General features: G+C 40.6%; 220 protein-coding genes, 2 tRNA genes, 1 pseudogene, 3 riboswitches and 2 other annotated features. Of the genes and pseudogenes, 62 read left to right on the top strand and 161 right to left on the bottom strand.

What is annotated here, in order from left to right; genetic code table 11:
- Window positions 1-270 precede the first annotated feature (270 nt).
- From D0469_RS04390 to D0469_RS04305, 17 genes are all read right to left on the bottom strand, one after another.
- Window positions 271-978: a DUF881 domain-containing protein gene (locus D0469_RS04390; RefSeq protein WP_407675723.1), complete on the bottom strand. Its 708-nt coding sequence runs from the start codon at window positions 976-978 to the stop codon at window positions 271-273.
- The gene (locus tag D0469_RS04385; protein WP_117325407.1) at window positions 953-1756 is read right to left on the bottom strand and encodes a cell division protein FtsQ/DivIB; all 804 of its coding nucleotides are present in this window, start codon (window positions 1754-1756) and stop codon (window positions 953-955) included. Before D0469_RS04385 ends, D0469_RS04390 begins: the two co-directional genes overlap by 26 nt.
- Before the next feature lie 108 nt (window positions 1757-1864).
- On the bottom strand, window positions 1865-2782 hold the full coding sequence (gene murB / locus D0469_RS04380) for a UDP-N-acetylmuramate dehydrogenase (RefSeq protein WP_117325406.1): 918 nt from the start codon (window positions 2780-2782) through the stop codon (window positions 1865-1867).
- A gap of 60 nt (window positions 2783-2842) precedes the next feature.
- Window positions 2843-3940: an undecaprenyldiphospho-muramoylpentapeptide beta-N-acetylglucosaminyltransferase gene (murG, locus tag D0469_RS04375; protein ID WP_117325405.1), complete on the bottom strand. Its 1098-nt coding sequence runs from the start codon at window positions 3938-3940 to the stop codon at window positions 2843-2845.
- A gap of 174 nt (window positions 3941-4114) precedes the next feature.
- Complete coding sequence (locus tag D0469_RS04370) at window positions 4115-4294, bottom strand: hypothetical protein (RefSeq protein ID WP_117325404.1); 180 nt, start codon at window positions 4292-4294, stop codon at window positions 4115-4117.
- A gap of 628 nt (window positions 4295-4922) precedes the next feature.
- The gene (gene spoVE / locus D0469_RS04360; RefSeq protein WP_117325402.1) at window positions 4923-6023 is read right to left on the bottom strand and encodes a stage V sporulation protein E; all 1101 of its coding nucleotides are present in this window, start codon (window positions 6021-6023) and stop codon (window positions 4923-4925) included.
- 43 nt (window positions 6024-6066) lie between these two features.
- On the bottom strand, window positions 6067-7419 hold the full coding sequence (murD, locus tag D0469_RS04355; protein ID WP_117325401.1) for a UDP-N-acetylmuramoyl-L-alanine--D-glutamate ligase: 1353 nt from the start codon (window positions 7417-7419) through the stop codon (window positions 6067-6069).
- A gap of 1 nt (window position 7420) precedes the next feature.
- Window positions 7421-8398: a phospho-N-acetylmuramoyl-pentapeptide-transferase gene (mraY, locus tag D0469_RS04350; RefSeq protein ID WP_117325400.1), complete on the bottom strand. Its 978-nt coding sequence runs from the start codon at window positions 8396-8398 to the stop codon at window positions 7421-7423.
- A 114-nt stretch (window positions 8399-8512) separates the two neighbouring features.
- Window positions 8513-9982 carry a UDP-N-acetylmuramoyl-L-alanyl-D-glutamate--2,6-diaminopimelate ligase gene (locus tag D0469_RS04345; protein WP_117325399.1) on the bottom strand — a complete coding sequence of 490 codons (1470 nt, stop codon included), beginning with the start codon at window positions 9980-9982 and terminating at the stop codon, window positions 8513-8515.
- A 154-nt stretch (window positions 9983-10136) separates the two neighbouring features.
- Window positions 10137-12059, bottom strand: a complete 1923-nt coding sequence (locus D0469_RS04340; RefSeq protein WP_117325398.1) for a stage V sporulation protein D — start codon at window positions 12057-12059, stop codon at window positions 10137-10139.
- Between the two features lie 235 nt (window positions 12060-12294).
- The gene (locus tag D0469_RS04335) at window positions 12295-14490 is read right to left on the bottom strand and encodes a penicillin-binding protein (protein ID WP_117325397.1); all 2196 of its coding nucleotides are present in this window, start codon (window positions 14488-14490) and stop codon (window positions 12295-12297) included.
- Window positions 14490-14846, bottom strand: coding sequence for a cell division protein FtsL (gene ftsL / locus D0469_RS04330; RefSeq protein ID WP_117325396.1), 357 nt, complete (start codon window positions 14844-14846; stop codon window positions 14490-14492). Before ftsL ends, D0469_RS04335 begins: the two co-directional genes overlap by 1 nt.
- A 40-nt stretch (window positions 14847-14886) precedes the next feature.
- On the bottom strand, window positions 14887-15819 hold the full coding sequence (gene rsmH, locus D0469_RS04325) for a 16S rRNA (cytosine(1402)-N(4))-methyltransferase RsmH (protein WP_117325395.1): 933 nt from the start codon (window positions 15817-15819) through the stop codon (window positions 14887-14889).
- A 53-nt stretch (window positions 15820-15872) separates the two neighbouring features.
- Window positions 15873-16304 carry a division/cell wall cluster transcriptional repressor MraZ gene (mraZ, locus tag D0469_RS04320; protein ID WP_117325394.1) on the bottom strand — a complete coding sequence of 144 codons (432 nt, stop codon included), beginning with the start codon at window positions 16302-16304 and terminating at the stop codon, window positions 15873-15875.
- Between the two features lie 545 nt (window positions 16305-16849).
- On the bottom strand, window positions 16850-18484 hold the full coding sequence (gene bshC, locus D0469_RS04315) for a bacillithiol biosynthesis cysteine-adding enzyme BshC (RefSeq protein ID WP_117325393.1): 1635 nt from the start codon (window positions 18482-18484) through the stop codon (window positions 16850-16852).
- A gap of 111 nt (window positions 18485-18595) precedes the next feature.
- Window positions 18596-18988, bottom strand: coding sequence for a DUF3397 domain-containing protein (locus D0469_RS04310; protein ID WP_117325392.1), 393 nt, complete (start codon window positions 18986-18988; stop codon window positions 18596-18598).
- Window positions 18985-19869 (bottom strand): 2-dehydropantoate 2-reductase, encoded by an 885-nt coding sequence (locus D0469_RS04305; RefSeq protein ID WP_117325391.1) that lies wholly within the window; start codon window positions 19867-19869, stop codon window positions 18985-18987. The genes D0469_RS04310 and D0469_RS04305 overlap by 4 nt, the downstream gene beginning before the upstream one ends.
- A gap of 212 nt (window positions 19870-20081) precedes the next feature.
- Here D0469_RS04305 and D0469_RS04300 point away from each other — a divergent pair, with 212 nt between their 5' ends.
- Window positions 20082-20546 (top strand): N-acetyltransferase, encoded by a 465-nt coding sequence (locus D0469_RS04300; RefSeq protein ID WP_117325390.1) that lies wholly within the window; start codon window positions 20082-20084, stop codon window positions 20544-20546.
- A 204-nt stretch (window positions 20547-20750) separates the two neighbouring features.
- Here the strand turns inward: D0469_RS04300 and D0469_RS04295 are convergent, their stop codons facing one another.
- The 4 genes from D0469_RS04295 to D0469_RS04280 all read right to left on the bottom strand — a co-directional run bounded on the left by D0469_RS04295 (window position 20751) and on the right by D0469_RS04280 (window position 23100).
- Complete coding sequence (locus tag D0469_RS04295; protein WP_117325389.1) at window positions 20751-21341, bottom strand: RsfA family transcriptional regulator; 591 nt, start codon at window positions 21339-21341, stop codon at window positions 20751-20753.
- 77 nt (window positions 21342-21418) lie between these two features.
- Entirely contained in the window at window positions 21419-22189 is a 771-nt protein-coding gene (locus D0469_RS04290) for an enoyl-CoA hydratase/isomerase family protein (RefSeq protein WP_233522934.1), read from the bottom strand.
- A gap of 159 nt (window positions 22190-22348) precedes the next feature.
- Window positions 22349-22522: a 50S ribosomal protein L32 gene (gene rpmF / locus D0469_RS04285; RefSeq protein WP_101593570.1), complete on the bottom strand. Its 174-nt coding sequence runs from the start codon at window positions 22520-22522 to the stop codon at window positions 22349-22351.
- Window positions 22523-22581: 59 nt separating this feature from the next.
- Window positions 22582-23100, bottom strand: coding sequence for a YceD family protein (locus D0469_RS04280; protein WP_117325387.1), 519 nt, complete (start codon window positions 23098-23100; stop codon window positions 22582-22584).
- A 246-nt stretch (window positions 23101-23346) separates the two neighbouring features.
- On the opposite strand from D0469_RS04280, the gene D0469_RS04275 reads away from it, so the two are divergent.
- Window positions 23347-24564, top strand: a complete 1218-nt coding sequence (locus D0469_RS04275) for a nucleotidyltransferase (protein WP_233522933.1) — start codon at window positions 23347-23349, stop codon at window positions 24562-24564.
- Between the two features lie 306 nt (window positions 24565-24870).
- Here the strand turns inward: D0469_RS04275 and D0469_RS04270 are convergent, their stop codons facing one another.
- On the bottom strand, window positions 24871-25896 hold the full coding sequence (locus tag D0469_RS04270) for a SepM family pheromone-processing serine protease (RefSeq protein ID WP_233522932.1): 1026 nt from the start codon (window positions 25894-25896) through the stop codon (window positions 24871-24873).
- Window positions 25883-26680 (bottom strand): patatin-like phospholipase family protein, encoded by a 798-nt coding sequence (locus D0469_RS04265; RefSeq protein ID WP_117325385.1) that lies wholly within the window; start codon window positions 26678-26680, stop codon window positions 25883-25885. Before D0469_RS04265 ends, D0469_RS04270 begins: the two co-directional genes overlap by 14 nt.
- Window positions 26681-27115: 435 nt before the next feature.
- On the opposite strand from D0469_RS04265, the gene ylbJ reads away from it, so the two are divergent.
- Window positions 27116-28327: a sporulation integral membrane protein YlbJ gene (gene ylbJ / locus D0469_RS04260; protein ID WP_117325384.1), complete on the top strand. Its 1212-nt coding sequence runs from the start codon at window positions 27116-27118 to the stop codon at window positions 28325-28327.
- A gap of 186 nt (window positions 28328-28513) precedes the next feature.
- On the opposite strand, the gene coaD is transcribed toward ylbJ, so the two are convergent.
- The 3 genes from coaD to D0469_RS04240 all read right to left on the bottom strand — a co-directional run bounded on the left by coaD (window position 28514) and on the right by D0469_RS04240 (window position 31867).
- A complete protein-coding gene (gene coaD / locus D0469_RS04255) occupies window positions 28514-28993 on the bottom strand; it encodes a pantetheine-phosphate adenylyltransferase (protein WP_117325383.1) in 480 nt (159 codons plus the stop codon).
- An 11-nt stretch (window positions 28994-29004) separates the two neighbouring features.
- Complete coding sequence (gene rsmD, locus D0469_RS04250) at window positions 29005-29571, bottom strand: 16S rRNA (guanine(966)-N(2))-methyltransferase RsmD (protein WP_117325382.1); 567 nt, start codon at window positions 29569-29571, stop codon at window positions 29005-29007.
- 883 nt (window positions 29572-30454) lie between these two features.
- The gene (locus tag D0469_RS04240) at window positions 30455-31867 is read right to left on the bottom strand and encodes a hypothetical protein (protein WP_117325380.1); all 1413 of its coding nucleotides are present in this window, start codon (window positions 31865-31867) and stop codon (window positions 30455-30457) included.
- 443 nt (window positions 31868-32310) lie between these two features.
- Here D0469_RS04240 and D0469_RS04235 point away from each other — a divergent pair, with 443 nt between their 5' ends.
- Window positions 32311-32700, top strand: a complete 390-nt coding sequence (locus D0469_RS04235; RefSeq protein WP_117325379.1) for a DUF7147 family protein — start codon at window positions 32311-32313, stop codon at window positions 32698-32700.
- 232 nt (window positions 32701-32932) lie between these two features.
- Here D0469_RS04235 and D0469_RS21320 read toward each other — a convergent pair whose 3' ends face one another.
- From D0469_RS21320 to ylbD, 6 genes are all read right to left on the bottom strand, one after another.
- Window positions 32933-33103, bottom strand: coding sequence for a hypothetical protein (locus tag D0469_RS21320; protein WP_199478350.1), 171 nt, complete (start codon window positions 33101-33103; stop codon window positions 32933-32935).
- Window positions 33104-33350: 247 nt separating this feature from the next.
- Complete coding sequence (locus D0469_RS04230; protein ID WP_117325378.1) at window positions 33351-33626, bottom strand: YlbG family protein; 276 nt, start codon at window positions 33624-33626, stop codon at window positions 33351-33353.
- A gap of 164 nt (window positions 33627-33790) precedes the next feature.
- Complete coding sequence (locus D0469_RS04225) at window positions 33791-34234, bottom strand: YlbF family regulator (RefSeq protein WP_117325377.1); 444 nt, start codon at window positions 34232-34234, stop codon at window positions 33791-33793.
- 93 nt (window positions 34235-34327) lie between these two features.
- On the bottom strand, window positions 34328-34735 hold the full coding sequence (locus D0469_RS04220) for a hypothetical protein (protein ID WP_117325376.1): 408 nt from the start codon (window positions 34733-34735) through the stop codon (window positions 34328-34330).
- A 204-nt stretch (window positions 34736-34939) separates the two neighbouring features.
- Window positions 34940-35179 carry a YlbE-like family protein gene (locus tag D0469_RS04215; protein WP_117325375.1) on the bottom strand — a complete coding sequence of 80 codons (240 nt, stop codon included), beginning with the start codon at window positions 35177-35179 and terminating at the stop codon, window positions 34940-34942.
- A 17-nt stretch (window positions 35180-35196) separates the two neighbouring features.
- Entirely contained in the window at window positions 35197-35724 is a 528-nt protein-coding gene (gene ylbD, locus D0469_RS04210) for a spore coat protein YlbD (RefSeq protein ID WP_117325374.1), read from the bottom strand.
- A 125-nt stretch (window positions 35725-35849) separates the two neighbouring features.
- On the opposite strand from ylbD, the gene D0469_RS04205 reads away from it, so the two are divergent.
- Both D0469_RS04205 and D0469_RS04200 read left to right on the top strand, forming a co-directional pair.
- On the top strand, window positions 35850-36335 hold the full coding sequence (locus D0469_RS04205; protein ID WP_117325373.1) for a PaaI family thioesterase: 486 nt from the start codon (window positions 35850-35852) through the stop codon (window positions 36333-36335).
- Between the two features lie 24 nt (window positions 36336-36359).
- Entirely contained in the window at window positions 36360-36749 is a 390-nt protein-coding gene (locus tag D0469_RS04200; RefSeq protein WP_142919158.1) for a hypothetical protein, read from the top strand.
- 245 nt (window positions 36750-36994) lie between these two features.
- On the opposite strand, the gene D0469_RS04195 is transcribed toward D0469_RS04200, so the two are convergent.
- Window positions 36995-38050, bottom strand: a complete 1056-nt coding sequence (locus D0469_RS04195; protein WP_233522931.1) for a CAP domain-containing protein — start codon at window positions 38048-38050, stop codon at window positions 36995-36997.
- A 302-nt stretch (window positions 38051-38352) separates the two neighbouring features.
- On the opposite strand from D0469_RS04195, the gene D0469_RS04190 reads away from it, so the two are divergent.
- Window positions 38353-38715, top strand: a complete 363-nt coding sequence (locus tag D0469_RS04190) for a YugN family protein (RefSeq protein WP_117325371.1) — start codon at window positions 38353-38355, stop codon at window positions 38713-38715.
- 248 nt (window positions 38716-38963) lie between these two features.
- On the opposite strand, the gene D0469_RS22065 is transcribed toward D0469_RS04190, so the two are convergent.
- From D0469_RS22065 to cyoE, 9 genes are all read right to left on the bottom strand, one after another.
- Window positions 38964-39218 carry a GNAT family N-acetyltransferase gene (locus D0469_RS22065; RefSeq protein ID WP_407675725.1) on the bottom strand — a complete coding sequence of 85 codons (255 nt, stop codon included), beginning with the start codon at window positions 39216-39218 and terminating at the stop codon, window positions 38964-38966.
- A 169-nt stretch (window positions 39219-39387) separates the two neighbouring features.
- On the bottom strand, window positions 39388-39915 hold the full coding sequence (locus tag D0469_RS04180; protein WP_117325369.1) for a hypothetical protein: 528 nt from the start codon (window positions 39913-39915) through the stop codon (window positions 39388-39390).
- An 82-nt stretch (window positions 39916-39997) separates the two neighbouring features.
- The gene (locus tag D0469_RS04175) at window positions 39998-40459 is read right to left on the bottom strand and encodes a DUF420 domain-containing protein (RefSeq protein WP_117325368.1); all 462 of its coding nucleotides are present in this window, start codon (window positions 40457-40459) and stop codon (window positions 39998-40000) included.
- Window positions 40460-40618: 159 nt separating this feature from the next.
- Window positions 40619-41521, bottom strand: coding sequence for a cytochrome c oxidase assembly factor CtaG (ctaG, locus tag D0469_RS04170; protein WP_117325367.1), 903 nt, complete (start codon window positions 41519-41521; stop codon window positions 40619-40621).
- Window positions 41522-41720: 199 nt separating this feature from the next.
- Window positions 41721-42056, bottom strand: coding sequence for a cytochrome c oxidase subunit IVB (ctaF, locus tag D0469_RS04165; RefSeq protein ID WP_117325431.1), 336 nt, complete (start codon window positions 42054-42056; stop codon window positions 41721-41723).
- A 4-nt stretch (window positions 42057-42060) separates the two neighbouring features.
- On the bottom strand, window positions 42061-42690 hold the full coding sequence (locus D0469_RS04160; RefSeq protein WP_117325366.1) for a cytochrome (ubi)quinol oxidase subunit III: 630 nt from the start codon (window positions 42688-42690) through the stop codon (window positions 42061-42063).
- Entirely contained in the window at window positions 42690-44561 is a 1872-nt protein-coding gene (gene ctaD, locus D0469_RS04155) for a cytochrome c oxidase subunit I (RefSeq protein WP_117325365.1), read from the bottom strand. The genes D0469_RS04160 and ctaD overlap by 1 nt, the downstream gene beginning before the upstream one ends.
- Before the next feature lie 34 nt (window positions 44562-44595).
- On the bottom strand, window positions 44596-45681 hold the full coding sequence (gene coxB / locus D0469_RS04150) for a cytochrome c oxidase subunit II (protein WP_117325364.1): 1086 nt from the start codon (window positions 45679-45681) through the stop codon (window positions 44596-44598).
- A gap of 230 nt (window positions 45682-45911) precedes the next feature.
- On the bottom strand, window positions 45912-46838 hold the full coding sequence (gene cyoE, locus D0469_RS04145; protein ID WP_117325363.1) for a heme o synthase: 927 nt from the start codon (window positions 46836-46838) through the stop codon (window positions 45912-45914).
- 627 nt (window positions 46839-47465) lie between these two features.
- Between cyoE and D0469_RS04140 the strand changes: the two genes are divergently transcribed.
- On the top strand, window positions 47466-48455 hold the full coding sequence (locus D0469_RS04140; RefSeq protein WP_117325362.1) for a COX15/CtaA family protein: 990 nt from the start codon (window positions 47466-47468) through the stop codon (window positions 48453-48455).
- A gap of 184 nt (window positions 48456-48639) precedes the next feature.
- Here the strand turns inward: D0469_RS04140 and pyc are convergent, their stop codons facing one another.
- Window positions 48640-52080 (bottom strand): pyruvate carboxylase, encoded by a 3441-nt coding sequence (gene pyc, locus D0469_RS04135; protein WP_117325361.1) that lies wholly within the window; start codon window positions 52078-52080, stop codon window positions 48640-48642.
- A 346-nt stretch (window positions 52081-52426) separates the two neighbouring features.
- Complete coding sequence (locus D0469_RS04130) at window positions 52427-52708, bottom strand: YlaN family protein (RefSeq protein ID WP_117325360.1); 282 nt, start codon at window positions 52706-52708, stop codon at window positions 52427-52429.
- A 180-nt stretch (window positions 52709-52888) separates the two neighbouring features.
- Here D0469_RS04130 and D0469_RS04125 point away from each other — a divergent pair, with 180 nt between their 5' ends.
- The gene (locus tag D0469_RS04125; protein ID WP_117325359.1) at window positions 52889-53386 is read left to right on the top strand and encodes a peptidyl-prolyl cis-trans isomerase; all 498 of its coding nucleotides are present in this window, start codon (window positions 52889-52891) and stop codon (window positions 53384-53386) included.
- A gap of 61 nt (window positions 53387-53447) precedes the next feature.
- Here the strand turns inward: D0469_RS04125 and D0469_RS04120 are convergent, their stop codons facing one another.
- Both D0469_RS04120 and D0469_RS04115 read right to left on the bottom strand, forming a co-directional pair.
- Window positions 53448-54776 (bottom strand): PhoH family protein, encoded by a 1329-nt coding sequence (locus D0469_RS04120; protein WP_117325358.1) that lies wholly within the window; start codon window positions 54774-54776, stop codon window positions 53448-53450.
- A gap of 211 nt (window positions 54777-54987) precedes the next feature.
- Window positions 54988-55446, bottom strand: coding sequence for a pyridoxamine 5'-phosphate oxidase family protein (locus D0469_RS04115; RefSeq protein ID WP_117325357.1), 459 nt, complete (start codon window positions 55444-55446; stop codon window positions 54988-54990).
- 143 nt (window positions 55447-55589) lie between these two features.
- Here D0469_RS04115 and D0469_RS04110 point away from each other — a divergent pair, with 143 nt between their 5' ends.
- Together D0469_RS04110 and D0469_RS04105 are read left to right on the top strand one after the other, a co-directional pair.
- Window positions 55590-55790 (top strand): YlaI family protein, encoded by a 201-nt coding sequence (locus D0469_RS04110; RefSeq protein WP_117325356.1) that lies wholly within the window; start codon window positions 55590-55592, stop codon window positions 55788-55790.
- Window positions 55784-56227 (top strand): hypothetical protein, encoded by a 444-nt coding sequence (locus tag D0469_RS04105; RefSeq protein WP_117325355.1) that lies wholly within the window; start codon window positions 55784-55786, stop codon window positions 56225-56227. Before D0469_RS04110 ends, D0469_RS04105 begins: the two co-directional genes overlap by 7 nt.
- A gap of 65 nt (window positions 56228-56292) precedes the next feature.
- Here the strand turns inward: D0469_RS04105 and D0469_RS04100 are convergent, their stop codons facing one another.
- The 3 genes from D0469_RS04100 to typA are packed head-to-tail and all read right to left on the bottom strand — an operon-like array spanning window position 56293 to window position 58781.
- Window positions 56293-56577: a hypothetical protein gene (locus D0469_RS04100; RefSeq protein ID WP_117325354.1), complete on the bottom strand. Its 285-nt coding sequence runs from the start codon at window positions 56575-56577 to the stop codon at window positions 56293-56295.
- A gap of 3 nt (window positions 56578-56580) precedes the next feature.
- The gene (locus D0469_RS04095) at window positions 56581-56907 is read right to left on the bottom strand and encodes a YlaH-like family protein (protein WP_407675722.1); all 327 of its coding nucleotides are present in this window, start codon (window positions 56905-56907) and stop codon (window positions 56581-56583) included.
- 29 nt (window positions 56908-56936) lie between these two features.
- Window positions 56937-58781 (bottom strand): translational GTPase TypA, encoded by a 1845-nt coding sequence (typA, locus tag D0469_RS04090; protein ID WP_117325353.1) that lies wholly within the window; start codon window positions 58779-58781, stop codon window positions 56937-56939.
- Between the two features lie 113 nt (window positions 58782-58894).
- On the opposite strand from typA, the gene D0469_RS04085 reads away from it, so the two are divergent.
- A complete protein-coding gene (locus D0469_RS04085; RefSeq protein ID WP_117325352.1) occupies window positions 58895-59080 on the top strand; it encodes a YlaF family protein in 186 nt (61 codons plus the stop codon).
- 245 nt (window positions 59081-59325) lie between these two features.
- Here the strand turns inward: D0469_RS04085 and D0469_RS04080 are convergent, their stop codons facing one another.
- Entirely contained in the window at window positions 59326-60120 is a 795-nt protein-coding gene (locus tag D0469_RS04080; protein ID WP_117325351.1) for an inositol monophosphatase family protein, read from the bottom strand.
- A 277-nt stretch (window positions 60121-60397) separates the two neighbouring features.
- Complete coding sequence (locus tag D0469_RS04075; protein ID WP_117325350.1) at window positions 60398-60595, bottom strand: hypothetical protein; 198 nt, start codon at window positions 60593-60595, stop codon at window positions 60398-60400.
- A 211-nt stretch (window positions 60596-60806) separates the two neighbouring features.
- Here D0469_RS04075 and D0469_RS04070 point away from each other — a divergent pair, with 211 nt between their 5' ends.
- Window positions 60807-61427, top strand: a complete 621-nt coding sequence (locus D0469_RS04070; RefSeq protein ID WP_117325349.1) for a YktB family protein — start codon at window positions 60807-60809, stop codon at window positions 61425-61427.
- Window positions 61428-61605: 178 nt separating this feature from the next.
- Here D0469_RS04070 and trpA read toward each other — a convergent pair whose 3' ends face one another.
- From trpA to D0469_RS04025, 9 genes are all read right to left on the bottom strand, one after another.
- Window positions 61606-62400: a tryptophan synthase subunit alpha gene (trpA, locus tag D0469_RS04065; RefSeq protein ID WP_117325348.1), complete on the bottom strand. Its 795-nt coding sequence runs from the start codon at window positions 62398-62400 to the stop codon at window positions 61606-61608.
- A complete protein-coding gene (gene trpB / locus D0469_RS04060) occupies window positions 62400-63599 on the bottom strand; it encodes a tryptophan synthase subunit beta (RefSeq protein WP_117325347.1) in 1200 nt (399 codons plus the stop codon). The genes trpA and trpB overlap by 1 nt, the downstream gene beginning before the upstream one ends.
- Entirely contained in the window at window positions 63574-64230 is a 657-nt protein-coding gene (locus D0469_RS04055) for a phosphoribosylanthranilate isomerase (RefSeq protein ID WP_117325346.1), read from the bottom strand. Before D0469_RS04055 ends, trpB begins: the two co-directional genes overlap by 26 nt.
- Window positions 64231-64331: 101 nt before the next feature.
- Complete coding sequence (gene trpC, locus D0469_RS04050) at window positions 64332-65108, bottom strand: indole-3-glycerol phosphate synthase TrpC (protein WP_117325345.1); 777 nt, start codon at window positions 65106-65108, stop codon at window positions 64332-64334.
- Window positions 65108-66130, bottom strand: a complete 1023-nt coding sequence (trpD, locus tag D0469_RS04045; protein WP_117325344.1) for an anthranilate phosphoribosyltransferase — start codon at window positions 66128-66130, stop codon at window positions 65108-65110. The genes trpC and trpD overlap by 1 nt, the downstream gene beginning before the upstream one ends.
- The gene (locus D0469_RS04040) at window positions 66102-66713 is read right to left on the bottom strand and encodes an anthranilate synthase component II (RefSeq protein WP_117325343.1); all 612 of its coding nucleotides are present in this window, start codon (window positions 66711-66713) and stop codon (window positions 66102-66104) included. Before D0469_RS04040 ends, trpD begins: the two co-directional genes overlap by 29 nt.
- Complete coding sequence (gene trpE / locus D0469_RS04035) at window positions 66710-68122, bottom strand: anthranilate synthase component I (RefSeq protein WP_117325429.1); 1413 nt, start codon at window positions 68120-68122, stop codon at window positions 66710-66712. The genes D0469_RS04040 and trpE overlap by 4 nt, the downstream gene beginning before the upstream one ends.
- A gap of 46 nt (window positions 68123-68168) precedes the next feature.
- Window positions 68169-68421: a binding site (T-box leader), on the bottom strand.
- 48 nt (window positions 68422-68469) lie between these two features.
- Window positions 68470-68703 (bottom strand) — a binding site (T-box leader).
- Between the two features lie 230 nt (window positions 68704-68933).
- A complete protein-coding gene (locus tag D0469_RS04030) occupies window positions 68934-69218 on the bottom strand; it encodes a UPF0223 family protein (protein WP_117325342.1) in 285 nt (94 codons plus the stop codon).
- Between the two features lie 32 nt (window positions 69219-69250).
- Window positions 69251-70210: an NAD(P)H-dependent flavin oxidoreductase gene (locus tag D0469_RS04025; RefSeq protein ID WP_117325341.1), complete on the bottom strand. Its 960-nt coding sequence runs from the start codon at window positions 70208-70210 to the stop codon at window positions 69251-69253.
- Between the two features lie 296 nt (window positions 70211-70506).
- Between D0469_RS04025 and D0469_RS04020 the strand changes: the two genes are divergently transcribed.
- Window positions 70507-71982 (top strand): aminotransferase class I/II-fold pyridoxal phosphate-dependent enzyme, encoded by a 1476-nt coding sequence (locus D0469_RS04020; RefSeq protein WP_117325340.1) that lies wholly within the window; start codon window positions 70507-70509, stop codon window positions 71980-71982.
- Between the two features lie 451 nt (window positions 71983-72433).
- Here the strand turns inward: D0469_RS04020 and D0469_RS04015 are convergent, their stop codons facing one another.
- Together D0469_RS04015 and D0469_RS04010 are read right to left on the bottom strand one after the other, a co-directional pair.
- Window positions 72434-72553 (bottom strand): GapA-binding peptide SR1P, encoded by a 120-nt coding sequence (locus tag D0469_RS04015; RefSeq protein ID WP_117325339.1) that lies wholly within the window; start codon window positions 72551-72553, stop codon window positions 72434-72436.
- 215 nt (window positions 72554-72768) lie between these two features.
- Window positions 72769-73068, bottom strand: coding sequence for a DUF3055 domain-containing protein (locus D0469_RS04010; protein WP_117325338.1), 300 nt, complete (start codon window positions 73066-73068; stop codon window positions 72769-72771).
- Between the two features lie 196 nt (window positions 73069-73264).
- Here D0469_RS04010 and D0469_RS04005 point away from each other — a divergent pair, with 196 nt between their 5' ends.
- On the top strand, window positions 73265-73699 hold the full coding sequence (locus tag D0469_RS04005; protein WP_117325337.1) for a DUF1885 family protein: 435 nt from the start codon (window positions 73265-73267) through the stop codon (window positions 73697-73699).
- A gap of 394 nt (window positions 73700-74093) precedes the next feature.
- Here the strand turns inward: D0469_RS04005 and D0469_RS04000 are convergent, their stop codons facing one another.
- The 6 genes from D0469_RS04000 to D0469_RS03965 form a co-directional block, all read right to left on the bottom strand.
- Entirely contained in the window at window positions 74094-74927 is an 834-nt protein-coding gene (locus D0469_RS04000) for a polysaccharide deacetylase family protein (RefSeq protein WP_233522929.1), read from the bottom strand.
- 470 nt (window positions 74928-75397) lie between these two features.
- Complete coding sequence (gene lpdA / locus D0469_RS03990) at window positions 75398-76807, bottom strand: dihydrolipoyl dehydrogenase (protein ID WP_117325335.1); 1410 nt, start codon at window positions 76805-76807, stop codon at window positions 75398-75400.
- Window positions 76808-76810: 3 nt separating this feature from the next.
- Window positions 76811-78163, bottom strand: coding sequence for a dihydrolipoamide acetyltransferase family protein (locus tag D0469_RS03985; RefSeq protein ID WP_117325334.1), 1353 nt, complete (start codon window positions 78161-78163; stop codon window positions 76811-76813).
- Between the two features lie 241 nt (window positions 78164-78404).
- Window positions 78405-79382, bottom strand: coding sequence for an alpha-ketoacid dehydrogenase subunit beta (locus D0469_RS03975; protein WP_117325332.1), 978 nt, complete (start codon window positions 79380-79382; stop codon window positions 78405-78407).
- A gap of 3 nt (window positions 79383-79385) precedes the next feature.
- The gene (gene pdhA / locus D0469_RS03970) at window positions 79386-80501 is read right to left on the bottom strand and encodes a pyruvate dehydrogenase (acetyl-transferring) E1 component subunit alpha (RefSeq protein WP_117325331.1); all 1116 of its coding nucleotides are present in this window, start codon (window positions 80499-80501) and stop codon (window positions 79386-79388) included.
- Window positions 80502-81298: 797 nt separating this feature from the next.
- Complete coding sequence (locus D0469_RS03965) at window positions 81299-81949, bottom strand: YkyA family protein (RefSeq protein WP_117325330.1); 651 nt, start codon at window positions 81947-81949, stop codon at window positions 81299-81301.
- Window positions 81950-82176: 227 nt separating this feature from the next.
- Between D0469_RS03965 and D0469_RS20955 the strand changes: the two genes are divergently transcribed.
- Both D0469_RS20955 and def read left to right on the top strand, forming a co-directional pair.
- Complete coding sequence (locus tag D0469_RS20955) at window positions 82177-82347, top strand: hypothetical protein (RefSeq protein ID WP_158553344.1); 171 nt, start codon at window positions 82177-82179, stop codon at window positions 82345-82347.
- 235 nt (window positions 82348-82582) lie between these two features.
- Window positions 82583-83137, top strand: a complete 555-nt coding sequence (def, locus tag D0469_RS03960) for a peptide deformylase (protein WP_117325329.1) — start codon at window positions 82583-82585, stop codon at window positions 83135-83137.
- 87 nt (window positions 83138-83224) lie between these two features.
- Here the strand turns inward: def and D0469_RS03955 are convergent, their stop codons facing one another.
- Entirely contained in the window at window positions 83225-84001 is a 777-nt protein-coding gene (locus D0469_RS03955; protein ID WP_117325328.1) for a Cof-type HAD-IIB family hydrolase, read from the bottom strand.
- Window positions 84002-84589: 588 nt separating this feature from the next.
- Between D0469_RS03955 and D0469_RS03950 the strand changes: the two genes are divergently transcribed.
- Complete coding sequence (locus D0469_RS03950; RefSeq protein ID WP_117325327.1) at window positions 84590-84799, top strand: DNA-dependent RNA polymerase subunit epsilon; 210 nt, start codon at window positions 84590-84592, stop codon at window positions 84797-84799.
- A gap of 6 nt (window positions 84800-84805) precedes the next feature.
- Complete coding sequence (gene rnjA / locus D0469_RS03945) at window positions 84806-86473, top strand: ribonuclease J1 (protein ID WP_117325326.1); 1668 nt, start codon at window positions 84806-84808, stop codon at window positions 86471-86473.
- A 125-nt stretch (window positions 86474-86598) separates the two neighbouring features.
- Here the strand turns inward: rnjA and D0469_RS03940 are convergent, their stop codons facing one another.
- From D0469_RS03940 to D0469_RS03905, 8 genes are all read right to left on the bottom strand, one after another.
- Entirely contained in the window at window positions 86599-87258 is a 660-nt protein-coding gene (locus D0469_RS03940) for a potassium channel family protein (RefSeq protein WP_117325325.1), read from the bottom strand.
- A 362-nt stretch (window positions 87259-87620) separates the two neighbouring features.
- Window positions 87621-88079, bottom strand: a complete 459-nt coding sequence (locus D0469_RS03935; protein ID WP_117325324.1) for a TlpA family protein disulfide reductase — start codon at window positions 88077-88079, stop codon at window positions 87621-87623.
- A gap of 160 nt (window positions 88080-88239) precedes the next feature.
- On the bottom strand, window positions 88240-88788 hold the full coding sequence (locus D0469_RS03930) for a peroxiredoxin (RefSeq protein WP_117325323.1): 549 nt from the start codon (window positions 88786-88788) through the stop codon (window positions 88240-88242).
- 380 nt (window positions 88789-89168) lie between these two features.
- Window positions 89169-90296: an N-acetyldiaminopimelate deacetylase gene (locus D0469_RS03925; RefSeq protein WP_117325322.1), complete on the bottom strand. Its 1128-nt coding sequence runs from the start codon at window positions 90294-90296 to the stop codon at window positions 89169-89171.
- Window positions 90297-90642: 346 nt separating this feature from the next.
- Window positions 90643-91353, bottom strand: coding sequence for a 2,3,4,5-tetrahydropyridine-2,6-dicarboxylate N-acetyltransferase (gene dapD / locus D0469_RS03920; protein ID WP_117325321.1), 711 nt, complete (start codon window positions 91351-91353; stop codon window positions 90643-90645).
- Between the two features lie 87 nt (window positions 91354-91440).
- The gene (locus tag D0469_RS03915) at window positions 91441-92337 is read right to left on the bottom strand and encodes a LysR family transcriptional regulator (RefSeq protein ID WP_117325320.1); all 897 of its coding nucleotides are present in this window, start codon (window positions 92335-92337) and stop codon (window positions 91441-91443) included.
- A 283-nt stretch (window positions 92338-92620) separates the two neighbouring features.
- A complete protein-coding gene (gene cbpB / locus D0469_RS03910) occupies window positions 92621-93049 on the bottom strand; it encodes a cyclic-di-AMP-binding protein CbpB (RefSeq protein ID WP_117325319.1) in 429 nt (142 codons plus the stop codon).
- Window positions 93050-93674: 625 nt separating this feature from the next.
- Window positions 93675-93914 carry a DUF1797 family protein gene (locus tag D0469_RS03905; protein ID WP_101593372.1) on the bottom strand — a complete coding sequence of 80 codons (240 nt, stop codon included), beginning with the start codon at window positions 93912-93914 and terminating at the stop codon, window positions 93675-93677.
- A gap of 184 nt (window positions 93915-94098) precedes the next feature.
- Here D0469_RS03905 and D0469_RS03900 point away from each other — a divergent pair, with 184 nt between their 5' ends.
- Both D0469_RS03900 and D0469_RS03895 read left to right on the top strand, forming a co-directional pair.
- A complete protein-coding gene (locus D0469_RS03900) occupies window positions 94099-95055 on the top strand; it encodes an MBL fold metallo-hydrolase (RefSeq protein ID WP_117325318.1) in 957 nt (318 codons plus the stop codon).
- Window positions 95056-95589: 534 nt separating this feature from the next.
- Window positions 95590-95829, top strand: coding sequence for a glutaredoxin family protein (locus D0469_RS03895; protein ID WP_117325317.1), 240 nt, complete (start codon window positions 95590-95592; stop codon window positions 95827-95829).
- Between the two features lie 86 nt (window positions 95830-95915).
- Here the strand turns inward: D0469_RS03895 and D0469_RS03890 are convergent, their stop codons facing one another.
- From D0469_RS03890 to D0469_RS03865, 6 genes are all read right to left on the bottom strand, one after another.
- A complete protein-coding gene (locus D0469_RS03890) occupies window positions 95916-96620 on the bottom strand; it encodes a DUF3993 domain-containing protein (protein WP_158553343.1) in 705 nt (234 codons plus the stop codon).
- A gap of 275 nt (window positions 96621-96895) precedes the next feature.
- Complete coding sequence (locus D0469_RS03885; protein WP_117325315.1) at window positions 96896-97129, bottom strand: hypothetical protein; 234 nt, start codon at window positions 97127-97129, stop codon at window positions 96896-96898.
- Between the two features lie 63 nt (window positions 97130-97192).
- Window positions 97193-98398 (bottom strand): EAL domain-containing protein, encoded by a 1206-nt coding sequence (locus D0469_RS03880; protein ID WP_117325314.1) that lies wholly within the window; start codon window positions 98396-98398, stop codon window positions 97193-97195.
- A 296-nt stretch (window positions 98399-98694) separates the two neighbouring features.
- On the bottom strand, window positions 98695-99459 hold the full coding sequence (gene fadH, locus D0469_RS03875; protein ID WP_117325313.1) for a 2,4-dienoyl-CoA reductase: 765 nt from the start codon (window positions 99457-99459) through the stop codon (window positions 98695-98697).
- Window positions 99460-99571: 112 nt separating this feature from the next.
- On the bottom strand, window positions 99572-99784 hold the full coding sequence (locus D0469_RS03870; protein WP_117325312.1) for a hypothetical protein: 213 nt from the start codon (window positions 99782-99784) through the stop codon (window positions 99572-99574).
- 59 nt (window positions 99785-99843) lie between these two features.
- Window positions 99844-101700, bottom strand: a complete 1857-nt coding sequence (locus tag D0469_RS03865) for an SLC13 family permease (protein ID WP_117325311.1) — start codon at window positions 101698-101700, stop codon at window positions 99844-99846.
- A 242-nt stretch (window positions 101701-101942) separates the two neighbouring features.
- Here D0469_RS03865 and D0469_RS03860 point away from each other — a divergent pair, with 242 nt between their 5' ends.
- Window positions 101943-102815, top strand: a complete 873-nt coding sequence (locus tag D0469_RS03860) for a metallophosphoesterase (protein WP_117325310.1) — start codon at window positions 101943-101945, stop codon at window positions 102813-102815.
- Between the two features lie 249 nt (window positions 102816-103064).
- On the opposite strand, the gene D0469_RS03855 is transcribed toward D0469_RS03860, so the two are convergent.
- Window positions 103065-104135: a GGDEF domain-containing protein gene (locus tag D0469_RS03855; protein WP_117325309.1), complete on the bottom strand. Its 1071-nt coding sequence runs from the start codon at window positions 104133-104135 to the stop codon at window positions 103065-103067.
- Window positions 104136-104330: 195 nt separating this feature from the next.
- Between D0469_RS03855 and D0469_RS03850 the strand changes: the two genes are divergently transcribed.
- Window positions 104331-104837, top strand: coding sequence for a YkyB family protein (locus tag D0469_RS03850; RefSeq protein WP_117325308.1), 507 nt, complete (start codon window positions 104331-104333; stop codon window positions 104835-104837).
- A gap of 524 nt (window positions 104838-105361) precedes the next feature.
- Here D0469_RS03850 and D0469_RS03845 read toward each other — a convergent pair.
- Both D0469_RS03845 and D0469_RS03840 read right to left on the bottom strand, forming a co-directional pair.
- Window positions 105362-106267 carry a chemotaxis protein gene (locus D0469_RS03845; RefSeq protein ID WP_117325307.1) on the bottom strand — a complete coding sequence of 302 codons (906 nt, stop codon included), beginning with the start codon at window positions 106265-106267 and terminating at the stop codon, window positions 105362-105364.
- Between the two features lie 219 nt (window positions 106268-106486).
- Window positions 106487-106996: an RDD family protein gene (locus D0469_RS03840; protein WP_117325306.1), complete on the bottom strand. Its 510-nt coding sequence runs from the start codon at window positions 106994-106996 to the stop codon at window positions 106487-106489.
- Window positions 106997-107141: 145 nt separating this feature from the next.
- Here D0469_RS03840 and D0469_RS03835 point away from each other — a divergent pair, with 145 nt between their 5' ends.
- Window positions 107142-107345, top strand: coding sequence for a hypothetical protein (locus D0469_RS03835; protein ID WP_117325305.1), 204 nt, complete (start codon window positions 107142-107144; stop codon window positions 107343-107345).
- Window positions 107346-107641: 296 nt separating this feature from the next.
- Here the strand turns inward: D0469_RS03835 and corA are convergent, their stop codons facing one another.
- The gene (gene corA / locus D0469_RS03830) at window positions 107642-108643 is read right to left on the bottom strand and encodes a magnesium/cobalt transporter CorA (protein ID WP_117325304.1); all 1002 of its coding nucleotides are present in this window, start codon (window positions 108641-108643) and stop codon (window positions 107642-107644) included.
- A 185-nt stretch (window positions 108644-108828) separates the two neighbouring features.
- On the opposite strand from corA, the gene D0469_RS03825 reads away from it, so the two are divergent.
- The gene (locus tag D0469_RS03825) at window positions 108829-109974 is read left to right on the top strand and encodes an aminotransferase A (RefSeq protein WP_117325303.1); all 1146 of its coding nucleotides are present in this window, start codon (window positions 108829-108831) and stop codon (window positions 109972-109974) included.
- Between the two features lie 123 nt (window positions 109975-110097).
- On the opposite strand, the gene D0469_RS03820 is transcribed toward D0469_RS03825, so the two are convergent.
- The 8 genes from D0469_RS03820 to D0469_RS03785 form a co-directional block, all read right to left on the bottom strand.
- Window positions 110098-110463: a hypothetical protein gene (locus tag D0469_RS03820; RefSeq protein ID WP_142919156.1), complete on the bottom strand. Its 366-nt coding sequence runs from the start codon at window positions 110461-110463 to the stop codon at window positions 110098-110100.
- A 235-nt stretch (window positions 110464-110698) separates the two neighbouring features.
- A complete protein-coding gene (locus tag D0469_RS03815) occupies window positions 110699-111577 on the bottom strand; it encodes an NAD(P)-dependent oxidoreductase (RefSeq protein ID WP_117325301.1) in 879 nt (292 codons plus the stop codon).
- A 42-nt stretch (window positions 111578-111619) separates the two neighbouring features.
- On the bottom strand, window positions 111620-112405 hold the full coding sequence (locus tag D0469_RS03810) for an SDR family oxidoreductase (RefSeq protein WP_117325300.1): 786 nt from the start codon (window positions 112403-112405) through the stop codon (window positions 111620-111622).
- An 836-nt stretch (window positions 112406-113241) separates the two neighbouring features.
- On the bottom strand, window positions 113242-113421 hold the full coding sequence (locus tag D0469_RS03805; RefSeq protein ID WP_117325299.1) for an H-type small acid-soluble spore protein: 180 nt from the start codon (window positions 113419-113421) through the stop codon (window positions 113242-113244).
- A gap of 107 nt (window positions 113422-113528) precedes the next feature.
- A complete protein-coding gene (gene ptsP / locus D0469_RS03800) occupies window positions 113529-115250 on the bottom strand; it encodes a phosphoenolpyruvate--protein phosphotransferase (RefSeq protein ID WP_117325298.1) in 1722 nt (573 codons plus the stop codon).
- Window positions 115250-115516 carry a phosphocarrier protein HPr gene (locus tag D0469_RS03795; RefSeq protein ID WP_117325297.1) on the bottom strand — a complete coding sequence of 89 codons (267 nt, stop codon included), beginning with the start codon at window positions 115514-115516 and terminating at the stop codon, window positions 115250-115252. Before D0469_RS03795 ends, ptsP begins: the two co-directional genes overlap by 1 nt.
- 442 nt (window positions 115517-115958) lie before the next feature.
- Window positions 115959-116246 carry a hypothetical protein gene (locus D0469_RS03790; protein ID WP_117325296.1) on the bottom strand — a complete coding sequence of 96 codons (288 nt, stop codon included), beginning with the start codon at window positions 116244-116246 and terminating at the stop codon, window positions 115959-115961.
- 620 nt (window positions 116247-116866) lie between these two features.
- Window positions 116867-117610, bottom strand: coding sequence for an SDR family oxidoreductase (locus D0469_RS03785; protein ID WP_407675721.1), 744 nt, complete (start codon window positions 117608-117610; stop codon window positions 116867-116869).
- Window positions 117611-117858: 248 nt separating this feature from the next.
- Between D0469_RS03785 and D0469_RS03780 the strand changes: the two genes are divergently transcribed.
- A complete protein-coding gene (locus D0469_RS03780) occupies window positions 117859-118059 on the top strand; it encodes a hypothetical protein (RefSeq protein ID WP_117325294.1) in 201 nt (66 codons plus the stop codon).
- Window positions 118060-118165: 106 nt separating this feature from the next.
- On the opposite strand, the gene D0469_RS03775 is transcribed toward D0469_RS03780, so the two are convergent.
- The 6 genes from D0469_RS03775 to gltB all read right to left on the bottom strand — a co-directional run bounded on the left by D0469_RS03775 (window position 118166) and on the right by gltB (window position 128479).
- Window positions 118166-118663 carry a competence protein ComK gene (locus D0469_RS03775; protein WP_117325293.1) on the bottom strand — a complete coding sequence of 166 codons (498 nt, stop codon included), beginning with the start codon at window positions 118661-118663 and terminating at the stop codon, window positions 118166-118168.
- Window positions 118664-119170: 507 nt separating this feature from the next.
- The gene (locus D0469_RS03770) at window positions 119171-119677 is read right to left on the bottom strand and encodes a ribosomal eL19 family protein (RefSeq protein WP_117325292.1); all 507 of its coding nucleotides are present in this window, start codon (window positions 119675-119677) and stop codon (window positions 119171-119173) included.
- Between the two features lie 48 nt (window positions 119678-119725).
- Window positions 119726-120601, bottom strand: coding sequence for a helix-turn-helix domain-containing protein (locus D0469_RS03765; protein ID WP_117325291.1), 876 nt, complete (start codon window positions 120599-120601; stop codon window positions 119726-119728).
- Between the two features lie 853 nt (window positions 120602-121454).
- Window positions 121455-122036: an LOG family protein gene (locus D0469_RS03755; RefSeq protein ID WP_117325289.1), complete on the bottom strand. Its 582-nt coding sequence runs from the start codon at window positions 122034-122036 to the stop codon at window positions 121455-121457.
- Between the two features lie 388 nt (window positions 122037-122424).
- Entirely contained in the window at window positions 122425-123906 is a 1482-nt protein-coding gene (gltD, locus tag D0469_RS03745; protein ID WP_117325288.1) for a glutamate synthase small subunit, read from the bottom strand.
- 16 nt (window positions 123907-123922) lie between these two features.
- A complete protein-coding gene (gene gltB, locus D0469_RS03740; protein WP_117325287.1) occupies window positions 123923-128479 on the bottom strand; it encodes a glutamate synthase large subunit in 4557 nt (1518 codons plus the stop codon).
- Between the two features lie 140 nt (window positions 128480-128619).
- Between gltB and D0469_RS03735 the strand changes: the two genes are divergently transcribed.
- The 7 genes from D0469_RS03735 (at window position 128620) to D0469_RS03715 (ending at window position 132024) form a co-directional block, all read left to right on the top strand.
- The gene (locus D0469_RS03735; RefSeq protein ID WP_117325286.1) at window positions 128620-129522 is read left to right on the top strand and encodes a LysR family transcriptional regulator; all 903 of its coding nucleotides are present in this window, start codon (window positions 128620-128622) and stop codon (window positions 129520-129522) included.
- A gap of 494 nt (window positions 129523-130016) precedes the next feature.
- Window positions 130017-130373 carry a CidA/LrgA family protein gene (locus D0469_RS03730; RefSeq protein ID WP_117325285.1) on the top strand — a complete coding sequence of 119 codons (357 nt, stop codon included), beginning with the start codon at window positions 130017-130019 and terminating at the stop codon, window positions 130371-130373.
- Complete coding sequence (locus D0469_RS22060; protein ID WP_117325284.1) at window positions 130340-130642, top strand: LrgB family protein; 303 nt, start codon at window positions 130340-130342, stop codon at window positions 130640-130642. Before D0469_RS03730 ends, D0469_RS22060 begins: the two co-directional genes overlap by 34 nt.
- 48 nt (window positions 130643-130690) lie before the next feature.
- The gene (locus D0469_RS21315; RefSeq protein ID WP_199478331.1) at window positions 130691-130831 is read left to right on the top strand and encodes a hypothetical protein; all 141 of its coding nucleotides are present in this window, start codon (window positions 130691-130693) and stop codon (window positions 130829-130831) included.
- Between the two features lie 20 nt (window positions 130832-130851).
- Window positions 130852-131019 carry a Fur-regulated basic protein FbpA gene (fbpA, locus tag D0469_RS03720; protein WP_117325283.1) on the top strand — a complete coding sequence of 56 codons (168 nt, stop codon included), beginning with the start codon at window positions 130852-130854 and terminating at the stop codon, window positions 131017-131019.
- Between the two features lie 397 nt (window positions 131020-131416).
- Window positions 131417-131572: a hypothetical protein gene (locus tag D0469_RS20950; protein ID WP_158553341.1), complete on the top strand. Its 156-nt coding sequence runs from the start codon at window positions 131417-131419 to the stop codon at window positions 131570-131572.
- Between the two features lie 125 nt (window positions 131573-131697).
- The gene (locus D0469_RS03715; RefSeq protein ID WP_233522928.1) at window positions 131698-132024 is read left to right on the top strand and encodes a MerR family transcriptional regulator; all 327 of its coding nucleotides are present in this window, start codon (window positions 131698-131700) and stop codon (window positions 132022-132024) included.
- Between the two features lie 491 nt (window positions 132025-132515).
- On the opposite strand, the gene D0469_RS03710 is transcribed toward D0469_RS03715, so the two are convergent.
- Together D0469_RS03710 and D0469_RS03705 are read right to left on the bottom strand one after the other, a co-directional pair.
- Window positions 132516-133148, bottom strand: coding sequence for a class D sortase (locus D0469_RS03710; protein ID WP_117325282.1), 633 nt, complete (start codon window positions 133146-133148; stop codon window positions 132516-132518).
- A gap of 1 nt (window position 133149) precedes the next feature.
- On the bottom strand, window positions 133150-134577 hold the full coding sequence (locus D0469_RS03705) for a processed acidic surface protein (protein WP_117325281.1): 1428 nt from the start codon (window positions 134575-134577) through the stop codon (window positions 133150-133152).
- 265 nt (window positions 134578-134842) lie between these two features.
- Between D0469_RS03705 and D0469_RS03700 the strand changes: the two genes are divergently transcribed.
- A complete protein-coding gene (locus D0469_RS03700; RefSeq protein WP_117325280.1) occupies window positions 134843-135376 on the top strand; it encodes a hypothetical protein in 534 nt (177 codons plus the stop codon).
- Window positions 135377-135416: 40 nt separating this feature from the next.
- Here the strand turns inward: D0469_RS03700 and D0469_RS03695 are convergent, their stop codons facing one another.
- The 3 genes from D0469_RS03695 to D0469_RS03685 form a co-directional block, all read right to left on the bottom strand.
- Window positions 135417-135959, bottom strand: coding sequence for a methylated-DNA--[protein]-cysteine S-methyltransferase (locus D0469_RS03695; RefSeq protein ID WP_117325279.1), 543 nt, complete (start codon window positions 135957-135959; stop codon window positions 135417-135419).
- Window positions 135943-136596, bottom strand: coding sequence for a bifunctional transcriptional activator/DNA repair enzyme AdaA (locus D0469_RS03690; protein WP_117325278.1), 654 nt, complete (start codon window positions 136594-136596; stop codon window positions 135943-135945). The genes D0469_RS03695 and D0469_RS03690 overlap by 17 nt, the downstream gene beginning before the upstream one ends.
- Window positions 136597-136733: 137 nt before the next feature.
- Window positions 136734-137087, bottom strand: coding sequence for a cupin domain-containing protein (locus D0469_RS03685; RefSeq protein ID WP_117325277.1), 354 nt, complete (start codon window positions 137085-137087; stop codon window positions 136734-136736).
- A 143-nt stretch (window positions 137088-137230) separates the two neighbouring features.
- On the opposite strand from D0469_RS03685, the gene D0469_RS03680 reads away from it, so the two are divergent.
- Window positions 137231-137638, top strand: a complete 408-nt coding sequence (locus D0469_RS03680; RefSeq protein ID WP_117325276.1) for an RDD family protein — start codon at window positions 137231-137233, stop codon at window positions 137636-137638.
- 120 nt (window positions 137639-137758) lie between these two features.
- On the opposite strand, the pseudogene D0469_RS03675 reads toward D0469_RS03680, so the two are convergent.
- Both D0469_RS03675 and D0469_RS03670 read right to left on the bottom strand, forming a co-directional pair.
- Window positions 137759-138422: pseudogene (locus D0469_RS03675) on the bottom strand (HAD family hydrolase).
- Between the two features lie 31 nt (window positions 138423-138453).
- Window positions 138454-139257 carry an FG-GAP repeat domain-containing protein gene (locus tag D0469_RS03670; protein ID WP_117325275.1) on the bottom strand — a complete coding sequence of 268 codons (804 nt, stop codon included), beginning with the start codon at window positions 139255-139257 and terminating at the stop codon, window positions 138454-138456.
- A gap of 431 nt (window positions 139258-139688) precedes the next feature.
- Here D0469_RS03670 and D0469_RS03665 point away from each other — a divergent pair, with 431 nt between their 5' ends.
- On the top strand, window positions 139689-140174 hold the full coding sequence (locus D0469_RS03665; protein ID WP_158553340.1) for a sigma-70 family RNA polymerase sigma factor: 486 nt from the start codon (window positions 139689-139691) through the stop codon (window positions 140172-140174).
- Window positions 140175-140694: 520 nt separating this feature from the next.
- Here D0469_RS03665 and D0469_RS03655 read toward each other — a convergent pair.
- Entirely contained in the window at window positions 140695-140889 is a 195-nt protein-coding gene (locus tag D0469_RS03655) for a hypothetical protein (protein WP_117325273.1), read from the bottom strand.
- Window positions 140890-141252: 363 nt separating this feature from the next.
- Here D0469_RS03655 and D0469_RS03650 point away from each other — a divergent pair, with 363 nt between their 5' ends.
- From D0469_RS03650 to D0469_RS03635, 3 genes are all read left to right on the top strand, one after another.
- A complete protein-coding gene (locus D0469_RS03650; protein WP_117325272.1) occupies window positions 141253-141444 on the top strand; it encodes a YkvS family protein in 192 nt (63 codons plus the stop codon).
- A 169-nt stretch (window positions 141445-141613) separates the two neighbouring features.
- The gene (locus D0469_RS03645; protein WP_117325271.1) at window positions 141614-142225 is read left to right on the top strand and encodes a CPBP family intramembrane glutamic endopeptidase; all 612 of its coding nucleotides are present in this window, start codon (window positions 141614-141616) and stop codon (window positions 142223-142225) included.
- Window positions 142226-142587: 362 nt separating this feature from the next.
- Window positions 142588-143319, top strand: coding sequence for a hypothetical protein (locus D0469_RS03635; RefSeq protein WP_117325269.1), 732 nt, complete (start codon window positions 142588-142590; stop codon window positions 143317-143319).
- A gap of 73 nt (window positions 143320-143392) precedes the next feature.
- Here the strand turns inward: D0469_RS03635 and D0469_RS03630 are convergent, their stop codons facing one another.
- The 3 genes from D0469_RS03630 to D0469_RS03620 form a co-directional block, all read right to left on the bottom strand.
- Window positions 143393-144436 (bottom strand): YkvI family membrane protein, encoded by a 1044-nt coding sequence (locus tag D0469_RS03630; protein WP_117325268.1) that lies wholly within the window; start codon window positions 144434-144436, stop codon window positions 143393-143395.
- A 243-nt stretch (window positions 144437-144679) separates the two neighbouring features.
- Window positions 144680-146374, bottom strand: coding sequence for a M3 family oligoendopeptidase (locus D0469_RS03625; protein ID WP_117325267.1), 1695 nt, complete (start codon window positions 146372-146374; stop codon window positions 144680-144682).
- Window positions 146375-146742: 368 nt separating this feature from the next.
- Window positions 146743-147183 carry a MarR family winged helix-turn-helix transcriptional regulator gene (locus tag D0469_RS03620; RefSeq protein ID WP_117325266.1) on the bottom strand — a complete coding sequence of 147 codons (441 nt, stop codon included), beginning with the start codon at window positions 147181-147183 and terminating at the stop codon, window positions 146743-146745.
- Between the two features lie 292 nt (window positions 147184-147475).
- On the opposite strand from D0469_RS03620, the gene D0469_RS03615 reads away from it, so the two are divergent.
- Both D0469_RS03615 and D0469_RS03610 read left to right on the top strand, forming a co-directional pair.
- Window positions 147476-148702, top strand: a complete 1227-nt coding sequence (locus tag D0469_RS03615; RefSeq protein WP_117325265.1) for an MFS transporter — start codon at window positions 147476-147478, stop codon at window positions 148700-148702.
- A 900-nt stretch (window positions 148703-149602) separates the two neighbouring features.
- Entirely contained in the window at window positions 149603-150331 is a 729-nt protein-coding gene (locus tag D0469_RS03610) for a ZIP family metal transporter (protein WP_117325264.1), read from the top strand.
- Window positions 150332-150849: 518 nt separating this feature from the next.
- On the opposite strand, the gene D0469_RS03605 is transcribed toward D0469_RS03610, so the two are convergent.
- The 6 genes from D0469_RS03605 to D0469_RS03580 form a co-directional block, all read right to left on the bottom strand.
- The gene (locus D0469_RS03605) at window positions 150850-151089 is read right to left on the bottom strand and encodes an aspartyl-phosphate phosphatase Spo0E family protein (protein ID WP_117325426.1); all 240 of its coding nucleotides are present in this window, start codon (window positions 151087-151089) and stop codon (window positions 150850-150852) included.
- A gap of 398 nt (window positions 151090-151487) precedes the next feature.
- Window positions 151488-152027: a 1,2-dihydroxy-3-keto-5-methylthiopentene dioxygenase gene (locus tag D0469_RS03600; RefSeq protein ID WP_117325263.1), complete on the bottom strand. Its 540-nt coding sequence runs from the start codon at window positions 152025-152027 to the stop codon at window positions 151488-151490.
- A gap of 27 nt (window positions 152028-152054) precedes the next feature.
- Window positions 152055-152696 (bottom strand): methylthioribulose 1-phosphate dehydratase, encoded by a 642-nt coding sequence (locus D0469_RS03595; protein WP_117325262.1) that lies wholly within the window; start codon window positions 152694-152696, stop codon window positions 152055-152057.
- Window positions 152693-153349, bottom strand: coding sequence for a 2-hydroxy-3-keto-5-methylthiopentenyl-1-phosphate phosphatase (locus D0469_RS03590; RefSeq protein WP_117325261.1), 657 nt, complete (start codon window positions 153347-153349; stop codon window positions 152693-152695). The genes D0469_RS03595 and D0469_RS03590 overlap by 4 nt, the downstream gene beginning before the upstream one ends.
- 1 nt (window position 153350) lies before the next feature.
- Window positions 153351-154556, bottom strand: a complete 1206-nt coding sequence (locus D0469_RS03585; protein ID WP_117325260.1) for a 2,3-diketo-5-methylthiopentyl-1-phosphate enolase — start codon at window positions 154554-154556, stop codon at window positions 153351-153353.
- Between the two features lie 102 nt (window positions 154557-154658).
- A riboswitch (SAM riboswitch) is annotated at window positions 154659-154807 on the bottom strand.
- A 134-nt stretch (window positions 154808-154941) separates the two neighbouring features.
- Window positions 154942-156123 (bottom strand): pyridoxal phosphate-dependent aminotransferase, encoded by a 1182-nt coding sequence (locus D0469_RS03580; RefSeq protein WP_117325259.1) that lies wholly within the window; start codon window positions 156121-156123, stop codon window positions 154942-154944.
- A gap of 127 nt (window positions 156124-156250) precedes the next feature.
- Between D0469_RS03580 and D0469_RS03575 the strand changes: the two genes are divergently transcribed.
- The 5 genes from D0469_RS03575 to D0469_RS21835 all read left to right on the top strand — a co-directional run bounded on the left by D0469_RS03575 (window position 156251) and on the right by D0469_RS21835 (window position 160812).
- Window positions 156251-157036, top strand: coding sequence for a carbon-nitrogen family hydrolase (locus tag D0469_RS03575; protein ID WP_117325258.1), 786 nt, complete (start codon window positions 156251-156253; stop codon window positions 157034-157036).
- A 111-nt stretch (window positions 157037-157147) separates the two neighbouring features.
- Window positions 157148-157283: riboswitch (SAM riboswitch) on the top strand.
- Between the two features lie 95 nt (window positions 157284-157378).
- Window positions 157379-158566, top strand: coding sequence for an S-methyl-5-thioribose kinase (gene mtnK / locus D0469_RS03570; protein ID WP_117325425.1), 1188 nt, complete (start codon window positions 157379-157381; stop codon window positions 158564-158566).
- A gap of 761 nt (window positions 158567-159327) precedes the next feature.
- A tRNA-Arg gene (locus D0469_RS03565) sits at window positions 159328-159401 on the top strand.
- 150 nt (window positions 159402-159551) lie between these two features.
- Window positions 159552-160604, top strand: coding sequence for a tyrosine-type recombinase/integrase (locus tag D0469_RS03560; protein WP_117325257.1), 1053 nt, complete (start codon window positions 159552-159554; stop codon window positions 160602-160604).
- A gap of 82 nt (window positions 160605-160686) precedes the next feature.
- Entirely contained in the window at window positions 160687-160812 is a 126-nt protein-coding gene (locus D0469_RS21835; RefSeq protein WP_267897281.1) for a hypothetical protein, read from the top strand.
- Window positions 160813-161328: 516 nt separating this feature from the next.
- Here the strand turns inward: D0469_RS21835 and D0469_RS03555 are convergent.
- The 16 genes from D0469_RS03555 to D0469_RS03485 all read right to left on the bottom strand — a co-directional run bounded on the left by D0469_RS03555 (window position 161329) and on the right by D0469_RS03485 (window position 170726).
- Window positions 161329-161673 (bottom strand): hypothetical protein, encoded by a 345-nt coding sequence (locus D0469_RS03555; RefSeq protein WP_117325256.1) that lies wholly within the window; start codon window positions 161671-161673, stop codon window positions 161329-161331.
- Window positions 161673-162728: a hypothetical protein gene (locus D0469_RS03550; RefSeq protein ID WP_142919154.1), complete on the bottom strand. Its 1056-nt coding sequence runs from the start codon at window positions 162726-162728 to the stop codon at window positions 161673-161675. The genes D0469_RS03555 and D0469_RS03550 overlap by 1 nt, the downstream gene beginning before the upstream one ends.
- A gap of 566 nt (window positions 162729-163294) precedes the next feature.
- Window positions 163295-163759, bottom strand: a complete 465-nt coding sequence (locus D0469_RS03545) for a hypothetical protein (RefSeq protein WP_142919153.1) — start codon at window positions 163757-163759, stop codon at window positions 163295-163297.
- A gap of 95 nt (window positions 163760-163854) precedes the next feature.
- A complete protein-coding gene (locus tag D0469_RS03540; protein WP_117325253.1) occupies window positions 163855-164151 on the bottom strand; it encodes a hypothetical protein in 297 nt (98 codons plus the stop codon).
- Between the two features lie 134 nt (window positions 164152-164285).
- Window positions 164286-165074, bottom strand: coding sequence for a hypothetical protein (locus D0469_RS03535; protein WP_117325252.1), 789 nt, complete (start codon window positions 165072-165074; stop codon window positions 164286-164288).
- Between the two features lie 17 nt (window positions 165075-165091).
- The gene (locus D0469_RS03530; RefSeq protein WP_117325251.1) at window positions 165092-165412 is read right to left on the bottom strand and encodes a hypothetical protein; all 321 of its coding nucleotides are present in this window, start codon (window positions 165410-165412) and stop codon (window positions 165092-165094) included.
- Complete coding sequence (locus D0469_RS03525) at window positions 165402-165791, bottom strand: hypothetical protein (RefSeq protein ID WP_117325250.1); 390 nt, start codon at window positions 165789-165791, stop codon at window positions 165402-165404. Before D0469_RS03525 ends, D0469_RS03530 begins: the two co-directional genes overlap by 11 nt.
- A complete protein-coding gene (locus D0469_RS03520) occupies window positions 165792-165983 on the bottom strand; it encodes a hypothetical protein (RefSeq protein ID WP_117325249.1) in 192 nt (63 codons plus the stop codon).
- The gene (locus D0469_RS03515) at window positions 165980-166213 is read right to left on the bottom strand and encodes a hypothetical protein (protein ID WP_117325248.1); all 234 of its coding nucleotides are present in this window, start codon (window positions 166211-166213) and stop codon (window positions 165980-165982) included. Before D0469_RS03515 ends, D0469_RS03520 begins: the two co-directional genes overlap by 4 nt.
- A 72-nt stretch (window positions 166214-166285) precedes the next feature.
- Window positions 166286-166726, bottom strand: a complete 441-nt coding sequence (locus tag D0469_RS03510; RefSeq protein WP_117325247.1) for a hypothetical protein — start codon at window positions 166724-166726, stop codon at window positions 166286-166288.
- Window positions 166723-166965: a hypothetical protein gene (locus D0469_RS03505; protein WP_117325246.1), complete on the bottom strand. Its 243-nt coding sequence runs from the start codon at window positions 166963-166965 to the stop codon at window positions 166723-166725. The genes D0469_RS03510 and D0469_RS03505 overlap by 4 nt, the downstream gene beginning before the upstream one ends.
- Window positions 166958-167098, bottom strand: a complete 141-nt coding sequence (locus tag D0469_RS20945) for a hypothetical protein (protein WP_158553339.1) — start codon at window positions 167096-167098, stop codon at window positions 166958-166960. Before D0469_RS20945 ends, D0469_RS03505 begins: the two co-directional genes overlap by 8 nt.
- Before the next feature lie 160 nt (window positions 167099-167258).
- Entirely contained in the window at window positions 167259-168194 is a 936-nt protein-coding gene (locus D0469_RS03500; protein WP_117325245.1) for a hypothetical protein, read from the bottom strand.
- A 224-nt stretch (window positions 168195-168418) separates the two neighbouring features.
- Entirely contained in the window at window positions 168419-168862 is a 444-nt protein-coding gene (locus D0469_RS03495) for a helix-turn-helix domain-containing protein (RefSeq protein ID WP_117325244.1), read from the bottom strand.
- A 279-nt stretch (window positions 168863-169141) separates the two neighbouring features.
- Entirely contained in the window at window positions 169142-170065 is a 924-nt protein-coding gene (locus tag D0469_RS03490) for a tyrosine-type recombinase/integrase (RefSeq protein ID WP_117325243.1), read from the bottom strand.
- A 439-nt stretch (window positions 170066-170504) separates the two neighbouring features.
- Complete coding sequence (locus D0469_RS03485; RefSeq protein ID WP_117325242.1) at window positions 170505-170726, bottom strand: hypothetical protein; 222 nt, start codon at window positions 170724-170726, stop codon at window positions 170505-170507.
- A gap of 129 nt (window positions 170727-170855) precedes the next feature.
- On the opposite strand from D0469_RS03485, the gene D0469_RS03480 reads away from it, so the two are divergent.
- Window positions 170856-171086 (top strand): helix-turn-helix domain-containing protein, encoded by a 231-nt coding sequence (locus tag D0469_RS03480; RefSeq protein ID WP_199478329.1) that lies wholly within the window; start codon window positions 170856-170858, stop codon window positions 171084-171086.
- A gap of 261 nt (window positions 171087-171347) precedes the next feature.
- Window positions 171348-172319: a hypothetical protein gene (locus D0469_RS03475; RefSeq protein ID WP_117325240.1), complete on the top strand. Its 972-nt coding sequence runs from the start codon at window positions 171348-171350 to the stop codon at window positions 172317-172319.
- A 15-nt stretch (window positions 172320-172334) separates the two neighbouring features.
- On the opposite strand, the gene D0469_RS03470 is transcribed toward D0469_RS03475, so the two are convergent.
- The 3 genes from D0469_RS03470 to D0469_RS03460 are packed head-to-tail and all read right to left on the bottom strand — an operon-like array spanning window position 172335 to window position 174784.
- A complete protein-coding gene (locus D0469_RS03470; protein ID WP_117325239.1) occupies window positions 172335-172745 on the bottom strand; it encodes a hypothetical protein in 411 nt (136 codons plus the stop codon).
- A 13-nt stretch (window positions 172746-172758) separates the two neighbouring features.
- Window positions 172759-173349, bottom strand: a complete 591-nt coding sequence (locus tag D0469_RS03465; RefSeq protein ID WP_117325238.1) for a replication-relaxation family protein — start codon at window positions 173347-173349, stop codon at window positions 172759-172761.
- Window positions 173276-174784, bottom strand: a complete 1509-nt coding sequence (locus D0469_RS03460) for an FtsK/SpoIIIE domain-containing protein (RefSeq protein ID WP_325048927.1) — start codon at window positions 174782-174784, stop codon at window positions 173276-173278. Before D0469_RS03460 ends, D0469_RS03465 begins: the two co-directional genes overlap by 74 nt.
- A gap of 57 nt (window positions 174785-174841) precedes the next feature.
- Here D0469_RS03460 and D0469_RS03455 point away from each other — a divergent pair, with 57 nt between their 5' ends.
- A complete protein-coding gene (locus D0469_RS03455) occupies window positions 174842-175063 on the top strand; it encodes a helix-turn-helix domain-containing protein (protein WP_117325236.1) in 222 nt (73 codons plus the stop codon).
- A 40-nt stretch (window positions 175064-175103) separates the two neighbouring features.
- Here D0469_RS03455 and D0469_RS03450 read toward each other — a convergent pair whose 3' ends face one another.
- Entirely contained in the window at window positions 175104-175961 is an 858-nt protein-coding gene (locus D0469_RS03450) for a hypothetical protein (protein WP_117325235.1), read from the bottom strand.
- An 851-nt stretch (window positions 175962-176812) separates the two neighbouring features.
- Between D0469_RS03450 and D0469_RS20940 the strand changes: the two genes are divergently transcribed.
- A tRNA-Ser gene (locus D0469_RS20940) sits at window positions 176813-176909 on the top strand.
- Window positions 176910-177916: 1007 nt separating this feature from the next.
- Here D0469_RS20940 and D0469_RS03435 read toward each other — a convergent pair.
- The 3 genes from D0469_RS03435 to D0469_RS03425 are packed head-to-tail and all read right to left on the bottom strand — an operon-like array spanning window position 177917 to window position 182210.
- Window positions 177917-178288: a carboxymuconolactone decarboxylase family protein gene (locus D0469_RS03435; RefSeq protein ID WP_117325233.1), complete on the bottom strand. Its 372-nt coding sequence runs from the start codon at window positions 178286-178288 to the stop codon at window positions 177917-177919.
- Entirely contained in the window at window positions 178288-179949 is a 1662-nt protein-coding gene (locus D0469_RS03430; protein WP_117325232.1) for a thiamine pyrophosphate-binding protein, read from the bottom strand. Before D0469_RS03430 ends, D0469_RS03435 begins: the two co-directional genes overlap by 1 nt.
- 14 nt (window positions 179950-179963) lie before the next feature.
- Window positions 179964-182210: an EAL domain-containing protein gene (locus D0469_RS03425; protein ID WP_117325231.1), complete on the bottom strand. Its 2247-nt coding sequence runs from the start codon at window positions 182208-182210 to the stop codon at window positions 179964-179966.
- Window positions 182211-182842: 632 nt separating this feature from the next.
- On the opposite strand from D0469_RS03425, the gene D0469_RS03420 reads away from it, so the two are divergent.
- A complete protein-coding gene (locus D0469_RS03420; protein ID WP_117325230.1) occupies window positions 182843-183028 on the top strand; it encodes a hypothetical protein in 186 nt (61 codons plus the stop codon).
- 204 nt (window positions 183029-183232) lie between these two features.
- Here the strand turns inward: D0469_RS03420 and D0469_RS03415 are convergent, their stop codons facing one another.
- The 5 genes from D0469_RS03415 to D0469_RS03395 all read right to left on the bottom strand — a co-directional run bounded on the left by D0469_RS03415 (window position 183233) and on the right by D0469_RS03395 (window position 188753).
- On the bottom strand, window positions 183233-183589 hold the full coding sequence (locus D0469_RS03415) for a response regulator (protein ID WP_117325229.1): 357 nt from the start codon (window positions 183587-183589) through the stop codon (window positions 183233-183235).
- Window positions 183590-183615: 26 nt separating this feature from the next.
- Complete coding sequence (locus tag D0469_RS03410) at window positions 183616-184065, bottom strand: chemotaxis protein CheW (protein WP_117325228.1); 450 nt, start codon at window positions 184063-184065, stop codon at window positions 183616-183618.
- A gap of 12 nt (window positions 184066-184077) precedes the next feature.
- The gene (locus D0469_RS03405; protein WP_117325227.1) at window positions 184078-186078 is read right to left on the bottom strand and encodes a chemotaxis protein CheA; all 2001 of its coding nucleotides are present in this window, start codon (window positions 186076-186078) and stop codon (window positions 184078-184080) included.
- A 26-nt stretch (window positions 186079-186104) separates the two neighbouring features.
- The gene (locus D0469_RS03400) at window positions 186105-186557 is read right to left on the bottom strand and encodes a chemotaxis protein CheX (RefSeq protein ID WP_233522927.1); all 453 of its coding nucleotides are present in this window, start codon (window positions 186555-186557) and stop codon (window positions 186105-186107) included.
- A 510-nt stretch (window positions 186558-187067) separates the two neighbouring features.
- The gene (locus D0469_RS03395) at window positions 187068-188753 is read right to left on the bottom strand and encodes a methyl-accepting chemotaxis protein (protein WP_158553338.1); all 1686 of its coding nucleotides are present in this window, start codon (window positions 188751-188753) and stop codon (window positions 187068-187070) included.
- Window positions 188754-189631: 878 nt separating this feature from the next.
- Here D0469_RS03395 and D0469_RS03385 point away from each other — a divergent pair.
- The 3 genes from D0469_RS03385 to D0469_RS03375 are packed head-to-tail and all read left to right on the top strand — an operon-like array spanning window position 189632 to window position 193764.
- Entirely contained in the window at window positions 189632-189847 is a 216-nt protein-coding gene (locus D0469_RS03385) for a chemotaxis protein CheW (protein WP_233522926.1), read from the top strand.
- Window positions 189848-189879: 32 nt separating this feature from the next.
- Window positions 189880-192030 carry a methyl-accepting chemotaxis protein gene (locus D0469_RS03380; RefSeq protein WP_117325224.1) on the top strand — a complete coding sequence of 717 codons (2151 nt, stop codon included), beginning with the start codon at window positions 189880-189882 and terminating at the stop codon, window positions 192028-192030.
- Between the two features lie 42 nt (window positions 192031-192072).
- The gene (locus D0469_RS03375) at window positions 192073-193764 is read left to right on the top strand and encodes a methyl-accepting chemotaxis protein (RefSeq protein ID WP_158553337.1); all 1692 of its coding nucleotides are present in this window, start codon (window positions 192073-192075) and stop codon (window positions 193762-193764) included.
- Window positions 193765-194348: 584 nt separating this feature from the next.
- On the opposite strand, the gene D0469_RS03370 is transcribed toward D0469_RS03375, so the two are convergent.
- Both D0469_RS03370 and D0469_RS03365 read right to left on the bottom strand, forming a co-directional pair.
- The gene (locus tag D0469_RS03370) at window positions 194349-195233 is read right to left on the bottom strand and encodes a YitT family protein (RefSeq protein WP_233522925.1); all 885 of its coding nucleotides are present in this window, start codon (window positions 195231-195233) and stop codon (window positions 194349-194351) included.
- Between the two features lie 293 nt (window positions 195234-195526).
- Window positions 195527-196207, bottom strand: a complete 681-nt coding sequence (locus D0469_RS03365; RefSeq protein WP_117325222.1) for an N-acetylmuramoyl-L-alanine amidase family protein — start codon at window positions 196205-196207, stop codon at window positions 195527-195529.
- Between the two features lie 224 nt (window positions 196208-196431).
- On the opposite strand from D0469_RS03365, the gene D0469_RS21310 reads away from it, so the two are divergent.
- Window positions 196432-196956 carry a hypothetical protein gene (locus tag D0469_RS21310; RefSeq protein ID WP_199478327.1) on the top strand — a complete coding sequence of 175 codons (525 nt, stop codon included), beginning with the start codon at window positions 196432-196434 and terminating at the stop codon, window positions 196954-196956.
- 67 nt (window positions 196957-197023) lie between these two features.
- On the opposite strand, the gene D0469_RS03355 is transcribed toward D0469_RS21310, so the two are convergent.
- Window positions 197024-199225, bottom strand: a complete 2202-nt coding sequence (locus D0469_RS03355) for a PAS domain S-box protein (protein ID WP_117325221.1) — start codon at window positions 199223-199225, stop codon at window positions 197024-197026.
- Window positions 199226-199807: 582 nt separating this feature from the next.
- Here D0469_RS03355 and D0469_RS03350 point away from each other — a divergent pair.
- Complete coding sequence (locus D0469_RS03350) at window positions 199808-200866, top strand: acyltransferase family protein (RefSeq protein WP_117325220.1); 1059 nt, start codon at window positions 199808-199810, stop codon at window positions 200864-200866.
- A 672-nt stretch (window positions 200867-201538) separates the two neighbouring features.
- Here the strand turns inward: D0469_RS03350 and D0469_RS03345 are convergent.
- Genes D0469_RS03345 through D0469_RS03335 form a run of 3 tightly spaced genes read right to left on the bottom strand, consistent with a single transcriptional unit; the run spans window position 201539 to window position 204441 of the window.
- Window positions 201539-202261 (bottom strand): LutC/YkgG family protein, encoded by a 723-nt coding sequence (locus D0469_RS03345; RefSeq protein ID WP_233522937.1) that lies wholly within the window; start codon window positions 202259-202261, stop codon window positions 201539-201541.
- On the bottom strand, window positions 202258-203685 hold the full coding sequence (locus D0469_RS03340; protein ID WP_117325218.1) for a LutB/LldF family L-lactate oxidation iron-sulfur protein: 1428 nt from the start codon (window positions 203683-203685) through the stop codon (window positions 202258-202260). Before D0469_RS03340 ends, D0469_RS03345 begins: the two co-directional genes overlap by 4 nt.
- A 39-nt stretch (window positions 203686-203724) precedes the next feature.
- Window positions 203725-204441: a (Fe-S)-binding protein gene (locus tag D0469_RS03335; RefSeq protein ID WP_117325217.1), complete on the bottom strand. Its 717-nt coding sequence runs from the start codon at window positions 204439-204441 to the stop codon at window positions 203725-203727.
- A 293-nt stretch (window positions 204442-204734) separates the two neighbouring features.
- Here D0469_RS03335 and D0469_RS03330 point away from each other — a divergent pair, with 293 nt between their 5' ends.
- On the top strand, window positions 204735-206492 hold the full coding sequence (locus D0469_RS03330) for a B12-binding domain-containing radical SAM protein (RefSeq protein WP_117325216.1): 1758 nt from the start codon (window positions 204735-204737) through the stop codon (window positions 206490-206492).
- 287 nt (window positions 206493-206779) lie between these two features.
- Here the strand turns inward: D0469_RS03330 and D0469_RS20935 are convergent, their stop codons facing one another.
- Together D0469_RS20935 and D0469_RS21305 are read right to left on the bottom strand one after the other, a co-directional pair.
- A complete protein-coding gene (locus tag D0469_RS20935; RefSeq protein ID WP_158553336.1) occupies window positions 206780-206929 on the bottom strand; it encodes a hypothetical protein in 150 nt (49 codons plus the stop codon).
- Window positions 206926-207084, bottom strand: a complete 159-nt coding sequence (locus tag D0469_RS21305) for a hypothetical protein (RefSeq protein ID WP_199478325.1) — start codon at window positions 207082-207084, stop codon at window positions 206926-206928. The genes D0469_RS20935 and D0469_RS21305 overlap by 4 nt, the downstream gene beginning before the upstream one ends.
- Before the next feature lie 183 nt (window positions 207085-207267).
- Here D0469_RS21305 and D0469_RS03325 point away from each other — a divergent pair, with 183 nt between their 5' ends.
- Together D0469_RS03325 and D0469_RS03320 are read left to right on the top strand one after the other, a co-directional pair.
- Window positions 207268-207621 (top strand): DUF3905 domain-containing protein, encoded by a 354-nt coding sequence (locus D0469_RS03325; RefSeq protein ID WP_117325421.1) that lies wholly within the window; start codon window positions 207268-207270, stop codon window positions 207619-207621.
- Window positions 207622-208101: 480 nt separating this feature from the next.
- Entirely contained in the window at window positions 208102-208293 is a 192-nt protein-coding gene (locus tag D0469_RS03320) for an alpha/beta-type small acid-soluble spore protein (protein WP_117325215.1), read from the top strand.
- Window positions 208294-208454: 161 nt separating this feature from the next.
- Here D0469_RS03320 and D0469_RS03315 read toward each other — a convergent pair whose 3' ends face one another.
- From D0469_RS03315 to D0469_RS03300, 4 genes are all read right to left on the bottom strand, one after another.
- Complete coding sequence (locus D0469_RS03315; protein ID WP_117325214.1) at window positions 208455-209693, bottom strand: anti-sigma factor domain-containing protein; 1239 nt, start codon at window positions 209691-209693, stop codon at window positions 208455-208457.
- Window positions 209690-210433, bottom strand: coding sequence for an RNA polymerase sigma factor SigI (gene sigI, locus D0469_RS03310; protein WP_117325213.1), 744 nt, complete (start codon window positions 210431-210433; stop codon window positions 209690-209692). The genes D0469_RS03315 and sigI overlap by 4 nt, the downstream gene beginning before the upstream one ends.
- Window positions 210434-210963: 530 nt before the next feature.
- Window positions 210964-212172, bottom strand: coding sequence for an MFS transporter (locus tag D0469_RS03305; RefSeq protein ID WP_117325212.1), 1209 nt, complete (start codon window positions 212170-212172; stop codon window positions 210964-210966).
- A 334-nt stretch (window positions 212173-212506) separates the two neighbouring features.
- The gene (locus tag D0469_RS03300) at window positions 212507-213271 is read right to left on the bottom strand and encodes a TerC family protein (protein ID WP_117325420.1); all 765 of its coding nucleotides are present in this window, start codon (window positions 213269-213271) and stop codon (window positions 212507-212509) included.
- A 43-nt stretch (window positions 213272-213314) separates the two neighbouring features.
- Window positions 213315-213463: riboswitch (yybP-ykoY riboswitch) on the bottom strand.
- 464 nt (window positions 213464-213927) lie between these two features.
- Between D0469_RS03300 and D0469_RS03295 the strand changes: the two genes are divergently transcribed.
- Window positions 213928-215115, top strand: a complete 1188-nt coding sequence (locus D0469_RS03295; RefSeq protein ID WP_233522924.1) for an FtsW/RodA/SpoVE family cell cycle protein — start codon at window positions 213928-213930, stop codon at window positions 215113-215115.
- A 68-nt stretch (window positions 215116-215183) separates the two neighbouring features.
- Here D0469_RS03295 and D0469_RS03290 read toward each other — a convergent pair whose 3' ends face one another.
- The gene (locus D0469_RS03290; protein WP_233522923.1) at window positions 215184-216206 is read right to left on the bottom strand and encodes an EAL domain-containing protein; all 1023 of its coding nucleotides are present in this window, start codon (window positions 216204-216206) and stop codon (window positions 215184-215186) included.
- A gap of 170 nt (window positions 216207-216376) precedes the next feature.
- The gene (locus D0469_RS03285) at window positions 216377-217948 is read right to left on the bottom strand and encodes a peptide chain release factor 3 (RefSeq protein ID WP_117325417.1); all 1572 of its coding nucleotides are present in this window, start codon (window positions 217946-217948) and stop codon (window positions 216377-216379) included.
- A gap of 397 nt (window positions 217949-218345) precedes the next feature.
- Between D0469_RS03285 and D0469_RS03280 the strand changes: the two genes are divergently transcribed.
- Both D0469_RS03280 and D0469_RS03275 read left to right on the top strand, forming a co-directional pair.
- Window positions 218346-219212, top strand: coding sequence for a metal-dependent hydrolase (locus D0469_RS03280; RefSeq protein WP_117325211.1), 867 nt, complete (start codon window positions 218346-218348; stop codon window positions 219210-219212).
- 593 nt (window positions 219213-219805) lie between these two features.
- Entirely contained in the window at window positions 219806-220009 is a 204-nt protein-coding gene (locus tag D0469_RS03275; RefSeq protein ID WP_117325210.1) for a cold-shock protein, read from the top strand.
- Window positions 220010-220292: 283 nt separating this feature from the next.
- Here D0469_RS03275 and ggt read toward each other — a convergent pair whose 3' ends face one another.
- Complete coding sequence (ggt, locus tag D0469_RS03270) at window positions 220293-222104, bottom strand: gamma-glutamyltransferase (protein WP_117325209.1); 1812 nt, start codon at window positions 222102-222104, stop codon at window positions 220293-220295.
- Window positions 222105-222281 lie beyond the last annotated feature (177 nt).

Genomic DNA, 222281 nt, shown 5'->3' with positions numbered 1-222281 from the left:
TGGCTTATGACCTCGAGGGGCTGGGCGCTGGAGCTAGACATCTGTACTTGTTAAAAAAGTTATACTTTCTTAATTTAGTAGGAAAAGCGCAAGCGCCCTGACATAAGAAGAACAGCTAAGATCGCCACGTCCTCACAAAGCTTCCGCCTTGTTTCGTGCGATGTATCGCTGACTTTGCCGTTCCTTTTCCTGTGCGTCGGGGCTGGGCACTGAAACTAGAAACCAGTATAAGGTGAATAATCTATACTTATCTGGTAAATAAAAAATTTGTTAGCTGCCCATAACAGGCTCCAGGATTACTTTATCCTTTTTCTCAATTGTAAAAGTGATATTCTCATTTACAAGCTGGTCCTTCACTCCGCCGGTAAGGTTGAAAGAAGATTCAAGGACTTCTGCATCACCAATTGCAGTAAAAACGAAAGGAGCAGGATGCTGCTGCCCATCAACCGTAATCACCGGACCATTGCAGACAATATAAGAATTTTGGTTTATCCTTTGCCCATTAATTGCGACTGCAGCTGCTCCGGAAATGTACAATTCGTTAATCACTTGGAAAACATGGCGTTCATGTACAATATATTGATTTACGTTGTCGTTAATAATATTAGAAGGAGTCCCATCTTCAAGTGTAACCTCTACGCCCTCACCCTTAACCCTGACTTTACCGAGATACATCCGATATTTTTCAGCGTCCTCGGCAAGATTGAAATAAACGTTCGCCTCATTGGCAAGCTTTTTTTCAATCGACGTCAGTTTTCCCTGCTTCTCAAGCAGTTCCGCTTGGAGACTTCTTGTCTTCTCCTCTTCTTCAAGCAATTTATTGCGAAGCTGGAACTCCCTGTCCCAGCTTTTATCTTTAAGATCAGGCTTTGCCTGTTCCCTATTCGTCAAATTGTAAGAAAATGCAATCATGAACCCAAGCACCAGGGCAACGAGCGATAGGATGACATGATTACCTTTCACTTTCATCAGAATCATTTTCCTTCCCTTTATTTGCTTCGCGGACTTTTGTTTCATAAGCTTTGAAAAAAGATGCCACCTCAAGATCGATAACCCCTTTAACTCCCGGCTGCAGCTGACTGATTATCGATGGATAGTGGACAAGCTTATCAGACAGTGTCCTTGAAGTTGCGCTTACCTCATAGCCATCATTCATATACAGGGTAATATGGTATGTATCTGTTTTTTTAGGTGTATGATGAATTTCAGAAATTGAGTTAGTAATTTCCTGAGGGATTTTTTCCAGCTCATTTAGCAGCTGGTTGAGCGCCTTGCCTTTTTTAAAATCGATCAGAACCGGGGCGTGAACAGGTATTTCCTGTTTTTTTAAAGGTTCCAATATCTCTCCATTTTCAAGTATTGGAAAGAACCTGCCGTCATTTGCCAGATAGGCAATCCGGTCATGGTCTGCCACAGTAATAAGCACCGTGCTTGGGAGTTTGATGGCAACGCTGGCACTCTTGATTTCCGGATACCGTTTAATTTCGCCGGCAATTTCTTTTGTGCCAACCTTCCAGATGCTGCTTCCCTCTGACAAGCCGCTTAATTGAATGATTTTTCCTGAAGAGATATACCTGTTTCCTTGCACTTTGATTGAACGTATTTCACTCAATGGTGAGATAAAATATATTACACAGGCAATAAGAATAAAAAATAAAGAAAGAAGCAATATTAAACGCCTGTTTGCCTTCCTTTTTCTTAATTCTTTCAGCTTAGGGATTCGATCTTCAATGGAAACTATTTTTCCGTTTTCCATCCCTGCTCACCTCTTCCAACAAAACAAATAAGAATGTTAAAGCCCGCTGGACGGGCTTTAACGGGATTTTATTATACCACAGTAATTGGAAGTTTAGATGAACGTATTTCAATTATTTAATGGCCTTCCGATTATTTCCACTTCCGTTTCCATTTCCACCGCATATTTATCAAAAATCGTATCCTTAACGTGCTGGATAAGGGCAAGAACATCTTCCGCCCTGGCTCCGCCTGCATTTACAATGAAATTCCCATGCATCTCGGAGATTTTTGCACCGCCAATAGAATGCCCTTTTAAACCGGCATCCTCTATTAGCTGTCCAGCATACTTTGGCAGCGGGTTTCTAAATATACTTCCGGCGCACGGAAGATTGTATGGCTGTGTTTCTTTACGGTAGTTTTTATTGTTTTGCATCCGCTCCACAATTTCTTCACGATTTCCTTCCTGCAATGAAAAAACAGCTTCAAGGACGATTCCCGGCCTTTTTTTCTGGAGGATTGATGTACGATAGGAGAATTCCATTTCTTCATTGGAGAGCCATGATATTGTCCCATCATCAAAAAGTACACGTGCTGATTTCAGGATTTTTGATATATCAGAACCATGAGCACCGGCGTTCATATAAACAGCGCCGCCAACAGACCCGGGAATTCCGCTCGCAAATTCGAGTCCGGCAAGGCCCTGCCTGCTGATTTGCATCGACAGGCTAACTAAGGAGACACCTCCGCCTGACCTTACTTCCGTACCCTCAACAATATAATTATCAAGTCCTTTGCCGAGCTTTATGACAACTCCTTCGATTCCAAGATCTGATACCAGCAGATTGGATCCTCTGCCGATAGCACGCCAGTTTACCCCGAATTCTTTAATTACCTTCATGATTTTCTCTAGGCTTTGCATTGAATCAGGTTCAATAAAACTATCAGCTGGGCCTCCGATTTTTATGGTTGTATGATTGGCCAGAGGTTCATTTTCAAGTACCCGGCCAACATCTAAAGATTTTAATTTATCAATAACTTCTTTCATTTTAAACCTCCCCGGATGGGCAATGGATGTGATATTTCCAGTATATGCTTTGTGGCCCAATCAGTTCTTTTTAGAAATTTCTCTCATAGCTTCAAACAGTCTGAATGCCGCATCAGGTATCCCCAGCTTAGAAGCCGCAGCTTTCATTGATTCTGTTCTTTCCTTATCCAACATAATGGAATCGATAGCAGTTATCAGCCTTTTCCCCGTCAATTCATTTTCCAGTAAAATTTCGGCAGCTCCGTTGTCGCTTAGTGAGCGGGCGTTCTTTTCCTGGTGATTGTTTGTTACATACGGGCTAGGAATAAGGATACTTGGTATTCCTAATACAGTGAGCTCGGCTAAAGTCGTAGCGCCTGCTCTGGCAACTGTCAAATCCATACCTGCCAGAATTTCAGGCATATTGTGGACAAATGGTTTAATGTGAACATTCGCCGGTTTGCCAATTAGATCAATCTCTTTTTTAACCCGTTCATAATGGACTTCACCGGTTATATACAACACTTGATATGGACGCTCACCCAATTCAGTCATAACCTTAAGGACTGCTTCATTTATAGGCCTGGCTCCCCTGCTTCCGCCAAAAATGAGTACCGAAGGCTTTAAAGGATCCATCCCGATTGTTTTTAATCCTTTCTTCCCTTTATGATGAAGGACCTCCGAAGCCCGGGGATTACCAGTCAGTATCGTCTTTTCCTCTGGAAAATAAGCCTTTGCCTCGTCAAAACAGACAGCAATTTTATTAACAAAGCGGCTTAAAAATTTGTTTGTCAGACCAGGTACACTGTTTTGTTCATGAATCATGGATGGAATTCCGAGTTTTGCCGCAGCATATACCACGGGACCGCAGACATATCCTCCAGTACCAATGACAACATCCGGCTTAAACTCCCTCAGCATTCGTTTGCTGTCTTGGACACCCTTTAAAAACCGGTAAACAGTTTTTATATTATCGAATGAAAGCTTCCGTTTGAAACCTGTAATATGTATAGAACGGAATGGTATGTCCTCTCTGGTCACAATATCCTTTTCAAGTCCGTTTTCAGTGCCAATATATAAAAAAGTGCTTTTTTTATCGCTTTCCTGAATCTCACGAATTAATGCTAGAGCGGGATAAATATGTCCTCCTGTACCTCCGCCACTCACAACAATCCTCATCAACGTCACCCCAAATCAATTTAAAAGCGCAAGCGCCCTGACATAGGAAGGACAGCTAAGTGCGCCAAGTCATCACAAAGCTGTCGCTTTGTTTCGTGCAATGAACCCCTGCTGAAGCATTCCTTTTCCTTTGACAATGCTGTCCTGACTCATATCCTGACAAACGAACGTCGACTAAGTTCTGCCAGGGTTAAAATTCAAGGCCATTTCAACTCCGTCTGTGCCAAATGTCGACGCCATCACATCCTCACAAAGCTGACGCCTTGTTTCGTGGGATGTATCGCTGCCGTAGCGTTCCTGTGCAAGTCCGACAAGCATATAACAACGCTGAGAGAATGCCCTATTTGCCTTCAAAGCATATTGCTTATGACCCCAAGTCCGGCACTTCCAAAAATGTATGGATCGGGGCCGGGCGCTTGAGCTGCTATCTGCTGTTAGAAATTTATGCTTTCTTAATTAATAAGCTCAGTTACTGGCCAGACAAGCACAAGAAAGCCTTGGAAGAGAATATGTTTCCTCCCCCTGAAAGGCTTTATCGGCTTACTAAGGCTATAATACAGCATTCGGCTACAAGAACCCCAGACCGGATAACGGCAGTATGCCTTCAAATTAATTCCAGCTAAGCTTCGGGTAGCATACTGCTGAAGTATTCTTATCCTGTTCATGGCATCGCTGCTTACACTAACTAGAAAAATCTAATGGTTAAAACAGCATTATTCATTTACAAAGAACGCACTTAGTCGCTTTACCCTCTTATACTATATTCTAAACACAGGTCAATGCCAACCATAACATGGCATAATCGTGCTAAACACCCATGAAAAAATCAATATTAAAAAACCTTGCCAGGAATCATCCTTGGCAAGGAATTAGGCTTTTTAATACTTTTGCATCCATTAAAAACATTTCTTCTTCCCTAAAATTGGCATGTAATAGAACAGGCATCCATCCAGGCGCAATCGGCTGATAATCGATAATTTCATTAATACCTTGCATATCTGCTTATATTCAGAAGCACTCCGATGGCCATCAGCATGAGCGTTAATGATGATCCTCCATAGCTAAGAAATGGCAATGTTATCCCGGTAACCGGCATTAGGCCCGTTACCACCCCGATATTAATCATCACCTGGATTGCGACCATGGAAATGATCCCTACAGCGAGGAAGCTGCCGTACAGGTCAGGTGCTCCAAGAGCGATCCTGATTCCTCTCCAGAGAAGCAAGCCAAACAGGAGTATTACAAATGAGCCCCCGATAAACCCAAGTTCTTCCAGCAAAATTGCAAAAATGAAGTCTGTTTGCGGTTCAGGAAGGTAGAAGAACTTCTGTCGGCTTTGTCCCAATCCGAGGCCAAATAAGCCTCCAGGACCAATTGCGTATAAAGATTGAATAATTTGAAAGCCGCTTCCAAGCGGATCCTGCCATGGGTCAAGAAATGAAGTAATCCGCTTCATTCGATACGGGGCCGAAAGAACCAATCCGACGAATCCTGCAACTCCCAAAAGTCCAAGAAAAGCAAAATGGCTTACCCGGGCGCCCGAGATGAAAATCATTGCGATACAAGTTCCAACCATAACCGTGCCTGTCCCCAAATCCGGCTGAAGCATAATCATTGCAAACGCCAGGAATACGAGGGAAAGCGAAGGCATGAGTCCCTTTTTGAAGGACGTAATCAGTTTTTGCCTGTCAGAAAGATATTTTGCCAAAAATGCGATCATTGCAAGCTTCATAAATTCAGATGGCTGGATTGAGAAAGCACCGACTCCGATCCAGCTTCGAGAACCGTTCCGTTCCATTCCGACTCCAGGAATTAAAACGAGCACGAGCAAAACAAAACAGGCTATTACTAAAGTCTTTGCCCAGGTCCTCCAAGTCCAATAATCTACATTCATGATAAAAAACATCGCCACTACCCCGGCTCCCGCAAAAAGCAGCTGTCTTTTAGCAAAGAAGAAGGAGTCATCAAATTTATACGTCGCCCAAATCGCACTGGCACTATAAACCATTATCAAACCGACAGCAAGAAGGCTTAGCGTTACGATAATCAAAATAAAATCAGGGTTGGATTTTTTAATCGGCACAGGATACACACCTCTTACAAAGGAATGACATGAACAAGCTCTCTTATCCTAGCTTATGCACGGCATTTATAAACATGTCTCCTCTTACCTCAAAAGTTTTGTATTGATCCCAGCTTGCACAGGCAGGAGACAGCAGAATTACATCGCCTTCGGACGATAATGCATAAGCTGCAGGTACAGCTTCCTCCACATTATCGACACGTTTTATCTCCTGTATTCCCGCTTCCCTGGCTACACGCTCAATTTTTTCGGCAGTCTGCCCAAAGCTGATTAATCCTTTTACGTTTGCCAAATAAGGCTTCAGCTCATCAAACTCGTTGCCTCTATCAAGCCCGCCGGCAAGTAAAATAACGGGCTCTTTAAAGGATTGAAGCGCTTTTGAAGCAGCTAATATATTTGTAGCCTTGGAGTCATTGTAAAACTTCCGGCCTTCAATTGTTGCAATATATTGTGTGCGGTGCTTCACGCCGTGGAAAGTTGCTAGCACTTGTTGAATTGCTTCATTCGAAACTCCCTTTAGTTTGGAGGCTGCAGTAGCCGCCAAAACATTCTCAAGGTTATGCTTACCCGGAAGTGCAATCTCACATACTCGTACTATCCGTTCACCTTGAAAAATTACATATCCATCCTCTACATACGCTCCATTTTTACAAACCGAGGCTGAGGAGAACGGAACACTTATAGCCTTTGATCTAGAAGCTATTTCTGAGACTATTTCCTGGTCCATGTTATAAATAAAATAATCCTCTACTGTCTGGTTTTTTGTAATAGCTGCCTTTGCCTCTGCGTATTCATGCTTAGAACTGTGGTAATCAAGGTGGGCATCATACAGATTCGTCAAAACGGAAATTTCCGGCTTGAAATCCACAATACCCATAAGCTGGAATGATGAAAGTTCAATAACGATAGTATTATTTGGCTCCGCTTCTTGAGCGACTCCTGAAGCAACGGTACCGATATTACCCGCTATAAGCGGAAGTTTTCCTCCTTCCTTGAGCATTTCAAAAATCAGCGTGGTTGTTGTTGTCTTTCCGTTTGTTCCAGTTATGCCTATAAACGGTGCCTTGCTTATCTGAGCAGCGAGTTCAACTTCGGTAATCACCGGTATGCCCTGTTCGATTGCACCGCTAACAAGAGGATTGCGGTATGGAATCCCCGGATTCTTAACAATTAGTTCGAAGCCTTCGTCCAGCAGCTCAATCGGATGACTGCCGCATATCACTTTAATGCCCTGCTCAAGAAGTCCCTGGGCCTCAGGGTTTTCCGAGAGCGGCTTCATGTCGTTTACTGTAACAAAGGCTCCCAGTTTATGCAGCAGCGAAGCAGACATGACTCCGCTTTTTGCCAATCCTAATACCAATACTTTTTTTCGTAAATATTTATTTGTATCTTTCACTTTATATCCACACCTCTAAGTAGATCCCAAGAATCGCCAGGAGCAATCCAACGGACCAAAATGTAACTACAACTCTCCATTCGGACCAGCCAACCAGTTCATAATGATGGTGCAGCGGGCTCATTCTAAAAATCCGCTTCCCCGTCGTCTTAAAAGATGCAACCTGCAAAATAACCGAAAGTGTTTCGATTACAAACACTCCCCCAATAATTACGAGAAGAAGCTCAAGCTTTGTCAGTAATGCGACAGTTGCCAGCGCTCCTCCAAGTGCAAGGGATCCGGTATCACCCATAAATACCTTTGCCGGATGGGCATTAAACACCAAAAATCCAAGCAATGCACCTGTAACCGCTACGGAAAATACAGCAACATCGTATTGTGACTGGTTCCAGGCCAGTACAGCATATGCGCCGAAAGCAATGGCAGCCGTGCCTGATACGAGCCCGTCCAACCCATCGGTTAAATTCACTGCATTAGAAAATCCGACAAGCCAAAAAATAATAATAAAAATATAAAACCAGCCTACATTAAAGGATGCATCAGTTCCAGGTATTGTAATCACCGGCAAAAATTTATCGCTGCGAGCATAAATCAGATAGAAAATAACCGAGATGATAATTTGTCCAAGCAGCTTTTGCCGGGAAGTCAACCCCAGGTTCCGCTTCATGACTACCTTAATAAAATCATCCATAAATCCAAGCATGCCAAATCCCAAAGTGACAAAAAGGAGCAAATATGTTCTCACTGATGGCTCGGAATATTTAAATGTCATAATTAAAGTAGCAGCTGTAATGCCTATCATGATCATGACGCCGCCCATGGTCGGCGTCCCCGACTTCTTTTGATGTGATTTAGGCCCTTCTTCACGAATGCTCTGGCCAAATTTCAGCCTTCTTAAGAACGGGATAATAATCGGGGAGAGAAGAACTGTAATCAAAAATCCTAATACCATTGTATAAAAAATCACTTGCTCTAACATGTTCTACTCCCTCATTCCTAGCTCTTTAAAATTGTACGATATATATCGTTTCATGTGTTTCATCCATTTCATGATATGTTGATGTCATTTTTTTCAGAATTTCAATTTGATAATTTATTGATTTTTAATTTGGGCAATCGCTCCTTTCGCGACCTCCCTATCGTCAAATTCAAGAATTCCCCTGCCGATTATCTGATATGTTTCGTGGCCTTTCCCGGCAATCAGGATCACATCGCCCTCATTTGCCATCGAAACAGCATGATAAATGGCGTCCTTCCTGTCAACAATTACCTCATATTGTTCTCCTCTCACGCCCTCTTCCATATCCCGTAAGATCTGTATTGGATCTTCACTTCTCGGGTTATCTGAAGTAAAAATTCGGTGTGTTGCATACTCACAGGCTATTTGCGCCATTAACGGGCGTTTTGTTTTATCTCGGTCTCCACCGCAGCCGACAACAACAAAAACATTTCGCTCTGCAAACTCCCGAATTGTTGTTAAAGCATTTTCTAAACTGTCAGGAGTGTGAGAATAGTCGACGATCACTGAAAAATTCTGTCCTGCATTCACCACTTCAAAACGGCCTGAAACTCCTTGTACCTCCTGCAAGGAAGTAATGATTTGCTTAAGCTCAAGCCCTGAACAAAGCGCAGCGCCAATAGCAGCCAGCGCATTGTATACACTGAATTTCCCAACCAGCTGAAGCTTTACAGGCAAAGTTTCCACGGGAGACACCAGAAGAAATTCTGTCCCTGAGGCCGTGATTTTAATGTCTCTGGCCATGATATCTGCTTCATTATCAATTCCATATGTAACGACATGTGCTGCCGTATATTTAATAAAGTCTTTCGTAGCCTCATCATCTGCATTTAGCACAGCAAACTTTGGACGTTTTTCAATGTACGAATTTCCCAGCTGGGAGAAAAACAGGGATTTGGCATGTTTGTATTTATCCATTGTTTCATGAAAGTCCAAATGGTCCTGAGTCAGGTTCGTAAATACCGCTATATCATAATCACAGCCATGGACCCTGCCAAGCTCAAGGGCATGTGAAGATACTTCCATGACAGCTGTATCCACATGTTCACGATTCATCTCAGCGAATGTTTTTTGCAGCGTAACGCTGTCGGGCGTTGTATTTTTTGTTTCATGGATTGTTTCCCCAACTTTTGTATACATTGTCCCAATCAAGCCTGTGCGCATGCCAGCATCCCGGCAAATTTTTTCAATAAGGTGGCTTGTAGTTGTCTTCCCGTTTGTACCGGTAATCCCAATCAACTTGAGCTTTTGTGTTGGATGCTCATAAAATGCATCAGCAAGAACGCTCATTGCCCGCTGGGTATCCCGAACAACGATAACTGGAATATCTAGGTTAAGCTCCCTTTCCGACAGCACAGCTGCCGCTCCTTTTTCTGCAGCTGATTGCGCAAACTCATGCCCATCAACTGTGTAGCCCTTAATACATATAAATAAACTTCCTTCTTTTACTTTCCGGTTATCATTTTCAATCGAAGTAATTTCCGGGTTTTCCCCTTCAAATTTTGAAAAGCTTCGCAAATAGGAAAGCAATGTGTGCAGCTTCATTTGTTTTCATTCCTCTCAACCTTAGCCTTGAAGCATAATATTATATTTTATTTTTTTATTCTTGTCGAATGAACCTCTTTAAAAAAAGCTGTCATTCGCAAACAAAGCGGCTGTTAATTGTGCACAGCCGCTTCGTACAATTTATATTTTATACTTATTCATTGCTTTCGCCAAGATAAATCCTTATAGTTGACCCTTCTTTTACTTTTACTCCAGCCTGTGGTGACTGCTTTACAATCTTTTCTCCCTGACCGGCAATATCCATTCTTAAATAAAGCAGTTGTGTCTGGAGGTCTTTTTTGCTCATACCTACCAAATTCGGCACCTCAACCATTACGGGGTCATTCCAGGCCTTTTCCTTTTCAATTTGTTCCTTCCTTGGTTCAACGTTTAAGGCCCGAAGTGCATCCTCCATGATATTTCCGACTATAGGTGCAGCAACCACACCTCCAAATTGGGAAGTGCCTTTTGGATTATCGACGGCAATATATACTACTAATTCAGGTTTATCTGCCGGTGCTACCCCAATAAATGATACAATATGATTATTTTCTAAATAACGGCCATTTTGGGCCTTCTGAGCTGTCCCAGTTTTGCCTCCGACACGATAGCCTTCAACAAATGCACCCTTGCCTGTTCCCTGAGCTACAACTGATTCCAGTGCCTCACGAACCTTACTAGATGTTTCCTCAGATATGACTTTCCGTTTTGCTTCAGGTGTTTTTTGCATAACTACCTCACCTGTATCCGGATCAACTAGCTCCTTGGCAATATACGGGGTGTAAAGTGTTCCTCCATTAACAGCCGCTGATACCGCTGCTACCTGCTGGATCGGTGTTACAGAAACCCCTTGGCCGAATGCTGTCGTTGCATGCTCGACTGGCCCGACTCTGTTCATGTTAAACATGATTCCTTTTGCTTCCCCTTGCAGATCAATACCTGTTTTCTCTCCAAAACCAAAATTGCGGATATAGCTGAACAGCTTATCCTTCCCAATGCGGTTTCCAAGTTCAACAAATCCTGGGTTACAGGAATTTTGAACTACTTCAAGGAAGCTCTGTGAGCCGTGTCCTCCCCTTTTCCAGCACCTTAACCTTGCCCCGCCTACTTTTACATACCCTGGATCATGGAAATGGTCCTTTTGCAGATCGACTTTATTCTCTTCCAGGGCGGCAGCCAGCGTAATAATTTTAAAGGTTGACCCTGGTTCGTATGAACTCCAAACCGGCAGATTCCGGTTATATATTTCCGGAGCTACATTTTTAAAATTCGCCGGATCAAATGATGGCCTGCTCGACATCGCCATTACCTCTCCATTATTTGGATTCATTGCAATCGCAATAATGCCATCCGGATTATATGCCGCCTCTGCTTGATCCAGTTCTCTTTCAATGATGGTCTGAATCTTGCTGTCGATCGTTAACTTTAAATCAAGGCCATTAATAGCTGGCTTATAGTCATCTGCCATGTTTTTCATTCTTCTGCCCTTTGCGTCGGCGTAGAACTGGACATAGCCCTTTTCCCCGCTAAGCTCTTTATCATAAGAAAGCTCAATGCCCATCAATCCCTGATTATCAATACCAGCAAAGCCTAATACATGTGATAAGTATGACCCAAAGGGATAGTGTCGTTTGGAATCCTCCGCAATGTATACACCTTTAAGTCCCAGCGCCCTTACTTCCTTTGCTTTTTCATGGGAAATTTTTCTTCCTTCAGGAATCTTTACTGAACTAGCAGACTTGGTAATCAGCTTGTAAGCTTTATCCTGCGACATTTTTAAAACCGAGGCAAGTTTTGCCGATGTTTCTTCCGCATTTTCTACCTGTCTCGGAATAACATAAACTGTTGGTGCTGACACATTAGTTGCAAGCGCCACCCCATTCCGATCAAGAATCTCCCCCCTTTTCGGCTCAAAAGGGATATCCCTGCTCCATAATTGCTTTGCCTGGCCTGTCAGTTTATCACCTAAAAAGAATTGAACATATCCCAGCCTAACATCGATAATAAAAAAGATCAGCAACCCAACCGTCAAGGCAATTAATAACCTCTTTCTCACCGTTACATTTGAAACCCGCAAGAAGTACACCTCCTGAAACCGACTCCCCAACAATATATGCTTGTACATTTTTGGTTAGACCTGAATGCAGGAAGGAGCCATGGTTGCTCCCTGATTAATTCTCATTTCCCTTAACAAAATCAAAATCGATCTGGCCTTTAAAACTTCTGGGGAATCTTCCAGCCGCCTCCGTAAAAATTTCAGATTACTGAAAAAGCCCAAATGCATTGCATCCGGGCTTTCTTAAGCAGTATAGCTAATCATGAACCTCCGTCTTTTTACTGCTTTCTTTTTTGTTATTTAGTTCCTGAATAGCTTTTGGGGATTGCAGTTCTACTATGCAGTATTCCCCCTCCTTAATAATGCTGCCGGGCTTCAGGTTTTGTTTTGTGACATAGCCGCTGCCGGAAGTATTTAAATCCAGCTGTGCTAGGCTTGCAACCTTCATTACGTCACGCAGCGACCAGCCTTTCATATCAGGCGCTGTCAACTCCCCGGTCGTCCGCAGGATGATCCTCTCACCCTCGAGCAGCACACTCCCTGCTTTTGGCGACTGATCAGAAATTGTGTTTCCTTTACCCAATACAACAGGCTTGTACCCTTTATCACTTAGAAGCTTGACGGCTTTAGCTGCTGGCTTGCCCGTCATATCGTCAATGTTTACGGAATCCCTTTCATTGAGGTTCGCCGGCTTAATATTTAAATACTGCAGGCTGTTTTGCATGACAGGGTTAAAAATCTCTGACAGTGGATCAGCACCGACTTTGGTAGCGCCAAGCTTGGGCTGTTTTACGGCAACATACATAACAAGAGTTGGATTTTCCTTCGGAGCCATTCCGAGGAATGAAAACATATAGTTCTCTTTTGATCCTTTAATATATTTCCCATCAGATCCGACAATTTCGGCTGTTCCGGTTTTCCCTGCTACTTCATAGCCCTTAAGCTTATATTTTTTCCCGGTGCCATGTTCAGCCGTAATGACTGTACCAAGATATTCGCGGACCTTTTTTGCTGTTTCTGCTGAAATAGGCTGTCCTGCAATCTTTGGCTCAGTTTTTCGAATCGTTTTCCCGGTTGCAGGATCTGTAATTTCTTTAATCACATACGGCCTCTTCATTTGGCCATCACTTGCTAGAGCGGTAGCGGCCTGAACTTGCTGGATAGGTGTTACCGCAGTACCCTGTCCAAAAGCCGTATTGACCTTTTCAACCTTGTATTTATAAACAATTTTTCCGCCTACCTCGTTAGGCAGGTCAATACCTGTTGGTTTATCAAAACCAAACTTTTTCAGGTATTCTTCAAACTTCTCCGCACCAATTTGCTCCATGGCAAGAGTGGCAAAAGCAACATTGGATGACCGCTGCAACCCTTCTAAGAATGTAATTCTCTTGCCCCTCGGTATCCCGCTGTGGTCACTTGGACTTCTGCCCCCGGGAACCTTGTATGTGCCTGTTACATAGGTTGCATTCGGATTAAACTTTCCTTCCTCCACTGCCGCAGCCAACGTGAAAGATTTCATTGTGGAACCAGGTTCATAATTATCCTCGATGGCCAGGTTCATCCATGTTGATTCAAGGCCATCCCTGGTTTTTGGGTGAAAACTTGGGCGCTGTCCCATAGCCAAGATCTCACCAGTCTTTGGATTTGCGACAATAGCAACTATTTGTTTCGGTTTGTATTCTTCCTGAACCTTATTCATCGAATCTTCCATAAAAGTCTGGATTTTTTTATCAATGGTCAATTTTACAGAATGACCATTCTTCGGCGGCTGAACTTGTTCTTTTGAGTTTGGAAGCAGCAACCCCCAGGCATCGCTATCAAATTTCATATAGCCATCGGTTTCCTTTAGCTCGCTGTTTTCGAAACGTTCAATTCCAAGCTTGCCAACCGTATCTGTTTGCTTTGTTTCTTCATTGTAATTTTTCTCTACATATCCAATTAGGTGAGAGGCGAAAACCCCGTTCGGATAGAAGCGTTTGGTATCCCTGATGAATGAGATGCCGGGAAGGTCCATTTTTTCTATCTCCCTTTTTACCTGATGGGAAATATCGCGGCCGGCGCTGCCGAACTCCACTTGAACCTTATCCTTGGTGAGCCTGTTGTAAATCTCATCCTCATCCATGTCAATGTATTTAGCAAGTTTTTTTGCTGTCATTTCAGGATCCATAACATAATTGGGCTTCATTTTTTTATCTAGAACGGCAAACAGTGTGTAGGAAGAGGTGTCTTCGGCGATAACCTCACCATTTGTATCTAGAATACTGCCCCTATTTGCCTCCAAGACTCTCTGCTTTAGGTACTTAACCTCCGCCTGAGCTGCCAGCACTTCCCCGCCTGCTTTACCTGTAATCTGGATGTAAGCTATTCTTCCAATTAATAAAAAAAAGAGCATGCTGAAAATCACAAATAACAGCACTGCTCCCCTGTTCATATTCCTTTGCTTTGTTTGCATTATTCTTGCACTACCTTCACATTATTTTCATTTAACATGAGGCCAAGTTCAGCAGCTTTTTTCCAGATTCGTTCATATGTACTTAGTTCACTTACCTGGACTTCCAAATCATTATTTATCTTAACCTGTTCATCGATCGAGCCTTCAATCTTCTGGATTTCTTTATTAGTATCATAAATGGCTGACTGGTTGGATACAATCTTCACTCCTACTGCTGCGATCAGCAGGGCTAACACGAGCAATAAGGTCATTTCACCAAAAGATATTTTTGCTTTATGTACGATTACTGTTTGGACCGACTGCCTGGGCTCCTCAGACTGCCAATGTTCTTGAGTTTTTTTTGCATAATTGCTCACATTGTAACCTCCTGATCAATTTTTTTTAAAAGAAATATGACTATAGCTTTTCTGCAATCCTTAATTTTGCGGACCTGGACCGGTTGTTGTTTTCCAATTCTTCTTCACTTGGCAGTATAGGCTTTCTATTTACCAGCTTCAGAACGGGTTTAAACTCATCTGGAATAACTGGCAAGCCCGGCGGCAATGGAGGCGTTTCACTCGCCGCTTTAAAAACAGACTTACAAATTCTATCCTCCAAAGAATGAAAGGTGATAACAGAAATTCGTCCTTCTGGATTTAACAATTCAATTGATTGTTTTAATGATTCTTCAAAAACGCCCAGCTCATCATTAACTGCAATCCGGATTGCCTGGAATATTCGTTTTGCCGGATGGCCACCTTTACGCCGTGCGGGTGCTGGAATACCTTCCTTGATTAACTCAACAAGCTCAAATGTCGTACTAATTGGCTTTGTCTCGCGTGCAGCTTCAATCTTTCGGGCAATTTGTTTGGAGAATTTCTCTTCTCCATATTGAAAAAAGATTCTTACTAAGTCTTGATAGGCCCAACCATTCACAACATCAAATGCCGATAAACCTTCATTCTGGTTCATCCTCATATCTAACGGTGCATCATGGTGATAGCTGAAGCCACGCTCCGGCGTGTCAAGCTGTGGCGAGGAAACTCCCAGGTCGTATAGGATTCCGTCCACCGATTCAACTCCCCGATTTTCAAGTTCTTCCGCAATATGCCTAAAATTCCTTTGAATCAGAGTAAAGCGCCCTTTATAACGAGCGAGCTTTTCTTCCGCATTGAGTATGGCCGTTTCGTCCTGGTCAAAAGCATATAGCATGCCTTTTTCAGACAGCTGCGATAATAAATATTCGCTGTGGCCAGCACCACCAAGGGTACAATCCACATAAATTCCATCAGACTTTATGTTTAAGCCATCTACAGTCTCTTTTAGTAATACAGTCGTATGTTGAAACATTTACTAGCACCTTCCAATCGATGATTGATTCTGAGTCGCCCATTGCTGATTGGCTAAATATCAAATCCAATCATATTTTCTGCAATCTCGGCAAAAGAATCTTCTGAAGTTGAAAAATAGTCTTCCCATAGAGACTTGCTCCAAATCTCAATCCGATTGGAAACTCCGAGAATTACACATTCTTTTTCGAGGGCAGCATATGAAGTCAGTGGCGTAGGGATGTTAATTCTTCCTTGCTTGTCCAATTCACATTCAGTTGCCCCTGAAAAGAAAAAGCGGGTAAAGGCACGTGCGTCCTTTTTCGTTAGAGGCAGGGCTTTCAGCTTTTCTTCCAGCTGTCTCCACTCGCTCATGGGATAACCGAATAAGCATTGATCGAGTCCACGGGTCAAAACGAATTCTTCCCCAAGGCTGTCTCTAAACTTGGCTGGGACAATAATCCGGCCTTTATTATCAATGCTATGATGGTATTCGCCCATGAACATGCCTTCTACCCCCACTTTCTAACTCAAATGTACCACAATCCCCCACTTTTCTCCACATGTTTTTTAATTCGGTACCATAGTGCCACAACCCTGCATTTCCTCCAGTTTTTTCGGGGGATTTATATTGACAAAAAATACAAAATAAATAGCGCAAAAGCATGAACAATGGCGTAAAGAAGATAATTGGCGGGATATGAAAGCTGATATGGTTACCAGCAAAAAAGCGGAAGCCTGAATAGAGGCAATAACGGCTTAAGTGGCCACGTCCTGTGAATGCATCGACGCCAGTCCGTCCTCATAAAGTTGCAGCATGGCGTCGTGTGATGTATCACCGCCGAAGCATTCCTTTCCTGTGAATCGGGGCTTTATTTTCCTGCGGAAAAAAGTTTCTTGAATTGTTTCTTAAAAAAGTGAGATAGAGCCCATGCTTTAGTTATCCAGAGTTCTAAAATTTAAAAATTTCCTGCAACACAAAAAGCAAGGTGCATTACGCACCTTGCCAAGTAATTTCATTCAATTACAAATATCCCAAACAAAGAGAAGCATTAAATAATTACAATTTTATGCTTGTTATTAAACTCGTATTCAAGCTGCATTAATTCGCCTATAAATCCAGGCCCATATTTATTCAGATAATAAAATATGTTCCAGATCCGCTCCTGCGGTGATTTCAGCGGAAAAAGCGAATGGCCGATCCGGCAGTATTTCCTTAACGTAACCTCGTGGTTGCGCCGAGTGCTCTGCATGATTTTGTCATAGATGAAATCCAGCTGCCCTTGCAGGAAATCACTATTTTTAGCCAGAATCGTCTTTAGTCCTCCATCTATTGTCAATGCCTTTTCTGACAGCAGTTCGTGGTTTCTTGCAAGCTGTTCCTTTGTCTTCTCATAGATTTCCTGAAGGGAGGAATCTTTTACAGATTCAAGGAACTTTGATTCGGCTGCCTCCGTTCCATTTATCAGCACCTCGGATAAAACAACGCCGGTTTCTTTCAGGTCTGTTGCAATACCTCTTTCCAGGATTGTGATGTTCAGCCGAGGAACAATAGGCGGCATCTTCATGCCCATTACCTCAAAGGCTAATTTTAGCTCCGCCCAATAGGCTATCTCCCCGGGTCCTGAGACAAAAGCAAGAACCGGAAACAATTTTTCCTGCATGATTGGTCTAGTGACGACATTGTTGCTAAGTCTTTCAGGATTGTTTTTTGCTATTTCCAGCAATTCCTTTTCCGTAAAGGAGACATCCTCATTTTTGCATTTATAGATCCTCTCATCTGAATGAAATTCCAGAAGGATTCGTTCCTTCCTTTCAGGATGGTAATAGAACAGATTGGCTGCATTTTTTTCTAATTCGATCGCTCTGCTGTAGCCACTTTCGGCAATAACTTCCTGCTGGTCAAAAACCCGTTCAGTAATCGGCTGTGCATGTTCTATCAGCTGCTGAAAATATCCGCTCTCAATCCTCCTGAGCCTTGGGTCGGCAGCATCCATAAGGAGCAATCCAGCATCCTTAAACCATACATTGATCAGGGAAGTAAAGAAATCTGTAAAACTGCTGCTAGATTCAATGATATGTTTTGTTTCCGACAGAAGAGTGCTGGTATAATCTGTTTCGCCAAAGGTTTCAAAAATCACTTCCGTCCATTCCGCTGCTACCAAGGAATCAAGCGGCGTATCTGACACCATAGTTTTTTTTGGCTGGTATAAAGGATATGCCATTTTTTCCGGCTTGCCTTTACCCATCGCATAAATATGATTTACTTCAGCAAGGTCATGGTCTTCACCGGCAATCCAAAAGACTGGCACAACCGGTTTGTTTAGTGCTTTCGTCTGCTGTTCCGCAAGCTTTATGATAGAAATAATCTTATGTATAGTGTATAATGGCCCGCTAAGCAAGCCTGCCTGCTGTCCTCCAATTACCACTGCCGATCCTTCGATTCGAAGAGCTTCTATGTTTGCAGCTGCCGCCTCCGACAAACCAAATCCATTCATGTATTCATATATGTAATCCGCTAATTCCTGCCGCTGAAAAGAGCGTGCTGCCAAATCCTTATACCTTGCCTGATACAGATTTTCATCTGCAAGAGCATAATGAAAAAACTTTCCTGCCTCTAGCCTGCCAATCAAATAATCGGAAGCAAACCGATTCATCGCTGGCAACGCAAGATCTTTTATCTCCATTTATGTACTTCCTTTCCCTGCACTTCTGAGATTCCAATATGAGTATATCACCTCAATTAAGGAAAACAAACAAAGATGCCCGTTAACTTTGAAACCTAGTCCGCGGGAGATTCATGCTAACAAGACCTGAGAGATTCGTGATATCATGCCGTAGATAACCAAACAAAAATAGATGCAGAAGAACAACAGGAAATTCACTCGCCAAAAGCCTTTAAAAACCTTTCTAATGATGATTTCCTGCTTCACTTTATAATGAGCAATCACCACGGTCGATGCAACAGCCAGCATGATCAGCAGCAGCAGCCATATTAACGAATGTCCCCAGATTGCCTGAATAAGATAATGGACGGAAATGATAAAGAGCAGTGTACTAAAGTCCATTGACAAGTGAACAGACCTGCGATGATTTTTGGTAATTTGCTTGGCGATGATAAAGAAAACGATATAACCCAAAAGCGGAATAGTTACGAAAGTGGCTGCTAGCCAAGAAAAAACCGTTGTCACAAACTTTCCTCCCCTTGCTGTTCCTTACCTTTTATCAGCATGTACAACATAGCTGCTATTTTGGCATTTTTAGACTTTTCTTTTGCCTGAGATAGAACAAATCCTAAGATCGCATCTATTTCTGTCTGTCTCCCTTTTTCAATGTCTTTTAACATGGATGACCTATTTTTTGAAGTTGTCCTGCAGATATCTTCCACATGTCTTTGCATGCCTTCCCTATCAGAAAGCTCAAGTACTTCTGCAATTTCGTTAAACAAGAGCAAAAAGGCATTATAAAATTGGTCATGTTTAACCAGATAGCCATTTTCCACCCTCAGTAAGGCGGTCAACGGATTGATGACGGCATTTACAACCAGCTTTTTCAGCAGCATATTGTAGTAATCCGGTTCAATTTGAAAGGAAAAGAAGGGAATATCATCAGCTAAGAGATCACGGCCTGGATTCTTTAGCGAAGCTAGTTTCGTAACTCCGATTCCAGAATGTTCAACAGTATTTTGATTATGTATCAAGGCCCCATGTTCTACTACTCCAAAAATGATTTCTTTGGCAGGAAGGAGTTTGACCTGATCAATATGTGACATTCCATTCTGAACAAATAGCAAATTTCCTTTGAAATGATACAATGCCGGCAGGATGGAAGGAAGGTGATATTGCTTCACCGTAATAATAAGAAGATCTTCATCACTGATTCCATCAGTGGCAGGTTTTGCTTTCATCTTCCTGAGCAATGTCGTTTCCCCGCGGATCATTCGAACTCCTTTGTCCTTAATGACTTCTGCCTGTTCACTTCGGTTTGTGTATACAGTGATGGAATGCCGCTCACTTAAATAAAAGGCAAAAAGTAAGCCGATAGCTCCCCCGCCCACAATGCCAATATTCATACGAACCCCCGTGCGTTTGTCGTTGTACAATATTTTAGCAAAAATATCCTAATGAAAGCTATAAGTCTTCTTAAAAACTTATTCAGCATGAGGATGATCTCCTTCTGCACTCTTTTTTGCGGAATTTTTTGATGGTTTAATATATAATAAATATAAAGCGTTTTCTTTCATTAAGGTACAGTTAATCACGGTTGAAAAGGGAGAGAAATGACATGGACTACAAGGTAGAAAGATTGCTTGTGAATTATAAAACATTAGAAGAATTCAAGAAATTCAAAGAATACGGGATTCAAGAGCTTTCTATGCTCGATGATTTAGAAGAAAATATCATTGAAAATGACAGTGAGTCCCCATTTTACGGAATTTATTTTGGCGAAATGCTTGTTGCGAGGATGAGCCTCTACCAAAGAGGAGCAAAATTTGACCGTTATTTTGACCCTCAGCAGGAATACCTTGAACTTTGGAAGCTGGAGGTTCTACCAAATTTCCAGCGTAAAGGATACGGTAATGCATTGGTAGATTTCGCAAAAGGCTTCGGACTTCCAATCAAAACAAACCCGAGGGTACAGTCACATGATTTCTGGAAGGCGATGGGCTTTACTCCAGTGGAATACGACATGGAACGTGACCTTGGAGAAAACCCTTTCCTTTGGCATCCTGATGGCATTGTAATATAATCCTTCTTCAGCATTTGTGTTCACAGATAAAATCAATAACCTGTAAGGAATCTATTTCTGATCCAGCATGACGCAATCGACGATGCAGAACCATTTTTCCAAAAAAAAAGATATTAAAATTTATTTCCACCAAAAAAAGGTGTGAGTTTGGTTCAACAGATCCAAGTTCACACCTTTTTCCTTTTAAAATATATATGTTTACAATTACAATTTTACTTTTTGGTTTTTTTCTTCGTGGCCAAATATATTTCTAGCCCGATCCATGATTTTGAGAAGGTTATAATAATTTTCCTTCACTGAAACTAGCTGGCCTTCAAGTACCTGAATTTCATGTTTCAGTTTCACATTTTCGCGCTCTAAAGCTTCAATTTCCAGAATGTAGCGATTTTCTTGTTCACTGCTAGTATTTGATTGCTGATCCAGGTTAATAAGGTAATCAATTATATCTTTAATGTTGATTCCCTCCGCCCCTTTATCCTTATTGTATTCTTCCAGAACCTGAACAGGCACCTCTATATCCATCTGGACGTGTAAGTCTTCGTCTTGCGGCTGGGCAGGCTTCTGCTTCTTTAACTCCTTGCGCTGTTTTTTTGCAAGCTCTATCCCGGAAATAAATTGCTTCCTTACATATGAATTCCACCTGAATCCGCATGCAGCTGCTGTACGGGATAACTGCCGCCCAGTCTCCTCGAACGCTTTCAGCTGAGTGCTCCCATCCCTGATATGCCGTAAAACTATTTCTGCCAATAATAAATCCTCGTCTTGTGTCCAAGCGTCTTGTCTTGCAATTGACATCTAATTCCCTCCCAGCAAGTGTTTAATTCAATTTATGCACTTGCTAGATAAGATAGAAGAAAAAAGATATAAAAAAATTATATATTCTTAGTGCGAGTAACAAACCTTTCGACCGCCTGCAGATGAGCCTCGGACTCCCACAGCCTGGCACATTCCTGAATTTCCATTTCAATCCGCTCATGGAGCCCGCCCGAAATCCATTTATTCACTAGAAGAGTCTTATAGGCTTTTATCACATCCGCTTCTTTATTAAGAATACTTTGCACTCTATTCTTCCAACTCCCGCCAATCCCATCTTCAAGAATTTCATCGATAAAACTATAGCGCGCAGCCTCAACTGCAGGAATAATTTCAGCGCTTAAAAGAAGTCTTAAAGCATGCTGGTAAGGTAATTTTTCAAATAATATGGAAGCTCCTCCCCAGCCTGTAGTGATTCCCTGTGTTCCTTGAATGAATCCGATCTTCGCCCCCTCTTTTGCTATTCTAAAGTCACATGCAGCCGCAATCTCACATCCTCCCCCAACTGCTGCACCATTTATAAAAGCGAAAGTAGGCTTGGGAAATACGGACAATCGATAGACGATCGCTCCCATTTTAGACAGCATGGCATATGCTTGCTTTTTTGTTTGCAATGAATGAAATTCACCAAGGTCACCTCCTGAACAAAAAGCGGACCCATGGCCAGTTATAACAATCATCTTTATTTCAGGATCAGCTTCAGCAACGTCCAGGGCATGAATGAGTCCCTCCATGACATCGTAATTAACGGCATTCTTCTTTTCCGGCCTATTTATCTCCGCAATTAAGCATCCTTGAATCTCTCTTGATAACACAATGGCATTGTTCAAAATTATGCACCCTTTGTCTAATAAAATGTATTTGTTTATTTTATTCTTGAAGGGGATGCCTTTTTCCTTCCCAGCTGATTGAACAGTCGTTAATAGTCCAAATTTCAAGCACAAAAAAAGCACAGAGATTTCCTCTGTGCCTGACATACTGAAAAGAAATTACTTGTTCACAACTTCTTTTCCTTTGTATGTTCCACATTCTTTGCAAATACGGTGTGCAAGTTTCATTTCACCGCAATTTGGGCATGCTACCATACCTGGAACTTGAAGCTTGAAGTGTGTACGACGCTTTCTTTTTACAGTTTTGGACGTTCTTCTAAAAGGTACAGCCATTATTCCCACCTCCTTAAAAAATGAGTAAGAAGCTATGAATCCATTCTTCTTGTTTCCATTTAAGATTCCTTATTGTCAAAAAAGTTCGCAAGCTGCGATAGACGGGGATCGATTTTCTGTTTGTTTTCTTCTTCAGAAACAACTGACCAATCTTTCCCTGACTGAGGCGCGGCACCTTCGGCATTGCTGTCCTCACAAAAAACCTGCATCGGAATTTCAAGCAGCAAATGCTCTTTAATCACCGGCAACAGATCTACAACGTCTCCTTTTACGACTGTGGTATCATCTTCATTAAGATCATACTCACCTGCTTTTAGCAGAAAGGTTTCTGTCGTGTCAATATCAATTGGATAATGCACATCTACCAGTGTCCGGGAACATGGTAAAATGAATTCGCCAGAAAGTGTTAGATGAAAGGTAATTTTGGATGAGCTTATATCAGCCCTTCCGGTTACTCGTATCGGCGAGACATCGCGAATATGCTTATCAGAAGACTTCAGTTCGCTTACATCTACCGTTTCATCAATTTTCATTTCTTTATCCCGGTATTTTTGAAGTTGACTAATTGTCCATTTCAAATAAATCACCCCAAGGCAACAAAAGTAATTATAGCTGTCATTCCAACGTTTGTCAATATTTTTTCTTTACACTATAATATAGTAGAAATTACGGTTAACAATCGGCCAGAAAAGTGTAGTTTGCTGCGTCCTATTATCTTTTAACACTTGTTTGTGACTTTTAAACATGTATCCCGCAAGCAGATTGACAATAGGTATTATTGTACCATTATCTTGATAAAAGACAAATTGTTTGATTGAGGTGCTATGATGAATGCTATAGGTGTCATTGTTGAGTATAATCCATTTCATAACGGCCATGCCTACCATGTCCGAAAAAGCAGGGAGGCAGCCAATGCCGATATAGTGGCAGCTGTCATGAGCGGCCCTTTTTTACAGCGGGGAGAACCCGCCCTTATCAGTAAATGGGCAAGGACTGAAATGGCACTTAATGCAGGAGTGGACCTTGTCGTCGAACTTCCGTACAAATTCGCTACCCAGAAAGCAGAAATATTTGCCGAAGGGGCGGTAGCAATCCTGCAGGCTTTAAGATGTAAAGCTTTTTGTTTTGGAAGTGAACAAGGTTCAATAGAACCATTCATCGATACATACCATTTTCTAGAAAGCAAAAGCGATGTTTTTAATGAAAAACTAAGGCTTTATATGGATATGGGAAACAGCTTCCCAAAAGCAAACGCCCTAGCGTTTAAAGACATGTCTCCCTCTTCCGGGTTGCTGGATCTGTCCCAGCCAAACAATATACTTGGATATCAGTACGTATCTGCAGCACTTTCCCGTGAGTATCCAATTAGCCCGCTTACCATTAAAAGGACCCAGGCAGGTTACCATGACATTGCACTGACCGAAAACCCGATTGCCAGCGCAACCGGAATCCGAAAAGGGCTTCTGACAGAGAAAAGCAACATAGCTGATATTGAAAAATATGTACCAGCATCAACAAAAGAGATCCTTGCCCATTATTTTATCCAGTATCGGACTTTTCATTATTGGGAGTTATACTGGCCATTGTTAAAATACAGGATCCTGACTGCTGCAGTCAGTGAATTGCAGAAAATTTATGAGGTCGAAGAAGGAATAGAATATCGGCTAAAGGAATTTGCAGCTGCAAGTACTTCCTTTCAGGGCTTTATGGAAAGGGTGAAAACGAAGCGATATACTTGGACAAGAATTCAGCGAATATGCGTTCATATCCTGACCAATACAAAAAAAGAAGAAATGTGTTCAGGAAATTCCGGGCCAGAATATATTCGGCTGCTAGGAATAAATAACAGAGGGAGAAGCTACCTTCAGCATATAAAAAAAAAGCTGGATCTGCCGCTTATTTCTAAAGTTGGCTCACTAAAAGGAAATTCTATTGAGCTTGATATACGCGCTGGTGCTGTACACTCCCTTTGCCTTCGTCCTGAAGATCAGGCTGGGTATACAAAAAGGGAATTCCTCCCGCCAGTAGTGATAGAAGAATGAGATTTCGCAGCTTGAAAAGCTGATTAAATGCTGATCAGAAATTTTCGTTCACCGAATTAACATGTTCGTTTTGTGCTGAGTTACAATTGTTTCGCTGAATAATTTTTCGTTTTCATGGATTAACATTTTTTATCACGGATCACATCTCGGTTTCACGGAATAAAATTCTATCACGGAATTTATTTCTTATTTTTTAGCGCTACTATTTTTTCAAGAGCAAAAAACCTTGTCATTTTATACTGACAAGGTTTTTCCTTACTATTTAATGCGAGATAAAGCTCTCATCTCTGCTAAAAAGTGGCCAGTCTATTTTTTTGATTTTAATCCTTCGAGATACTCAACTGCCTCACTGAAGGTATCAATAGGAACAATTTTCATTTCTGTTTTTATATCCTTAGCCGCGATTAGTGCTTCCCTGTAATTGGAGTCAGATTTGCCTCCCTCATTGGGAGCAAGGAATATTTCAGCTCCGGCCTTATCAGCCGCAACGATCTTTTGCTGGATACCGCCGATCGGCCCAACTTTTTCGCCTTCTTCCATCGTGCCTGTTCCCGCGATCCCATATCCCTTAGTTAAATCTCCCTCGGTCAGCTGATTATATATTTCAAGCGAGAACATTAAACCGGCGGAAGGGCCTCCAATCTGGTCTGTCTTAACCTCTACCTCAGGTTCCGTGGTTATCGATTTATCATCAACCAGTGAGATTCCAACACCCACCCGGGAAGCATCCTGTTTAAAGGGCTGAACTTTCAGCTTAATCGTCTTCTTTTTGCCATCACGTTTGATCGTCAGCGAAACAGTGTCACCAATTTTCTTATTGCTTACATGGCTTGTAAACTCATCAGACGATTTAAAGGCAATCCCATCAGCAGCAGTAATACGGTCTCCCGGTTTCAGTTTTCCCTCAGCAGGCATATCTTCTATTACACCGCTAACGAAGACGCCTTGGTACTTGATTATATACTTTTTGCCAGCCTCTTGATAAGCTGTCTTAATCGCATTTATTTTTGAGCCCTCCATCAAGTGAAGCTGCCTGATATTGTACTCCTCGTCTGTTTCATTTTCGGCTCTAATATATTTCTCAGGATATATTTCATGGTATTTATTAAACTTGGCAGCTGCATAGGAATAGATATTAGCTTTTCCCATTCTCACTGTTGTCAGCATAAAGCTGCCTTTTGCATCATCTCCGCCCTCCACCTCAACGATGGGCTCCAATTCCTTTGCCATGCCTGGCTTTGAAACATAATATGGCAGGTAAATAAACGAACTGCCTGCTATGAGCAGCAATGCCAGGAGGAAAGAGCGGGTATATGAATTACGTCTCTTCACAGTGCTTCTCCTTCCAGGTATCTATGCATTCAAAGATAGCATCGATATTTTGTCTAGCTTCTTCTTCTCCAATAGTAATCATTTCCTCAATATTTGTAAACGCCCGAGAACTGTACTTTTCTACGCGGGGACGGATCATTATATCAGAAGCTACCTTTCTGAATTCCACCAGCTCCATTTGCAATATATCTAGACTCTGCATAATCACATCATAGATTGATGTGATTTCCACATCCTGTTTAACATGAGCGACATCAACTGCAATCACAATATCGGCTCCCATATCCTTTACAACTGAAACAGGTATTCTATCGACAACTCCGCCGTCAACCAGCAGACGGTTATTTATTTTTTCCGGAACAAAGATACCTGGTATTGATATGCTTGCCCTGACAGCTTCTGCAATAGGACCGGTCCGAAAAATGACCTTGTCTCCAGATTTTATATCAGTGGCAACGATGGCAATCGGTATATCCAGTTCTTCTATCATTTTTCCGTGAGTAAACATGTGAATTAGTTCTTTAATCCTCTTCCCGGCCACAAAGCCCATCTTGGGAACGGTTAAATCGAGATAATACTTTCGTTTAAATAATTTCGACAGCTTGTATAGCCGATCAATATCGGATCCTGCAGCATAAAAGGCAGCAACCAATGCCCCCATACTGCTGCCGGCAATGAAATCGATCGGAATCCCTTCCTGTTTTAAAATTTTGATGACACCAAGGTGGGCAAAGCCCCTGGCTCCTCCCGACCCTAATGCCAATCCTATTTTCGGCTGTGACAAAAGGATTCCTCCCTTTTTTGAAATATAAGAAAATAAAACATATTTAACATGTACTGATGTCTGGCTCCAGCGCCCAACCCCGACGCGCACGGCGTACTAGTACCGACGTCGCCACAGGACAAGGAATGCTTCGGCAGCGATAGATCGCACCAAACAAAGCGACAGCTTTGTGAGGACGTGGCGAACGTTACCCGTCCTTCCAATAACAGGGCGCTTGCGCGTTTATGATGTTACTCCTTTTCAAACTTATGGTCTAAATGTCTTTCCTATGAGTATATTGTGTATAGCAGGACAAGAATAGCGTGTCCTTATCTTTTTACCATTTTATAATCAAAAAACATTGGATACGAATTCTGGTTACCATTTTCCCGGGTTCACAAGAGTGAACCTCTTGAATATATGGATTTAACAACCCCTTGGAGGAGGCCTTTAAAGGTGTATAAGTCTAGAATAAAAACCATTTTTTTGGCGCTATCTGTAACCATCATGGCAGGAGGGCTGATAACCTTTCCTCAGGAATCCTTCGAGGCTTCGATAAGAGGCCTAAATATGTGGTGGGAAATCGTTTTTCCTTCCCTTCTTCCGTTTTTTATTATGTCAGAAATGCTGATTGGTTTTGGCGTCGTCAAATTTATAGGGGTACTGCTTGAACCTTTAATGAGGCCGCTCTTTAAGGTGCCTGGTGTTGGGGGATTTGTCTGGGCAATGGGAATGGCATCTGGCTATCCGTCCGGGGCAAAGCTTACGGCAAGGCTTAGACAGGAAAAACAGCTGACCAGAATAGAAGCAGAAAGACTTGTTTCCTTTACTAATTCATCAAATCCGCTATTTATTTTTGGAGCTGTATCAATTGGTTTCTTTTATAATCCAAACCTTGGCATAATTCTTGCGTCATCACACTACTTAGGGAATTTCTGCGTTGGTCTGCTGATGCGATTTCATGGAAAAAAAGAGAACCTGGAGAAAAAGCCTAAACGCTCCACTCTTTCAATTAAACAAGCGCTAAGAGAGCTTCATCGGACCCGGATTAAAGAAAAACGCCCGCTTGGCAAACTGCTTGGTGACGCTGTCCTTTCTTCCATTCAGACGCTGCTGATGATCGGGGGATTCATCATTCTTTTTTCAGTGATTAATAAGCTTTTATATCATATGAAGATTACAGGCCTCCTGGCAAAAGGTGTGGAGTACGTCCTTGTTCTTCTGGGTTTCCCCGATGTTCTGAGTATTCCGCTAATTTCTGGCATGTTTGAGATAACACTCGGTTCTCAAATGACGAGTGGAGTACAGGAAGCAACACTGATGCAGCAGGCCATTATTACCTCCTTTATTCTCGCATTTTGCGGCTTCAGCGTACAAGCCCAAGTTGCCAGCATCCTTTCCGAAACGGACATCAGGTTTTATCCGTTCTTCTTTGCCCGTATTGCACACGGTTTCTTAGCAGGATTCATCACTTTCGTCCTTTGGAACCCTGTTTATGAAGGAATGCATATGTTCGGACGTCCATCTAATTCATATCCTGTGTCCGCCGGGCAGGACGCCGGCTGGGAAACAACTTTATACCATGCCGCAACTAACGCTGGTCCGCTCATTACCATTGGTTTCCTGGTGATTTATATTATTTTGTATGCGGCTAGAAGCCGCAAATGAGAAATCTATAAAAAAAGCCCCTCTCGCCATAGAAATTCAGCAGCATATGTCTCTACGAAGAGGTTGATTTCTCCTTTTTCATGGCAGGGCAAGTCCTGTAGTTTAAAATAAAAAACTGCTTCATTTAGAAGAATTCTTATAAACTAAAAAACCTTGTTTAACGGCAACAAGGTTTTTTAGCTTATTTTATTTATATTTTTCCTTAAGAGCAGTTTCAACACTGGGAGGCACTAATTCTTTAATTTTCCCGCCATATTTGGCTACTTCCTTGACAATGCTAGAGCTTAAGAAAGAATATTGGTTATTGGTCATAATGAAGAATGTTTCAATCCGTTCATTTTGAAGCCTGTTCATGGAAGTAATTTGCATTTCATACTCAAAATCAGATACCGCCCTCAATCCCCGGATAATGGCATTTGCCTGAATACTCTCGGCATATTCCACCAGCAGGCCTGAAGAGGAATCAACCTTTACATTGGGCAGATGGCTGGTAACTTCTCTTATTAACTGCATCCTTTCCTCTACCGTGAACAAGGGATTCTTAGATGAATTATTCATCACCACGACATATACTTCATCAAATACCTTTGCCCCTCTTTGGATAATGTCTAAATGCCCAAACGTTATGGGATCAAAGCTTCCTGGGCAAACGGCTATTTTAGCCATCGGATTTCCTCCTACTCATTTGGCAATAATTCCTTTTGAAAGATCGTTACCGCTATGATTCCATATGTTTCTTGTTTCCATTTGAAAAAACTTCCAATCCGATCAGGAAGAGTGGTTTCACTGCCATGCTCACAAACAATCAATCCGTCATTGTCCAAAAGCCCATTACTATGTATCAACTCAACTAATTCAACTAATTTTTGCAGTTTATAAGGCGGATCAAGGAGAATCAGACGGAATGAAAGATTACGCTTACTTATTGCCTTTAAAGCCCGTTCCGCATCATTTTTATACACCTCTGCCTTCCCGGAAAACTGGCAAGCTTCCAGATTCGCCTTAACGGTCTGGATGGCCTTGTGTTCCCGGTCAACAAAAATAGCCTGTTCAATTCCCCTGCTCAATGCTTCGATTCCAAGCCCGCCGCTGCCTGCAAACAAATCCAGGGCTGTCCCGCCGTCAAAATAAGGGCCTATAATATTAAATATCGATTCCTTTACCTTATCGGTAGTAGGCCGCGTTCCGCTTCCAGGCACAGCCTTTAACGGCCTCCCCTTACATTTACCAGAAACGACTCTCATTTACCTCACCACATTTTTTGACAAATTTCTTCACTCACATATCCTATCACATTCCATTTTCTGAGCCAATACCTTGCATTTATCAGTTAATAGGGAAAATGACTTCAGCCGCCATGATGACGGAAGCATACCATTATCCTTTTGAGAAAGTCATGGCCGGCACGCTGTATAAACAAAACTATGTTTTCATTTCTGAAAAACAGCAAAAAATGACGTTTTAAATATTTTAACTTATTGATTTCACTTCTGCTAAATTTAATATTTGCAAAAAAGTCCAATTCGATGAATAACAACAATATTTTTGGTGATAATGTACAGTAACAACATCAGTACCGAGGATGTTGTTGCCAACCGCGGAGAAGACTTACGTTTCCCCATAAGTTCTTCCTCCGGTTTCTCCTCTCCCTTTTCCTTCTGCCTTTGTATAAAGGAAATAGAAGGACCCTGCAGTTTTACTGCAGGGCTTTTTTATTAGACCCTTTTCATGATTAATTGGACATCAAGATATCTGCTCCTCGTTGACCCCTTATTCATACTCGTTACAGATAATCAGTCTGACGAGAACTCCTGCCAGATCATGTATCTTCATGCTAAGCGTTTTCTCTTCATTGATTCCGCAAATAATTTATTAGAGTTGAAATACTACCATGATGACTCAATGGTGTATTAATTAAGTTTTTTCATTCTGTTACTCTAATGCTCAAACAAAAAAACTTAAAGGCCGAAACCTTTGAGTTTTAAATTTTGCTTCGGTTATAGACTAAAGCTTCCTGTATAGAATAAATTACTATTTTATTTGTTAAAACTGTTGGCCAGGAAAGTCCAAACTTGCTCACGCAAACCGGGTACTGGTCTTTAATTCAGGGCACTTCCGCTTTCCAATTTATAACTCGACGATTTCAATCTCATTTTTATTTTCCCTGACAAAGGTTTGAAAAATTTCATTAAGCCAAATTTCTTGGATGTACACTTTCTCATTCAGTGTCAGAAAGGGATTTTCGGATATACCATATGTCTTGTCGTTAAAAAGGAAAGAGCTTTTATCTAAATAAAACCGGTAAGAATTAGAATCTCTCGTAATGAGATAATGAGTTGGGTTTACCATGTTAATGGCATATCCGAGGCTGCTGGCAACAGTTTCAAACGGATAAAATCTTTGATTCTTGATATAAATGGCTCTTTCTCCGTTTATTTCATTTCGATTGACAAGTACATTTTTATTTTCTATGAAATAAAGGGGAATAACTGATTTAGCCGTAAACCTGTTTTCTGTAAAAAAGGACGTTTTTTGGCCAGCAGCCTTTGATAATAGCGCATCAAGCAGCTGAGCTGAATATATTCTACCCTTTTCCTCTTTTAAAATTTCAATAAAACGGGATTGCTGGTCTGCCGATAATTCTTCCTCAATGGATTTATTTATTAGGTGCACTTTTTCCGATTGGGTCTTCTGACTAAACAAGAGCTGCCCTATATAACTTTGCAGCCAGGTCTCCTGTTTATCCAAAAAAGGATACTGTAGCTGTAAATATTGAGTCAGGAGCTCTTGCTCAAGCCCTTGTAAGGAAGAAATAATCATTAAATTCCCAGCTTTATATTCCGGATATTGATCTGTTGCAATAATCGCAAGAAAAGGAAAATCAGAAATTTCGGCTACTGCTTGCTTCAAACGGCTTGCCTGGTCCGGAGCCAGTTCCCCATATATCTCAAGCTTATTTGATAATTTCCTGTGGCTAAGCTTTCCGGAATGAAAATAAAGAGGGAAAGATTCAGCATTCCCTTCGAAAACATAATAATCTATATATTTTTTTACTTTATTGGCAAGTACCGGTGCCCCGGCCGCCCACATCCCCTTACGGTTACCACTTTCTATTATTTCAACTCTTGTATTATCTATTGAGATATTTTTTATTCGTAAACTCCAGTTCATCAGCACAAAGGAAGGCTTATTAGAATTAAGTGGAAACGAATAGGAAAATCTCAGCTGTTTACCATTACTTCTCACTGTCTTCCCCGCTTTCTCTTTTGGGGTACAGTTACTTGTTTGATTTTCGATGCATGACCATTTTTGAATGTTTTGATTTTCAACTGTATATGTACCGGCAGGCAGACCCTTTATAGTTTGCTCAACCGTTACTGCCCCTTTTGTGTGAGTAATTTTGAGATACTGAACAGCATGGGGGTTAATTATTTCCGTAGTTTTGTCTCGATTTTCCGAATACCATTGCCACTGCCAGAGTAACATTCCGGCGATTGCAGTGCTCAGCATCATCAGAATTGAAAAAAATGTGCGAACCATCTTTAAAACCTCTATATCTAAAGTCTTGCAACTAATTTACCAAAAAATACAGCTTTCGGTCATTACTTTTTATGATTTTTTTAAATTTTTTTACATATACATCCTGCCCTTGCACTTTAATTAAAGGAAGTGATAATGTATACAGGATGTCTAGTGCCGGCGTTGCCACGGACTTGGCGATTTTAGCAGGCCTCGAGGTCATAAGCCAAGCACTTTTGAAGGCAAAAAGCGCCTTCTGCCAGCGCTTGTCTTATGCTTGCCGGAGGCCTACACGATGTGGGTCAGAACGGCGTTGTCACAGGACGTGGCGAATTTAGCCGTTCCTTCCACTGTTAGGATGTGCTGGCGTCGATGTTTGGCACAGGACATGCCAGACCTTAGTCGATGTTTCGTGCTTGGATACTTCCGCTTTTCTTTAAATGATACATAAGGAGAGATTCGAATTGATTCAGCGTTTTATTGAATTGGGAGAGGGCTACTCCGATTTATATGAGCTTATTGAAATAGCCAGGGCACAAAAAGAGAGGGTGAAATATCTGCTGGCTCTTAATACAGAAATTGATGGCAATCCGGTAACATCTCTTGCCATTATTTTAAATCCAACACAGCCGGGAAATTTTCAGCCGATTTATTTTTGCAGGGAAGGAATTCCAAATCCAAACAAAATACCAAATAAACGGTTTGATCTTTTCGCTGATTTAGCAGAAACGATCGAAAAACGTATAATTGAATTGGAAGTGAAACACTCTGGGGCCTTTGCTGAAAAACAGCTATTTTTTCAGTACCTGATTGGTATCCTGCGCATGAACCGCTATCTTCCTCCGCTTAGTTAAGCAGAAGGGTGAAGTGGACAAGTCATTTTTAAATGTCGGTACTAGCTATTGCCCGAGTGCAGCACCGATGGAGCAATGTATTTTTATTATTAAATAGCAAGCTCTTGAAACACTTGACCTCACTATTTCTCGATTTATAACAGTTAAAAAGAGCTGAACGATTGATGTGACCCCAAAAAGTTAGTTTTTCTCTAACTTTTGGGGTGCAGTACAGATGTCCAGCTCTTTTTTATTATTGATCCTCTTCTTCAGTGCCTTCTTCTTCAGTGCCTTCTTCATTGGTCTCTGTTTCTTCAGTGTTGGTATCATCTGTTCCATTATCTTCGTTGGTGCAACCTGTGGCAATACCTGTTAACATGAAAGCCGCCATTAATAATAAAAACCATTTTTTCATTTCTTTCATACTCTTTGCCTCCCTGATTGGTCAAATTTCGATTACAAGATAATCATACAGGCTTTTCAGAAAATAAAAATATGATTTCCCCATTCTTAACCTTTATTTACCTTTTCTTAAATACCGCTTAATTATTTCTCTAATTATTTAAAAAGTGTTAATTTTCCATTAAAAAACCTTGCCATTTTATGACAAGGTACACTTCCTTTATATAAAAGTTACTAGCAGACTGACGTAATCCGGAAAGTTCCCAGTATTATATGCCCATCTTATAGTCATATTCCTTTGCCTTGTCCGGCTTGGAATTCTCAAATTCCATTTTTAAGTAAGGCTTGTATGAAAGCTCAATTTTCTTAACAAAGGAGTAGTTTCTAAGTTTTTCAGATACCGTTTCTACATCTTCCATATTCGTATAAAGAACGGCGTATTTAAGTTTCTTGGAAACATAATGAATATTGCCAAAGCGCCGAAGCATTTTTGCCTGTTTTAATGAATGCAGATAAATTATTATTCCTTGTCTTGCTCCGTGCATGATAATAACTCCTTAAGATAAGGTTTTCAATAAGTGTAGCACAGTGCCTTAGCTTCTTTCAACCAAAAAGAAAGGCTTTTCAATAATCGGGTTAAAGAACAAAAGGCCCTGCCAGCTAATGTGCTGCAGGACCTCTTTTGCGATTGCAGTGGATTCTATTCTACTTATGAACAGCCGCAGCTGCCTCCTGATCCACATCCGCCTCCGCAGCTGCCTCCTGTTTCGAAAAAAGGATTCCCTGCAGGTACCTTAATAAACTGTGAAACAGACCTGCCAATCATAGAACTTATTTCATCAAGCAGGCTTTGAAGGCTGGTTTCTGCCCTTTTAAAGTCAGCAACGGATGGATGCATGTCCATATCCCGTTTCGCTTCCCTAATTCCTAAATTGACCCGCTTATAATCAGGATGGTATTTCCCGAAACGCTGAACATCCTCATATAAGTCCTTCCATTTAGTAAATGCATTTACTTTGCGCTGTGCTTCTCTGTCAGCACGCAATTTATATAAGCAAAGCAGGTAATCTTCCCCCACTTCAGATTCCAGAACCATTTTTGCGAGGGCATCAGCTTTATGGAGAATATCTACCCTTTCTAATGTAGCAAGCATAATAAAAGCCCACCTCCACGTTAATAATACCATTTTAATGATTGGGATGGAACTCTTTCTTCTTGAAGGTCCTTAGTTAAGATCAGGGCTTGTCTAAATATGTATTTTAAATTCCTTTTCGATGGAATAGGGACGGTTTTTTTCATCAACCAGTTCCAATTTAATTGTATGGGGCCCTTTATCCACACCTTTGATGATAAAAGCAGCCGTCTGAATTTCTTCCTTTCTTTTCCCGTCAACTGATACTATCAGCTTACCTGACTGCTGCTCATCCTGCCTGGTGAAGGAGAAATCTTTGATGATGCACTCTACAAAAACATCATTTCCTCTTACAAAATGCCTAACGATAAACTTCTCAGCATCGCCAAGTTGACTGGCCTCTGCGTTTGGGGCGGAAGGTACTTTTGCTAGATTTTCGATCAGATTTTCCGGTTCAGGTATCTGCCTTCCGCATCCCGCACATGAAAGCAGCAATATATAAAAAATTAAAAATTTTTTCATGGTAAGCTCCTCCTTTGGGATTATTCTTTACCTGAAGGCAGGAAATTATTTTCCAAGCAGAGGGCCTTGTGAAAAAAGATAAAAAAACGATGAATGCAGAGTTTGGATATACGGAAAAACTCCTTAACTGAGATGTATTAATATCTGATTTTTAATTTTTCACTTACGAAGTTTGAGTAATTATGCAACACCGGCCGTCCATCCTCATTGCTGGGCATTCATTGCCTGGAACATATGAACCATCATGGAGGCCATCTGAACTCCTTCGGAAAACTTAGAAACTCGATGTGGAATTGATTTTTCAAAATAGAATTTAGCTTCAGTTTCCATTTTACTGATCAGATGTGGTCTTCTGGATAACTTCCGATACCAAAACGGCTGGACCCGAAGGAATTTTTGCATATCCTCATTTCCCTCAATTAATTTATATAAATCCTGTCTCATAGTGTGCCCCACCTTTATTAGTCTTTTCTAAATACAAACGGGTTATCTTGCCGCTCCGGAACGTTTCCCTTTGAAATATCCGTGTTTTCCTGAAATTGTGAGAGAACGCCCTGGATGGCTGCAAGTGCTTGATTTAGGCTGGAAATATGCTGCTGAACCTGATTCATATCCATATTCTTTATTGCCTGAAAAACCGTCGCGATTAAATCGGAATTACTTTCTTTTTCTTGATCCTTCTTTTCAGTTTTCTTAAGTACCTTTTCCTTTGTATCGCTGGACTGACTGGACGGATTTGCTCTTTTAGCACTCCTTCCTACCATATTTTCTCTGTTTAACGTTTTTTTCTCTTCTTCCTCCGTAATGTTTCCACCGGTTTTTAAAATGTCCTTCCATAACTCATTATTGTCCCCTCGTAAATACCATTCCTCAAATAAATCCTGCCAGGTATAATCTCCCTGTCTAACAAGCGAAATTAGCTCGGGATTCTTTTTTACAAAAGCCTTAAATTCATTTACAGATTGTTTTTTGTGTTTTTTGTCAGACATGGTTGCACCTCCATCCTCAGTGTTTGCCAATATACAGAGTATGCAGGCTAAGAAAAAACGTTACATCACTGTACAGAGAGAAAGAAGAGTATCTATAATAGGAGATAGTCAGGAGGAATTTAAAAGTGAAAGAACATGTTACAAAAAGATTCAATGAGTTTATTGAAAAAGCAACAGAGAAGGATATGGAAGTGCTTGCTGCCATTTTTGAAGGTCTGCAGGCAGAAGGGAATGCAAAAAGCCCATACGTTAATCGGCTGTTTCATTTTGAGAGGGAAATAAAGGACAATTCCATTACAATGACAGCGCCAATAGCGCCTATTACCTATAATTCCCTTGGAATAGCGCATGGAGGAGTGATTGCAACTTTAATAGATACAGCGATCGGCACCCTTGCAAATGTCACGGTTTCAAGCGAGGGTAATGCCGCCGTTACGACAGATATATCTGTTCGGTATCTAAAAGCGGCAAAAGGCGGCACACTGACATGTCAAGGAACTATTTTGCATAAGGGTAAAAAGACAATGATTCTTGAAGGAAGGGTTTACACAGAAGAAGGCGTACTATGCGCACACTCAACAGCAAACTTTTTTATTATTCCACGGCCTTAGCCTTAATTTTGGGGATATGAAAGGGTGAAAACTATGGTAACCGCCATTGTGATTCCAATCCTTTGCCTTTATTTTTATTACATAACGAAAAAAGAAATGCGTGAGCAGGACGCCAAATGGCTTTCTATCGGGAAAGTACCTGAGGAAGCCATTGTATCCGGAGAAATTGTAAGTATTTCTATAGAAAAAGAAAAATATTATTATCACCGCTATGTCTATAATCAGCATATAATCTTACAAACGAAAACCGGAAACATCCATTTAATAAAAAAACAACCAGCAAAACAAAAAATGTCAGAGCTTACCTTTCAAAAGCAAGAACGGATAACGGCTTTTGGTACTTGGGAGAACAGAAAATTTCTAGTAAACCGGATACAGCATGACCGTGTCTCCCCTGGCATGCCCGTACAATGAAATTTTTTATACCGCACGTTGATCCGCTCCCTGCTGAAGGCAAGGAACAAAAGCGCAAGAGAAACGGTCAACGAACAAATCCTGTCAGAAGCAGAACGGCCGTTCTGATCCACACTCTCTGGTGACGCTGGAGCTAGGGATAGTCCCACCCCTTTTGTTATAACAACTCGGGAATTTTTTCATTTCCTAATCAATAAAAACAGGATATCTCGCAGGGTTAAAGCCCGCAGATATCCTGTTTTCATCTACTTTGCGATAAAATTCTGTGTGTAGTATTTCTTATATACACCCACACCGAGATGGGTAAATTCTTCATTTAACAGAGCTTCCCTGTGGCCTTTGCTATTTAGCCATCCTTCCATAGCCGCAACGGCATCAACATAATGGGCTGCTATATTTTCTCCTGCAACCATGTATGAGATCCTGGCTCCTTTTAGCCTTTCAGCAAGATCCCCTTTCGTAGGAGAAGTATGAGAGAAATATTTATCCTTATACATTTCGCTGCTATGCATGAAAGCAACTTCTGAAACCGGATCGTCCCATTTAAGCGGACTTAAGTCAAACCGCTTCCGCATAACGTTGGTTATATCAAAGATTTGCTGCCTGTTGCCTGCCTCAACCTGAACCCATTGCTCTTCAGTCAGTTCTGGTTCTTTTGGAAGGTGGCCCCGGTATGTCAATTCGTAAGGCTGCTGTTCAATTAACGTTGCTTCATTTAAAAACCGGACACTCGATACTGTACCTGTAAATTTATCAAGATATAATTGCGCATACACCTGGTCCATTTTTATGAGTGGCCTCATATTCATATCGGGTTCCGACAATTCAAATCTGTATGAACTATCCTTAGTTTCAATGTCAATAAATGTCTCAATTTCGATGTTTTTGTATATTTCGTCTACAGGCTGTCCAATTTTAAAGGGACTCACATTAACATTATCGCCAATCGCATAGGCTGAGACCGCCTTTCCACTTTTGATGGCTATTTGCATATAAGAATCCTCTTCCGCTCCATAAATCCACCAATGATACCCGTAAGAAGAAAAATCCACTCTGGTTGGTTTTCCGTACGTTTTTATTACTTCATCCGAACTCTTCCCGATAATTAATCCAAGCCCTCCAGCTGGCTTTACCGTACTTTTACCTGGTAAACTGCTTTTCATTGGAAGATCCTCTCCCTGCTTCTCGGGAGCTGTACTTTTTTCACCGAGAAGCACGGCGTTTTCCTTTTCACTGTCGCCAATATTAAAATAAATGCCAATTACAAAAATGACAGCGAGCAATAGTAAAATTTTAACCAAGGATTTCAGCTTACTGATACCCCCTTTCTGTAAACTATTAATTTTGCTGTATAGCATCATTATAACATTATCAACATTCATTTATATATATTGAGATGTATCCAACGAAGTGGACTTTTTGTGAAACATCCAATATCAAAAAGGTACTAATTGCAAGTTGCAAAGTTTCGTACTATTATAAAATATGAGGGAAATTTGTATATATTAAACATCTATAGGAGAAAAAGTCGTTTCTATACATAATATGTCTCCTAGGATGGATCATTTTCCATTCTAACCGTAAAACTGAGGAGGGCAATTAAGTGAAATTTGAAAGCGTTGGACTTGAAAAAATGACGGCAGATTTAAATCGACTTGATGAAGTAATGCATGAGCATGGGTTAGTTCGTGCAGAGCAATGGGATTACGAAAGAGTCAGTTATGACCGGAAATTTGAATTAAAAGAAGGCGTTTACTACCTTCGCGTTCAAGGATTTGCTACAGAAGGAGATGTTGGCGCTCACAAAGCAATCATCCAGCTAAAAGTACCTTTGCTTGGCAAGCACTATTATCCGCACGGCGTGGAATACGGTGACGGAGAAAACTTCCCTTCTTCTCTTGTTAAACAAAGCCAGGAGATTCTGGCAGCAGTGAAAGCAGAGCTGGAACAATTCGCAGGCGTTTAACCTCTTTAACGCACTCAGCTATTGAAGCAAGGATCAGCTGATTTTTAGACACAATGGTACAAGCAATTAGTCAAATGGCTCCTGTAAACAGGAGCCGTTTTTATAGATTATAATTGCTGAAAAAAGCACTGAAATAGGGATTGCATTCTGGAATTGCTGAATCTAATGCAATGATCTCTTCTGGAGTACCGTCTATCTTTCCCCAGTCAGCATATTAATTCTGCGAACATACCCGCTTACATGATGCATCATATAAATACGCTCCCACAGCACAGTAATTTCTTTCTCACAAAATACCTTCCAGCCATACTTACGATAAAAAAACAAGAAATTTTAAAAGGATGGAGAAGAGATATGCTCTGCCCATTCTCCATCATCTGGAACGGTGCATCTGTCATTAGACGTTTGAGCAATCCGTCTCTTCTAAATTCAGGATAGGACGCAACACCAGCAATGCCTCCCATTTTAAAAGTTCTAGCCCCCAAAATTATCTCATGCGGAATAATATGCTGATGGCAGTATGCTGTTCTGCATTATATATTCAAAGAATAATATGTTCCTCGTAATCGGCATACCTGAAAGCGAGTTGTTCTTTGTCAACTGTATAATGAATAGAATTCATTGACAATCGCAGGGCCTCTGGAAACTCCTCCCTTCGAAAGCTTTATAACCTTATTCCCTATTAATCTCCTTGTCAGTTATATCCAGTTTCCAAGTCAGAAAAAGGCCATCATCCTCATACTGATGGAAACCGCAATCCCTCAAAAACGAATTCCGATAGGTCTCCTTTGCATGACTAATCGTAAATATTGCCTTTAACTTTTTGGGATACTGAACAACAATATAGTGCAGAAATAAAAGCATGCATTCTCTTAAAAAAGCTGATTCCGCTTCCTTGTCGATAAAGTGCATCTCAAAATAGCCGTGATTTGGCTGCCCTTTTATTTCATCCAGCATCAAATCCCCTATCATTCTTTTTCCTAAAAGGTCGGCAGCAATCCAAGTCTTTAATGCCCCATTTCCATTCTCTATTTGTTCTAGGTAGCAGGGCAAAATACCTCTAAAAGAATAAGATGGCCATTCATCAGGAATCTCGATGGGAGAACGTCGAACCAATTCATTCCGGTATAGAATTATGGACTTTCCCATATCAAGAGAACACTTGAGAATAACAACCCTCTCCGTCTTATAATCTTTCAAAATATCGCCCCTATTTGAACATAATAAAAGACGCCACAGTATATTGTATTCTGTGGCGCCATACTTTCATGCATCATATAAGTTATAAACCAAGGATAGCTTTAATAACTGATGTTGTTTCACCGCCCTTATAAAAGACATAAAGCAGTAAATAAACGGCAACACCGGTAATTGCAGTAAAAAACCAAATAATGCTTGTAATGGGTCCCAGTTTCCTGTGCCTCTGTAAGTTATTTTTATAGCCTGTCCACAAGGAAATAATTCCAAAGACTGCACCGGTGGTTGCAAGGGATATATGAAATACCAGGAAAATGGTGTAGTAGATCTTTATATCCTCCGGGCCGCCAAAAGCGGTATTTCCGATAAAAATGGTCCTTGAAGCATATATTACAAAAAATATGATGGCAAATATGGCAGCCCAAAACATCGTCTTCTGATGGGCTTCAATCTTTCGCTGTTTGATTTGCCCCCATCCAATTGCTACCGTTATAGCGCTTAGAACTATGAAGGAGGTACTTATCGTAGGCAAAATCGGTAAAGACATAACTTCTTAAACGTCCTCTCTAATTAAATTTGCACTCCATTTATTTTAATAAACAGTGCAGTAAAATTCAACGATATCTTACATTCGTTAACATAATTATCACTTTTAAAGCTAAAAAATCCCCTTTCCAAAAGGAAAGAGGTTATCAATAATTAAAGATTATTCCACAGTTTGGAACTTAACCAACGCTTCATCCATTTTGTCTGCTTCTGCGTTTTCCTTTCTAAACCAAGCAAAGAAGATGTAACCAAGTACCGTGCCATATACAATTTCCTGAATGACTTTCATCAAAATGCCGCCAAGTTGCTGATCTTCAAGAAGCGGTAATCCGTTAAACATTTCAGGTCCGCTTAAATTAAGGCTGCTCAGGGCTGACGAGGGAACACATAACTCCATTGCCTGTGCCCAGGCGTTCGGATCCGAGAAAGTGCTATACATCGGAGCATCAGCAAAAATGATTAAGGCACATGCAGGAGTCAGCAAAATACCATTTCCAAAAATATAGCCTACCTTTTTTACGCCTGATAGAGTTTCTTGTTCAGGAAGCTGGTTTACAAGCGGCCACCACATGAAAATAACTGTAATAAATAGTATGCTCGTGTAAATAGCATGCAAGAGCATATCAGTTTTAATAAAATCAAAAATAAGCGGAATATGGTAAAAAGAGAATAAACCGTTGAACACGATTAGTGAAATCAGAGGGATAGTACAGAATGAAAATACCCGTCCAATTACTTTAATATTTAAAAAGCTTCTCCACATCCACTTAGGAATGGCCAAAATGAGCAATGGCGGGATAGCTAGGTAAAGGACTGCCATCTGCGTCATATGTGCGCTGAACATAATATGCCCCAGAAGGTCCAGCGGAGATCCTTTTACTGCATAAAGCAGAACCACTGATACGATAAATAGTACGGTTTGCTTTGTTGTTATAGGTTCGCTGTCCTTGAATTTAATACGGTATTTTGTTGCAGCCAAAAAGAAAATAGCAGAAATGACAAGTAATGAAATAAAAAAATACGGACTCCACATTGCCCGAAAACCAAATATATCTAATGACATAACATGCACCTCAAGCTTTCCACATACTACTAATATTATACCCTATCAATAAATTAGGGGACAACCGATTATTATTCAAATAATATGGAAAAATATGTAACTACCGTTCGATAAACCTCAATAATAGAAAGACCTTGCCAACCAGCGATTGACAAGGTCCTTTCTATAATATCCTTTTTGGTTCAGCTCCAGATTCGCATTACAACCAAACGATTGTGACAAAAGTTAGAATTGTAATGGCCCCCACTAAAGAACCTGAATACAGGAAGAAGGCAACAGCTTCATGGCCTTTATGGCTCATATGCATGAAATAATAAAGCTGAAAACCTACTTGAACGACTGCAAGCAGCAGGATAAAGGGTACGATAAACCAATGTGAGAACCCATCATATCCCACCGCAACAAAAGCTACCAACGTCAAGAATATCGTCAGTGCAAATGCGATAACCTGAAATTTCATATCTTCAGCATTTTTCTTGCGACGGAAATTAAGATCCATTCTTGGGTTAGCTGAATTCGATTGAGTATTCTCCATCAATTTATCCCACCATTCCCATTAAGTATACGACTGTAAAGATAAATACCCATACTACGTCGATAAAGTGCCAGTATAGGCTCGCAACATAAAACTTTGGTGCGTTGTACAGAGTCAGTCCTCGTTTTGCATTCCGGATCATAAGTGTAAGAATCCAGCCAAGACCAACAGCAACGTGGGCACCGTGGAATCCTACAAGCGTATAGAATGCTGAACCAAAAGCGCTGCTTGTGAAAGTATGCTTGAATTCATGCACATAGTGATTGAATTCGTATATTTCAAGTCCCAGGAAGGCGGCACCTAACAATACTGTAACGAGCAGCCATGCCTGCATTCTTTTAAAATCAAAGTTTTTCATATGATACATAGCGTATACGCTGGTCAATGAGCTTGTCAAAAGAAGCATCGTTGCCATGAATGTAAGCGGTATTTCAAAAAGGTCCTTGGCCAATGCATGATCTGCACTTGGAACCTTATCCTTTAAAGCAAGATACGTTGCAAAAAGGGATGCAAATAGTACCGTTTCCCCGCCAAGGAAAAGCCAGAAGCCAAGGAATTTATTCTTCCCTTCAAGGGTCGCCCTTTCAGGTGAAGAAGGCCAAGTTGCTTCTGTATATTTTTGTTCAGCAGCCATTATGCCTTAACCTCCTTATCATCTTCATCCAGAAGGTCTTCTTTATGAATATGGAAGCCATGGTCATCTTTAATTGAACGGATGAACATGGAACCGAAAACGATAAGCAACCCAAGAATAAGCACTGGGATAGCCCACGGTTTATCGTCCACCTGGTACATCGCACCAAAGGCCGCAATGAACATGCCCATAGAAAGTACGAAAGGAATGAACGAATTGTTAGGCATATGGATATCACCAATTGGTTCTGCAGGCATCATGCCTTTCTTTCCTTCCATTTTTTCAAGCCAGTAAGGATCCAGTCCGCGTACAAGCGGAAGCTGTTTAAAGTTATAAAAAGGCGGTGGTGATGGGATAGCCCACTCCAAAGTTCGGCCGTCACCCCATGGATCATTGCCAACCTTTTCATTTTTCACAGAAGTGATTACCACGTTAATTAACAGAATAATTATCGCAGCCGCCATAAAGAAAGCTCCTATGGAACTCACAAGATTTCCTGTTTCCAAACCTTGTCCTTCCATAAACGTGAATACGCGTCGAGGCATACCCATCAATCCAAGGAAATGCTGAATAAAGAATGTTAAATGGAAACCTATCAAGAATAACCAGAAAGTGATCTTTCCTAAGAATTCGTTCAACATTGTTCCAAACATTTTAGGCCAGTAGAAATGCGCGCCGGCCAGTAAGCCCAGTACAACCCCTCCAACAATAACGTAGTGAAAGTGGGCTACTACGAAATAGCTGTCATGGAACTGATAATCCGCAGGTGCAACAGCATTCATGATACCTGTTACTCCACCTGCAACGAATGATGGAATGAAAGCAACAGCATACAACATAGGTGTAGTAAAGCGAATGCTTCCTCCCCACATTGTCATCAGCCAGTTAAAAATCTTTATGCCGGTTGGCACCGCAATTGCCATTGTCGCAACAGCGAAAATAGCGTTGGCAATAGGGCCTAAACCAACCGTGAACATATGGTGAGCCCATACCATAAATCCTAAGAAACCAATAAGGACGGTTGCAAAGACCATGGATGAGTATCCAAACAATCTTTTTCTTGAGAAAGTAGCAAAGATTTCAGAAAAAATACCAAACGCCGGCAATATTAGGATATATACTTCCGGGTGTCCGAAAATCCAGAATAGATGCTCCCAGATAATCGTGTTTCCTCCAGCAGCAGCATCAAAGAAATTCGCACCGAACATGCGGTCAAACAGCATTAGAAATAAACCGACTGTTAGTGGCGGGAATGCAAATAGAATTAGTGCTGAAGCTACAAAAGTAGACCATGTGAACAATGGCATACGCATGTAAGTCATCCCAGGCGCACGCATATTAATGATCGTTACCAGAAAGTTAATCCCTCCGATTAACGTACCGGCCCCTGAGATTTGAAGCCCTAATACATAGAAGTCAACACCATGGCCTGGGGAAGCAAGAGATAATGACGCATAGGAGGTCCAGCCCGCATCAGGTGCCCCTCCTAAGAACCAGGAAAGATTTAAGAATACCCCTCCGAAGAAGAACAGCCAAAAACCTAATGAATTCAGAAACGGAAACGCAACGTCACGCGCTCCGATTTGCAGCGGCATGACCGCATTCATAAAACCGAATAACAACGGCATCGCTGCCAGGAATATCATAGTTGTACCATGCATAGTTATAATTTCATTAAATAGTCCGGCACTGACGAAATCATTGTTAGGGACAGCCAGCTGGATGCGGATGAACATCGCTTCCAGGCCGCCGACAACAAAGAACAGTCCGCCTGCTATCAGATATAAGATGGCGATTTTTTTATGGTCTACCGTAGTCAGGTAATCCCAAATCGTTGCGCCAATCCCCTTTTTCTGAGCGTACGTACTCACAATTTTACCTCCCTTTGTAAATCAGTGAATCCCCTTATTTATTTTCAACTTTAAGATCCATCAAGTATGCAGTTAATGCATCTAGCTGTTCAGAAGAAAGGTCGCCATATGTACCAGTCATCTTATTGCCAGGTTTATATTTCTCAGGATCTTCCAGCCAATTTTTCAAATCTTCTTCACTATGATCCATCACACCCGCGATTTTCGAACGTTCACCAAAGTTTGAAAGGTTCGGAGCCCTGCGCGCCTGTTCTGGCCTGCTGTCGTTAGGCGTAATGGCATGGCAGCCGATACAGCTCTTGTTGAAAACTTCTTCACCTTGTTTTGCAAGGCCATCTTCAGCTTTTGGCGCCTTTGCAGATTTCATATCACTAATCCATTGATCAAATTCTTCAGGTGACTTAGTTTCGACTTTGAAATCCATCAAAGCATGTGATGGGCCGCATAGCTCCGCACATTTACCGTAAAACTGGTTCTTAACCTTTTCTGCACTTTCACCATCAAATTCGAGAAAGAACTGGTTTTCACCATCAGTATTTGTATCCATCTTTCCTCCAACAGCTGGAATCCAGAAGGAATGTTTTACATCCGAAGCTTTAAGATTGAAGTAAACCCTCTGGTCAGTAGGAACTACTAAATCCTGGCTTGTTATTACCCCTTCGTCAGGATATTCAAATTCCCACCAATAAAGGTTAGCACGGACATTAATAACAAGAGCATCTTTCGTTTTTCCGTCTTTATCCTTCTTTTCCATCGGTGACACATCTGCTAGCGCAAATGTATAAGACACCGTAGGAACAGTAAGAACAATCAGCAGCAGGATCGGAATGACAGTCCAGATGATCTCTAGCTTGTGGCTTCCTTCCACTTGCTTTGGAATTTTGTTTTCATCGCCCTTTTTTCGGCGGAAACGGAAAATAACGTAAATGAACATCACCGTAACAACCAGAATAACCAGTACCATAATTGCAGTACTTAGGACCATCAGGTCAAACTGAGTTTGCGCTACTTCCCCCGCAGGCGTTAACGTAGACAAAAATGGCTTTCCACAGCCTGACAGTATAAGCGCTATCATTGCAAACAATGATAAAAGACGCCATTTGTGCAGCCGATTTTTCATAGCTCGTAAAACCCCTCTTTCGTAAAATTTCTCCCAGTCTTTTAAAAAAACTGTTTTGATAATTCTCTCTATAAAATGAATTTCTTAGATAAGAAAGAATTCCCAATGTTACTCCTATTTACCGGCAGCTCGCCGGAAGTATGTATCCGCTGCCCCTATTAATGGAATCTTTGTGTTTTTAACTAAAATCCCATTAGTAGGGGCAGCGAACTAATGCTGGCAATCTGTTATTAAATAAATGTCACGATTACCATAGCCACATATAAAATAGTCATATAGTTTAAGGAATACACAAACATCAGCCGGGCCCACTTCAGGTCATCCTTCATTTTATACCCTCTTATACCCAATATTAGCCAGCCAATGTTAAGGATAGTGGCAAGAATGACCAGTGGCATTCCAAGTGAGGACATGAAATATGGAAGCGGCAGCAATAGTGTAACCCACATTGTCATTGAAACCTTTGTACGCTTGAAGCCTTTTACTACCGGAAGCATAGGAATGCCGGCAGCCCGATACTCCTCACAGCGTTTCATGGCGATGGCATAAAAATGAGGCGGCTGCCAAATGAACATGACTAAAAACAAAATCCATGCCAGCATATCAAGATCTGGATCTACCGCTGCCCAGCCAATTAGCGGGGGGACCGCACCTGAAATGCTTCCCACAATTGTGTTCGATACGAAACGGCGTTTGGATATCATCGTATATAGGACCACATAAGAAAACACACCAAACAGACCAATGGCCGCAGCCGTCAAATTGGTGAGAGCAAGTAGGATAGTACCTAAGGCTATAAGGATCATGCTTAGTGTCAAAACTCTTCCCAAATTAGCCTTCCCTGTAACAGTGGGCCTGTTTTTTGTCCTCTCCATCAAATGGTCAATATCGCTGTCGTAATAATTATTCAGACTGCATGACCCTGCCACAATAAGTGCAGATCCTGCAAGTGTGAAGAACATTGTATCAAGGCTCTCAAAGAAATGAATCCCATTAAAATGTAGAGCAAGCCACAGACCGGTAAAGGTTGTGATCATATTTGAATGGACAATGCCTATCTTAATTAATGCCAAAAAGTCTTTGATGGCAGTAGTTTCACGCAATGCATTCCTGCTGTCCTGAACGACAGCCTCTGCATATGCTCTTGGTTCAGACATGTTTCTCCCCCTTAAAAAATATGAATCAATGTTCAGTAAGGACCCATTACACCAATAATATAAAACATTATTTCATACTTTTCTATACTTGTAACGATAAAGGCGATGCCTTCCAAGATATTTCTATAATATAGTTTTTAAGGTGAGAATAATGTTTTTATACCACAAAAATAATATATTAGCGTTCTCAATATATTAAATCATATTTCTTTAACTTTTTGTGAATTTTTTTTGTATTATTTATGACCAATTGGTGACAAGGTCCAACCACCAAAAGAATTTTTGGTACTATAGCAATAGTAACCCTCTTTCATGAGGCATTTTGCGAAGAAAATGTTTTTTCTTTATGTCTTTGCTGCTCCCTGACGCATTTTACCACATTTCCTAAAGATAAGAAATGGTTTTTACTAGCTTCCTATTATTAATATCTGAATTTAGGAACTTGTAAATTGGCTGAGATTTGTGTAATATCGAGAAAGTGCTTTATAAAATAATGTAAAGCTTAGATTTACAAAAAATCTTTTATATGATAAATAAAAGAAATAGCCACAGAGTTTCTATTTACTAGCATTTAACCATGAATTCTACTAGCAATTGATCTATTAATTAAAAGAAGGTGGCATATACGTGCAACGGGCATTAAAATGGTTTGCGGTTTTTACGAGTATTGGCATGCTTTTAATTTTACTCGGAGGCGCGCTTGTTACGAAAACGGAGTCCGGAATGGGCTGCGGAAACTCCTGGCCCCTTTGTAATGGGAAGCTTGTTCCTCTGCCTGAAGAAATTACCCCGGAAATGATTATTGAGTTAGCTCACCGTCTTGTCTCCGGCGGGGTGGGCCTGATGGTATTAATCTTATCAATTTGGAGCTGGAAGACAATTGGACATATACGCGAAACAAAGTTCCTGTCTTTTCTCTCTTTTTTCTTCCTTTTGCTACAGGGATTAATCGGAGCTGCTGCAGTTATGTGGGGCCAATCTAAATTTGTTCTAGCCATACACTTCGGCGTTTCACTAGTTTCCTTTGCAGCTGTTTTACTGCTTACACTGCTGATATTTGAAATAGACAAGAAATTCAACGCAGAAAAAGTAGTAATCGACAAAAGAATGAAATTCCATACAATTGGTGTCATTTGTTATAGCTTTGTGGTTGTATACACCGGCGCACTGGTTCGCCACTTAGATGCCAGCCTGGTTTGCATTGATTGGCCGCTGTGCAACAATAGCAGTTCTTTTATGCCGTATAATCTGCATCAATGGGTGCAAATGGGTCATAGGGCTGCAGCAGGTTTGATTTTTATCTGGATCGGTTACGCTACGTATATTGCAGTCAAACACTATAAACATCAAAAGGTTGTCTATGGAGGCTGGATTGTTTCTTTCATTCTTGTTTCCTTGCAGGTAATTTCAGGGGCTTTTATCATTTTTTCCCGGCTTAATTTATACATAGCCCTTGCCCACGCTCTATTTATATCCTGCCTGTTTGGAGTTTTAAGCTATCTTCTCCTGCTTACTTCCAGGAGCAAACGAAATGCAGTCGCGCTTAACGAAAAAAATGCTGATGTAAAACATCAGGATAGCCTAATCCCTCCAGCAACTACTGCAGCAGGGCAATAATACTAACTGATGCATCGAAAACTCTTATTTACAGTTAAAGAAGCTCATTCTGGGCTTCTTTTTTTGTTTTAAAAAAAATATATAGGAATCTACCGCTCCATCTGGAACACCCGTTGATCTGCTAACGTCAAGCAATGGTTTAGGCATAAAAATAGGGGCTGAAGGATCAGCCCCTATTACAAGGTTACTTAGAAATTTCTATCAGTAAATCCCCAGTAGAAATTGCTTCGCCATTCGAGACATAAATCTCTTTAATTTCTCCAGAAAATGGTGCCTGGACAGTTGTTTCCATTTTCATAGCTTCAGTTATGATCAAATGGTCGCCGCGGGATACAATATCCCCTTTTTCAACCAATACTTTTATAACGGTTCCCGGCATAGTTGCACCAATATGTGATTCTTTTTTCAGATCCGCCTTTACCTTCGTAACAACCGCAGATTTCACACTTTCGTCCCGAATGATAACTTCTCGAGGCTGACCATTCAGTTCGAAGTACACAACCCTGGTGCCATCGGCATGAGGCTGACCAAGCGACACAAGCTTAACAATAAGCGTCTTACCTTTTTCTATCTCTACTTCTATTTCTTCACCTAGCTCCATCCCGTATAAGAATGTAAGAGTATCGAGGTTTGAGACATCACCAAATTGCTCTCTCGTTTTAATATACTCTAGAAACACTTTAGGATACAGGGCATAGGCCAGGGTATCAAAGCTTGTGACCGGCCTTCCTATTTCCTTAAAAAGCTCTTCCTTTAAACTTGAAAAATCAACATCGTCCAGCAATTCGCCCGGTCTCACTGTTAAAGGAGCCTTGCCTTTCAATATGACTCGTTGGAGTTCCTGAGGGAAACCTCCATGGGGCTGGCCCAGGTACCCTTCAAACAGTTCGATAACGGAATCTGGGAAGTCGACTTTTTCACCCTTAGCCAGGACATCTTCTTCCGTCATTTCGTTTTGAACCATAAAAAGAGCCATGTCTCCAACAACTTTAGAAGATGGTGTTACCTTAACGATATCACCAAACATTGCATTAACACGCTGGTACATTTCTTTTACTTCTTCCCAACGGCTGCCCAGCCCGACTGCTTTTGCCTGCTGCTGCAGGTTGCTATATTGTCCACCTGGCATTTCATGCTCATAAACTTCTGAATGGGGAGAGATCATTCCGCTTTCAAAGTCTTGGTAATATTTCCTTACGATTTCCCAATAATGGGAGAGCTGCTGCAATGAGCGTACATCTGCATCAGGCTGCCTGCCGGTTCCCTCCAAGGCGTAATAGAGAGTTTCAGAGCTTGGCTGTGAAGTAAGCCCGGCCATTGCTCCAAGAGCAGTGTCAACAATATCCACTCCCGCCTCAATTGCCTTGGCATACATGTAAATGCCGTTCCCGCTAGTATCATGAGTATGCAAATGGATTGGAATAGATATTGTTTCCTTCAGCTCAGAGATGAGACGATAAGCTGCTTGCGGCTTGAGCAGTCCCGCCATATCCTTTATGCCAAGAATATGAGCCCCCTGATTTTCCAATTCCTTTGCAAGATTCTTGTAGTAGTTTATATCATATTTTGTTCTGGACGGGTCATTAATGTCTCCAGTATAGCAAATGGCTGCTTCAGCGATTTTTCCAGATTGACGTACCGCATCAATCGCCACTTCCATACCTTTTACCCAGTTCAGGCTGTCAAAGATCCTGAATACATCTATGCCTGCGATTGCTGATTTTTCAACAAATTCCCTGATTACATTATCCGGATAATTTTTGTAGCCAACGGCATTGGACGCTCTAAGAAGCATCTGGAACATGACATTTGGTATCTTTTCACGAAGTCCCAGCAGTCTGTCCCATGGGTCTTCTTTCAAGAAGCGGTACGCCACATCGAATGTTGCCCCTCCCCACATTTCAAAGGAAAACAAATCGGGCAATAGCTTTGCAGCCGGTTCGGCAATTTGCATGATATCTGTTGTCCGGATCCGCGTTGCAAGCAGAGATTGGTGAGCATCCCTGAAGGTGGTATCTGTTAATAATACCTTTTTTTGTTCCTTCACCCAGTTTACTAGCCCGTCCGCACCCTTTTCATCAAGAATCTGCTTTGTTCCAGTTTGAAGCCTGAAATCACTTCCGAGTGCCGGGATAGCTGGTTTTTCAATCATCGGTTTTTTCTTTTTCTCAATTCCAGGGAATCCGTTGACCGTCACATTCCCGATATAAGACAGCATCTTTGTCCCGCGGTCCTTTCTAATCGGGAAAGCAAACAGTTCAGGCGTTGTATCAATAAAGGAAGTATCGTATTGCCCGGTCTTGAACTTTTCATGTTTAACAACATTTTCAAGGAAAGGAATATTGGTTTTAATTCCCCTGACCCGGAATTCTTTCAAGTTTCTTATCATTTTAGCTGAAGCCTGTTCGAAAGTAAGTGCATGGGTGGATAGCTTTACGAGCAGGGAATCGTAATAAGGGGTGATAATTGCCCCTTGAAACGCATTGCCAGCATCCAGCCGTACTCCGAATCCTCCACTGGAACGGTAGGCCATGATCTTCCCTGTATCTGGCATAAAGTTATTTAACGGATCTTCTGTTGTGATACGGGATTGGATTGCAAAGCCATGCGTTTTAATTTCTTCCTGTGCTGGAATTCCAAGTACATCACCATGGATTTCATGACCTTCAGCAATGAGAATCTGGGATTGAACGATGTCTACCCCTGTAATCATCTCGGTGATAGTATGTTCAACCTGTACCCGCGGATTTACTTCAATAAAGTAGAATTCTCCATTAGCAACCAGGAATTCCACCGTTCCCGCATTGACATAGTCAACATTTTTCATTAAGCTGACAGCAGCATCGCATATTTCTTGCCTTAGCTCATTTGGAATAGAAACCGATGGAGCAACCTCTACCACCTTTTGATGGCGGCGCTGTACAGAACAGTCGCGTTCATATAGATGGACGATATTGCCATGGCGGTCTCCAAGAATCTGAACTTCAATGTGCTTAGGGTTTTGAATCAGCTTTTCAACATACACCTCATCATTTCCAAAAGCTGCTTTTGCTTCAGATTTAGCCCGATCGTAAGATTCCCTGACTTCCTCAAGCTTGTTAACAATCCTCATTCCCCGGCCGCCGCCGCCTAAGGAAGCTTTTATAATAATCGGGAAGCCTTCCGCTTTTCCGAATTGGATGATATCCTCCAGGCTTTTAACAGGACCATTGCTTCCTGGTATTACAGGAATACTAGCGAGTTCCGCCTGTACCCTTGCTTTAACCTTATCGCCAAACATATCGAGATGCTTTGTGCCAGGACCGATAAAAATGATCCCCTCTTCCTCACATCGTCTGGCAAAATCAATGTTTTCGGATAAAAATCCGTACCCTGGATGAATGGCGTCAACGCCGCTGTTTTTTGCAATTCGAATAATGTCTTCAATATCCAGATAAGCGTCAATCGGTTTTTTCCCTTCTCCGACAAGATACGCTTCATCTGCTTTATACCTGTGATAGGAGCCGGAATCCTCCTTAGAGTAAATGGCAACTGTTCGAATATTTAATTCTGTACAGGCGCGAAACACACGGATTGCTATCTCTCCCCGGTTTGCTGCCAAAACTTTGGTAATGCGTCTTTCCATTCTTACACCTCATTTATGTATTTTATAAAATACAGGAAGCATTGATTAATCCCTGAAGATGTTCTTCTGCTGGTAATATAGACCAACAAAAACCTCCAGCTAGGCTGCAACCTGCGAAACACTGAACAGCATGTCCATTTTCGGGCTGGATTACTTTCAATAGACGTTAAATCGTTTAATAATATGTATTATAATTGCTTGTTACCGTCTTGCCCCCCACGAAAAAGAGTACTATAAATATTTTATTATTATATTTCCAATATAGCGAATTTAATAAATAATTTAAAGAGTATATAAAAAACTCAAACAATTCGCAAGGAAATTATTTGAGTTTTTTGGGCTGCTATTATTTTTTTAGATAAGCTTCATGCAAGGCTGACAACTCATGTTCAAGCGCTTCAAGAAGTTCTTTTCCAACTGCTTCTTCCACTAAACCTAACCGGACAGCAAAATCTATTTCACGTGATAAGCCGAACATTTGTGTATCCAAAACCTCTTCATAAAGAGGGCATTGTGGCATTGTCAGATTATCCATTTGTACTTTTATCAGCTTTAAAATTTTGTCAGCATCGGCTTTTAATAAAGCATATGCTCTTTCCTGGTGATTGACAAGCATTTCAGACGTCATATTTAAATCCCCCCTGCTTCCAGAGCGATTACTTATCCTATCTTTAAATTTTATACTTACTTTTATAAAAAAGCAAGAGAATGGAGGACAATTTCATTATTACTATACTATTTTTTGTGACAACCGCTTTTAAAGTGCTTATACTGAAAAAGTAACCTCGTAACGGAAGGATAGATTTTAATGGAATCGATTATATTACTGACAGGAAATGTTAAGTTTCCGATTACACTTGACCCGGGGGTATGGATTTTTGACGATCGTAAAGTTGATCTAAATACATACTTCGAGAAGGAAGAGAAAAAAGATAACGAAATGGAAGAATACACGAAAGCGGTTTCTGAGCACTGGGATCGGGAAATCCGCGAAGGTGCTGTGTTCCCGCCGACATTGAAAACTGAAAAGAAGTACGAAAAGGAACGGATTCTTACAGGCACTTTCGGAATTCCCTTTAAGCCCTTCCTGACCAATGCAGAGCCTGAAGATAGCTCCACCAAAGTGATTGTCGAGACAACGACTGAAGAGCATACATTTACTTTCGAGCAGGCTAAAGCTTTTATTCTGGGCTTTTCCATTGATGGCAAACCATTAATAGAAGACGGCCCGGTTTATGTTTATTTTGGTGATGGCAGTAATGTTGAAAACCCAATCAAAAGAGTGAAAAGATTTACAGTAAAATAATGTGTATTTGAAAGACCTGGAAACATTAGGACTTAGTCTCCTTGTCTGCCAGGTCTTATCATTACAGTATATTGGCAGCAAGCTGTGCCAGGCCGGACCTCTCTCCCTTTATCAGCTTAATATGGCCTGAGATATGTTGTTCCTTGAACTTTTCCACAACATATGTCAACCCATTGTTATATTCATCAAGATATGGATGGTCGATTTGCTCTGGATCGCCCATTAAAACGATTTTGCTTCTCTCGCCAACACGGGTTAATATAGTTTTTACTTCATGCTTCGTTAGATTTTGGGCTTCATCTATAATGATAAATTGATCTGGAATGCTTCTTCCCCTTATATACGTTAGTGCTTCGACTTCAATCGATCCCATTCCTGCAAGAATTGCGTCCAGTTCTCCGGGTTTCTTTGTATTGAATAAATATTCAAGGTTATCGAAGATTGGCTGCATCCAAGGACGCAGTTTTTCTTCTTTTTCTCCCGGAAGATATCCAATGTCCTTTCCTACCGGTACAATCGGCCTTGCGACAAGAAGTTTTTTGTAATACCCCATATCCTCTGTCTGCATCAGGCCTGAGGCTAGAGCAAGCAGTGTTTTTCCAGTCCCTGCTTTACCTATAAGTGTGACCAGAGGCAAATCAGTTCGCAGCAGTAGTTCCATGGCCATTGTTTGCTGTACATTGCGTGGCTTTACCCCCCATATATGATCATGGTCAAAGACCAGCTTCTTTATTTTTTTTGCGGAGGGGTCAACTATGGCCACAGCAGAAGCTGATCCGCCTAGTGAATTCTTCATTATTAAAAATTGATTTGGATATAAAGTTTTAGCAGTCACTTCTGACACTTTTAGTTCTCCAGCTGAATAAAAAAGATTTAGGAGCTCCTGGGAAATATACAATTCGGCAAAACCACTGTAAATATGATCAAGTTCCACAACCCTGTCGCTAAGGAAATCTTCAGCATTCAAACCAATTGCGTCGGCCTTTACCCTTACCAGTGTATCCTTGCTGACAAGGATTACCTGCCTGCCATTCTCCTTTGTATCTTCCTCTAATGAAAGATTCTTGGCAACCGCCAGAATCCGGTTATCATTTGTTTTTTCAACAAATATTTCCTGCAATTGCTGAAACGAGCGATGGTTTAATTCAATGCGCAAGGTTCCTCCATTGTGCAGAGTTATACTTTCATGAAGTCTTCCTTTTTCCCTGAACCCGTCAATAAGCTTTGAAACTTGACGCGCATTTCTTCCTATTTCATCCATGTACCTTTTTTTTGAATCCACTTCTTCCAATACCACCGCCGGAATGACCACTTCGTTGTCCTCAAATGAAAAAATCGAATATGGATCCTGCAATAATACGTTTGTGTCTAATACATAGATTTTGCTCAATACTATGCCCCCTGCCCGTAATAGCCTGATATGCCCCGATAGGAAAAACAATTGAGTATTTCCTTCCTTACCTTTAGTTTATGTAGTGGACGAGACTGTTGCTAAAATATATGTCCAAAGGCAGATAGATAGAAGGATATTTATAAACAGGAAAGGATTCTTCAAAGACAAGAAAAAACTTGCCAAAAATCGGCAAGTTTTTTCTTGTTAATTAGATTCTATTCCTCATTGCTTCTAATACTTGTTTATCAAGCTTGGCAGCTGCATTCTTGTCATAAGTTTTATCATATTGAGGTTGTACTGTAATTTTTGAACCATAGAACATGATATCCCTAACCTCGTTTATGGCTACTTCCACAAGGGCCAGCTTTAATGGAACACCCTCAAGCTTTTCTTCTAGAATGGAAGCTTTGCCACTGATGGAATAGGTGGTTTCATTAGCAATTAAAGTAAAAGCTGCGTTCGGGTTTTTTTCAAGGTTTTGAACGATCCTTGACCGGTTATCAACTGCAAATCGGATTGCCTCCTCTGAAAGTGCATACACCCAGGAAATTGCGTTAACATTTGGGCCTCCTGTTTCATGGTCTACAGTAGCCAGAATCATATAATGCTCTTTTTGCAGTAAATCATACAATGGTTTAACTAATTTTGGTTCAACTTGATTGGCCATTTATAATGCCTCCGATTTCAAAATTCATTGATTACTTCCACTTTCATAAGTATATGAAATCCTTTTCTTGGTTTCAAATATTCTTGCCCCAATAATCATGATATACTACTATCATAACCTAATTAGTAAAAGAGGTGAGCCATTTGAGAGTAAAATGTGTAATCTGCGATAAAATTGAGTCGATTGAGGATGATTCACCGCAGGCAAAAAAACTAAGAAACCGGCCTATCCATACATATATGTGCAACATCTGCCATGAACGTATAGAAGAAAGGACAAATGCTCGTATTGCTACAGGAAATTTCCGATTATACCGCTCCGTTAACGAAGAGGATGAATGGTAAGATACTTCTGGATGGGAGGAGCTTCTGGAGTCCTGGCTGGAACGGTACTTGGCTTAATCATGAAATATGTACAGCAAGTTACCGAAAAAGATATATACACGCTTTTATTAAATGTCGATTTCATTCCATTTCTTGGTGATCAAGAGTTTAGTGAAACCACTGAGTTTGTTTTTCATCTTTCTGTCTCCTTTCTGATAGGAGCGGGTTACTGTATCTTGATTTCATCCAGTAATACAGAAACGCTCCCGGGCAGAATTTGGCTTGCCGTCTTTATAACAATCCCAGCCATTTTATTGTATTTCCCATTATCTTTCTTGTCTGGATCCCCCATTGTGAAATCAAGCGATTGGCTCTCCTTTTATTTTTGGACAATATGTCACCTTCTATTTGCCTTTTTGCTTGCTGTTTTCGTGCGGATCACTTCTCGATTTTCATAATACATTCGGAAGAAAAACTATCATAACGTAAAGAAGACCCTTGCGGTGCAAGGGTCTTCTTTACGTTACTTATAATTTACATATTTTTCTGGCTCTTCTTTAATTTGGTTCAGCATGATATCAATGAGTTCTTCGGAAAAACGGACTCTTTTCACTTCGCCATTCTGTTTGTAATCAATAAAATACATTGGCGGTTCCTTTGTAATAACTAATCCTGACACGCCATGTTCATCAGTAAGCATCTGCTCGAAAAGCTCAGTCGTCTCGAGGGCAGCTGTATCATCCGGCCTCGCAAGGTTAACAACTTTGATCGTCAGCCAATTATACAATGTATCCTGCAGCGACTTCATATGCTAGCTCCCCTGCTCAGCATGCTGTTCATCCTGACGGCGATGACGGCGGAACTTGTAAATTCCCAGAAACATGGCAGCAACGATAAGCCCTTCTGCTACGGGCAGGAAAACTGCAAAGAATGTTAGGACTGTACATCCCAAAGCAAGTGAAATATAAACTACCACGTTTTTCAAAAGCGGCAGCTTGCGGGCAAATCCCAAATTATAAACGAGAATGGACAAAAGCACAATCGTACCGTATAAAAGCCACATTCCCAACTGAGTCTGGTCCTGGTTTTCACCGATTTTATAAAGGGCAGCAAAAAACGTTAAACGTTCTTCAATCATCCTTTACCCTCCTAGTTTCTCACTCCGAATTATTGCTGTTCAGCGTACTTTTTCTTTTTCTGTACTCTTTCACGTTCATTTTTATCAAGAATCTTCTTACGCAAACGGATTGATTCAGGAGTTACTTCACAGTACTCGTCATCATTTAAATACTCAAGTGATTCTTCGAGCGACATGATTCTAGGCTTTTTCATTGTTGTTGTTTGGTCTTTATTCGCTGAACGCATGTTAGTCATTTGCTTTGCTTTTACGATATTTACCGTTAAGTCACTTTCACGGTTATGCTCGCCGACAATCATACCTTCGTAAATATCAGTACCCGGCTCAACAAAAATTACGCCTCGGTCCTCAACCTGCATGATACCGTATTGCGTTGTTTTTCCGGATTCCATGGATACAAGAACACCTTGTCTTCTGCCGCCTACCTGGCCAGTAGCCATTGGCTGATAGCTGTCAAATGTATGGTTCATAATGCCATATCCGCGAGTCAAGGTAAGGAATTCAGTAGAGTAACCGATCAAACCGCGTGCTGGTACATTGAATAATAGACGGACTTGTCCACTTCCATTGTTGATCATATCCAGCATTTCGCCTTTACGGGCACCGATTGATTCCATGATCGCGCCAGTATGCTCTTCAGGAACGTCAATTTGAACACGCTCAACCGGCTCGCAGCGAACACCATCGATTTCCCTGACAATAACCTCAGGCTTTGAAACCTGAAGCTCATATCCTTCACGTCTCATGTTTTCAATTAAAATGGAAAGGTGAAGCTCCCCGCGTCCGGAGACAACCCATACATCCGGTGAATCAGTGTTTTCAACGCGTAAGCTGACATCGGTTTCCAGCTGCGCTTTTAATCGTTCTTCAATCTTTCTTGCTGTTACAAATTTGCCTTCACGCCCAGCAAAAGGGCTATTATTTACAAGAAACGTCATTTGCAAGGTAGGCTCGTCAATACGCAGAACAGGAAGAGCTTCTTGTTGGTCAACAGGTGTTACCGTTTCACCTACGTTTATATCCTCCATTCCGGAAACTGCTATAAGGTCGCCTGCCACTGCTTCTTCAACTTCGACCCGCTTTAGGCCGATAAATCCAAAGATCTTCGTTACACGGAACTGTTTAACAGAGCCGTCAAGCTTCATAAGGGCAACCTGCTGGCCAACCTTCATAGTTCCGCGGAATACACGGCCAATTCCGATACGGCCTACATAATCGTTATAATCAAGCAGTGCTACCTGGAATTGCAGCCCCTCTTCTCTATTGTCGATAGGTGCAGGGATATTTTCAATGATTGCTTCAAATAAAGAAGCCATATTTTCTTCCTGGTTTGCAGGATCAGGATCAGGGCTTGCAGTTCCATTAATCGCAGATGCGTAAATAACAGGGAATTCAAGCTGTTCCTCATTGGCACCTAATTCAATGAATAAATCCAAAACCTCATCAATAACCTCTTCAGGACGGGCAGAGTCTTTATCAATTTTATTTACAACAACGATTGGTGTAATTTTTTGTTCCAATGCCTTTTTTAGTACAAAACGTGTTTGAGGCATTGTACCTTCGTATGCATCGACAACAAGCAGAACGCCGTCAACCATTTTCATGATTCGTTCTACCTCGCCGCCAAAGTCAGCGTGTCCCGGTGTATCTAAAATATTAATTTTTGTATCCTTATATTGAACAGCAGTATTTTTTGCCAGGATCGTTATTCCACGCTCTTTTTCAAGATCGTTGGAATCCATTGCACGTTCTTCAACATGTTCGTTCGCACGAAAAGTACCTGATTGTTTCAGTAGTTCATCAACCAGAGTGGTTTTACCATGGTCAACGTGGGCGATGATCGCTATATTTCGAATATCATTGCGTGATTTCAAAAAATTCACTCCTAATATATATTAACTTTTTCATTAACCTAAGTATTATATCACAAACACAGTAGAAACAAAGAAAGAAATTCTGTACAATGGTTTTATAGAGGTGAAACCAGATGAATATCAAGTGGAATTTCTTACTACTAGCCTTTCTTGCTGCTGCCAGTATGGCCGGGATTGGCATTTCCGTCGGTGAAAGAAGCCTTATTGGCATAATTATCTGCATCCTGGCATTAATTGGCATCATGGGCTATGGATTTGCGACTAAAAAGAAAATGCGGGAACAAGGTAAATTAAAATAGTCATTTTATTATTGCCAATTTTCTCTATTAAAAAACGAATACGGCAGCATACAAAAAACCTTGTCACTCCCCTGTATGACAAGGTTTTTTGGCCAGCAAAACGGCGTCTATTTTTTAACGTTATGAAAGATGGGTATTATGCTCCCTTTGGTTGTCTGCAAAATAAAAAAGAAGCATCTCCCAAAAGTTAGGGAAAAACGCTTCTCTATTGGTACGATATTTGCAGTTTGTCCAAAGAAAACATTTTAGTAATCTGCCAGATATTTTTTCAGCACTTCTTCATGGAGGACCGGTCTGCAGGCAAAGACTGAGCCGCCATTTACTAAGTCAAGCGGTTTGCCCCGCAGGTCCGTAACCAAACCGCCAACTTCCTCAACAAGGACTGCTCCTCCCGCTACATCCCACGGTGCAAGCCTCAGAGAAATATATCCGTCAACTCTGCCAGCAGCTGTGTATGCCAATTCAATCGCAGCGGATCCGTATGAACGCGTTCCTCTTATATCTTTAACGAGCTTTGATAAAATGGCTGGATCGATCCTTTTATTTTCCGTTACCCATGTTGCATTCAGGGATAAAATCATATCACTTAACGCTACCGGCTCTAATTCCTGAAGCTTTACATCATTCATATATGCACCCTGGCCTTTGACTGCATGATATAGTTCATCATGGACTACATCATATATTAGCCCTATTTTTCCAACTCCATTTTCATAAATGCCAATGGAAATCGCGAAATTCCGCTGCTGGTGGATGAAATTCATTGTTCCGTCAATCGGATCAATAATCCAGACAATTCCATTTAGATCCGTTACTCCTTCACCCATTCCTTCTTCACCAAGGATCCGGTGATCGGGGTAATTTTCTTTAATTTTTGTTATGAAGAATTCTTCGGTTTCCTTATCCATATTCGTAACAAGATCGTTCCGATTAGATTTCGTTGAAATGTTAAGCGTTTCCTTAAATGATTCTCTCAGCCTTTTTCCGGCGGTTTTTGTCCATTCTTTCGCATGTGTATCTATTTCTTTCCAGCTGGCCATAAAGCAATCCTCCGGTTCGTTAGTAAGTCGCACAGCGCATTCTATTATATTTCTATAAAAAGGGAATTTTTATTTAAAGATTAATCCATTAGGCTGTTCCAATCAAGTTTTTAACCTTATCCACAACTCGAGAAATTTTATAATTTCCAAAAAAATAAAAAACGGACTCTACATTATATGTACAGAGCCCGTCTATAGCATAGTATATTGTTGGTCATCGACTATATATAGCATCTGCCTGCGATTTACTCCTTTATTTTCAATTCCATGGTATTACTTACAAAGCCTTAAGTTTAAGCAATTCAAGGCGAATTCTCTCCAGTCGCTGCTTGCATTGAGATTTTTTAGACTCGTTTTCTTCACTCAATGCTTCAAATAAAGTAGCCAGTTCATAATCCATTTCCATTCTAAGCACTGCTGCTCTATGCCTTTCAACTTCCTTAGCTTTCAGAGCCTGATTCATTAACTGTTTCATATTTGAAACGCTCCCTTCAACTAATTGGTTAGTTTACCGAATTTTCTGTATTATTTTGTTATTATAATATGACGGTTGTCAGTTTTTCGCAACAAAATTGTACTTTTACCCATAACTTTTAATATTCTGGCTTCTCAGGCGTGTTTCTTTGTTAAATGGAAAATCATTATGCTAAAATATATTCACATTTACTATAGAAGGAGAATCGATTATGCAATTAGCCGGATTTACCGCTGCCGATTTTAATGTATTTAAAATCGAAGGCTTAGAGCCCCGCATGGAAGCGATAAAGGAACGGATTCAGCCAAAGCTAATAGCACTTGGGAGCCATTTCTCGGGTGAACTATCCATACTTACCGGAAATGAGATGTATCCCCATGTAGCTAAGCACCTTAGAAGGACAATCAACCCTCCGAAAGATACATGGGTTGCTTTTGCCGGTAATAACAGAGGCTATAAAATGCTGCCTCACTTCCAGATAGGCCTGTGGGAAACACATGTGTTCATCTGGTTTGCCGTTATTTACGAAGCTTCTAATAAAGAACAGTTTGGTGAAATACTGCAGGAGCATGTTGCTGAAATCAAGAACAGCATTCCTGACGAATTCGTCTGGTCCATTGACCACACAAAGCCCGATGGAATCTTGCACAGGGATCTTACTGAAGAAGATCTAACTGAAATGTTTCAGAGGCTTCAGAATGTAAAAAAAGCTGAACTCCTTTGTGGAATTCATATCCCTCGTGAAGAAGCTGTTATGCTATCGGATGAGGAATTTGTTAAAACAGCTGCTGATGCATTTGTCAAATTAATACCCCTATATAAACTGTATTAAACATGAAAGCAAGTCTGCAAAAGATAGCTAGATACAGGTAGATCAATGAAGTTCCCTATCTTTATTACTCCATATCCTTAACAGTGAAAAAATAAGGTGTGGCAAAAGCATGACTCTCGCTGCACTTCTTAGCGGGAGTTTTTTTCATGCTATTGCCGCACCGTTATCAGTCATGATCCTAAGAAAGTGTAATTCCACTTTTTTTAGATGCATGTATCAATTCCTTTATCGCGTCTAAATCATTTTTTTCAATTAAATCGATAATCCGGCTTCCGACAATTACCCCGTCACAAGCCTGGATGGCTGCTGTTACATGTTCAGGGGTCGAAATCCCAAAACCAGCCAGTACAGGGATAGGACTTAGTTCCTTTACCTGTTTAAGATACGCCGTTACTTCCTGAGAAAAAGAATCTCTTGCCCCTGTAATCCCCGTAATTGTCACAGCGTAAAGGAAGCCTTCAGCCGATTCAGCCAATTTTGCAATGCGATCCTTTGAGCTCGTCAATGTCACAAGCCGGATCAAGGCCAATTCTGATTTAGCCAAATGGCCTGAAATGATTTGTTCTTCTTCAAAAGGCAGATCCGGAATTATGCAGCCATCCACACCCGCAGCTTTGCAGTCTTCTGCAAAACGCGGAATACCATAAGCGAAAACAGGGTTCAGATATGTCATAAGCACAATCGGGATTTTTACTTCTTTCCGAATTTCTTTTACATGCTTAAGGACCAGCTCAAGTGTTGTTCCCTGTTCCAATGCCCTCTGGCCTGCCTTTTGAATCGTCGGCCCATCTGCCACCGGATCGGAGAAAGGAATCCCTAGTTCTACAACCGTCGCCCCTGCGTTTTCAAAAAACAAAAGCTCCTCCTTCAATTTTCCAAATCCTCCATCCCCTGCCATGATGTAGGGAATAAAGGCTTTTTCACCGCGCGTTTCCACTTCAGCAAAAGCTTCCTGTATTTTCTGCTTTCCCATTATAGGTTACCTCCTATCGCTGAACGTACCGTTTCAACATCTTTATCCCCGCGTCCTGATAGGCAGACAACTATGCTTTCTTCTTTGTTCATTTCTTTTGCAATTTTCAGGCTATAAGCAAGGGCATGTGAACTCTCCAGTGCCGGTATGATTCCTTCCGTTCGTGAAAGCAGCACCAGCGCATCAAGTGCTTCTTCATCTGTTACAGAAGTATAGGTAACCCGTTCAATATCCTTCAATAAACTGTGCTCAGGCCCTACACCCGGGTAATCCAATCCGGCTGAAATCGAATGGGCTTCCTGAATTTGGCCATGAGAATCCTGCAATACATACATCATGCTGCCGTGCAATACGCCAACCTGCCCTTTAGTCAAGGATGCTGCATGCTTGTCTGTATCAAGCCCGCTTCCTGCAGCCTCCACACCATATAACTTTACTTCTTCATCCTCAATAAACGGATAAAACATCCCCATCGCATTGCTTCCGCCACCAATGCACGCAACGACAGCTTCGGGCAGCTTGCCTTCCTGTTCAAAATGCTGGGCTTTCGTTTCTGACCCTATAACACTTTGAAAATCGCGGACTATTAAGGGGAACGGGTGAGGTCCCAGCACGGAACCCATAATGTAGTGAGTATCCTGCACATTAGCCACCCAATAACGAAGAGCCTCATTTACGGCATCCTTTAGAGTTGCGCTTCCCTGTTCAACCGAGACCACTTTTGCACCTAACAGTTCCATCCGAAACACATTCAGTTTTTGCCGGCGTATATCTTCCTTTCCCATGAAAATAACACATTCAAGGTTTAATAAGGCACAGACGGTAGCTGTTGCAACGCCATGCTGGCCGGCTCCTGTTTCCGCAACCACCTTTTTCTTTCCCATCCGTACTGCCAGCAGCGCCTGGCCGATTGTATTGTTAATTTTATGGGCACCGGTATGATTCAAGTCTTCTCGCTTTAAATAGATTTTTGCACCGCCTGCATGTTTTGTAAAGTTTTCTGCAAAATAAAGCGGCGTTTCTCTCCCGATATATTGTCGAAGGTAATGATCGAGTTCCTTCTGGAATTGTTCATCCTGCTGTGCCTTGTAATAGGCTTCCTCAAGCTCTAATACTGCGTTCATCAATGTTTCAGGTACATAGCGGCCCCCATATGGTCCGTAATGGCCGCTTTTATCTGGCTGTGCATATACTGCCATTTATGTCACTCTCCTCTAATTGTTTAAATGCTAGTTTTGCTTCATTCACAAAGCGCTTTATTTTATCATGATCCTTGACTCCATTTGTTTCCACACCACTTGAAACATCAACTGCTATTGGCCTAACCTTCCATATCGCTTCCTTTACATTCTCCGGAGTAAGCCCCCCTGCAAGGAATGTATCGCTGTTTGGAAAATCATTTTCTTCTAAAACCACCCAATCAAACGACGTCCCATTCCCGCCCCTAAATTTCCCTTTAGGACTATCAAATAAATAATAGGCTGTTTCAAACATAGAAGCTTTTTTTATGTCTTTGCTGCTTTCAATGCCGAAAGCCTTTATGACAGGAACGCTTAGCTTTGTGGCAAAGTCAGGACTTTCATCGCCGTGCAGCTGGACATAATCCAGTCCGGCTGTTTGAACTATTTCTTCAATAGTCTCTAACTCTTCATTTACAAAAACTCCAACTGTTATCACATGCCCTGGTAATTTTTCTATGATCGTCTGAGCCTGTTCAGGTGTTATTTTCCGTTTGCTTGGAGCAAAAACAAAACCGAGTATATCCGCCCCCGCCGCACATGCTGCCTGTGCAGCTTCATGCGTGGTGATACCGCAAATTTTCACGTACATAAGATGGCCTCCACTGTTATATCAATGATTAATATGGCAAGTTTTTCAGATTTTTTTTTAATAATAAAATTGTAAAAATTGTTATCTATTAAGCTGTTACATTAAACAACAACCGTTAAATTTTGAAAACTTTCCTCCAGGCTGCCGCTCGTCATTAAACTTTCGCCTACCAGGATACCGCGGGCGCCGGCTTCCTTCACCCGGAGAACATCTTCGCGTGTTTTGATGCCGCTCTCGCTAATAAAAAATGCGTCTGATTGGTGTAAGACCCTGCCAATTTTTTCAGTAATCGCAAGATCTACTTCAAAGGTCTTTAGATTCCGATTGTTCGCACCGATAATCCGGGCCCCAATGTTTAATGCTGCTTCTAATTCTGCTTCGCTATGGACTTCCACCAATACATCTAATCCTTTTGCTCTTGCATAGCGATATAACGAACTCAATCGATCTTGAGTTAGAGCTGCCACGATTAATAGCACAACATCTGCGCCAGCTTGTTTAGCCAGGTCAATCTGTATTTCGTCAATGATAAAATCCTTGCAAAGAATTGGAGTCTGCACATGTGGCCTCACCTCTGCCAGATCAGTAAACGATCCTTTAAAAAATGTTTCATCCGTTAAAACTGAAATTGCGGCTGCTCCATTTTTTTCATAAAGTGCTGCCTGCAGGAATGGAATCACATTTGGATTAATGTCGCCTTTAGACGGTGAAGCCCTTTTAATTTCAGCAATGATGCTTAATGTGCTGGCCACCCTCAAGTGGTCATATAGGGAAACAGTTTCTCTGGAACCTATATTGATAGAAGGAAGTCCGTGCTGCTTTAACTTTTCTACTTCTTTTTCCTTTTGGAGAAGAATTTTATCCAGGATAGTTGCCATTACATTACCGCCTTTACTTTTTTGCTGTATCCAACAAGGTATTCTAGTTTTGAGAGGGCTTTTCCGCTGTCAATACTAACTTCTGCAAGGCTGATACCTTCCTGGATCGTCGATGCCAATCCATTTGCATAAATTCCAAGACCCGCATTTAACAGAACGGTATCCCGATGGGCCCCTTTTTTCCCCTTTAATACACTTATCATAATTTCTGCATTCTCCGCTGGTGTTCCGCCACGGATCTCTTCATTCGAATAAACAGGCAATCCCAGTTCTTCCGGGTGTAAAGAAAGAAGCTCGATTTTACCATCATTCAACAGAGCTAGAGAATTGCTTCCCTGAAGGCTGGCTTCATCCATAAATCCAGCCCCATTTACAACTACCGCTCTTTTTCTTCCGAGTTTTTGCAGAACGGAAGCGAATAGTTCGAGCATATCCCTCCTGTAAATCCCAAGAAGCTGGGTCTCTAGATTGACTGGATTTGTTAATGGACCGATTAAATTAAAGATCGTTGAAATCTTCAAATCCCTTCTTACCTTCATGATCCTTGAGATCATTGGATGAACATTTGGGGCAAATAAGAAAGCAATGCCGTTCTCATGAAGCAGCTCTTCTGTTTGCGAAGCTTCTAATGATAATGAAACCCCTAAAATTTCTAGAACATCTGCGCTGCCGGTTTTGCTTGATATACTCCTGTTGCCATGCTTGGCAATCTTTATCCCCGCTCCTGCAATGACAAATGCCGAGGTTGTGCTGATATTAAAACTGTTCGAACCGTCTCCCCCCGTACCGCAATTATCCATCACATCCGTTAGGCCAGGTTTCACGGGGAGAGCTTTTTCGCGCAGTACCTTAACCAGGCTTGCAATTTCCTCTGCTGTTTCACCTTTAAATTTGAGTGCGACCAAAAAAGCGGCAATTTCACTGTCTGTAATAGCTTCTGAAAAGAGATGGCGTGCAGCTTGCTCCATCTCAGCCTCAGATAAAGCATGGTTTTCAGCTAATTTTTGCAGAAAAGTCTTCATCAAATTTCTCTCCCTTCACTTGTTCGATGAAATGCTTTAACAATTTCTTCCCTGTGCTGGTTCCGATCGATTCAGGATGAAACTGCAGCCCATACAGCGGGAGACCTTTATGCTTCATCGCCATGATTTCTCCGTCGTCCATGGCCGTTGCCAAAATGTCAAACTCTTCCGGGACGGTTTCACGGTCAACAACGAGTGAATGATATCTCATAACCTCAAGAGGCTGGGGCAAATACTCAAAAAGATCTGTTCCTTTATGCGTGATCAATGATGTTTTACCATGTTTAATTGCTGCAGCACCCAATATCCTTGCTCCAAAAGCTGCTCCGATTGCCTGATGGCCCAGACAAATGCCAAGAATCGGGATTTTATCATAAAAATGTTTAATAGCTTCAATTGTAATCCCGGCATTTTCAGGACGGCCTGGTCCCGGTGATATCACGATTCCCTCCGGGGCAATTTTCTCAATATCCGGGATTGAAAGTTTATCGTTGCGGACCACCATTATTTCTACATAGTATTCACTTAAATATTGGTAAAGGTTATAAGTAAAAGAATCATAGTTATCAATGAGTAAAATCATCCGCTTACCTCCAGCAAGGCTTTAGCCTTATTTAATGTTTCTTCGTACTCGGTTTCGGGGACTGAATCGTAAACAATGCCTGCACCTGCCTGAACATATGCGGTGTTATCCTTGATTACCATCGTACGGATCGCCAGCGCAAAGTCTAAATCACCATTAAACGCCACATAGCCTACAGCACCTGAATAAACGCCCCGCTTACTGTCTTCCAGTTCACTTATTAAGTTCATTGCACGTATCTTCGGTGCCCCGGAAACAGTTCCGGCCGGCAGGCAAGCGGCTAGAGCATCCAGTCCGCTGACATCTTTTCTTAAAATACCGGAAACCTCTGAAACAATATGCATCACATATTTATAGCGTTCGATTTTCATGTAAACAGGGATTTGGATTGAACCCACCTCACAAACCCTGCCAATATCATTTCGCCCAAGGTCAACGAGCATTTTATGTTCTGCAAGCTCCTTTTCATCTTCAAGCAGATTGGTTTCAAGGAACATATCCTCTTCCTTCGTAGCACCCCGCTTCCGTGTGCCGGCAATAGGGTTTGTAATCACTTCTCTGTTTTTCACCTTGATCAGGCTTTCCGGAGAAGATCCGAGAACAACATAATCAGTGAAATCGATATAAAACATGTAAGGCGATGGATTGGAAAGCCTGAGCTTCCGATAAATCAAGAATGGGTCCGAATGATAATCAGCCATCAGGCGCTGCGATAACACAACCTGGAATACTTCGCCAGCGATAATTGCTTCCTTCGCCGTGTTCACCATTTGTTCAAATCTGTGTTGAGATATTGAAGGTGTGAATGTAAGCTTCTCAAGCTTCATAGGCTCTTCAGCCGAAGAGTTTCCCCTTATTTGTTTCTTTTTTTCTTCTATCCGGTCGAGTAAATCTTCCTTCTGTTCATCACCCGTTTTCAGTGCGACAATATAGACGCTTTGCTCAGCATGGTCATAGCAAATGATATCCCGGTAGAACATGAAGTGAGCTTCAGGCATTTCCAGCTCATCAACAGATACACCACCAATTTCTTCGTATTGGCGTATCACATCATAACCAAGGTATCCTACCGCACCGCCAAAAAAGGGAAGCGATACTTCAGGGAGCTCTACCTCTTTTAACAAACCTTTCAAGATATCAAGGACTCTGCCTTTTGTTATCGAATTCTCCCCGGTTTCAAGATCATGAACCGAAGCCTCATTCCCCATTGATGTAACCTGCTTATAAGGGTTCGCTCCAATAAAGGAATACCGTCCTTTTTCTTCATGCTTTAATGAACTTTCAAGCAGAAATTTTTTTTGCCCTTGTATCCTTTGAAAAATAGCAATCGGTGTCAGTGCATCTCCCTCAATCTTTGCTATTTCTGCTAATGAACTGCTTTTTATTAAGGTCAATGTTCTTACCTCCATATTTTTTAAAATAAAAAAGTCCTCTGCAAACACAAAATATGTGCTTGCAGAGGACGATTAATTGACCGCGGTGCCACCTCAGATTGGAAGGTTCATTTCATTCCCCTTCCCTCTTTTTATGCACAGTACATTGAGTACCATACACACTCCCTTTAACGGTGGAATCCGGATTCCCCTACTTTAAGTTCAAGGAATCTCTCATAAGCCCATTCCTCTTCTTGACCGTACCGGGTTCGCAGCTATCCCCAGCTCTCTGAAACGGCTCTAAAAAGAGTACTATTCTTATTCAGCGATTTTACTATCAAGTTATACTTACACTTATGAAAAAAACACAAAAGGGCCCTCATCCAAAGGACGAGGAACCCGTGGTACCACCTTAATTAGCTTCAAAAGCTCACTTTACAGTATCCCTGTAGGGAATACCTGTCTCATGTAACGATAAGACCTTCGCCAAAGCCTACTCCCAATGTTTCGGTTTGGGGCTCGGAAGTCCATTCACATAAATTCCCACACCGATTTGCACCACCCATCGGCTCTCTGCAGTGTTCATTTAAGTTACTTTTCTTCTTCACAGCCAAATTTTTTAATTTTTAGATTTCTTGTTATTCATAATATATGGGAAGGAGACGAAAGTCAACAAAAAAAATTTTTTCGTAATTATCGTGATGTTTGAAGACGCTTAATTCCTTATTAACGGCATTTACTATCTTTCCGCAGACTAAATACTATATAAAACCTTCCTAAATATAATAAAAAATGGTCCAAATACCTTTTGGGAAAACAGTGGTTTTAATTCATTTATGAGTCTATACTACGCTTTTCTTGCCGCCAAAGAAATCATTTCGCCTTCATTGCTTTCTTTCGCTTTTTTAATAGCAAGATAGCCTGAATAACCGCTAGTTTGCTCAAATTCATCTGTAAGTTTTTTTTCATCTGCTTTGCCAGGTACTACTTTTTTAAACCGGCGGTAGGCCTCCATCAATTCTTCTTTACTAATTTTGTTTTCGTATGCCCTTTCAATGCATTCATAAAAATGAATGACATCAACCGTTTCTTCTGTAGACCAATCATAATCAATCGGATATTGATACTCCACCAAACTCACCTGCTTTATCTGTTTTGTCCCTATTATTTTGTCCATCTATCGGCAATTTGTTCCGCTTCTTTTATCATCCGGTCAAATAACTCCTGTACTGGCGGTGCATCTTTAATAAGTCCCATTACCTGGCCTGCCCAAGCAAAGCCTTCTGATGCTATTCCTTCATGGATATAGCGCTTATTTGCTTCACCGCTTATGTAATCCTTCAAAGCTTCATATGTTCCATATTCTGCCTCTGCTGCTAAAATTCGGTCAGTCCATGAGTTTGCAATTACCCGGGCCGGCGCTCCAATTGAACGTTTAATTACCGCTGTATCGGTTTCCTTGCCTTCAATTAACGCCGTCTTATACGTATCATGGGCATGTACACATTCCTTTGTGGCAATAAAGCGGGTTCCCATCTCGATTCCTTCCGCACCAAGGGACATGGCAGCCATAAGGCCCCTTCCATCGCCAATTCCCCCCGAAGCAATAACCGGAATGCTGACAGAGTCGACAACCTGTGGAACAAGCACCATTGTACCTATATCGTCTTTTCCAAGGTGTCCGCCGCCCTCCTGACCAACAACCATTACGGCGTCTGCACCAAGTTCTTCAGCCTTTTGAGCCTGTCTTTTGGCTGCAACAAGCACCAGCTTTTTCACATCTGTTCCTTTTAGCATTTCAAATAAAGGAGCCGGGTTTCCGCCAGTTATTGACATTACTTTTACATTTTCGCTAAGGGCTGCTTCAACAAAATGTTCAAATTTCCTTCTATGCTGGCCAATAGAAAAATTCACTCCAAAGGGGCGATTAGTCAGGCTCCTGGTCTTTTGTATCTCCCTTACCAAAGCCTCAGGACTCTCAAGGGACATTGCAGTAACCTGCCCAAGGCCGCCTGCATTCGATACCGCAGCTGCCAAATCGGCATAGGCAAGATGGGCCAGCCCCCCCTGTATAATCGGATATTGGATGCCAAGAAGCTTAGTGACTCTAGTTTCCCATTTCATTTCACGAGTTCCTCCTCTTTTGCAAATAAACATCTCTATATACCATTTATTTTATCTTACTTTCTCGACTGGTAAAAGTTGAAAGTTCAATTCGAAAAATACTTAATCTAATACCATGAAAACAAATCCATATACATTGATTTATCCTGAATGGGCAAAATGAACATCATTAAAGAATGTACAGGCTAACATCCATGAGCTGGCATACTATGCAAAGAGAGCCAAAAATGCTATAATGCATTTTGCTTAATATCTTAAAAACTAACTATTTATTGATAAAGAGGTGTGAGGGAATATTGTCACAGAATGAAACACCCTTGTTCACAGGCCTGCTGGAACACGCTAAAAAAAATCCAATCCAATTTCATATACCCGGCCATAAAAAAGGAAGGGGCATTGACCCGGATTTCCGGGACTTCATCGGCGAAAATGCTTTATCTATTGATTTGATTAATATTGCACCGCTGGATGATCTCCATCAGCCAAAAGGAATGATCAAGAGAGCACAGGACTTAGCTGCTGAAGCCTTTGGTGCTGATCATACATTTTTCTCAGTACAAGGAACCAGCGGAGCAATCATGACCATGGTTATGGCTGTCTGCGGACCTGGGGATAAAATCGTCGTCCCTAGAAATGTCCATAAATCAGTCATGTCAGCAATTGTCTTCTCAGGTGCCGTTCCAATTTTTATCCATCCCGAAATTGATAAAAACCTCGGTATCAGCCATGGGATCACAACCAGTTCAGTCGAAAAGGCACTGGAACAGCACCCTGATGCAAAAGGACTTTTAGTCATCAACCCCACTTATTTCGGGATTGCTGCAGATCTTAAAAGAATAGTGGAAATTGCTCATTCCTACAATGTTCCTGTATTAGTTGATGAAGCACATGGTGTCCATATCCACTTCCACGAAGAGCTGCCGATGTCTGCAATGCAGGCTGGTGCTGATATGGCTGCAACCTCTGTGCATAAGCTTGGAGGCTCGATGACCCAGAGCTCCGTATTGAATGTACGAGAAGGGCTTGTTTCCCATGAGCGTGTCCAAACAATTTTGAGTATGCTGACTACAACCTCAACCTCTTATTTGCTTCTTGCCTCCCTTGATGTTGCAAGGAAGAGGCTTGCGACAGAAGGAAAAGAATTGGCAGAACAAGCAATTCAACTCGCAAATTATATCCGTGAGAAAGTAAACCGCATTAATGATATTGTTTGCATTGGAAAAGAAATTCTCGGAAGCAAGGCGACATATGACTATGATCCAACGAAACTAATTATTACCGTTAAACAGCTTGGAATCACGGGTTATGATGCCGAAAAATGGCTCCGTGAAACCCACAATATTGAAGTCGAAATGTCTGATTTGTATAACATTCTTTGTCTAATCACACCTGGGGATACAAAAAATGATGCGGATATCCTGATTTCTGCTTTAAAGGAAATGAGTGAAGCATTCAAACATTATACTGAAGAGCATGATTCCAATTTGGAGGTACTGCTTCCTAATATACCTGTTCTGGCTCTTTCTCCTCGTGATGCATTTTATGCAAAAACAGAAGTAGTTCCGATTGAAGAAAGTGTTGGCAGAATTATCGCTGAATTCGTGATGGTATACCCCCCAGGCATTCCTATTTTCATTCCTGGAGAAATCATAACCAAGGAAAACATCGTCTATATCAATAAAAACATCGAAGTTGGACTCCCAGTCCAGGGACCGGAAGACAGCGAATTAAAATACCTGCGAGTCATTAAAGAACAGAAAGCAATTATATAGAAATACGGAAGCGCCCTGAAAGAGGAACGTCAACTAACTTCCGTTACATCCGGCAGGCGTTCGGCTTATGAGATAGAGAACGACTAAGTTCGTGACGTCCTGCTGCGATGTTCCCCTTCCGTAATGTTCCTTGTCCTGTGTGTCGGGGCTTTATTTTTCTACGAAAAAAATTGCTGGGGGCTGAAGCTGTTCAACTGTTCGTTTAACTGATTTTTTCACCTAATTCATGGCCCCCCAAGGACGGCAATGATTTCTTTCGTAACAAAGGAAAACCTTGCTGAAACAATCTTCAGCAAGGTTATTTTTTTTGAAAGAATTCAACAGTATATATCGGCTTTTCATCAGCATAAACACAACCGTGCCTTTGCTTTCGCTTTTTGTAAAATATCTCGCTTACACGGCAAGTTTGTTTTATGAATCGGCCGCTTTTTTTACAATCCACTAAATAGAGTTATTCTTCGTCAGATTGGCCAGAATGACATCCATCACATTTTGAGTAAAGTACATGTACCTTCTCATTTTCAAAATGTTCGATTGTACTGTTGCATGTTTGGCATACAATTGTTCCCATCATTCAAGCTCCTTTTCTTTTGGTTTTTTGAAAGCGTTTTATTTTCTACTTTTATAATAATATAACACATTTAAAAAATCAAGCTTTAATTGTATGTAACATTTATTCTATATTTCTGTTGGTAAACATAAAATTAAAGGATTTTAAAGCTTTATTAGTATGACATTATTTTTTCCACAGCATAAAAAAGAGCCTGTTCAAGGGCTCTCCTTATTCTATTCGTATTGAGCCTGGAACGGAATTTCAGGTAATGCTTCACTGAAAAATTCAGCCAGATCTTTTGCATGTTTTTTATCTTTTAGTTTAAATACATCCATTAGGTGTTCAGTATCTTCTGTATCTTTTTGTTCAAGGAGGGTTGACCTGCCTGTTTGCATGCAAATCACCAGCGGCTTGCCAAAGAACATATTCGAATACACAATGCCAAAATCAAATCGAATGTCCCCTGTGGTGAATCCAACAAACCGGACCTTGACTTTTTCCTGCTCATCATACAATTTATCGAACAGTTCCATAATGTTTTCCTCCTAATTAATTTTCTGAATATTATTATAATTCAAAAATCAGCTTCAATCAAGTTTAATACAATCTATGGGGAATTGTGTTGTCTGCTGCTTTGTCATAATGCTAGAATATAGGTGAAACGTGGGAAATTTGGCATCAAGAGAATACATAGCAAATGATTTTAAGACTGGGAAAGGGGATTAAGGAATGTCTGCTAGTGCTTATATAAAATTAGTTCCTGGTTCATCAAAGGAAACCATTACCACTGAAGAGGTCAAAGAATTGTTTAATTATTATAAAACCATTACTGAAAAAACAGGTGATCAGCTTGACTGGGATTATAGTAAAAATGCGTTTCCTTATGAGATTAAGGAAACAGAGGAAGGCCGAGGCAAATGGATGTACCTTCAATCAAAAGCCGACCGGTATAACGTGATCCTGCTTGGGGTTGACCAGGAAAAAGTTTTTGATAATGATGAACATGAGCGAATCCAAACATACATTCAATTAACACTGCCACAGGCTTCTACATATGGGGATAAAGGAAAAGCTAATGAATTCAGCAAATTTCTTGCGAAAAAACTGAAAGGTGAATTACATCTTTTCAATAACCGGATAATGTATTTTTATCCTCGCAAATAAGAAACAATTACCAGGTGGAAATAAGTATCTGGTTTTTTTATATAATTGTAGAATACGATGTAATGTCATTTTTTATGACAATTTTCACTTTTTCATAAGAGAAGCCGCACGATCCCTGGTCAAAAGGAAGGCCTACCAAGTTCTGGCAGGGTTTAAATTAAAGGCTATTTCAACCTCAGTCCTGTTCTAAATTCCGTCGCCAGCACATCCTCACATAGCTGACACTATAATATGTTCGATGATTCGCTGCTGTAGCGTTTCTTGCCCTATTCATCTGGACTTTACCTTTCTAAGAACAAAAGTTACTGGCCATCCGTACATGTGTAAAAAAGTTATCTGTTCTTAAGCCATCAAAAGACACCTTGTTTAGTTAAGGTGCCTTTTTACTTTCATCCTAATCATTTGTTGGAGTCTCTAATAATGCAGGGTCAAGTATTTCATAACCTTTTGTCTGGAGGCCTTTTACGATCTGAGGCATAGCCTGGCTTGTCCAGACTCGGTCATGCAGCAGCAGATTTGCACCATTTGTTAAATACGGACTGTTTACCATTATTTTCTCCAAAGCTGCTTTGTTTCGGTAATCTTTTTCCCAGTCATATCCATATGTCCAATTCATCAATAGCATTTTTTCATCTTCGACGATTTTTCGGGAATAGTCAGTGTTGATTCCAAATGGCGCCCTGAAAAACTTTGGGCGTTTACCAATTATCTGTTCAACTGCATCGTTCACCTTAACTATTTCATTATATTGCTCAAACTCAGATAGTTCCTTCAAAGTTTTATGATTGAATGTATGGTTGCCAATCATAAACCCCATTTGATCGATTTGCTTCAGAACCAGTTTTTCATTTTCAGAATCAATAAAATGTCCATTCACAAAGAAAATCGCCTTTACACCCAAAGATTGAAGTGACTTTGCGATTTGGAGTGCATTTTGATCGGGTACATCATCAATAGTAAGAAGTACCACCTTTGGATTCTCCCCTGCTATAGGTTTGATAGTCCAGTTGCCAGGATTTAGCCTGTAGGCGGGAGTAAGAGGCAGAGCCGCGTCTTTTGCAGGCTCCGCTTGCTTTACCTGTTGTTCTGGGTTCTTCTCTTCTTTGCTCGCAGCTTCATTTGCTGCCGGGGGAGTTTGCGTTTTTTCAGGCTTAGCTGTTTCCTCAATTGGACCACACCCGGCTAACAGGAAAAAGGCTGCCATGAATGCTATCATTTTCCATTTCATGGATGTCCTCCTTGTTGATATTCGAATCTGCCATTGTTGCTCATCTCTATGATACTGTTATCTTTCACTTTTGGGCAATTAATATGGAAGAAATATGCGAAAAAGCAAGTGCAGCCCTGAATAGCTCACTAAGCTAACGATTGTAATACATGCCGTTTTCCTCCCTGATTGTAGCATTGCTTTTCCAGTATAAACGGCTAGATACGAAAAAATGACAAACATTCCTGCATTAAAAAATAGTCTATCGTGATCAGACAGCCATTCCACTACAGAATACCCGCTCCATATCATCATTTGAAATAAAAAAACGATATAGGTCTTCACAACGGCCAACTCCTGACATTTCTTCTAGTAAATCTAAATATATGTACAGGCATAGCCTTTAATTACTAAAAGCTGATACCTTTAACAATAAAAAAAGCCGGTCACAGGCACCGCTTTTAGCGGGCCTTGACCGACTTATACTTATTTTATTTAATGATATGGATTGGGCTGCCAAGTGCTACTTCAGCAGCTTCCATCGTGATTTCACCTAATGTTGGGTGAGCGTGAATAGTCATGGCAATGTCTTCGGCTGTCATACCCGCTTCAATTGCTAAACCAAGTTCTGCGATCATATCAGAAGCGCCTGGTCCGGCGATTTGGGCCCCAATTACCAAGCCGTCTTCTTTCCGGGTAACAAGCTTCATAAAGCCGTCTGTCATGTTCAGTGACAAAGCACGTCCATTTGCTGCAAATGGGAATTTAGCAGCGGCTGCATCGATACCTTCATCTTTTGCCTGCTTTTCAGTATATCCAACTGAAGCTAGTTCAGGCTCAGAGAATACTACTGCAGGGATTGCCAGATAGTCGATTTCAGATGAATGGCCAGCAATTGCTTCGGCAGCAATCTTACCTTCATAAGAAGCTTTGTGTGCCAATGGCGGCCCTTGAACGATGTCACCAATTGCATAAATATTGCTTACACTTGTGCGGCATTGTTTATCAATTTCGATTACGCCCCGGTCAGACATTTTAATGCCTAATTGCTCAAGGCCAAGTTCATCAGTGTTTGGACGGCGTCCAACTGTTACTAGTACATAATCAGCTTCCACCTTCTGCTCTTCACCTTTAGCTTCATATGTTACAACAACGCCATTTTCAGTTTCCTCAACACTTTTAGCTGATGCCTTTGTGATGATTTCAGCACCTTTTTTCTTTAGATTACGTTTTACTAAAGCAGACATTTGCTTTTCAAAACCGGAAAGGATTTCATCCATGCCTTCTAGAATCGTTACCTTTGTTCCGAAATTCGCATATGCACCGCCAAGCTCTGTGCCAATATAGCCTCCGCCAATAACGACCATTGATGACGGTATTTCTTGAAGAGCAAGGGCACCAGTTGAGTTAATCACGCGCTTGCTGTATTTAAATGCAGGCAATTCGATTGGTGTGGAACCCGTCGCAATAATTGCATTTTTAAAAGTGTATGTCTGTGCAGAGTTTTCCGTCATAACACGGACAGAGTTTGCGTCCACAAAATATGCTTCACCACTGACGATGTCCACTTTATTGCCTTTCAATAAGCCTTCAACGCCGCCTGTCAGCTTTTTAACTACAGTACCTTTCCAGGCTTGTACCTTTGAAAAGTCAACAGTCACGTTTTCAGCACTGATTCCCATGTCTTCAGAATGCTTAGCATGCTCATAACGATGCCCAGCAGAAATTAAAGCTTTTGAAGGGATACAGCCGACATTTAGGCAAACCCCTCCAAGAGTTCCTTTTTCAACGATTGTTACTTTTTGCCCGAGCTGCGCTGCACGGATTGCTGCTACATACCCGCCAGGACCTGCACCAATGACAAGAGTATCTGTTTCAATTGGAAAATCTCCTACTACCATGAATTATCCCTCCATTAACAATAGATCTGGATCATTTAGCAAACGCTTGATATGATTCATTGCGTTTTGTGCAGTTGCACCATCAATCATACGGTGGTCAAAGCTTAAAGAAAGTGCCAATACTGGAGCTGCCACGATTTCACCATTCTTAACGATGGCTTTTTCAGCAATGCGTCCAATTCCAAGGATTGCAACTTCAGGATGGTTGATGACAGGAGTGAACCATTGTCCTCCAGCTGATCCGATGTTGGAAATTGTGCAAGAAGCACCTTTCATTTCATCTGGAGCAAGTTTTCCATCACGTGCTTTTCCAGCCAGTTCATTGATCTCATTGGAAATGTTGAACACTGATTTGCGGTCAGCATCCTTCACGACAGGAACCAATAAGCCTTTTTCAGTATCGGCTGCAATTCCGATATTGTAGTAATGCTTATGGATGATTTCGTTTGTTGCGTCATCAAGTGATGTATTTAGCGCAGGGAATTCACGCAGTGCACTTGTTAATGCTTTTACCACATAAGGCAGGAATGTAAGCTTAATTCCTTTTTGTGCGGCAACATCCTTGAATTGTTTACGGTGTGCTACAAGCTTCGTAACTTCCACTTCATCCATTAATGTTACGTGAGGTGCAGTATGCTTGGAATTAACCATAGCTTTAGCAATCGCTTTACGGATTCCGCTCATTTTTTCACGTGTTTCCGGATATTGTCCAGCAGGAATTGCTGCAGCAGCTGGAGCTTTTGTTTCCTTTGTTTCTGCTGGAGCAGGAGCCGTTGCTTCTTGCTGTCCAGGGGCTGCAGCAGCTTGTCCGCCTCCAGCTGCAAATGCATCGATATCTTCTTTCATTACACGTCCATTGTCGCCTGAACCAGCTACCTGTCGGATATCAACGCCTTTTTCTCGCGCATATTTGCGGACAGAAGGCATTGCAATGATCCTGCGATTAGGATCGACATCAGCCTGTGGCTGTGCGCCGGCACCTGTAGCAGCTGCTGGCTGTTCAGTGCCTTGAGTTTCTTTTTGCATATCCTGGCCTGCTTCTGCAGTGGATTGCACCTGTGCTTCCGTTTTCTGTTCGCCTTCTTCATGGTCGCCCTTGAATTGAAGATGCTCATAGCCAGGTGCATCAAATTTAACCAAAACGTCACCAACGATCGCAACGGTACCTTCTTCAACAAGAATTTCTTCTACAGTTCCGGCAACAGGAGAAGGTATTTCAACTACCGCTTTATCGTTTTGAACTTCGCAAAGAACGTCGTCTTCTTGCACTTTATCTCCTGGCTTCACGAACCATTTTACAATTTCACCCTCATGGATACCTTCACCGATATCTGGGAGCCTAAATTGGAATGACATGGTTTCAACCTCCTATTGATCAATGATTATTAAGAAAAGCGTAAGTGCCCGCCAATGAAACGTCGGCTAAAGTCTGGCACGTCCTGTGCCAAATGCCGACGCTAGCACTTCCTTATAAAGGAAGAACGGTTAAAACCGCCGCGTCCTATGCGTCGGGGCTTTATTTTTCTACGGAAAAAAAGTTGCTTGGCGCTGGAGCTAGACATCAGTATAAATTGAGAAAGTTATACTTTCAGATTTATTAGAACGTAAGTACTTTTTTAGCCGTTTCGATTATATCTTTATGGTTTGGAAGCCATACAGACTCTGCTTGAGAGAATGGGAACACAGTATCAGCTGCTGCAACACGCAATACTGGAGCTTCCAGGCTAAGAATTGCACGCTCATTAATTTCTGCTACAACTTGTGCTGCGATACCAGCCTGGCGCTGCGCTTCCTGAACAACGATTACACGTCCTGTCTTTTCAACAGAAGCAATAATTGTATCAATATCCAGTGGAGTGATCGTACGCAGGTCAACTACTTCTACTGAGTAGCCTTCTTTTTCAAGCTCCTCGGCAGCTTTAATTGATTCATGCACCATTGCTCCGTAGGTAATGATAGAAAGATCGCTTCCTTCTCTTTTCACATCCGCTTTTCCGATAGGAATAGTATATTCGCCTTCTGGAACTTCCTGGCGGAAAGAACGGTAAAGTTTCATATGTTCAAGGAAAATAACAGGATCGTTATCACGGATAGCAGAAATCAGCAAACCTTTTGCATCATAAGGAGTTGAAGGGATAACTACTTTTAAACCCGGAGACTGAGCCATTAACCCTTCCAGGTTATCAGCATGCATTTCAGGAGTATGAACTCCTCCTCCGAAAGGAGAACGGATCGTTACAGGTGAGGTGTAGCGGCCGCCTGAACGATAGCGCATACGAGCCATTTGTCCAGCAATGGAGTCCATTACTTCAAAAACGAAACCAAAGAACTGCAGTTCCATTACAGGTCTGAAGCCTTGAAGTCCAAGCCCGATTGCCAGACCGCCGATTCCGGATTCAGCCAGCGGCGTATCAAAAATACGTTCTTCACCAAATTCATTCTGCAATCCTTCTGTTGCACGGAATACACCGCCGTTTACACCAACGTCTTCACCGAAAACAAGGACTTTTTCATCCCTGCGCATTTCTGTACGCATTGCATCCGTAATTGCTTGAATCATTGTCATTTGAGCCATGGCTTACTTCGACTCCTTTTCTCTATAAATTTCATATTGTTCTTTTAAGTAGTTAGGCATGTCTTCAAACATTATATCCATAAGGTCAGTAACCTTCTGCTTTGGTGTTTCATCAGCCTTTTTAATGGCTTCTTTAATGTCTTCTTTTGCCTGTTCAATCACTCCGGTTTCCATTTCCTCATTCCAAATTCCTTTCTTTTCAAGGAATTTACGGAAACGGACAAGCGGATCCTTTTGTTCCCACTCATTATCTAGCTCAGAAGTACGGTAGCGTGTTGGATCGTCTCCAGCCATTGTGTGCGGGCCATAACGGTATGTTAACGTTTCAATTAATGTTGGACCTTCTCCGTTTACAGCACGTTCACGAGCATCTTTAACAGCCTTATACACTGCCAATGGATCCATTCCGTCTACCTGGATGCCTGGAATACCCGCTGCAACTGCTTTCTGGGCGATCGTTTTAGCTGCTGATTGCTTTTCAACTGGTGTTGAAATCGCAAAGCGGTTGTTTTGAACGATAAAAATAGCTGGAGCTTTGAATGCACCCGCAAAATTAATACCTTCATAGAAGTCACCTTGAGAGGCACCCCCATCACCAGTGTAAGTGATGGCTACTGTCTTTTTACCATTTTTCTTCATTCCTAATGCAACACCGGCTGCCTGAATGTACTGCGCACCAATGATAATTTGCGGAGAGATTACATTAACGCCTTCAGGGATCTGGTTTCCTTGGAAATGTCCGCGTGAAAATAAGAATGCCTGATGCAATGGAAGGCCGTGCCAAATAATTTGCGGAACATCACGGTAGCCCGGCAAAATGAAATCTTCTTTTTCCAGTGCAAATTGGGAAGCTAATTGGGATGCTTCCTGTCCTGCAGTAGGAGCATAAAAACCAAGGCGTCCCTGGCGGTTTAAGGAAATAGAGCGCTGGTCAAGAATACGTGTGTATACCATTCGTCTCATTAATTCCTGTAATTGTTCGTCTGTTAGATCAGGCATTGCTGCTTCATTTACAACTTCGCCTTCTTCATTTAAAACTTGCAAGGTTTTAAACTGTTCTGTTACATTTTCAAGCTGAGTCTTGACGTCAAATTGAGCTTTTTGTTCTTTAGAAGCCATCTCTAGCCACCTCTTCCTTTCACTAAAAAGGTTATATTTTGCGATAAAGCATTTCCACTTCCAGTCAAAACGCAGAAAATCCACACTTTTGCGACCCATATAGAAGCGCAGATAGGTCTATTAGAGGGACACATGATTAATATTCAACCAGTGATCTCCTATGGAATCATGTTGTTATGTAATTAGGTTCCATACCGGCGCACTGATCCTTGTTCTGCTTTTTGCGTGTTAAAGGTAAATACAATTATTTATATTTTCCTTTCCGCAAAGAAACAAACCATTCGTTATTTTCCACGTCCACCAGCGCTGAAACATGTTTTGTTTTGTGCACCATCTAGGCAATGCGTGCTGTACTAATACTTTCGTCCGCTAAAATGATACAATGCTTTATTCCATTTTCAAGTTTACCCAACAAAATATTTTTAGTCAAATACTAAGCACAACAATTTCACAGCATAAGATTACGAACAATACTTTAGATTGAATCCTCCTTAGACAGCAATCTGTTACATATCAATATGAATAACTGTACTATAACTAAAAAAAATCCTTTATTTAACAGCTCGGCTCACCATAAAAACATTTTTCGCCTATTGTCTATCATTCCTATTTTTGGCCAAATTTACACACGATGACGGTCAATAGATTTCAGAAATAGTTTCAAATACCACACCAAGGTGGAATTATGTTTTAACAAAAAAAAAGCCCCTTTAGGAACCAGCACCACTCAAAATGCCCTGTGGCAGTCCCCAAAACGGCTTATTATGATAGAAGAAATACTGTCCTTTTGATTAATTTTAAGAAACTTTCAGGCCAGCACTTTTATAGAACTCCATCTTTTCTTTGTTATACTCTTCTGTTAATTTATTGAACTTATCATTTTCTTTTATAACTTTATCATAGGTTTGGTTAACTTCATCTATTTTCTTTTGAAGGTCTTCCATTCTCAAATCTTTTTGTTTAAATAGTCCATACAGTTCCCGGTCTTTCTTCAGGCTTTCCAGATACGCTTTATATAGGATTTCGTGTACTTTAAAGCGTTCTTTCATTGTATTATTTAATTTTATTGCCTTATTCCTGGCATCTTCTTTTTCAATGTCTTTAATTAGTTCTTCAATCTTTTTGAATTCTTTCTCTGCCTCTCCAATGCTGTCATGTTCCTTTTTTATATGTTCTTCCCTTTTATCGATATTTTGCAGGGCTTCATTGGAAAGAGACACAATTTTATCATAATCCTTTATTCCAAGCTTAATGATCTGTGAATAGATGTCCGATTCCTTCTTTTCTAAGTCCACAAGCGGCGTCTGCTGCTCCTTAAACCCATTTTCTTTAACCACCACCTCTTCCAGAATTTTAAAAATTTTTTCTTCTGGAGATCCGTTCAGGCAGCCTGTTAAGAAGATAGCTGCTAATATGATAAGTGCAAAAGGCTTTATATGTTTAAACACTAGTAATTCCCCCTAAATAATATATCTACTATAACGGCTCACCAACTATTTGACAATAAGAAACAACCCTGTATCCTCACAGCGGACGGCTTGTCCTCCCTATGAAGTTTATGTAAACCATTATATTCAGCAGGCAATAAATTATGATTGGGCATAAGCCTATACATAAACCAATACCTGGGCATAAGCTATAGAAAAAGCATTTCGTATGAAAAAGGAGGATTATTATGTACGGCTCTTATAATACCGGCCATGAATATTTTCATTATGGCTATCACTCCCCGGAACCCCATCCCAAAAAATCTGCCATTAATTTTACTGTCGTAATTATACTATTTATATTGCTTATCATTGTCGGTATCTTCTACTCACGTGGTGATGAACATATTCACAAATGAGATATACCCGTAATAGCTGCGTTCAAAAACTTTATTATCGAACTAACCCAAAAGGCTGCCGCATTGTTGTCGAATGTTGAAGCAGTTAACCTTTTTTAACGGAAGGAGCTTCTTTCACATATTAATAGCAGTAATTTGCATTCTTTGTGCCGCAGTTAGCAATTAACATTTGACCTTCATTTTGTTAGACTAAATCATATGAATGTCAGTTGGTACTTAAACAGAGGTGAATATAGTGATTACGATGAAGGATATCATTAAAGAGGGGCATCCAACTCTTAGAAAGGTTGCCGCAGAGGTCCAGCTGCCTGCAACCGACGAGGAAAAGGAAATACTGGGCAACTTGGTGGAATACGTTCAAAATAGCCAAGATCCGGTTATCGCTGAAAAATATGGGCTTCGTCCTGGAATCGGCCTTGCAGCTCCGCAAATAAATGTCGCAAAACGGATGATTGCTGTCCATTTGACAGATGAAAAAGGTAATTTAATTAGCTATGCTCTATTTAATCCGAGAATTGTCAGCCACTCAGTCGAAAAAGCTTATTTGACTGCAGGTGAAGGCTGCTTATCTGTAGACAGGTCTGTCCCTGGCTATGTACCGCGTTATTCAAGAGTCACAGTAACCGGTACTACCCTAGAAGGTGAGGACGTAAAGATTCGCTTAAGAGGCCTGCCCGCCATTGTTTTTCAGCATGAAATCGACCATTTAAACGGAATTATGTTTTATGATCACATCCAAGAAAATGATCCGTTTGCTATTCCGGAAAACGCGTCAGCGATTGACCGTTAATAAAATCGGTTTTAAAGCCTATGAAACCTTGCTGTTCTATGTCACACAGCAAGGTTTTTTCTCTTTTAGCATTAAGTATACTGCTCATTATTTTATCAGCTTCATTTCTTTTAATCCGTGCAGGATACCATCTTCCGCTACATCTCTTGTTACATAATAAGCATGTTCCTTTAGCGCATCACCCGCATTGCCCATTGCAATGCCATAGCCTACGGTCTTAATCATCTCAATATCATTTAATCCGTCACCAAACGCGTATACATCCTCCAGCTTAAAACCCACCCTCTCCATTAGGATCTTTATGCCTTCAGCTTTTGATCCTCCATGAGGCAGGACATCGATGGAATACGGATGCCAGCGAATAAAGTGGAATTCCGGAAATGAGTCCGTATAGCTTTTTTCTTCCTCTTCTGTGCAGAACAAGAGCGATTGAAAGATATCACTATCTGTATAGAAAACTTCGTTCATTTCAGGATGAGGAAACCTGAGTGATGCCATAGCCTCCTCAATTCTTTCACTTGACCGGACGCTTGCCTTCATTGTTGACTCATTCATATACACCAATGGGATACCAAGTGATTTTGCTTTAGCGGTAAGTCTTTCGAGTCCAGTCTGACAGAGCGGATTTCTGTATATCACTTCACCCTCAAAAACCACAAATTGTCCGTTAAAACTAACAAAAGTATCGATATCAAGCTGTTTTCTTAGAGGTTCAAACATAAAAGGTGCCCTGCCTGTTGCAATTGCGACAAATACTCCAGTTTCCTGCAGCTCTTTAATCGCAAGACGAGTCGAATCGGGCAGCTTTTTATCATGGTCAAGCAATGTACCATCAATATCAAAAAAAACAATTTTCTTATCCAAACATTTCACTTCCTAATCAGAATTTTGGCTTCCTGATAGTTTTTATCCTGCTACAATTAAAAACCCCGCTCTTTTGGATGTCAAGCACATCGGGCTGTCCAGCGCCTCCAGCTGATATTTTTTCCATTAATATCCTTGAAATAGTTTGCATCTAATAACATACTCTATAAGCAAAGAACTTATTTACTAGTATGGGCGGCTTGCGGACAAACCTTAAGCAAAAGAAAACTTTCTGAAATTCCAGGGATGTAATATAGTAAATTCCCCATAAAGACATATTTACATTCTGGCAAATTGGTATAAAATAAGGACAAAGGGAGTGATCAGCCATGTTAAAAAAGCTGCGCAAAAAGCTGCTTAAACAATGGAATGATCTGTTAAGAAAAAAAACAATTGCATAATTTATGCTAAAAAAGCCCTTCAAAACTTGCGAAGGGCTTCTTCTTTATTGTACAGTTTTCAAGTGACTATCTTTTTCCATTTTCTTTATATTTTTACATTTAATTAACTGGATGTTGTAAAACATGAAATAATTGTGTTTTTTATATATAATGAAAAAAGCAATTAATTAAATGAGGGGCGATAAAAATGATATTTAAGGTATACTATCAAGTAAATGCATCACAGGTACCTGTTCGTGAAAACACTAAAACAATTTATGTAGAGGCTGAATCGGAACGCGACGTCCGCTTGAAAATCAAGCATGAGCCTTACAACATTGAGTTCATCCAGCCTGTGACTGGTGATCACTTAGAATATGAAAAACGAAATGCAGATTTTAAAGTATTGGAGCAATGATAATTTATGAAATTTGTGAAAAATGATCAAACAGCTGTATTCGCCCTCGGCGGACTTGGCGAAATAGGAAAAAACACTTATGGCGTTCAGTTCCAGGACGAAATCATCCTGATTGACGCGGGAATTAAATTTCCGGAAGATGAACTGCTCGGTATAGACTATGTAATCCCGGATTATTCATACTTAGTAAAAAACGCTGATAAAATTAAAGGGTTATTCATTACCCATGGCCATGAAGACCATATCGGCGGTATTCCTTACCTGCTTCGCGAAGTGAATGTCCCTGTTTATGGCGGCAAGCTTGCACTCGGCCTATTGCGTAACAAGCTTGAAGAGCATGGACTTCTTCGGCAAACGAAGATGATTGAAATTCAAGAGGACGACATTATAAAATTCCGCAAAACATCGGTTACATTTTTCCGCACTACTCACAGTATTCCAGATTCATATGGTATCGTTGTTAAGACTCCTCCAGGGCAGATTGTCCATACCGGAGATTTCAAATTTGATTTCACTCCAGTCGGTGAACCTGCCAACTTGATAAAAATGGCTGAAATCGGAAAAGAAGGCGTACTTTGTCTGCTCTCTGACAGCACAAACAGCGAAGTACCTAATTTCACAATGTCCGAAAGCCGTGTGGGCGAAAGCATCCATGATATATTCAGAAAAGTGGACGGCCGCGTTATATTCGCTACATTCGCTTCCAACATCCATCGCTTGCAGCAGGTTACGGAAGCTGCAGTCCAAAACGGCCGTAAAATAGCCGTTTTTGGAAGAAGCATGGAAGCAGCTATCACAATTGGCCAGGAGCTTGGCTATATTCGCGCTCCTAAGGATACATTCATTGAGTCAAATCAAATCAACCGACTTCCTGCAAACCGGGTTACGATCCTGTGTACAGGAAGCCAAGGTGAACCAATGGCAGCCCTGTCCAGAATTGCAAATGGGACTCACAGGCAGATTCAAATCATACCCGGAGATACAGTTGTATTTTCTTCTTCCCCTATCCCGGGTAATACCATTTCAGTCAGCAGAACCATTAACATGCTTTTTAAAGCTGGGGCGGAAGTTATTCACGGAAAACTTAGTGACATCCATACCTCTGGACACGGCGGGCAGGAGGAGCAAAAGCTGATGCTTCGCCTGATGAATCCAAAGTTTTTCATGCCGATCCATGGGGAGTACCGAATGCAGAAGATGCATGCGCGACATGCTATTGATTGCGGTGTACCTGAAGAAAACTGCTTTATCATGGACAACGGCGAAGTGTTGGCGCTTAGTGAGAATACTGCCCAAATCGCTGGAAAGATTCCTTCTGGTTCGGTGTATATTGACGGAAGCGGAATTGGTGATATAGGAAATATCGTGCTGCGCGACCGCCGCATTCTTTCTGAAGAAGGACTAGTAGTAGTTGTTGTAAGTATTAATATGAAAGATTTCAAAATTGCGGCTGGTCCTGACATCATTTCCCGCGGATTTGTCTATATGCGTGAGTCCGGAGACCTAATTAATGACGCTCAAACACTTATCACAAAGCACCTGAATAAAGTAATGGAAAGAAGGACAACTCAGTGGTCCGAAATTAAAAATGAAATCACTGACACACTTTCCCCATTCCTTTATGAAAAAACAAAACGCCGTCCTATGATCCTTCCGATCATAATGGAGGTTTAAGAGGCGCTAGCATATAGGATAACCTTCCAGCATCCGGAAGACTTGCTCATAGCTGTTATACATTGCATAGCAAATAGAATGCCGCTTCCCAACTGGGAGCGGCATTCTATTTTGTGCAAACTACCTTATTCAACTATCCGTCTTTCAAACCGGTTAATGTCTGTATCAGCTCCGATTACAATCAAGATGTCTCCTGTCCTGATAATTTCATTTGCCTGTGGTGAAACTATAATATCTTGGCCGCGTTTGATGGCAACGATATTAATTCCATATTTCGCGCGGATATCCAAATCAATGATTGAATTGCCATCCATTTTTTGGCTGGCAACAATTTCTACAATGGAATGCTCCTCCGAAAGCTCGAGATAATCTAAAACATTATTGGAAACGATATTGTTTGCAATTCTTCGGCCCATATCACGTTCTGGATGGACCACATGGTCTGCACCAATTTTACGCAGCACCTTTTCATGATAATCATTTTGCGCTTTCACGGTAATATTATTAACACCCAGTTCCTTCAGCATCAGAGTCGTCAAGATGCTGGATTGGATATTATCGCCAATTGCTACGATGACATGGTCAAAGTTACGGATGCCTAGGCTTTTTAAGACCATTTCATCCGTTGTATCTCCAACAACAGCGTGAGATGCAATCATTGCATATTCATTCACTCTGTCTTCATTATTGTCAATTGCCAGTACTTCCATTCCTTGCTCGGCTAGAGCCTTGCAAATACTGCCTCCAAAACGGCCCAGACCGATTACAACAAATTCTTTTTTCACTGAGAATTCCCCCACAATATTCGTGCTAATAGAAAAAATCGTATAAACGCTATTATTAGTGAATCACGCTGTTCTCGATAATTCAAAATACTTCTTTTTATTATTGTAACATGATTATCAGGGAACTCACACCTCAGTCTGCTTTTGATTCATTACTTAACTAACTAATTGTGCCTCTACTGTAAAGCTCGCGAACTTTTGTTGTCCGATATAGCCTTATAAAAAAGAAACTTTTGTCTGGAGAATCATGGATCGTGAAGCGGGGAGTATTTTTAGTTTTTTCTTTAAGCAGGTTTTGCCTTTTTATCTTTATTTCAGCACAACAAAAGCCAGGCTAAGCCTGGCTTGTTTAATAGGTATAATCACTTTTCTGCTGCTTCAGTTTCATCAAGAACACGGTTTACGCGCTTTTCAAGCATTTTCATACCGCTTCCGCCAGCCTGGAAGTGACGAAGCTTTCCTTCTTTGTCAAACACATAATAAGCAGGAACATATTGATTTTCAAAAGCATCATTAAGCTTTAATTCGTTATCAACAAAGATTGGCTGTGATATGCCATGTTCTTCCGCTGTTTTCTTAATGTCATCCATGTTAAGGTCATCTTCAGAACGCGGCATATGGACAGCCACAACGTTAAGCTTGCCCTGATATTTGTCCCTGAATTCATTAACCTGCGGCATAGCTTCTTTACATAAATAACAGCTTACTGACCAGAAGTGGATAAGCGTTGGTCTTTCACCAACCAGTTCTTCTTTTGTTACCTGGCCATTTAACCAGTCAGTAGCTCCTTGTAGTTCTGGCATTTGATCACGTAATTTCATTTTTTTGCACCTCCGATGATTTTTTCTTATCCAAAAAGAGACTATTCCATAGAGGGACGGATTGGCAGACAAGGGCGGCAGGAATTCCCCTCACCTTATTCTTGTCTGAAAACGCATCACGAACCACTATGGAACAGCCTCACACATTTCTAAATTTCGATTAAGCGTTTAGTGTAGCTTGTCCAGGTCTCCAGTTAGCCGGGCAAAGACCGCCAGTTTGAAGAGCTTGAAGAACGCGAAGTGTTTCATCAACGTCACGTCCAATATTGTTATGGTTAACAACAGAGTACATTAACTCTCCTTCAGGACTAATGATGAACAGACCACGAAGAGCAACACCTTCTTCTTCGATCAATACGCCATAATCCCGGGAAACTACATGGTTTGTATCTGCAGCTAGCGGATAGTTAAGGTCGCCTAAGCCGTTCTCTTTACGATCAGTATTAATCCAAGCTAAGTGTGTATGGATAGTATCAGTAGATACTCCAATTACAACAGCATCAAGATCGTCAAATTCGTCATTACGGTCAGACATAGCAGTGATTTCTGTCGGGCATACGAAAGTAAAATCCATTGGATAGAAGAAAAGAACTGTCCATTTATCATTCTTCATATTCTCTTCAAGACTAACTTTACCAAATTCCTTATTTGCTAATACAGCATCCATTTCGAAACGAGGTGCTTGTTTTCCTACCATACGCTCTGGCATGAATAAATCCCTCCAAAAACAAATTTTTATTGAGAAAATATTTTATTTTTCTCATTTATTTTTTTACACAATATCCATTATAGACAAGACCCCTATTACCGTCAACACTTGATTAAAATCAATTTAAAGAAGTATTGATTATTAATAAAGCAAAGCCTGGCCATTATAAGGTTGCCCCTGATTACACTATCGTAAACCAAAAACCAGGATTTTTTATCTACAACAGGTACCAGTTTACCACTGTTCATTTTCTTAATAAAACAATACGACTTCAAATCTCGACAAAATATTATAAATGCTTCAACTGTCTTTGAAATAAAAGCTGATTATTAAAAAAATCCCTGAAAGACCATGTCTTACAGAGACTTATTTCATAAAAATTATTCTCCTTTGTACCTTAAATAAGGGATAAGGAGGTTTATAGCTGTTTCAATGGCTGATTCATCGGGATTGATTTTAGAATGGTGCAGACCGAACTCTGAGTTAGCCCCCAGCCAAAACATAAAGCCGGGAATTTCGTTAAGCATAAAACCAAAGTCCTCACCTGTCATTTGCTCGCTGCACTCAAATACAGTAATACCCTCCTGGCGGGCAGCAAACTCCATAAATTCGCGTGTAAGGGTACTTTCATTATTAACCTCATGGTACATACAGCCAAAGTCTATCGATGCTTCACATTGATATCCGATTTCCACACCCTTAATTAACTCCTTGACCCTTTGCTTCACTTTTTTCATGGAATCCACAGAAAGAGTCCGAATCGTACCTTCCAGGCGTGCATTTTCTGCAATAATATTCTGTACTGTGCCGCCAGTAATTTTTCCGATTGTTATCACAGCCGAATCAAGCGGGTCGACATTCCTTGAAACTACTGTCTGAAGCTGTCCTACAAGCGAGCAGGCAGCAATCACCATATCATTCGTAAGATGCGGATAAGCAGCATGGCCGCCTTTTCCCTTTAGGTCAATAAAAAGCTCAGAGGTATTGGCAAACAGCAGGCCTTCTTTAATAGCAATCGTACCAACCGGATATTCCGGGGCAATATGGAGAGCTACAATCATGTCAGGCTTCCATTTTTGCATGGTATCTGTGTTCATTAAAGGTGCTGCACCTCCCGGACCTTCTTCAGCCGGCTGAAAAATAAACAATATGTTATCAGCTGCTGGCTCTTCGGCAAAACGGGTCAGAACTCCCAGAGCAATGCTCATATGAATATCATGACCGCAGGCATGCATCTGTTCCGGATGTTCAGAACTAAATGGAAGACTTGTTTCTTCCAAAATCGGAAGGCCGTCCATATCGGCCCGATAGCCGATTGTCTTGGAAGGGTTCTTCCCCTTTACCCTGACAAAAACTGCTGTCTTCCATGTCTCTACTTCTAAGTGTTCCTGTGGCAGGCCCCCGACATAATCTAAAATATAGCGCTGTGTCTTAAACTCCTGGAACCCAAGTTCAGGAATCTTGTGCAAATCACGCCTGATAGAAACAAATGGATTTAATGTACTCACTCTTATCCCCCTTCATAAAAGCGTAAGCGCCCGCACAAAAGGAACACCGGCTAAGACCCCCACGTCCTCACAAAACTGCTACTTGGTCTCGTGGAAATGTATTGTTGCCGAGGCATTCCTTGCCCTGCCTTATCCTGCAAAAAAAAGTTACTGGGTGCTTGCGCTAGAATCTGTAATATTGTAAAAGACTACTCTTGCACAATCAAGAAAAACCTCACGCTTAAGCAGAGGTAAACAGCTTTGTAAAAAAGAATCTCATTAAAAAAGCGCATTATAAATTAAATTATAATAAAAGGGCCGGAGCAACGATACCCGGTCCCTTTACTTTGAGCAAAAACCATTTTGATTACAGCTGACGAAGCTCCTGCATGATTTCAGTTTTTGATTTTGTTTTTTCATCAATTTCTTTAATCACTTTAGCCGGAGCGCCAGCCACTACTGAGTATGGAGGAACATCCTTTGTTACGATGGCGCCAGCGGCAACTACCGAGCCTGCACCAACAGTAACTCCTTCCAATACAACAGCGTTTGCACCGATTAATACGTCATCCTCAATGACTACCGGTTTAGCAGACGGTGGCTCAACAACACCAGCCAGGACTGCTCCTGCACCAATGTGGCAATTCTTTCCTACAGTTGCTCTTCCGCCAAGAACTACATTCATATCAATCATTGTCTTTTCGCCAACAACCGCTCCAATATTAATGGAAGCTCCCATCATGATTACGGCGTTCTCACCAATTTCTACCTGATCACGGATAATAGCGCCTGGCTCAATACGAGCTTTGATTCCTTTCATATCTAAAAGCGGGATCGCTGAATTGCGTCGGTCATTTTCAACCACATAATCTTCAATTCTGTCTGAGTTGGCTGATAATACTGCATTGATTTCATCCCATTCACCAAAAACGACTCCTGTGTTGCCGTTAATAAATGCCTTCGCATTTTCACCGAAGTTGATTCCTTCCAGATTACCTTTTACATACACCTTTACAGGGGTGGCTTTCTTGCTATTTTGAATAAAAGCAATAATTTCATGTGCATCCATTTGCTTCATAATTCCAAGTCCTCCTATTTATGTATAGAATACAAAAAATACTTTATCAGACAAAAGCGTGTTATACAAGCATCACGTATAGAAATATTAGCTGTGCCCATTTGCACTATGCTCAAGTAAAAATTCGTCCAGCAGTTCCGAAAAAGCTTGCACCTGTTTAAGTTCAAAAGCAGAATCATAGCCGACAAGCCACGTATCCCGTTTAATCGGATCATTATGTTCATCCATGAGAGGAAGCTTAAAATAATTTTCGTCCTTGTCATTTAAAGTTATGGCAGGCAAAATGGCGTAGCCAATACCGTTGAAAGCCATTTGCTTGCACGTTTCAATTTGATCAACGACAATGGTCCTTTTCGGGACTGTTTGAAACTGCCTATGCCACCAATCCTGAATTTCCTGATAGTAGTTCGAATCGCTTTTAAATTGAATAAATGGACGGTCCGTTCCAAGAACCTGTTCCATTTTACTCATTTCTGTATCAACCAAATACAGCATATCCTTAAAGAGGTGCTTTTTTACACCTTTCCAGTCAGGTGTACCTCTTATTATGCCTATATGGACTTGCCCATCATATAATGATTTTAGTATTTCACTGCTCCAACCGGTAATTAGAGAAATTTTTGCATGTGGATATCGCTGCAAATACCGTTTCAAAATTTGCGGAAGCCAGTTCTGCCCTACGATGGAAGCACAGGCAATCTTTAGGGTCCCATGGACCTCGGATTCCATCGATTCGATTTCCTCCCTTACTTTCTCCTCCTTTTCAAGCATTTCCCTCGCGAATTTGACTACCAATTCACCTGCCGAGGTTAAGGAAAGCCCTTTTTGAGAACGCAAAAAAAGTTTGCTTCCCCAATCTTTTTCAATCGTCTGCAGCCTTTGTGAAAGAGCAGGCTGGGAAACAAACAATCTTTCAGCGGCCTTTCTCATATTCATTTCCTGTGCTAGCACGGATATTAATTGGAATTCTGAAAAAACCATCATTATCCCCCATTGATAAGAATTTCTTATGATAAATCTAACAAATTACAAATTTCATTATTAGCGAGAAAGAAATATAATACAAGAGCAGATTTGAAAAAGCTTATCTGTAACCTGCAAAGACCTGAGTGATTAATTTGACAGATGTTCTGCTTATTATTATTGGATTTTGCGCTACCTTTATCGGGACATTGACAGGAAATAACTGCTTGGAGCTGAAACCCGCCACATTTCAATTTCTAGTAAAAATCCCTGAAGGCAAATGCCAGCAGGGATTAAAAATATTCTATAATTGCTTTTCCAATTCCTTCAATATCGCTCTGCGGGTGATGATTCCTTCGAAAACACCATCCTCATCCTCCACACAAACAAATGGGTGGTCGATCAGCATTTCAAGTCCTTTTTTGATTTGATCCCCGCTAAATAACCTCGGAATATCTGTTTTCATTACTTCAGAGACTTTTTTATTTTCAAGCTCCTCAAATTCAATTCTCTGGAGGCCCATAATGGAATCAAGGATAACAGGAGTGCTGATTAAACCCTGTAGTTTATACATGGGGTCAAGCACCGGAATAGCCGTATAGCCGCTTTTCGTTAAAACTAACAGTGCATGTTCAAGGTTATTGGCAACCTGAACGTGCGCGACCCTTTCTGAAGAAATGAGCATATCCTTTACTTTTGCCTCCAGAATTCCCCCATTAAAATTACTGAACATTAGAATTGCTCCCTACCGTATGTTAATTCGTACTCCTTAAGTTTAACATAGGTAGGGAAATCTTTCCCGTTCAATATTTAGTTTAATATGAACCGCTGGAAACTTGCCGAATGCCTGTGGAATCCGGCTTTTTATTAACCCTTTCTTGTCTCAATATTTCTCTGGATAAAATTACATTCCGGACAAATATAAATTATATTCTGGTTAGACTGGGCGATTAACAGATTTACAATTTCCCTTTCAGCAAGGCAGTTAGGACATCTTACGACAGGATTCAAACATGCCACCTCCTTTTAGCCTTTAGCATTGGCAACATTATCAATTTCATTCTATGAACTATGAAAAGCGCAAGCGCCCTATGAAGGACGAACAGTTTCCCGGGACGACGCCAGCACAAAACTCATTTTTGTTTGGGTAACGTATCACTGCGGAATCATTCTTAGTGCTTTTAGCAGGGGCTTTTATTTCCCTTCAAAAGAAGTTGCTTGGCGCTGGAGCTAGAGATAGACCTGTTCCTGTTACTTTAGTTATCCGGAACTCACGAATTTTCCTATTTTCTGCAGAAAAAAACCCCGCCGTCTAATTTGAACGGGCGGGGCTTTTCGTTTTTCACAGAAATTACTGTCTACGACTGTAGCAGGTCAAAAATTTCAATCGTTATCATATCAATATTATCAAACTGATATTTGGATGGTTTCCCTTTTTCATTGAAAACCTCTAGTTCGAACATTTCAGTTTTAATGAAATATGTAACCTGGCATTTCTTCACACCATCAATTTCAAAGAAACGCTGAGCCGACTCAGATTCTTTTGCCTGGTCCTGAAGATTTTTCAATCTGGTAAGGATGCCCTGTAATTGAGACATACTCCCTCTCCTTTCTAAATAAAAACCTTATTAACAGGATTCACTATAACATAGTTTTCTATCCAATAACCACACTATATTAAATTCTGAATTTTTCATACATTTTCTTTACATGCCTATATTTACAGAATAAAATAAGGGGAGTGATTTGTACATCATATTCTAGTAATGGAGGGAAAAATTTGTGGCTGCCAATTCTATAGATAGAATCTCAATAATTGATGGAAATGATTTAAACAGAAAAAACCGGACTGGCATATATGTTCTCAACGAATCAAAGAAAACGCTGATTGAAACCTCCTCCAGCCCTTCCGTACCTTTTATTTTAGATGGCTTATGTTCGCTGGGAATCGACCCTCTTGAGATAGAATATATCATTTTGACACATATTCATCTCGATCATGCAGGCGGAGCAGGCCTGCTGCTGAAACACTGCAAGAACGCTAAAGTCATTGTACATAAAAAAGGAGCTCGCCATCTTGAGAATCCTTCGAGGCTGATTGCTGGTGCCCGTGCGGTTTATGGAGATGATTTTGATAGGCTTTTTGACCCCATCCTGCCTATACCTCCAGAAAAAATTATCATTAAAGAAAATGGAGAAACACTTCAGATATCGGACACAACAACACTGACATTCTTTGATACACCTGGCCACGCAAACCATCACCTTAGTATTTATGATCCAATTTCTAACGGAATGTTTACCGGAGATACAATAGGCATCTATTATAGGGAGCTTAAAGATGATGGCTTCGAGTTATACATACCTTCCACTTCTCCAAATCAATTTGATCCAGATAAAATGCTTAGTGCCCTTTCAATAATGGAAGAGAAGCATCTCGATGCCATTTATTTTGGCCATTATGGTTGCAGCCGGAATACAAGTGAAATCTATAAGCAAATCCGTTATTGGATTCCGATTTTCACTAACTATGCAAAGGACGCATTCAACCAGGGGGAATCGTTTGAAGACCGGGTAGAGCTGGCGTATACGACGATTCTATCCGATATAACCGGATATCTGGCTGATTTAGGGATAACTGAAGCCCATCCTGTCTTCGAAGTTCTCAAGCTGGATATCCGAGTGAGTTCAATGGGGCTAATCGATTATTTTGCTAAGCAAGAACAAAAGGTTTTATAATACTCTTAAGTTCTCCAGGAGTACTATACCTGGGAGAAGGCTTTGTTGTTGAGCTTTCTCCCGGGTATATTGTGTCAGGAAATTTCCTTTGGTCCCCAAAAGCAAAGGATAGCATGGTTAGTATAATGAAAAACGCGGTAATATAGGAAAAGCTTTTTTGGATGCTCTCTTGTCAGGCTCCCCATTTGATGCCGGCTACTCCTCCCTTAAATACCCTATGGCCAAGCCGTGGCTGCATCAAGGGCCGGGCAAGAACTGGCATAGCGCGATTAAGTCGGCACTTGTTTTATCATCTACCACTTGCAATTTTGAAGATGATGGTTCTGTAAATACTCGGGATACACCGTTGTACCTCCAAACAGTAAACCAAGCTTTAAAGCTATAAAAAAATTTCTCCCATTAAATTTTTCCGCAATACTTTTCAGGCATATTATTCTCCTTTTAGGATTTCTTTTATTATAATAATGTTAAGCAGGCAAACCCAACGTATTACTTGTTTTAACAATATTTTTACCGAAAAGGTGGTTTTCCTAAATGCAGGAAATTATTGTATACTCACAGCCGGATTGTCCCCCATGTAAAATAATGAAAATGTTCCTTGACGAATATCAAGTTTCATATACCGAAAAAAATATAAAAGCTGACAAACAGGCACTGAAGGAATTGACAAATAAACACAAATCTTATTCAACACCGACAATCGTTATTGACGGACAAGTGATAATAGGATTTGACCCAACAGTGCTGAAACGTGAATTAAATATCCAGGATTGAAAAAACCTTGCCATTCGGCAAGGTTTTGAATCTCATATTTGACCCCGTTTTATCATTAGGGTTTTTTTCGAAAGAGGAAAATCTGCTTAAAAGAGAAAGGATGGTCCTCCGGTCCACATTTCTTCTGAATTTAAATGGAAGGATTTCACCATTTCCGCCTGAAGTGCAGCCGCACTTAAACCAAATCCAATCATCGTTTTTCGAGGACTTACGAGAAAATCGATAAAATAAAAGTTTTCATTTTTATCCGGCTCTTCTATTTTCTCTGTATTTGTTAAAGCACTACCAGGCTGGATGTTGAATTCTCCTGCTATTTCTTTAGTGTTATATGATATATCATCAATTTTCCAGCTGCCATTTTCTTTATTTAGAGTTATAGTCTCAAAATGGCTGGCTGCACTTACCGGTCCGTTTTCCACTTTTTCAAAATTTTCCTGTACATAAAGCTTTTCTGAATTTTCGTCCTGAATTACTTTCGTTTTATCATTATAGCTAAAATAGGGAATATAACAGCACGCGAAATCTGATCCAGGCACAGCATATCCGCCATCAAACTTTATGATATTTTCATCCATAAACCTACTGATAAAACTCTTCGTAAAATATGGGTCCAGCATTCCCTCAATATCCTCCCATGACCTTACCTCATCGCTCAGTGAAAGCTGGACACGAAAGGCTTCATCCAGCTTGCTGAATACACGATCGTTATGTATCCCTTCTGCTCCGGCACGCATTCCAAAGGAAATGAACAACAAACTCGCTACAACTAAACTGATTATGAATGTCTTCAACTGCATCTCCCCCGAATCATATTTTCCATAAAGATGTATTAATTATTCAAACAGTAAGTTATATCCAAAAACCAGTTCTGTTCCCAAAATGCCATCAGCATATGACAGCATATTACTTTGTCCTCCTTTTCCCCCTGACCTCCAGTTACAAACTTGCACTTCGAATGGTAAATTAATACAAATACCCTGAATAAAACAGGTTAATTTACCTATCTCAGTCAGGGTCCGGATGGAATCTATACCAGCTAATTTTCACACTTTAAATGCAAGGGCTGTTAATATTTAAACGAATAGTAAACGATAAACAGGATTACGACTAGCACAAAAATAAAAAACGTAAGAAAAACAGGATTCCTGATGTATGGATGCGATTGTACTTTTTCATCAATGCTGGAATCAAACTCGCCTTTAAGAACCCGCTGATTCCTCGCAATGCTGAATGTATAAGCAAGGGCAAACCCGACAATTACAGCAGAAATGACAATTAAAACGACAATAAACTGGCTCAATGGACGTACCCTCCAAGGCTCTTTTTCTTAGATTTACACAGAAGGGCCGTTTTATGTATTGATCTATAAAAGATCTTCGTTTTCATATAAATAAGAATACGACAAATCGATAAATAGATAATCTCCATTTAGAAGAGGATAAGAGAATGTACGTATCGTTTCTCCTGTCTCAATATCACTGTATAAATCAGATAATATCCCTTTTTTCTCGTTACGCATTTTTACGATTGTCTCTAAAAAATAAGGGCGCCAACTCCAATTTTTCCCAAGGTAATCCTGCTGAACGGACCATTTCCCATGCTTCTGAAAGATGTTGGGGGATTGCTGAAATCCGTCGCTGTCGCAAACATACAGCCGGAAACATTTATTTTTGAGCTCTTCGGCAAGAGCCTGCAGCAATTCAGAATACTTTTCAAACCGCTTATATTTTGCCAGCAATAGCGAAATACCGTTATTATATTGCATGGTTTTTTTGTATATCGCTTCCAGCTTCTTTTTTTCATACACAATAAAACCATGGCACTCATTTGCGAATTTTTCCCGAAGCAAATCCTTGTTAATGAATTCAGCACCTGGACTTGCCAAATAAAAGCCTTGATAATACCTGCCGCCATTTTTCCAGGCAAATTGCAGCTGATACACTGTTTCAATGTTCTCAAACAACAGATTCGCACCAATTTTCCTGGCCATCATCCCAAGTGAATAAAGAAACTCCCTGGATGAGCCTCCTGAATGCCGAAGCATGTCGAGATTAACTTTAAGAATTTGTGGCGATAACTGAGCAATGCGGTCTAAATGACTTTCCTGTCCTATATGGTCAATTGCGATCTTGATCCCATAGGTTTTATAGTACTCCAGCAAATGGAGCAGCGGATTTAGCTCTCCGTCATACCCAAACTCAGATAGCTCCAGGACAATCCGGTTTAACTGCTCCGTTTTTAACGAGCTTTTTAAGATATCTAAAAACTCTTCCCCATGATCAAGCATAAGCAGATTCGGATCTCGGTTAATGAACAGCAAAAAGTCATTTTCCTCTTGTATTGCCGTTTCCTCAAGCGCTCTTTTTAAAATAAGGTTATCAACCTCTACCCGGTATTCATCCGGAATGGTTTCATCCAGCAAAAATGGCCCCAGGCTGATACAACCCTCATCAGTCCTGTACCTTCCAAGTACTTCATATCCAATTACCCTATGCTCATCTGCACTGAATATTGGCTGAAAAAACGGAAATACCCGCTCAAGATCTGATAAAATTTCTAGTGCATCCATGGCGTTTCCCCCCGTTCAGTGTCATTATTTATTATATCATCGAAATGAGCTCTGCGAGTACGAAAAAAACGGTAAAACAATGTCCAACATTACTTGATCTGTTAGCTAAAGGAAACAGGAAAGGAACCGCAGCCATTCTCTGCCTTTTGATATCTATAATCTTTTCAGCTGCAGGCATTTACTTAAGGCTGGCTACAATATAGGATGGGTGTTTTTCAATTCGTAATTTCTCTAAAATAAAAAGGCCTGCAAAAAGCAGGACCTAAAACTACTTTAATATGGAAGTAAGGTAACGTTTAAAAAGGATGGGTGTTTAGCCACTGTCCTCCATCCATTGTAATGCATTCTCCATTGATATACCCGGCATGCTCAGAGAATAGGAAGTAAGCAAGTTCTGCTATTTCTTCTGGAGTCCCAAGCCTCCTGAGTGGCACGCTATTTAAAGTTCTCTTTGCTGCTTCTTCCGATTCCCATAGTTTGTCCGCTCCTCCTGTCCGTTCAATAGGACCGGGAGCAATGGCATTAACTCTGATACCATATTTGCTGCCCCATTCGACTGCGAGTGTCCTGGTCATTGACAGAACACCCGCCTTCGCGCTTGCCGAGTGAATCACACCTGCTCCCGCGTTCCACGCATATGTAGCAACCATATTGATTATACTTCCTTTGATGCCCTTTTCAATCCAGTATTTTCCGACCTCGCTGCTGCAATAAAATGTTCCATTTAATACGATATCAATAACCGATTTCCAGCCATTCGGGCTAAGCTTCTCTGCAGGGCAAATGAAGTTTCCCGCAGCATTATTGACAAGAAAATCGATTTTGCCAAACGCTTCATCAGCCGCCGCCACCATTGCCTTCACATGGTCAATTTCCCTGACATCCATTTGAAAAGGCAGGATCTGGCCTGAAAATGTTTCAATCTCTTCTTTTGCAGCTTGTAGTCTTTCAGGATCCCTTCCTGTAATTACTACATTTGCTCCTGCACTTGCGAATTTTCCCGCCATGAATTTCCCCATCCCGTTTGATCCGCCCGTTATTATTACAACTTGCCCTTTCATATGGCTTCCCCCTTAAAAAAGAATGAATGTTCATTCATATTTTAACATGAAATACTAAATTTTCTAACAATATTATTTTTCAAAAAAGAAGCTGCCGATCGGCAGCTTCTTACTAAGGTGTTCTTGTTAATAGCCTATTAAACATTAGAAATGATTTAATCATTGTCGCCTTCTTTTGAAGTCCCCTTCTTTTAACCATTAAATCATTTAAAGTAATGATGACCTCTCCCCCGTCTCCCGACTCTTCAAAACCATGTATATAGATTTTTACCAAGCCTAAATTAGAGGGTATAAAGATTAATTCCATTGCCTGAAACTCTCTCACAGCAATCCCTCTCTTTCCAGGTTATTTACTGAATATTTTAAATCACGGGATTTTAGAAACTAAAACGGGAAAAACATTGGTATAACCGCAATCATAATTGCTCCAATAAACAATTGCAGCCAAAATCCGGTTTTAACAAAATCTCTATACTTATATCCCCCCGCACTCATAACCAATGCGTTAGCGGGTGCAGCAACCGGTGTAGAAAATGCCATCGAAGAAGCGATAGCTACACAAATTAAAAATGGATACGGACTAAGATTCAGGCTGACAGCGGAAGTAATTGCAATCGGTGCGAACATGATGGCTACCGCGGCGTTGCTGATGAACTGGCTTAGAACCATCGTTAACAAATAGTATAAGGCCAGGATGAAATAAGGGTCATAGCCATCAAAAATTTGCAGAAACACATCGCTAATATACTTGGCTCCCCCAGTCGTTTCAATAGCGATTGCCATGGGCAGCATAGCGGCGACCAAGACGATGGATTCCCAATTGATCCTTTGATATGCCTCATCCATTGAGCGGAGGCAGCCTGTTATGATCATCAGCATTGCAGCAACCGAAACGGATATTACAGGTTCAATAAAATTAACTCCAAGAGAGACAAGCATTAGGACCATGATGGCTGCTGCATAGGGGGCCTTGTTATCTGTCGAAGCTTCATCAGCAGGCTTAGGGCTGCCAATGACCACCATATCCTGCCGATCAGCTGAAAGCCGCTCAATATTTTCCCATTGTCCATGGACAAGGAGAGAATCACCCGGCTTTAATGATTCTGTACCGACATCCGCCTGAATATATTCTCCCTTCCTGTTGATGGCCAAAACATTGCATTGGTACTTCTCACGGAAGTGAATATCTCTCAGTGACTGGTTTTCGTATTCCGAATTGGGAACGATCAGAATTTCCGTAAGACCAAATTTTCGGTTCAGGAAATGCTTGTTTATTTCATCCATGTTTAATGGCATTTTCTCCAATTCATAGTCCTTCACTAAGGACGTGATTGAGTCTTCTTCCCCAAAAACCAAAATTAGATCATTTGGGTGAAGAACTTCATCGGCCTTCGCCAAAATGGTTTTTTGCTGGGTATTGCGAATTCCTATTGCCTTGTCTTTTTCAGTACGTTTTATCGCAATCACAGTAATCTCATATTTGATCGGCAAACTTAGGTCAATAAGCCTTTCACCTACAATTTCCGAATGGGCAGGTATCTGCAGGTAGGAAAGTCTGTCATACATTTTATACATTCCTGCCAGTTCATTGGCTGAAAGTCCCTTCTCTTCCGTAAATTCATTTTCTGATGTATCTGGAAGCAGCTTGCGGCCAATCGTCATCATGAACAAAACTCCTGCTGCCAAAGCGATTAGACCGATTGGAGTAATTTCCAGCAAGGACAGGGACTGAAAGCCATTTTCGGAAAGGATGCTGCTGATTATTAAGTTAGGCGGCGTACCGATAATGGTAAGCACTCCTCCAAGACTGCTTGCATAAGCAAGCGGGATTAAAAATTTGGATGGAGAAATTTTAAGCTGAATAGCCATGCTTACAACAACAGGCAGAAGAATAGCTACAGCGCCTGTATTGCTCAGCAGCCCGCTCATCAAAGCTACAGTAAGCATAATGATGAACAACAGCCACGTTTCATTTTTTCCTCCAACCCGAATAAGCTGATTGCCGACCCTGCTTGCTAATCCAGTATTAAAGACTCCTGCTCCGACAATGTATAGCCCTGCAAGCATAATTACTACCGGGTTCGAAAAACCGGACAAAGCCTCTTCAGGAGTAATTATTTCCAGCAGGGTAAGTGCAAGCAAGGTCGTACCCGCGATTAAATCGTGCCTTATTTTTCCCTGTATAAATAAAGCTGTCATAACAGCTAATATGATAAATGTTAGTAATATAGGCTGCGTCATTCATTTACCTCCATAGAAAATCATTGGAACCGACTTGCAGCAGCTCTTGTAGCATGCGCTTATGCAGCCATGGCCCTAAAGCCTAAAACTATTTTCTCATAAAGGGATAGAAATGGCTATATAGCAAGTATTAGAAGTATATTCCTGCATCCCTTTAATAATATCCGCTTCTTTTTATCGGGATATTTTGATAGTATGATGAAGTACTATTATTCAAGATTATAATGTTAGGTTGATAATAAATGAAAAAAAATATATCAAGAAGGTCTTTCATTAAAAAAAGCCTGGGAACGCTGCTCACCTTTGCCGGCTTTGGCGTAGGCGGCCGGTATTATGCCAAACATATTGAACCCCATTGGTTTGAAACCACAGAATACACTATAACACACGATTTAATCCCTCAGGGCTTTAACAATTTCAAGTTTGTTCAATTCAGTGATACTCATCTTGGATTCCAGTTTCAGCTGGAGGAACTGAGGGTGATTATACAAAAAATAAATAAGCTCCAGCCCGATGCCGTGTTTTTCACTGGCGATCTCTTGGATGAACCCAATAAATACCCTCAACCCGAACGAATCATTAGGGTTCTCAATAAACTGAATGCACCCCATGGAAAGTTTTGCATCTTTGGAAATCATGACCATGGCGGCAACGGCTCCCGGTTATATGAAGACATTATGTCAAAGTCAGGCTTCAAAATCTTGCGCAACACAAATGCATCTATTTCCCTATTGAACGGTGACAGCCTCTTCATTGCTGGTATAGATGAACCAATGCTGGGAAATCCCGATATAAACGCTGCTCTCAATGGGCTTCCTGTTGACGGCTACAAGATTCTGCTATCTCACGCGCCAGATCTTGCTGATCAGATTATCGGTCAAAGCGTCCAGTTACAGTTGAGCGGCCACAGCCACGGGGGCCAGGTTCAGATTCCGTTTTTAGGCGCCCTAGTAAAACCTCCGTATAGCAGGAAGTACCATGAGGGCATGTACAATTTAGACTCTTTAAGATTATACGTAAATAGGGGACTAGGTACAACCCGTTTGCCATTCAGATTCTTATCCCGCCCTGAAATCACATTGTTTAAGCTAACATCTATGCAAAGTAAAAAGTAGAACTTAGCGTACGGATAAAAAAGTACTCATTCACCTGCTGCCTGCTGAATAAGTACCCTTGGACTTTATGGCCATTTCCGTGCACAGATTACCTTTCAATTAGTTAGCAAGCTATCAACCTTACTGTACTCATTATAAAAGATATTAGTCAAATAGACATCTGAAGAAATTAATTAAGCCAACAAATTTGACACAGAGACTCCATCAGGTAAATGGGTAATGTCAAAGTCCATTACAGGGGTTGTTTCCTCAATTGTAGCATTTGTGGATAGAACAAACCTGATTGCGCCCTGCATGCTTAGCTGAGTAAAGGGCATTGTCAGCCTGGACAATCAGCTCCTCTGGATCATAAACCGTTTCATTTAAAGTAGCCACACCGATGGAAATGGTGATTTGGATCTTTAACGTGAACTCATAATAAAAAACAGCTGCTTCAATGGATTTCCGAAGGGCTTCTGCCACTGATAGACCTTTTGCATGGGCGTATCCCGGAAGCAAAACGGCAAATTCTTCCCCGCCGTTTCGCGACAAGAAATCCTTGTTGCTTAATTGGGATGTTAAAACTTTTGCGGCCTCCTTTAACACAAAGTCACCTGTGATATGGCCGTAAGTATCATTGATTTTTTTAAAGTGGTCAATATCTATTAGCAGAAGGGATAGAGGTTCATTGCGCAGAAGCGCTTTGCGTACTAAGCTGTTAAGCCTTTTGTCAAATTGCCTTACGTTTTGAACACCTGTCAGAAAATCGGTTGTCGCTTCCTTATGATAACTCCTGAATAATTCAACATCCCTTTTTGATATTTTCTGGATGAAGTATGTTGGAATTCCACCTGCGGCAGCATATAAAAAAGCTTGGAAAGAAATTTGTTGCTCCGCTGCTATTGACGATAAACCCGTATGCATTGCTGTTCCTCCTAAAATAGCAAGCAGAAAATAAACCGGGTCTGACAGCTGGAATTGTATCAAAGCCAGCAAAAAGAGTACCAAAGCTGCCAAACTGATACTTTCACTTCCTGTAATTGCACCGTTTATGAAAAGCTGATAGACCCACATGATTAAACATGCAGCTCCAAGGCTGACAGCTCTTCCATTCCGCGCAGCAATTATTGCTGCTACATATCCTATGTTTATTGTTCCGCCCCCGGGCATCGAGATGGAGAATAGTAATAGTCCAGACCCAAGTAAACCATAGATGACCCCAATTTTTATGTGTTTAATTAATGAAACATGATGTTCATATCTCCCAGCCTTTTGAACAAGTCCTGCTGTAAGCATAAATGCAAAAATTAGCCCCAAACAGGCAATATAATCTTTTATCATATTTACAACTCCTAAACGGGCTGAAATATTCCTCTTTAACAATATATGCTAATTTCAGCATACCGATGATGGGAGCCTATGAACTAATTTATCGTTTTGCTTTCTTTGCGGGAAGATAATGATATAATATATAACTATATTGTTAGTAAAACCTGCAACAATCAACAGCTATTTAATTTTGAAAGGAGCTGCATTATGGACCAAACTAACAAGATAACCAATCCCCAGCAAGAGACAGCCGGCCTTCTTGAGCAGGCGATATTCGTAGTAAACAAGCATGCAAAAACCGCTCCATCGCCAAAATCTCTCTATGAGCTGAAACGCTTGTCACTCCAAAAGCTGGTCAAAGAAGGAAAAGCCAGCAAAGTAGGCCTTCACTTTTCTGACAATCCAAGGCTGGCCTGCCAGCAGTCCGACGTCATTATCAAATGTGGAGATTATATCTTTCACCTGCCGCCATCCAAGGAAGACCTTAAGACACTTCCTCATCTGGGCAATCGAGCTGTTTCCCTTCGCAACCCTAAAGCTTCGCTGTCACTTTCAAAAGCTAAGCAAATTCTCGAAGCGTATATTGGCAAAATGCCCGACCGTGCCCCTAAAAGCCCAAAATCTCAAAATCAGAGCCGACCAAACAAAAAGTCTATCGATAAATTCCACAATCCATTCCCTTCAACTTTTCTTGGAAAAGGATATAAATATTGATTTATCCTTTCAAGGACTTTTCTGTACTGCAAGGCCCCAATCCATGCAGGACTTCAGCTCTCTCATGAGGGCAAGTCATTTAATGACAATATTGTCTATCGGGAAACGCGGATTCTCCTTCCCAAACGGTCCGCTTTTATAATCAAAAGGATCTTGCCATACGGGATTGCCAGGCTTTTGTTTTTTTCCAAATGACTGTGTCCGCTGAATAATTATCAATAACATGGCTTTATACAGGTAATAGAGGATTTGTTCCCGTCAGCCATAAAACTTTTCTCAATATTATTGGATCGGGGAGATCAAATCGTTCAAGTACTGGTCAATGTAACAGGTAAACTGTTCACATCTAGTTATTGATCCACATATGACTCATATGAAAAAACAGTATGCACCTTGTCAAATGACAAAGCGCATACTGAATCTCCGCATATCTATTAAATAATTCTTTACTATTATTCCAAATGCAAGCGGATCAGGAAAAAATCCGCCTGGTTACCTCTGGCTTCAAAAAAACAAGTGAATACCTAGAGAATATGCTGATCAATCAGCCTGATCAGCTCCGCTATTTCTGGCTTGCTGACTTGTCCGTCCGCTCCAACCATTTTCCCTTTGTGGCGAAGGTCATCGGTTATCAATGAAGAAAAGATTATAACAGGAAGTTTACCAAATTTGTTATGATCTTTAATCCTTTTCGTTAAATGATGGCCATCCATTTGCGGCATTTCTATATCAGTAATGACCATTTGCACTTCGGAAGCTACATCCTTCCCTGATTCTGAAATTGTATCAAGATATGCAAGAGCATCCCGGCCATTCTCAAAGAATTCAAGATTTTGAAAGCCTGCTTCTGTCAGTGTATCATGCAGAAGTTTGCGCAATAGTGCTGAATCCTCGGCTACAATTATCCTTTTTTCCGACCGCTCACGTTTTCCAAGCTTTTGGACCTGCTGGACATTGATTCCTGACTCCGGATTAATTTCCACTACTATTTTCTCAAAATCCAAGAGAAGAATCATTTCCCCATTCAATTTGATAACACCGATTATCTGGCTTTCAGAACCCTGATACATGTCGGATGGCTTTTCAATTTGGGCCCAGGAAATCCTGTGAATTTGGGTAACGCTATGCACATGAAAGACAATTTTTTGTTTATTGAATTCCGCAACAATAAACTTATCCAGATGCGGAGTTTCTGAGGGCGGGAACCCCAGTGCGGCCGCCACATTAACAATGGGAAGTATCTCTCCCCTTAGTTCGATAATACCCTCTACATTTGAATGTGCCTGGGGAACAATTGTGATGGGAACTGGATTGATAATCTCTTTTACTTTAATAACATTTATTCCAAACTTATTGCTGCCAATTCCGAACTCGACAATCTCAAGCTCATTTGTGCCGCTTTCAAGTAGAATTCCTTTTTTATGATCCATTCGTAACGCGCCCTTCCTGATATTATTGCAATATAGTCTAAATATACCACGATTTTCTATTAGTTCGATCTTGTAATTCATAATATTTAGTGAAATCTTTTTCTATTAAAAAATTCAGTCTCCCCCGTATACTTACCTGGTACTACAGTCCATTTAAGCAATTACACAAAAAACTTGCCCAGATGGACAAGATTTTTATACAGCCAAGTATAATATTCTTTAATTAGAGTCTAATAGGCTTGATTTTACAACAACCGTTCCTGCGATCATATCATGCAGTGATTGCTTCCTTTCCGTAAAAGCAGCCATAATATAGCCGATATAGAAGATCCCGGATAAAAAGCTCATGGCGAGTATTCGGCCTAGAGCTCTCCAAAAAGAGATTCGATTCCCTTTCAGATCGGTTACCTTTAAACCGAGAAGTTTTTTCCCAACCGTAGCCTGCCATTTGGATGAATGAAGGATGGCAAAGTATAAAAAGCCAATTAATGCAGCAAATATAACAAAAACAAAATATCCACCAGCAAAAGCAAGCAGTTCAGCATCTGTCGGCTGATAATTCGGATCCATCGCAACTCCTTCAAAGATAAATAAAACAATCATGGATAAGATAAAAATAGGAACACCAAGAACGATTGCATCAATCAGGTTCGCTGCGAATCGAATCCAGAATCCGGCATATTCCTTTCTTTCATCTGGGCTATTTTCCCAACTTATTCCATTTTCCATAAAAGTTCTCCTCCTCGAGTATATTATTGAAAATTCCTTTTTTGATATTTTTGTGAACGTATTCACAATAAGCTGGACTTTATCTAATGTTACGAATACAATACAAATGAAATAAACTCCAATAAGACAAAGAGGTGCATGACTCATGAAAGGGACTGCCATTCTTTTCCTTGAGAATAATAATGTAACATTTTTAGAAGATGTTGACCCTTCGGTCTTTGAAGTAATCAAGGAACAAGGTGACTATGACCATTGCAATTGCAAGCTTGAAAACAAATTGATTGATTTTGGAAATGTCTCTCCAGTATTCTGGCAGGAAGAAGAAATCGACTGGGATTACGGATACTAATAAAATATAATACTGCATGCTTCTATATACCTGCATGGCCTGTCCTTATTTATGGGCAGGCTTTTTAAAGATTTGCCGTAAACATTGAACTGCCCTTACAGCCGATTATTGCCGTATAGTAGAATGACTGTCTACTGCCTGGGCACTTTAGTATTTCAACATGCCAGATTTACTTTACAAAATGAATGATTTACTATCCAAAATCCGAAATGTTCTTCTGCCGGCTAATTATAGAAATAAGAACTCAGTCTAATGCAGGCGTTCCAATAGGACCGGTTCATCTCTGCTTTTTGCCCCTATAATCTCCGATTACTCTTAAGACGCCTCCTCCGTTTTGCTTTTCTGCCGGCATGGAGCCATCCCTTTTTTAAGAAGAACAACAGCATTAGAGCCGCTATAACCGCCATGAATCCTAAAATAGCATAATAACCATGCTGCCATTCTAGCATAGGCATATACTCAAAATTCATACCGTATACCCCTACTATAAAGGTCAAAGGCATAAAAATGGTCGTGATGACAGTGAGTGTCATCATAATTGAATTCATTGTATTTGAATTCATAGACAAATAACTATCACGTATATCAGCTGAAAAATCCCGGTATAGCTCAAGCATTTCAACTAGCTTAAGCAGGTGATCGTAGACATCATGAAAGTATAGCTGCTGTTCCTTTAAGTAATTCAGCCGGTCTGAATGAATGATGCGGTATAAGAGATCTCTCATTGGCAGAATCGTCCTTCGGATACTTGATAAATCTGCCCTGACATCAAAAACTCTTTCCATCAATTCGCTGATACTTTCATTGTCTGCATTATCCTCCAAGGCGTTCAATTCTTCCTCAAGCTTATACACCGGTGGAAAAAAATCGTCCACTAGTTTATCAATAATTGCATGCATTAAGAAGAAAGGTCCTTTTTGGATATTTTCATCAGATTTTGTCCTTTCCCAAAGAAGGTCAAACTGCGGTATTTTCTCATTATGAAAAGTAACGAGGAAGTCATCGCCAATAAATAAATCTACTTCAGCAGGAATGAGATTCTCTGCGTTCAATTCATGTAAAACGATAAACTGATAATTATCATAGAAATCGAGCTTAGGACGCTGATTAAAGCTGTCAAGGCAATCCTCTATCGCAAGTGGATGAAAATGAAAATAATGGGATAGCAATTTCACCTCAGATTCATCTGCATGGCAAAAATCTGCCCAATACCATTTGGGCTCCATTGCCAAGATGTCCTCTAAAGCTATATCGTACAAAGTTTTATTATCTTTAGTAACAACACAAGTTCTTATCATAATCTTCAAATCTCCACTAATTAAGTCTAATGTTAGCTAACAAGCCTATGTATGGTAGCTTTCTCATATTTAATAAAATTTCTTCAGTTAAAACCATTATTAACAATATAAAGTTTGTCTATCGATTTTTCAGCCGGGTTGTACTATAGTACTTAATAAAGCCAGTAATAGGAGGTCTACACAGATTGGAGCATTTAATCAATCCTCAAGTAAGAAATATTGAAATTTCAGGAATCAGAAAATTTTTCAATTCTGTTTCTCATTTTAAAGAAATGGTTTCATTAACAATCGGACAGCCGGATTTTCCTACTCCGGAACATATAAAGGAAGCGGCGAAATCAGCGATTGATGCAAACTTTACCGTGTATACCCATAATGCGGGATATATAGAGCTAAGGCAAGCTACTGCTGAATATATGAATAAGAAATACAATTTATCCTATAATCCTGACAGTGAAGTAATTGTAACAGCCGGAGCCAGTGAGGGGATTGATATTTCATTCCGGACAATACTGTCACCGGGATGTGAAGTCATACTTCCAGGACCAGTCTATCCAGGTTATGAGCCAATTATCAAGCTTTGCGGCGCCGTTCCGGTTTATGCTGACACAACCAAAAACGGATTCAGGTTAACTGCGGATATCTTGAAAACCTACATAACAGAAAAGACCAGATGCATTGTGCTCCCATATCCGTCGAACCCTACAGGAGTTACCCTTACAGCCGAGGAATTAAAGGAAATCGCGGAGCTAATAAGCGGCAATGACATCTTCATTCTTTCAGATGAAATATACAGCGAACTCGTTTTCGATCAAAAGCATACTTCCATTGCTTCTTATTTGCGGGATCAGACCATTGTGATCAATGGTTTGTCCAAATCACACTCGATGACAGGCTGGAGGATAGGATTCGTTTTCGCACCTGCTTCTATTTCTCAGCATTTAATTAAAGTCCATCAATACAACGTTTCCTGTGCCACCTCGATTTCCCAAAAGGCGGCATATGCAGCTGTAACGGAAGGCATTGATGATGCACTCCCAATGAAACAGGCCTATGCAGAACGCCGGGATTATGTGTATGGGCGGCTTGTCAAAATGGGCTTTGATGTTGTGAAGCCTGACGGTGCATTTTACTTTTTTGTTAGGGTGCCAAAACCTTATTCAGACTCACTTCAATTCGCCCTGGAATTAGCTGAGCAGGTGAAAGTGGCCGTCGTGCCCGGCAATTCATTTTCAGCCCTTGGAGAAGGATATTTCCGCCTATCTTACGCATGCTCAATGGAAATGCTTGAGACCGCACTAAACCGGATCGAACAATTCCTATCAGCTTAAAATATTTTCAACAGATATATATAGTTTATTCCGCTGCAAAAAGCCAGGATGTTTTTAAGCATTCTGGCTTCTTGGCATACATAGCCTTTTGCTGTCCTATATAATCCAATCTCAATGATTTCTTTAATAAAGCTTTCGCAGGAATTTTACTTCCCTATAGCCTTCTTCTTTGTTGGTGGTAGTGACGCTAACCTCAACTATTGATCCTTTTAGACTGTTCAGAATTTTTTCAAACTCTTCAGCTGACTTGGGTTTTGGATATCCTAGGCTTTTCAGTTCCCTGAGCAAGATTTGAAAGCCTGCATTTGTTTCGATATGGCTAAACTTGGCAGGAAGCTGTGCACTGTAATCATTCATAAGAGAAAGCGACCATCGGATCGGATTCATGTTGGTAATTGTTTTATCCCTCTTAAACCCATCCACTCGGACAACATATCTGCCGTCCTCCAGTTCATTGAATTTTGCTTCAATATCCTCAAATAACCCCATAAAAAAGCGCCCCTTCCATTTTGCCTTTATATCAAGGTTATTCATGAAAAGGGACACCTATGTTTTTTAGCGAAAAGTAAACTAAGCTTTTAATCACTCATACCTGTTCATTTCCGCTCTAGTGGCGGTTCGGAACCCTCCTCGCCACTTGCGCCTGAGGGGTCACCCTTGATCCGCTTTTCCCGCAGGAGTCTCACACCTTCCGCTCCGATCAACTAAGCTCCAAAAGAACCAATTATTCCCAGTATTTATAGATTGCTTGTGTACCACTGTTTTCTTCTCCTGATTGGGCGAGCTCCTCGTACAACGATTTAGCGAGTGACAGCCCTGGAACTTCCATACCCATTTTTTCTGCCTCTTTAAATGCGATATTCATATCCTTAATAAAATGCTTAATGTAAAAGCCAGGTTCAAAATCTCCCTTTATCATTCGAGGGGCAAGATTGGATAGCGACCAGCTTCCCGCCGCTCCTGAACCGATGCTCTTCAGTACCTGCTCCTGGTTCAATCCGGCTTTTCTGGCATAAACCATGGCTTCACTAACAGCAATCATGTTTGCAGCGATTGCAATCTGGTTGCACATTTTCGTATGCTGCCCGGCCCCTGCAGTACCCTGATGAACGATATTGGCACCCATCAGGTCTAAAATGCCTTTTACCTCAATAAAATCCTGCTCATCGCCGCCAACCATAATCGTCAGTCTTGCTTCTCTGGCTCCGATATCTCCGCCTGAAACCGGAGCATCGATGGCACCCATGCCTCTCTCTTTAGCTGCCCGGTAAATTTTTTCGGCAAGAGAAGGTGTTGAGGTTGTCATATCGATAAGGAATGTTCCTTCAGAACCATTCTTTATGATTCCTTCCTCTCCAAGATATATTTCTTCCACATCGGACGGATATCCAACGATTGTTATAATTACATTTGCTATTCCTGCCAGCTCTTTTGGCGATTCTGCCCACTCAGCCCCTGCATCCAGCAAATCCTGCGCTTTCTCCTTCGTTCTTGTATAGACGGTTACCTTATAACCGTCCTTCAATAGATGCCCAGCCATGCTTTTTCCCATTACGCCAGTCCCTATAAATCCAACAATAGTATTTTCCTTCGAAATTGCCATTATCGCACCCCGTTTTCAAAATGAGCAGCATCCGCTTCGAGTCTAAATCGATCTGACCATTCCTCCATCAACTAAATACGCCCCACCGGTCATATATGTATTAGCATCAGATGCAAAAAAGACTATCGCCCGCGCAAACTCTTCCGGTCTTCCATAGCGGCCAAGCGGGATCTTGCTCTTAGCGTTCTTTTCAACCTCTTCACGGCTTATCCCCAGTTTTTCAGCATTTACGTCATCCAAATGGCGAACCCGGTCGGTTGCGATCCGTCCTGGTGCAACCGTATTTACTAAAATGTTAAATGGCGCGAGCTCTTCAGCTAACGTTTTAGATAAACCAACAATTGCAGTGCGGAATGTGTTAGAAAGAATCAGACCTGGAATCGGTTCTTTAATGGAAGAGGAAGCAATGTTAATAATTTTCCCGCCGTTCTTTTTTAAGTACGGAAGCGCTTTACGGATAATTCGTATGTAGCTTAATAAATTTAATTCGAATGAAGCTTGCCACTGTTCATCTGTCATCTGTTCAAAACTTCCTGCAGGCGGGCCGCCGGCGTTATTCACCAAAATATCAATGCCCCCAAATTCCTCTGAGATCTTTTTAATTATTGCATCAATATCTTCTGTTTTTGTAATATCAGCTGCAATAAAAGCTGTTCTGCCGGGACCCAATGCATTCAGATCCGAATTTACTTTTTGAAGTTTATCTTCATTTCTGCTTACAAGCAGCACATTTGCTCCCTCGTTTACCAGTTCGCGGGCTGTCGCTTCACCAAGTCCCTGGCTGGAAGCAATCACCAATGCGTTTTTTCCCTTTAACCCTGTTTCCATATCTCATTCCTCCTTTTATCTTCAATTTTTATTATATCTTTTAACACACTTATTGAAAAATAAGAACTTAATAATTTTTCAGAAATTTAAAAATGCACACGTGTGGTTAGAAGAACATAATGATTCCCGCTTCCTGTCTCAAAAAGCAAACGTATTGTTTCGTGTGGTCATCCAGGCTTGTTGCTGAGCTTAAGCTAGACCCACACTACTTTTGTTATTATTTTTTTCTTTGGCTATATTAAAGCTCATTGTTGATTTTGACACTTTGTTGAGGTATAGCTGCAGCGCCCAGCCCCTCGAATGTTGTGACCAAAGGCCGTCACAACCCTGGTCAAAATCCAGGCGCTTCGGAAGGCAAAAAGCGCTTCTGTCAGCGCTTGGATTATGCTCGTCGGACTTGCACAGGATGTGCTGGCGTCAACGTTTGGCACAGGACGTGCCAGAACTTAGTCGACGTTCCTTTTTTCAGGATGTGGGTCAAACGGCGTTGCCATATGTCGTGGCGAACTTAGCCTTTCTTCCTCTGTCAGGGCGCATTCGCTTTTCTATATTGGAGCTGAAGGTGCGAGACTCCTGCGAGAAAAGCCGGTCAAGGGAGACCCCACAGGCGTCGTGTAGGCTCCCGAAAACGCCACTAGAACAGAAATCAACAGGCAAGTTTAACAGAGACTTTTCATTAAGACAAAAAAAGCCGGCTTGAGTTTTTGCTCGAGCCGGCTAAAAAGGGGGAAATGAGAATGTCAGCTACTTTAAAGAGCTAACAAATTGTGCATGCTTACTTTTACCCGTTACAAAACAGGTTTAAACATATTTTTATATTTTTTTAAGGAAAAAATTTATAGCTCCCGTAGTTCAGCAATATTTACATCACTAGGATCATTCGGGCGCCCTCTTAAGAATACACGTGCAGTACTGCCATCCTCATTAAGAGAATCGATCCACACATTCGCTCCATTGTATTCAACATGAATATCCGCGGATGAGGATAAAATTTGCTTTACACGATTTGCATCCATAACTCCCAACTCCTAACATCAATTTATTAATAGGATTTGACATAAGAACAGATTTTATCCAATAAAATACACCTTGTCCCTAAATTAGACAAGGTGTATTGCTTTACTTATATATTCTCAGTTGCTCTTTTAACAGCATTCATTACGTCCTGATTTGTTTCCAATGTCAGTACAGATTCGGCCAAGCTCTTCATGTCTTCCTGAGAAAGTTTCCTGATCAGTGAACGTGCTTTAAGGATGGAAGTTGCGCTCATGGAAAATTCGTCGAGGCCTAAACCTAACAGAACTGGAATGGCAATTTCATCGCCCGCCATTTCGCCGCACATTCCTGCCCATTTGCCTTCCTTATGCGCTGCATCAATAACCATTTTAACCAGGCGCAGTATAGCCGGGTTATATGGCTGATACAGATAGGAAATCCGCTCATTCATCCGGTCAGCGGCCATTGTGTATTGAATTAGGTCATTCGTTCCGATGCTGAAGAAATCAACTTCTTTTGCGAACGTATCAGCCATCACAGCAGTCGATGGAATTTCCACCATGATACCCACTTCAATTTGTTCAGCGATCTTATTGCCTGCATCAATTAGCTTTTGCTTCTCTTCTAAAAGGATGGCTTTTGCTTGGCGGAACTCGCCTAGGGTAGCTATCATCGGGAACATGATTTTCAAGTTTCCATATTGGCTTGCACGGAGAAGTGCACGAAGCTGTGTACGGAAAATATCCTGCTCTTCAAGGCAAAGGCGAATCGCACGATAACCCAAGAATGGATTCATTTCCTTAGGCAGGCTAAGATATGGAAGTTCTTTATCACCGCCAATGTCAAGCGTCCGGACAACCACCGGCTTGCCTTCCATGCCCTCCAAAACAGCTTTATATGCTTCAAACTGCTCATCTTCCGTAGGAAGCTGGTCTCTTCCCATGTACAGGAATTCAGTCCTGTATAGACCGACACCTTCCCCGCCATTTCTGATAACACCTTTCAGGTCCTTTGGCGTACCAATATTAGCGGCTAACTCCACGTGATGGCCATCAGCAGAGACTGTTTTTTCGTTAACCAGCTTTGCCCATTCAGCCTTCTGAGCCTCAAATGCTCCTTGTCGCTGTTCATATTCTTCAACAAGCTCAGGAGTCGGGTTGATATGGACTTGTCCGGTTAAGCCGTCAACGATCACTATGTCGCCATTTCGTATTGTTTCAGTTGCTTCCTTTGTTCCCACTACCGCTGGAATCTCCATTGATCGGGCCATAATAGCAGAATGAGATGTCCTGCCTCCGATATCGGTAGTGAAACCCTTCACATAATTACGGTTAAGCTGAGCGGTATCCGAAGGGGTAAGGTCTTCTGCGATTATGATCACTTCCTCAGCAATCATACTTGGGTTTGGAATTCTGACATTCAATAAATGTGCCAGTACACGCTTTGTTACATCGCGGATATCGGCAGCACGCTCTTTCATATATTCATTATCCATTTGCTCAAACATCGCAACAAATACATCCGCTGTTTCCTTTAGAGCGAATTCAGCGTTTACGTTTTCGCTTTTGATTTTATCTTCAATCGGGCCTAAAAGCTCAGGGTCGCTTAATACGAGAAGATGGGCATCAAAAATGGCTGCTTTGTCAGCGCCCAATTCCTTTTCAGCGCGATCCCTGATGGACTGCAATTCTGACTTGGAAGTCGTAACTGCTTCCTGGAAACGCTCCACCTCATCTTCAGGTGCCTCGATTGTTTTTTTGATAACAGTTAAATCCGGTTCAATCAAACGGTATGCCTTGGCTATGGCAATACCGCTTGAAGCCGCTATCCCTTGCAGCATAGTTGACATTATTCAGCTAAGCCTTCTTTTTTCAAGGTTTCTGAAAGAGTGTTAAGCGCATCCTGCTCGTCGCTGCCTTCTGCAGTAATTGTAATATCTGCACCCTGACCGATACCCAGCGACATAACGCCCATAATAGATTTAAGATTTACTTTCTTGCCTTTATATTCAAGATTAATGTCTGAATCGAATTTACCTGCAGATTGTACTAGTAACGTCGCCGGACGTGCATGAATTCCTGTTTCAGCTGTAACTTTAAATGTTTTTTCTACCATGGGAACCATTCTCCTTTAAAAATAATCTAAAAAAAGCAAACATACTTTTCTGCCATCTATAACTATCTTTCTCATAATACCCATTAAAGGATAAAGTATGTTAGGAAATACAAAATTGATGCCAAGTTGTAATAACTTATGCGTATGTAGAAGTCAGACAACAGACAACATTTAACATAATAGCATTTCCGACGAAGACAAACAATGCCCCCATCCCTTTTTTATAAAAGAATGGTACAAAATTTTTCATCCAAAATCAAATATAAATAGCTGAAAAGGCAGCAATATCTTTTTAATTCTGGTTTGTATATTTGAAAGTATTTATGTGTTGCTATTTCAAAAACAATTGTCTTTTCGTAAAAGGCAGAGGCTTGCTTTATAATGTCTTCCAACGATTGTCCCGTTTTTTGCATAAAAAAGGACCGGATTGTACCGGTCACCGTTAAGGTATAACATGTTTGAGTAAAGCTTCGCTATCGTTTGGTTTCATATTATTTATGGCATTTACTGCAATCCTCATCTGAATTACAGATGCTTTTAATGCTGTTTCATTGTTTAAGTCCTCGTTTAGCATTATTTCGACAAGATTATTTATCACTCTGGAGTTCCACTCAGCAACATGCTTTAGCGAAGACTGGTCAAAGTTCCTGCCTTCCTGAATCATTTCCTTTAAGATCATATTATTCAGCAACTTCAGTCTTAACAGCAAGCTTTGGTCTTTAATAGCCATCCCTCCAGTGTTTTTTAATACAGCCTATGTTTTATATAAAAAAAAAGAACTACAATAACAACTTGTAAATAGAAAAAAGTCAAAAATTCATCATTTTTAGCTTGAAAACATCCATTATTTTCAGTTTTAAGGGGAGGATGCATATGAATTAAACGGGAAGAAGCCTTTCGCTTTTCCTTTCCAGTTCTGTTTCAGGATATTTTGTTATAACAAGAGTTAATGAGGAGTCCGGAGTAAGCAAAAAAGGGCTCATGGAATCCTTAGGATATTAGCCCGAACGGTGCAAGGTTCGTTCCAGTCTTAATTTCCCTGTCGATTCTGCATAAGAGCATACGCTTCCCTTTCATGTACACTCTGCGGCCATTACTTTACCCGGTACTCTAGTTTGGCAAAAACAACAGACTGGAAAGTACCTCTACGGCTTTTCTATTAAACAGACTAAAGATGTGCAATCCATGTGAATCATGGTGGCTAAAACTATATCGGAGGAAGCAAATTTAAATTACTCTCATGCAAGTAATTTAAAGCCCGCTTATATCGGTCCAGGTCTGAAACTATATAAAGAAAGACCAAATCACAGATGATTTGGTCTTTCTTTAGGTTTAGGGAATGTTTTTTTCCTAGTCATATATCATTTTCCGGGTCATGCCGCCATCAATAACAATATTCTCTCCATTGACAAAGTCATTGCCCTCCACACACAGATATTGGCAAGCCCTTGCAATATCTGAAGGTTTGCCTACGCGGCCTGACCAATGCTGAGTATGGTCTTCTTCCTTCAGATTTTCATAATCTGTGTTCTGGATCCATCCCGGGCTAATGGAGTTTACTCTTATCCGTTTCTCGCTTAAAGACGCTGCAAGGGCATGAGTTAAAGCGAAAATGCCTCCCTTTGAGGCCGCATAGGCTTCCGAATCAGGTTCAGACATAAAAGCCCTCGTAGATGAAATATTAACAATGCTGCTGCCGGGCTTCATGACTCTGGCTGCTTCCCTTGAAGCAAGGAAGACACTTCTAAGATTGGAAGCAATTATGTCATCCCATTCCATTGCCGATAGGTCAAAAAGGGGTTTAAAGGCTGAAACACCCGCATTATTAATTAAAACATCTATTTTCCCAAAATATTTAACTGTCTCCTGAACCACTCTTTTAATGTCGGACTCTTGTCTTACATCCGTTTCAATAAACAAAGAATTCCCGCCTGCAGCTTTAATGAGATTTACCGTCTCTTCCCCGTTTGCCTTCTCTTTATCTGCTACAACTACATTGGAACCCTCTGCGGCAAAGGTTCTGGCAATTTCCCTGCCAATACCGCTGCCAGCCCCGGTCACAATTACTGCCCTGCTGATGTTTTCTGTCATCATTATGCACTCCTTACTTGGGTTTTAGGAAAAGTTAATCTGCCTATTTTGCCCTTCCTAACCGGCATATGTATACCCTGCCATTTCATCTCTGAATTTTGCTGCACCTCATTCTATATATACCAACTTATGGTGTATTTAATCATTTAAACATTTAGTAAGAAATTAAGAAACATATTTAGTTCCATAAAATTGAAGTCTTAGTATATTTCAGATCATAACAGGCAATCTATGTTCAGGAGGTGAATACAATGGAACCACAAAAGCCAGGAAATCCAAACATGCCAGATTTCAAAGAAATGGAAGATCGTGTTATGGCACCGCGAAACGCACAGCCTACCCTTGTAATCAAAACAAATCTGGATCCGGAAAACCCTGAAGAATTCAATCCATATGCTCAAAATTCTAATAAAGCTGAAAAGGATCAATTCGATAATTTTTTTGAGGAGTAGAGCCATTCACTCCTCATTTTTTATATGAAAGAGTAGATAAGCAAACGATATAATAATTTCTGTTAATATAAACAAGGCCCTGTTTATGATTCTGGATTTTATTTTTTCATTTCTTTAAAGGCCTCCGTAAAGAAAGATATTCTATACTTTTAATTTCATAGGGTTTGCAAAGCTTGATGGCAAGGTCTGCAGCCCTGCCTTTCTGCTTATGGAAAACATGGGGTGAACAATTAACAACCAGTGTTGCCCCGTTCCTGAAAGTAACGGTAAGTGTTTCATCATCAAAGTTCTCTAAGTGGCGGGGAAAGATCCACATGCAATCATGTGACTTAGGAGAAAGCGTCGGAAAAGCATATATACGCTGCAGGGGACATATGAGCAATGGAGTCTTCTTATAATGCTTTAAAAGCCATCTGGCCGATTCGAGTCTTCCGCTATACCCGGCCCCTCCATTAAGACACGCTTCATTAAGAAGCATCCGTATTGGCTTATGGGTGAGATATATCCCTTTTACATCATAAATAATTGTTTGAAACTGAGGATGGAGTGCAGGAGCCAAGCCCATAGTCGACCGCGACACCTTATATCGTTCATTTTCTTCCATATTCTCTTTCCCCTCCTAAATATTCTTATAATAAAGATAATATAGAAAATGAAAGAGGTTTTCTTCCATAATAGGGCAATACTTGTTACAAAATTTCGAATTATTTGTCAAAAGTCCCTGTTAAAAGAACGGCTCTATTTTAAGTGCTGTCTCTATTTAACCTTCCACACCTCACCCCTCCCTATAATCACATTCAGATATTTATGGATATTAAACATATTTTGCTGCTGATTTTATAATCTAGGCATCTATCATAATTCAGCTTGCCAAAGTAGACCAAAATTTATCCGGAGTAGTTGGTTAATTTTTGCCCATGACCATTTATAATTAAGAATTACGTTTATTTATAAGAGGAGATGGACAGTAGGACACAGTAGGTTTCAGTTTTAGAAAAGATACTACTTTTTCTCAATAAAAAATAAAAAAGTGACTAGTAGAGTCACTTTTTTATTCTTCCTTATCAGGGCCTAAATAAGCATTACAATGCGCAGCCTTCTGTCGGAGAATTTATGCAAGATTATCAGGTTTAACAATGTGCTGGGCCGGTAAACCCGCTACTGTAATTGGCTTACTAATATGCTGGACTGGCAGTCCTGCTACTGTAATTGGCTTGCTAATATGCTGGACTGGCAGTCCTGCTACTGTAATTGGCTTGCTAATATGCTGGGCCGGCAGTCCCACTACTGTAATTGGCTTGCTAATATGCTGGGCTGGCAGTCCTGCTACTGTAATCGGTTTGCTAATATGCTGGGCTGGCAGTCCTGCTACTGTAATCGGTTTGCTAATATGCTGGGCCGGCAGTCCTGCTACTGTAATCGGTTTGCTAATATGCTGGGCCGGCAGTCCTGCTACTGTAATTGGCTTGCTAATATGCTGGGCCGGCAGTCCCGCTACTGTAATTGGCTTGCTAATATGCTGGGCCGGTAAGCCTGCTACCTTGTCATCATTTTTACTTACACCAACAAATCCAGCTAACGCCAGTGTTAATAAAGATCCTACTATTAATTTCTTCAAATTGGTATTCTCCTTTTTAAAATTTTATTTATTAATATGATACTAGCACTAGGAGATAAATTTTTCCATTTCAATTTTAACTAATTTTGCAAATTTTTCATTATCTTGTATGGTAAAGATGCTTATCGCCTTTTCAAACCACTTTCTTGCTATTTCTATCTCTTCTAGCTTGCTAAAATTTTCTCCCAATTGATAATGAAATTCCCCAAAAAGATATAATAATTCATTATTTATACAAATCGATATTCCTTGTTGACTATATAAATTTGATTCTTTAAATTTGCTTTGCTCTGTAAGTGTCTGTGAAAGTCCGAAAAGGATACGAAGTTCTACTTTAGGATCAACTAGGTATGGAAGGTTATTCACGTTTTCACGAGCATCCTTAAAATATTTCTCAGCAGTTTCTGGGTTACCGGTCAAATTCTCAATAATTGCAATGCTAATCATTATTTCTATTTCTTGCTCTGTCAGGGAAATTAACTGTTCATTTGTTAATCGAATCGCTTGTTTCAAAATATGTAAAGATTCTTCTCTTAATCCATTCAAATGAAATAGGCATATACCTTCATGCCATAGTAAAAATTGCTTTCTTGATGGTTCCTGAAAAACCGGATTTTCCATTTCCCGCTGGACAATCGTAAAAATTGCTTCATAATTACGCTGCCTTTTATACTTGTTGATTAAATCATATATAGCAGTTTTATAGTCAAAAACCCCAGTAACCGAAATGTTAAAAAAGGTGTTAAAATTAATGTTTAATCGTTCGGTAAGAAGATATATCTGTTCAATGCCTGGATATTTCTCCCCCCTTTCAAACTGTTCCAGTTCTTCAACGGTACAGATGTCGCTTGCTAATTGGTTTAAATCAAGCCCTTTATATAACCTTAATGATTTAATCATTTCCCCAACATTGATACCTAACATCTTATGCCCTCCACAAAAAAAATGATGCTTATAATTTAATATATCATTTCTGGCATTAAGGTTTACGAGAATTTTTTGAATTTTTATATTTTCTTATAAGTTCTTATATTAACAGAGTAAATAGGTCAGAATATTCACAAATAATGAGCAATATTCCCTAATGAATTATGGTAAAAAATCCCGTATTATAAAATGAGAAAATTTATTTCATTACTGAGGTTTATTTTGAAACGAAAGAGGGTATGAAACAACTTGTTGCCCACTAAAAAACAATGCCCCAACTGCCAGAATTCTTTGTTTGATAGTAAGTCCTTCAGTAATCAGTTAAATCAAATGAAGGATCTTTTCATTAATGACAAGAATGCCTTTTTGGAGGGTGTTGAGGATCTTCTGGTTGTGTCCCCTTTGCCGTTTGATATTCTTATTGATATTCGCCGCTCTATCACGGAAGAATTATTCAATGAGATTACATTTAAAAAAATAATACATACAGCGCTGGCCCCCTTTAAGTATGAGCATCAATGCTTTTATTGCGGGTATTCATCTAAATCCCTTTTATCCGAGAGTTTTATATTCCCCTTTTCCGGCTGGTCTTTAAAAGGCTTATTGGGCGGAGAATAGCTCTAAAACAGCTTTTTCGTATGTTGCATCAAATAAAATAGATAAAGCAGCTTGGGATCCCAAAGCTGCTCTTTTTTATAAAAAATGGAAGGCCCCGAGTTATGAAGGCCTTCCTGATTACTGGTAAATGCTTCATTCTTTTCTTGACACCAGAATGGAGTTGCTATTTTCTGTTTGCTTATTAAATGAACAGTTAAAAAAAGTTTAGTATAAAAGGCTCCTTTTCTTCTACTCAGGTCTGTTCTTCATTAATCCATTTCTTTACATCAGGTGGATTGAATGCCTTAAATTGTTCAATCAATTGATCCGGTTTTGATTCAATGAATACCATGGACCGGTATTTTTCATGCATGAATTGCTGGTCGGTCATGTGATCAAAAAAGGCAACAAGCTTGTCATAATAACTATTCACATTTAAAAGGCCAAACGGCTTATGATGCAGTCCCAGCTGTGCCCATGTAAATATCTCAAAAAATTCTTCCATGGTCCCGGGCCCCCCAGGCAATGCTATAAAACCATCAGCTAAATCAGCCATTTTTGCTTTTCTTTCGTGCATCGATCCAACAACAAAAAGTTCTGTTAAGTTGGGATGTGATATTTCACGGTCCTCAAGCATCTGGGGAATCACTCCAATTACTTCCCCTCCCTCATCCAGTACGGTATCAGCTATTTGTCCCATCAGGCCTACACTTGAACCACCATAAACGAGAGTGATACCTCTTTTAACCATCTCCTTCCCTAATTCGATGGCTCCTTCTCTAAAAATACTTGACGCCCCGCTGCTTGAACCGCAAAAAACCGCTATACGCTGCAATGCAAATACCCCCTTTCCCCTCATCTATTCACTCAATTGTACTGTTTCCCTTTTTGCTTCAAACAATAATTTTGTTAAATTATTATATTTTTATGTTAATATCACGGGCTTTATAATATGGATAGTCCATTTGCTTTTGAATTTTTTCCGCCGCTCCCTGTCCTGCTAACAGTTCACAGATGTAAAGCCCAAGATCAACGGACGTTGAACACCACCGCCTGTAATGATATTGCCATCTTTAACAATGCGTCAATCACTTACAATTTATCCCATATTCAATCCTTGCTGGTAAATCTGCATAAATCAATACTGCGTTAATAACGCTAATTTTCAACCAAAAAAGATGGTTCGTTTTTTAAAAAAATCGAACCATCTTTTTTCACTATTATTAAGGCAGAAGGGTTGCTCCCATTAAATAGCGGTCAACTTCCCTTGCTGCTTCACGGCCCTCATTGATTGCCCAAACAATCAGGCTTTGACCTCTCCGTGCATCACCGGCGGCGAATACGCCTTGTACATTTGTTGTGTATTCGCCATATGCTGCGTCAATTTTATTGTTACGTGCAGCTACACCAAATTGGGTTAACAGCGGCTGTTCCGTCCCTTCAAACCCGATTGCGATGAACACATGCTGGGCCGGCCATACTTTTTCTGTTCCAGGAATTTCATTGAAGACGTATTGGCCGGATTCAGTTTTTACTTTTTCCATCTGAATCGTGACCAGTTCTTTTACATTCCCGTCTGCATCTGAGACGATTTCCTTCGTCTGAATCAAATATTGACGAGGGTCGCTTCCGAATTTTGCTTCTGCTTCTTCATACGCATAGTCAAGCGTGTATACCTCGGGCTGTGCCGGCCACATATTTTCCGGGGTGCGTGACGCAGGCAGTTGAGGATGCTTGCCAAATTGTACGACGCTCCGGGAATTTTGGCGCAGGGCGGTTGCGACACAGTCAGCACCTGTGTCCCCTCCTCCGATAACAATGACATCCTTCCCTTTTGTATCAATGAACTGACCGTCCTGAAAATCAGAATCCAATAAGCTCTTTGTCGTTGTAGTTAAGTAGTCCATCGCAAAATGGACTCCGTTCGCTTGTCTGCCTTTAAGCACCAAATCGCGCTGCTTCTGAGCTCCGGTGCAAAGGATTACCGCGTCGAACTGACTTTTTAGCTCCTCGGCTGAAATGTCTTTTCCAACTTCGGTATTAGTAATGATATCTATTCCTTCCTGGATAAGCAAATTGATTCGTCGTTCAACAATTTCCTTTTCAAGCTTCATATTCGGAATGCCGTACATCAGCAGCCCGCCGGCGCGGTCTGATCGCTCATAAATAGTAACGGTGTGCCCTGCTTGATTAAGCTGGTCTGCAGCGGCCAATCCTGCCGGACCTGATCCAATAATGGCAATCTTTTTTCCGGAACGGCTCTGTGGAATCCTCGGTGCAATCCACCCGTTTGCAAATCCTTTATCGATAATTGAGCGCTCAATATTTTTTATCGTAACCGCTGGATCAGTAATGGCCAGAGTGCAGGACCCTTCGCATGGGGCCGGGCAAACACGCCCTGTAAATTCCGGAAAATTATTTGTTTTCATAAGCCGTTCCAATGCTTCTTTCCATCTGCCCCGGTAAACTAAATCATTCCACTCGGGAATCAGATTATCAATTGGACAGCCTGCTGTTCCACGATCCAATTCAATGCCCATATGGCAGAAAGGAGTGCCGCAATCCATGCACCTTGCTCCTTGACGGCTTAACATTTCATCAGAGAAAGGAGCTGAATATTCTTTCCAGTCGCTTACACGTGTCATCGGATTTCGTTCTTTAGCTTTTTCACGGCTATATTCCATAAATCCTGTTGCTTTTCCCATATCCCTCTCTCCTTTCTTATTGGGTAACTGGTTCCTTCTTTTTTAAAGGCGTTTTTTCTTTTGCAGCGTTAGCTTGAAACGCACTTAAGATGGCTTGTTCATCAGTCAGCCCAGCCAGCTTTTCCTGCTGAATGCGGTCCATCATCCGCTTATAATCCTTTGGTATTACTTTAACGAATTTTTTAACCAATTGAATCCAGTTCTCCAGCACATAGTTCGCCTTTGGACTGTCAGTGTATTTCAAATGATGGGAAATCATTTCACGCACTTCCTTTATTTCCTGGGCATTTTCAAGTGCTTCAAAACCGATCATTTCCTGATTGCATAATGACTTAAATTCAGCCGCATCATCAGCAAGAATATAGGCGATGCCACCTGACATTCCAGCAGCAAAGTTCTTCCCGGTGTTTCCTAAAATTACAACGCGGCCTCCAGTCATATATTCACAGCCATGATCACCAATTCCCTCAACAACCACATGAACACCGCTATTACGGACGGCAAAACGTTCGCCGGCGCGTCCATTAATATAAGCTTCACCACTTGTGGCACCATATAGGGCAACATTTCCTGCAATAACGTTTTCCGCTGATATTAACTTGGACACAGCAGGTGATTTTACAATCAGTTTGCCGCCAGATAATCCCTTTCCGACATAGTCATTGACATCCCCTGTTACATACATGGACATTCCTTTTGGAACGAATGCCCCAAAACTTTGTCCGGCAGAGCCTGTAAACCGCAGGGTGATTGTATCTTCAGGCAGCCCGGCTTCGCCATGGCGCTTTGAAATTTCACTTCCTACAATCGTACCAACTACACGGTTGACGTTGGTAATCGGCAATGACAGATCAATTGGAGTCAATGTGTCTATTGCAGATTGAACGGCTGGCAGTATTTTCTGAATATCAATTGATTCATCAATCTTGTGATTTTGCGGATTCTTGAAAGTTCGGCCACCTTCAGGCTGGTATAAAAGCGTCGTTAAATCTAAATGCTTTGCTTTCCAATGTTCTTTAGCCCGGTTGCTCATACTTAATACATCAGTTCTGCCAACCATTTCTTCAACCGTTTTAAAGCCCAGCTCTGCCATAAGCTCACGAACTTCCTGCGCGACAAAACGCATATAATTAACGACATAGTCAGCATGACCAGTGAATTTTTCGCGCAATTCCGGATTTTGTGTCGCTACTCCCACCGGACATGTATCCAAATGACATGCACGCATCATGATGCATCCAAGTACAATAAGAGGAGCTGTTGCGAACCCGAACTCTTCTGCTCCAAGCAGCGCAGCCATGACAACATCTCTTCCAGTCATCAGCTTGCCGTCTGTTTCCAGGATCACGCGATCTCTTAATCCATTTAGCATCAGTGTCTGATGTGCCTCAGCAAGACCAAGCTCCCAAGGAAGCCCCGTATGCTTAATGCTTGTTTTCGGGGATGCTCCTGTTCCTCCATCATAGCCGCTGATCACAATGACATCTGCGGCACCTTTTGCCACACCTGCGGCAATTGTGCCGACGCCGGCCTTTGATACCAATTTCACGCTGATTCTTGCATTCCGATTCGCATTTTTTAAATCATGAATAAGCTGTGCTAGATCTTCAATCGAGTAGATATCATGATGCGGAGGTGGTGATATGAGGCCCACACCCGGTGTTGACCCACGCACTTCAGCAACCCATGGATATACCTTGTTACCCGGAAGCTGCCCGCCTTCTCCTGGCTTAGCACCCTGAGCCATCTTGATTTGCAGTTCATCTGCATTGACAAGATAATGGCTCTTCACACCAAAACGGCCGGAAGCGATTTGTTTTATGCCGCTTCGGCGGTTATCTCCATTTTCATCCATTTCATTCCGTGATGCATCTTCTCCGCCTTCACCCGAGTTGCTTTTTGCTCCAAGACGGTTCATCGCTATGGCTAATGTTTCATGAGCCTCTTTGCTTAATGAGCCGAATGACATTGCACCGGATTTAAAGCGGCGTACAATGGAATCCACTGATTCCACTTCTTCGAGCGGCAGGGATGGGCGCTGTTGATTGAAATTAAAAAGATTACGCAAAAAGCCAAGGCGCTCCTCGTTCGCCATTTGTGAAAATTGTTTAAACAATTGGTAATCGCCTTTTCTGGTCGCCCATTGAAGCGTATGGATCGTTTTTGGGTTAAACGCATGGTGTTCCCCGGTTTTTCTCCATTGAAAATCGCTGCCCGGCTCCAATGTGGCATCTATAGAAGCAGCAAATGCTTCCTTGTGCCGGATCATTGCTTCCTCAGAAATGGTATCTAATCCAATTCCCCCAATTTGGGAAGCCGTACCGGTAAAATAACGATCAATTACAGGGACGCCAATGCCTACCGCTTCGAAAATTTGCGCTCCGCGGTAACTCTGCACTGTAGAAATCCCCATTTTTGACATGACTTTGACAACACCTTCAGTCACGGCTTTTACATACTTGCTGACCGCTTCTTCATAGCTCACCTTCAGGCTGCCATCAGCCACTGCTTGCTTGAAGACTGCATATGCGAGATATGGGTTAATTGCATCAACACCATAACCGATGAGGGCTGCAAAATGATGGACTTCCCTGATCTCCCCTGATTCAACAATAATACTTGCTTTTGTACGGATACCCTTTCGGATCAGTTCCTGATGCAGTGCGCTTGCAGCCAATAAAGGCGGTATGGCAACTTCAGATTTGTTCATGCTGCGGTCAGATAAGATGATGATGCTTGTTCCTTCTTCAACCGCCCTTTCTGCTTCGTTGCAAATCTCCAAGAGTCGATTCTCCAAATCTTCAGAAAACAAAGTTTGAATAACAGTACTCTTAAAGTCTGAATGAATATTGTCTTTCAATTGAGCTAACTGGCCATTCGTCAAGATAGGGGTAGCAAGCTGGATTCTCCGGGCATTCCCTTCATTAGGATGGAGCAAGTTCCCTTCAGCACCCAGAAACGTCATTGTCGAAGTAACAAGATGCTCTCGAATTGAGTCGATCGGAGGATTTGTGACTTGCGCAAATAGCTGCTTAAAGTAGTTGAACAATAACTGAGGCCGATCTGAAAGTACAGCAAGCGGGGAATCATTACCCATCGATCCAAGTGGATCTTTCCCTTCTGTTACAATAGCAAGCAAATATTTATGCACATCTTCATACGTATAGCCGAAAGCTTTTTGGCGGGTGACAAGATCTGTTATTGGCTCATCTTCCCTTTCAAGAAGCGTGTCCTCCATTTTTACTAGCTGATTATCGAGCCATTGCTGATACGGATAAGCCTGGGCCATTTCAGTCTTGATCGTTTCATCAGAAATGATCCGGCCCTGTTCCAAATCAATCAGCAGCATTTTCCCTGGACTTAATCGGTCTTTATAAAGTACATTTTCCGGATCTACCTCAATCACGCCTACTTCGGAAGAGAAAATGATATAATCATCCTTTGTGACATAATAACGGGCAGGACGCAATCCATTGCGATCCAGGATGGCCCCAATCTGCTTTCCATCCGTGAACGAAATGGCTGTCGGACCGTCCCATGGCTCCATTAAAGTGCTATGATATTCATAGAAGGCCTTCTTTTCTTGAGTAATATGCGGGTTCTCGGTCCAAGGTTCAGGAATGAGCATCATTGCTGCATGTGCTGGCGTTCGTCCTGCTAGAACAAGGAATTCAAGGGCGTTATCCAAAATGGACGAATCGCTTCCGTCAGTATCTAAAAGAGGCAGAACTTTTGACAGCTCCTCTCCGAATGCTTCAGATACAAACTGCTGCTCACGCGCTTTCATCCAATTTATATTCCCGCGAAGCGTGTTGATTTCACCGTTGTGAATCAAATAGCGATTCGGATGAGCCCTTTCCCAGCTAGGGAATGTATTTGTGCTAAACCGGGAATGCACTAGAGCAAATCCAGAAACGAATGCCTCATTTTGCAAATCCAAGTAAAATGCATTTACCTGTTCAGGTGTCAACAACCCTTTATAAACAATCGTCCTGCTTGATAGACTCGCAAAATAAAAGCGAAAATCTTTTTGTTTTGCCCAATTTTCTGCCTGTTTGCGGATAATGAATAATTTACGCTCAAATGCCAGATCATTGGCAATTGCTTTGCTTGCGCCGATAAACACCTGCCGGATCACTGGACAGGTTTTTTTTCCTGTTTCCCCGATTTCGTCAATATTTACAGGAACTGTTCTCCAGCCGAGAAGCGTCTGTCCCTCTTCTTCAATCAATCTATTAATGACAGCCTCTATTTCTTTTTGTTCAGATTCATTTCTTGAAAAGAAGATCATGCCTACGCCATAACGGCCTTTTTCTGGAAGTTTTAGTTCAGGGCATGCCAGCCGGAAAAATCCATCCGGAAGCTGTACCATAAGGCCTGCGCCATCACCTGTTAACGGATCGCTGCCCTGGCCCCCTCGGTGATCAAGCTGGCAAAGCATTTTCAGTCCTTTATTTACAATCTCATGTGAAGCATGGCCCTTCAGATGAGCGTATAATCCGATACCGCAAGCGTCATGCTCAAATTCTGGACGGTAGAGACCTTGCGCTTTTGGCAATTGATGATATGTCACTTTTTTTCTCTCCTCCACATTTCGTGTATTTTCACGAAGTTTTAGCTGTTTATTATTGTAGGTTTTCAGATTAATATGAACAATATATAATTTAGATGAAATCAATCTTGAATCAATATATATTTTTTCGGAGGATAAATATGGAGCTGCGTCAATTACGATATTTTATAGAGGTTGCAGAGCGGGAACATGTTACCGAAGCCGCTGAGGAGCTTCATGTAGCGCAATCTGCAATTAGCTTGCAAATCGCCAAATTAGAATCAGAACTTGGAGTCTCATTATTTGAGCGGAAAGGGAGAAATGTGAAATTAACAGAAATCGGAAGAATCTTCCTCACACATGTAAACACTGCGATTAAAGCACTTGACTACGCAAAGACAAAGGTAGATGAATATTTGGATCCTGAAAATGGCACCATCAAAATCGGATACCCAACAAGCCTCGCAGGTAATTTGTTGCCGACTGTTGTCTCCGCTTTTAAGGAAAAACACCCAAACGTAACCTTTTACTTACGCCAAGGCTCGTATACAGCTTTAATTGATTCTGTTAAAAATGGTGATATCAATCTAGCATTTCTCGGACCTGTTCCGGCAAGCGAAGCTGATATTCAAGCAGATATATTATTTTCGGAGCGTTTTTCTGCATTAGTGCCGTCCAACCATTCCCTTTCTGACAAAAAAAGCTTGTTTCTAAGCGATTTACGAAATGATATGTTTGTGTTATTTCCGAAGGGATACATTCTTCAGCAAACAGCAGTAAAAGCTTGTGAACAAGCTGGCTTTGTCCCTGCCATAGCATCTGAAGGCGAGGATATGGATGCCATCAAAGGCCTTGTTGCTGCAGGAATAGGTATCAGCCTTTTGCCTGATAGTACATTATCCGAAAATATCCCCCGATTCACAGTGAAGATTCCGGTAAAAGATCCTCAATTAATGCGGACTGTCGGTATAATCACTCCTGAAAACCGGGAATTGGCACCATCCGAAAAAGAATTTTATCAGTTTGTAAAAGAGTTCTTCTATTTGCTTGACCAGTATAAATAAGTATTTTCCGAAGGATATTAGCAGAAAAGAATTCTTCCATAAAAGAGTCCATTGCCTAAGGCAGGTTACACAACCTGCCTATAAACACCTAAAACAGTCTGTCGGGATAACACATTTTCCGCAGGGCTTAATTTCAGACAGAGCCCATACATAAAGAAATTCTCATCATTTAAAAATAACAGCGTTTAAGTCAAGCATTGAAGTTTGGCATCGTTTTAAATCCCCATTCTTAGTAAAGAGAAAAACCCTTTCATAAATGCGGGAGCTCTCTCCCAATATCCCTTCAGAAATCATTTTCCTATGTTATAAAAAACTTCATTTTTTGATGTCTACCCAGCAAAATGACGGCCATTTAAAATTCATTTTCGGAAGGTTTTCTAACGTTATAATTTTGTCGAAACAAAAAACGTTGTCAGATTATCTTACAAATTTAAGGTAATCGATTTTTTTATGCTCTATCCTGTAAAAAACCAACAAGGAGGAAACGCAAACCAGTGCGTAAGTTTTTTCAACTATTCATCATTAGCGGATTTCTTCTGCTGGGCAATGGAATTGTCAGCATATTGCATCTGCCCTTTCCAGGAAGTGTTGCAGGAATGATCATGCTACTGGCAGCGATGCTAACCGGCCTAATCCAATTGGAATGGATTGAAAACATGGCCACCTTCCAAATTAAACATCTTACATTACTTTTTCTGCCGCTTGTGATAGGAGTATTTTTATCTCCTAATTTGATACCGCTGCTAAGTTGGCATTTTATCATCGCAATCCTCTTCAGCAGTTTCATCTGTCTTCTGGGAACCGCATTTTTTGTGGAATGGTTCGAAAAAATCAAAAGGAGGAGCCAATAATGACCGTTTTTTCTGGCAGCATAGTGTGCAGTGTAACTATGACTATCGTGTCTTATATCATAAGTGTTCATTTCTTCAGGAAATATAAGAAAAGCTGGCTGAATCCTTTATATACTTCATCAGCACTTGTGATTTCCCTGCTCTTTTTGTTTCATGTGCCTGTTAGCACATATCAAAAAGGAAGCCTTATATCTTGCTTTGGGGAGAAGAAGAAGGTGCACTGGGATGCATCGCTATGGTCTCCTCAGCTATTTTCCTCTCGATCTTGATCCCTGTTATCACTATCCTTATATAACAAAATGAAAGAAGGTAATATTGTGGATAAATCTATAGAAGTAAAACTTGTCGAAAAAATCATAGAAATCGACCTTTTGCGTGACCAGCTTTATGAAGAATTGATCCAAATCCTTGGTCCCCGAACCGATGAGCTCATACGAAAAATCCAAAACAATTATTGATTTGAATAGGAGTGATAAATATGTCAAATCAGCTGCGAACTGCAATGGAAGAATTGAAACAATACTATATTCAAAAATTGGCAGCTGCAGGGCTCTTCACTAAAAATGAGCAGGAGTCCTTACACCTGACTTTAAGTGAATTGGAAAACATGTTCCGGTATGTACCCAAAAGAAAAAGCAGGACTTAGTTTATGCTTTGTGCCGCATTTGCGGTTCTTTTTCGCTTCCGGTATAAACTAAACTATCATATTCGCATTAACTATTCTAAATTACCCTTATATCACAAACCGCAAAACTGCAAATAAAGTACGTTGTGCCATCGGAACAACAATACCTTCATGGACATTTCGGATGTAGTACTCCATTATTAATAATTCTTTGAAATAGCCCTTTGAAGATTTGCTCACAGAGTTAATATTAAAAATAAAATACATTGTCAAATTTCCTTACACAAATAGTGAATTGATCTTTGCAATGCTCTATCCTATAAAAACCAACAAGGAGGAAACATTAAACGGTTTATCGCGTTAGTGACTTTAATGGAAGATGCAAAATGTTTAATCAACAAAATTGGGAGTGTATAGCATGTTCAGTCAGTTAAACACCGATTTGAAAGAGTACTATTTCGATATACTGGCAGCCGCTGGCGTCATCAGACTAACAGAAAGTGAAAAATCATATATGACATTACGTGAATTAGAAACTATATTCAGAGGTTTTATCCAGATTAGCAGGTTATAGTTTTTTTTGGTTCAGTTAGCTGCAAATTTAGAATTTAAATTTAATGTTATATTTTCTTACATTTTATGATATATAATTAACAAGAATTGTTTAAACGCCATTATATTCAGGTGGTGAGTGCAAAATTGAGCAATGATGTGTCGTATAAGGACAAAAAAGTCATTACTATAGGTGTTGTAAGTGAGCTCACAGGTCTTACAGATCGTAAGATAAGGTATTATGAGGAAAAAAAATTAATTTTTCCTGAAAGAACTGCCGGCGGCAGCCGGAAATATTCATTTTCTGATGTCGAATTATTAATGAAGATCGCCGACAAAATGGAAGATGGAATCCAAACAAGAGAAATCAGGCAGGAATTAGTCAAAGAACAGAATCGTGCGACGAAAGAAGAGCTTCGCAAAAAAATGCTCCAGGGACAAATTAATGCCCATTTTGGCTTCCGTAAACCATAATATACTTCCCTTATTGTTTCTTTAAAGCTATTCCTCAAGCTGGGCTGTGATTTTGTACTCCCATTTTAGGGAGTTGTAATTGAGACATACTGATCACCGTTCCTCTTTAAATTATGGGGAAGGAAGTTTCGGAACCAAATGGCTTTTCTTGCAGTATTCACTATGCTAAATTTCGAGGATCATAGAAGGTATTATTGCCGGATCAGTAAAAACGAAATAAACAACGCTGATTCTTGAACCCTTTTAATAAGACAAATGTGTAAAAGCAATACACGATATGAGTATCGATTCTTACCTGTCATAACGATATTTTCTATATAATTAGTTCCTCGCGGCTATTTACGATTTTTCAAACAGAAGCGAAAGTCACTTTTCATTCTTTATTTTCATGCTAATTCTAGAAAGTTACGTGCACAAAAAAAAGAGAGTCAATATAACTCTCTTTCGCATCAAACTTATAACTTATATTCTTTAGGGAAAGACAGGCAACGCTATGGGACCAAGTACGCAACCAATACGAATCGTTCCGGAGCTGATCCGACATATTCAAATGGATAGCATGTGCTGACGGTGAGGGTTGCTTTTGGTTTTGGGACAATTACTGTTCGATCGTCTTCATCAACAATCCTTACTTTCCGAACCTTATATCGAAATTCTCCTGCAGATGTCCGAACAATCAGCATATCATTTTTACCGACCACACCAAGCTTGCGAAAAACAGTGTCCCGGTGACCTGACAGAACTGAGTTGTCTTTTTCACCCGGGAGCACACTTCCTGCAAAATGTCCGACCCCTTTTGCCAGCTCGTCTTCATTTGTTCCATGAAAGATTGGCAGTGTGGCCTTTAGTTTAGGTATATATAATTCTCCGATCTCTTCGCCAATTTCAGGCCGGACCTGGTATAATACCCCAACATCTTTTTTTTGCTTTTCCTCTTTTTTATCTGATGTTGACTTAGCCGCTGCATGGGAGCTGGACCCAATTGTTTTATATAAAAAATACCCCTTAACAAATTTATATCCATTAGTAGTAGTGAACCACCCGCCACCCAAAATAAACAGAACCGACAATGATAGAAGAATCAGCCGAACTTTACGGCTGACTCTCTTCTTTTTGTCATTCATGTTAAGTATTCCTTGCCTGTCGATAAATCAATACCCCTGCAAGGGCAATAAAGATGCCAAGGAGCATATTCGGAATGTAGTCGGAAGCCGTTTTTGGCAGCTTGGCCCCTTTTACAGTTTTAAATGCTTTATTCTGTTGGCTTTCACGTTTTTCAATCATTTTTTCCTTTGCATTGATAACAGGAGCCGTTTGAGCTGAACCTACTACTTCCTCAACAGACTTTTCGATTTGTGAGCCAGCCATAGTAACAGTCTGTGAATCAACTAATTCATCTGTGATCAAAAGGTCTGCCAGGAAAGTGCCATCTGTGTTATAAAGGATTACTTTTAATTTGGCTCCCTTTAGTTGCTCCAATTGCAGCATTTCTGCAATTGACAGTGGAGTTTCTGTCCCGTTTAACACCAGTCTATAAGATGCTTTCAGTTTAAAAATGGATAGGAATTCATCGTAAATGCTGTTCAATTCAGATAATTGCTCAGCTGTTATCTCATCGATGGAATCGAACTCTTCAAACCGCTCCATCCGTTCACCCAATTGCTCCATTCGTTCCAATAGAGCCTCATCGGAAAAATATTCTTCCAATGAAGTAAAATGGTCTTCCAGACGTTTAAGCTCTTCTTCAGTAAGCCCGAGTTCTTCTTCAAACATTGGCAAAAGCTCTTCTGCCAGCTCTTCTTCCATACCCGGCAGCAATCCTTCTGAAAACTCCCAAATATCTGCCTCTAACTGATCAATATAAACATAGTCATCAAGGTCTTTTTCATTCTCTTCCAACAAAGATATGATAGCTGGTTGGTCAAGTTCATATGTCTCTTTAAAATAATCCAAATTGCTTAAGTCAGCTTTAATTACATCTCCGAGGAATGCCTTCAAATCCTGAACTGTTTCATAGCTTTGAAGATCATCCCCATAAAACCTTAGGCTGGACTCGATATGAGCCTTTGTAATCTCAAAACCTCTAATTTTACTAATTTCAATTAGATAATCAGAAAGGTTTTGTTCGAAATTTGGATCCCTTTCAAAAACACCATCCTCTGTATATGTGTATACAGCTTCATAAAGATCATCCACAAAAACATAATCAATCAATCCTTCGCCATTCTCCTGCAATAATTGTACAAGACTTTCCTCATCCAAACCGTGTTCTTCAAAAAGTTCATCCAGGTTAGTTAAATCCGCTTTGATGACTTCACCAAGGAAATCGCTAACCTCTTTAACCGAATTAAAAGAACTAAGCGATTCGTCGTAGGCAGCAAGTGACGCTTCTACATCTTCCTTCGTCACTTCGAAACCTCTTTCCTCACTGGATTTATGTAGATATTCAGCCAGTTCTTGCTCAAAATCAGACGATTGAGCTGCCATTGTTACTTGCGGAAATAATGCCATTAACAAGGATAATGAAAGTATAATTGCCCCTAATTTTTTCATGATGTACCTCTCTTTTTCCTAAGATGCTATATGATTCTAGGAAATTATAATGGAGCCGCTATCAATTAACAATGAGGGTGTTGTTTCCAATTTGCGAGTACCAAACCCCTTAAGGAAACAGTTATTTTTATTCATTTTTTTAATGGTGATTTTTAAGTGCAGGCTGTAGGCAGGTAAAGTTCTTTTGCATAATCAAATTGTCGTTTTTGTTTATATTTACGTGTAAGTGGTAACGTAAAAATATAACAACAGGGAGGTTTGATAAATGACCATATTTACAAAACTTGTGACGATTCCTCTCGGTTTCGGACTGTTACTCCTTGGTGGATGCAGCAGTGAAGAAGCATCACAGGAAACAAAACAAGCAACAAAGCAAATTGAGAAGAAAGTGGAACAGGCCGCCGGGACAGTAAAGGAAAAAACCGGTGAACTCTCCGACGAGGTTAAGACCGAAACCCCAAAAGTCATGCAAAATATGAAAGATTCATACAAAGAGGGGGAACAAAAAATAGAAGAAAATGTTCTTCAAAAAGGGGATAAAGCTATTGCAAACAAGGACGGATACCTCGCAATAACCCCTGAAGCTTACGATGAACTTTATCAGCTGATAGAGGTAAACGATTTTAAAGGCGTTGAAAATATTGAAAAAGACAACCAGGTAATTGAAATTACCAAAAGTACTGAAGTAGAGATTATCGAAAGGGATGTTATCCGCACGAAAGTTAAGACGCTGGAATCAAATAAAGAGGGCTATCTTCCTACTTCCCTTCTTGAACCCGTTAACAATAATGCCAAATAGGAGCAGGATTGTTTTCCTGCTCCAGTGTTTAGATCATACTCTAGAGCAGATTCCTTTCTGCCAGCGAAGTGTCCTTCTCCAGTTCAAGCAACTGGAGCTTCATGTCCAGGCCTCCCCTGTATCCGGTAAGGGAACCATTTTTCCCAATTACCCGATGGCACGGCACGGTGATTAGTAATGGATTTGCGCCGATTGCTGTTCCTACCGCCCGAACAGAAGCAGGTTTTTGGATAGCATTTGCTATTTCAGTATATGTTCGAGTTTGTCCATATGGAATTTGACAAAGTGCATCCCAGACAGAAAGCTGAAACGGGGTACCGTATAAATCAAGAGGCAAAGTGAAGTTGTTCCTTGCTCCTTTAAGATATTCGAACAATTCCCTGGCATAAGGCTGCAGCTTGGCTTCATCCTGAATGATAAGTCTGCCTGGCAATCTTTTTCGTGCCCAAACTGATAATTCACCAAACGACTGGTTTTGCGAGCCAATAAAACAAAGCCCTCTCTCAGTTGCAGCAATGTGCATTTTCCAATTCCCATGAACAAATAACGACCAATGAATTATATGATTATTCTCGGCTGCCATCGAACAAGCACCTCCGAGTAGTTTTGCTGCGTTCTAGTTGCCGGTATTCTGTAGGTGTAAGGCCTGTTTCCTTTTTAAACAACGTTATAAAATAAGAAATATTAGGGATCCCAACAAACAAGGCTATATCAGTTACTGGATCTCTTGCATTAGCAAGATACAGTCTTGCCCTGTCCATTCTCGTTTGCTGTATATAGGCAACTGGAGTAATCCCTGTTATCTTCTTAAATGTTCTGTGCAAATGATATGGACTGCCATGGCATGCTTCCGCCAATATACTAAGTGTAAGCTTTTTGTCATAATGTTTGTCAATGTATTCGGTTATCGCCGAAACCCACTCCTGATCTGGCAGCCTCTGGCCAGTTGGCCTGCAGCGCTTACACGGACGGAAATGTGCTGAGATGGCATGCTGGGCAGTGAAAAAAATCAAGACATTCTCTTTTCTCGGGACCCTGGATTTACAGGATGGTTTGCAAAAGATCCCTGTGCTCTTAACAGCATAGAAAAATTGATTATTATAATCACTATCATTATTTATAATGGCTTGCCACTGTTCTTCAGTCAGCTGTTCGCTGTCAGGTCCAGTCGTTTTTATTTCAACAGTTCCATTTTGCCGTTTTGGGTGAACTTGATCCATCACACGCACCTCCACATATAAGTATACCCTTGACATTCTATTATGTCCGCAAGTGAAAGTGTAATAGCAAGATATTGATACTCTGATAGCCTGAGTAAAAATTGGAATCTCCTGCTTTATCGAGTTTTCTAAGTCATTTAAGTAAATTTATTATTAACTAAGACCCTATCCCCTTTGCTATTAGGCTGCGAAATGACTAATAACTCAACACCTGATCCAGTGTGATTAAATATTTGATGCGGAACCTGCGGGGGTACCTCATACCCTTCCTGCGGTTTCAAAATGTTTCGCTGACCATTCACCTCGAGCGTTGCTGACCCTGACAAGATAAAGAAAAATTGTCGTGAATGCAGATGGTAATGGCGCACTTCACTTGTATTTCCCGGCATATGTTCATGTATGATACTCAATTCCTGATTTTTAACTAAATGCCAGCCATCACAATTATCTCCCCAAAGATAATGTTCGGCATTGTGTTTACTTATTTTCATCTTCTGATTCCTCCTTTTTGTTATGCAAGCCTTTTTTTCATAACTCCCCAAACCTGATAATGAACGATTGCATTATTTTCCTATATCGGATTATGATTTTTCCTTGTAAAATGTAGAAGTAAAAATAAAAAAGGGGACTGATTATGTACAATAACAGACCAGCAGGCTTTTGGATCAGGTTAGGATCAATCGTTATTGACGGTTTACTATTCCTTCCTATCTATTTAATCTTCTTATTTATGGGCGTTTCAGACACAAATACCGAACTGGTTGTAAACAGCATTAATTTTTTATATTTTCTTATTGTTCCTGTGCTATGGGCCGGTTTTACAGTAGGTAAACGAGCTGTTGGAATCCGCATTGTACGGATAGATGGCGGCAAAGTCACTATATGGACTACGGTCAAAAGATATATATTAGCTTCACTTATCTATGTTGTTACATTAGGTTTAGGAGTACTAGTAAGTGCGTTTATGATTGGTCTTCGCCAGGACAAACGCTCTATCCACGATTTCGTTGCTGGAACAGAAATTGTTCATATTTCTAAATAATTGACCGTAAATCGTATTTACTATTAAATAAAGTAAATAAAACCTGTATGTTAGATTAAAGAAATCTTTCATACAGGCTTTTCTATTTATTGGTGCGAAACTTTCAATAATCAAATACCATTAAAAATTTACCCTATCGTCAAGGAGGCTTACCACTTCACTAAGGCTTTTTTCGGCCATAGAGGTGATCCGGGCATGATGATTTTTAAAATCTAATCCTTCTGTAACTGGATTGGGAACGATCACACACTTTACACCTGCAGCCTGGGCAGCTTGCAGTCCATTAAGCGAGTCTTCAAAGGCAATAGCTTCTGCAGCATTAATTTTTAGGGCTTCGATCGCCTTTAAGTACAAATCAGGGGCTGGTTTTACTTGGACTACATCATCACTTGTAATAATATGATCAAAATAATGTAAGAGCTCAAGTGTCCTTAAATAGTTTGTAACCCATTCTTTGGAAGAACTAGAAGCCAGAGCAATCTTATAGCCCGATGTACGTGCTTCCTCCAGATAATCCTCAACACCTTCCCTTGCCTGTGGGGAGGTCATTTTTGCCAATACAATACTCTTGGCTTTAGCTTCTATCTCCTCCTTATTGCAGCTTGCCCCCATCTGTTCCTCTATGTAAGTAAATAGTACAGTATCACTTGTACCAATGCATTTTGAATTGTTCCAAAGGCAAATCTACCTGATATGAACTCATGGTCTCTTTGTATGCCTCATACCAAATAGATTCTGTATCAACAATTAATCCATCAAAGTCGAAAATAATTGCTTTTATCATTAAATACTCTCCTAGCTTCTATGGTCATCCTTTATTTTTCCTTTTGTTCAATTCTCTTTTGCAATTCTTCAAACAGCTGATTCTGCTGGTTGAATGAAATGCCTTTTTGAATGGAAGTTTCGGCCTCTTCCATCAGATTTGCTTTAATTTGAGCGTCAGCAAGTGAATACCAATAAAACCAGGCATCCATTTCTCTGATCTTTCCTTCATAAAACTTTTTAATTATTGGGTAATACTCAGAATATGCTTCTTCATCAAGCATAAATTTTTTGCCATCCCACCTAAGTACGTCAACCAGATAGGTATCACAGCAATACCGTTGCCAAACAGCTAAATAGGTTTGGTTATCACGGATAAGCAGCTCTAATTTATGATAGTATGCCAGCTCGGCAATCTTTTTAAGTGTCTGTCCCTGCCATTGAAAAACTTCCAATTCATTGCCCGCGGAAGCCCCTATCATCCAGCCAATGAGAAGATCGTCCGTTCCATCCCCTGTGATATCTGTTATAGTCATACGTTCAACATCGAAACCCTTACCAGGTATTTCCCAAATCTTTTTCCATTTCCCTCTTACCTTTTTAAGGACCATTGCTTTCAAATGATTTTGTGTATCCTTCTTTTTATACACCGCAATTATTTCGTTCTGTCCGTCTTTATCAAAATCGTACTCTTGAATTGGCTTGCTACTCAATGGCTCATCTGGTTTAATCAGCTCTGAATTGGGCAGCATAAAACGTTCCACGATATCTTTCGAATCACTTACTTGATTTATTTCTGCTGACAGGGAGTTAAAAAAAGAAAGCGCTAATAGAGAAGAAAGGATAAGGATCCTCATATGTTTCAGCTCCTTTGAAAGTGATCAAAGGTTACCTTTCCCTATATTTGCCGATTCTAAAAATTACCGTTACCGGCGTCCCTAAGCAGTTTCCACTCTTCCCTTACATAATTAATTATAAATATTCACAAGAGCAGTTTCTATTTTCTCACTAAAAATTCTTCTCCAAGTCCAGCTGCATATTGTGAGCAGCTTCAGCGTTGTATTATTTAGCTTCTAAAACCCTTTTGAATTTGTGCCAAATAATTCAAAAACTCCATATTCTTGCGTTTTGAATTTTCATAATTCTTGTTTTGCAGGATGAAACGTTAAAAATGGCCGGTGTAAACAGTTCAAAATAAAATTTTGCCTTTTCGACGCGCATTTATTTACGGTTTATGTTTAGAATACCCGGGAATAACCGAAAAGCGCTTTTCAGAAGGCTGCATACCTTGGAAACATTTTCTGATTTAGCTGTTCAATATACACCGTTAATTAAAAGCATTATCCGCTCATTGTCCATTTATAAAAATAAAGAAGATTATTTTCAAATTGGGCTGCTTGCATTATGGGAAGCTGAAATAAAGTATATACCTGAAAAGGGCTCCTTTTTATCCTTTGCATATTCCATAATAAAAGGAAGGCTGCTTAATGAACTGAAAAAAAGCCATAAGTGGGAAGAAAGAAACCAGCTCTCCTTTGAACAAAGTGGAGTGGTAGGTGAAGGAATACCGTTTCAGGAAAATTTCCTCGAACTTGAGCAGCTGGATTGCTATTGCGCTGGCTTAACTCCCAACCAAAAGCAATGGCTAATCCTTGCAAACTTTCATCAAATGTCGATAACTGAAATAGCAATGCATATGAACTCTACACCGTCTGCAGTGAAATCATGGCGGCGATCAGCTTTGAAAAAATTAAGAGAAACAATAGAAAGGTGAAAACTAGATAAGCAGCTTTTTATAAAGCATCCCTTATTATAAAGAAAGAAATAAAAAAATGGTGCTGATTTCTAAAATCAGGGCCATTTTTTTACGTAACCTATTTCTTAACTATTTTCCCGTTTACTATCTTCACAATAAGAAATTGCCTGCAGCTTATTCCAAACATTTTTCCTCGCCTGAGAACTTTGGGCTGCAATTTGATCCTTCGAGATAAAGTAAATTGAAAACGAAGTTTCTATAGAATTATTATGGATATCGATCCGGTTTGGGCCTGGTCTCCTCTCATATAGTCCGGAAAAAGAAAATTTCCAAGGGAATAAGCGATCGGCCTCCCTTTGTAGTATTCAAATTAAAAATTCCTTCCCTTAGTAATTTCCATTATTTTAATAAGATGACAGGAAAAAGACTGTCGAACTGTGCATCAATTATAAAAGAGCGTCTGTTCCTAAAAAGCGCAAAAAAAGACAGGCATCCGATTATAAAAAGGATGCCTGTCCTTTAAACTAATTATGTCTTGTCAGCTTCTTGGTTCAGCCATATAACGATAGATAACTTCCCCGCCATGCTGGGCAATTCCCCTGAAGTGCTTGAAATCGGGCCGTGTTACCAATACAGAACGAAAGGTAAGGAAATCTTGCTTCGTTACTTTAAACTCCTCTATTTCCCGAGAGGATAGCTGATCCAGAATCATCCTTATTTCTACCTCGCGCAATGATGACACCTCTTCAAAATTATTTGCGTTTCACCAATGTATTTTACCATGTAATAACTCAAATTTTATCTCAAAAAGTTTTTATTCGATTTTTACTCCTCTGCTATCGGAAAAGAAACTGAATTGTTTAAAAGGAAAGAAAGTAAATATTTTGATATTTAGTCTTTACGAAAATGATAAAATAGTGCAAAATGTATGTATTCTTTAATAACGAAGCGGTATTCACATCGGGAACATTAAATGGATATCTTATAATACCGGTTTCAAAAAAGTTCCTGCACAGCCCTGTAAAGAACAAAAATGGTTCTAAAGGTTAAAGCAAGACAAAGGTCTAACCAAGAAAACTGAAAAAGGGTGAGTATATTGAAAATTGCTGAAGTAGGAGATATTATTGAATTTCGCGATGGATTAAGAGGGATTGTTGAAAAGGTTAATGAAAATTCCGTAATCGTAGATGTAACATATATGGACAACTACCGCGATCTTGAATTGGAACAGAAAACAGTTGTAAATCATAAAAACTATAAGATTGTTAAAGAAAAAGCTACTTCATAACGCCCGAAAAAATGTAAGCCCTGCCATTATTAAACGGCAGGGTTTTTTGCTATCCAAAATCAAATAAAACTTTACATCTAAAGTCCTCAATTTGCCTGGGACTCTTATACAAAATGGTAACGATTTTGTTATTATATTATTGGTTATTTTTGAAAGGAGATTGTCTTGTATGAAAAAATGCTCCCCAGATTTTCGGTTGCCTATCATATTAGCAATCGCACATCTTTTATTATACTTTACATATCAGAATAATGATGTATTTTGGTACATATATACCGCTGCTATTTTATATTTGATAAGTATGGCCATTATCCATGAAAAAATGGATGATTTCCTGCCTTTTTCAAAATATATTTTATGGGGGCTGCTGTCCGGCATATTTTTGTATGGGATATTTTGGACTGGCCGGATGCTTTTAGGTTTTGGATTCAGCGAACTTGTAGCCGATGTAAAAAGTTTATACCGTCATTATTCTCCATTGATGATCTGGCATTACTTAGTGCTCATTTTGATTATCATTCCTGGAGAAGAAGTTTTCTGGAGAGGGTTTGTCCAAAAGCGGCTAACCAGATATTTTTCACAAAAGTTATCTATCGTCTTATCTGCCCTGATGTATGCATTTCCCATGATTTATGCAGAAAACACAGTGTTGGTAATCGCCGGAATAACGGGAGGTCTCATGTGGGGTTGGCTGTATGCCTGGAAAAAAAGCCTGCCAGCCGTGATTGTATCCCATATTGTGTTTGATTTCCTGCTCCTTGAATTTTTACCTTTAGGTTAGCACCTTAATTTACTCAAGCTTCCTTTTACTTCATAGTAATCCTGAAGGTCCCATTGTCTGTCAGGTTTTCTATTATCGGATAGGCAGCAAATAGATTTATTTTGTATGAGCAAAAATGTCGATTCCAAGAATTATGTCGATTTACCCTTATATATAGAATGGAATACCATTATAATAATACTAAGGAAAGGCGTGGGTGTTTTGGCTTTCCCTTTCAACAGATGTAACCTTTTCCAGCGGGATACGTCTATCACTGTAACCTCTTTGAAATTGCCCTTGGACGAACTAGGAAAAACAGAATTGTACCCGAAACGCCAGGCTAAAATCTGGTTAAAATGGGACAAGTTACAGGAGGAAGATTAATGAAATCACTAAAAACGTTATTTATCGGCGCAAGTGTTGCTGGCCTGCTATTATCCGGCTGCGGTACCCAAGCCCAACCGGAGAAGTCTGAAGCACCAAAAGAGAAAGCTGCAGAACAGCCTGCAACTGAGGAAAAAGAAAATACAAATACAGCAGGAAACACTGAAAGTGAAACTGAATCTGCCACTGAACCTTCAGAACAAACAGACACAGCAACGGAAGATGCAGCCAGCACCCAATCCGAAACTGCTTCTGAAACAAAAACGACGGTCCGTACACCTGAGCAGAATCTTCAATTCTCTATTAATGGTGAAGAGAAGCAAGCTACTGCCTTCCTGAAAAAGAGTGACAACCAGAATTTCTCTTTATACGTGCTTCCTGAATATGAACTAACAGGTGAGGAGCCAAATAAAGATCTTCTTTTCTTCAAAGAATCGGAAGACATCTCTATGAGGATTGAATTGCTTCCCGAGAACGCTGATTGGGCTGCTGCCGAGGAAAATGTGCGCGCCCAGCTACAAGCCGTATCAGAAACAATTACAGCTCCTTCTGATCCAAAACTGGCGATTTCTAACGGTGTCGCATTAGAAGCAGCTTCCGGCGACGATATAGTGACTAGCTTCCTTTTCAAGGACGCCAAAAATCCGTTTAAGCTGACTATCTTTACAACCAAGAAAGCGGATCACCGTCAAGCATTACTGGAAATGGGCAAAACAGTCCTGAAAAACTAATATGAATTATTGAAACCTTGCCCATCAAAGCGGCAAGGTTTTTTCTGGTATAATATGAAAAATAAGAAACTCTTTACCCTTCATGATTCCAATTCTTCCTCCATACCAAGGCTAAGAATATCAGGCTGATGTACCCGAATAAGGGATATAAGTAAGATAATAGCTTCCCATATTCTACGATGCTAATAAAATATGTAACCAGGAAAATACCAATAAATATTACCGGATCAGGGAGCTTAACATATGTTTGAATCTGCCTTCCCAAACCGAAAAGGTTTCCGATTACCGAAGTGAATATCTCTCCATAGATTACAAAAATAAAGATCCAGTATAAACTGCTTGCCGCGTTTTTCATTAGCTCAGCCGTGGGTATGCTATATTGGTCAACGTCTGTAAGGGTGCTAAGTGAAATATGGCTTGTAAGCAAAATTACAGTCAGGAATACCCCTCCCAGAACAGCACCCCTGTAAATCATTCTCTTATCCTTGACTTCATTTGCTATAGGGACCAGAACCACCTGTGCCAGTGCCAGATTAAAAGCTGCATAGGAAAAGGGAGAAACCATGGCCCGCCAGCCTGCTTCATGAACGTTTGAGCCTAACAGAGCATTATGAAAACCCGCCCCATTTACCGTCAATACACAAAGGATGATGCTAAATAAGATCATAATGGGCACTACAAAAGAATTCACAGCAAAGAGGCCTTTAATTCCGGCCATCAAAACGGCAGCTGCCAAAAAGATCGTCAAAAGAGTTCCTACGTTCCGGGGAAGGCCCAGCTGCTCTTCAAACACTGCCCCTGCACCCGAGATCATGACGGAGGTTACACCCAGCAGCATAACGAGAAATATGATATTGATATAGCGGGCAATCCGTTCACCGAACAGATAATTATTTAATATTTCATATGAATCAGCGCCTATCTTTGCAGAAAGCACCATGATTTTAGCCCCGATAACAATAAACAGATACCCCGCAATTAATATTCCAATAAACCCAGAAAATCCGAATCTGGTAAAAAATTCAACAATTTCCCGGCCTGTCGCAAAACCGGCTCCAACAATAGTTCCGACATAAACTGCGGCTATTTGGAATGCACCTGACCATCTTGCAAACATTTAATCTCCCCCCTTTTCTATATATGTTTGTCAAGAGAGCTTTAGACAGGCTGTCAGTAATTCTTTTTTCAGCTTTTATGTGTTAAGGCAGATGCAAATGATTTGGAAGAAACTTTGTGGAGAAAGTAGAAAAATGGGCTTATCCGTTTGAACCTGGGGCATACTTTGAAGAGTTTTACTGTTTATAACACAAATACCCCCGATATTTCGCAATCGGGGGTATTTGTAATTTGTTTTTTAAAATCACAATGCTTTATCCTCGACAGATGAAAGCCAGTTATCAATAACACCTACAACGGATTCTATAGTGCCTTTTTCAAATGGAGAACGTAAATTCGCCGTTTTAACAAGTTCCAGGAATGATTTGCTTCCTCCCTGACGGCATAGGTTTAAGTAATCGCTCCAGGCCGCTTTATCCCCTTCCATAACTCGCTTCCAAAACTGGAATGCACAAATTTGGGCAAACGTATAGTCAATATAATAAAACGGGGAATTATAGATATGGCTCTGGCCCTGCCAGAAACCTCCTTCTTCCAAATAGTCTATTCCATCATAATCTCGATGCGGCAAATACTTTTGTTCCAAACTCTTCCAGACCTCCTTGCGTTCCTTCGGAGTAGCCTGTGGATTTTCGTAAACAAAATGCTGAAATTCATCAACAGCCACACCGTATGGCAAAAACAATAATGCATTGCTTAGGTGGGAGAATTTGTATTTCTCAGTATCCTCTTTAAAGAACAGTTCCATCCAAGGCCATGTGAAGAATTCCATGCTCATTGAATGGATTTCGCACGCCTCATAGGTAGGCCAGCTATATTCAGGAACAGCTAAATGCCTGCTGCTGTACACCTGGAATGCATGCCCAGCTTCGTGGGTTAATACATCAATATCTCCTGATGTTCCGTTAAAGTTGGAGAAAATGAATGGAGCCTTATAATTTGGGATAAAGGTGCAATAGCCTCCTCCTGCCTTCCCTTTTTTTGCTGCCAGATCCATAAGATTGTTTTCAATCATGAATTCAAAGAATTCTTTTGTCTCAGGTGAAAGCACCTCATACATTTTCTTACCGTTCTTAATAATCCAGGCAGCATCCCCTTTAGGTGTTGCATTACCCGTTGTAAAATCAAACCCTTCATCATAGTGCTTTAGTTGATCCACTCCAATACGTTCCCGTTGGCGCTCTCTTAGCTTCGTTGCCAGCGGAACAATAAATTCCTTGACCTGCTCACGGAAACCGGCTACCATTTCCGCGTTATAATCAGTGCGATTCATACGGTAATATCCCAGCTCGACAAAATTGTTAAATCCCAGAGTCCGGGCAATCTCATCGCGGACTTTTACAAGCTGGTCATAAATTTCATCAAGCTTCTCACCATGCTCCTCACGGAATCCGACCCTCGCCAACAGGGCATTTTTCCTCATTTGCCGGTCTGTCGACTCAGTAAATGGCTGCAGCTGAGCCAATGTGCGTTCTTCACCTTCAAACATAATTTTGGCAGATGCCATCAATTGTGTATATTCGGTCGATAGCTTATTTTCCTTTTGCAATAAAGGGATGATTTCAGGCGAGATTGTCTTCAGTTGGGCTTCAGCCAGGGCAAAAAGCTGATTTCCCCACTTTTCTTCTAATTCGTTCTTAAAGGGAGAGCTTAATAACTTCCGATAAAATAGTGAAACAGTCTCTTCGACCTCCGGCTGTATTTCATCCAAATATTCATTTTCCGACTTATAAAATTCATCAGCGGTATCAATCGAATGCCTTATATAACAAAGGTTAAACATTGTGTCCATATCGTTGCGCACTGTGTTTATCTCTTCTATTGCTTCAATTTGACCAGCCGCACTGCTAGCTGATTCAAAACGCTTAAGGGCAGCTTGAAAGCTTACTTTAAATAAAGTTATATCAGGGCGTATGTACTCGTATTGCTCAAATTTCATCCTTGCACATCCTTTGCAATATTGAGTAATTCTTTATTTTTAACGTCGCTATCTTAAATGTCATATAAATACCCCATTTTAGCTGCCATTATATAACAATAATATAGAAAGGTTTACATATCTAATAATAATTTTAACCTTGCTTATTGAAATTTTTGTGAATTTGAAAAGGTATTATTTCAAATAGGGATTCAGTGATTCACAATATTCGGAAATATCATTACACGATATTCATTACATCTACCGGTATTCCTTTCAAGGGTATTTAAGGCACAAAAAAGGATGGCTCAGATGGTTTGTGAATTGCCCAGTTGCTTGCTCCCCTGGACATTACCAAACGATCATCCTTGTCATGCCATCCTTGATTGTTATTTTCCATCTGCATTCAAGCCAATTTTCTTAAGAAGATTTATTGCGGTTTCTCTTTCACTTGCTGTCAATACGCTCATCATTTCATGAATCCGCGCTTCATGTTCTGGAAAGATGGATTCAATAAATGCCTTACCCTTTTCTGTTATGGAAGCAAATGTAACCCTGCGATCAGTCTTGCAGGCGATCCTCGTCAAATATTCTTTTTGTTCCAGCTTGTCTACCACATACGTAATACTGCCGCTCGCCAGAAGAATTTTGCCGCCGATTTGCTGCAGGGGCTGGTCACCTTTATGGTACAGGAGTTCAAGCACACCAAACTCAGTCATATTCAATCCTTTTTCAGCAATAAAAGAATTAACTTTATCATTTATGGAACGATGAGCTCTTGACAGTACAATAAACAGCTTCAAAGACTGTTGGATATCGTCTCTTTCCATCTATGTCACCGCCTAAAAAAATAGTAAAAATATTAAATATCTCGAATTCAAAATTATTATAGGGAATTCCCTTCTTCTTGTCAAACACCGGGGGGACACGGAGAAAAAACTCCTATTATTTTTCTAGGTGACCTGTGAAAATTTGGTATAATAAGATGTGACTAATTATATTTTTGCCGCTTGCCCATGACAAATAACAATATCAATAAACCGAGGCTGGATAAGGAACAATCCATAGAGGATTTCTTCAGTTTTATCAAGCCTCAATCTATAAACGTTAGGAGATTTCTACATGAGTTCTACCGCTATTCAAATAAAAAAGCAAACAGGGAATGAACTGGCCACTACCTATAGGGTTTTATTCATTATCGGATTTTGCCACCTGTTAAATGATACACTTCAGGCAGTTGTTCCGGCTATGTTTCCCATCCTCGAAAAATCAATGTCATTAAGCTATACCCAAATTGGAATCATAGGATTTGCACTGAATATGGTTTCTTCGGTCATGCAGCCTCTGGTTGGCTGGTACACAGACAAAAAACCAATGCCATATGCCCTTCCCGCGGCACTGGCAAGCTCGCTCTGCGGCATGGTCCTGCTTGCTGTTGCGCCAAGCTACGGCACTGTCATCCTCTCGGTTATGCTAATCGGCATCGGGTCCGCGGTATTCCATCCAGAAGGTTCCCGGGTCGCTTTTATGGCAGCTGGACCAAAAAGAGGCCTGGCTCAATCCATATACCAGGTAGGCGGTAATTCGGGCCAGGCGCTTGCCCCTCTTATTACTGCTCTTGTACTTGTGCCAATCGGGCAAAGAGGGGCAATTTGGTTTGTGCCTGTTGCCGCTTGTGCCGTACTGTTATTAACATATATCGCGAAATGGTACTCTGCACATCTCACTATATTTACTCCAAAGAAAAAAGCTGGCGGCCAGTCAAACACCAAAATCGGGTCCAAAATTAAAGCAGCCCTTATATTGATCTTATTCATCATTTTTGCGCGTTCCTGGTATATCGCATGCATGACAAACTTTTATGCCTTTTATATCATTGAAAAATATGATTTCAGTATTAAAACATCGCAAATTTATCTGTTTGCCTTCCTGGCAGCAGGTGCGCTTGGGACATTTTTCGGCGGACCGCTTGCTGACAGGTACGGCCGAAAGAAAGTGATATTATTTTCACTTGCAGGGAGTGCGCCTTTAACGCTCCTTCTTCCATTTGTACCGGCGTCAGTTTCGCTTATTCTGTTATTCATTATTGGTTTTATACTGATGTCAAGCTTCTCGGTCACTGTCGTCTATGCCCAAGAGCTTGTTCCCGGCAAAGTAGGCACAATGGCAGGCCTAACTGTAGGATTGGCATTTGGCATGGGAGCAATCGGCTCTGTTGCATTAGGAAAACTTGCTGATGTCACAAGCCTGGCCACAACAATACAGATAGTCGGCGCAATGCCTTTTCTAGGATTATTAAGTTTATTTCTTCCTTCTGATAAAGAACTCGCTGAATGGCATTCAAATTAGAAAAGCGCAAATGCCCAAGTTATAGGAAGAACGGCTAGAATCGCTGCGTCCTGTGGCGACATCGGTACTAGCACATCCTCACAAAGCAAACACTTTGTTTGGTGCAATGTATCTCTGCCGTACTATTCCTTGTCCTGTGCTTCGGGTCTTTATTTTACTCCGTAAAAAAAGTTGCTGGCGCTGGAGCTAGACAACTGTACTTGTAAAACAGGTTCTACTTTTTTTTGCCAGGGACAATAACGCTTGCGCCCTGACAGCTCCCACTACTTGCTCTATCGACCGCTCTAAGCGTCTTGAAATTTCCATTAGAACCCTAAAACACCTCGGAATTTTTTCCGAGGTGTTCTTATAATTTAATCCCACCTTCCCTTTTCCTGTCCTTGCCTTTCAGTTCACGCCAAATATCCTCTTTCACTCTTCTCTTATTTTTTTCAACTGGAACAATATCTGCTCTTCTTATCAAAACGATTACTGATAATGCGAATTATTGTGGTCAGAATCTTCAGCTGCTGGATGAATTCATTCTCATTTAGCGAGTTGTATTCTGATATTGCTCATTCTATGAACCTTTAAAAAACCGTGGGCCTCCGCGTAAGAAAATTGGCCTGAAATTGTGTAAGAATAAAATGACTGGAACATTTTTTCAGTTAAAGGATAAAATAAAATTGGATGATTTTCTTTCGACGAGCGAGCAGATTCTTTGTGAGTACACTGGCAGACCAAGAAGTAGTATGCAATTGCAGTGTTAGGCTGTACAACCTCGTTCAGATGGAGTTTTTCATGTGATGCTGAAACAACTATAACTATATTAAAAATTCACAAAAATACTATAAAAAATAATCATACTATCTAAGCTTGGCTAAAACATGTTTTTTATTTTGATTCACAAAGGAGAATAACATGAGTGAAGTGTTTGTTGGCAGTTTCCTCTCTGCCATGTCAACAGGATTAGGAGCTTTGATCATTTTATTCATTCAAGGATCCATCACCCACAGATGGAGGGATACACTCCTCGCTTTCACAGCCGGTATCATGATGGCTGCATCATTGCTAGGCCTCATCCCCGAAGCGCTTGCACAGGGCGAATTCATAACTCTGGTGATAGGAATTTTTTTAGGAGTACTTTGCTTGACCCTTTTAGAAACTTACATTCCACACATGGATCTTGAACATTCAAAAAGTGGAATCCAGTTTGACGAAAAGGCGATGCTGATCATTGCAGCCATAACGCTCCACAATATTCCCGAAGGGTTATCAGTAGGGGTCAGCTATGCTTCCAGTGCCAGCGATACCGGCAATTTAATTGCCTTTGCTATCGGGCTGCAAAACGCCCCTGAAGGTTTGCTGGTGGCTTTATTTTTAATCAATCAAAAGATAAATAAATTCAAAGCGTTTATCTTGGCAACTTTAACCGGCACCATTGAAATTGTTACGAGCATATTAGGATTTTATTTAACTTCTTATGTAAAATTCCTGGTGCCTTATGGTCTCTCCTTTGCCGCAGGTGCAATGCTATTTATCATTTATAAGGAACTTATTCCCGAAAGCCATGGAGACGGCAATGAACGAACTTCAACCTACGCCTTTATTATCGGCCTGTTATTTATGATTCTGCTGCTCGAGCTCTAATCGTAATCTGGATGTGTAATTGCTCCATAGCATATATTTGATTGATTTTGGCGGCATTTGGCTAACATGTCCAAAAATATATAATTAGATTTGCACTCTTTAGTAAGGGCGAACCTTCTTAAACGAGTGATAATACGTTTTAGAAAAAATAAGCTAGTTATATGCAGAAAACCCTGTCAAATTTTATGACAAGGTTTTTTTATGTAATCAAATATCAAGGTGAGTGAGACTCTTTTCAATTTTATTTAACTGTTCCATCAGTTAATCTGCACTGTGTTAGGAAGAAAAAGGTACAGGTTAACATTATGCTTCTTAATAATTTTTGTAGTTGGCCAGCATCTGATAAGCAGACAACTGATTACCCCACCTGGAACCGTTCAGCGTCCTTAACTTTTATATTAATTAATTCGCCTTCTATAAAGAAAAGGGCTCCCTGTGTTGCTTCGCCATTCGCAATAACCTGAATTCTCTCCATATCTTCCAGCTCCAGAATCACTGTTGTTCATTCAATCAGATTATCAAAAGACTTTTACATCTGAAAAAGGCTTTTGCATAATAATAACAGTTTGATGAAATGCAATATGGACCTCTGAAGCCGGCTGTTTTTCGATTTTTTGATAAGCATTCATCAGCTTATCCAGTTCCTGGCTAAATCGGAGAGTATGCTCACTGTTAATTCCATTTTCATTGGCTGATTTAATCATTTCATTCCGCTTTTCCTGAATTAGTTTCCCGATTTTTTCTAGATTAGCAACCATTTTTAAAACGCATCCTTCTTTATTAAAAAATGAATACTTTAGGATTATCACAAAATTCTTTAGCGCTGTAAATAGATTCGCAATATTAGACAAAATATCCAAATTTTCCGCTTTTACTATTGGCTGTCTTTGGAAGATAATTCAATATTAATAGAGAAAATGGTGGTATTTGACTAATATAATTTTTTACCAGTTGTGACTTAAATTATCGACGATATCATTCTTTATGGCGCTAATCTAGAACTCGATTTATTTCATTGCGGACATTGAATACACTTTCAACAAGCCTCAGAAAAAGATTGGCCTATTTTCTCCTTCATGCAAATTAAGAACTTAGTATAAGTAAAGCCTTGCCGTTAATTTCTTATCGGCAAGGCTTTTATATTATGGAAAAGTTATTAGGATTTTACATCTTTTGCTTCGTCTTCATAAATTGGCACCCATCCCTCTGTTGTTACAAAGATGCGTACAGCTACAACTTTGCGGTCCTCCATGAGGGTGAAGTAATGTCTTGTGTTTACCGGTACTGAAATTAAATCTCCAGGGTTAAGTCTAACATCAAACCATTCTCCGTCAGCCCCCTGGATGACGAAAATCCCATGGCCGCTGACAATAAAACGGACTTCATCATCACTATGGCGGTGTTCACGCTGGAAATTAACAAGAAGCTGTTCCAGGTTCGGTGTAGACTCTGAAAGAGAAATAACATCTTGTGCTTTATAGCCTCTTCTTTCAGAAATATCCTTTATTTCTGATTCAAAAACCGAAAGGATTTGATTTTTATCTTCATCCGACAGATTATAGTTTTCCTGCAGATTTTCGGGAAGCTTAGTAATGTCCCATTGCTCATAAACTACCTCTGATTGAGTCAGGAAAGCCAATACCTCGTCTTGATTTTCGATAATTTCATTGTTATTGTGCAATCTGATTGTTGCCATACTTCATCCTCCTCATAATATTAAAATTTATTTAACAGTTTGATAGGGTTTCGGTAAGGATTTATATTGCGATAGCAGCAATTCATAACGGAAAAGAAACTCGCAGGCTTCAAGAATTTTCTTTGCCTCAAAGCCATTCCTTCCCCAAACAGTTATACCATGGTTCCTGATTAATACCGCACCCCACTCGTCCTTTAAGTGTACAGCAAAATCTCTTGCCAACGTAGGGATATCAGCGGAATTATAGATAATTGGGATAGTTAGTTCCGCATCCTGCTCCCATTTTCCGAACGCCTTAATGAGCTCCTGGCCTTTGAAAACAACTTTTCCTTCATCCCCGTAAATCTCTGAAATTACATTATTTTCTACTGTATGAACATGAAGGCAGCAGCCTGCGTTAGTAAGGTTGTACACTTCAACATGAAGCAGCGTTTCAGCAGAGGGCCTTAATGAAGTCTCCCCGGCAGGCCGTCCCTTGCAATCGACAAGCAGGAAATCTTCCGCAGTCCTTTTCCGTTTATCTTTACCGCTGGCCGTTACCAAAAAGGTAAACGGGTCTTCGTCGACCTTTATCGACAAATTTCCGCTCGTACCCATAAACCAATCTCGCTGTGCCAGCTCATCCTTAATATCAGCCAGCTCATTCCAGCGTAAAACCTCTAAACTCATATGATCACCTCCAGCCTGTTTTTCAGCGCAGCTTTGCAATCATGAAAGGTTTCAAACGGTAAATGGGCAATACCTTCCTGTTCACATTTGCGCTTTAGGAAGTCCCTTGCTAATACTAAATCCGCCTTCTTTGCCGCCTCAAGGTCTGTAATTGAATCACCAATGACAATTGTAAAATCGTCTGGCCCTGCAAGATTTCTCATAATCGAAGGCTTGCAGCAGCCGCAATCGTTGCTGCATTTATCATCGCAGCTATTTGGCCATTCAATGCGGATAAATTCTTCATCAAATTTTGCATTGTTACAATAAATATATTTCAGGTCAAATGGTTTTAAAATCGGTTCGATAAAAAAGTCCATTCCTCCGCTGATAATGTAAAATCGAATCTCGTTTTCTTTTACAAAATCAATAAATTCAGCAAAGCCTTCCCTGATTTTCGTATGTTCTAAGAGAAAATCAATATATTTCTCCTTCTGACCGCTCTCAAGCAGCGAAAACATATTGCCTACACCTTCACGGATCGATATCCTTTTTGAGAGAACAGCTTCGGCAATTGCCTCCCATTCCGGAGCGGCAAATTGCTTCATGAGCGCGATGATATTGTCGCTGTTAGTTACTGTTCCATCAAAGTCACAAAAAATTATCGGTCTCATTTTACTTCTTTCCGCCTCCCCAAAGTTCAAGTGCTTTTTTCAGCTCCTCATGTTCTATCGCCGCTTCTTCCAGAGAAATCCCTTTGAGAACTGCATCAACAGCCTGGCGGAAGGCCTGTCCCCCGCCCTTTGCTCCGTCCGGATGGCCATGTACACCGCCTCCGGCATTGATCACACTATCGATGCCAAAATCATTAATCAGCTGAGGAACCATTCCAGGATGAATGCCAGCTGATGGAACAGGGAATGCAGGCTTCCATTCAGCTGCCTCTTCAATAAGTGCAGCCTTTATACCTAGTGCGTCCTCACGAGGTATCGCTACACTTCCATAAGGTGAAGGGAACAGGGAAAGGTCAGCACCGGCAATTCTGAGTAATTTTCCAAGCAGCAGCGGATTTGACACTCCATAAACAGCCGAAGACGTAATGGCTCCGCTGAACGCTGGATGCGCCATAAGCGGTATGTTGATTTCATCATCCTCGCGCAAGGCCTGCAGGACATCGAGTCCATATGAAAAAACGTTGAACAGCAATGCATCCGCTCCCAGCTCTGCTGCCCTACGCGCTTTATCACGCAGTTCAAATGTTTTTCCTGTAAGGTTTACGGCGTATAGTGTTCTATGTCCCGTAACCTCCCAAACCTGCCGGAGCACTTCCTTCCCTGCAGTGATCCGTTTAAAGAAAGGCGTTTTATCGTTTTCAAACAAAATTTCATCGTCTTTGACAAGGTCAACACCGCCCAGTGCCTGCTCCTTTAGCTGGGCAGACAAGAAACTGAGGTCTTTTCCGAGCACTCCTTTAAAAATACTCATTACAAGGGGCCGGCCCTCTACTTGCAGACTATCCCGGATCCCTTGAATTCCGAAGCGCGGACCTGGAAATCTGCCTCGCAGGCTTCCTAGAATATCCAAATCAACCAGTTTAATTTTCCCATCCAGTGACAGTTTTCCAAAAACAGTCGTTAGGATGGCCGGCAAATCTGCCGAGAAATTAGCTGCCGGATATGCGATCTCTACAATGCCTTTATCTGCTCCTTGAAGAATCTTTGTATTTACGACTCTTCCCTTATGCCTTTGCAGCTGCTCCTGTTCCAGCTTGGGAAGGTTTGTCCAAGTCCCGACTGTCAGGCCAAGTGCAATCCCTTCCGCTTTCTTTTCAAGGTCACCGGAAAGATCACTAATTAAATATGTGGCCACTACTTCACTCATTTTTCTGGCCCTCCTTACATTTTGGCTATTCTTCATTATCATTGAATTAATATTTTCCAATAAAAAAGCCTCTTCAAAAGAAGAGGCTTTTTGTCAGCCATCTTCTCATCTATCAGCTGCCGCTGCTAGAATTAGCACCGTGCCTTTTAGGATTTTTACATCCGGCGCTTTTATCGCGCCCCATCATAAATGGTATTCGGTCGGTTGCCGGGCTTCATCGGGCTAGTCCCTCCACCTGCTCTTGATAAGAAAATGCAATATTATTTTTAGTTTATTTAAAAAGATTACGAAAGTTCTATTATTGAAATGGTGAAATCACTATGAATTATGACAGTTTTCAAAAATTCTGTCAATGGGTTTTCATGAAAATGTACCTTTGTCCCATTCAGGCTCTTTTAAAAATATCCAAGCCTTTTATTCTTTCAACAGCTTCTAAAAGCCGTTCCTCTGAGGCAAGAAGACCTGCCCGGACATAGCCTTCCCCATACTCGCCAAATCCGATTCCGGGCGCGACCGCAACGTGGGCTTTTGTGAGCAGGTAATCTGAAAACTCCTCAGAAGTGAAGCCTTCAGGAACCTTCAGCCATGCAAAAAAAGAGCCTGCAGGCGAAGAAACATTCCATCCTGCTTCCTGAAGCCCAGAAATAAATGTATTTTTTCTGGATTCATACATTCCCACCAGCTCGTCTACACATTCCTGCGAATCAAGCAAGGCAGCAGCCGCAGCTTCCTGAACAGCGGAAAAGAGGCTGACATACATATGGTCCTGGAGCAGTTCAATTGCGTTAATCACGCTTACATTGCCTACCGCAAAACCAATGCGCCATCCTGCCATATTATAAGTTTTTGAAAGAGTATAAATTTCAATTCCAACATTCTTGGCTCCCGGCGTTTGCAGGAAGCTGACTGGTTTTTTTCCGTCAAACCCTACCGCGCCATAGGCGAAGTCATGTACGACACATATATTATGTTTTTCAGCCAGTTCAACCGTCTGCTGAAAAAACTGTTCATTGGCAATAGCACCGGTCGGATTATTTGGGTAATTCAAGAATAATAGCTTTGCCCTATCCAGTACATCGGAATTAATTTTTTCATAATCTGGAAGAAAACCATTCTCCTCTGTTAACGGCATATATTCCATCTTTGCCGAAGCCATTGCTATCCCTGACCAATAATCGGGATAACCTGGATCCGGAACAAGGGCTGTATCACCTGGATTCATTATGCATTGTGGAAGCTCAACCAGTCCGGCTTTTCCGCCGAATAAGATTGCCACTTCCTTCTCTGGATCTACTGTCACTCCATATTCCCTTTTATAATATTCCGCAGCTGCTTTCTTAAAGTACATCTGGCCCCGGAATGGAGAATATTTATGGTTTTGCGGATTTGAAGCTGCTTCCTGCAGTTTTTTGACAATATGGTCAGGTGTCGGCTGATCAGGATTGCCCTGGCCAAGGTTAATCACATCATGGCCTTCTGCAGCAATTTTACCAACTTTTTCAACAAGTGAAGCAAAAAACTGCTTAGGCAGCTTTGTTAAAAGGTCTGATTGTGGAAATGTTTTCATTATGTCCACCTTCTCTAAATTTTCTTGAAATTCTAGTCACAAATGATATATCGTTAATATTATATTGTAAAGGAAAAAATGTAGCCGGGCTATATACATAATTTTAAATTAAAAGAGGTGCAATTGGATGAACTGGAAAATAGCTTGCATTCAACTAGACATCGTTTTCGGGGACCCAGTCCAAAACTATCAAAGAGCTGAAGAACAAATAAAACAGGCAGCGACTCAACAGCCGGATGTAATCGTACTGCCTGAGCTTTGGACGACAGGATATGATTTGGAAAGACTGGACGAAATCGCAGACGCTGATGCAAAGGAAACTCTTAGTCTATTAAAAAAATGGGCGAAGCAATACACCGTAAACATCGTCGGAGGCTCGGTAGCAAATAAAACGGCTGACGGAGTGTACAATACCCTGCTTATCGTCGATTCAGCGGGTGAAGAGGTTAAGCAATATAGCAAGCTACACTTGTTTAAGTTAATGGATGAGCATAAGTATCTCCTACCTGGCAGCTCGGATGGATCATTTAAGCTTGGGGAAATTCCATGTGCCGGTTTCATATGCTATGATATCCGCTTTCCAGAGTGGATCCGAACGCATACGGCAAAGGGTGCAGAGGTATTGTTCATTTCAGCTGAATGGCCGCTTGCAAGGCTCGCTCATTGGCGCGCTCTGCTCATTACCAGAGCGATCGAAAATCAATGCTTTGTTGTAGCATGCAACCGTTCAGGCAGTGATCCTAATAACGAATTCGCCGGACATTCCATGATTATTGACCCTTGGGGGGAAATTGTTGCCGAAGCAGGTACAGGAGAGGAAATACTGACTGCTTCCGTAGACTTCTCACAGTCCATCGCTATTCGAAAGCAAATCCCGATTTTTCAGGATAGACGGCCAGAGTTTTATAAATAAAGGCAGTACCATAATATCAAAAGTTGTATTATTTTCAAATATAAGGTTGACAATTTATTTTCAAGATTGCTATTATTCATTGTAAGTGAAAAAAACTAAATTGTAAGATTACTCTTATCAAGAGCAGGCAGAGGGACTTGGCCCGATGAAGCCCAGCAACCGACCATCATTTCTTTCAAACGAAACTGGTTTGAAAGAGGCACGGTGCTAATTCCAGCAGAAAGCAATGCTTTCTGGCAGATAAGAGGTGAGAAGACTGCAGCTTCAAGCCTCTTTTACATGAAAGAGGCTTTTCTATTTGCCCAAAATAGGAGCCTCCAAAACTCAGGGAGGAATGAAAACATGTCAGTCAATACAATACAAGGCTATGAGCCATTAACTTCAGAAACAGCGATTGCCCTAGCAAGGAGATTAGGACTATTTGAGAAATCAAGCCTGCTTGATTGCCAGGAAATTGGCGATGGCAACTTAAATTACGTCTTTCATATCACAGATGTTCATAGAAAAAAAGGAATCATTATTAAACAGGCTCTTCCATATGCGAAGGTAGTTGGCGAAAGCTGGCCTCTAACGCTAAAGCGTGCAGTCATTGAGGCTAACGCATTGCAAATTTTCGGCAGCTTTGCACCGGATTTTGTGCCAAAAGTGTATTATTCCGATGAGCGCCTTGCAGTTACCGTTATGGAGGACTTATCTCATTTAACCATCGCAAGAACAGGCCTGATTGGAGGAAAAAACTATCCGCTGCTTTCGAAGCATGTGGGTGAATACCTTGCAAAGACCTTGTATCATACTTCAGATTACGGGCTTGGACACGGTAAAAAGAAGGAATGGGCAAAAAATTTCACAAACCCTGAGCTTTGTAAAATAACCGAAGACCTCGTGTTCACAGATCCTTTCTTTGACAGTCAAACCAATGACTTTGAAGAAGATCTCACAGAAACCGTCCGAGAACTTTGGAATGACGGTGCTGTCCAGCTGGAGGCAGCAAAATTAAAAAAGAGCTTTATTACAGAACAAGAGGCACTTCTTCATGGAGATTTGCATACAGGAAGCATTTTTGCAAGCAGAACAGTGACAAAAGTGATCGATCCTGAATTCGCCTTTTATGGACCGATCGGCTTTGATATCGGACAATATATTGCCAATCTTGCTTTCCAGGCCATTGCCCGGGATCCTGAAAACCGGGAAGTAATTTATACTCATATCCAACAGGTATGGGAAACATTCCAGGAACAATACACCATACTTTGGATGGAAGATAATAAAGATACGTTTGCAGGAACCGACGGCTACCTTGATTTTGTATTGAAAAAAAGCTTCCAGGATGCTCTTGGATTTGCCGGATGTGAATTGATTCGCCGCAGTATTGGTCTTTCCCACGTGAAGGATCTGGACGGAATTGAGGATAACGGCAGAAGAATCACCGCTAAGAAAAACGCCATCGAGCTGGGAAAAAAGCTGATTAAAGAAAGAATTCTTTTGACAACTATTGAAGATGCTATCCAATTGGTAAAAAGCAGACTATAGTTGAAAAACCTCCTGCCGGAGACCTTGGCAGGAGGTTTATTATGCGTTTTGGACCTTTCATATTGCTTCCAGATAACATTACATAGCCGCATCCATTTCAAAAACAAGAACATCTGCCTTTTTTATGTTCATTCGAGTGAAATTTTATAGGCGATTTCTTCAAAATGTTTACCACTGATTTCTACAGTTTCTTTCGCTATTTGCTGTCCACCCATCTTTTCATCTTGAAGGATTATCCTGCAGGACCCAAATAATCATTGCATCGAAATTTCTAGGGACTTCAAATAATCAGAGGGCAAAATGTTTTTATACGTGGTTTTCCAGTTATTCACATGAACTTTAGCAATGTTTTTGGCGTCTGCTACTCTTCCAATTCTTATTTTTATCTCTATCTCTCCAATTTTTGGAACCAACCTGATATTTTTAAATTGTTTTTATCCTGACTCCGTGAAAAAGGTTTTCGTTGATTTGGACAGTAGTGCTTCTGTATACCTCTAAATTAATTCCCGGGAAATCTCAACAAAGATCGGAGCAAAAAAAATGATCAGCCATTCATTAAGGATTAATAGGAAACTCTCTCACTTAATATTAATATTTAAATTCTCCTCAGGTACATTGATGTACTTTAGTTAAATTGTTTTTTTGCCTTTTGTTTCAAAGAACTTTACTTTACACTGGCTGGGATTAAAAAAATATCGTACTATCCCCCTTGATTTACATAGCCAATCAGTATATAATTGAATTTGTCTTATTTATAATATGTCCCAGTAGCTCAGCAGGATAGAGCGACAGCCTCCTAAGCTGTAGGTCGTAGGTTCGACTCCTATCTGGGACGCTAGTTAAAGAAGCGCTATGTAATGCGGTATGTGATCCGGTCAATCATCGGTGACATATGGCGTTGACATAGCGTTTTTTCTTTGTCTGTAGGACGCGGATATGGTGAACGTAGGACAAACGGCGAACCTTAAGGGAGGCTGAACGAACTATGGCACGGAAATATATTGGCGAAAGAGGACCGAAAGCTACAAGGAATGTCCCGAAGCCTAGCGTTGACCGACAGTCGGTTAATGTCCGGTATACAATCGAGGAAGCGCTGGAAATATTTGTGAAGGCGAAGCAAGCGGAAGGCGTTAGGGCGGGAACTATTGGCGGTTATTATGCAGTGGTTCGTTACCTTACCGATTGGTTAGGCGCTGAGGTTACGTATATAGATGAAATTAGCGCTGACACCCTTCGCGGTTACATTAATTACTTGCGGACTGAGCGCACGGCTTATGCGGAAGATGATACCCGCAAACAGGAAGGAAAAGGATTATCGGTCACTACGATTAATATACGTTTGCGGACGCTGAAGACAATGTTCCGCTTCCTATATAATGAAGGAATTATTTCGGACAACCCCACGGCGAACATTGCACAAGTACGCGATGATGAGCGCCAGGAAGTGCCCGGACTATCTGATGAACAGGTTGACGCGATACTTGCAGCTTATGACGATAGCCAATATGCACAATGGCGAGATAAAACGCTTATATTGCTTTTACTCGATACTGGCATGCGAATTGGTGAGGCGCTGGCACTTACGGCCGATCAGGTGGATTTTCGGCAACTGGCCGCCTTTGTGCCTTCGCAAGTAGCAAAGAATCGTAAGCACCGCGAGATACCACTAAGCCGGGAAGTCGCTAAACGATTGCGGCAACTGTTGGACGAAACGCAAGGATATTTCGGCGAGGATTGCCAGGTATTTATGAATGCTTTCGGTGACCCTTTAACGGACGATGCTTTTAGGCGCCGGCTTAATCGGCTGAAGCGAAAGTTAAATATCGAGCGAGTTCACCCGCACATGTTCCGGCATACCTTCGCAAGAAATTATATTCTCAATGGAGGCGATTTATTTACGCTTCAAAAGATTTTAGACCATGCGGACATACATACCACACGAAAATATGTACAAATGGATAGCGAGCACATACGCCAGCAACATAATAAATTTTCGCCAGTTCGACGGATATTAACACGGAATGGCAGAAAGGTATAGGAATGTCTATTGTCAGAATAAGGTATTAATTGTAAAATTAGGTTGTACTGCTCCTTCAGTAGGTTCGGGAGGAGAGTATATTATGGAAAACAATCGTGAGAAGTCACCTACACCGAGTAGAGAAATTAGTTTTGCGGTGTTGCGTGGTATGGTATCAGGTGCAACGAGAGCAATCATCGATGAATTAATTAAAATGTTTAAAGAGTAGGTTTTAAGTTTTTTAGCAAAAAAGAGATGAGCAATCTAAGTAAGCTCGAGTGAGGGAGCGGCACCACCCGCGATATTACCTCGCGCAAAGTAGTACAAAGTTTAAACCCTTTCAAGCGGATAAGGGAATTCAGTTCCTACGAAGGAAGAGCGATGTAGATTTCTACTCAGCTCTTTTTTTAATGAAAAAAAAATAAAGGCTCTGAGCACCACCTCAAGAGCCTCGCGGATAAATATTTGGAGAGATTATTAATGAGCTAATCGTGAGAAGATTTTATTAACCCTAAAGAATTGAAAAAGATTTTGCCGATCCTTATTCCCTTTGACAGATACAAATAAATTTACCATGGATCGTCAGTGCTTCTTTGAGATTAATGCTCAATAGATAATCACACTCCTTATCTTAGAATGTAGCAAATTATCTTTACTACAATTTCAGTATACCCATTCAGTTTTTTACATACAAGCAATTATATAATTTTTTCCATTTTATACAGGAAGTCAACCTCCGCATTAATTAAACTCGCATTACAACACACGCTTCGCCGTATGGAGAATCGTAGTTTAAAAACATAAGAAACTCTTCGCCAACCTTTATTTCGTTTGGGTAGGTGAGTGTGCGGGAAACCCCATCGATTATCACCGTTTCTGTTTTCGGCAATAAATCCTTATTAATCATTATTTCATCGGTGGCATATTCAAAACCATCCCTAGGATTCTTGAAAATTAACGGATTGACACTTGAAACGAATACTATTTCTGGCTTCCATCCCGGGTTATAACCCATTCTCTGTATCAGCTCGATCATATTATGCCGCCAGCTGCCCTCGTATCTTCCGGCGTATTTGTATTGCGGATCCATTATGCTCCGTCACCTCCGGCTCGTCTAAATTCGCGTACTATTGCTGCGCCAAGTTTATTAATATCGGCTTCCTCGCGGATAACGGTTCCGTTCATAACAATCGTGAATCCGTTACCTCCGCCGGACTTTCCTTTGCGGTAATCGTCCGCCTCCCTTGCTGTAAGCACTTTCTCCCCTTTGTCAAGGTAAGCCGGGAACCAATCGTGCGGCACGTAATCTAAGCCAGTTTTATATCGACCGACATCGCCGCGCAATTGCTCCGCCTTAGTCTTTTGGAATGATTTTCTTACTTTAAGTTCAGTCGCTTGGTTCCTTAACCATGACGGAGCTTTTGCGTGACTTTCCCATTCGTCCGGAACTACCGCGTTCCAGATTCCTTGCCCAGCGCCATAAAGAACTTCCCCGACGGAAGGCAGGTTCGCGGTCCATTCGGATAAGCTCGTCTTGATTCCGCTAAGAACTCCTTTTCCTATCGCTGATCCAAGTTGCTCACCAATCGGCTTTAATGCTTCAGAGCTTGCATTTAATGCGCCCCCAACTATCTGAATTAAATCTGAGGTCGTCCTTTCAATCTTTTGTCTTCCATTTTCGCTTGTCAACCAACTAAGGAAACGCTCATAGACATCTCCAACGAAAAAATCAATTTTACTGAACATGGTCGTCTTGGTTTTCCACTCATCGCTTTTTGTTAATGAATCAAACCAATTGTATAGAGAGGTTGCTCCGTTAGTTAGTCCAGTTAGAGTTGCGTTAATCCATCGTGCCCCTATATTTGCCCAGCGATCCGCATTACCATTTTCCAAGCCGCTTTGTATTTGATCCAAGAAACTTTTGACCGTCTGGAGTCCCGGCTTACCCATTTCACGCATAATTACCGCGGTCTGCTCTTTAATTTGTGACCATATACCGAGCGTTGTTCCGCCCATCTCGTCGATTAGCTTCTGTGTCATTCCTATTTTATTAAAGTACTTATCTAATTCACGCAATTGGTCCGGTATATCCATCTTCTTAATTTCGTTCATTATTTGCTTCGGCATTTCAAAACGTCGTACCATCGAAATATGATCTCCGCTGAACATTTCCCGCAATGCAAAAACCGCCTTTTATCTTCGCGTAAATTCGCTACTCCTTACGCCGCTCCTAAGCTGCTTACGGTTTCCCGCAAGAAGAGACTATATCAACATCCGCAAGGGATGCTCCCCATTTCGAACCGCTTGGTTCTACGGCTTTCGCCTAGTCGTTACACCTTCCGCAATGCGGCTTGGATCGGTATTGCCCTCGGCTTTACGTTAGGGTTTCCACCGAATTAGAGGAGTTTCGACATACTATCGCTAGTATGAAGGGCTATTTTTTTAACCTTCGACACCTTGCATCGGATCAATTGCCGCCATACGTTCTGCTAATGCGTTTTCTTCACTGAAGATCGCTACACTTCAGCCGTCACTTGGACTGCTCATAATTTCTTATGAGACGAGACTATATCAACACCCTCAAGGGGCGCTTCCCGTTTCGACTGCCAATCGCTTGCAGTCTACGGCTTTCGCCTAGTCGTTGAACCTTCCGCTTTTCTTGCGGCTTGGCTGCTGATTATCCTCGGCTTAACGTTAGGACTTCCCAGCAATTAGAGAAGTTTCGACGTACCATTGCTGATACGAAGGGCTACTATTAACCACATTTTTTCAAGTTGCTTTAAATCTTTCCCGGATTCCGTCGTTAAGAAAGATTTCGAGTTTTTTAGCATAGCTTGTGAGTCCATGATAGGGCTGTCGATAGCGAACCTGTCGACTAAATCCATATATTCTTTGGCTTTCTTAGCGTCGTTCATTATCGCCTTTATCGTGACCCAACTGGACTCGTATTGGGCAGCAGCACCCACAGTAGCGAGGAATCCCTTTTCGGCAGTCTTGAATGCCGCGAATCCGCTAGCTGCACCGACTAAAAGTGAATTCATGTTCGTTAGCCCTTTAACCGAGGCGCTAATGCCCTTGCCGAATCCAGAAACTGCCTTTTCTGCAACACTTGCGGAGCTAGCGAATCTTCCCATGCCATCACGAAGATGCCCTTGACTATCACGGAATAGTCCCATTTGGCGATTTGCTCGCTGGGTCGCTCGCTCGACGTCACGCATACCTCTTACGAAGGAATTACTATTCAAAGATAATATAGCACGAAGGTCAAAGCTCAATCTGACCACCTCGCTTCTAGCTTGCCGGCCTCATGCGCTGCCATTATCGCAAACATCACGCCTGCATCGTGTTGGTCGTTAAGCAGGCAATCCAGTACGTTATCAAGATTCTCCGCGATACTTTTCAGGTCGTCATCCTGTCGTGCTGAGGCCAGTGACATGCGGTAAGACTTCAGCCTGGCTTTCGTTTCTTCCGGAAGTGTTTTGAGCTGACTGACCTGTATAGCTTCCGTTGCTTCCAAGCCGAACTGCTCCATTCGGTGCATAAGCACTTCCTGTAAATATGTTGCCATTTCTTCATCATCCTTTCTTAGATAAATAAAAAAGCGCCCGAAGGCGCCGTCAAACAGGAGGTCATAAAACTATGACAATGCGCTCCCACTGCCGGCCGTTTTCCGTGCGGCCGCGTGGTGCAAACGCGCGTATATTAAATTTTCGCTTCTTGTTCTTCAAGCACTTCTTCGATAGAACGCATGCCAGGCGGTAATGGCTTCTTGTCATCGTCCGGAAAATCAGCGAAATATTGTTCCGGTTTGTTAATATACATTTTTGCAAGCTGGCCCAAGTGTTCCCCGGCCTTTTCCTCTACTAATGGAATAAAGAAACGGCCATCCAAAGCTGATTCCGCATATTCCGCGACCTGCATAGCCTCGCCTGCTTCCGGATCCATTGACCGCGATTTTACGTCCTCAAATATTTGGGATAGTTCCTGGCGGTACTTGTAAGCTTCAGCGCCAGCATCTTGCAAAATTGGCTGAATAAGTGAAACGAACTCGCCTTTTATTTGTGCAGCGAAGGCTTGCTCGTCAACCTTGCTGAGAAAATCCGATAAAATTTCCTTGCCCTTCTTGGCGTTACTAAGAAGGATTTCCGTTTTGACTTCAGCCAAGCGCTTTTCAAACCGCTCCTGCTTAACCGGATCGACCTTCGGCGTCTTAGCATATATGATGCTTTCCGCGTCTTTCTTAGCCTCAGACAAATATTTCGTAAATAAATCCTTTTGCGAACGGGCAAGCTGCATGAGTTCGATTGTTTTCCGCTTCTGATGTGATTCAATCAGCTTCCGCTTTCCTTCTGGCGAATAGTCCCGGTTAAGTTCGATTTCCGTTTTCTTTTGGTTATAAGCATCTTGGAATGAACGATACAAACCGGTTGAATCCTGCTGTAATTGCTGTGCCTTTGCGACTATCTCCCTAATCTCTTGAACTGTTTTCATAATTAACATTCTCCTTTTCACTCACCATTAATTTTTACGTGGTATCCGTCTTTCTTTAACTGCTCAATAAAATCAGATAATTTAACCCCTACTGCGGCCGAATTAGGCGGCTGCCAGCTATTTATGACGATCGACTCACTGCGAAATATTTCTCCGGTTTCATCCAACCTTGCATCGAATTGAACTATAGACTTAACCGAACCGAACGCAGTCCGTACTTTTTTGTAAACCGTCACTTCACGCGAAGGCTCTTTGTATTCCGGCACTTGCTTCGTCTTTACTGTTGTATGCCTGTACTCCGGCTCACTGTCTGCGATTAAGTTTCTACTATAAATCATCACATCGCCCCGTTCCTTCGTGGTTCAGCCGTTCGATTACCGTTGTCTTTCGTGTTAATGCGTCATGGCAAAGTTCTTTGCTAGTTGCTTGTGAGCGAAAGTTTGTCCGCTTGAATATTACGTTTGGATGCTTCGACCTTAGCCGATCCATTGTCGGAGTTGGCAAAGTCCGGGACAATTTTAAGACAAATGATTCATCCTGGCCTACCCCGCAAATATCAATCAGACGCGATACTATTTCAATGTCGGAAAGTGACTCCGGAATAAAAACGGAAGCAATTGCGGCAATGTGACCCCGGCCGTTTATTTGCTCCATTTCCTCAATACCGACACCGATCATTCCGCCAGCATGCTTGTAATACACTCGGAATTTACGCATTTAGTTCCTGCCCTTCTGCAAGATAGCCAGTATCTTAGCGTCATAGACTGCCATCTTTCGGCTAACCTCAGCGTAATAGTTCTCATCAGGCGGCCGTCCTTCTATCGCATCGATGATTCGCTGGCCCTGGCGCTCGTCTTTTAACATTGCTATTTGTTTTAGCAGATTTATGCACTTATCTTCCGATGTCATGCCCTTTTCCTGCTTCGTCTTTCGTCATAGGCTCGGTCCATAAAAACTATTGGAAGCTGATGCATTATCCGGCCGAGTGAAACACGTCTTCCGAACTTGATAAACTGCGTTCTTTTCCCGTCGGACACCTTAACTAAAGTGTCTCTTTCATTCGCTGGCATTTTATTGCATGACAAACAGACAATCACTTGTAGACGGTCTTGAGTACGTTTTTTCGGTTTTGAAGCCATTTATACTACCTCCCGTTTTTTGGTCTTTGCAAACGTTGATTTGACACGGTTTTGACGTCTTAAAACTGTCTACTAGAAGTCCTCTTTACCTTCCCGATACCGCCTCATTCGGTTGCGTTTAGATGCTCGCTCAGCTACACGTTTGCATGGTCCGCAATATCGGCGATTAGGTGAGTCAGCATCGATGGGCTTGCCGCAGCCTTCGCAGTTTCGCTTTTCCACTTGGCTCAGTCCCTCCCCGGCAAAAACCGCCCAATAGTCGGCTTGAGTTTTCTGATCCGCAGGCAATACCATTCGCTCAAATACGATGCACCGCCGTTTTGGATGCGTGGGAAAGCCTTCGTTAAGTACTTTACAAGGCTCATCGCTCATTAAGCAGTTTCCGTCGCGAAACAGTGAGCAAGAGGCCGCTTGTTGCCTAAGCGCCTTTTCAAACGCCTTTACTCCACGTTTTTCGAAATACTCTTCAACCGTTATTTCTTTTCCGTTGTATTCACACTTTGAATTTTTCATTGCATTCTATCCACCTCGTATTCTATAACCACTTTCACAAACTCCCTTATTTCAGCTTTGGAAATGTCATAGTTTCGTCTTGGCGCAAATGCTTTACACACCATGATTGTCATTTTTTCGATCAGTTTTTTTCTTTTCTCTTCCGTCATAGCTTGGTACGTCTTGATATTCGTGCAGAATAAAACAAAATTCCCCGCCTCGTAGTAAAACTGCTCTATAAGGTCAAATTCTTCATCCACTTGATGGCTCCTCCTCCGTTACTATTGGAGGCGGTAGATATTCAAGCCTGCCATCTTCATAAAGTTTCGCTTGTTGTGAACCGCAATAGTTATTACCGCAATACTCGTTGACAGTTATTAATTCAAATCCCATATTCACCCCTCCAAAATTGGTATTAAAAAAGCCGCAGCAAAAGCCACGGCAGTAAAAAACGACCTTATACCGTTAAGCAATCGGTACAAAGCCGTAAATTTATTCTTGATTTATCCTTCTCCCCACTTAACCTAATATATAGGTATAAATCGGACAAAGTTCACAATTTCCCTACGAATATACTTTTCTCTATTCTTTGCATATTTTTGATAAATGCCTCGTAACTCATTTCTAATTTTGTCGCCATGTAGGTGTATTTTACCTGGCCGTGATTATAGTTCTCTCGAAAATAAGCCGGATCGTTTCGTCTGATGTCCTCGCGAATTACTTCCTCGACCTTTCCGAGCAATTCGTACTGGCGCCTCGTAAGTATGCGGAACCTGTCCCACGCTTCAGGATAGCGAAAATCTTTGCGTTTGAATATCATTTGCATAATTTCTTGATTGCGATAATTGTCCTCGTCAAAATCCTGCTTCGGCTGATAATAAACCCAGCGGCCATCCTCACGTTTGCGGACTAATCCCTGCGAAGTGGCTCGCAGCTCAACATATTTAGTGTAGAATGCGCGGTTAATATATGAAACCATTTCTCTATCAGACCGTTCCGTATCTACGCGTTCCATGGCGTATTCTAAGGCCGGCACCGCCCAATTACATAGCGCCTCATTATAAAGCTCCTCGGTCATTTCATCCTCTTTGCGGTGCAACTCGTTCCAGAAGTCAATTGCCTCTTCAGTCTCGGCGAGAAAGTCCTCGCTCATTTGATCCTTAATATATAGCGGTATTTGATAGTTATTCTCGCGCGTAAGATTAAGGCCGTACTTCTTATTGAGGCCGATAAACCCGTCTGCATGGTAATCATCGCCGTTAATCAAGTCCATAAAGCGATACCATGCCGTTTTCGTCCCTCGGCGCACTTTCCGAGCATTCCGAAGATAAGGCCATATTTGCGCTTTCACTTTAATGGCGATATAGTGTTCCGGCTCCGTCAGTGATTCACCCGCCAAGAAATCAAGTTGCAGATGCGAAATGATCCGTTCGATAACTGTCCTGTCATTAGTTAGTTGAAACTCCCTAACTGCTTCTTTAAACTTCATAATTCTCCCTCCTGTTTATGGTACGCGGTTAATTAGGTGTACCGATTCCTTTTGTTATTCTTTGAATAAGTTCTTCACCGATAAAGTTATATCAATAACCGTAGCGACGAATTTATTCGGCGCAAATGTTTTTAAGTCTCGTTCTTTAAATCTCGTTATTTATATCTAGTTAACACATAAGTAGGGCTCTCTGTACCCCGCATGATTAGGTGTACCGGAATAAATTAATCCACGTACCCTTTTGCCAATCTCCAAAGCCTCATACGTTCCCGCCCCGCTTGCTTCCGTTCATCATATCGCTTAATGGTTTCTCTATACCTTGCGTCTGCATCCGGAAATTGGCGGAAAAATTCAGCCTCATCTAACGGAATAAGCGGTACGTAATAGCCTTTTTCCGGAAAATCAATAAGTCCAGCCGCCTTTAAATCCTCCAGATGGCGACTTGTCGTGTCCGGTGCTTTACCATACTTAACCGCAAGTGATTCCACGCTCGGCCAAGCGTAACCGTCTTTCGGATTCCAGTGGTCGATTATTAGCGCATACAAAAACAGTTTATCGGCGCTCATTTTCGCGTGGTGAATATAGTGGCGGGCGTCGCTTGGTAACGGTATAAAATTTCGTTCTCCTTCCGTTGGATTTCGTTTGTCAAAGACCTTTCGTTCTTCCATTTCGCTTCCTCCTAAGGATTTGTTTTATTGGATTGCGGTCGCCCGCGTTTTTTCCTTCAACTAACTGTACAGACCAATACGAAAAGTCGCGCACATTTTACGAAAATAATTCCGCTCATTTAAGATATTCGCTCACCTTTCTGCGAATTGGTTCAAGTCGACGATATTCTCCGCCTATGTTTATAAGACGTGCTCACCTTCGTCGTATTTGGGACACGAAGTTAAAACTTTTTCCGCAAATAAAAAACGCCACCCCGAAGAGTGACGTTGCTTTCCGTATTATATATCGATGTCATTTAACGGATTAAATTTTTCGTTAGGCTCCTTTAGCGCCGTTCCCCACATATTCACGTAACGCTGCGTCATCTGAAGCGATTCGTGCCGGAGTATCCGCTGCAAGGTTATCGAATCCATGCCGTTCTTCAGCGCTCGTGAGGCGAATGAGTGCCGGAAGGTATGTGCCGACAACCGCACGTCGTCGAAATTAAATAACTTCTTCAGCCGCTTGAATAGCGAGCCGATCGCGTCAGGAGTTAGTTGCTTTTTATCACTAGCGCAGAATACATACGGACCCGGCTGACCATCGAAGAATGACCGCGTATAGACGTAAAACTCCGCCAGCTCCTTGCGCAGCTTGGCCGCGATCGGAATGCTCGCCACTTTCCGCTTCTTGCCGTACACGCTTATCATCGAATTATCGAAGTCAACGTCGGCCCAGCGCAAGTTAACCGTCTCGCCCGCTCGGATGCCTGCCGATAACATCGTAATAACGATCATTTTATTCCGGTAAGCATGGTAGGGCTTGTTGCGCGACTGGCGGTCAAAGTAGCGCAAGATTTGCTTCAGATGCTTATCGGTGAACGTATCGACGCGATCTTCGACCTTTGCGAACTTAATATTTTTAAATAAATTTTTATCAAACTCGTATTTGTCTTCTGCTACCAAATAGTTAAAGAATACCTTCAGAACACGAATTTTATTATTTAACGTGGTATGATTGTTTCCTAAGTCTGACTTGCAATACCATAAGAATTGTTTAATTATATCTCTGGATATGTCCTTCACTTCAGTTATTCCATGAACATTAATACAATAAGATTCAAACGAGGATAGTAACAGTTTATAGTTTTTAATCGTATAAGCTGAAAGATTTTTAAATTCGTTGTCTTCATGAAAAGCTTTTATAGCAAGTTTAAGTATCAAAATATCGCCCCCTTTTTCCTGTATTTTACAGTATACAGAAGAATGAGGGATAAAGATTTTACAATTATTATACCTACCGCACGAGAAAAATTTTACATTTGCTAATTTATAATTGCGTACATGTGTTCGTATGTGTTATTATTTGGTCATAGGGAAATAAGCCTGCTCAAACCGCCAAATTTGAACAAGCCTAACGCCCAGATTTTTTTCAAAAAAACTTTTTACCGAACCGCCAAATCCGGTTAAGATATACCGGCCGCCAAACCGGTACTTACACTGGCTATCGCGCCCGCCTATTTACGCTAAGCCATATGTATGACTTACGCCGTTGCCGCGACATAAATCGCGGTCATCCTCCGCCAAGCGATCGCCGCTATCTGCCAGAATAGCGAGGGCATCATCCGATGGTGATAAGAAGATACTCCAAATTTGGAGGGGCTTAAGCAGGCTGAGAAACTGCTAAACTACCGAAAAGAGAAACCGCCATTTCCGCAGATAGTTCATTACAGCCATAACGAGCTTTTGCAGAAACGCCAGGTAGTAATTCGGAGAACTTGTCCGGTGATAGGTTAACGAAAGACGTTTCCGGAGCATCAGACAAATAAAGGTTATACCATCCCACAATGGTTTTAACGAATCGAACTTGTACAGTAATTGACATAATAAATTCCCCCAAATAAATTAAATTTTTACTTAATTGGTACTTATATGAGTACCACCTATATTTTGTATTATATGGTACGTTTTTAGGTAACGTCAAGTGAAATTTGTAAATTATTTCGGAGGATTTTTGAATATGAAAGTTGTTGTAAAAATACGGGCTTTATTAGAGGATCGCGGCCTTTCATTAAGGGAATTATCCCGCCTTACCGACATACGCCACGCTACCCTTAGTGAATTGCAAAACGGAAAACGCGAAAACATAAATTTCGGACATATTGAACGGATTGCTGAAGCATTACATATTACTGACATACGCGATATAATTGATTTAATACATAACGAAGAAACCGCCAAATAATGGCGGCTTTTTTGTTCTCTATAATAATTTGGAGGTGTAGTCGTATGCCAAGAGGCAGCATAAGAAAACGGGGAAATAAATTTCAAATTACCATAGATCTATTCATTGATTATGTTAAAATTTATCAAAATTTGTAGATTTATAGCTCTACTAATGGTATAAAAGATTTAGGGTTTTGTAATATTTTTACTATCTTGTATAAACTTCCCTTGTGACGAATATTGTTTTGCCCGCAACAATTTAACAAGGAGACTACGGTTTATGAGATTTTCTGAGCTTTTTAATTTACCTTATCGCCATCAAAGACATTTCGAGTTTGTTAATATTAGAGTTGATTCTGATAATCGACTTTTCATTGACCCTACTCGTATTGCAGCAGAAAACAGTCAATGGAGTCATGAATGTGCAGAAATAATACAAGATTTTTTTCACACAATTTTTGATTTATACACTAGAGGAAATACAGGGAGAGCTAGGGATTTTTTTCGGTCATCAGGAGAATCAAATGAAATATTTTTAGGTTATACCGATGGTTTTCCAAGAGGGAATGGTAATTCAGAAGAGTCACTATTAAGAGTTTTCGATTTTGTTCATCAAGAAGGGTTATTAAACCAACAAATTGTCGGTAGACTTGAAGATTTCCATATCTTTGTTCCTGATTTTGGCCCTGATTTGCTATCAGATTTAGTAGCTAGTTTAATAAAATACGAGTTGGTTAAATTTACACAAGATCAGTGTCGATTACACGGTATCCCTTTAACTATTCAGTTGACAAGACCTTATTGGAATAAACAAACACATACTTGGGATACCCTTCAAGAAATGTTACCAGAGATTAGCGGAAATCCTATTGTTCTAATTCCTAAAAATATAGCAGTAGCAAGCTATTTATATGACGCAGGTAGATATTGGGTTCAAGTTGTTAGTCATTGGAGACAAAGACAGCATCAACATGAAGATTCGATTCTACATCGTTCTCGCCCGGAGAATAAAGAATTTGTCTCAAAAAAAGAAATAAGACGAGTAGAAATAAGAGAACAACATCTCACTGAAAAAAAATATCTAGTTGATATGACAAGACAAAATAGAGGAATGATTGTGGAATTCAGGCAAAATATAGAGAATACACAAAGAGGTACTAACTCCAATAAAATGGAGGATGACCAGTTAGAAAATTTCATTGAAAATTCATATGAATTAGCAGATGATTCTCAAATAGAGAGCGACCAATAATGGTCGCTTTTTTAATTACAACGATTTCGCAATTTCCACTAGCAAATCCATTAACAACGGCAGCATTTGAATTAACACATACCCTAGTCCCGCTTTTTGTATCATCGCCAGCCCCTTCTCGCTATTGCCGATCATTATAAAAATTCCACCGCCAAGCATCATTACAAGTCCAATCGGATAGCTTAGCGCCCGGACTAATTCAACCAACGGATTGAAAGCCGCTACCACTTTCGCAGTCACCGCCCCATTAACCGCCCCGGCTGCAGCGTATGATACGTCGCCGAACGTCAGGGAAAGGACTGTTACCCCGACCGTTACCGCAAACCTTACCGCTTTTTTCTTATCAAACTTCCCGACGTGGGGAACTCGAGTTCCCTGGTTCATAAATTCCTTTACCGACATTACTTCCGTTTTACGTTTAAACATTCCGACCACTCCCTTATTTGAATTCGCTTGCTAGGTAAACCCGGACATTCATACCTTCGAATAATGCCGTTAGTTGCTTTCGTCTATATTCCGTGGTAGTCACCCAAACAAAGACCGGCGGCTTATCAAACGCGTTCAGGTCCAGAAAACGGCGATACTTTTTGACCTTCTCCCGATTGGCAGACATTTTCTGCAAGTGGTCGATTTCGATAATGAAATAGGAGCCATCCTTCATAAATAGTGCATCGGCAACCACGGAAACCGCGCCCGGTATTTCCAACTTTATTTCATTCTTCCAACTGGCAGGACAACCAAGCGCGATATATAAATCGTTGCGCATAAGGAAATGGCGTGCTTGTTGCGTTTTCTTTAATGCCTTCTGACTGCCGACCCTTTCCCGGCCTTCCTTGTTCAAATAGTAGATATTTTCGTTATCGCGGAACGAGCAAAGATATACCGATAATTCTTTTAGGATTCGGTTAGCGTTTCTTTCGCCCCCTAAACTGTGCAATTTCTGAAGCTGCGACCGACTAGCAAATCCCAACTTCTTCAATGACAAGAGAATGTTTTCGTTGCGTTGTTCCTTTAATAAGGCTTGCGTCATGTTTATCGTCATCCTTTCGTGCGCGAATGATAATGTTCGGCTTTATCGTTTCGTTAATAAACTCGTTCTCTATTAACGGCGTTTGTACAATAGTGGTTCTATCAGTCTTATAAATCGCCCGGCCTTTTATCAACGGCAACTTTTCCGCCCCTTCTTCGTCCAGCACGGCCCGGCTTGCAACGCCAGTACCTAAACGGAAGCAAATACGAGCTGAGCAATTCTGCCTGACTTGCGGGCTTAGTGTTTCGTTGGTCGGATACTGTGTAGCATAGATTAACCGAAAGCCAGCGCCCCGGCCACGCCGCGCAATGTCTTTAATAATCGCCTGGCACGCTTTATCGTCCGAAATGTCGGCGGCTTCATCGATAACCACGAAATAGCGATCCGGGAAACCGGCCTCTTTTATATCCTCGAAATCATTCCGCAATAGATAGTCAATCCGTTCTTCCATTTTCGCTTGTGCCAGTGTCAACATTTCAAGCGCTTCGTCCGGTTTCTTTGCGATACCTTGCACTTGTTCCAGGGAGCGAAAACGATTAAACGCTAAGCCGCCTTTTAAATCGATAAGAAAGAACTTAACATTTTTCGTTTGTTTAGCGACTAATGTCGTGATTATGTTTTTTAGAAAAACCGATTTTCCGTAATCGGTCATTCCCGCAACGATTAGATGACAATGCTTTTCGAAATCGTGCTTGATTATCTGCGTTCTTGTAGTGCCGGCTGGAATCTCCCAGCCTTTCAACTTGTCGAGCATGCCGCGGTCATAATCGAATTTATCGGTCATCGGCGTGTCATAGACCTTAACGATCAGCAAGCCATTATAGGAAAGTTCGACTTCCTTTCTGGCCGCTTTCTTTTCCGTAAGTAAGCCTTTAATATCGCGTAGGATATTCGGACCCAACTTTAACGTTTTGAACGCCTGCAAAAACGATTTCACGTCCACATAGCTTTTACCGTTCAAGCCATCCTCGATATTTTCAACGCGTCTTTGAAAGTCACTAAACGAAAGCCCTAACGGAATCCGATACGCGTATTCCATGCCCCAATCTCGCTTACTTTTGCGAAGTAATTGCATCGTTTGCGCTTTACCTTGCTCCTTAACGGACAATCCAGCATTGGAACAAATCCGGGCAATTTTGCGGCCGTCATTCGTCATTCCGTTGACCGCCAGTGAAGAATAACCAACCAATCCGCCAACCACCGCGGAAGATAAAAGTTCGAAAAACATTGGCCCTGCACCACCCTTTCTATTTAAGAAATAGTCCCTTACGGTCGGAATACTAGAAAAAGGCTGCGAGCATTGATATCGCTGGACTTCTGCTATTCCTTTCACAATTCTTAGCCGGAATTTTATTCGGAATAACCGGTAGGAATAACGATAGGAATTCTGTTTGGTATAGCGTATTAGGCGCCGCCTGTCCGTTATTTTGCGCAAGGTATAAAAACGGACTTTTTAGACGAGAATGTATACAAAAACGGTAGGTGTATGGAAATGTTTGGACTAGGAAAGAAACGCACGAAATTCGGTAAATGGCTGGATCGCGAAGGTATTACGCAAATAGAAATCGAGGAAAAGGCAAAACTAGGGCGGGCGACTGTTTCACGGTTATGTAATGATTTCGAATATCAGCCGAAGTATGAAACGGTGGCGAAAGTTAAGAAGGCGCTGAAGCAGCTCGGCTATAATTTGCCGGACGATTATTTCGGAATGTAAACGCAAAAAAGCCCCGGCAATCAGCGCCAGGGCAATCCGTTTATTTAGTTTCCGATAAGTATTCAGCAGGCACCCATCCTATTGCGCCTGAGTCCTTTATTTTAATCTTTCCGCTTAGCACACCCTGTTCCAGTAACGTAATCGGCGTTCCTTTTTGTGCGACTATTGCCCGGCCCTCCAATATCATTGCGGCCAGTTCCTCCCTATTATTGGCTACCGCGAACTTAATCACATCGTCAAGGTTTTGCTTTGAATCCCCTAAGCCAACGATCACGTCTTCAGCAAGAAAGCCATTTTCGCCACTCATTAGAAAACCATCCGAATTGTTTGCGACCGGTTCCGTTGCTGTGGAAGTTGCCGGAGCTGGGGCTGGTTGTACCGTTTTCTTCGCTGTCCAGGACGTAGTTGCAACGCTTTTATTTTGCTTTGTCTTAAACCCTTCCATGACCGTCGCGCCGGCCTCATTCTTTGCGTATACCTCAACGTGATAACCATCGAACAACTCACCGTAATAGTCTTTGGTCGGGCTACTACCGTCAACATTCGATGAAAGTGTTCGAATGAAACTATCGCCCAAACTCTTTGCGTGTGCATCGTCATTGATGGCTGCCGCAAAGTTAAGTATTATTCGATCACCTTTTACCTCAATGCTTGCGTCTTTCACCCCGTCTGTTTCCTTGAAAAATTTCACCGCTGTTTCTTTCGCAAAATCACTGATTGGCAACTTTTCCGGCTCTTTGGGCGTTTCCTCTACCTTTTTCGCAACAACTTCCGGCTGCTTTTCCACTGGCTTTTCTAACGGTTCTACCGCCAATGGTTCCCGCGATTCCTCGCCTACATGCCCGCAGCCTGCCGTTATCAAGGCCACCATTCCTATCGCTATCATTCGTTTTATCATACGCCACCTCCGCATTATCTACCAATATTTTACTATGAAAGGTCGCGCGATTTCATTCAGATTTTATAACGACAAACTGACGGACAAGCCACGTAAACCCTATGAGGTTATTTTACTGCGCGGAAGTTTTTATCAGCAGATGCGCGGTTTTTTGACTGGCGGCCTGGGGGTCAGAAATCCATTAATATTTAACCATCAAAACGTATATTTATCCGTTATTAATTAATTATAATCATTCTAACGAAATCAGCGAAAGTTTGTGAAAATAACCGTTGAAGGAGACATAATACTGATTCTCGAACGTCGTTTCCTTGTGCAAACAGCGCCGTAATAACGTTATCAGTTAGTGCGACGCATTATCACCAATATCGGAGTGATCTGCGTTATTTCCCGTGAGGCTAATCGATAATACATACGTCAGACCCCAGCGTTAAGGCGAACGGAGTATACAGCCAATATACAGACCCCCCGAAATTTTTTAAGGCCGCGTCCATTCCTAGCAGTCAGCGGGTTAAATGTCCAATAAACCCTAATTTTGTCCGATTAAGTCCGATACGGAAACCTTACGAAATCTAAAGCGGAGTAAAGCGCGCCAATGTGCCGCAAACCCTTGATACGGATGGCTTTAACGGCATTACTGCGATACTTTATAACAGTAAAGGATTAACGTAAAATAGTACGTACACTTTATCGGACTAAAGCGTCTCTTATTGTCCGACATACCCTTTCGCAAAGTGACACCGTTCGACATATCCGGTTGACATTTACGCCCCTTTTCGGCAAAATAGCGTATGTAGGTACTACAATATTAAGCCGTAGGACTTGCGTTGACACTATCGGTCATACATAACGCCTCAATCACCGATGACATAACGTTTGACATATCGCATGACATTCCGAAACAGCCTCCTAAGCTGTAGGTCGTAGGTTCGACTCCTATCTGGGACGCTAAAGCAGACCCAAAAGAACCCTTATCTGACAAGGGTTCTTTTGTTATATATAAAATTCTACGAAACAGTTTCATTGCCGAAAATGCAAAATATGTATATGGCACTTTCATATCCCTGCAAACTCCTATCGGCAGAACAGTCTTATTAATAAAACAAGTAGCTTCAGCCAAAGCAAGAAAAATAAGATTATCATAATGAAAAATCAATGTCTACATTTTCGGGGTCACTTCATAATTTGCAGATGCTTCTTTTTTAGCAACAATTCAATCTTTTTTCACCTGTATATAAAACATATTTATCTCCCTGAACCACATGAAATGGCTGTCCCCTTACAATCAAAACCCACTCCTTATTCGCTAAGCAACGATAGTTCTGCCTGTTAATCCGTCGAACACTCCTGCCGCCTACTCATAAAAGGATATTTGAAACAAAATTTCGGAATCTATCCAAATAATCGGATAGGCTCTCTTTAAACTGTATCCTGTGCCAAAATCGTCCATACTGATTTTTATGCCAATACTTTTTAACTGACGTAATATCTTAATAGTAGTCCACATCCATAGCTATGCTTTCTGAATTTCAATATTTAGAAGTGAAGGCTACACCCCCTCTTACTTCAAAATATCTGTAATTACTCTCACAACCAATAATTTGATTTGAATGGACATAACTGGGGTTGATAATAAACAACAAATTCATTTCGTTTCCAACGCTTTGTGCAATTCTGTCTCTAACTCTAGCTGTTGAGATATGTGTGTATCACTCACTGGCTGGAAGAATGAAAAATTATTCCTCTCGGGCTCTTTCTGACTGCTTGCCGGCTGGAACAGTGGATGGTTGCTTTTCCCTAATATCGGTGTTTGAACTAATAAACTTATTCGTTTAATATGGCAAACTGCTCCGATAACTCATAAAAAAGAATTTCACGAAACAACCTCCATTTTTCCACAAACAAAACCTCGGTAATACCCCGAGGTCATGTGATTTATTAAATATGTATTACTATCATTCCATGTTTTTAAAAACACTACCTGCAATTTGCATCGCATGAACAGCTTTCGGAAATCCCACATATGCAGCACATTGTATAATAATCTCTTTAATTTCATTTTGAGAAAGACCAACCTTCAAGGCAGCTCTTATATGAAATTCAAGTTGATCAAATGCTCCTTGAGTAATAAGGGTAGTGAGAGTGATTATTTCTCTTTTTTCTAAAGATAACCCTTCCCTTGCATATACATCGCCAAAGCCAAATGCAACTATCATTTCCCAGAAATCAGCTGATATATTTTTCATATTTGACATATGATCAAACACTTCGGGAGAAACCATCTTATCTATGATTGATTTACCTGTATTAAATCTGTTATTCTCCATTATTGCCTCCCCATCGTAGGTGGAATTTCATCTTGGTTCACCAATACTTCAACTACAACTGGCTTTTTATACTTTTCAATCAAATCTAAACCTTTGTGTATAGCCTCTTCTAATTCTATTGCAGTAAAGCATTGAAAAGCTTCTAATCCCATTGATTCAGCAAATAAAGCTGCATTTAGTGGAGTTTCATAAACCGCTCCAATGGATTTGCCATCATTCATTTTTCTCATGCCCTTTTCAACCATATCTAACATACCATTATTTAAAACGATAAACAGTACTGGGGAATTATAGTTGAAAGCAGTTGAAATTTCAGTTCCATGCATAAACATACAGCCATCCCCGACTAAGCAAACGATATTTTTATCCGGAGCAGCTAATTTTGCACCAATAGAATAACCGATACCATGCCCCATTGCTCCAAAAATATCATCAAAGAAGAACGTACCTGGTTCATATATGTCAAAATATTTTATACCGTAGAAAGTATGACTTCCATCATCTCCAAAAATAATGGTATCATCAGGGAGTGAATTTCTAATCACTTTTACAGTTGTTTCAGATGACATACGTTTGTATTGAATGTCCATCTCTATTGCGTTGTCCTGTTTTGGTATCAGGAATTCTGAACTCTCTGTTTCACTAACCTTTTTCAGAATGACTTTTAGGTTGGAACGAATATCTCCAAGAACTGGGGTGGTAGGTACATTGATAGTTTTAGAGATAAAAGTTTGATCATAATCAAAATGAATAATACGTTTTGGATACATTTCTCTTGAGAATCCAGCCACTGACATATCGCTAAGTTTCGTACCAATGACTAATAATAAATCGACTCCACGGAGCAGGTAATCACTTGCTTCTATTGTTCCGCCTAATCCAAAGCCCCCTAAAGAGAGCATATGGTTTGTAATAAATGTTCCTTTCCCCCCTGGAGTCGTTATGACAGGAATATTCCAATTTTCAGCTAAAAGACGAACTTCCTTATAAGCTCTACTGGAATGAACACCTTTACCTAAAAACATGAGTGGACGTTTAGCTAAGTTTAATCGTTCCACCACATCATCCAATAAGGGTGAAATCATTTCATTAGAAGACGGTAAATCTATTTCGAAAGGCATAATTTCTTCTGTTAATATATCAAAAGGAATAGATAAATGAACGGGACCTTTTATACCGGATAGTGCTTTTTCTAGAGCGTGTTGTAAATATATTTGTAACATATTTCCACGTTCTACTCTAACACTAAATTTTGTTACATGCTTAAACATCTCAACTAAATCCGTACCAAATATAGTTGAATCCTGTCCCATGGGTTTACCAGTATCTTTCATTGCCGGGTGACCTGTAATAATCAGTAAAGGAATATTAGATGCTTTGGCTTGTCCTGCAGCTGTAAGTAAATTTGTTCCACCTGGACCCGAAGTACCAATCGCCACTCCTATTTTATTTTTCAATAATGAGTACCCTGCAGCTGCAAAACCAGCTCCTGTCTCATGTTTATTTAAAACAAATTCAATATCATGTTTATCTGAAGCATATATTAATGGAGATATGGCTTTACCAGGTATTCCAAATACGTGACTGATTCCCCAGCGTTTAAAATTTCTTGCTAAAATAGAGGCACTGGTTTCCTTCGTATCTATTAAAACACTTTCCATTATATTTATTAACCTCACATATATATAATCTTGTTCTTTTGTAATGAAGCATAAAATTGTTCAAATTGCTCAGAAGGAATCGGTTTACTAAATAAATAGCCTTGAATTTTATCACATTGATATTTTTTTAAAAAGTTTAATTGCTCTTTTGTTTCAACTCCCTCTGCAATAACCTCTAAACGAAGATTATGAGCTAAAGTGATAATAGCTTTTACAATATTAACATCGTTATGATCTTCCATCATATCTTTAACAAAAGAACGATCAATCTTTAAATAATCAATAGGAAACTTCTTAAGATAGCTTAGGGAACTATATCCTGTGCCAAAATCATCTATACTAATACAGATACCAAGGTTTTTTAATTGCCTAAGTACTTTTAGGGAATAATCGAAATCCATCGCCATCGATTCAGTTATTTCTAATACGAGGTATTCAGGGTCTAGTCCCGTATGGTCTAGCACCTTCTTTACAATACCCACTAAATTCCGTTTAAAAAATTGTTGGGCAGATAGGTTAACGGCAATCTTAATTGATTTCATTCCTGAATCTTGCCATTTTTTATTTTGAATACAAGCTTGTTCAATGACCCATTCCCCAATCTGTGTGATGAGTCCTGTCTCTTCAGCAATCTTAATAAATTTATCTGGATAAATTAACCCGAATTTAGGATGATTCCATCTAATGAGGGCTTCTGCGCCGACTATTTTTTCCGATTTATTACAAACTTGTGGCTGATAATGCAAAATGAATTCATTATTCTCCAACGCTTTTCTTAAATCTGTTTCAAGCTGTAATTCCTCTATCGAGTTACTTAACAAATCAGAGGTATATACAACATAGCGATTTTTACCTTGAGATTTAGCTTTGTACATGGCATTATCTGCATAAATCATAAACTCTTCAAGAGTTATGGTGTTGTTTCTATATATAGCAATACCAATACTAACCGTTGTATGAAATTCATTTGAGTTAACGGTGAAAGGTTTTTTAAATTCCTCTAATACGCACTCCGCTATTTCAATGACATAATTTTCATCTTGAAAGTCTTTTAATAAGAAAATAAATTCATCTCCACCCATACGAGCAAGTTGATCATTTCTTCCAAGGCATCCTAATAATCTCTTGGATACCTCTGCTAGTAATATATCTCCATTAGAGTGACCAAATGTGTCATTTATAACTTTAAATCGATCTAGGTCTAAAAACAAAATAGCTAATTTAGTCTCAGATCCAGATTTGTTGGTCTGAATAAGCAGGTCAATTTCTTTTTGTATATAACGCCTGTTAGGCAAACCTGTTAGATCATCATGATATGCTAAGTAGTTATATTTTTCTTCTATTAAATATCTATCGGTTATATCTCTGAATTGACCAAAAGCACCCACAATCTTAACATCTTCATATATTGGCTGTGCGTCGAATAAACAAACTACTTTTTCACCATTATTATTTATAAACTTGAGCTCTTCATTTTCAAACTTTTCTTCAAATTCGATCACACGTTTAAAATAATCTCCAGTTAGATCCGATTCAAAGATTCTCTTTCCGATAACAGACTTTCTGCTACGGTTTGAAATTTTCTGAGCAAAATCATTAAACTCTGTAGTAATACCCTTTTCATCTGTTATTACAATCCCATTTCTTGTTCTACTTAACATAATTTGATTCATGATATTAAGTTTCTTATTTTGCTTTCTAAGCAACAATTCTCTTTCAATGGAATCAACAACTTGTGATAACATTGTTAGAAATAAAGGATTTTGAAAAGAAATTGGCATCATGATACATACACTGCCTAATAAATTGTCTTCATCTGTATAATGAAATGCGGCCCCATAACAAGCTACTTCAAAAAGAAACTTATGATAATGATTATCCCCTATTAAGCTTATCGGATGTCTTTGCTGTAAAGCTAAGCTTATGACATTCGTACCCGTATCTTGCTGGGTGAAAAGACTTCCTTGTTTAATACCAAATTGCTCTACGGTAGACTTGATTGTTTCGTCACCTACCATATCTACCAAATACCCTTCGGAATCAGAGATTACTATCAATAATGGCGTCCCTTTTAATGAATCTAAGAGCTTGTTTGAAAAATAACTTACAACAGATAAAATTTCACTGTATGACTTTCTTTTACTGCGTAGTTCTTTATCTGTCATAAACTTTTTAGGACTAGCTATAACATTTGGATCCATTCCATTTTCTTTACACAGTCTTTTTGATTCAGTTATATAGAATGGTACTTTTTCACTCATTTTCATTACACCTCAAAGTTGTCAACAATTAATAGTTTCCATTTTAATAGTTATTATAAAAATGTTCCATATGAAATTAAAATTAAAAATATTCACTTTATTTAAATGAAAGACTTTAAAATATCTTTACGATTTTTAATCATAGGACATGGTATATAAATTGGGTAGTTGGATTTACCACTACTATATTTTGCACGTCCTCTTATACTGCCCGGTAGTTTACATACCATAATAAAAATAAATAAGCGCTTTGAACGTATTGTCCATGCAAAAAATGTACTACGATGGATATATACGGCCACTTATTAGAAGAAGTAAATAAAAGAGCAGCAGCAAGTATTGTAATATCGTTGTTAAATTGAAACGCCCTAACCGCCTGCTTACATTTCAAAATTTTTCTCCATATAAATTTCCCGAACTGAAGAATCTTTAATATTGGATTAAAAATCAGAAATTACGCAAATAGAAATCGAGGAAAAGGCAAAACTAGGACGAGCAGCTGTTTCGGGGTTAATGTAATGAGATTTTTACTTTCACCAAAATTTGAAACGCGGTAAAAGTTAATAAGATGCTGAAGCAGCTAAGCTATAATTAACCGGATAATTATTTCGGAGTGTAATGGAGGGTTTACGGTGAACAGTTTATTAGAGGCGAAGCTATTGTTGTCCAAAGTAAAAACGAAATTGCTCGACGTAACAGATCAGCTGGTATCAGATGACACTACAGATAAGCAGGACGCAATAGGACAATTGCTGAAAATTGTTGAGTATATCGAAAAAGAAGACATAACAGTCGAACAAATTAAAGAATCGCTCTAGCCAGCTGGCCAGGGCGCTTTTGTTGATCCAGTTCAAACGAGTAAACTTCAATGTTCTCATCTGAGAAAATGTTGGTAACGATCCACGATTATATCCGAAAATATATTGCCGAGCTCTTTTCAATATAAATTATCAAAGGAAACAGAAAAAAGCCAATCAATTTGGCTTTTCTATATGTATTATCGATAGCTTTTCATTAAGAAATTAAAGATGTTTTTGCAGAGCTTCCTTAATACGGTCGGCTGAAAATGGTTTAACGATAAAATCTTTTGCACCCGCTTGAATCGCTTCTACTACCATTGCTTGCTGTCCCATAGCTGAACACATTATCACTTTTGCATTTGGATCAATTTTCTTAATTTCTTTGACAGCAGTTACGCCATCCATCTCAGGCATGGTAATATCCATTGTTACAAGGTCCGGTCTAAGTTCTTGATAAAGAGCGGCTGCTACTTTTCCGTTTTCCGCCTCTCCAACTACCTCATGACCGGCTTTTGTTACCATATCTTTCAACTGTAGTCTCATAAATGCTGCATCATCTGTCACTAAAATTCTAGCCATCTTAACCAATCCTTTCAAATCATCTATTAAGTATGTGAAATCTCGTGTTTGTCCATGATATTTAATACTTTTTCAAGATGTAACATAGTAAATAATCGATTCTCTAATTTCACAATACCCTGCAGGAAACCTTCATGAATCTCACCAACTGTATCCGGTGTTGGTTCTATATTGTCTTCTTGTATGTCAATAACGTCATTTGCAGCTTCTACAACTAATGCAAGTTCTAAATCATTCCATGAAACGATTAACAACCTTGTTTGATCATCACTTAAAGTAGAACCCAATCCAAAACGTTCTTTTAGGTCTATGACAGGAATGACAACACCGCGTAAATTGACTACACCTTTAATAAATGCTGAAACTCCCGGAACTCTGGTAATCGCTTGAACCTTTTCAATGGAGTATACATGATTTACATTGATTGCGTATTCCTCAGCATTAATTTGAAATACAATTACTTTTAAGGGATTCATGGTTTGTTCTCCTTACTTCACTAAATCATTTGTATCTAATATAAGCGCAATATTTCCATTTCCAAGAATGGTTGCTCCTGAAATTGCATAGACATTCTTTAAGTAGTTACCTAATGATTTTAAAACAATTTCTTTTTGGCCGATAAATGAATTGACAGCGAGCGCAGTCATTTTGTCTCCCTTTTTAACAACTACTATTGAGTAATGGTCTACTTCTCCAACGTAGTTCTTTGGAACCTGTAGAATTTCCTGAAGCAATACCAGAGGAACCACCTTACCTCTAAAATCAATCACTTCTTGTCCGTGAGCCTTCATTACATCTTCTTTTTTAACCGTTGCCGTTTCCAGGATAGATGATAAAGGTATTGCATATGTTTCTTCTTCAACTTTGACGAGCATTGCAGAAAGAATAGATAATGTTAACGGTAATTGGATAGAGAAACGCGTCCCTCTTCCAAGTTGGGATTCTATAAAGATAGCTCCACCTAAAGACTCGATTTTCGTTTTTACAACATCAAGACCTACACCGCGGCCGGAGATATCAGAAATTTGTTCAGCGGTACTGAAACCTGATGCAAAAATTAGCTGGTAAACCTGATCATCCGTTAGCTTATCAGCATTTTCAGGTTGGACAATCCCATTTTGAATGGCTTTCTTTAAGACAATATCTCTATTAATGCCTCCACCATCATCTTCTATTTCAATAAACACATGGTTTCCACTATGAAATGCTTTTAAAATTACTTTTCCTTCCGGATCTTTGCCTTTTTCTTTTCGAACTTCCGGTTTTTCAATGCCATGGTCCAGAGAGTTTCGAATAAGATGAACTAAAGGGTCTCCTATTTCATCAATCACCGTGCGGTCTAACTCTGTTTCTGCACCCATGATTTCGAGTGAAATTTGTTTTTCTAAGTCCTTTGCCAATCCACGCACCATACGCGGGAACCGATTAAATACTTGCTCTACTGGGACCATTCGCATTTCTAAAATTAAGGTTTGCAGATCGCTTGAAACTCGGACCATTTTTTCAACAGTCTCACTCAGTTCTGAATTCATTAAGGTACTCGAAATATCTTCAAGTCTGCCACGGTCTATGATTAACTCTTCAAAAAGGTTCATTAACTGGTCAATTCGTTCAATATTGACTCGTATTGTTTTTGAAGCAGCTGGATTAGAAGAATTTGACGATTTTGATGATTGTTCAGGAGAGACATTCGTTTCAACATCATTTTTTTCAGTTCCCTGATAACCATTGTGAACAGACTGATCCACGTTATATGTAACAATTGTCACTTCTTTTACTTCTGAAACTTGTAAGATATTATTCTCAATCTCTTCTTTATTTGCTTTTGAAATAAGAAGAACTTGGAATTGGGTATCAAACTCTTCATTTTCAAGTGATTCCACAGCAGGTACCGATTTTATAATGTCACCTAATATTTCTAAAGCCTCGAAAACCATAAAAACACGGACAATTTTTAAAGCGCAGTCGTCATCCAATTTAACCGATATTTGATAAGTTTCAAAACCTTGTTCAATTGCGTGAGAAATGACTGTTTTCTCATAATCGGATGTTTCTATCGTTTCAGCTTGAACACTGCTTGTTAGATCAATAGCTTCAATTGCCTCGCCTTTTCCCATTTGTTCGAGCATACGGACTAAGGAAGAGACATCTCTTTTCCCATCGCCGCCATTTCTGATGGAATCCACCATTCCCTCTAAAGACTCTACTGATTCAAAGATTAAATCAACAACTGCAGTTGTAACGGACAATTTTTTATTTCGTATCAAGTCCAGTACATTTTCCATATGATGCGTGAGATCAGCAATATCAGTATACCCCATTGTGGCTGACATACCCTTTAGAGTATGGGCCGAACGGAAAATCTCTCCAACAATTTCTATATTTCCAGGCTGTTCTTCTAACTTCAGCAGGTGATCATTTACAGCTTGTAAATGTTCCGTACTTTCTTCGAGAAACAGCTCAAAGTATTGATTATTGGTTTCTATCATTATGTTTCAACTCCTGAACAATTATATCAATCCAATAATAGAAACAGGGATAGTTCCCCTTTCTCATGAAAAGAGATTTTCATTTCCATCCCTTTTTTAAAGCCTGATACTTTAGATGAACCTTCCATGATGGTAGGTGAAGTTATATCTATTATAATTCCATTTTGGGACACGTTTGTACATAGCCCTCCAGAAATCATATTTCCTAGCTCACCCGCAAACGAGATTAACATCTCCCCTTCAAGCGGCATCCCAAACATAGATTCTCCAATCGCACTAAATACTTGTGGTTCCCCTTTAAAAATAAATTTCCCTTTCTGGTCTCCAGTAAATCCAATCAACACAGCGAACTCCAGATGTAAATGACCTTCTACTGATTCAAGGCTATGATTATCATATGAGATTGGTACAACGCTTCGAATAGACGCAAGCATACCCTCGGATAGTAAGGTAAATGGTAGTGTTTCGGTTGCTAACATTTGTCTGCCTCCTATTATTTATTGAAGTTAGTGTCAATGAAACTTAATGAGATTCATACATTGCACACTGTGTATGTACAATCTAGAATGTTTTTTGATTGATCAGAGAGATTGAACGAAATTCATTATTTCGGATTCAGTAAAAACAGTTATTTCTCAAACAGCAAAGAATCAGTTATGTCTTCCATGGATATAGGCTATTTGACTCAATGTTATAAATATAATCGTAGGAGTATTTTCGTGTCCAATTTACTTCAGACATAAATCTCTTTTTTCCCGACAGAATTTTATTTATTTAAGGATGGGAATTTATCCATTCAAACGTAAAATTGACAAATTTATTTTTTCAGAAAAGAAATCAGCTTTCTTAATGAGCATAATACTGCCAATGAATTCTATTTTTTTAATTGAATTATAGTTAGATATCATCTTTAGTACTCTTTTACTATACTCATGAAACACAGTACTAACTCAGGAGATTAAATGCCAAAATGCCCTTTTATTATTACATTATATTTTAAATTTACTCATGACTTCTTGTAAGTTCAGCGCCAATTTAGACAATCCAGCCGCAGAAGCGGTAATTTCTTCCATCGATACTAATTGTTCTTCTGCTGAAGCAGCAACTCCTTGCGAATGCATCGAAGTCTGTTTGGAAATGCTGCTGATTCCGGCAACGGTTGCACTTACCTCTTCTGCCCCAGCAGACATTTGCTGCGCAGTCGCTGCCATTTCATCAATTTGGGTGCTTATGTTATCCATTGAATATAAAATCTCGCTAAAGCTTGACTGCGTATTTTCAACAATTCCAAGCCCTTTTTGCACATCCACTTTGACCTGGTTAATAGAATCAGTCGAACGGACCATGTCTGTTTGAATTTCTTTCACCAGCTGCGAAATCTGGGTTGATGATGCCTGTGATTGCTCCGCAAGTTTACGGACTTCATCCGCTACCACCGCAAATCCCTTTCCATGCTCGCCAGCCCGGGCCGCTTCAATGGCCGCATTTAATGCCAGCAAATTCGTTTGGTTGGCGATTTCTGTTATCACTTTTGTAATTTCGCCTATTTCTTGTGATCTGCTATCAAGCAGTTTCATCACATCATCACTAACGTCTACCGATTGGTGGATAGCATGAATTTGATGGACGGTTTGTTCTACATACTGTCCACCCTGTTTCGCCTTTTCTGACAGCTGTGTACCGGATTCTGCGATAAATGATGAGTTTTCTGCCATGTGCTGGATGCCTTGTGTTACTTCTTCCAACGATTTGGACGTTTCTTCCACGCTTACGGTTTGGTTTTCAGCGCCGTTCGCTACTTCCTGAATCGAAGCCGTTATTTGTTCAGTTGCCCTGCTCGTTTGTTCAGCGCCAGCGGTAAGCTGCTCAGATGCGGCAGCGATTTGCCCCGAACTATCGGATACTTCGCGCACTACTTCGCGCAAATTTTGTCTCATTGCATTAAAAGAATCAGCCATCTCGCCAATTTCATCTTTATTTTTCACTTTAATATCGGGAATAGACAGATCGCCGCCAGCAATTTGTTTTGCTGCATCAGCTACCTCTTTAACAGGCCTTGATATGATGCGGCCGATATAATAAGCAATTCCAATTCCAACTAATAACGCGATGATTGACACTGCTATAATAGTTGTTTTAAGTTGTGAAGCCTGCTGTTCTGCTTTTGCGCTTTCTGCAGCCAGTACGTCAAGGCACATATCTTCAAGTTCTTCTGCCTTTGCAGAAAACTCTTTGGCGATTGGAGTCCCTCTTTCTGCCAGCAGTTTCACATAGCCTTCTACATTTCCCTGTTTCTTATAAGCAAACACCTGGTCAGCCACTTCACTATAATCCTTGTGAAGCTGGTCTAATTCTTTCAGCAATTGCTGTGCTTTTGATGTATTAAGAACAGATTCTAAATAGGTGTGCGGCTTTTCATACTCAGCCTTTGTTGCTGTGTACTCTTCAATATGCTCTTCATTTCCTGTTGCCAAAAACCCTCGCACATCCCGCAATTCTTTTGTTGCCAAGTATTTTAATTCATTTGCGCTGGTAACCTTCTTAACCTGTTCATCTACCAAAAAAGAGTATTGGTTCGTGATAGATGTGATTTGAATATAACTAATAACTGCGATAGTGACCAACAGCGCAATGACGCCTGCAAAACCACTATATAACTTTTTGCTTATGGACATTTGATTGCTCCCTCCATGATGATTGTTCATTGTTTACATTCAACATTGCTCCCCTGATTAGCTATGTTGAATTTGTAGCAACACATAAAAATATGCAAATAGACTCTTTTCTAACGAATGTTCGTCCTCTTTTAGCATAATTATCCTACACATAATGATGCTTACCTGTCCAACCGATGCATGCCGGTTTAAAATCCACTGAGTAATGATGTTTCCGCTTTCCGAACATAAAACGCGTGCTTCCGGACAAAAAAACGGTAAGTTATGAACATTGTGTGACAATCTTCCTGTCCAATCTACCATAAAAGCTTTATTCCGGCTTAAGTGTATGGGGCCGATTCCTGCAGGTGAAAAGCGGAGAGTTTTTTACTATAAAGAATTTTCCATATATTTTTGTTAATTCTGCGAAATGTTTACAGCGGTACACAAGAATCATGAGGAAGGCTTGAGCTAATAAAGGGATTTCTTCATTAGCTTGAGATTTATATACATATGGAATCCGAAACTTCGGTACATAAATGAAATATATGGTTAATTTGACTGAACAATAAATAATCAGTGCCGAAATCACCGTATCCTTTTCCCAATAGCTGGATTTAAGGTCTCAAGCCGATTGGACATTCTCATTGTAAATAAATATAGTAAATAGGTAATAAGTAATATTTTGTTTTTGATTGATGCCACCATATTCGTTGCCTTATGCAAAACTGTGGAAATTGTATGCTGTCCTGCGTAATTGCAGTATACTGCTTTCTGCATTTTTTTGTGGGTCAAATAGGTCCCATTTGGCCAAAGCAATACAGTGAAAGCCTGGGACTATACCATTTGATTACTTATTGGAAATTCGACAAAAAATGAAAAAAATAGGAGGAAACAATGTGGAAAACTCGGAAACAGTCATGAAAATCATCGCTTTTCGAATTGGAAATGAAGAATTTGGCTTACACATTGATCAGGTGTTTTCGATAGAGCAAATGCAAGAAGTAACACCCATCCCCAATATGCCTGAACATGTGGTTGGGGTTATTGATTTGCGTGGAATTGTTACGCCGGTTATCGACTTGAGAAAAGTGTTAGCCAAAAGTTCAATATAAGCAACCTCCACAATCGGAAAGGAAGTCTAATTGTGAAATTTCAAAAGTTACAAATACGATCCATTCGCTCGAAAATCATTGTTCCATTTATGATCCTTATTATTTTTTCTATTGTATCAGCTGCTGTTATTTCACAGATGATGCTAACAAAAACAACGGACCATACCCTTGGACTTATTGATAACCAATTAGAAAAAGAAAAATCAATCGTAAATAACATAACCGAGACAAAAGTGAATGATACGATTAATACAAGTGTTCTTTTGGCTGAACAAATTTCATACCAGCCAGAAGTAATTAAAGCTTTGAAAGAAAATAATCCCGCCGGCATTCATGCAGCGCTAAAAAACACTGTAAAAGCCGCGAAGGAAAAAGCGAATATCGACTTAATCTGGGTTACTCGCCTTCAAGACCGCAAAAGCGATGGAGCAACTCCGATCTTTGCCTGCCCCTCCATTCCGTCATACGATGGATATGATCAATTGAATTATAAATCCGTAAATGAAGCAATGGACACAGGCAAATCGATTCCGTCATGGGAGGTTAATGAAGAAGATGGAAAGCTTCAAGTAACAGCGCCCATTATTGATCAAGGCAAAGTCATCGGTGCTGTTATTGTAGGCCAAACCGCCTATCAAAACTTCATCCGGACGATAGCGGAATCGGCTGGAACCTCTGCTACACTATTTGTCACCAATAATCAAAAGGATTTCCACATTATGACTGATACTCAATCAGATGACATTGGAAACCAGTTCTTTGACGCATCGCTTGAAAAAGATATGGAAAAAGCCCAAAGTGTTTCAGATCTAGCAAAAGATAATTCATTATACGAAAGTTTAATTCCTTACTTGGATAAGAGCATAACCTCGTCTAAGGCATTTACGGAAACTTTAAAATTAAACAATCAACTCTATGTGATGCAATTCAAACCGTTGTTGACATCAGATGAAAAAGTTGCCGCAGTTTATGTCACCCGCTTCCCTGGTTTCACTGGATTAAAAGAGGAAATCATGGATCAAACGAAGTCTTCCCAAACGCTGTTTTATGCAATTGCTATTGCTCTTATCCTGTTAAGTATCTTAATCAGCATAATTGTTTCCCGTAAAATTTCCAACCCAATTGTGCATGTGACCAATCATTTAGAAAAATTGGCAGATGGGGACTTACGGGGAGAAAACTTTGTTGTCAATAATCAAGATGAAGTGGGCCGTCTGGTACAAGCACTGAATACGATGGTGGGCAATCTTCGTCAGCTAATCGGAAAAACAACTGAAACAACAAGCCAAGTAGCTGCGGCATCGGAAGAACTGTCCGCCAGCGCAGAACAAACAAGCAGGGCAACAGAGCAAATTGCCTCTACGATACAACAAGTAGCCACTGGTACGGAAAACCAGGTCCGCAGCACAGGAGAAACGTCTCTAACAGTAAACGAACTTTCTATTGGGGTACAACAAATTGCCACTAACTCACAAAGCGTGGCTAATACAGCAACAGAAGCATTGCACAAAGCTGGAGAAGGCAATGAATCGATCCAAACAGCTATTAAGCAAATGAATTCGATTAATGTAACGGTGACTGGTTTAGGACAAGTTATCACAAATCTTGGAAAGCGCTCGAAAGAAATTGGAGAAATCATACAAGTCATCACAGGCATTTCAGAGCAAACCAATCTTTTAGCCTTAAATGCGGCGATTGAGGCCGCAAGAGCCGGAGAACAAGGCAAAGGATTTGCGGTTGTTGCGGATGAGGTTCGAAAGTTAGCGGAACAATCTTCTATGTCTGCACAACAAATATCTCAATTAATATCTGCCATTCAATCAGAAACCAATAAAGCAGTGACATCAATGGAACAAGCTACAAGAGAAGTAATTGCAGGGATTCAGGTTGTTGAATTAGCTGGAATTTCTTTTGAACACATTCAGCATTCAGTGAATGATGTAGCTGGTCAAATCCAGGAAGTTTCCTCTGCTGTGCAACTAATGTCAGCTGGTACGGAGCAGATGGTAGACTCAGTAAAACTAATTACGGAAATGACGGAAATGACTTCGGCCGGAACCCAAGAAGTGTCGGCAGCAACTGAAGAACAATTGGCGTCCATGGAGGAGATTACACACTCTTCTGCTTCCCTATCAAAAATGGCGGAAGAATTACAAGAGGTTGTTGGAAGATTCAAAGTTTGATTTTATTAAACCACGCATAAGTAATTTTTGGAGGAAAACATAGTGAGAGGTATTAAAGGTAAGATTTTAATAGGTTTTACAGTGGTGTTAGCCACATTTATAGCAATGTCGATCATTACCCTTTTAAACGTAAGTAATATGAAAAAATCCACGGAAGAGTTAATATCAGACGATTTAGTGGAGTTACAATATTTTGAAAATCTCCGCTTCAACATGGCCGAACGGTTAGCTGTTACTCGTGGTTATTTATTATACGGTGATGACACACTGAAAGATAAATTTTATCAATACACAAAGGATAGCCAGGAAAAAGAAACTGAAATATTGGAGTATTTTAAAGGAGATAATGAAGAAGAACTTGTTCAAGAAGTTGTTAATAAAAGTGCTGAATGGGGAAATGCCATTGATAAAGAGGTCATTCAAATGTATGAAAATGGCGATAAAGAAAACGCACTTCAAGCATTGGCTGAAAATAGAAGCAAGGCCGAAGAAATTATGGGTACATTACAAGAACTGGTAAAGAGCAATGAAAAAGGAGTGTCTAACTTAGGAAAGGAAGTGATTAGCAAAGGTAATAGTGTAATAGTAATCACGATTGTAAGCAGTGTTGCGGTCATATTAATCGGCATTCTTATTGCTTTATTCTTAGCAAACCGAATTGTAAAACCTATTCGGCTTGTAACAGGTAAACTACATGATATTGCCAGTAATGAAGGGGATCTTACCAGTAGAATTGAAATACAGAGTAATGATGAGATTGGCGAATTAGCACAATCATTTAACAGGATGATGAATAAATTGCATCAATTGATTCAGCAAGTAGCATCTAATGCGGAACAAGTTGCGGCTGCATCAGAACAACTAACAGCCAGTGCTGAACAAACAAGCAAAGCAAGTGAACAAATTTCTTCGACTATACAGCAAGTAGCTACAGGTACCGAAAGTCAGGTACGTAGTGCGGCGGAAACATCTCAAACTGTAAATGAAATTTCTATAAGAGCTCAACAGATTGCTTCTAATTCCCACCAAGCTGCTAACACAGCTACGGAAGCATTAGACAAAGCAGGAGAAGGAGATGCATCAATCCAAACAGCGATTAACCAAATGAACTCCATTAATGTAACGGTTAATGGTTTAGGAAAAGTCATCACAGAACTTGGGGAACGATCAAAAGAAATTGGACAAATCACAGAAGTCATAACTGGTATTTCAGCTCAAACTAACCTTTTAGCCTTGAATGCAGCGATTGAAGCTGCAAGAGCTGGAGAACAGGGCAAAGGGTTTTCGGTAGTAGCTGAAGAGGTACGAATTTTAGCCGAACAATCATCTGATTCTGCACAACAAATCTCTCAGTTAATATCTATGATTCAGACCGAAACAAATAAAGCTGTGTCATCAATGCAACAAGCAACAAAAGAAGTAATTGGCGGCATAGAGGTTGTTGAAACGGCAGGAATTTCATTTAAACAAATCAAACATTCTATAAGTGATGTGGCAGGACAAATTAAAGAAGTTTCTTCTGCGGTCCAACACATGTCAGCTGGAACTGACCAAATGGTACACTCAGTAAAACTAATTACGGAAATGACAGAAATGACTTCTGCCGGAACACAAGAAGTGTCGGCAGCAACCGAAGAACAATTGGCGTCCATGGAAGAGATCTCTTATTCGTCGGCATCATTATCCAAAATGGCGGAAGAATTACAAATGGTGGTTGGCAGATTTAAAGTATAATCTAAAATAAACATGGTTTTCATTAGAAATCTATAAAGCAGGTAAAGTTTTACTTGCATTAAGATTTAAAGACATTATGCTTGCTCAAAAGTGTAAAGACTGTTAAATATGCAGCTGCCCCCATGCTCTAGTCTTTATCAAAAACTATTTCTGAAGATTAGACGGCCAGTTTGGCCGTCTTTTTTAATAGATTATGGGTGATGAAATTCTATTCTCCGTGAGCAAAGCTGGAAGGTAAAATCGGCGGAACGAGCGATTGCTCTTGTTTATTTCTTCATGCAATTCATATGGTTTAGATATCTTGCGTTTATGCTTATCACATTGTTTTTCACTTGATATTCAAAGCTATTTCTGCAACAGCCTCTACAATTTTATTTGTGGATACTGCACCAAAACAAAAACAAGTACAAAAACAAATGCTATTTTTTTTATCTCTTCTTACCTCTTCTCTCATTTGTGCTTATTCCAGCTAGTACACTAATTAGACGATCACTATAGTGTTTTGGTTACATAATTTTAAAAAACTTTAAAACTAATTAAGAAGAGCCAGCAAAAATATGCGGGCTCATAAAACTAATGACATATTAATGGATATTTCTCTTTTTAAACCGTCCGCCACGCACTTCCGAAATATCTGCTATTGCCAGGAATGCAGAGGGATCAATTTCTTCAACAATTGTAGTAAGTTTAGATTCTTCCAGACGGGTGATGATACAGAATATAACTTTCTTGTCATCCCCGGTAAAAGCACCTTCTCCATGCAGGAAAGTTACTCCTCGTCCTAATCGATGGTTTATTGCATCACCTATCTCTGTTGCTTCATCACTAATGATCCACACTGATTTGGATTCTTCCATTCCGGTAACAACAATATCTATAGCTTTTGCAGCTACTACATAAGCTAGAATTGAATACATAGCTCGATCCCATGTATAAACAAATCCAGCGGAACTAAGTATGAATAAGTTCATAAACATTACAATTTCCCCAACAGAAAATGGAACTTTTTTAGTGATTACAATTGAAAGTACTTCAGTGCCATCCAACGCACCGCCATTTCGGATAACCAATCCCACTCCTATCCCCAAGAAAATTCCTCCGAATATCGTAGCAAGAAGAATATCTTCAGTGAAGGGCGGAATCGGGTGGAAAAAGGTAGCGAAAATAGAAAGCATAATGATTCCATAAATAGTGGAGATAGCAAATGTTTTTCCAAACTGTTTATAGCCAAGATAGACGAATGGTAAATTTAACAGAAATAGAAAGATACCTAGTTTCATGCCAGTTAGATGGGAAAGCATAATAGATATCCCTGTTACACCACCATCAATTACTTTGTTCGGGACCAAAAAGATTTCCAATCCTGTTGCCATCAATAATGCACCGATAGTAATCCATACTGCCCGCTGTAATACTTTGACGGGGGTTAATTTACGATGCTTCTTCTTAAGTGGTAAAACTTCTGCCAAAAAATCACACCTTCTTTAGTATTATTATTAATTATACCGTAATTCAACTAAATAAAAAAACAGATGTATTAAACCCAAAAGAAAACAAGTTAATCAGTTCCGGAATGCTGGTTCTAACGTAACCTGAGTTCGATTTATCTGTTCTTGATGAATCATTGAAATTACTCCTAAAAACACTATCTTTGTGATGTTAAGTCAAAAAAAGCCACTCACTGATTAAAGTGTACCCTATAGAGTAGACACTTAAAAAAAGTCTACCTATAGGGTACTTTTTAGATAAAAGGGGCTCTTTGCTACTCTTCTCTTACATAAGTTAAATAACCGAATTCCTTCTTTATTTGTGCAGCTGCTGCCTCAGCTTCTGCTTGAGAGGCAAATGTGCCGGTAAATACTCGATACCGTTTGCCTGCCTGCTGTTTCACCTTTGCTGGAAGTTTAAGAAATCTTGCAATCCCACGAGCATATGCGGCAGCCATGTCTTCAAGAAACTGCTTATTCTTTAGTAACACAGCATCCTTGGAATCGATAAAGCAGATTTCCGTTAAGATTGCGGGCATCACAGTTTCCCTCACCACCGCAAGATTTCTTCGTTTATCTGCGTTACCATGTACTCCTAAACCATATTTATTGGCTGTGGAGATTGCCTCTGAATTAACTAGCTGCTGCAGAGTTATTGAGTTTTTGCTTGGCTCCGTATAGATAAAGGATTCATACCCCGTACCACCCCCGGCATTAACATGGTTGCTAATGAAAACGTCAGCTTTAATGGAGTTAGCAATGGCTGCCCGTTTTGAAAGATCAATAAACACGTCTGTAGTTCGTGATAGCACCACTTCAAAACCGGAGTAATGACTTTTTAAATACGTTTCCATATATTTTGAAATCTCTAATACCAAATTCTTTTCCTGTAATCCATTTGCAGCAGCTCCAGGATCCTTTCCGCCATGTCCAGGATCAATGTAGATTTTAACCATGAAAAATCACCTCAATTTATTGTATGTAACTGTGAACAAGCATGGCTGTGCTGGACCACTAATTGCGGTTCCGTCTTCAGCTTAATCTCAACAGCTGAATACCTTGGCAAAGTCTTTATGTCATCCTTACCTAAAATTCCACGAATTCATCAGGTCTGTTTGTCCATTCACCTAATAGGTCTGTGAATATAATACTCATAGGTTTAAGGAAGGGAGAAAAAGAAATGGGGAACAATTCAAACCGCAGTAATTCAAACTCTGATAGCAATTCCAATGCTGACTTCGAATTGGACAACAATACTCGAAGCGATAGTGATGTCGAAAGCGATAATGAGGTGCGTAACAGAAACCGCAATACCAATATTGCAAAGCTTGATTGCAGTGGAAATTCAGAAATTGACCTGGACATCGACGTAGATTCAAACTCTAGAACAAGAGCATTTTCCCGGGCAGAATCAGATGCAGAACAAGGTCAAGACCAAGAACAGGATCAGGAAAGTGAAGGAAATAACGGCAATGGTGTTGGCGGAGTTGGTACCGGTAATGGCCGAAACCGGAACCGGAGGGATAACGGGGGCCGCAGGGGCGACCGGGACCGCAGGGACGACCGAAACCGCAGAGACGACCGGGACCGCAGAGACGACCGGGACCGCAGGGACGACCGGGACCGCAGGGACGATCGGGACCGCAGGGACGATAAAAGGAATGGAAGAAACAACGTCTGGTTTAACTCTAAATGGGGTTTTTAAAAACCTTTCATTAAACACAGGGAGCAGGGAAGTTTTCCCTGCTCCTTTGTCATTTTCTTGAAAAAAATTACTTCCTCAGAAATACGATCTCCTCTTCTTTATTGACTGGAAGATAAATATGAAAAATTGTACCAATACCAATTTCACTTTCCACATCAATATAGCCATTATGTTCCTCTATTATCTTATAACTGACCATTAAACCTAGGCCGGTTCCTCTCTCCTTTGTTGTATAAAATGGCTCCCCAAGTTTTTTGATCTTTTTCTCCGGAATTCCTGCTCCTTGATCTTTTATGGAAATTTTTACGAATTTTTCTTCATGCCGTTCGCTGGAAATATAGATCACTCCGCCATTAGGCATAACCTCAATGGCATTTTTAATGATATTAATAAACACCTGTTTCAGCTGATTCCCTTCACAATAGATGATAAAAGGATTTTCCTTAAAAGAAGTTTCAAACTGAATATTTTGCATTAGGGCCTGTGCAGAAAGCAAATCAAGTGTATCCTGCATTACCCCGTTAATATTCCTTTTCTGATAGTTCATTGCCTGTGGCTTAGCGAGCACCAGGAATTCCGTGATGATTGATTCAATCCGCTGCAATTCGGATGTAATAACATTAAAATAAGTGGAGAAATCTTCTTTCACACTGCTTTGCAAGAGCTGGATAAACCCTTTCAAAGCTGTCATGGGGTTGCGAATTTCATGGGCTATGCCCGCAGCCAGCTCACCGACCACACTTAGCGTATCTGATTTTCTCAGCTGTTCTTCCATTTCCAGCTTTTCCGTAACATCCCTAAAAATAGTAAGATGGAGTTCCTGGCTTAAAAAGGGCCTTGTTGAGAATTCAATATGTTTTACCCGCCCATCGAGAAATGTAATAGGGATTGTCACCGTCTGTTCTTGATGTTTTTCTATTTCTTCCATATAAGATTGTAACGGGAATGTATTTTCTGGAACCACCTGTATTATTTCCTGAAGCGACCTGGCAAACAGGTTGGCTTTATTTATTTCAAGGATCTGGACCCCATTTTCGTTTATATCCTCAATTTTCTCTTTATTCCATAGAATAATGCCATCCATGGTTCGTTCAAATATTTTCCGGAACTTAGTTTCACTTTTTCTTAACTCATTTTCAATACGCCAGCGTTCACTGACATTGCGGAAAATAGCAATATTGTAACCCTCACTCGGATGGGAGTTTGCCGTTAATTCCAGCAATTTTTTCTGCCCGTTCGGCATTGTAAAGAAAAGCTCTCCCCTTATAGATCCGGTTTTGAAAAATTCATCCATAAGCTCTATGTAATCTTGCTGGAGCCTGTCTGTATATTTAGCAATATGGATACCGAGCAATTGTTCCCTTGTTGATTCAAAAATCCTGCAAGCAGCATCGTTAACCCTGAAAATAATTCCGTTTTCATCGCAGAACACAATTGCATCAATTGCCAGCTCAAACAACTGCCCAAATATTTCTTCACTTTTTTTCAACTTGCTTTCCATTACATGCTTTTCCGTAACGTCTCTAAAAATGGACATATAGAGCCCATTAAAAATATTCGAACTCGTAGTATACTCAAATCTGATTTTATTTTTTCGAACCTCGACATCGACCTGTCCGGCTGACGATCCCGTTTGCTCTACTTCCCTTAAGCTATCAATCCAAACCGGAACTGAATTGATGGATAAGAGCTGTTGTATTTTGCCTCCAACAACCTTCAATTTAGCCATTTGGACGGCATGACAGAAGGCCGGATTTACATCGATGATTACCCCATCCCGATCGAAAATAATGATGCTGTCTACAGCTTGATGGAAGACATCCTGAAACATCTGCACAGAAATCGTCCGTTCCCGCTCCAGTGTGCGTGCTAAGGTTATATCCGTAATTTTATAAATTAAATCTCCATCACAGATATACTCTAAAGACTTAAATTCAACATGCTTGACTATTCCGTTTGGAAGGTGAAGAATCCACTCATCAGTAAAATTTTCCTCTTTACTCATCATTTCTTCTTGATAATGAAGGATATGAGTCGGCACCTCATGCAAAAAGTCTGTGATTTTATATGTAAGAAGTTCTTCCCTGGTCATTTCAAATAATAAAAGGGCAGATCGGTTTACATAGGTAATTTGTTTTTCCGAATTTACCATGACTGCCGCTCCTGAAACATTTTCAAAAAAATCTTGGTAAAAGGCTACTTGCTTTCGAAGTATTTCCAGCTCGTTCATGGTATCTACCGCTTCCTGCTGATCTTCTCTTCCAGCCATAAAAAATCACCCCGTGTTCAGCCTTGCTTTCAAACTTCTTAATATATATTTCTACAAGAAAACGTAAAATCCTATTTCAAATGCTAAAGTAACTGGCATTATTATCTCAAAATATGTAAGATTTAACATCTATTCTTAAAATATTTCAGCTTTTATGAAAAAATCACTCTTTAGACCTAGTTTAATTCCTCTTAAAGCGTTCAGCGACTTTCGAGTGCGGCAAACTCTGTATAGTGAACAAATTAAATTTGCTAAATTGCTATTTTATTTAAAAAATTCATATAGATCTGTTCTACAGGAACATAGTGATAATTTTTTTGAAACATATTTAAGGCAAATACATAGTTTACTTTATTTATAAATTTGTAAGCAAATACTTTTTTGTATAACAGAAGTTAACAGTACGATTTTCCACAAAAACTGAAATTAGACGGTTAAACCTTTGAAAAGGAGGGTAAAAATCTTTGTAAAAAATTTGATTCAAACTTGTAAAGATTTGAACCTTCAAATAGAGAAACGGTTGTTGTAAAATTGGATACTTAGGTGGTAATAAAATGGCACACATCAAATACGGAGGAAAAAATGAGACAACGAGATTACTATTTTGACAACGCAAAGTTCATTCTCATTTTCTTTGTCGTCTTTGGACACTTATTGAAGACATTTATTGAGCATAATGAGATAATCTATTCGCTCTATAAAACGATTTATACCTTTCATATGCCTGCGTTTATTTTAGTATCAGGCTTCTTTGCAAAAGGCATTTATGAAAAAGGCTATGTGAGTAAAATTGCGAAGAAATTAATCCTTCCATATATTATTTTTCAAATCATTTACTCTGTTTTCTATTATTATTTATACAGCAAAAACACGTTCACAATGGATCTGCTTAACCCTCATTGGTCACTTTGGTTTTTGATAAGCCTGTTTTGCTGGAATATTATGCTGCTTGGTTTCTCAAAGCTCGGTCCGGCAAAGGGCCTCACAGCTGCTTTGCTAATTGCCTTGCTAATCGGTTATGCTGATTCGGTATCCAATTATCTGAGCTTATCAAGAACGTTTGTGTTCTTCCCAATGTTCCTGCTCGGCTACCATTTGCGCAGGGAGCATTTAAATCAGCTCGTCAATCTTAAGGGAAGAGTGATTGCCTTTACAGTTATTGCGATTGTATTTTTCGGTTTTTATTTCTACCCAGACATTAACTATAAGTGGCTGCTCGGGTCTAAACCATACTCTGAACTTGATGCCCATGGCTTTATTTCAATGCTCACGAGGCTGGGATTCTATGCGGTAAGTCTGATCATGGTCTTTAGTTTTATGGCATTTGTGCCAAGTAAACAGTACTTTTTTACAAAATGGGGAAAGCAGACATTATATGTTTATCTGCTTCATGGATTTATTGTCCGTTTCTTCCGGGAAAGTGAAATGACAGGATTTTTTACAAGCGTTGAAAACTTCCTGATGCTTGCAGCCATCTCCCTTCTCGTGACAATAATTCTTTCAACCGGTGTAATTGCATCCTTTTCCCAACCTATTATTGAACTAAAAATAAACCGATCCAAAAGTCTGCTGAAAAAAATAGTACTATATTTCCGATTTTATCGGGAGCGGCTGAAAAAGCAGATTTCAAGTTATAATTGACTGGATGCGTCCAAAATTTAAAATAGCTTGATAATAATATTTATCCAATAAAGATTAATGAGGAAAGAGACATCCTGATAGGACAAGGTATAAAGCATAGATTAGTAAAGGAGACCCAAAGCCGATCCGGTTTGGAGTCTCCTTTTTTTGTTTAATCTTTCTTTTAGGCTATATTAAAGCTCATGGTTTTTTTTGACAATTTGTTGATGACCAGCTGCAGCGCCCATCTGTACTCGTTAAAGAGCTATACTTTCTTTCCAGTAAAAAAGCGCAAAAACGCCCGGAACGGCACCATGAATTTCGGATTGCATACCCCAGTTACTTACTACACTGCAGAGATTTGCCAATGGACGTCCCAGTCGAAGCATAACTCTCTACACCTTCTAATTACCATTGAACTGCCGCAAATCGATCATCAGCAATAAAATTAGCCATAAAATCCTATCCCAATTGTTAGAAAGCGTCCAACAATCGGGGTTCTGCATTTGTCAGCGAATAATAAGAAGGTTTAAGGTTGCCATGTGATGTGGCAATGCTTTTCTGATCCACATGTATTTCTTGTCTGTTCGTCGGTGCTTTATTTTCCTGCGGAAAAAAGTTGCTACGCGCTGGAGCTAGAGGCTACACACTACTATTTGTTATCCCCCACTCGGTTATGTTATACAAAATTCATTACATATCATCGACCAGTATATATGCGGCCTTCACTGGCCCATGCACTCCGACGACAAGGTTCATTTCAATATCCGCTGAGTTGCTTGGTCCAGTAACAAAGTTGATGCATGCAGGAAGCACTTCCCCATTCTTCACCTTTGCTTGGATTTGCTTTGCTGCCTGAGTCATCCTTGGAACAATCGTACTCTTCGGGATAATTGCAATAAATGTCTGGGGCAGGAGACTTACCGAGCGGCCCTTTTCATTCGTGCTAAATAACACGACAGTGGCTGATTCCGCCAGCGTAATTTCGCTAAAAACTATCCCGACGTTCGAGCGTTCTGCAAGCTTGATATTTTTATCAGCAAGTTCCGGATTCCACTCGATTACATCGATTTGTTCTGCCGGCCACATTTCTGAAAGAAGCATGGACAGGCCAAATTCTTCAAAGCGGGCATCCTTTGTAGTGATCACAGGGCCGCCTCCAAATTCCTGCACAACCTCTTTCATAATTTTTGGCAAGTCGCTGGTTTTAGTTCGGTAAAAATCAGTATGAATTCGAACGCAATGTTCCTTTAAGACGTTGATTAGCTCCTCAATAGAAGCCCCTTTCATTACTTCGTGCTGTGGCTGATGCTTCCAAATAGGCCGTTCAAGGGTCTCTTTAACTTGCTCCCTTCCTAGCCTGCCAGCAAGCCTGCTTAGAAAAGCTTCGCGATTCTGGATAGTTCCTGCCATTATTGATTGCCCCCTTTTTCCCGTTTACTGAACCAGTCTCGGAATCTTTCTTTTTGGGGGGCAGGAAAATCCCGGATCTCCGTCCAAGCTTTTAAAGGGCCTGGCCCTTTTGTAATTGACTCGCCGACTGTAAAAGGATTCATCGCCGTTGGGGCCATTTTGGATCCAAACTTATATAGGGCCGGGGAAGCAGCACCTAATCCGAAAGCCTTCATTGCCATTTTTTCCGAAATCGGCGCCTTCCCTTCCCTTTCCACGATAACTTGACGGTGTTTATGAAGCAATTCGTGGAGCGGAATTTTCACCGGGCAGGCATCTGTGCAGGCTGCACAAAGAGTTGAAGCATATGGAAGTTCCTTATAGTCATCATAGCCTCCCAGCAGCGGTGACAGGACCGCTCCGATCGGTCCTGAATAGATAGAGCCGTAGGAATGGCCGCCAACATGCCGGTACACCGGGCATACGTTTACACAAGCCGCACAGCGGATACACTGAAGGACTGATTGAAATTCAGAGCCGAGGATATTGGAACGGCCATTATCTACGATAACCAGATGAAATTCCTCTGGGCCGTCCACATCGCCAGGCTGCCTTGGACCGGTCAAAGCAGTAATATAGCTTGTGAGCCTTTGCCCAACTGCACTCCTTGTCAGCATGCCGACCAAAACTTCAAACTCCTCAAAAGAAGGAACGATACGCTCCATCCCCATTACGGTGATCTGGACTTTTGGCAGGGTAGTTACCATCCGTCCATTGCCCTCATTGGTTATAAGGCCTACCGAACCGCTTTCTGCGATCGCAAAATTACAGCCAGTAATTCCGATATCTGCTTCAAGGAATTTCTCCCGAAGGACTTTGCGCGCATGGGCTGTTAATTCCTCAGGCTTTTCAGTGTTCTCATACGCAAGCTTTTCCTTAAAAACATCACGGATCTGTTCTTTATTTTTATGAAGAGCCGGTGTAACAATATGGGATGGAGGATCATGATCATCGACCTGAAGAATATATTCACCCAGATCAGTTTCTATAACTTCACACCCTGCTGCTTCAAGCACCTGATTAAGATTGATTTCTTCGGTAACCATAGATTTTGATTTGACAACTTTTTTCCCATTCTTTTGCTGGATCACTTCTTTTATGTATGTACTTGCTTCTTCTGCCGTTTCAGCGAAAAACACATGACCACCATTTTTAGAAACGTTTTCAGACAATTGAAGAAGATAGTAATCCAGGTTCTCCAGCACATGCTGGCGGATTTCCTCTGAATGATTGCGCCATTCCTCCCAGTTCCCTAGCTCTTCTGCTGCAGCAAGCCGCCGGCCGTGAAGCCGTTCCTGGGCACTTGATACAGCGGATCTCATAAATGCGTTATTAATGCCGGTTTCCACTCTTTCCTTAAAGGTTTCTTCCCCTATTTTCATTGGCATAATAAGTCTTACGCTCCTTCATTGGTCATATGGAGTGCTTCAGCGGCTGTTAAGCACCTCAGCAATATGCATTACCTTAATCGGCCCGCCTTTTCGGTTGATCCTGCCCCCGATATTCATTAAGCAGCCTGCATCGGACCCGATTATGTAATCAGCATCCGTTTCGCCTATATGCTCGATTTTTTCATCAACCATCTGCTCTGAGATTTGTCCCATTTTCACAGAAAATGTCCCTCCAAAACCGCAGCAATTGTGTGCGTTTGGCAGAGGGATATATTCAAGTTCCTGGACATTACTTAGCAATATCATCGGGGCCTCCTTGACATGGAGCAGCCGGGCCATGTGGCAGGAAGTATGGTAGGTAACCTTCCCCTTTAATCTGGCTCCAACATCTTCTACTTTCAGCACATCTACAATAAACTGGGTTAGCTCATATGTCTTGGCCGCCAATTTTTCTGCACGCTCGCCCCAGGAACCTTCATCCTTAAGTACATTCGGATATTCCTTGAACATGGCAGCACATGATCCGGACGGTGTCACCACAAATTCTGCGTGTTCAAATGCTTCAACCATTCTTTTCATGGCATCTCTTGAATCGTTCACATAACCGCTGTTATAAGCCGGCTGGCCGCAGCATACCTGAGATTCCGGAAACTCCACCTCACAGCCTAGATGTTCGAGAACTTCAACGGTCGCTTTGCCAACCTCTGTGTGAAACATATCAACCAAACATGTTGCAAAAAGAGAAACCTTCACATGAATCCCTCCCATTCCTAAATATCTTTATAATAAATAACAATACTCTCTTATTATAATGTGAAATTTCTGATGAATGTAAATATTTTATCATTTATAAATAACTATCGAAAAAATACTTATAATGTTCATAAATATTCGATGCCTGCGGTGGGCATAAAGACAATGTATATTATTTTATCTATTGAATACGGCAATACTATGGTAAAATATTAAGTTAGTGTTTGTAAGTTTAAGGATCGATTGAGTGATCCTGAAAGGAGTCCAGGCGTTTTCTATACGCAATCTGATATATGAAAATTATACTAAGTACTTTAAATGCCAAATACATTCATACAAGCTTATCCATTCGAAATTTAAAAGCATATGCCGCTCCTGAATATGAGATTGAGCTGGCGGAGTATACAATTAAAGATCCGATTATGAATATTGTAGGTGACCTGCATTCGAAGAAGCCCGATATTATCGGATTTAGCTGCTACATTTGGAATATCGAAGAAACCAAAAAGGTAGTCGAGCTGCTGAAAAAAGTGAATCCCGGTTTAAAAATTGTCCTGGGCGGTCCCGAAGTAACCTACGACGTCGCTGATTGGCTTGAGGAAATACCACACGCGGATTTCATTGTAATCGGCGAGGGAGAGGAAACATTCAAACAGCTGCTTGCCGAGCTGCATGGTGACGGAAACTTTGCTGAACTAAGCGGATTGGCCTTCCGTGATGAAGGCAAGAAAAGGATAGCGCCGCAGCGCAATAAACTTGATTTAAAGCAGCTTCCGTCACCATTCAGGTTTCCTGAGGATATTCCCCACCTTGACAAACGGGTGGTTTATATCGAAACAAGCCGAGGCTGCCCGTTCAGCTGCCAGTTTTGTCTTTCCTCCATTGAGGTAGGTGTGCGATATTTCGACCGTGAGAAGGTTAAGGACGATATTCGTTACTTAATGAATAACGGTGCCAAGACGATTAAGTTTGTTGACCGCACCTTCAATATCAGCAGAAGCTATGCGATGGAAATGTTCCAATTCCTTATCGATGAGCATCTCCCGGGTACCGTATTCCAATTTGAGATTACTGCGGATATTATGAGACCGGAAGTCATACAGTTCTTAAACGACAATGCGCCGGCTGGGTTATTCCGCTTTGAAATAGGAGTTCAATCAACTAACGATTATACAAATGAACTTGTCATGCGCAAGCAGAATTTTGAAAAATTGACAAGGACCGTCACAATGGTAAAGGAAGGCGGCAAAATAGACCAGCACCTGGACTTAATAGCCGGATTGCCTGAGGAAGATTACAATTCGTTCAAAAAAACCTTTAACGATGTTTTTGCTATGCGTCCAGAGGAACTTCAGCTCGGCTTCCTGAAAATGCTGAGGGGCACAGGACTGCGCATCAGGGCAGCTGAATGGGAATATGTGTACAGCGACCACTCGCCATATGAAATTCTTGGCAACCGTGTGTTGAACTTTGACGATATTGTGAGAATTAAACAGGTTGAGGATGTTCTTGAAAAGTATTGGAATGATCATCGGATGGATCAGACAGTCGAGTTTCTGGCTGGAAATGCATTCCAATCACCATTTGATTTTTTCCAAGACTTTGGCACCTTTTGGAATCAGCGGGGCTGGGCAAGAATCGGACATCAGCTTGAGGATTTATTTAAGAGGCTAAATGTCTTCTTACTGGATCGTGGTTTCACTGATTTGGAAGTCGCAACGGGTTTGATGAAATATGATTATTTTCATAACCAAAAGTATAAGCCGCGCAAGCCATGGTGGGATCAGTCATTTGATAAAACCGAGAGAACAGGGATTTACCGTTCTTTAATTAAAAAGCCATCGATTGCTGGTAGCGGGTTTACAGATCTATCACTATCTGAAAAGGAACTGTATAAACATACGATGCTGGAAGAGATCCCGTTTGATTTGGATGCATTCCTGTCAACAGGTGAGATTATTAAACAGCCGTCGGTAATGGTTGCCTATTTTGACCCATCAGGCAAAGGCACAAAAGTTTATTCTATTTCCAATAGTGCATTAGCCCACTAAGCTCCGGGTAAAGAAGTGTGAAAATGAATGATGTGTTAAAAAGGATACCTTCATTTTATTTTATATCCAGAAATAGATATTTTTCGAAAGTGTTTGCTCTCTACCGTACTATGGGTATTCGGTATCGGGCTGCCGATATTTTGAGGGTAATTTAAAGAAAAAAGATATTCATGCTGGGCGCCTGGCTGCATCGTTAAAAAATGCTGAAAAACAAAAAAAGCGGTTCAAAAAACCTGAAATTTATGAGCAAAAATGCCGGACAAAAAATCCGGCGTTTTTGCTTGCTTTTATTTGTCCTTTTTGTCTGATTTTTTATCTTGTGAAACCACTAAAACATCATAAATTTTGTCAGCATTTATTCCAAATGCGAATTCACTTCCAAATTCTTCACGTGTGTTAGCGGCCTTATCTTCTTTTCGCCATTCAGCGTCTCTCATGCTCTCCCTTTTCTCCCTTGCTTGGAATTACGGTTAAAAGCCTTCATCACATTTTCTTTCCCGGTAAATTCCGCAGAGAATTCTGATTCTGCCAAATTTTTCGTTGGTGTGTGGCTTGCTTTGACGGCTGCATTATGTTCCGCTTTCCTTTTCATGTGCCATTGCTCCTTTCAAAAATACGAGCATTTTATTTTGGGGCTTGAAGCACAAGATTTATTCACAGCAGTATCACCTATTGACTGGATAATTTAGGAGGTCAAAGATAATTGAGGTCATCGGATAATCGAAAAGACTAAAGGAGACGATAAACAGAGATATTGAATATCGGAGTGATGGTTATGATTAATAACGATGAAAAACAATTGGATTCACCAGCTATCGATGGAGCCATGCCGCATCAGATGAATTCACCCAGCTTCAAAAACACTGGTATCCATATGTCTTCTCCGTTTGTCAATTCATCTGGTGTCGTAATTGGCGACAGTCTCTATGCCTCAGAAAACTCGCCCCTTGAAAACTGGACAGAAGACACAGATCCAGAGGTTATGGCGGGCGACCAATGGGTACATCCAACAAACGATATAGGCTGGAATACAGCTGAGAACAGGGAACTGCTAGAGCACCAAAGAAAACCACAGGGTTATCCGTTTATGCATCCAGACAAAGACGTAAGCAGCAGGGAAACTGATTAATAACCCTTTTTTATTGGGTACCGCTATTCTGCATTGTTTGATTTTTTTTCAGTACCAGTTAACAATCATATTAGGTTCATTCCATATTAGCCCCATGAAAGCTCGTTTTTTGGAAAGTCATCTTGACAATAATTAAGAGTGAAACTATTGCTGCATGCCCTATAGATATTCTTATTCTTTTCCTAACGGTGGTAAATAAAAGCTAAGACAGAACCGAATTCGCACTTAAAGATAACTGATCTCAACACTGAATGTTTTACTTATTGATGTAAACTGTCTCTCAAGGCGGGAGAAAAATTATCCTAAGAACTGTTAACTAACTTCTTCAATGATAATACCACTTAATGATGAAATTTCAGGCTAAATTTCCATCAACTTTTATAGCCACTCAGCAAGTAAGAACAAGGGTCCAGTCCCATACTAGAATAGAGGGATATATAGCAACCTCAAAACGTAGAACATCAAAGGAGAGAGACAGCAATGGCAAACAACAGAAATAAACTTCTGGTACCGGGCGTTGAGCAGGCTCTTGAACAATTTAAATATGAAATCGCCCAGGAATTCGGAGTTGCCTTGGGATCGGATACAGTTTCCCGCGCAAATGGATCTGTTGGCGGAGAAATTACGAAACGCCTGATCGCACAAGCACAATCAGAACTTAGCGGAAGATAAAAACAATTTCATATCTATGGCGAAAAAAGAGATGGAGCATATTGATGCTTCTGATAATCACAATTTTTTGTGGCAGTTAAAAGCAAAACACCAAAAAGGGCCAGCTGAATGAAACCAAAGCTTGGCCCTTCTATTTATCCCCAGTCTTATCAATTTGATTTCTAATCATCATCGATATCTTTTTCATCGGTATGGGAACCATGATCGGACTTGTTATTGCTTTTATCGACTGAATTCTCTTCCTTTTTATTTCGCTTCTCGGAGGAGTTTTCGCTCTTTATTTCATCACGTCTATTATCATGTTTCTTTGACCGCTCTTTATCTTTGTCGTCATCTCTATCTTTGTCGTCATTGTGATCACTATCTCTATCTCTATATTTATCTTCACTGTCATAGGACGGCTTAGTTGGATATGAAGGGCGTGATGGCTTCACAAGTTTCCTTTGCGATTCTTTTGTTGTAACGGTGCGCCGATTGTTTTTATCATCATGATTTTCCTTTATTACCGCGGGTTTATTAGCTGAATTTTTGGACGAGTGATGTACTTCTGTTTCTTTCTTTACAGTTTTCCCAATAGGTTCAACAGGCTTGGAGATAATTACTTTTTTGATTGTTTCCGGATTGGAAGGAATAACTTTCTTATTATCAGCAGCCTTTTCTTCCGTTGGGATAGTTTTCGCATTGTTTTTGATCTCGGTCTTGTTTGATCCGTCTTCATTTGAGTTTTTATTTTTATCTTTGGTCTCGTTTGTATCGATATACCTTCCGGTTGAAAGGCCTGCCTCCAAAGCTTTCTTCCTATCAGTTGAGGAACCCTCATGGACCGTCACTTCAGCCACCTTTTTGGTGTTAGACGCCAGAAGCTCCATTTCTTTCTTCAAGTCCCCACTTAGCTCTATATTGTCCTGATCAAGCAATACAGTTGAAAAGACAACTTCTTTTTCCTTTTTTAAAAATCCTCTTGATTCTGTTTCCAATAATATTTTTTTTGCAATATCATTGACATTTTGCTGCTTCCAATCATCAATGCCCCTCAGAATCCGCTTGCCTTCCTTATTCAATCCGTTTAACTTGATCACTTCAAGATCATCATTCAGTCCAATTTCGATGCTTGGATTGACATCGATAGTCATATAGGCAGATACATTATTATTATTGAAGAACGGAAGATAAGTAATCCCAAAGAGCAATGCGGCAGCAGCACCTGCTATATACACTTTTTTCGGGGCAATGCCCAGAAAGCTGGTTCCTCTGTATGATTCTCTGGAAGTCACAAGCTCGATTTCTTCACCAACTTTGTAGGAACCTCGCCTTTTCCGTTTCATTTTTATAAATTCGCCTTCAGGGGTCATCAATGTAACGTAGCGGTTATCGACGGCCAACACCACACCCTTTTTCACTCTTCAAGCACCCCTTTTATATAATCCTTTAGATAAAAAAATTCGCCATGTAAGATAACTGAAATGGCTATAATATATTTCCGGTTTCTCTCTATTGTTTTCCGGCTTACCTTAACCCTCTGTTCAAGCTGCTTGACCGGCAGCCGCTTTTTTTCAAACAAAATCCCTCTCAGTTCTGCATCTTCCACAATCAGCCTTGCAATGGATATCGCGTTTCTCCGCGCATCTTCATGCTTTGGGGAATTCTCAGCCAAATCGTCAAAAACAAGATCAAATTCAAGCAACTTGTTCTGATAAAGCAGGATTTCATCCTTCCTTTTCTCTGCATCCTGAACTATCCGGAATTGCTGCATTGATTTTTCAGTTTCAAGGTAGGATTCACTTAGTTCCTGCTCATCCTCAAATTTATAATCGAGCAATACATCCTGTTTTCTTGACTGGCTGCGAAGATAATCAATGACCCTTCGTTTAATAATGGTCTCTGCAAAAGCCAGCAATGAATGTCCCTTAGCAGGCACGAATTTATCAATCGCATCATTGAAGGCAATTAGGCCAATGCTGAATTCATCATCAGATTCTGTAATATATCGACGGCACACAGAGGATACGGTTTTTGCTATAAAAGGCTTAAAGGAGACCAGTATTTCTTCGCGAAGCTCCTTATTGCCGGCTTGAATTTTCAATACAGTGTCTTCTATATTGCGTTTGCGCTTTAACGGCGTAAACAACATACTAAACATTTGCCCACCTCACTAAAGACACATTATAACATACGCTAAAATCATTTCTTTTTTTAGGGGTAGAAAATAAAAAAAAGCTGCAAAAGGACTATCTTTCCTTTGGCTTGTTTATTCCAGCCAAATGAGTCCCATAATGCTTTCAAAAACCCTTAATAATAAGCCAGATAAGCTGCAGACATCAGAGCAGTTTTACACCATGTACCGTATTTTTTAGACACAAAGAAGCCCTCCAATAGGCAGTAAGGAGGGGCAAAATACTTATATAATAATTAAAAATGATATTCAATGAATTTGCGCCATTCTTGCTTCATTTGACAACCTAATAGCTACAACTAAGATCAGGGTAACGGCTGCAACAGTCTAGCCAAATCTGCAATAACAGAACCATATAAACAAGACCAAATGACCACCGAAGACAATTATGGTATTTAGAAAAATACCTCCCGCCTTCCCAAGGAAAGGATATGCTTATAATATTGATCACTTGAAGAAATGGACTGAAGGGCGATTTTATTGCAACTGTTTTCTTATTAAGCAGATGGCGATTTCACTTCTTCCACCACTGCTGAACGCGGCTGTTTCAGCATGATAAATATAATTAACAGTACTGAAACGCTGCCAAAACAAAGTATCATATTCTTGAATCCAATGGTATCAAGAAACAGCCCGGCGGTTACGAGAACAACCTGGAATAAGATCCGGTCCATCATTCCGCGGAAGGAAAAAAATCTGCCATGGTATTCCTTAGGTACTTGCTTTTGAAAAATTGTTGCCACAACCGGAAAGAAAATACCTACAGAAAAACCGAAAATTGCAAACGAAATAATGGAAGCAATCTTGATATCAGCTAAATAAAGCGATAAATGCGCAACGGCAATAGTAACTGCGCAACCAATCAATATTCTCACAGGGTCCCTGCCAGCGGATAGCTTTTTGGTAATGAAAGCACCGATCATGAAACTTAGACCTTCCGCTGTATAAAGCCAGCCTTTAATCGAACTGTCATGCTGCAGCTCACTGATTTCCAGTACCATCAGGTTGAAACTTCCAAGAAATAAGGTAGGCACTAGCATTAAGAAAAGGGACATAACGACCTGCGGCATTGTTTTCAAAAGCGGCAGTACTTCTGTGAAGCCCCCTTTTGATTTTGTTTGTTTCTGTTTAACTGATACTGCCTTAGATTCATCTATGGTTAGGAAAAACGTACACAGCAAAATTAAAATATAAGATAAGAGAGTAAGAAAGTACAAATTAAACAAGGATATTGATATCAGTAAGATCCCAGCCAAGGAAGTTCCGGAAATTCTGGAGATAGTAGATACATTCATATGCAGCCCGTTGATGCTTAGCAAATCTTCATTCTTTACAATCAAAGGTATCGCTGCCTGAAGGGCTGGGAAATAAAAGGCGGCCGAAATACCGATAACAACCATGTAAATGACCATCCAGAAAACCTGATCATAGCTAATTGCAATAAACATAAACAAAATGGAAAAAATCCTTACTATTCCTGAGTACACGAGGACTTTCTTTTTTGAATATTTGTCAATCACTCTGCCCGCTAACGGGCCAACCAGTAATCCTGCAAACATTCCCGCCAAAAGAATCAGTGATTTATGGAAATCTGAAGGAACAAGCTTCTGCAAAAACTCAAGGTTTCCAATAACCCCAAGCCACATTCCTAGTCCTGCAAGAAACTCCCCGCTCATTAATATCCAAACATTTCTATTTCTTAACATGTTTCCGCCTCATTTAAATATTTCGTAGTACTAAATATATTAATGTTTTCCGATCTTTCTGTCTAGAAAATTTTCGATAGAATCATCCATGTACTATCTAGTGAAAAAACTGAATGTCAGGGGATCCCATCAGGTTGAGCGTCGGGATGCAGACCGTGCCGCTGCAGTTTTCTTGTCCAATACTTCTGCATCAGCAACATATACCTTCCTTTAACTCAGGTTATCTTTATTATCTAACGACGTTAGTATATTCGATTTTCCTTTATTAACCAACTTCCTGACAATGCAAAGCCCTGCCATGATTCATTCACGGCAGAGCGATAAATGATACCCGCTAGGCTTGTTGGGTACTCTCATTCTTTTTATTTGAAAAAAGTAATCCGCCAACCGCCAAGCCGATTAGCACCACCCAGAATGTGAGTTTCCACTCAATTGATTCCGGGAAATGCTGATTCAAGATCGCAATATTCGGATGCGCAAGAGTATAGACTGCTAGTTTAATGCCAACCCACCCAACAATGAAAAATGCAGCCGTTTCCAATGAAGGTCTTTTTCCAAGCAATTGGACAAATCCCTTGGCTGCAAATCTCATGATGACCAATCCGATGATTCCGCCAAGGAACATGACAGTAAATTGGCCACCATCAATGCCTCCCAGCGAAAACAATCCTGACTTCGGCAATGTTACGGCAAGTGCAACAGCAGCCAGCATGGAATCAACTGCAAAAGCAATATCTGCCAATTCAACCTTTAAAACCGTCAGCCAGAAGGACGATCCCTTATGCAAATTTATATCAATTATTTTTTCCTTTCCAGAAAATCGTTTGTATAGATGCAGGGCGGCAACAACAAGCAGGTAAATGGCTCCAAGGGCTTGAACCTGCCAAACATTGACAAGATATGATATAAGGAATAAACTCACAAAACGGAAGGCAAACGCTCCAATCAATCCATAAAATAAGGCCTTCCTTTGCTGGTCCTTCGGGAGATGTTTTACCATCACCGCCATGACAACGGCATTATCCGCCGCCAATATCCCCTCTAAACCAATAAGTACAATAAGAACCCAGCCATATTCCAGTAGCATTGATGTATCCATCATTCCTCAACTCCCAAAAGTAGTGTTTTGCATTTCCCCTGTTAGCATAAGGCACATAGAAAAAGACCCCTGCCAATAGGCAAAGGTCTTGCTGAGCACTTTTCATGCCAACAAAGCCGATGGATGGTATGTCCATGGAATGACGACTTTGTTTTAGGGCGAACCCTAACGCTACTCCCCTTTGTAAAGGAAAAACGGTATTTAATTTAATTAATGAACTGCTGCCTAAGCATCAATGCTGAAGATGCTTCGGCCATACTTGATTTCTGTCTTAACTCACTGCGATTCGTGAGTTAGCTGAATGCAAAGGTTATTTTCTCGTTTATTATACTCAACGGGGTTCAATATGTGACATGGATTAAAAATAAAAAGCTTGGTTTCGACGATCTCCATTCCTCCCCCTCGCTGCAAATACTTCTTATTTCTAAATTAGAGATATCGAAAGAATCTTTTTGGCTCAATTTAGTAGCCCTCTGCGTAAATTATTATATTAGCAAACTATTTTATCGACAAATAGGCGAGCAGCAGTCTACAATGGCAGATATGTAATCGTTTTTTAAAGAAATTATCATTAAATTATGTTGTTAATGGAATAGGAAAGGATTAATATTTTAAATAGCCCCCTGTGGATAATGCAGGCTTACAGAGGTGATATCTTGAAAAAAGTTTTTAAATCCTATGACTTCCCTATATTCATAACTGTTGTTTTACTATGCCTATTTGGCTTAGTGATGGTATATAGCTCAAGCATGGTGACTGCGGTAGCCCGCTATGGCGAGGAAATGGACTTTTTCTATCAGAAACAAAAAACAGCGATGATACTTGCCTTTTTTCTAATGCTCGTTGCAATGATAATTCCTTATAAATTGTATCAGCAGAAGAAAATTCTAATGTTAATGATGAGCGGAATTATTGGATTCCTTTTTCTCATTTTCTTTATTGGTCATACTGCAGGAGGAGCCCAGAGCTGGATTAATGTTGGAACGCGAGCCATCCAGCCAGGTGAATTTTCCAAGCTGGCTATCATTATTTATTTGGCTGCAATTTTCGGCAAACGGCAGCACATAATTAATAGTATTGATAAAGCGGTCGTTCCGCCTATAACTATGCTGCTAATCATTTGTGCCCTCATTGCAATTCAGCCTGACTTTGGGACAGCGTTCATTATATTATTGATAGCAGCATCAATTATTATTGCATCGGGGATGTCAATGAAAAGTCTTGGCAAACTGTTAGGCATCTCCTTGATTGTGGCCGCTATCATTTCATTAGCAATATTAATCTCGGGCAATTTTTCTGAAGTAGTCTCAAAAGAAAGAGTCTCACGGTTCACCGGCCTTCAAACACCGTTTGACCCCGAAACCATAAAGGATGAAGGCTTCCATCTTGCAAACTCTCTTATTGCGTTTGGTTCAGGAGGTGTGACCGGTCTAGGCCTTGGGGATAGCGTCCAGAAATACGGATATCTGCCTGAATCACATACAGACTTTATCCTCGCCATTATAGGCGAGGAACTTGGACTATTCGGAGTAGTGTTCGTTCTTGGGGCTTTAGGATTCATAGTACTCAGAGGATTTGTTCTTGCCGCACGTTGTCCTGATCCATTTGGAAGCCTGCTGATGGTCGGGATCTCTTCGATGATTGGTATTCAGGTATTCATTAATGCTGGTGGTGTATCGGGACTCATACCCATCACAGGGATTACCCTTCCGTTCATCAGCTATGGAGGTTCTTCCCTTTTGATATTGATGATTTCCATAGGAATTCTCCAAAATGTCGTTATGAGATCAAACAGGCTTGCAGAGAAAAAGATGCAGGTAAAAGAAAAGAATATTCCAATGTAAAAAAAAGAACCCTTTCAAAATTTGAGAGGGTTTTATACTTTTTAATAGTTCGCTGAAACCGAAATTAACTACAAGCCGGGTATCGCCGATTGAGGAAGAATATAAGCGGGCCTGCTTTCCGGCTTTCCAAGATAATAGCCCTGGGCAAGAGTAATTCCAATATCCCGGCAAAATTCCAGTTCTTCCTTGCGTTCAATACCCTCCGCTAAAGTGATAATGTTTAAGGCTTGTGATACCTCGACAACACTTTTTAAGAATAGCTGCTTCTCCAGATCCCGGTCGCAATCCATAATCTTTCCACGATCGATTTTGACGAAATCAGGCAGCAGCTCTAAAAGGACTTCTGTTGTTGAATAACCAGCTCCAAAATCGTCAAGCGCCACCTTCATGCCCTCTTGTTTATATGTTTTGAAGATATTCTTCAAATGATCCATATCGGAGATTTTTTCCGTTTCCACTACCTCGAAAACAAGGTCTTCAGACTTAACACCGCTCGCCTCCACAATTTGAAAAGTGTGTCTTAAACAGAATTCAGGATTATAAATAGTGGAAGGAAGAAAATTAATAAAGCTTTTTAAACCATCCTCAATCTGCCCTTTTCTCCCTTTAATAGCCACTTCTCTGGCCTTCTGATCAAGCAGGCCCTGCATTCCAGTTAAGCTTGCTGTTTCAAACAATTGTCCCGGTGATATCCGGCCAAGCGGGTCCCTCAATAGAGATTCATAACCATATAATGAAAGATTACTAAGTGAAACAATCGGCTGAAAATAACTGAGAAAATCAGTATTTTGAATCAGCTGGACTGTGTCACTGTGCCTTACCCTGGCTGCTAATTCGGGTAAAGGAACCGTTATCGCAGGAGCTGTAATTTCACACATTACTGAGGCTTGGACATTTTCCTTGCTGCCAATTAAATCCATTAAACTTATTAATTCAAACACAGTCTGGTAAGGAATAAATGCTCCCTCATGAAGATAAACCGCCTTCTGACTGAAGTCTTCTTTCAACTTTAGCGAAGCGTCTGACAGATATAAGTACCCATTTTCAAATAACTGAAAATGCACACCGCACATAGCACAAGCGTTTTTCAAAATAAAACCCCACTTCTGGTCACTTTTTACTTAATTTTACACTATCCTGGAATTATTAACTATTTCAAAGCCTGTTGAAATGAGCTTACCGGCTCCTTCGATTATCAAGAGCTTTTATTAACAAATGATTCCATACAAAAAAATCCCGTTTGCACGGGATTTTTTGCAGCTTATCGTAAATCCATAGGGTTATAAAGCTTAACATCTGGATTTTTCTCGCTGAACCAGCGCAGCGCGAACTCATTTTCGAACAGGAAGGCGTATTTTTCATAACGATCCTTAACAAGAACACTTCTGGAGCTGTGGAGATTTTCATCGACATTGTCACTTTCTACCCAGCGGGCAATTTTGTTGCCTAGCCTTTCCATGACAACTTCCACATTGTATTCATTCCTCATTCTGTGTTCAAACACTTCAAATTGCAGCTGCCCTACAGCGCCAAGGATATATTCTTCCATCCTTACTGTTTTAAACAGCTGGATTGCGCCCTCTTGAACTAGCTGGTGAATCCCTTTATGGAAGTGCTTTTGTTTCATAACGTTCTTGGCCGTTACCCGGACAAACAGTTCAGGAGTAAACTGTGGAAGTCTTTCAAATTGAAACAGGTCTTTGCTTGTCGTGATTGTGTCTCCAATTTGATAATTTCCGGTGTCATAAAGGCCGATAATATCTCCGCTTACCGCTTCATTGACCGTTGCCCGGTCATCTGCAAGAAACTGCGTGGAAGAAGAAAGATTAATCGGCTTTCCTGTACGGCTTAAATTAACGTTCATTCCCCGCTCAAACTTACCTGAACAAATCCGCAAAAAGGCGATCCTGTCTCTGTGCTTTGGATTCATGTTAGCCTGAATCTTGAATATAAAACCGGAAAAATCGTTGCTGAATGGATCGATTTCACCTTCAGTTGATTTCCTTGGCTGTGGCTGTGGAGCAAATTTCAAATAAGCATCCAAAAATGTCTGGACTCCGAATGCGGTCAAGGCACTGCCAAAAAATACTGGAGTCAATTGGCCGGCAGCAATTCTTTCTTTGGAAAATTCGTTTCCTGCCTCTGAAAGCAGCATGATTTCTTCCAGTGTCTGCTCATAAAGAGGCGAAGTATTTAGTTCATGGTCTATTGCTAGACCGCCCTCTTCATTGAGAGGCAAAAACCGGTCATCTTCGGTTTTAAACTGCTCAATTCTATTGTTAAACCGATCATAGATTCCAACAAAGTCTTTTCCCATTCCAATTGGCCAGTTCATTGGGTATGACTCGATTCCAAGAACTTCTTCCAATTCAGCAAGTAACTCAAGCGGTGCTTTACCTTGGCGGTCCATTTTATTGATGAACGTAAAGATAGGGATACCGCGCATTTTACATACTTTAAATAACTTAATTGTCTGATCCTCAATCCCTTTTGCGGAATCAACAATCATCACAGCACTGTCAACAGCCATCAATGTACGGTATGTGTCTTCACTGAAGTCCTGGTGGCCTGGAGTGTCCAAAATATTTACACGGAATCCATCATAATCAAATTGCATAACTGAAGATGTAACCGAGATTCCACGCTGTTTCTCGATTTCCATCCAGTCACTTGTTGCATATTTTCCTGTTTTTCTTGCTTTAACTGTCCCTGCATCACGAATTGCGCCTCCAAAAAGAAGCAGTTTCTCTGTCAGAGTGGTTTTCCCAGCATCCGGGTGGGATATTATCGCAAAAGTCCTTCTCGATTGGACCTCATTTTGAATAGATTTCATTGATAGTTTACCTGCCTTATTTATTCTATCGATCATTTTACAATATTTTATATGGGTATTGTACATCACATCGGATTAAGCCACCTTACATTATAACTCAAATACACAGTGTACTGTATAGTTGTGCTATTATTTTTCTGTACCAATTTTTACAGATGGCGCCACGGAAAAATTCCCGGCTGATGTTAAAAGGCTGGAACAGAACATGCTGGTCCCTGGATATTTACAGGAATACTGATTTTACCGATATTTAGCACAGTAAACAGTTAATTTAGGAAAACTTTTACTTTACTGTCTGCCAAGAAATATATCATACAGACTTCTTTCCTGGCTACTTCCCCCCCGAAGTTATTCAGGTGATAGCATTTTTGACACTTTACACAATTAGGAGGATATTTTGGATACCATTACTCACACTTTATTTGGAGCAGCTCTTTATGGCTCATTAGATAAACAAAATTTCAGTAAATCTCAAAAACAGGCATTCTTTATAACTGCGATCGGTGCAAGCCAGATACCCGATATCGATGTTGTTTCACAGCTGTGGGATACAGAGGGACAGTACCAGATGTGGCATCGCGGTATTACACACTCGATTTTTCTTGCACCATTTTGGGCTCTCTTATTCTTTTTAATCATTTGGGCTCTTTTCCGTTATAAAGATCGGAAAATCTTCTGGTTAGCACTGATTGGGGTAGCCATCCATAATACAAGTGATTTGTTCAACGCGTGGGGAACAGGTTTTCTTGAGCCTTTTTTGAACACCAGAATCACCTTCGGAACGATCTCAATTATTGATTTTGTTTTCTGGACTATAATTGGGATTGCTTTTTTTGCTTCACGGAAAAACCCTGGGAAGGCGCCTCATAATTATAGGCTCGCCTGGGTATTCATGATTGTACATGTGACCCTGCAATCCATACAAGGATATTTTCTCTATGAGCAGTATAAAACGGAAAATAACCAAGTGGCCCTTTCAGCCAGCTTTATTCCGTGGCATTTTCAGATTATCGATAAAACAGATAGCCAAGTACACATTTATAGTGATAATATCTTTATGAAACCTAAATTGGAATATTCGCTCGAGTCGAAAGAGGATGCTGATTTGGAGGAGTTGTTTGCAAAGCGGCCGGAAGCAAGGACCCTTTATGAATGGTCCCCATTTGTCGTAGTTGTTGACGACGAAAAGCAATTAGGCATTTATGACCCGCGTTTCTATCGCAATGGGCAATCATTTTTATTTGAATATATTAAGAAAAATTAACTGAAGTTTATGAGGGGCAGTTAAAAAATTCCCAGTTTCCCGTAACAACATTTAACCTCTGTAATAACCAAAAAAGCGGCGTGCGAAGTCAGCCGCTTTTTTGGTATGTCCGATTTCGGTTAGTGAATCATTTTTTTCGTACTGCTGCGGCGCTGAAAATAATCTTTGGCTCTTTTTACAACAAACGGCAAAGCCATCATAGCCAACCTTTTCAATAATTTGTTATTCATGCTGTCACAACCTTTCGTGTTTCAATTTATATGTCTTTATCTTCTATACCCGTTCACGGTTAAGCAAAACAGACTTGTTTACAGCTTTTTATTTGAACTTCGTCTCTTTTTAGAAGGTTTATTACGCTTCTGCAAAGGTTATATAATTAATGTATATTTCCACCATTTTTGTTGTTATTTTTAAATGTATATATTATACTTTATTGTAAGAAGTCCCTTATAAATAAGGTATTTACCCATTATCAAACACCAAAGGCTTTGTTTCAAACCTATGATGCTTGCTAATGTGTGAATTTCTATTTTCTTTTTGGAAAGTAAAATAAACGCATTAATTTTTGGTTAATTTTTAGGAGGATTTCTCGAATGACAGTAACAGGTAAAGTAAAATGGTTCAACAGCGAAAAAGGTTTTGGATTCATCGAAGTTCCAGACGGTAACGACGTATTCGTACATTTCTCTGCTATCCAAGGTGAAGGTTTCAAAACTCTTGACGAAGGTCAAGAAGTTGAATTTGAAATCGAAGAAGGCAACCGTGGACCTCAAGCTAAAAACGTTGTGAAATTATAATTCGCAAAAATTAAATTCAAAGCATGTTAGGATGTTACTCTCGTAGTAACATCCTTTTTATATTTCCGTTTATTCTTAATAACGTTTAAGGAATTACCTTCGGCTATAGGTAAATTGCGCGACTCTTTTTCCAGCTTGATAGTTCTAATACAACGACAATGGCAGCAGGATACTCCGCAATCCAATCCTGAAATAGACGCAAAAAATCAAAGCAGGGCGCAAATCGTTTGCGCCCTGCTCCGGCTTGCCATTTCAATCCTTGGCGGATCCTGTTTTTGTTGGTTTATTTATGTTTATACCGTTTTTCCTTCAAAGTGACTCCTATGGCCGCACCGTTTCGGCTTGAATCCGCTACACCCTTGAAATATCCCCTATTGTAATTTATCTCGATACTCTGGACGTTTCCAATATCCACAGTTGAAGGACCGAAATTATGGCCCATTTCCTTTAATTGCGCAAGTGTTTCAGCTGGAATGCCCTCTTCATAACGGTAGGAATTTACACTATTTGAGTAAATCCTTGGTTCTTCGACCGCAAGCTTTGTTCCCATTTTATACTCTGCAATATTTAAGATCGTTTGCATAACGGAGGTTATGATTGTCGGTCCCCCAGGTGAGCCGACAGTAAGGACTGGTTTGCCATCCTTGTAAACAATTGTTGGAGTCATGCTGCTAAGTGGCCTTTTGTTTGGCTGCACTTCATTAGCACCGCCCGGTATAGCGTCGAAATCAGTTAATTCGTTATTTAGCATAATCCCGTATCCTGGAACAATGATCCCGGAACCGAATACCTGCTCAATCGTGGTTGTATAGGATACAACATTTCCCCATTTATCGGCTACTGTAAAATGCGTTGTCTCTCCGATCTTTCTATCGTCAGGCTGTTTTACTGTATTTTTCGAGCTTTGTTTATTTTCATACTTCCAAGGATCCCCTGCCTTGACATCGGTGTTCATTTGATTTATAGAAATCAATTGCTGCCGTTTCTTAATATATTCCGGATTCAGCAGTCCTTTTACCGGAACCTCGACGAATTCAGGATCACCCGCATATGCGGCCCTATCGGCATAAGCCAGATGCATCGCTTCTGCAAGGAGATGGTATTTCTGTGGAGAACGAACAGGGTACTGCGATAAATTAAATTCATCCAGGATTTTTAACATTTGCAGCATAAACACACCACCTGAGCTTGGCGGAGGCATTGTGGCTATGTCATACCCTTGATAGCTGCCCCATATTGGCTGGTCCTTTGTCACCTGATATCGGGCCAAATCCTGCTCAGTCATAGTGCCGCCCTTATTCTGAACAACCTTGGCAATGGCTTTTCCGATTTCCCCTTTATAAAAAACCCCGGATCCACTTGACCGAATGAGCTTAAAGGTTTTTGCCAGATCCTTTTGAACGAGGCGGTCCCCCTCTTTAAGCGGTTTCCCGTTTGGCAAAAAGACTTTTTTAGCATCCGTATTTGCCAATACTGCCTTATTATCTTCAATTGATTTTGCCAATACAGAATCAATTGGAAATCCTTTTTCAGCCAGCTGTATCGACGGGGAAATCAACTCCTTCATCGGGCGTGTTCCCCACAGCTTTAATGCATTTTCCAGTCCTTTTAACGTTCCAGGCACTCCAACTGCATTACCTGTTGTGTAGCGCTTTTCAAATGGAATGGGCACACCCTTTTCATCTAAAAACATGTCCGGTCTTGCTCCCTGCGGTGCCCGTTCACGGCTGTTAATGATGGTAATCTTTTTTGTTTTTCCATCATGGACCATCATAAAGCCGCCTCCGCCAATCCCTGACATCATTGGTTCTGTCACATTTAGAGCAAATTGAATGGCAACCGATGCATCAATTGCGTTTCCGCCCTTTTTCAGCACTTCAGCCCCTATTTCTGATGCAAGCGGATGAGCTGTTGCCACCATCCCATCCTTTCCGACATCGACTTCCTTGTATGCGTCATAGCTGAGTTGACGGTTCTTTGGCTGCCCTTTTTGGCTATGTGCATCAGTTATGGCCAAGCCTGTTACTGGAAAAGTCCCAATTACAATCAATAAACTAAAAAGAAGTGATAAGATGGTACAAATTCTTTTATTCATTTGTTACCTCCTTCTAATCTATTTGTTGTTATACACGTTAAAAATAGAAAATATACAGATCGAATGCAAATGAAAAGGCTAAATTTTTAGAATATTGAATATTTTTTACTATTGCTTGCATATTGTCCAGGACCATCAGCCTATTAAAAAGCTGAGTTAACCTGGGTGTGAAAAAAG

Origin of the sequence: Peribacillus saganii (assembly GCF_003429095.1) — a bacterium.
Classification (GTDB): Bacteria; Bacillota; Bacilli; order Bacillales; family DSM-1321; genus Peribacillus; species Peribacillus saganii.
This window is presented reverse-complemented; position numbering and strand designations above follow the sequence as displayed.

Bases quoted from the DNA above. Each gene is read 5' to 3' on its own strand.
- D0469_RS04390 (WP_407675723.1), bottom strand. From the start codon at position 978: ATGATTCTGATGAAAGTGAAAGGTAATCATGTCATCCTATCGCTCGTT.
- D0469_RS04385 (WP_117325407.1), bottom strand. From the start codon at position 1,756: ATGGAAAACGGAAAAATAGTTTCCATTGAAGATCGAATCCCTAAGCTG.
- murB (WP_117325406.1), bottom strand. From the start codon at position 2,782: ATGAAAGAAGTTATTGATAAATTAAAATCTTTAGATGTTGGCCGGGTA.
- murG (WP_117325405.1), bottom strand. From the start codon at position 3,940: ATGAGGATTGTTGTGAGTGGCGGAGGTACAGGAGGACATATTTATCCC.
- mraY (WP_117325400.1), bottom strand. From the start codon at position 8,398: ATGTTAGAGCAAGTGATTTTTTATACAATGGTATTAGGATTTTTGATT.
- D0469_RS04345 (WP_117325399.1), bottom strand. From the start codon at position 9,982: ATGAAGCTGCACACATTGCTTTCCTATTTGCGAAGCTTTTCAAAATTT.
- D0469_RS04335 (WP_117325397.1), bottom strand. From the start codon at position 14,490: ATGCAAACAAAGCAAAGGAATATGAACAGGGGAGCAGTGCTGTTATTT.
- rsmH (WP_117325395.1), bottom strand. From the start codon at position 15,819: ATGTTTCAACATACGACTGTATTACTAAAAGAGACTGTAGATGGCTTA.
- mraZ (WP_117325394.1), bottom strand. From the start codon at position 16,304: ATGTTCATGGGCGAATACCATCATAGCATTGATAATAAAGGCCGGATT.
- bshC (WP_117325393.1), bottom strand. From the start codon at position 18,484: ATGGAGATAAAAGATCTTGCGTTGCCAGCGATGAATCGGTTTGCTTCC.
- D0469_RS04305 (WP_117325391.1), bottom strand. From the start codon at position 19,869: ATGAATATTGGCATTGTGGGCGGGGGAGCTATCGGCTTACTTTTTGCC.
- D0469_RS04300 (WP_117325390.1), top strand. From the start codon at position 20,082: ATGGACTACAAGGTAGAAAGATTGCTTGTGAATTATAAAACATTAGAA.
- D0469_RS04295 (WP_117325389.1), bottom strand. From the start codon at position 21,341: ATGTCAATTGCAAGACAAGACGCTTGGACACAAGACGAGGATTTATTA.
- rpmF (WP_101593570.1), bottom strand. From the start codon at position 22,522: ATGGCTGTACCTTTTAGAAGAACGTCCAAAACTGTAAAAAGAAAGCGT.
- D0469_RS04275 (WP_233522933.1), top strand. From the start codon at position 23,347: ATGATGAATGCTATAGGTGTCATTGTTGAGTATAATCCATTTCATAAC.
- coaD (WP_117325383.1), bottom strand. From the start codon at position 28,993: ATGGCTAAAATAGCCGTTTGCCCAGGAAGCTTTGATCCCATAACGTTT.
- rsmD (WP_117325382.1), bottom strand. From the start codon at position 29,571: ATGAGAGTCGTTTCTGGTAAATGTAAGGGGAGGCCGTTAAAGGCTGTG.
- D0469_RS04240 (WP_117325380.1), bottom strand. From the start codon at position 31,867: ATGGTTCGCACATTTTTTTCAATTCTGATGATGCTGAGCACTGCAATC.
- D0469_RS21320 (WP_199478350.1), bottom strand. From the start codon at position 33,103: ATGAAAGAAATGAAAAAATGGTTTTTATTATTAATGGCGGCTTTCATG.
- D0469_RS04230 (WP_117325378.1), bottom strand. From the start codon at position 33,626: ATGCACGGAGCAAGACAAGGAATAATAATTTATCTGCATTCATTAAAA.
- D0469_RS04225 (WP_117325377.1), bottom strand. From the start codon at position 34,234: ATGCTTGCTACATTAGAAAGGGTAGATATTCTCCATAAAGCTGATGCC.
- D0469_RS04220 (WP_117325376.1), bottom strand. From the start codon at position 34,735: ATGAAAAAATTTTTAATTTTTTATATATTGCTGCTTTCATGTGCGGGA.
- D0469_RS04215 (WP_117325375.1), bottom strand. From the start codon at position 35,179: ATGAGACAGGATTTATATAAATTAATTGAGGGAAATGAGGATATGCAA.
- ylbD (WP_117325374.1), bottom strand. From the start codon at position 35,724: ATGTCTGACAAAAAACACAAAAAACAATCTGTAAATGAATTTAAGGCT.
- D0469_RS04175 (WP_117325368.1), bottom strand. From the start codon at position 40,459: ATGTCTTTACCGATTTTGCCTACGATAAGTACCTCCTTCATAGTTCTA.
- ctaG (WP_117325367.1), bottom strand. From the start codon at position 41,521: ATGTCATTAGATATATTTGGTTTTCGGGCAATGTGGAGTCCGTATTTT.
- ctaF (WP_117325431.1), bottom strand. From the start codon at position 42,056: ATGGAGAATACTCAATCGAATTCAGCTAACCCAAGAATGGATCTTAAT.
- D0469_RS04160 (WP_117325366.1), bottom strand. From the start codon at position 42,690: ATGGCTGCTGAACAAAAATATACAGAAGCAACTTGGCCTTCTTCACCT.
- coxB (WP_117325364.1), bottom strand. From the start codon at position 45,681: ATGAAAAATCGGCTGCACAAATGGCGTCTTTTATCATTGTTTGCAATG.
- cyoE (WP_117325363.1), bottom strand. From the start codon at position 46,838: ATGTCTGAACCAAGAGCATATGCAGAGGCTGTCGTTCAGGACAGCAGG.
- pyc (WP_117325361.1), bottom strand. From the start codon at position 52,080: ATGGAAAGACGCATTACCAAAGTTTTGGCAGCAAACCGGGGAGAGATA.
- D0469_RS04130 (WP_117325360.1), bottom strand. From the start codon at position 52,708: ATGACGTCTGAAATGCTTGTCAATCACCAGGAAAGAGCATATGCTTTA.
- D0469_RS04125 (WP_117325359.1), top strand. From the start codon at position 52,889: ATGGAATCGATTATATTACTGACAGGAAATGTTAAGTTTCCGATTACA.
- D0469_RS04115 (WP_117325357.1), bottom strand. From the start codon at position 55,446: ATGGCCAATCAAGTTGAACCAAAATTAGTTAAACCATTGTATGATTTA.
- D0469_RS04105 (WP_117325355.1), top strand. From the start codon at position 55,784: ATGGTAAGATACTTCTGGATGGGAGGAGCTTCTGGAGTCCTGGCTGGA.
- D0469_RS04100 (WP_117325354.1), bottom strand. From the start codon at position 56,577: ATGAAGTCGCTGCAGGATACATTGTATAATTGGCTGACGATCAAAGTT.
- D0469_RS04095 (WP_407675722.1), bottom strand. From the start codon at position 56,907: ATGATTGAAGAACGTTTAACGTTTTTTGCTGCCCTTTATAAAATCGGT.
- D0469_RS04085 (WP_117325352.1), top strand. From the start codon at position 58,895: ATGAATATCAAGTGGAATTTCTTACTACTAGCCTTTCTTGCTGCTGCC.
- D0469_RS04080 (WP_117325351.1), bottom strand. From the start codon at position 60,120: ATGGCCAGCTGGAAAGAAATAGATACACATGCGAAAGAATGGACAAAA.
- D0469_RS04075 (WP_117325350.1), bottom strand. From the start codon at position 60,595: ATGAAACAGTTAATGAATCAGGCTCTGAAAGCTAAGGAAGTTGAAAGG.
- D0469_RS04070 (WP_117325349.1), top strand. From the start codon at position 60,807: ATGCAATTAGCCGGATTTACCGCTGCCGATTTTAATGTATTTAAAATC.
- trpA (WP_117325348.1), bottom strand. From the start codon at position 62,400: ATGGGAAAGCAGAAAATACAGGAAGCTTTTGCTGAAGTGGAAACGCGC.
- trpB (WP_117325347.1), bottom strand. From the start codon at position 63,599: ATGGCAGTATATGCACAGCCAGATAAAAGCGGCCATTACGGACCATAT.
- D0469_RS04055 (WP_117325346.1), bottom strand. From the start codon at position 64,230: ATGTACGTGAAAATTTGCGGTATCACCACGCATGAAGCTGCACAGGCA.
- trpC (WP_117325345.1), bottom strand. From the start codon at position 65,108: ATGGCAACTATCCTGGATAAAATTCTTCTCCAAAAGGAAAAAGAAGTA.
- trpD (WP_117325344.1), bottom strand. From the start codon at position 66,130: ATGAAGACTTTTCTGCAAAAATTAGCTGAAAACCATGCTTTATCTGAG.
- D0469_RS04040 (WP_117325343.1), bottom strand. From the start codon at position 66,713: ATGATTTTACTCATTGATAACTATGATTCTTTTACTTATAACCTTTAC.
- trpE (WP_117325429.1), bottom strand. From the start codon at position 68,122: ATGGAGGTAAGAACATTGACCTTAATAAAAAGCAGTTCATTAGCAGAA.
- D0469_RS04025 (WP_117325341.1), bottom strand. From the start codon at position 70,210: ATGAAATGGGAAACTAGAGTCACTAAGCTTCTTGGCATCCAATATCCG.
- D0469_RS04015 (WP_117325339.1), bottom strand. From the start codon at position 72,553: ATGGGAACAATTGTATGCCAAACATGCAACAGTACAATCGAACATTTT.
- D0469_RS04010 (WP_117325338.1), bottom strand. From the start codon at position 73,068: ATGGAACTGTTCGATAAATTGTATGATGAGCAGGAAAAAGTCAAGGTC.
- D0469_RS04005 (WP_117325337.1), top strand. From the start codon at position 73,265: ATGTCTGCTAGTGCTTATATAAAATTAGTTCCTGGTTCATCAAAGGAA.
- D0469_RS04000 (WP_233522929.1), bottom strand. From the start codon at position 74,927: ATGAAATGGAAAATGATAGCATTCATGGCAGCCTTTTTCCTGTTAGCC.
- lpdA (WP_117325335.1), bottom strand. From the start codon at position 76,807: ATGGTAGTAGGAGATTTTCCAATTGAAACAGATACTCTTGTCATTGGT.
- D0469_RS03985 (WP_117325334.1), bottom strand. From the start codon at position 78,163: ATGTCATTCCAATTTAGGCTCCCAGATATCGGTGAAGGTATCCATGAG.
- D0469_RS03975 (WP_117325332.1), bottom strand. From the start codon at position 79,382: ATGGCTCAAATGACAATGATTCAAGCAATTACGGATGCAATGCGTACA.
- pdhA (WP_117325331.1), bottom strand. From the start codon at position 80,501: ATGGCTTCTAAAGAACAAAAAGCTCAATTTGACGTCAAGACTCAGCTT.
- D0469_RS20955 (WP_158553344.1), top strand. From the start codon at position 82,177: ATGTACGGCTCTTATAATACCGGCCATGAATATTTTCATTATGGCTAT.
- D0469_RS03950 (WP_117325327.1), top strand. From the start codon at position 84,590: ATGATATTTAAGGTATACTATCAAGTAAATGCATCACAGGTACCTGTT.
- rnjA (WP_117325326.1), top strand. From the start codon at position 84,806: ATGAAATTTGTGAAAAATGATCAAACAGCTGTATTCGCCCTCGGCGGA.
- D0469_RS03935 (WP_117325324.1), bottom strand. From the start codon at position 88,079: ATGAAATTACGTGATCAAATGCCAGAACTACAAGGAGCTACTGACTGG.
- D0469_RS03930 (WP_117325323.1), bottom strand. From the start codon at position 88,788: ATGCCAGAGCGTATGGTAGGAAAACAAGCACCTCGTTTCGAAATGGAT.
- dapD (WP_117325321.1), bottom strand. From the start codon at position 91,353: ATGAAGCAAATGGATGCACATGAAATTATTGCTTTTATTCAAAATAGC.
- D0469_RS03915 (WP_117325320.1), bottom strand. From the start codon at position 92,337: ATGATGGTTTTTTCAGAATTCCAATTAATATCCGTGCTAGCACAGGAA.
- cbpB (WP_117325319.1), bottom strand. From the start codon at position 93,049: ATGTTCAGTAATTTTAATGGGGGAATTCTGGAGGCAAAAGTAAAGGAT.
- D0469_RS03905 (WP_101593372.1), bottom strand. From the start codon at position 93,914: ATGTCTCAATTACAGGGCATCCTTACCAGATTGAAAAATCTTCAGGAC.
- D0469_RS03895 (WP_117325317.1), top strand. From the start codon at position 95,590: ATGCAGGAAATTATTGTATACTCACAGCCGGATTGTCCCCCATGTAAA.
- D0469_RS03880 (WP_117325314.1), bottom strand. From the start codon at position 98,398: ATGGATGCACTAGAAATTTTATCAGATCTTGAGCGGGTATTTCCGTTT.
- fadH (WP_117325313.1), bottom strand. From the start codon at position 99,459: ATGAAAGGGCAAGTTGTAATAATAACGGGCGGATCAAACGGGATGGGG.
- D0469_RS03865 (WP_117325311.1), bottom strand. From the start codon at position 101,700: ATGACGCAGCCTATATTACTAACATTTATCATATTAGCTGTTATGACA.
- D0469_RS03860 (WP_117325310.1), top strand. From the start codon at position 101,943: ATGAAAAAAAATATATCAAGAAGGTCTTTCATTAAAAAAAGCCTGGGA.
- D0469_RS03855 (WP_117325309.1), bottom strand. From the start codon at position 104,135: ATGATAAAAGATTATATTGCCTGTTTGGGGCTAATTTTTGCATTTATG.
- D0469_RS03850 (WP_117325308.1), top strand. From the start codon at position 104,331: ATGGACCAAACTAACAAGATAACCAATCCCCAGCAAGAGACAGCCGGC.
- D0469_RS03845 (WP_117325307.1), bottom strand. From the start codon at position 106,267: ATGGATCATAAAAAAGGAATTCTACTTGAAAGCGGCACAAATGAGCTT.
- D0469_RS03840 (WP_117325306.1), bottom strand. From the start codon at position 106,996: ATGGAAAATGGAATAAGTTGGGAAAATAGCCCAGATGAAAGAAAGGAA.
- D0469_RS03835 (WP_117325305.1), top strand. From the start codon at position 107,142: ATGAAAGGGACTGCCATTCTTTTCCTTGAGAATAATAATGTAACATTT.
- corA (WP_117325304.1), bottom strand. From the start codon at position 108,643: ATGATAAGAACTTGTGTTGTTACTAAAGATAATAAAACTTTGTACGAT.
- D0469_RS03820 (WP_142919156.1), bottom strand. From the start codon at position 110,463: ATGGGGTTATTTGAGGATATTGAAGCAAAATTCAATGAACTGGAGGAC.
- D0469_RS03815 (WP_117325301.1), bottom strand. From the start codon at position 111,577: ATGGCAATTTCGAAGGAAAATACTATTGTTGGATTTATAGGGACTGGC.
- D0469_RS03810 (WP_117325300.1), bottom strand. From the start codon at position 112,405: ATGGAAACAGGGTTAAAGGGAAAAAACGCATTGGTGATTGCTTCCAGC.
- D0469_RS03805 (WP_117325299.1), bottom strand. From the start codon at position 113,421: ATGGATGCAAATCGTGTAAAGCAAATTTTATCCTCATCCGCGGATATT.
- ptsP (WP_117325298.1), bottom strand. From the start codon at position 115,250: ATGTCAACTATGCTGCAAGGGATAGCGGCTTCAAGCGGTATTGCCATA.
- D0469_RS03795 (WP_117325297.1), bottom strand. From the start codon at position 115,516: ATGGTAGAAAAAACATTTAAAGTTACAGCTGAAACAGGAATTCATGCA.
- D0469_RS03790 (WP_117325296.1), bottom strand. From the start codon at position 116,246: ATGGCTATTAAAGACCAAAGCTTGCTGTTAAGACTGAAGTTGCTGAAT.
- D0469_RS03785 (WP_407675721.1), bottom strand. From the start codon at position 117,610: ATGATGACAGAAAACATCAGCAGGGCAGTAATTGTGACCGGGGCTGGC.
- D0469_RS03780 (WP_117325294.1), top strand. From the start codon at position 117,859: ATGGAACCACAAAAGCCAGGAAATCCAAACATGCCAGATTTCAAAGAA.
- D0469_RS03775 (WP_117325293.1), bottom strand. From the start codon at position 118,663: ATGGAAGAAAATGAACGATATAAGGTGTCGCGGTCGACTATGGGCTTG.
- D0469_RS03765 (WP_117325291.1), bottom strand. From the start codon at position 120,601: ATGTTAGGTATCAATGTTGGGGAAATGATTAAATCATTAAGGTTATAT.
- gltD (WP_117325288.1), bottom strand. From the start codon at position 123,906: ATGGGAAAAGCAACAGGATTTATGGAATATAGCCGTGAAAAAGCTAAA.
- D0469_RS03735 (WP_117325286.1), top strand. From the start codon at position 128,620: ATGGAGCTGCGTCAATTACGATATTTTATAGAGGTTGCAGAGCGGGAA.
- D0469_RS22060 (WP_117325284.1), top strand. From the start codon at position 130,340: ATGGTTCGAAAAAATCAAAAGGAGGAGCCAATAATGACCGTTTTTTCT.
- fbpA (WP_117325283.1), top strand. From the start codon at position 130,852: ATGTCAAATCAGCTGCGAACTGCAATGGAAGAATTGAAACAATACTAT.
- D0469_RS20950 (WP_158553341.1), top strand. From the start codon at position 131,417: ATGTTCAGTCAGTTAAACACCGATTTGAAAGAGTACTATTTCGATATA.
- D0469_RS03710 (WP_117325282.1), bottom strand. From the start codon at position 133,148: ATGAATGACAAAAAGAAGAGAGTCAGCCGTAAAGTTCGGCTGATTCTT.
- D0469_RS03705 (WP_117325281.1), bottom strand. From the start codon at position 134,577: ATGAAAAAATTAGGGGCAATTATACTTTCATTATCCTTGTTAATGGCA.
- D0469_RS03700 (WP_117325280.1), top strand. From the start codon at position 134,843: ATGACCATATTTACAAAACTTGTGACGATTCCTCTCGGTTTCGGACTG.
- D0469_RS03695 (WP_117325279.1), bottom strand. From the start codon at position 135,959: ATGGCAGCCGAGAATAATCATATAATTCATTGGTCGTTATTTGTTCAT.
- D0469_RS03690 (WP_117325278.1), bottom strand. From the start codon at position 136,596: ATGGATCAAGTTCACCCAAAACGGCAAAATGGAACTGTTGAAATAAAA.
- D0469_RS03685 (WP_117325277.1), bottom strand. From the start codon at position 137,087: ATGAAAATAAGTAAACACAATGCCGAACATTATCTTTGGGGAGATAAT.
- D0469_RS03680 (WP_117325276.1), top strand. From the start codon at position 137,231: ATGTACAATAACAGACCAGCAGGCTTTTGGATCAGGTTAGGATCAATC.
- D0469_RS03670 (WP_117325275.1), bottom strand. From the start codon at position 139,257: ATGAGGATCCTTATCCTTTCTTCTCTATTAGCGCTTTCTTTTTTTAAC.
- D0469_RS03645 (WP_117325271.1), top strand. From the start codon at position 141,614: ATGAAAAAATGCTCCCCAGATTTTCGGTTGCCTATCATATTAGCAATC.
- D0469_RS03635 (WP_117325269.1), top strand. From the start codon at position 142,588: ATGAAATCACTAAAAACGTTATTTATCGGCGCAAGTGTTGCTGGCCTG.
- D0469_RS03630 (WP_117325268.1), bottom strand. From the start codon at position 144,436: ATGTTTGCAAGATGGTCAGGTGCATTCCAAATAGCCGCAGTTTATGTC.
- D0469_RS03625 (WP_117325267.1), bottom strand. From the start codon at position 146,374: ATGAAATTTGAGCAATACGAGTACATACGCCCTGATATAACTTTATTT.
- D0469_RS03620 (WP_117325266.1), bottom strand. From the start codon at position 147,183: ATGGAAAGAGACGATATCCAACAGTCTTTGAAGCTGTTTATTGTACTG.
- D0469_RS03615 (WP_117325265.1), top strand. From the start codon at position 147,476: ATGAGTTCTACCGCTATTCAAATAAAAAAGCAAACAGGGAATGAACTG.
- D0469_RS03610 (WP_117325264.1), top strand. From the start codon at position 149,603: ATGAGTGAAGTGTTTGTTGGCAGTTTCCTCTCTGCCATGTCAACAGGA.
- D0469_RS03605 (WP_117325426.1), bottom strand. From the start codon at position 151,089: ATGGTTGCTAATCTAGAAAAAATCGGGAAACTAATTCAGGAAAAGCGG.
- D0469_RS03600 (WP_117325263.1), bottom strand. From the start codon at position 152,027: ATGGCAACAATCAGATTGCACAATAACAATGAAATTATCGAAAATCAA.
- D0469_RS03595 (WP_117325262.1), bottom strand. From the start codon at position 152,696: ATGAGTTTAGAGGTTTTACGCTGGAATGAGCTGGCTGATATTAAGGAT.
- D0469_RS03590 (WP_117325261.1), bottom strand. From the start codon at position 153,349: ATGAGACCGATAATTTTTTGTGACTTTGATGGAACAGTAACTAACAGC.
- D0469_RS03585 (WP_117325260.1), bottom strand. From the start codon at position 154,556: ATGAGTGAAGTAGTGGCCACATATTTAATTAGTGATCTTTCCGGTGAC.
- D0469_RS03580 (WP_117325259.1), bottom strand. From the start codon at position 156,123: ATGAAAACATTTCCACAATCAGACCTTTTAACAAAGCTGCCTAAGCAG.
- D0469_RS03575 (WP_117325258.1), top strand. From the start codon at position 156,251: ATGAACTGGAAAATAGCTTGCATTCAACTAGACATCGTTTTCGGGGAC.
- mtnK (WP_117325425.1), top strand. From the start codon at position 157,379: ATGTCAGTCAATACAATACAAGGCTATGAGCCATTAACTTCAGAAACA.
- D0469_RS03560 (WP_117325257.1), top strand. From the start codon at position 159,552: ATGGCACGGAAATATATTGGCGAAAGAGGACCGAAAGCTACAAGGAAT.
- D0469_RS21835 (WP_267897281.1), top strand. From the start codon at position 160,687: ATGGAAAACAATCGTGAGAAGTCACCTACACCGAGTAGAGAAATTAGT.
- D0469_RS03555 (WP_117325256.1), bottom strand. From the start codon at position 161,673: ATGGATCCGCAATACAAATACGCCGGAAGATACGAGGGCAGCTGGCGG.
- D0469_RS03550 (WP_142919154.1), bottom strand. From the start codon at position 162,728: ATGGTACGACGTTTTGAAATGCCGAAGCAAATAATGAACGAAATTAAG.
- D0469_RS03545 (WP_142919153.1), bottom strand. From the start codon at position 163,759: ATGGGACTATTCCGTGATAGTCAAGGGCATCTTCGTGATGGCATGGGA.
- D0469_RS03540 (WP_117325253.1), bottom strand. From the start codon at position 164,151: ATGGCAACATATTTACAGGAAGTGCTTATGCACCGAATGGAGCAGTTC.
- D0469_RS03535 (WP_117325252.1), bottom strand. From the start codon at position 165,074: ATGAAAACAGTTCAAGAGATTAGGGAGATAGTCGCAAAGGCACAGCAA.
- D0469_RS03530 (WP_117325251.1), bottom strand. From the start codon at position 165,412: ATGATTTATAGTAGAAACTTAATCGCAGACAGTGAGCCGGAGTACAGG.
- D0469_RS03525 (WP_117325250.1), bottom strand. From the start codon at position 165,791: ATGCGTAAATTCCGAGTGTATTACAAGCATGCTGGCGGAATGATCGGT.
- D0469_RS03520 (WP_117325249.1), bottom strand. From the start codon at position 165,983: ATGACATCGGAAGATAAGTGCATAAATCTGCTAAAACAAATAGCAATG.
- D0469_RS03515 (WP_117325248.1), bottom strand. From the start codon at position 166,213: ATGGCTTCAAAACCGAAAAAACGTACTCAAGACCGTCTACAAGTGATT.
- D0469_RS03510 (WP_117325247.1), bottom strand. From the start codon at position 166,726: ATGAAAAATTCAAAGTGTGAATACAACGGAAAAGAAATAACGGTTGAA.
- D0469_RS20945 (WP_158553339.1), bottom strand. From the start codon at position 167,098: ATGGGATTTGAATTAATAACTGTCAACGAGTATTGCGGTAATAACTAT.
- D0469_RS03500 (WP_117325245.1), bottom strand. From the start codon at position 168,194: ATGAAGTTTAAAGAAGCAGTTAGGGAGTTTCAACTAACTAATGACAGG.
- D0469_RS03495 (WP_117325244.1), bottom strand. From the start codon at position 168,862: ATGGAAGAACGAAAGGTCTTTGACAAACGAAATCCAACGGAAGGAGAA.
- D0469_RS03485 (WP_117325242.1), bottom strand. From the start codon at position 170,726: ATGTCAATTACTGTACAAGTTCGATTCGTTAAAACCATTGTGGGATGG.
- D0469_RS03475 (WP_117325240.1), top strand. From the start codon at position 171,348: ATGAGATTTTCTGAGCTTTTTAATTTACCTTATCGCCATCAAAGACAT.
- D0469_RS03470 (WP_117325239.1), bottom strand. From the start codon at position 172,745: ATGTTTAAACGTAAAACGGAAGTAATGTCGGTAAAGGAATTTATGAAC.
- D0469_RS03465 (WP_117325238.1), bottom strand. From the start codon at position 173,349: ATGACGCAAGCCTTATTAAAGGAACAACGCAACGAAAACATTCTCTTG.
- D0469_RS03455 (WP_117325236.1), top strand. From the start codon at position 174,842: ATGTTTGGACTAGGAAAGAAACGCACGAAATTCGGTAAATGGCTGGAT.
- D0469_RS03450 (WP_117325235.1), bottom strand. From the start codon at position 175,961: ATGATAAAACGAATGATAGCGATAGGAATGGTGGCCTTGATAACGGCA.
- D0469_RS03435 (WP_117325233.1), bottom strand. From the start codon at position 178,288: ATGGAGAATAACAGATTTAATACAGGTAAATCAATCATAGATAAGATG.
- D0469_RS03430 (WP_117325232.1), bottom strand. From the start codon at position 179,949: ATGGAAAGTGTTTTAATAGATACGAAGGAAACCAGTGCCTCTATTTTA.
- D0469_RS03425 (WP_117325231.1), bottom strand. From the start codon at position 182,210: ATGAGTGAAAAAGTACCATTCTATATAACTGAATCAAAAAGACTGTGT.
- D0469_RS03415 (WP_117325229.1), bottom strand. From the start codon at position 183,589: ATGGCTAGAATTTTAGTGACAGATGATGCAGCATTTATGAGACTACAG.
- D0469_RS03410 (WP_117325228.1), bottom strand. From the start codon at position 184,065: ATGAATCCCTTAAAAGTAATTGTATTTCAAATTAATGCTGAGGAATAC.
- D0469_RS03405 (WP_117325227.1), bottom strand. From the start codon at position 186,078: ATGATAGAAACCAATAATCAATACTTTGAGCTGTTTCTCGAAGAAAGT.
- D0469_RS03400 (WP_233522927.1), bottom strand. From the start codon at position 186,557: ATGTTAGCAACCGAAACACTACCATTTACCTTACTATCCGAGGGTATG.
- D0469_RS03395 (WP_158553338.1), bottom strand. From the start codon at position 188,753: ATGTCCATAAGCAAAAAGTTATATAGTGGTTTTGCAGGCGTCATTGCG.
- D0469_RS03365 (WP_117325222.1), bottom strand. From the start codon at position 196,207: ATGGTTAAAATCTACATTGATCCTGGACATGGCGGAAAGGATCCTGGA.
- D0469_RS21310 (WP_199478327.1), top strand. From the start codon at position 196,432: ATGGGGAACAATTCAAACCGCAGTAATTCAAACTCTGATAGCAATTCC.
- D0469_RS03355 (WP_117325221.1), bottom strand. From the start codon at position 199,225: ATGGCTGGAAGAGAAGATCAGCAGGAAGCGGTAGATACCATGAACGAG.
- D0469_RS03350 (WP_117325220.1), top strand. From the start codon at position 199,808: ATGAGACAACGAGATTACTATTTTGACAACGCAAAGTTCATTCTCATT.
- D0469_RS03340 (WP_117325218.1), bottom strand. From the start codon at position 203,685: ATGCCAATGAAAATAGGGGAAGAAACCTTTAAGGAAAGAGTGGAAACC.
- D0469_RS03330 (WP_117325216.1), top strand. From the start codon at position 204,735: ATGAAAATTATACTAAGTACTTTAAATGCCAAATACATTCATACAAGC.
- D0469_RS20935 (WP_158553336.1), bottom strand. From the start codon at position 206,929: ATGAGAGACGCTGAATGGCGAAAAGAAGATAAGGCCGCTAACACACGT.
- D0469_RS21305 (WP_199478325.1), bottom strand. From the start codon at position 207,084: ATGAAAAGGAAAGCGGAACATAATGCAGCCGTCAAAGCAAGCCACACA.
- D0469_RS03325 (WP_117325421.1), top strand. From the start codon at position 207,268: ATGATTAATAACGATGAAAAACAATTGGATTCACCAGCTATCGATGGA.
- D0469_RS03320 (WP_117325215.1), top strand. From the start codon at position 208,102: ATGGCAAACAACAGAAATAAACTTCTGGTACCGGGCGTTGAGCAGGCT.
- sigI (WP_117325213.1), bottom strand. From the start codon at position 210,433: ATGTTTAGTATGTTGTTTACGCCGTTAAAGCGCAAACGCAATATAGAA.
- D0469_RS03305 (WP_117325212.1), bottom strand. From the start codon at position 212,172: ATGTTAAGAAATAGAAATGTTTGGATATTAATGAGCGGGGAGTTTCTT.
- D0469_RS03300 (WP_117325420.1), bottom strand. From the start codon at position 213,271: ATGGATACATCAATGCTACTGGAATATGGCTGGGTTCTTATTGTACTT.
- D0469_RS03285 (WP_117325417.1), bottom strand. From the start codon at position 217,948: ATGAAATCTATTCAAAATGAGGTCCAATCGAGAAGGACTTTTGCGATA.
- D0469_RS03275 (WP_117325210.1), top strand. From the start codon at position 219,806: ATGACAGTAACAGGTAAAGTAAAATGGTTCAACAGCGAAAAAGGTTTT.
- ggt (WP_117325209.1), bottom strand. From the start codon at position 222,104: ATGAATAAAAGAATTTGTACCATCTTATCACTTCTTTTTAGTTTATTG.